The 228,690-nt window shown below is 55.6% G+C and carries 207 protein-coding genes and 3 riboswitches (1 of these 210 cut by a window edge); of the genes, 90 read left to right on the plus strand and 117 right to left on the minus strand.

The annotated features are described in order from the left end of the window. On the minus strand, positions 1-10 hold the start of the coding sequence (gene purN / locus ABLO27_RS02850; RefSeq protein WP_353030307.1) for a phosphoribosylglycinamide formyltransferase. The gene continues 638 nt to the left of window position 1, outside the view; 10 of the gene's 648 nt are visible here — the first part of the coding sequence; its start codon is at positions 8-10; its stop codon lies off the left edge, out of view. After that, positions 7-1,089, minus strand: a complete 1,083-nt coding sequence (gene purM, locus ABLO27_RS02855; protein ID WP_353030308.1) for a phosphoribosylformylglycinamidine cyclo-ligase — start codon at positions 1,087-1,089, stop codon at positions 7-9. Before purM ends, purN begins: the two co-directional genes overlap by 4 nt. A 247-nt stretch (positions 1,090-1,336) precedes the next feature. Between purM and ABLO27_RS02860 the strand changes: the two genes are divergently transcribed. From ABLO27_RS02860 to ABLO27_RS02875, 4 genes are all read left to right on the plus strand, one after another. Next, on the plus strand, positions 1,337-2,422 hold the full coding sequence (locus ABLO27_RS02860) for an AI-2E family transporter (protein WP_353030309.1): 1,086 nt from the start codon (positions 1,337-1,339) through the stop codon (positions 2,420-2,422). Positions 2,423-2,433: 11 nt separating this feature from the next. Further along, a complete protein-coding gene (locus ABLO27_RS02865; protein ID WP_353030310.1) occupies positions 2,434-3,111 on the plus strand; it encodes an AAA family ATPase in 678 nt (225 codons plus the stop codon). Between the two features lie 112 nt (positions 3,112-3,223). Beyond that, positions 3,224-5,446 (plus strand): RNA degradosome polyphosphate kinase, encoded by a 2,223-nt coding sequence (locus ABLO27_RS02870; protein WP_353030311.1) that lies wholly within the window; start codon positions 3,224-3,226, stop codon positions 5,444-5,446. Position 5,447: 1 nt separating this feature from the next. After that, positions 5,448-6,968 carry a Ppx/GppA phosphatase family protein gene (locus ABLO27_RS02875; protein ID WP_353030312.1) on the plus strand — a complete coding sequence of 507 codons (1,521 nt, stop codon included), beginning with the start codon at positions 5,448-5,450 and terminating at the stop codon, positions 6,966-6,968. A gap of 26 nt (positions 6,969-6,994) precedes the next feature. Here ABLO27_RS02875 and rnd read toward each other — a convergent pair whose 3' ends face one another. Further along, positions 6,995-8,179 (minus strand): ribonuclease D, encoded by a 1,185-nt coding sequence (rnd, locus tag ABLO27_RS02880; RefSeq protein WP_353030313.1) that lies wholly within the window; start codon positions 8,177-8,179, stop codon positions 6,995-6,997. Positions 8,180-8,324: 145 nt separating this feature from the next. On the opposite strand from rnd, the gene ABLO27_RS02885 reads away from it, so the two are divergent. After that, positions 8,325-8,951 carry a ParA family protein gene (locus ABLO27_RS02885; protein ID WP_353030315.1) on the plus strand — a complete coding sequence of 209 codons (627 nt, stop codon included), beginning with the start codon at positions 8,325-8,327 and terminating at the stop codon, positions 8,949-8,951. 85 nt (positions 8,952-9,036) lie between these two features. On the opposite strand, the gene ABLO27_RS02890 is transcribed toward ABLO27_RS02885, so the two are convergent. Both ABLO27_RS02890 and ABLO27_RS02895 read right to left on the minus strand, forming a co-directional pair. Next, complete coding sequence (locus tag ABLO27_RS02890; RefSeq protein WP_353030316.1) at positions 9,037-9,624, minus strand: disulfide bond formation protein B; 588 nt, start codon at positions 9,622-9,624, stop codon at positions 9,037-9,039. Positions 9,625-9,635: 11 nt separating this feature from the next. After that, the gene (locus ABLO27_RS02895; RefSeq protein WP_353030317.1) at positions 9,636-9,791 is read right to left on the minus strand and encodes a DUF5993 family protein; all 156 of its coding nucleotides are present in this window, start codon (positions 9,789-9,791) and stop codon (positions 9,636-9,638) included. Between the two features lie 421 nt (positions 9,792-10,212). Between ABLO27_RS02895 and aspS the strand changes: the two genes are divergently transcribed. Beyond that, positions 10,213-11,994 (plus strand): aspartate--tRNA ligase, encoded by a 1,782-nt coding sequence (gene aspS, locus ABLO27_RS02900; protein ID WP_353030319.1) that lies wholly within the window; start codon positions 10,213-10,215, stop codon positions 11,992-11,994. Positions 11,995-12,114: 120 nt separating this feature from the next. After that, positions 12,115-13,902 (plus strand): ABC transporter ATP-binding protein, encoded by a 1,788-nt coding sequence (locus tag ABLO27_RS02905; protein WP_353030320.1) that lies wholly within the window; start codon positions 12,115-12,117, stop codon positions 13,900-13,902. 51 nt (positions 13,903-13,953) lie between these two features. Here ABLO27_RS02905 and ABLO27_RS02910 read toward each other — a convergent pair whose 3' ends face one another. Both ABLO27_RS02910 and ABLO27_RS02915 read right to left on the minus strand, forming a co-directional pair. Further along, positions 13,954-15,129 (minus strand): hypothetical protein, encoded by a 1,176-nt coding sequence (locus ABLO27_RS02910; RefSeq protein WP_353030321.1) that lies wholly within the window; start codon positions 15,127-15,129, stop codon positions 13,954-13,956. Positions 15,130-15,216: 87 nt separating this feature from the next. Then, positions 15,217-16,116, minus strand: a complete 900-nt coding sequence (locus ABLO27_RS02915; protein WP_353030323.1) for a sugar kinase — start codon at positions 16,114-16,116, stop codon at positions 15,217-15,219. Between the two features lie 75 nt (positions 16,117-16,191). Here ABLO27_RS02915 and ABLO27_RS02920 point away from each other — a divergent pair, with 75 nt between their 5' ends. The 4 genes from ABLO27_RS02920 to ABLO27_RS02935 all read left to right on the plus strand — a co-directional run bounded on the left by ABLO27_RS02920 (position 16,192) and on the right by ABLO27_RS02935 (position 22,902). Beyond that, positions 16,192-17,916 carry an EAL domain-containing protein gene (locus ABLO27_RS02920; protein ID WP_353030324.1) on the plus strand — a complete coding sequence of 575 codons (1,725 nt, stop codon included), beginning with the start codon at positions 16,192-16,194 and terminating at the stop codon, positions 17,914-17,916. A gap of 176 nt (positions 17,917-18,092) precedes the next feature. Then, the gene (locus tag ABLO27_RS02925) at positions 18,093-18,647 is read left to right on the plus strand and encodes a TetR/AcrR family transcriptional regulator (RefSeq protein WP_353030325.1); all 555 of its coding nucleotides are present in this window, start codon (positions 18,093-18,095) and stop codon (positions 18,645-18,647) included. A gap of 19 nt (positions 18,648-18,666) precedes the next feature. After that, complete coding sequence (locus ABLO27_RS02930) at positions 18,667-19,761, plus strand: efflux RND transporter periplasmic adaptor subunit (protein ID WP_353030326.1); 1,095 nt, start codon at positions 18,667-18,669, stop codon at positions 19,759-19,761. A 30-nt stretch (positions 19,762-19,791) separates the two neighbouring features. Continuing rightward, positions 19,792-22,902, plus strand: a complete 3,111-nt coding sequence (locus tag ABLO27_RS02935; RefSeq protein ID WP_353030327.1) for an efflux RND transporter permease subunit — start codon at positions 19,792-19,794, stop codon at positions 22,900-22,902. 238 nt (positions 22,903-23,140) lie between these two features. On the opposite strand, the gene ABLO27_RS02940 is transcribed toward ABLO27_RS02935, so the two are convergent. Both ABLO27_RS02940 and ABLO27_RS02945 read right to left on the minus strand, forming a co-directional pair. Next, complete coding sequence (locus ABLO27_RS02940) at positions 23,141-23,968, minus strand: bifunctional allantoicase/(S)-ureidoglycine aminohydrolase (protein ID WP_353030328.1); 828 nt, start codon at positions 23,966-23,968, stop codon at positions 23,141-23,143. A 446-nt stretch (positions 23,969-24,414) separates the two neighbouring features. After that, the gene (locus tag ABLO27_RS02945; protein ID WP_353030329.1) at positions 24,415-24,600 is read right to left on the minus strand and encodes a YdcH family protein; all 186 of its coding nucleotides are present in this window, start codon (positions 24,598-24,600) and stop codon (positions 24,415-24,417) included. A gap of 124 nt (positions 24,601-24,724) precedes the next feature. Between ABLO27_RS02945 and ABLO27_RS02950 the strand changes: the two genes are divergently transcribed. From ABLO27_RS02950 to ABLO27_RS02960, 3 genes are all read left to right on the plus strand, one after another. Then, the gene (locus tag ABLO27_RS02950; RefSeq protein ID WP_353030330.1) at positions 24,725-25,654 is read left to right on the plus strand and encodes a LysR substrate-binding domain-containing protein; all 930 of its coding nucleotides are present in this window, start codon (positions 24,725-24,727) and stop codon (positions 25,652-25,654) included. Positions 25,655-25,828: 174 nt separating this feature from the next. Continuing rightward, positions 25,829-26,089, plus strand: coding sequence for a hypothetical protein (locus tag ABLO27_RS02955; RefSeq protein WP_353030331.1), 261 nt, complete (start codon positions 25,829-25,831; stop codon positions 26,087-26,089). Between the two features lie 291 nt (positions 26,090-26,380). Continuing rightward, positions 26,381-26,785, plus strand: coding sequence for a nuclear transport factor 2 family protein (locus ABLO27_RS02960; RefSeq protein ID WP_353030333.1), 405 nt, complete (start codon positions 26,381-26,383; stop codon positions 26,783-26,785). A 34-nt stretch (positions 26,786-26,819) separates the two neighbouring features. On the opposite strand, the gene ABLO27_RS02965 is transcribed toward ABLO27_RS02960, so the two are convergent. After that, complete coding sequence (locus ABLO27_RS02965) at positions 26,820-27,656, minus strand: alpha/beta fold hydrolase (RefSeq protein ID WP_353030334.1); 837 nt, start codon at positions 27,654-27,656, stop codon at positions 26,820-26,822. Between the two features lie 48 nt (positions 27,657-27,704). On the opposite strand from ABLO27_RS02965, the gene ABLO27_RS02970 reads away from it, so the two are divergent. Further along, positions 27,705-28,016: an ArsR/SmtB family transcription factor gene (locus ABLO27_RS02970; RefSeq protein ID WP_353030335.1), complete on the plus strand. Its 312-nt coding sequence runs from the start codon at positions 27,705-27,707 to the stop codon at positions 28,014-28,016. A gap of 100 nt (positions 28,017-28,116) precedes the next feature. On the opposite strand, the gene ABLO27_RS02975 is transcribed toward ABLO27_RS02970, so the two are convergent. Beyond that, positions 28,117-28,836, minus strand: coding sequence for an SDR family oxidoreductase (locus ABLO27_RS02975; protein WP_353030337.1), 720 nt, complete (start codon positions 28,834-28,836; stop codon positions 28,117-28,119). Positions 28,837-29,093: 257 nt separating this feature from the next. Here ABLO27_RS02975 and ABLO27_RS02980 point away from each other — a divergent pair, with 257 nt between their 5' ends. Continuing rightward, on the plus strand, positions 29,094-29,492 hold the full coding sequence (locus ABLO27_RS02980; RefSeq protein ID WP_353030338.1) for a hypothetical protein: 399 nt from the start codon (positions 29,094-29,096) through the stop codon (positions 29,490-29,492). Then, a complete protein-coding gene (locus ABLO27_RS02985; RefSeq protein ID WP_353030339.1) occupies positions 29,489-29,692 on the plus strand; it encodes a helix-turn-helix transcriptional regulator in 204 nt (67 codons plus the stop codon). Before ABLO27_RS02980 ends, ABLO27_RS02985 begins: the two co-directional genes overlap by 4 nt. A gap of 11 nt (positions 29,693-29,703) precedes the next feature. On the opposite strand, the gene ABLO27_RS02990 is transcribed toward ABLO27_RS02985, so the two are convergent. Continuing rightward, a complete protein-coding gene (locus ABLO27_RS02990) occupies positions 29,704-29,970 on the minus strand; it encodes a hypothetical protein (RefSeq protein ID WP_353030340.1) in 267 nt (88 codons plus the stop codon). Further along, positions 29,934-30,039, plus strand: a riboswitch (SAM-I-IV-variant riboswitch). Its footprint overlaps the gene before it by 37 nt. A gap of 37 nt (positions 30,040-30,076) precedes the next feature. Here ABLO27_RS02990 and ABLO27_RS02995 point away from each other — a divergent pair. After that, entirely contained in the window at positions 30,077-31,024 is a 948-nt protein-coding gene (locus tag ABLO27_RS02995; protein WP_353030341.1) for a homoserine O-succinyltransferase, read from the plus strand. A gap of 75 nt (positions 31,025-31,099) precedes the next feature. Here ABLO27_RS02995 and dld read toward each other — a convergent pair whose 3' ends face one another. From dld to ABLO27_RS03010, 3 genes are all read right to left on the minus strand, one after another. Beyond that, positions 31,100-32,818, minus strand: a complete 1,719-nt coding sequence (gene dld / locus ABLO27_RS03000; protein WP_353030342.1) for a D-lactate dehydrogenase — start codon at positions 32,816-32,818, stop codon at positions 31,100-31,102. A gap of 56 nt (positions 32,819-32,874) precedes the next feature. Next, positions 32,875-34,941: a TRAP transporter large permease subunit gene (locus ABLO27_RS03005; RefSeq protein ID WP_353030343.1), complete on the minus strand. Its 2,067-nt coding sequence runs from the start codon at positions 34,939-34,941 to the stop codon at positions 32,875-32,877. 125 nt (positions 34,942-35,066) lie between these two features. Next, positions 35,067-36,116: a TRAP transporter substrate-binding protein gene (locus tag ABLO27_RS03010; RefSeq protein WP_353030344.1), complete on the minus strand. Its 1,050-nt coding sequence runs from the start codon at positions 36,114-36,116 to the stop codon at positions 35,067-35,069. A gap of 248 nt (positions 36,117-36,364) precedes the next feature. On the opposite strand from ABLO27_RS03010, the gene ABLO27_RS03015 reads away from it, so the two are divergent. Together ABLO27_RS03015 and ABLO27_RS03020 are read left to right on the plus strand one after the other, a co-directional pair. After that, positions 36,365-37,144 (plus strand): FadR/GntR family transcriptional regulator, encoded by a 780-nt coding sequence (locus ABLO27_RS03015; RefSeq protein ID WP_353030345.1) that lies wholly within the window; start codon positions 36,365-36,367, stop codon positions 37,142-37,144. Positions 37,145-37,409: 265 nt separating this feature from the next. Beyond that, positions 37,410-37,793, plus strand: coding sequence for a hypothetical protein (locus ABLO27_RS03020; RefSeq protein ID WP_353030346.1), 384 nt, complete (start codon positions 37,410-37,412; stop codon positions 37,791-37,793). A 77-nt stretch (positions 37,794-37,870) separates the two neighbouring features. On the opposite strand, the gene ABLO27_RS03025 is transcribed toward ABLO27_RS03020, so the two are convergent. Further along, positions 37,871-38,290, minus strand: a complete 420-nt coding sequence (locus ABLO27_RS03025; protein WP_353030347.1) for a GFA family protein — start codon at positions 38,288-38,290, stop codon at positions 37,871-37,873. Between the two features lie 36 nt (positions 38,291-38,326). Beyond that, the gene (locus ABLO27_RS03030) at positions 38,327-38,875 is read right to left on the minus strand and encodes an amino acid synthesis family protein (protein ID WP_353030348.1); all 549 of its coding nucleotides are present in this window, start codon (positions 38,873-38,875) and stop codon (positions 38,327-38,329) included. Between the two features lie 126 nt (positions 38,876-39,001). On the opposite strand from ABLO27_RS03030, the gene ABLO27_RS03035 reads away from it, so the two are divergent. Then, a complete protein-coding gene (locus tag ABLO27_RS03035; RefSeq protein ID WP_353030350.1) occupies positions 39,002-40,195 on the plus strand; it encodes a CynX/NimT family MFS transporter in 1,194 nt (397 codons plus the stop codon). Between the two features lie 79 nt (positions 40,196-40,274). Here ABLO27_RS03035 and ABLO27_RS03040 read toward each other — a convergent pair whose 3' ends face one another. Both ABLO27_RS03040 and ABLO27_RS03045 read right to left on the minus strand, forming a co-directional pair. Continuing rightward, positions 40,275-40,640: a YybH family protein gene (locus tag ABLO27_RS03040; RefSeq protein ID WP_353030351.1), complete on the minus strand. Its 366-nt coding sequence runs from the start codon at positions 40,638-40,640 to the stop codon at positions 40,275-40,277. Positions 40,641-40,891: 251 nt separating this feature from the next. Then, on the minus strand, positions 40,892-41,770 hold the full coding sequence (locus tag ABLO27_RS03045) for a LysR family transcriptional regulator (RefSeq protein WP_353030352.1): 879 nt from the start codon (positions 41,768-41,770) through the stop codon (positions 40,892-40,894). A 97-nt stretch (positions 41,771-41,867) separates the two neighbouring features. Here ABLO27_RS03045 and ABLO27_RS03050 point away from each other — a divergent pair, with 97 nt between their 5' ends. Then, positions 41,868-42,338: a c-type cytochrome gene (locus tag ABLO27_RS03050; RefSeq protein ID WP_353030353.1), complete on the plus strand. Its 471-nt coding sequence runs from the start codon at positions 41,868-41,870 to the stop codon at positions 42,336-42,338. Between the two features lie 20 nt (positions 42,339-42,358). Continuing rightward, positions 42,359-42,919, plus strand: coding sequence for a luciferase family protein (locus ABLO27_RS03055; RefSeq protein WP_353030354.1), 561 nt, complete (start codon positions 42,359-42,361; stop codon positions 42,917-42,919). Between the two features lie 61 nt (positions 42,920-42,980). Here the strand turns inward: ABLO27_RS03055 and ABLO27_RS03060 are convergent, their stop codons facing one another. Then, positions 42,981-43,790 carry an alpha/beta hydrolase family esterase gene (locus ABLO27_RS03060; RefSeq protein WP_353030355.1) on the minus strand — a complete coding sequence of 270 codons (810 nt, stop codon included), beginning with the start codon at positions 43,788-43,790 and terminating at the stop codon, positions 42,981-42,983. A gap of 199 nt (positions 43,791-43,989) precedes the next feature. Here ABLO27_RS03060 and ABLO27_RS03065 point away from each other — a divergent pair, with 199 nt between their 5' ends. Continuing rightward, positions 43,990-44,628, plus strand: coding sequence for a VOC family protein (locus ABLO27_RS03065; protein ID WP_353030356.1), 639 nt, complete (start codon positions 43,990-43,992; stop codon positions 44,626-44,628). A 130-nt stretch (positions 44,629-44,758) separates the two neighbouring features. Here the strand turns inward: ABLO27_RS03065 and ABLO27_RS03070 are convergent, their stop codons facing one another. The 11 genes from ABLO27_RS03070 to ABLO27_RS03120 all read right to left on the minus strand — a co-directional run bounded on the left by ABLO27_RS03070 (position 44,759) and on the right by ABLO27_RS03120 (position 60,251). Next, positions 44,759-45,736, minus strand: a complete 978-nt coding sequence (locus ABLO27_RS03070) for a DUF808 domain-containing protein (RefSeq protein ID WP_353030358.1) — start codon at positions 45,734-45,736, stop codon at positions 44,759-44,761. A 301-nt stretch (positions 45,737-46,037) separates the two neighbouring features. Beyond that, positions 46,038-47,813: a tetratricopeptide repeat protein gene (locus ABLO27_RS03075; protein ID WP_353030360.1), complete on the minus strand. Its 1,776-nt coding sequence runs from the start codon at positions 47,811-47,813 to the stop codon at positions 46,038-46,040. A 12-nt stretch (positions 47,814-47,825) separates the two neighbouring features. Then, positions 47,826-48,431, minus strand: a complete 606-nt coding sequence (locus tag ABLO27_RS03080) for a GNAT family N-acetyltransferase (protein ID WP_353030361.1) — start codon at positions 48,429-48,431, stop codon at positions 47,826-47,828. Between the two features lie 465 nt (positions 48,432-48,896). Further along, on the minus strand, positions 48,897-49,874 hold the full coding sequence (locus ABLO27_RS03085) for a TAXI family TRAP transporter solute-binding subunit (RefSeq protein ID WP_353030362.1): 978 nt from the start codon (positions 49,872-49,874) through the stop codon (positions 48,897-48,899). Positions 49,875-49,891: 17 nt separating this feature from the next. Next, positions 49,892-52,030 carry a TRAP transporter permease gene (locus ABLO27_RS03090; RefSeq protein ID WP_353030363.1) on the minus strand — a complete coding sequence of 713 codons (2,139 nt, stop codon included), beginning with the start codon at positions 52,028-52,030 and terminating at the stop codon, positions 49,892-49,894. Next, positions 52,017-53,717 (minus strand): sulfatase-like hydrolase/transferase, encoded by a 1,701-nt coding sequence (locus ABLO27_RS03095; protein WP_353030364.1) that lies wholly within the window; start codon positions 53,715-53,717, stop codon positions 52,017-52,019. The genes ABLO27_RS03090 and ABLO27_RS03095 overlap by 14 nt, the downstream gene beginning before the upstream one ends. Before the next feature lie 54 nt (positions 53,718-53,771). Beyond that, complete coding sequence (locus tag ABLO27_RS03100) at positions 53,772-54,665, minus strand: LysR family transcriptional regulator (protein WP_353030365.1); 894 nt, start codon at positions 54,663-54,665, stop codon at positions 53,772-53,774. A 108-nt stretch (positions 54,666-54,773) separates the two neighbouring features. Further along, positions 54,774-55,226: a hypothetical protein gene (locus tag ABLO27_RS03105; RefSeq protein WP_353030366.1), complete on the minus strand. Its 453-nt coding sequence runs from the start codon at positions 55,224-55,226 to the stop codon at positions 54,774-54,776. A 15-nt stretch (positions 55,227-55,241) separates the two neighbouring features. Then, positions 55,242-57,428, minus strand: a complete 2,187-nt coding sequence (locus ABLO27_RS03110) for a glycosyltransferase (RefSeq protein ID WP_353030367.1) — start codon at positions 57,426-57,428, stop codon at positions 55,242-55,244. A gap of 50 nt (positions 57,429-57,478) precedes the next feature. Beyond that, positions 57,479-59,461 (minus strand): caspase family protein, encoded by a 1,983-nt coding sequence (locus tag ABLO27_RS03115; RefSeq protein WP_353030368.1) that lies wholly within the window; start codon positions 59,459-59,461, stop codon positions 57,479-57,481. A 13-nt stretch (positions 59,462-59,474) separates the two neighbouring features. Continuing rightward, a complete protein-coding gene (locus tag ABLO27_RS03120; protein WP_353030369.1) occupies positions 59,475-60,251 on the minus strand; it encodes a hypothetical protein in 777 nt (258 codons plus the stop codon). A 362-nt stretch (positions 60,252-60,613) separates the two neighbouring features. On the opposite strand from ABLO27_RS03120, the gene ABLO27_RS03125 reads away from it, so the two are divergent. From ABLO27_RS03125 to ABLO27_RS03135, 3 genes are all read left to right on the plus strand, one after another. Then, positions 60,614-60,937 carry an antibiotic biosynthesis monooxygenase family protein gene (locus tag ABLO27_RS03125; RefSeq protein WP_353030371.1) on the plus strand — a complete coding sequence of 108 codons (324 nt, stop codon included), beginning with the start codon at positions 60,614-60,616 and terminating at the stop codon, positions 60,935-60,937. Between the two features lie 218 nt (positions 60,938-61,155). Further along, a complete protein-coding gene (locus ABLO27_RS03130; RefSeq protein ID WP_353030372.1) occupies positions 61,156-61,953 on the plus strand; it encodes a GNAT family N-acetyltransferase in 798 nt (265 codons plus the stop codon). A 182-nt stretch (positions 61,954-62,135) separates the two neighbouring features. Next, a complete protein-coding gene (locus ABLO27_RS03135; RefSeq protein ID WP_353030374.1) occupies positions 62,136-63,446 on the plus strand; it encodes a serine hydrolase domain-containing protein in 1,311 nt (436 codons plus the stop codon). Positions 63,447-63,509: 63 nt separating this feature from the next. Here the strand turns inward: ABLO27_RS03135 and ABLO27_RS03140 are convergent, their stop codons facing one another. The 3 genes from ABLO27_RS03140 to ABLO27_RS03150 all read right to left on the minus strand — a co-directional run bounded on the left by ABLO27_RS03140 (position 63,510) and on the right by ABLO27_RS03150 (position 66,231). After that, positions 63,510-64,823: a GNAT family N-acetyltransferase gene (locus ABLO27_RS03140; RefSeq protein WP_353031687.1), complete on the minus strand. Its 1,314-nt coding sequence runs from the start codon at positions 64,821-64,823 to the stop codon at positions 63,510-63,512. A 111-nt stretch (positions 64,824-64,934) separates the two neighbouring features. Continuing rightward, entirely contained in the window at positions 64,935-65,696 is a 762-nt protein-coding gene (locus ABLO27_RS03145) for a glycerophosphodiester phosphodiesterase family protein (RefSeq protein ID WP_353030375.1), read from the minus strand. A 67-nt stretch (positions 65,697-65,763) separates the two neighbouring features. After that, complete coding sequence (locus tag ABLO27_RS03150) at positions 65,764-66,231, minus strand: RidA family protein (protein WP_353030376.1); 468 nt, start codon at positions 66,229-66,231, stop codon at positions 65,764-65,766. Between the two features lie 305 nt (positions 66,232-66,536). On the opposite strand from ABLO27_RS03150, the gene ABLO27_RS03155 reads away from it, so the two are divergent. Next, positions 66,537-67,415, plus strand: a complete 879-nt coding sequence (locus tag ABLO27_RS03155) for a cell envelope integrity EipB family protein (protein WP_353030377.1) — start codon at positions 66,537-66,539, stop codon at positions 67,413-67,415. Between the two features lie 24 nt (positions 67,416-67,439). Here ABLO27_RS03155 and ABLO27_RS03160 read toward each other — a convergent pair whose 3' ends face one another. The 3 genes from ABLO27_RS03160 to ABLO27_RS03170 are packed head-to-tail and all read right to left on the minus strand — an operon-like array spanning position 67,440 to position 69,751. After that, positions 67,440-68,744, minus strand: coding sequence for a DNA polymerase IV (locus tag ABLO27_RS03160; protein WP_353030378.1), 1,305 nt, complete (start codon positions 68,742-68,744; stop codon positions 67,440-67,442). 52 nt (positions 68,745-68,796) lie between these two features. Beyond that, on the minus strand, positions 68,797-69,459 hold the full coding sequence (locus ABLO27_RS03165; protein ID WP_353030379.1) for a hypothetical protein: 663 nt from the start codon (positions 69,457-69,459) through the stop codon (positions 68,797-68,799). Then, positions 69,452-69,751: a DUF3572 domain-containing protein gene (locus ABLO27_RS03170; RefSeq protein ID WP_353030380.1), complete on the minus strand. Its 300-nt coding sequence runs from the start codon at positions 69,749-69,751 to the stop codon at positions 69,452-69,454. Before ABLO27_RS03170 ends, ABLO27_RS03165 begins: the two co-directional genes overlap by 8 nt. Positions 69,752-69,890: 139 nt before the next feature. Between ABLO27_RS03170 and ABLO27_RS03175 the strand changes: the two genes are divergently transcribed. After that, the gene (locus ABLO27_RS03175; protein ID WP_352940488.1) at positions 69,891-70,262 is read left to right on the plus strand and encodes a response regulator; all 372 of its coding nucleotides are present in this window, start codon (positions 69,891-69,893) and stop codon (positions 70,260-70,262) included. A 512-nt stretch (positions 70,263-70,774) separates the two neighbouring features. Here ABLO27_RS03175 and rpmG read toward each other — a convergent pair. The 14 genes from rpmG to budA all read right to left on the minus strand — a co-directional run bounded on the left by rpmG (position 70,775) and on the right by budA (position 85,751). Next, complete coding sequence (rpmG, locus tag ABLO27_RS03180; protein WP_008192710.1) at positions 70,775-70,942, minus strand: 50S ribosomal protein L33; 168 nt, start codon at positions 70,940-70,942, stop codon at positions 70,775-70,777. A 216-nt stretch (positions 70,943-71,158) separates the two neighbouring features. After that, positions 71,159-71,560: a RidA family protein gene (locus tag ABLO27_RS03185; protein WP_353030381.1), complete on the minus strand. Its 402-nt coding sequence runs from the start codon at positions 71,558-71,560 to the stop codon at positions 71,159-71,161. Positions 71,561-71,745: 185 nt separating this feature from the next. Then, complete coding sequence (locus ABLO27_RS03190; protein WP_353030382.1) at positions 71,746-72,492, minus strand: NUDIX hydrolase; 747 nt, start codon at positions 72,490-72,492, stop codon at positions 71,746-71,748. After that, complete coding sequence (locus ABLO27_RS03195; RefSeq protein WP_353030383.1) at positions 72,489-72,959, minus strand: DUF983 domain-containing protein; 471 nt, start codon at positions 72,957-72,959, stop codon at positions 72,489-72,491. Before ABLO27_RS03195 ends, ABLO27_RS03190 begins: the two co-directional genes overlap by 4 nt. Then, complete coding sequence (gene rnr, locus ABLO27_RS03200; RefSeq protein ID WP_353031689.1) at positions 72,956-75,208, minus strand: ribonuclease R; 2,253 nt, start codon at positions 75,206-75,208, stop codon at positions 72,956-72,958. The genes ABLO27_RS03195 and rnr overlap by 4 nt, the downstream gene beginning before the upstream one ends. Before the next feature lie 62 nt (positions 75,209-75,270). Continuing rightward, the gene (gene topA / locus ABLO27_RS03205; RefSeq protein WP_353030384.1) at positions 75,271-77,949 is read right to left on the minus strand and encodes a type I DNA topoisomerase; all 2,679 of its coding nucleotides are present in this window, start codon (positions 77,947-77,949) and stop codon (positions 75,271-75,273) included. A gap of 173 nt (positions 77,950-78,122) precedes the next feature. Beyond that, entirely contained in the window at positions 78,123-79,259 is a 1,137-nt protein-coding gene (gene dprA, locus ABLO27_RS03210; protein WP_353030385.1) for a DNA-processing protein DprA, read from the minus strand. Continuing rightward, entirely contained in the window at positions 79,256-79,921 is a 666-nt protein-coding gene (gene plsY, locus ABLO27_RS03215) for a glycerol-3-phosphate 1-O-acyltransferase PlsY (RefSeq protein WP_353030386.1), read from the minus strand. Before plsY ends, dprA begins: the two co-directional genes overlap by 4 nt. Before the next feature lie 129 nt (positions 79,922-80,050). Continuing rightward, positions 80,051-80,830, minus strand: a complete 780-nt coding sequence (locus ABLO27_RS03220; protein ID WP_353030387.1) for a DUF3108 domain-containing protein — start codon at positions 80,828-80,830, stop codon at positions 80,051-80,053. 111 nt (positions 80,831-80,941) lie between these two features. Next, complete coding sequence (locus ABLO27_RS03225; protein ID WP_353030388.1) at positions 80,942-82,243, minus strand: dihydroorotase; 1,302 nt, start codon at positions 82,241-82,243, stop codon at positions 80,942-80,944. Between the two features lie 19 nt (positions 82,244-82,262). After that, the gene (locus ABLO27_RS03230; protein WP_417714734.1) at positions 82,263-83,219 is read right to left on the minus strand and encodes an aspartate carbamoyltransferase catalytic subunit; all 957 of its coding nucleotides are present in this window, start codon (positions 83,217-83,219) and stop codon (positions 82,263-82,265) included. A gap of 126 nt (positions 83,220-83,345) precedes the next feature. Further along, complete coding sequence (locus ABLO27_RS03235) at positions 83,346-84,272, minus strand: AEC family transporter (RefSeq protein ID WP_353030390.1); 927 nt, start codon at positions 84,270-84,272, stop codon at positions 83,346-83,348. An 89-nt stretch (positions 84,273-84,361) separates the two neighbouring features. Continuing rightward, a complete protein-coding gene (gene ruvX / locus ABLO27_RS03240) occupies positions 84,362-84,847 on the minus strand; it encodes a Holliday junction resolvase RuvX (RefSeq protein ID WP_353030391.1) in 486 nt (161 codons plus the stop codon). Positions 84,848-84,902: 55 nt separating this feature from the next. Next, positions 84,903-85,751, minus strand: coding sequence for an acetolactate decarboxylase (gene budA, locus ABLO27_RS03245; RefSeq protein ID WP_353030392.1), 849 nt, complete (start codon positions 85,749-85,751; stop codon positions 84,903-84,905). A 113-nt stretch (positions 85,752-85,864) separates the two neighbouring features. Here budA and ABLO27_RS03250 point away from each other — a divergent pair, with 113 nt between their 5' ends. Beyond that, on the plus strand, positions 85,865-86,569 hold the full coding sequence (locus ABLO27_RS03250) for a metal-dependent hydrolase (protein WP_353030393.1): 705 nt from the start codon (positions 85,865-85,867) through the stop codon (positions 86,567-86,569). 120 nt (positions 86,570-86,689) lie between these two features. Then, positions 86,690-87,172 carry a cupin domain-containing protein gene (locus ABLO27_RS03255; RefSeq protein WP_353030394.1) on the plus strand — a complete coding sequence of 161 codons (483 nt, stop codon included), beginning with the start codon at positions 86,690-86,692 and terminating at the stop codon, positions 87,170-87,172. Positions 87,173-87,182: 10 nt separating this feature from the next. Here ABLO27_RS03255 and ABLO27_RS03260 read toward each other — a convergent pair whose 3' ends face one another. Then, on the minus strand, positions 87,183-87,662 hold the full coding sequence (locus ABLO27_RS03260; protein ID WP_353030395.1) for a GNAT family N-acetyltransferase: 480 nt from the start codon (positions 87,660-87,662) through the stop codon (positions 87,183-87,185). A gap of 212 nt (positions 87,663-87,874) precedes the next feature. Between ABLO27_RS03260 and ABLO27_RS03265 the strand changes: the two genes are divergently transcribed. Then, the gene (locus ABLO27_RS03265; RefSeq protein ID WP_353030397.1) at positions 87,875-88,798 is read left to right on the plus strand and encodes a hypothetical protein; all 924 of its coding nucleotides are present in this window, start codon (positions 87,875-87,877) and stop codon (positions 88,796-88,798) included. Positions 88,799-88,830: 32 nt separating this feature from the next. Here ABLO27_RS03265 and ABLO27_RS03270 read toward each other — a convergent pair whose 3' ends face one another. From ABLO27_RS03270 to ABLO27_RS03285, 4 genes are all read right to left on the minus strand, one after another. Beyond that, positions 88,831-89,538, minus strand: a complete 708-nt coding sequence (locus ABLO27_RS03270) for a CPBP family intramembrane glutamic endopeptidase (RefSeq protein ID WP_353030399.1) — start codon at positions 89,536-89,538, stop codon at positions 88,831-88,833. Between the two features lie 26 nt (positions 89,539-89,564). Then, positions 89,565-90,716, minus strand: a complete 1,152-nt coding sequence (locus tag ABLO27_RS03275) for a lytic murein transglycosylase (RefSeq protein WP_417714749.1) — start codon at positions 90,714-90,716, stop codon at positions 89,565-89,567. 188 nt (positions 90,717-90,904) lie between these two features. Beyond that, positions 90,905-91,399: a hypothetical protein gene (locus ABLO27_RS03280; RefSeq protein WP_353030402.1), complete on the minus strand. Its 495-nt coding sequence runs from the start codon at positions 91,397-91,399 to the stop codon at positions 90,905-90,907. A gap of 140 nt (positions 91,400-91,539) precedes the next feature. Then, positions 91,540-92,763 carry an SH3 domain-containing protein gene (locus tag ABLO27_RS03285; protein ID WP_353030403.1) on the minus strand — a complete coding sequence of 408 codons (1,224 nt, stop codon included), beginning with the start codon at positions 92,761-92,763 and terminating at the stop codon, positions 91,540-91,542. Positions 92,764-93,042: 279 nt separating this feature from the next. Between ABLO27_RS03285 and ABLO27_RS03290 the strand changes: the two genes are divergently transcribed. The 4 genes from ABLO27_RS03290 to ABLO27_RS03305 all read left to right on the plus strand — a co-directional run bounded on the left by ABLO27_RS03290 (position 93,043) and on the right by ABLO27_RS03305 (position 96,601). After that, positions 93,043-94,230: an ABC transporter substrate-binding protein gene (locus ABLO27_RS03290; RefSeq protein WP_353030404.1), complete on the plus strand. Its 1,188-nt coding sequence runs from the start codon at positions 93,043-93,045 to the stop codon at positions 94,228-94,230. Between the two features lie 103 nt (positions 94,231-94,333). Next, positions 94,334-94,933, plus strand: a complete 600-nt coding sequence (locus ABLO27_RS03295; protein WP_353030405.1) for a TetR/AcrR family transcriptional regulator — start codon at positions 94,334-94,336, stop codon at positions 94,931-94,933. A 109-nt stretch (positions 94,934-95,042) separates the two neighbouring features. Further along, positions 95,043-96,149: an alkene reductase gene (locus ABLO27_RS03300; RefSeq protein WP_353030406.1), complete on the plus strand. Its 1,107-nt coding sequence runs from the start codon at positions 95,043-95,045 to the stop codon at positions 96,147-96,149. 251 nt (positions 96,150-96,400) lie between these two features. Further along, a complete protein-coding gene (locus tag ABLO27_RS03305) occupies positions 96,401-96,601 on the plus strand; it encodes a helix-turn-helix domain-containing protein (protein WP_353031691.1) in 201 nt (66 codons plus the stop codon). Here ABLO27_RS03305 and ABLO27_RS03310 read toward each other — a convergent pair. Then, positions 96,598-97,947 (minus strand): sugar porter family MFS transporter, encoded by a 1,350-nt coding sequence (locus ABLO27_RS03310; protein WP_353030408.1) that lies wholly within the window; start codon positions 97,945-97,947, stop codon positions 96,598-96,600. The two genes, ABLO27_RS03305 and ABLO27_RS03310, sit on opposite strands and share 4 nt — an antisense overlap. Positions 97,948-98,320: 373 nt before the next feature. On the opposite strand from ABLO27_RS03310, the gene ilvD reads away from it, so the two are divergent. Further along, on the plus strand, positions 98,321-100,165 hold the full coding sequence (ilvD, locus tag ABLO27_RS03315; RefSeq protein ID WP_353030409.1) for a dihydroxy-acid dehydratase: 1,845 nt from the start codon (positions 98,321-98,323) through the stop codon (positions 100,163-100,165). A gap of 138 nt (positions 100,166-100,303) precedes the next feature. Beyond that, complete coding sequence (locus tag ABLO27_RS03320; RefSeq protein ID WP_353030410.1) at positions 100,304-101,395, plus strand: metal-dependent hydrolase; 1,092 nt, start codon at positions 100,304-100,306, stop codon at positions 101,393-101,395. 38 nt (positions 101,396-101,433) lie between these two features. Here the strand turns inward: ABLO27_RS03320 and ABLO27_RS03325 are convergent, their stop codons facing one another. From ABLO27_RS03325 to ABLO27_RS03340, 4 genes are all read right to left on the minus strand, one after another. Further along, a complete protein-coding gene (locus ABLO27_RS03325) occupies positions 101,434-102,372 on the minus strand; it encodes a hypothetical protein (protein ID WP_353030411.1) in 939 nt (312 codons plus the stop codon). 219 nt (positions 102,373-102,591) lie between these two features. Continuing rightward, positions 102,592-103,116 (minus strand): TerB family tellurite resistance protein, encoded by a 525-nt coding sequence (locus tag ABLO27_RS03330; RefSeq protein WP_353030412.1) that lies wholly within the window; start codon positions 103,114-103,116, stop codon positions 102,592-102,594. Positions 103,117-103,182: 66 nt separating this feature from the next. Then, positions 103,183-105,369 carry an anthranilate synthase component I gene (locus ABLO27_RS03335; protein WP_353030413.1) on the minus strand — a complete coding sequence of 729 codons (2,187 nt, stop codon included), beginning with the start codon at positions 105,367-105,369 and terminating at the stop codon, positions 103,183-103,185. A 109-nt stretch (positions 105,370-105,478) separates the two neighbouring features. Next, positions 105,479-105,838: a hypothetical protein gene (locus tag ABLO27_RS03340; protein WP_353030414.1), complete on the minus strand. Its 360-nt coding sequence runs from the start codon at positions 105,836-105,838 to the stop codon at positions 105,479-105,481. Here ABLO27_RS03340 and sthA point away from each other — a divergent pair. Beyond that, positions 105,830-107,230 carry a Si-specific NAD(P)(+) transhydrogenase gene (sthA, locus tag ABLO27_RS03345; RefSeq protein ID WP_353030416.1) on the plus strand — a complete coding sequence of 467 codons (1,401 nt, stop codon included), beginning with the start codon at positions 105,830-105,832 and terminating at the stop codon, positions 107,228-107,230. The genes ABLO27_RS03340 and sthA overlap by 9 nt on opposite strands. Positions 107,231-107,354: 124 nt before the next feature. Continuing rightward, a complete protein-coding gene (locus ABLO27_RS03350) occupies positions 107,355-108,776 on the plus strand; it encodes an 8-oxoguanine deaminase (protein ID WP_353030417.1) in 1,422 nt (473 codons plus the stop codon). A 19-nt stretch (positions 108,777-108,795) separates the two neighbouring features. Here ABLO27_RS03350 and ABLO27_RS03355 read toward each other — a convergent pair whose 3' ends face one another. Then, positions 108,796-109,560 carry an FKBP-type peptidyl-prolyl cis-trans isomerase gene (locus ABLO27_RS03355; RefSeq protein WP_353030419.1) on the minus strand — a complete coding sequence of 255 codons (765 nt, stop codon included), beginning with the start codon at positions 109,558-109,560 and terminating at the stop codon, positions 108,796-108,798. A gap of 112 nt (positions 109,561-109,672) precedes the next feature. Here ABLO27_RS03355 and ABLO27_RS03360 point away from each other — a divergent pair, with 112 nt between their 5' ends. Next, a complete protein-coding gene (locus ABLO27_RS03360) occupies positions 109,673-110,710 on the plus strand; it encodes a M23 family metallopeptidase (protein ID WP_353030421.1) in 1,038 nt (345 codons plus the stop codon). Between the two features lie 57 nt (positions 110,711-110,767). Here the strand turns inward: ABLO27_RS03360 and tmpB are convergent, their stop codons facing one another. Together tmpB and tmpA are read right to left on the minus strand one after the other, a co-directional pair. Beyond that, positions 110,768-111,358: a (R)-1-hydroxy-2-trimethylaminoethylphosphonate oxygenase gene (gene tmpB, locus ABLO27_RS03365; protein ID WP_353030422.1), complete on the minus strand. Its 591-nt coding sequence runs from the start codon at positions 111,356-111,358 to the stop codon at positions 110,768-110,770. After that, positions 111,355-112,497, minus strand: a complete 1,143-nt coding sequence (gene tmpA, locus ABLO27_RS03370) for a 2-trimethylaminoethylphosphonate dioxygenase (RefSeq protein WP_353030424.1) — start codon at positions 112,495-112,497, stop codon at positions 111,355-111,357. The genes tmpB and tmpA overlap by 4 nt, the downstream gene beginning before the upstream one ends. Before the next feature lie 95 nt (positions 112,498-112,592). Here tmpA and ABLO27_RS03375 point away from each other — a divergent pair, with 95 nt between their 5' ends. Further along, positions 112,593-113,459 (plus strand): LysR family transcriptional regulator, encoded by an 867-nt coding sequence (locus ABLO27_RS03375; RefSeq protein WP_353030425.1) that lies wholly within the window; start codon positions 112,593-112,595, stop codon positions 113,457-113,459. Positions 113,460-113,498: 39 nt separating this feature from the next. On the opposite strand, the gene ABLO27_RS03380 is transcribed toward ABLO27_RS03375, so the two are convergent. Continuing rightward, positions 113,499-114,077, minus strand: a complete 579-nt coding sequence (locus ABLO27_RS03380; protein WP_353030426.1) for a MarR family winged helix-turn-helix transcriptional regulator — start codon at positions 114,075-114,077, stop codon at positions 113,499-113,501. A gap of 241 nt (positions 114,078-114,318) precedes the next feature. On the opposite strand from ABLO27_RS03380, the gene ABLO27_RS03385 reads away from it, so the two are divergent. Continuing rightward, positions 114,319-115,323 (plus strand): DMT family transporter, encoded by a 1,005-nt coding sequence (locus ABLO27_RS03385; RefSeq protein WP_353030427.1) that lies wholly within the window; start codon positions 114,319-114,321, stop codon positions 115,321-115,323. A 3-nt stretch (positions 115,324-115,326) separates the two neighbouring features. On the opposite strand, the gene ABLO27_RS03390 is transcribed toward ABLO27_RS03385, so the two are convergent. After that, a complete protein-coding gene (locus ABLO27_RS03390) occupies positions 115,327-116,220 on the minus strand; it encodes an ROK family protein (protein ID WP_353030429.1) in 894 nt (297 codons plus the stop codon). 1 nt (position 116,221) lies between these two features. Continuing rightward, positions 116,222-116,929, minus strand: a complete 708-nt coding sequence (locus ABLO27_RS03395; RefSeq protein WP_353030430.1) for a class II aldolase/adducin family protein — start codon at positions 116,927-116,929, stop codon at positions 116,222-116,224. Between the two features lie 160 nt (positions 116,930-117,089). Between ABLO27_RS03395 and ABLO27_RS03400 the strand changes: the two genes are divergently transcribed. Then, on the plus strand, positions 117,090-118,067 hold the full coding sequence (locus tag ABLO27_RS03400) for a DUF6030 family protein (RefSeq protein WP_353030431.1): 978 nt from the start codon (positions 117,090-117,092) through the stop codon (positions 118,065-118,067). Here ABLO27_RS03400 and ABLO27_RS03405 read toward each other — a convergent pair. Continuing rightward, on the minus strand, positions 118,036-118,971 hold the full coding sequence (locus ABLO27_RS03405) for a pirin family protein (RefSeq protein ID WP_353030432.1): 936 nt from the start codon (positions 118,969-118,971) through the stop codon (positions 118,036-118,038). The genes ABLO27_RS03400 and ABLO27_RS03405 overlap by 32 nt on opposite strands. 144 nt (positions 118,972-119,115) lie before the next feature. Here ABLO27_RS03405 and ABLO27_RS03410 point away from each other — a divergent pair, with 144 nt between their 5' ends. From ABLO27_RS03410 to ABLO27_RS03430, 5 genes are all read left to right on the plus strand, one after another. Further along, positions 119,116-119,640: a DNA topology modulation protein FlaR gene (locus ABLO27_RS03410; protein ID WP_353030433.1), complete on the plus strand. Its 525-nt coding sequence runs from the start codon at positions 119,116-119,118 to the stop codon at positions 119,638-119,640. A 61-nt stretch (positions 119,641-119,701) separates the two neighbouring features. Then, positions 119,702-119,827: riboswitch (TPP riboswitch) on the plus strand. A 132-nt stretch (positions 119,828-119,959) separates the two neighbouring features. Next, on the plus strand, positions 119,960-120,937 hold the full coding sequence (gene thiO / locus ABLO27_RS03415; protein WP_353030435.1) for a glycine oxidase ThiO: 978 nt from the start codon (positions 119,960-119,962) through the stop codon (positions 120,935-120,937). After that, complete coding sequence (gene thiS, locus ABLO27_RS03420; protein WP_353030436.1) at positions 120,921-121,118, plus strand: sulfur carrier protein ThiS; 198 nt, start codon at positions 120,921-120,923, stop codon at positions 121,116-121,118. Before thiO ends, thiS begins: the two co-directional genes overlap by 17 nt. Positions 121,119-121,123: 5 nt before the next feature. After that, a complete protein-coding gene (locus ABLO27_RS03425) occupies positions 121,124-121,897 on the plus strand; it encodes a thiazole synthase (protein ID WP_353030437.1) in 774 nt (257 codons plus the stop codon). After that, entirely contained in the window at positions 121,894-122,499 is a 606-nt protein-coding gene (locus tag ABLO27_RS03430) for a thiamine phosphate synthase (protein ID WP_353030438.1), read from the plus strand. The genes ABLO27_RS03425 and ABLO27_RS03430 overlap by 4 nt, the downstream gene beginning before the upstream one ends. Positions 122,500-122,589: 90 nt before the next feature. Here ABLO27_RS03430 and ABLO27_RS03435 read toward each other — a convergent pair whose 3' ends face one another. Next, the gene (locus ABLO27_RS03435; RefSeq protein ID WP_353030439.1) at positions 122,590-123,471 is read right to left on the minus strand and encodes a LysR family transcriptional regulator; all 882 of its coding nucleotides are present in this window, start codon (positions 123,469-123,471) and stop codon (positions 122,590-122,592) included. A gap of 302 nt (positions 123,472-123,773) precedes the next feature. On the opposite strand from ABLO27_RS03435, the gene ABLO27_RS03440 reads away from it, so the two are divergent. Both ABLO27_RS03440 and ABLO27_RS03445 read left to right on the plus strand, forming a co-directional pair. Further along, positions 123,774-125,273: a CoA-acylating methylmalonate-semialdehyde dehydrogenase gene (locus ABLO27_RS03440; protein WP_353030441.1), complete on the plus strand. Its 1,500-nt coding sequence runs from the start codon at positions 123,774-123,776 to the stop codon at positions 125,271-125,273. A 233-nt stretch (positions 125,274-125,506) separates the two neighbouring features. Next, the gene (locus ABLO27_RS03445; protein WP_353030442.1) at positions 125,507-125,911 is read left to right on the plus strand and encodes a nuclear transport factor 2 family protein; all 405 of its coding nucleotides are present in this window, start codon (positions 125,507-125,509) and stop codon (positions 125,909-125,911) included. Positions 125,912-125,978: 67 nt separating this feature from the next. On the opposite strand, the gene ABLO27_RS03450 is transcribed toward ABLO27_RS03445, so the two are convergent. Beyond that, positions 125,979-126,296: a hypothetical protein gene (locus ABLO27_RS03450; protein ID WP_353030443.1), complete on the minus strand. Its 318-nt coding sequence runs from the start codon at positions 126,294-126,296 to the stop codon at positions 125,979-125,981. A 220-nt stretch (positions 126,297-126,516) separates the two neighbouring features. On the opposite strand from ABLO27_RS03450, the gene cydD reads away from it, so the two are divergent. The 5 genes from cydD to cydX all read left to right on the plus strand — a co-directional run bounded on the left by cydD (position 126,517) and on the right by cydX (position 133,191). Continuing rightward, positions 126,517-128,343: a thiol reductant ABC exporter subunit CydD gene (gene cydD / locus ABLO27_RS03455; protein ID WP_353030444.1), complete on the plus strand. Its 1,827-nt coding sequence runs from the start codon at positions 126,517-126,519 to the stop codon at positions 128,341-128,343. Next, positions 128,340-130,025, plus strand: coding sequence for a thiol reductant ABC exporter subunit CydC (gene cydC / locus ABLO27_RS03460; RefSeq protein ID WP_353030445.1), 1,686 nt, complete (start codon positions 128,340-128,342; stop codon positions 130,023-130,025). Before cydD ends, cydC begins: the two co-directional genes overlap by 4 nt. Before the next feature lie 269 nt (positions 130,026-130,294). Further along, positions 130,295-131,899 carry a cytochrome ubiquinol oxidase subunit I gene (locus ABLO27_RS03465; RefSeq protein WP_353030446.1) on the plus strand — a complete coding sequence of 535 codons (1,605 nt, stop codon included), beginning with the start codon at positions 130,295-130,297 and terminating at the stop codon, positions 131,897-131,899. Positions 131,900-131,905: 6 nt separating this feature from the next. Then, on the plus strand, positions 131,906-133,063 hold the full coding sequence (gene cydB, locus ABLO27_RS03470) for a cytochrome d ubiquinol oxidase subunit II (RefSeq protein WP_353030447.1): 1,158 nt from the start codon (positions 131,906-131,908) through the stop codon (positions 133,061-133,063). Between the two features lie 11 nt (positions 133,064-133,074). Beyond that, complete coding sequence (gene cydX, locus ABLO27_RS03475; protein ID WP_353030448.1) at positions 133,075-133,191, plus strand: cytochrome bd-I oxidase subunit CydX; 117 nt, start codon at positions 133,075-133,077, stop codon at positions 133,189-133,191. Between the two features lie 124 nt (positions 133,192-133,315). On the opposite strand, the gene ABLO27_RS03480 is transcribed toward cydX, so the two are convergent. The 3 genes from ABLO27_RS03480 to ABLO27_RS03490 all read right to left on the minus strand — a co-directional run bounded on the left by ABLO27_RS03480 (position 133,316) and on the right by ABLO27_RS03490 (position 136,437). After that, positions 133,316-134,260 (minus strand): antibiotic biosynthesis monooxygenase, encoded by a 945-nt coding sequence (locus ABLO27_RS03480; protein WP_353030449.1) that lies wholly within the window; start codon positions 134,258-134,260, stop codon positions 133,316-133,318. 12 nt (positions 134,261-134,272) lie between these two features. Next, positions 134,273-135,631 (minus strand): guanine deaminase, encoded by a 1,359-nt coding sequence (gene guaD / locus ABLO27_RS03485; RefSeq protein WP_353030450.1) that lies wholly within the window; start codon positions 135,629-135,631, stop codon positions 134,273-134,275. Positions 135,632-135,894: 263 nt separating this feature from the next. Further along, the gene (locus ABLO27_RS03490) at positions 135,895-136,437 is read right to left on the minus strand and encodes a peroxiredoxin (protein ID WP_353030452.1); all 543 of its coding nucleotides are present in this window, start codon (positions 136,435-136,437) and stop codon (positions 135,895-135,897) included. Between the two features lie 566 nt (positions 136,438-137,003). On the opposite strand from ABLO27_RS03490, the gene ABLO27_RS03495 reads away from it, so the two are divergent. Genes ABLO27_RS03495 through ABLO27_RS03505 form a run of 3 tightly spaced genes read left to right on the plus strand, consistent with a single transcriptional unit; the run spans position 137,004 to position 140,119 of the window. Next, positions 137,004-137,477 (plus strand): TRAP transporter small permease subunit, encoded by a 474-nt coding sequence (locus ABLO27_RS03495; RefSeq protein ID WP_353030453.1) that lies wholly within the window; start codon positions 137,004-137,006, stop codon positions 137,475-137,477. Next, positions 137,474-139,030 (plus strand): TRAP transporter large permease, encoded by a 1,557-nt coding sequence (locus ABLO27_RS03500; RefSeq protein ID WP_353030454.1) that lies wholly within the window; start codon positions 137,474-137,476, stop codon positions 139,028-139,030. The genes ABLO27_RS03495 and ABLO27_RS03500 overlap by 4 nt, the downstream gene beginning before the upstream one ends. 24 nt (positions 139,031-139,054) lie before the next feature. After that, positions 139,055-140,119, plus strand: a complete 1,065-nt coding sequence (locus tag ABLO27_RS03505) for a TRAP transporter substrate-binding protein (protein ID WP_353030455.1) — start codon at positions 139,055-139,057, stop codon at positions 140,117-140,119. A gap of 42 nt (positions 140,120-140,161) precedes the next feature. On the opposite strand, the gene ABLO27_RS03510 is transcribed toward ABLO27_RS03505, so the two are convergent. Then, positions 140,162-141,043, minus strand: a complete 882-nt coding sequence (locus tag ABLO27_RS03510; protein ID WP_353030456.1) for a DMT family transporter — start codon at positions 141,041-141,043, stop codon at positions 140,162-140,164. 160 nt (positions 141,044-141,203) lie between these two features. On the opposite strand from ABLO27_RS03510, the gene dusA reads away from it, so the two are divergent. Next, complete coding sequence (gene dusA / locus ABLO27_RS03515; RefSeq protein ID WP_353030457.1) at positions 141,204-142,223, plus strand: tRNA dihydrouridine(20/20a) synthase DusA; 1,020 nt, start codon at positions 141,204-141,206, stop codon at positions 142,221-142,223. 38 nt (positions 142,224-142,261) lie between these two features. On the opposite strand, the gene ABLO27_RS03520 is transcribed toward dusA, so the two are convergent. The 4 genes from ABLO27_RS03520 to ABLO27_RS03535 form a co-directional block, all read right to left on the minus strand. Further along, positions 142,262-142,975, minus strand: coding sequence for a retropepsin-like aspartic protease family protein (locus ABLO27_RS03520; RefSeq protein WP_353030458.1), 714 nt, complete (start codon positions 142,973-142,975; stop codon positions 142,262-142,264). Beyond that, positions 142,975-143,163 (minus strand): DUF1289 domain-containing protein, encoded by a 189-nt coding sequence (locus ABLO27_RS03525; protein ID WP_417714735.1) that lies wholly within the window; start codon positions 143,161-143,163, stop codon positions 142,975-142,977. Before ABLO27_RS03525 ends, ABLO27_RS03520 begins: the two co-directional genes overlap by 1 nt. 63 nt (positions 143,164-143,226) lie before the next feature. Beyond that, positions 143,227-144,417 carry an alpha/beta hydrolase gene (locus ABLO27_RS03530; RefSeq protein WP_353030459.1) on the minus strand — a complete coding sequence of 397 codons (1,191 nt, stop codon included), beginning with the start codon at positions 144,415-144,417 and terminating at the stop codon, positions 143,227-143,229. Positions 144,418-144,444: 27 nt separating this feature from the next. Beyond that, positions 144,445-145,425 carry an adenosylcobinamide-GDP ribazoletransferase gene (locus ABLO27_RS03535; RefSeq protein ID WP_353030460.1) on the minus strand — a complete coding sequence of 327 codons (981 nt, stop codon included), beginning with the start codon at positions 145,423-145,425 and terminating at the stop codon, positions 144,445-144,447. On the opposite strand from ABLO27_RS03535, the gene cobT reads away from it, so the two are divergent. Then, positions 145,424-146,449, plus strand: a complete 1,026-nt coding sequence (gene cobT, locus ABLO27_RS03540) for a nicotinate-nucleotide--dimethylbenzimidazole phosphoribosyltransferase (protein ID WP_353030462.1) — start codon at positions 145,424-145,426, stop codon at positions 146,447-146,449. The genes ABLO27_RS03535 and cobT overlap by 2 nt on opposite strands. A 37-nt stretch (positions 146,450-146,486) precedes the next feature. On the opposite strand, the gene ABLO27_RS03545 is transcribed toward cobT, so the two are convergent. Continuing rightward, complete coding sequence (locus ABLO27_RS03545; protein ID WP_353030464.1) at positions 146,487-148,040, minus strand: sensor histidine kinase; 1,554 nt, start codon at positions 148,038-148,040, stop codon at positions 146,487-146,489. 132 nt (positions 148,041-148,172) lie between these two features. On the opposite strand from ABLO27_RS03545, the gene ABLO27_RS03550 reads away from it, so the two are divergent. Together ABLO27_RS03550 and ABLO27_RS03555 are read left to right on the plus strand one after the other, a co-directional pair. Next, positions 148,173-148,811 carry a uracil-DNA glycosylase family protein gene (locus ABLO27_RS03550; RefSeq protein ID WP_417714736.1) on the plus strand — a complete coding sequence of 213 codons (639 nt, stop codon included), beginning with the start codon at positions 148,173-148,175 and terminating at the stop codon, positions 148,809-148,811. A gap of 170 nt (positions 148,812-148,981) precedes the next feature. Next, positions 148,982-149,467, plus strand: coding sequence for an Lrp/AsnC family transcriptional regulator (locus ABLO27_RS03555; RefSeq protein ID WP_353031694.1), 486 nt, complete (start codon positions 148,982-148,984; stop codon positions 149,465-149,467). A gap of 25 nt (positions 149,468-149,492) precedes the next feature. On the opposite strand, the gene ABLO27_RS03560 is transcribed toward ABLO27_RS03555, so the two are convergent. Further along, a complete protein-coding gene (locus ABLO27_RS03560) occupies positions 149,493-150,128 on the minus strand; it encodes a TetR/AcrR family transcriptional regulator (RefSeq protein ID WP_353030466.1) in 636 nt (211 codons plus the stop codon). Positions 150,129-150,300: 172 nt separating this feature from the next. Here ABLO27_RS03560 and ABLO27_RS03565 point away from each other — a divergent pair, with 172 nt between their 5' ends. The 4 genes from ABLO27_RS03565 to ABLO27_RS03580 all read left to right on the plus strand — a co-directional run bounded on the left by ABLO27_RS03565 (position 150,301) and on the right by ABLO27_RS03580 (position 155,401). Continuing rightward, entirely contained in the window at positions 150,301-152,337 is a 2,037-nt protein-coding gene (locus ABLO27_RS03565; protein WP_353030467.1) for an NADH:flavin oxidoreductase, read from the plus strand. 146 nt (positions 152,338-152,483) lie between these two features. Beyond that, the gene (locus ABLO27_RS03570; RefSeq protein WP_353030468.1) at positions 152,484-153,719 is read left to right on the plus strand and encodes an aromatic ring-hydroxylating oxygenase subunit alpha; all 1,236 of its coding nucleotides are present in this window, start codon (positions 152,484-152,486) and stop codon (positions 153,717-153,719) included. A 4-nt stretch (positions 153,720-153,723) separates the two neighbouring features. Beyond that, positions 153,724-154,797, plus strand: a complete 1,074-nt coding sequence (locus ABLO27_RS03575; protein ID WP_353030470.1) for a 2Fe-2S iron-sulfur cluster-binding protein — start codon at positions 153,724-153,726, stop codon at positions 154,795-154,797. 100 nt (positions 154,798-154,897) lie between these two features. After that, positions 154,898-155,401, plus strand: coding sequence for a DUF302 domain-containing protein (locus ABLO27_RS03580; RefSeq protein ID WP_353030471.1), 504 nt, complete (start codon positions 154,898-154,900; stop codon positions 155,399-155,401). 43 nt (positions 155,402-155,444) lie between these two features. Here ABLO27_RS03580 and ABLO27_RS03585 read toward each other — a convergent pair whose 3' ends face one another. Further along, the gene (locus ABLO27_RS03585; RefSeq protein WP_353030472.1) at positions 155,445-156,140 is read right to left on the minus strand and encodes a DNA alkylation repair protein; all 696 of its coding nucleotides are present in this window, start codon (positions 156,138-156,140) and stop codon (positions 155,445-155,447) included. A gap of 15 nt (positions 156,141-156,155) precedes the next feature. Next, positions 156,156-157,037, minus strand: a complete 882-nt coding sequence (locus tag ABLO27_RS03590; RefSeq protein ID WP_353030473.1) for an NAD(P)-dependent oxidoreductase — start codon at positions 157,035-157,037, stop codon at positions 156,156-156,158. Positions 157,038-157,391: 354 nt separating this feature from the next. Between ABLO27_RS03590 and ABLO27_RS03595 the strand changes: the two genes are divergently transcribed. Continuing rightward, the gene (locus tag ABLO27_RS03595) at positions 157,392-158,282 is read left to right on the plus strand and encodes a LysR family transcriptional regulator (RefSeq protein ID WP_353030474.1); all 891 of its coding nucleotides are present in this window, start codon (positions 157,392-157,394) and stop codon (positions 158,280-158,282) included. Positions 158,283-158,285: 3 nt separating this feature from the next. On the opposite strand, the gene ABLO27_RS03600 is transcribed toward ABLO27_RS03595, so the two are convergent. The 5 genes from ABLO27_RS03600 to ABLO27_RS03620 all read right to left on the minus strand — a co-directional run bounded on the left by ABLO27_RS03600 (position 158,286) and on the right by ABLO27_RS03620 (position 162,745). Further along, positions 158,286-159,452, minus strand: coding sequence for a trans-sulfuration enzyme family protein (locus ABLO27_RS03600; RefSeq protein WP_353030475.1), 1,167 nt, complete (start codon positions 159,450-159,452; stop codon positions 158,286-158,288). A 192-nt stretch (positions 159,453-159,644) separates the two neighbouring features. Then, a complete protein-coding gene (locus ABLO27_RS03605; protein WP_353030476.1) occupies positions 159,645-160,472 on the minus strand; it encodes an ABC transporter permease in 828 nt (275 codons plus the stop codon). Further along, positions 160,469-161,182: an ABC transporter permease gene (locus tag ABLO27_RS03610; protein WP_353030477.1), complete on the minus strand. Its 714-nt coding sequence runs from the start codon at positions 161,180-161,182 to the stop codon at positions 160,469-160,471. The genes ABLO27_RS03605 and ABLO27_RS03610 overlap by 4 nt, the downstream gene beginning before the upstream one ends. 132 nt (positions 161,183-161,314) lie before the next feature. Continuing rightward, positions 161,315-162,091 (minus strand): ABC transporter substrate-binding protein, encoded by a 777-nt coding sequence (locus tag ABLO27_RS03615; RefSeq protein ID WP_353030478.1) that lies wholly within the window; start codon positions 162,089-162,091, stop codon positions 161,315-161,317. Positions 162,092-162,352: 261 nt separating this feature from the next. Next, positions 162,353-162,745 carry a hypothetical protein gene (locus ABLO27_RS03620; protein ID WP_353030479.1) on the minus strand — a complete coding sequence of 131 codons (393 nt, stop codon included), beginning with the start codon at positions 162,743-162,745 and terminating at the stop codon, positions 162,353-162,355. A 208-nt stretch (positions 162,746-162,953) separates the two neighbouring features. On the opposite strand from ABLO27_RS03620, the gene ABLO27_RS03625 reads away from it, so the two are divergent. Continuing rightward, positions 162,954-163,601: a glutathione S-transferase family protein gene (locus tag ABLO27_RS03625; protein ID WP_353030480.1), complete on the plus strand. Its 648-nt coding sequence runs from the start codon at positions 162,954-162,956 to the stop codon at positions 163,599-163,601. Between the two features lie 11 nt (positions 163,602-163,612). On the opposite strand, the gene ABLO27_RS03630 is transcribed toward ABLO27_RS03625, so the two are convergent. After that, positions 163,613-164,539, minus strand: a complete 927-nt coding sequence (locus ABLO27_RS03630) for a LysR family transcriptional regulator (protein WP_353030481.1) — start codon at positions 164,537-164,539, stop codon at positions 163,613-163,615. 185 nt (positions 164,540-164,724) lie between these two features. Here ABLO27_RS03630 and ABLO27_RS03635 point away from each other — a divergent pair, with 185 nt between their 5' ends. After that, entirely contained in the window at positions 164,725-165,717 is a 993-nt protein-coding gene (locus ABLO27_RS03635) for an MBL fold metallo-hydrolase (RefSeq protein WP_353030482.1), read from the plus strand. A 35-nt stretch (positions 165,718-165,752) separates the two neighbouring features. Here the strand turns inward: ABLO27_RS03635 and glp are convergent, their stop codons facing one another. From glp to ABLO27_RS03680, 9 genes are all read right to left on the minus strand, one after another. After that, a complete protein-coding gene (glp, locus tag ABLO27_RS03640) occupies positions 165,753-167,030 on the minus strand; it encodes a gephyrin-like molybdotransferase Glp (protein ID WP_353030483.1) in 1,278 nt (425 codons plus the stop codon). After that, positions 167,027-167,548 carry a molybdopterin-guanine dinucleotide biosynthesis protein B gene (mobB, locus tag ABLO27_RS03645; protein ID WP_353030484.1) on the minus strand — a complete coding sequence of 174 codons (522 nt, stop codon included), beginning with the start codon at positions 167,546-167,548 and terminating at the stop codon, positions 167,027-167,029. Before mobB ends, glp begins: the two co-directional genes overlap by 4 nt. Beyond that, positions 167,545-168,198, minus strand: a complete 654-nt coding sequence (gene mobA, locus ABLO27_RS03650; protein ID WP_353030486.1) for a molybdenum cofactor guanylyltransferase MobA — start codon at positions 168,196-168,198, stop codon at positions 167,545-167,547. Before mobA ends, mobB begins: the two co-directional genes overlap by 4 nt. Further along, positions 168,195-169,058 (minus strand): formate dehydrogenase accessory sulfurtransferase FdhD, encoded by an 864-nt coding sequence (fdhD, locus tag ABLO27_RS03655; RefSeq protein ID WP_353030488.1) that lies wholly within the window; start codon positions 169,056-169,058, stop codon positions 168,195-168,197. Before fdhD ends, mobA begins: the two co-directional genes overlap by 4 nt. Before the next feature lie 81 nt (positions 169,059-169,139). After that, positions 169,140-170,309, minus strand: coding sequence for a benzoate/H(+) symporter BenE family transporter (locus ABLO27_RS03660; RefSeq protein WP_353030490.1), 1,170 nt, complete (start codon positions 170,307-170,309; stop codon positions 169,140-169,142). Between the two features lie 137 nt (positions 170,310-170,446). Further along, a complete protein-coding gene (locus ABLO27_RS03665; RefSeq protein WP_353030491.1) occupies positions 170,447-170,905 on the minus strand; it encodes a BLUF domain-containing protein in 459 nt (152 codons plus the stop codon). Between the two features lie 205 nt (positions 170,906-171,110). Next, positions 171,111-171,701, minus strand: a complete 591-nt coding sequence (locus ABLO27_RS03670; protein ID WP_353030493.1) for a GNAT family N-acetyltransferase — start codon at positions 171,699-171,701, stop codon at positions 171,111-171,113. 29 nt (positions 171,702-171,730) lie between these two features. Next, positions 171,731-172,411, minus strand: a complete 681-nt coding sequence (locus tag ABLO27_RS03675) for an SDR family oxidoreductase (protein ID WP_353030495.1) — start codon at positions 172,409-172,411, stop codon at positions 171,731-171,733. A gap of 140 nt (positions 172,412-172,551) precedes the next feature. Further along, positions 172,552-173,286 (minus strand): substrate-binding periplasmic protein, encoded by a 735-nt coding sequence (locus ABLO27_RS03680; RefSeq protein WP_353030497.1) that lies wholly within the window; start codon positions 173,284-173,286, stop codon positions 172,552-172,554. Positions 173,287-173,592: 306 nt separating this feature from the next. Here ABLO27_RS03680 and ABLO27_RS03685 point away from each other — a divergent pair, with 306 nt between their 5' ends. Further along, on the plus strand, positions 173,593-174,735 hold the full coding sequence (locus ABLO27_RS03685; protein WP_353030499.1) for an Mrp/NBP35 family ATP-binding protein: 1,143 nt from the start codon (positions 173,593-173,595) through the stop codon (positions 174,733-174,735). A 390-nt stretch (positions 174,736-175,125) separates the two neighbouring features. Next, on the plus strand, positions 175,126-176,367 hold the full coding sequence (locus ABLO27_RS03690; RefSeq protein ID WP_353030501.1) for a multidrug effflux MFS transporter: 1,242 nt from the start codon (positions 175,126-175,128) through the stop codon (positions 176,365-176,367). Between the two features lie 56 nt (positions 176,368-176,423). On the opposite strand, the gene moaA is transcribed toward ABLO27_RS03690, so the two are convergent. From moaA to ABLO27_RS03705, 3 genes are all read right to left on the minus strand, one after another. After that, a complete protein-coding gene (gene moaA, locus ABLO27_RS03695) occupies positions 176,424-177,413 on the minus strand; it encodes a GTP 3',8-cyclase MoaA (RefSeq protein ID WP_353031696.1) in 990 nt (329 codons plus the stop codon). A 228-nt stretch (positions 177,414-177,641) separates the two neighbouring features. Continuing rightward, positions 177,642-178,088, minus strand: a complete 447-nt coding sequence (locus ABLO27_RS03700) for a MarR family winged helix-turn-helix transcriptional regulator (protein WP_353030503.1) — start codon at positions 178,086-178,088, stop codon at positions 177,642-177,644. Further along, entirely contained in the window at positions 178,081-179,187 is a 1,107-nt protein-coding gene (locus ABLO27_RS03705) for an Acg family FMN-binding oxidoreductase (RefSeq protein WP_353030505.1), read from the minus strand. The genes ABLO27_RS03700 and ABLO27_RS03705 overlap by 8 nt, the downstream gene beginning before the upstream one ends. Before the next feature lie 150 nt (positions 179,188-179,337). Here ABLO27_RS03705 and ABLO27_RS03710 point away from each other — a divergent pair, with 150 nt between their 5' ends. The 6 genes from ABLO27_RS03710 (at position 179,338) to ABLO27_RS03735 (ending at position 183,421) form a co-directional block, all read left to right on the plus strand. Then, positions 179,338-179,784, plus strand: a complete 447-nt coding sequence (locus ABLO27_RS03710) for a cupin domain-containing protein (protein WP_353030507.1) — start codon at positions 179,338-179,340, stop codon at positions 179,782-179,784. Next, positions 179,781-180,122 (plus strand): ArsR/SmtB family transcription factor, encoded by a 342-nt coding sequence (locus ABLO27_RS03715; protein ID WP_353030509.1) that lies wholly within the window; start codon positions 179,781-179,783, stop codon positions 180,120-180,122. The genes ABLO27_RS03710 and ABLO27_RS03715 overlap by 4 nt, the downstream gene beginning before the upstream one ends. After that, on the plus strand, positions 180,119-180,553 hold the full coding sequence (locus ABLO27_RS03720; protein WP_353030511.1) for an SRPBCC family protein: 435 nt from the start codon (positions 180,119-180,121) through the stop codon (positions 180,551-180,553). Before ABLO27_RS03715 ends, ABLO27_RS03720 begins: the two co-directional genes overlap by 4 nt. Before the next feature lie 97 nt (positions 180,554-180,650). Continuing rightward, complete coding sequence (locus ABLO27_RS03725) at positions 180,651-182,087, plus strand: cryptochrome/photolyase family protein (protein WP_353030513.1); 1,437 nt, start codon at positions 180,651-180,653, stop codon at positions 182,085-182,087. A 67-nt stretch (positions 182,088-182,154) separates the two neighbouring features. Beyond that, positions 182,155-182,523 carry a DUF971 domain-containing protein gene (locus ABLO27_RS03730; protein WP_353030515.1) on the plus strand — a complete coding sequence of 123 codons (369 nt, stop codon included), beginning with the start codon at positions 182,155-182,157 and terminating at the stop codon, positions 182,521-182,523. Between the two features lie 187 nt (positions 182,524-182,710). After that, entirely contained in the window at positions 182,711-183,421 is a 711-nt protein-coding gene (locus ABLO27_RS03735; protein WP_353030517.1) for a DNA helicase, read from the plus strand. Positions 183,422-183,525: 104 nt separating this feature from the next. Here the strand turns inward: ABLO27_RS03735 and ABLO27_RS03740 are convergent, their stop codons facing one another. Both ABLO27_RS03740 and ABLO27_RS03745 read right to left on the minus strand, forming a co-directional pair. Next, the gene (locus ABLO27_RS03740) at positions 183,526-184,149 is read right to left on the minus strand and encodes a pyridoxamine 5'-phosphate oxidase family protein (protein WP_353030519.1); all 624 of its coding nucleotides are present in this window, start codon (positions 184,147-184,149) and stop codon (positions 183,526-183,528) included. 16 nt (positions 184,150-184,165) lie between these two features. Continuing rightward, the gene (locus ABLO27_RS03745; protein ID WP_353030521.1) at positions 184,166-184,636 is read right to left on the minus strand and encodes a nuclear transport factor 2 family protein; all 471 of its coding nucleotides are present in this window, start codon (positions 184,634-184,636) and stop codon (positions 184,166-184,168) included. Positions 184,637-185,086: 450 nt separating this feature from the next. Here ABLO27_RS03745 and ABLO27_RS03750 point away from each other — a divergent pair, with 450 nt between their 5' ends. Continuing rightward, positions 185,087-185,653: a TetR/AcrR family transcriptional regulator gene (locus ABLO27_RS03750; RefSeq protein WP_353030523.1), complete on the plus strand. Its 567-nt coding sequence runs from the start codon at positions 185,087-185,089 to the stop codon at positions 185,651-185,653. Positions 185,654-185,760: 107 nt separating this feature from the next. Here ABLO27_RS03750 and ABLO27_RS03755 read toward each other — a convergent pair whose 3' ends face one another. The 6 genes from ABLO27_RS03755 to ABLO27_RS03780 form a co-directional block, all read right to left on the minus strand. Next, the gene (locus ABLO27_RS03755; protein ID WP_353030525.1) at positions 185,761-186,354 is read right to left on the minus strand and encodes a L,D-transpeptidase; all 594 of its coding nucleotides are present in this window, start codon (positions 186,352-186,354) and stop codon (positions 185,761-185,763) included. Between the two features lie 405 nt (positions 186,355-186,759). Beyond that, complete coding sequence (thiC, locus tag ABLO27_RS03760) at positions 186,760-188,556, minus strand: phosphomethylpyrimidine synthase ThiC (protein ID WP_353030527.1); 1,797 nt, start codon at positions 188,554-188,556, stop codon at positions 186,760-186,762. 92 nt (positions 188,557-188,648) lie between these two features. Then, a riboswitch (TPP riboswitch) is annotated at positions 188,649-188,769 on the minus strand. Between the two features lie 120 nt (positions 188,770-188,889). After that, positions 188,890-190,527 carry a fumarate hydratase gene (locus tag ABLO27_RS03765; RefSeq protein WP_353030529.1) on the minus strand — a complete coding sequence of 546 codons (1,638 nt, stop codon included), beginning with the start codon at positions 190,525-190,527 and terminating at the stop codon, positions 188,890-188,892. A gap of 145 nt (positions 190,528-190,672) precedes the next feature. Continuing rightward, positions 190,673-191,230: a YceI family protein gene (locus ABLO27_RS03770; RefSeq protein ID WP_353030531.1), complete on the minus strand. Its 558-nt coding sequence runs from the start codon at positions 191,228-191,230 to the stop codon at positions 190,673-190,675. A 24-nt stretch (positions 191,231-191,254) separates the two neighbouring features. Further along, on the minus strand, positions 191,255-191,839 hold the full coding sequence (locus ABLO27_RS03775) for a cytochrome b (RefSeq protein ID WP_353030533.1): 585 nt from the start codon (positions 191,837-191,839) through the stop codon (positions 191,255-191,257). Positions 191,840-191,893: 54 nt separating this feature from the next. Next, on the minus strand, positions 191,894-192,478 hold the full coding sequence (locus tag ABLO27_RS03780) for a YceI family protein (protein ID WP_353030535.1): 585 nt from the start codon (positions 192,476-192,478) through the stop codon (positions 191,894-191,896). Positions 192,479-192,916: 438 nt separating this feature from the next. Between ABLO27_RS03780 and ABLO27_RS03785 the strand changes: the two genes are divergently transcribed. From ABLO27_RS03785 to ABLO27_RS03810, 6 genes are all read left to right on the plus strand, one after another. After that, positions 192,917-193,642: a glycerophosphodiester phosphodiesterase family protein gene (locus ABLO27_RS03785; RefSeq protein ID WP_353030537.1), complete on the plus strand. Its 726-nt coding sequence runs from the start codon at positions 192,917-192,919 to the stop codon at positions 193,640-193,642. A gap of 223 nt (positions 193,643-193,865) precedes the next feature. Continuing rightward, complete coding sequence (locus ABLO27_RS03790; RefSeq protein ID WP_353030539.1) at positions 193,866-194,957, plus strand: FecR domain-containing protein; 1,092 nt, start codon at positions 193,866-193,868, stop codon at positions 194,955-194,957. A gap of 398 nt (positions 194,958-195,355) precedes the next feature. Then, positions 195,356-196,450, plus strand: a complete 1,095-nt coding sequence (locus ABLO27_RS03795) for a FecR family protein (protein WP_353030541.1) — start codon at positions 195,356-195,358, stop codon at positions 196,448-196,450. 105 nt (positions 196,451-196,555) lie between these two features. Further along, the gene (locus tag ABLO27_RS03800; RefSeq protein WP_353030543.1) at positions 196,556-199,291 is read left to right on the plus strand and encodes an EAL domain-containing protein; all 2,736 of its coding nucleotides are present in this window, start codon (positions 196,556-196,558) and stop codon (positions 199,289-199,291) included. 99 nt (positions 199,292-199,390) lie between these two features. After that, positions 199,391-200,194, plus strand: a complete 804-nt coding sequence (locus ABLO27_RS03805) for a DeoR/GlpR family DNA-binding transcription regulator (protein WP_353030545.1) — start codon at positions 199,391-199,393, stop codon at positions 200,192-200,194. Continuing rightward, a complete protein-coding gene (locus ABLO27_RS03810) occupies positions 200,191-201,357 on the plus strand; it encodes an MFS transporter (RefSeq protein ID WP_353030547.1) in 1,167 nt (388 codons plus the stop codon). The genes ABLO27_RS03805 and ABLO27_RS03810 overlap by 4 nt, the downstream gene beginning before the upstream one ends. Before the next feature lie 137 nt (positions 201,358-201,494). On the opposite strand, the gene ABLO27_RS03815 is transcribed toward ABLO27_RS03810, so the two are convergent. The 5 genes from ABLO27_RS03815 to ABLO27_RS03835 form a co-directional block, all read right to left on the minus strand. Continuing rightward, complete coding sequence (locus ABLO27_RS03815) at positions 201,495-201,848, minus strand: helix-turn-helix domain-containing protein (protein ID WP_353030549.1); 354 nt, start codon at positions 201,846-201,848, stop codon at positions 201,495-201,497. A 230-nt stretch (positions 201,849-202,078) separates the two neighbouring features. Then, positions 202,079-206,422: a translocation/assembly module TamB domain-containing protein gene (locus ABLO27_RS03820; protein WP_353030551.1), complete on the minus strand. Its 4,344-nt coding sequence runs from the start codon at positions 206,420-206,422 to the stop codon at positions 202,079-202,081. Between the two features lie 5 nt (positions 206,423-206,427). After that, positions 206,428-208,185 (minus strand): autotransporter assembly complex protein TamA, encoded by a 1,758-nt coding sequence (locus tag ABLO27_RS03825; protein WP_353030553.1) that lies wholly within the window; start codon positions 208,183-208,185, stop codon positions 206,428-206,430. 480 nt (positions 208,186-208,665) lie between these two features. After that, entirely contained in the window at positions 208,666-209,577 is a 912-nt protein-coding gene (gene folD, locus ABLO27_RS03830) for a bifunctional methylenetetrahydrofolate dehydrogenase/methenyltetrahydrofolate cyclohydrolase FolD (protein ID WP_353030555.1), read from the minus strand. A 143-nt stretch (positions 209,578-209,720) separates the two neighbouring features. Then, positions 209,721-210,905: an AGE family epimerase/isomerase gene (locus ABLO27_RS03835; protein WP_353030557.1), complete on the minus strand. Its 1,185-nt coding sequence runs from the start codon at positions 210,903-210,905 to the stop codon at positions 209,721-209,723. 237 nt (positions 210,906-211,142) lie between these two features. Here ABLO27_RS03835 and ABLO27_RS03840 point away from each other — a divergent pair, with 237 nt between their 5' ends. After that, positions 211,143-212,273, plus strand: a complete 1,131-nt coding sequence (locus ABLO27_RS03840; RefSeq protein ID WP_353030559.1) for a polysaccharide biosynthesis/export family protein — start codon at positions 211,143-211,145, stop codon at positions 212,271-212,273. Positions 212,274-212,358: 85 nt separating this feature from the next. Next, positions 212,359-213,690, plus strand: a complete 1,332-nt coding sequence (locus ABLO27_RS03845) for a capsule biosynthesis protein (protein ID WP_353031698.1) — start codon at positions 212,359-212,361, stop codon at positions 213,688-213,690. A gap of 28 nt (positions 213,691-213,718) precedes the next feature. Here ABLO27_RS03845 and ABLO27_RS03850 read toward each other — a convergent pair whose 3' ends face one another. Beyond that, positions 213,719-214,090, minus strand: coding sequence for a hypothetical protein (locus tag ABLO27_RS03850; RefSeq protein WP_353031734.1), 372 nt, complete (start codon positions 214,088-214,090; stop codon positions 213,719-213,721). Between ABLO27_RS03850 and ABLO27_RS03855 the strand changes: the two genes are divergently transcribed. Genes ABLO27_RS03855 through ABLO27_RS03865 form a run of 3 tightly spaced genes read left to right on the plus strand, consistent with a single transcriptional unit; the run spans position 213,995 to position 217,567 of the window. After that, positions 213,995-214,996, plus strand: coding sequence for a capsular biosynthesis protein (locus tag ABLO27_RS03855; RefSeq protein WP_353031700.1), 1,002 nt, complete (start codon positions 213,995-213,997; stop codon positions 214,994-214,996). The two genes, ABLO27_RS03850 and ABLO27_RS03855, sit on opposite strands and share 96 nt — an antisense overlap. Next, positions 214,993-216,738, plus strand: coding sequence for a hypothetical protein (locus tag ABLO27_RS03860; protein ID WP_353030561.1), 1,746 nt, complete (start codon positions 214,993-214,995; stop codon positions 216,736-216,738). Before ABLO27_RS03855 ends, ABLO27_RS03860 begins: the two co-directional genes overlap by 4 nt. A 19-nt stretch (positions 216,739-216,757) precedes the next feature. Continuing rightward, positions 216,758-217,567, plus strand: coding sequence for an SDR family NAD(P)-dependent oxidoreductase (locus tag ABLO27_RS03865; RefSeq protein WP_353030563.1), 810 nt, complete (start codon positions 216,758-216,760; stop codon positions 217,565-217,567). Between the two features lie 64 nt (positions 217,568-217,631). Here ABLO27_RS03865 and ABLO27_RS03870 read toward each other — a convergent pair whose 3' ends face one another. The 3 genes from ABLO27_RS03870 to ABLO27_RS03880 all read right to left on the minus strand — a co-directional run bounded on the left by ABLO27_RS03870 (position 217,632) and on the right by ABLO27_RS03880 (position 228,527). Further along, positions 217,632-218,990, minus strand: a complete 1,359-nt coding sequence (locus tag ABLO27_RS03870) for an aminotransferase class I/II-fold pyridoxal phosphate-dependent enzyme (protein ID WP_353030565.1) — start codon at positions 218,988-218,990, stop codon at positions 217,632-217,634. A 24-nt stretch (positions 218,991-219,014) separates the two neighbouring features. Next, the gene (locus tag ABLO27_RS03875) at positions 219,015-226,634 is read right to left on the minus strand and encodes a type I polyketide synthase (RefSeq protein ID WP_353030567.1); all 7,620 of its coding nucleotides are present in this window, start codon (positions 226,632-226,634) and stop codon (positions 219,015-219,017) included. Positions 226,635-226,988: 354 nt separating this feature from the next. After that, a complete protein-coding gene (locus ABLO27_RS03880) occupies positions 226,989-228,527 on the minus strand; it encodes a trimethylamine methyltransferase family protein (RefSeq protein WP_353030569.1) in 1,539 nt (512 codons plus the stop codon). Positions 228,528-228,690 lie beyond the last annotated feature (163 nt).

The following is a 228,690-nucleotide window of genomic DNA, read 5'->3' on the forward strand; positions in this document are numbered from 1 at the left end:
TGCGGCTCATGCGGAAAGGTCCAGACTGTTGTCAAACAGAACCGGAGCATCGCCTGCTGCTTCGATCCGGCCAATGCGCGAAACCGTTTCACCTGCCTCCGTCAGCACTTTGGTGACGGCCTCCGCTTCTTCTTCGGCGACGACGACAACCATGCCAACACCGCAATTGAAGGTTCGCAGCATCTCAGCTTCTGCCACGCCGCCGGTTTTGGCAAGCCAGCCGAAGACATCCGGAGCGCTGATGCTCGAAAGGTCAATTCGGGCAGAGGTGTTTTCAGGAAGAACGCGCGGAAGGTTTTCCGGCAAGCCTCCACCGGTAATATGCGCCAGCGCCTTGACACCAGATGTCTCGCGAAGCGCAGACAGCAGCGGTTTGACGTAGATCCTTGTAGGCTCCATCAAGGCTTCGCCCAGCGTCTTCGATGTGTCGAAAGGTGATGTGTCAGTCCACGTCATTCCGGCAAGTTCGATGATCTTGCGCACCATTGAATAGCCGTTGGAATGAACTCCGGAGGATGCCAGCCCAAGCAGCACATCGCCTGCGCCGACGTCTTTGCGCGGGAGAATTTCACCACGCTCAACCGCCCCGACGGAGAAGCCGGCCAGATCGTAATCGCCTGCTGCATACATGCCCGGCATCTCGGCCGTTTCACCGCCAATCAAGGCGGCACCGGCAAGCTTGCAGCCGTCCGCTATGCCCGCAACGACATCGGTTGCCGTTTCAACATCAAGTGCGCCGGTGGCAAAATAGTCGAGGAAAAACAGAGGTTCAGCGCCCTGGACGACAAGGTCGTTCACACACATGGCGACAAGGTCGATGCCGACAGTGCGGTGCTGCCCGGTCTCAATGGCAATCTTCAGCTTGGTGCCAACGCCATCATTGGCAGCGACAAGGACCGGGTCGTTGAAGCCGGCTCCCTTGAGATCGAACAAGCCGCCAAATCCGCCGATATCGCTGTCCGCGCCAGGCCGGGAAGTGGCTTTCACCAGCGGTTTGATACGGTTCACCAGTTCGTTTCCGGCATCGATATCGACACCGGCATCGGCATAGGTCAGACCATTGGAGGTGGGAGGCGTGGATTGGCTCATGACGGCTCCAAAACAGGTTTCTTTCGCGCGAAACATCAGCGCGTTCAAAGGATCCCTGCCGCGCATACAGCCTTGTGGACATTTTCACAAGAGCTGGTGGACCGTCATCACCGCGAAATCGGGCCCTTGACCCGGTGTGGCAGGAACACCTAAGTCCATTGTGAGTTTCGTTCTGGTCAAATGACTGTTTATGCGGATGGTATCCGCTCGGGATCGAATTTGAAAAATCCCGTCAGGGAGGAGTTTCATGACTTTACGCCGTCAGGTCCAATTCTGGCTGATTTCCCTGGCCGTATTTTGCGCCTTTCTTTACGTGTTTTCCGGGGTGTTGCTGCCATTCGTAGCAGGCATGGCCGTTGCTTACCTGCTGGATCCGGTGTGCGACAGGCTTGAGTCTTTGGGAATGGGAAGGATGTGGGCGACGCTGACGATCCTGTTGGCCTTCATCTTGATCCTCGTTCTCTTCTTCATTCTGCTCTTGCCGGTTCTGGGCAATCAGCTGGCGCTGTTTCTTGAGAACTTCCCGGATCTTGTCCGCAGATTGCAGTCCCTGTTGTCGGAGTATTTTCCTGCAAATCTGGCGACCATGGCCGGACTCTCGCCTGAAGATCTGCAAGCTTCCATGTCCAACCTTATCGGCCAGGGAGCGGCATTTGTCGGTAAGCTGGCGCAGTCCATCTGGAGTGGGGGGCAGGCTCTGCTCTCGATCCTGTCCCTGTTTGTCATCACGCCTGTTGTGGCCTTTTACCTTTTGCTCGACTGGGATCATATGGTGGAACGCATCGACAGCTGGTTGCCTCGCGATCACCTGGGAGAAATTCGCGGGCTTGCCAAGGAAATGGACTCGGCGGTTGCCGGCTTTGTCCGTGGCCAGGTGTCTGTCTGTGTGATCCTGGGCTGTTTTTATGCCGTCTCGTTGGCTCTGGTCGGACTGAATTTTGGTCTACTGATCGGAATGGGGGCAGGGCTCATCAGTTTCATTCCGTTTGTCGGCGCCGGTCTTGGTTTCATTGTTTCTTTCGGCGTGGCGCTGGTGCAATTCTGGCCTGAGTGGCCCTGGATACTGGTGGTCGGGGCAGTTTTTGCAGTCGGTCAGTTTCTGGAAGGAAATGTACTGCAGCCGAAGCTCGTCGGAGACAGCACTGGCCTGCATCCCGTGACATTGATGTTTGCTCTTTTTGCCTTTGGATATCTCTTTGGATTTGTGGGGATGTTGGTAGCCGTTCCGGCCGCGGCAATGATCGGCGTGCTTGCACGTTTCGGTCTTAAGCAGTACCTAGCAAGCCCAGTTTACAAGGGTACCGGCCGTTCGTCTTCGGCCATGGAAGAGTAAGTGTCAGGATTATGGCGGAAACTCCGCGCCAACTGCCGTTAGTATTGCCGCACGAAGCGGCTCTCAGCCGCGACGACTATCTGGTTGGCGGCTCCAACCGGGCTGCTTTCGAGCTGCTGGAGCGTTGGCCTGACTGGCCTGCGCCCGTCGTTGTGCTTGCCGGACCGGTCGGATCGGGCAAGAGCCACCTTGTTCAGGCTTTTTGTGACGAAACCGGCGCAGCCGTTATTGCCGGACCGGATTTGACAGAGGCCGTGGTCGCCGAACTTGTCACCGCTCCTTCGGCAATCGTTGAGGACGCGCATCTTGGTGTCGACAACACTGCCTTGTTTCATCTCCTGAATGCTTCCAGGCAAGCTGGCAAGACGGTTTTGATTACGAGCCGAACCTGGCCGGCAAGCTGGAAAATCACGCTTCCGGACCTCATGTCGCGTTTACGGGCGGCAACGCCAGTGGAAATACTTGAACCTGACGACGACCTGCTGCGCCGTGTTCTGGTGAAACTGTTTGCCGACCGTCAGATCGCAATCGACATTTCAGTGGTCGACTATCTTGTTGTGCGGATGGAGCGGTCCCTGGAAGTTGCGATGCGGGCCGTTGAGGCAATTGATCAGGAGGCCCTGGCCGGGCGTGTGAAGATCACCAAACCTCTTGCTGGCCGGGTTCTTGAAAATGTGCATAAAGGCTGACCACCGGCCACTTGACCAAAGGGGTGTCATTTGTCCGGCTACGAGTCCATGCTAGGCACATTGCCAGATTGGCGGTTGAGGCTGTCGACCGGTAGTTGAAGGGGAAGGTGCCATGAACGAAACCACTGATCTTGCTGCGGTCTCATCTTCTGCTGTCGAAAGTCCGGAGATTGAACGCTTGCAAGCAGACACGGTTCCGGCAAGCGATCTTGCCGACTCTCCCAAACGGTTCATGAACCGGGAACTTTCGTGGCTTCAGTTCAATTTGCGGGTTCTGGAAGAAGCCAGAAACCAGAACCACCCTCTGCTGGAGCGGGTCCGGTTCCTGTCGATATCGGCGAACAACCTCGACGAATTCTTCATGGTGCGTGTCGCCGGTCTGCGAGGGCAGCAGAGGGCTGATGTCACCAACCTTTCCGATGACGGTCTGACACCGTCTGAACAGCTGCAGAAGATCAGCGATGCAGTGCGCGACCTGCAGGCGCAGCAGCAGGAAATCTGGGGCGAAATCCGCAAGGAGATTGCGGAAAAGGGCATTGAGATTCTCGATCGGGAGAAAATCAGCGACGCGGACAAAGAGTGGTTGCAGGACTACTTCTTGGCCTATGTCTTCCCTGTTCTGACACCTCTGGCGATCGATCCGGCGCACCCGTTCCCGTTCATTCCCAACCTGGGTTTCTCGATCGTCTTCGAGCTGGCGCCTGTCTCCGGCGGGCGCGGCATGATCGCGTTACTCAGAATTCCCAATCAGGTCGAACGGTTTGTGAAATTGCCCGATCTTGAGGATGGTGCAGCTCGTTTCATAGCGATTGAAAAAGTCGTCAGCATGTTCATCGGTCGACTGTTCCCGGGCTACGAAATTCGAGGCAAGGGCGCCTTCCGGGTCATTCGGGACAGCGATCTGGAAATTGAGGAAGAAGCAGAAGACCTTGTCCGCCTCTTCGAGAGTGCTTTGAAACGCCGCCGCCGTGGTTCCGTGATCCGCCTGGAAATTCAGGAAACGACGCCGCCTGCGTTGCGTGAGTTCGTCGCCGAAGCGCTGGATGTCGGCAAGCGCGAAATCTTCCTGGCAAACGGTTTGCTCGCCCTCAACAATCTGTCACAGATCGTGGACCTTGAGCGGCCCGACCTGAAATTCAAGCCTTACACCGCACGCTTTCCGGAGCGTATTCGCGAACATGGCGGTGACTGCCTTGCGGCCATTCATCAGAAGGACATTGTCGTTCATCACCCGTACGAGTCCTTTGATGTGGTGGTCCAGTATCTGCGTCAGGCTGCGCGGGACCCCGACGTGGTTGCGATCAAGCAGACCCTTTACCGTACGTCAAACAACTCTCCAATCGTAAAAGCGCTTGCGGAGGCTGCCGAGGCCGGCAAGTCGGTGACCGCACTTGTTGAGTTGAAGGCGCGGTTCGATGAAGCGGCCAACATCAAGTGGGCACGAGATCTTGAGAGGGCCGGCGTACAGGTCGTCTTCGGCTTTATTGAGCTCAAGACCCACTCCAAGCTCTCCATGGTCATTCGTCGCGAACATGGACAGCTGAAAACGTATTGTCACATCGGTACAGGCAACTATCACCCGATTACTGCGCGCATTTACGAGGATCTGTCGTTCTTCACCGATGATCCGGGCATTGCGGAAGACGCGGCTCGAGTCTTCAACTTCATCACCGGCTATGCAGAGCCGGCCGAGCTCAATCACCTGATGGTTTCTCCGGTTAATCTGCGCAGTCGGATGCTGGAGATGACCGAAGCGGAAATCGAGCACGCGAAGGCGGGTCGTCCAGCGCAGATCTGGATGAAGATGAATTCCCTGGTCGATCCGGAAGTCATCGATTCACTTTACCGGGCAAGCCAGGCTGGGGTTCAGGTAGACTTGGTCATTCGCGGCATCTGCTGTCTGCGGCCCGGAATTGCGGGACTTTCCGAAAACATCCGGGTGAAATCGATCGTCGGACGTTTCCTCGAACATTCGCGGATCTTCTGTTTCGGAAACGGTTACGGGCTGCCATCGCCAGAGGCTCATGTCTACATAGGATCGGCTGATCTGATGCCACGAAATATCGACCGGCGCGTGGAAGTGCTGACGCCGTTGATGACACCAACCGTGCATGAGCAGGTTCTGGATCAGATCATGGTGGCAAACCTGAAGGACAATCAGCAAAGCTGGCGCATTCTTTCAGATGGCAGCCACGAACGGATTGAGCCCGGCGTGAACGAAGAACCGTTCAACGCCCATCAGTACTTCATGACAAACCCGTCTCTTTCAGGCCGGGGCAAGTCACTGAATAGCGATCGTCCGAAGCCGTTCCTTAAGCGGCAAAAACGAGGATAACATGACAGGGCAGTTCAAGCCGGCTCGTGGTCGGCTCAACGGTGCCGGACCGGTAGCGGTTATCGACATCGGCTCAAACTCGGTGCGTTTGGTTGTTTACGAACGCAAAGCCAGGACGCCGACGATGCTTTTCAATGAAAAGCTGCTGGCGGGTCTTGGAAGAGGCGTTGCCACTACGGGCCGTCTTGCCGAAGAGTCTGTCAACATGGCTCTGGGCGAGCTGACACGCTTCAAGGCGTTGATAGAACACACGGGCTGCAAAGACCTTTTTATTGTCGCCACAGCGGCCGCGCGTGATGCTGAAAACGGGCCGGAGTTCGTCCGTCAGGTCGAAGAATTTCTGGAAACGCCTGTCCGGATCCTGGATGGCTCCGAAGAAGCCTACTATTCCGCTCTTGGTGTGATCGCAGGTTTCTGGCAGCCCCGCGGGATTGTCGGGGACATGGGCGGCGGCAGCCTGGAGCTGGTCGAAATTGCAGACAACAAACCCGGGAAGGGCTTTACCTTTCCTCTGGGTGGTCTTCGCCTCTCGGAAGAAGCGGAAGGCAAGATCGCGAACGCGCGAAAGATCACCGAAAGCGCTCTGAAGGGGTATGACTGGCCGAACCTGGCTCCCGGCGAGCGCACGTTCTATGCGGTGGGGGGAACCTGGCGTTCGCTGGGCCGTCTCCATCTCATGCAGAACAATTATCCGCTGCATGTGATGCACAATTACGAAATCAGTGCGGAAGAAGCGATTGAGTTCTGCCGGAAAATTGCGGTTCCGAACCTCGAAGGCATTGAAATGTCGGAGGTTGTCTCCAAGCAGCGGCGACCGCTTGTGCCGATTGGAGCGGTCGTTCTTGAGCAGGTCCTGCTTTCGATGAAGGCCGAGCGGCTGGTGTTTTCCGCAACAGGCGTGCGCGAAGGATTGCTGCACGAAAAGCTGTCGCCGGAAATGCAGGCCGAGGATCCGGTCATCGAGGCAGCCAGAGAGCTGTGTACCTTGCGGTCACGGTCACCCGATCATGCATTGGAACTTATCGACTGGACAGACCGAGTCTTCAAGGAGCTGGAGATCGAGGAAACGGCAAATGAGACCCGTTTGCGCCATGCTGCCTGCCTCCTTGCCGATATCGGTTGGAGAGCGCATCCGGATTACCGGGGTGAGCAAAGTTTGAACATCATTTCAAATGCTTCTTTTGTCGGTCTGGACCATGCCAGCCGCGCCTATCTGGCGGCTGCCGTTTTCTACCGTCACCAGGGACTGCGGGAAGGGGCGTTGTCGCCTGTCATCCGGCAACTCTTCACCAATCGCTTGCGGATTCGCGCCAAGGTTTTGGGAGCAATCCTGCGGGTCGCGTCTCTGTTGAGCGCATCAATGGCGGGTCTTTTGCCGAAGGTCGGCATCGAAAAAACAGACGCGGGCCTTGTGATCATTCTGGATAGGGATATCGCAGACCTTGATGGTGAACGCTTGCGCAAGCGGGTTGCCCAGCTTGCCAAGGTCATCGAAACCGATGTGCAGATGAAAGTCGGCTAGAGAAAGAAGTGTTGACCGCCAGGCTGCTATTCAGCAGCCTGGGGATTTGCGCTTGCCTGCTGTGATTGCTGAAGTGCGACGATCTGGCGGTTCTGGAAGGCGAGGGCGACTTCTCCCCGCTTGAGTTTCAGCGCGGTTTCTCCGAACAACTCGCGGCGCCAGCCTTTGAGGGCTGCGACGTCCGCCGCGTCATCAGCGGCAATCTTTTCCAGGTCATCGACGGTCGCGATCACCTTCGCAGCAACGCCATTGGCTTCGCTGACCAGTTTGAGAAGAACCTTCAACAAGTCTACCGCTGCGGCTGATCCATCTGGCGCCTGACGCCCTTTCGGTAATTTCGGCAGCTTGTCCTTGGGCACGTTAAGGGCGCGCTTGACGGATCTCAGAATATCGTCCGCGGACCTGGAACGCTCAAAACCACGCGGGATCGTCCTGAGACGTCCAAGCGCTTCGGCATCCTGCGGTTGCTGGGCGGCCAGTTCGTAGATGGCATCATCCTTGATCACACGGCTGCGCGGTACGTTTCTTGTCTGCGCTTCCTTCTCACGCCATGCTGCCACTTCCATCATGACAGCCAGTTCGACGGGTTTGCGGACACGCAGCTTCAGTCTTTTCCAGGCCTGGTCCGGGTCAGTGCGATAGGTGGTGACCGAGGTCAGTACTTCCATTTCGTCCTGAACCCAGTGGCTGCGATTCTGCTCTGCCAGATTGGCTTTCAGGAACTGATAGGCATCCCGCAAATGAGTAACGTCCGCGAGGGCGTAATCGAGCTGCTTGTTCGTCAGGGGCCGTCTTGCCCAGTCGGTGAAGCGAGAGGACTTGTCGATCCGCGCTCCGGTCACCTTGTAGATCAGCTGATCGTATGAAATGGAATCGCCAAACCCGCACACCATGGCCGCAACTTGCGTGTCGAACAGGGGGGCGGGAATCAGTTCACCGAGATGGTAGATGATTTCTATGTCCTGGCGCGCCGCGTGAAAGACTTTTGTCACACCATCGTCGCGCATCAGGTCGAAAAAGGGTTGAAGGTCAAGACCTTCGGACAGGGCATCAACAATGAACGCCATGTCGGGCCCGGCCATCTGGATTACACAGAGCTTGGGCCAAAACGTGGTTTCACGGAGAAATTCCGTGTCCACGGTTACATAGTCATGAGCGGCTAGGCGCTGACAGGCAGCGGCGAGGTCTTTTGTTTTTGTAATCACATGCATGGTGACGGAAAGCTATACCCGAGTTCTGCCGCTTTGTCGCCACGAAATGGTAATTTTCAGTTTCAGGTCACTTGAATAGGCGCAAAAAGTGCGCCTATTCTAAGGCCCTGACAAATCGCTGATAAGTCCGGGCCGGAGAGAGTGCATGCGCAAGATATTGGTGGTGAATTCCAAGGGTGGATGCGGCAAAACCACGATCGCCACGAACCTTGCAGTTGCTCTTGCAGCCCGTGGAGAAGACGTCGGACTAGCGGATGCAGACAAACAAAAGTCCAGCCTGTCCTGGGTGAGACGGAGGCCCAAAAAACTGGTGAAAGTCGAAGGTCTCAATTGGACCAAGGACGGGGCCATTGGCGACAAGAACAAGGGCCTGGACGCCATCATCATCGATGGGCCGGGTGGGTTGCGGTCCGAACTTGCCAAGAACCTGATCGCCGAAGCTTCGGACATAATAGTGCCGGTACTTGCTTCCGCCTTTGACTGGAACGCAACGCTGAAATTCCTGGACGGGATTTCCGAAATCAAGAAGGTCCGAAAGGGGAAGGCCGATATTCACGTCGTCGCCAATAGGATCAACCGACGTTCGACCCAGGTTGCGGATCTGGAACAGACATTGTCCAAGAAGGGTTATCCGCTGCTTTGCCGGATTTCGGACAGAGTGCTTTATGCGCGCCACGCCGCCGCCGGTTCCGGTGTTTTCGATTTTTCGGATGCAGGCGCTTACGAGATTCGGGGACAATGGCACCCCTTGCTTCAGGCGGTCGATTGCTGAAGCCAGAAAACGGAAAATTCCTGGTCCCTTGACCAAAGCTCGCGTCAGAAAAAAAGCCGGTCAACTGACCGGCTTTCTGAGGTTCTTATCCGTCCGACTTCAGTTCTTCGATCACCTTGTAATCGGTTGGCGGGTCGGCGCAGATGCCCGGGCCGCACTCCAGAAATGTTGTCACGGTGTTCGCTGCAGCAAGAAAAACCATGACAAAGAATGCAAATTTCGCCAGCGACTGACCTCCGAAGCGACCGTGCTCTGGCTTGTCCACGAGAGGCTTGCGATACTGTCCTTCGAAAAGAAGCATGATTGCCGTGCCTAGAATGACCAGCAGGAAGCAGAGGCCGGCCCACGTGTAATAGTGCAGCCCCAGGACCGGTGATCCGTAACTGCCTGTTCCGGGCACGATATGCAGGAGAATCTGTCTTACCGATACGCTACCGCCGTAAACTGCGGACAGCAGCATGATGCCGTAGTGGTGTGGCTTGGCACCATAGATCAGGTTGAGGCACAGGCCATAACCGACACCGACCAGAGCAACACGCTGTAGCAGGCAAAGCGGGCAGGGCAATTCGTCAAGTGCAAACTGGAATGCATAGGCGGCAATCAGAATGAAGCAGACAACCAGAAGGCCGATTGCATTGAGAGTACGCGAGGGATGTGGAGCAAGAATAATCATGACTGGTGCTCCTACAATCTGATAGTCAGGGGTGTAGTTGCATGAAAGTCGAGCCAGTAAACGCTCATCGCCATAGTCACTGCGAACACGACAAAGGAAAGACGCCAATGATCCCGCCAGGCCAGCAGGATCGCAATCGTCATCAATGCAAATAATAGAGAAATCACGTTCAGTCCCCCAGGTTGGATTGACGATCAAAACCTTATAGCAGAGGTCGTGGTTGGGCAATTTTCAACCAAACCGGGATTTCTCTTCGCTTGTCCGGTTCGGGGGCAGTAAAAAACACAGCAGAAGCACGCCGGCTTGTTCATATGCTTCCATGATCTTGGCGGGGAGTACCAGCAGCCCAAAATTCGTGCTTCGGGAACGCATCTGAGGGCGTGCGCTGGCGTGGAGTGTGCATTTGCCTCTGTGAAAACACGTGACTATTGAGACCCGTGGTCGAACATCTCGCGGGGATCAGCAAGCATCACGCAAGCCTTTCCCTTGACTTTCGTTCCGCAACGTGGCTTGTGCAGGCCCACACGGCCTGCCTTCGGTGGGCCGTAATGATTTTCTATGGAATTCCAGAACTGTCGAGGAACGAGAATGCATCCCTACCGTAGCCATACATGCGGTGATCTCCGTCTGTCCGACGAAGGCCAGACCATCCGTCTTTCCGGCTGGGTCCACCGAGTCCGAGATCATGGCGGGGTGCTGTTCATCGATCTGCGCGACCATTATGGCGTGACGCAATGCGTAGTCGACCCGGATTCCGATGCATTCGGTCTTGCCGAAACCGTACGCTCCGAGTGGTGCATTCGCATCGACGGCAACGTGAAAAAGCGGACTGACGAAACCATCAATACGGAACTGCCGACCGGCGAAATCGAAGTTTTCATCCGTGAGATGGAAGTTCTCGGCTCTGCCCAGGAACTGCCGCTGCCGGTCTTCGGTGAGCTGGAGTATCCGGAAGAAGTTCGTCTGAAGTACCGCTTCCTGGACCTCCGCCGTGAGAAGCTGCACAACAACATGATCCTGCGCTCCAACGTTGTGCGTGATCTGCGTGACCGCATGTGGGAAATTGGTTTCAACGAATTCCAGACGCCGATCATCACGGCATCTTCTCCGGAAGGCGCGCGTGACTTCCTGGTGCCTTCTCGTTTGCATCCAGGCAGGTTCTACGCGTTGCCGCAAGCGCCTCAGCAGTTCAAGCAGCTGCTGATGGTGTCCGGCTTCGACAAATACTTCCAGATCGCACCGTGCTTCCGCGACGAAGACCCGCGTGCCGACCGTTCTCCGACGGACTTCTACCAGCTTGATATGGAGATGTCCTTCGTCACTCAGCAGGACGTTTTCGACACGATCGAACCGGTGATTGCCGGCTGCTTCGAGAAGTTCGGCAACGGACGCCCGGTCAACCGCAACTGGCCGCAGATCTCCTACAAGGACGCCGCGCTGTGGTACGGCACCGACAAGCCCGACCTCAGAAACCCGATAAAGATGCAGATTGTCTCGGAGCACTTTGCAGGATCGGGTTTTGCAATCTTTGCAAATCTTCTGGAACAGCCGGGCACTCAGATCCGCGCTATTCCGGCCCCCAAGGGTGGCAGCCGCAAGTTCTGTGACCGCATGAACAAATTCGCGCAAGGCGAAGGCCTGCCGGGTATGGGCTACATCTTCTGGCGCAAGGGCGAAGATGGTTCCATGGAAGCGGCGGGGCCGCTTGCGAAGAACATTGGTCCCGAGCGTACCGAGGCAATCCGCGTCCAGCTGGGTCTGGAAGTCGGTGATGCTGCCTTCTTCCTCGGCGGTAAGCCGAAGCAGTTTGAGCCGGTCGCGGCAAAAGCGCGCGTCATCATCGGCGAAGAACTCGGTCACGCAGACAAGGACCGTTTCGAATTTGCCTGGATCGTGGACTTCCCGATCTACGAGCGGGACGAGGAAACCGGCGAGATCGATTTTGAACACAATCCGTTTTCAATGCCCCAGGGCGGGATGGAAGCGCTGGAAGGTGATCCGCTTGAAGTCAAGGGCTGGCAGTACGACCTGGCCTGTAACGGTCATGAGCTGGTGTCGGGTGCGATCCGTAACCATAAGCCGGAAATCATGTACAAGGCCTTCGAAATTGCCGGATATCCGGCAGAAGAGGTCGACAAACGCTTCGGCGGCATGGTCAACGCTTTCCAGTATGGCGCTCCGCCGCACGGTGGCTGCGCGGCCGGTATTGACCGCATGGTGATGCTGCTTGCAGACGAGGCAAACATCCGCGAAGTCATGCTCTTCCCGATGAACCAGAAAGCGGAAGACCTGATGATGGGAGCCCCGAACGAGCCGACGTCAGCTCAGCTGCGCGATCTGCATTTGCGGCTGAACCTGCCAGAGGCATGAGAAAGCTTCACTTGCGGGAAGCTATCAAATAGGAGTACCCCTCTCCGGAAAGGGGCATGAGGCCGGCTTCGCTGGCCTCATTCGTGTCGGGTTGTGAAACCGTCAGAAAGGTGACGCTTCGTGCGAAATCCGTTCAAATCGAAGGCCATGACTGATCCGGACAGTACGGTTCAGCTGATCAAGCGTCTGTTCAGCGAGAATTTCAGGACATACTTCCCGAAGTATCTGCTGGCCTTTGTGTTCATGGGAATGATCGCCGCGACCACGGCAGCCAGCGCCTGGATCATGCGCGACGTCGTCAACGAAGTCTTTGTCAACAAAGACTCGACAATGGTTTACGTGATCGCAGCCGCGGTGCTGGTGATCTTCAGTCTGAAGGGCGCTTCAACCTTCGGGCAGATGGTCGTACTCGCCCGAGTGGGCAACTCAATTGTTGCTGACCTTCAAAGGCGGATGTTCGATCATCTGATCCGTCAAGACCAGACTTACTACGACAAGATGTCTCTCGCCGAAATCAATGTTCGGGTGGGGCAGGGTGTTGGAGCTGCTCGCACCACGCTTGACCTTATCATCGTGACATTGGGAAGAGATGTTCTGACGCTGATCGGTCTGGTCTTTGTGATGGTCTACCAGAACCCGCTCCTGAGCGTCTTTGCTCTCGTTATCATGCCGCCGGCGGTTATCGGTGTTGCGTTCCTGGTGCGCCGCGTCAAGCAATATGCAAAACGCCAGGTTGTCTCCACTGCGAAGATCGGAGCGACCATGCAGGAAACCGTGCTTGGAACGCGGATTGTCAAAGCGTTTGGCATGGAACCCGCCATGCGCAAGCGTATGGAAGTCGGCGTTCTGGAAGTTCAAAAACAGTCAAACAAGATTGCATCGCTGACCGCTCGTACGTCTCCGCTGATGGACACGCTTGGCGGTTTCGCCATTGCGCTGGTCATCTTCTATGGCGGTTATTCGGTGATCGAGCTCGGACAGGACCCGGGTGCACTGTTCTCCTTTATAACCGCACTTTTGCTGGCTTACGACCCGGCGCGCCGTCTGGCTCGATTGAACGTCAATCTGGGCAAACAGATTGTCGGACTTCGCCTCATGTACGAGCTGGTCGACCGAGAACCCGCCATGCAGGATGCGGCTGATGCAATTGATCTGAAGGTAAAGGACGGCAAGATCGAGTTCCGCGACGTTGTGTTCGGTTACGGTGAAAGTGCTGCCCTCAGTGGTACGAGTTTCACGGCGCAACCGGGGAAGATGACGGCACTTGTCGGTGCCTCGGGAGCAGGCAAGTCGACGGTCTTTTCACTGATCGAGCGCTTCTACGATCCAGAAAGCGGTGAAATCCTTATCGATGGTCATGCAGTGCCCTCGTGCACGATTGCGTCCTTGCGCGAGAACATTGCCTACGTCAGTCAGGATGCCTTCCTGTTCAACATCAGCATCCGGGACAACATCGCCGTTGGCAAACCGGATGCTACCCAGGAAGAAATTGAAGCGGCCGCAAAGGCTGCGAACGCACACGACTTCATCCTGCGTCTGCCGGAAGGCTACAAAACCAAGGCCGGAGAAGGGGGCAACAATCTCTCGGGCGGGCAACGCCAGAGAATCTCGATCGCTCGCGCAATGCTGCGCGACGCACCCATTTTGCTACTGGACGAAGCGACATCAGCGCTGGATGCGGAATCTGAGTCCAAGATCCAGTCTGCGTTGGAAACGCTGATGGACGGCCGCACCACTTTGGTGATCGCACACAGGCTGAGCACCGTACGACACGCCAACCAGATTCATGTCATGGACCAGGGCCGCGTTATCGAAAGCGGCACGCATGATGAATTGTTTGAACATGACGGCATTTATCGACGGCTGTGCGAATTGCAGTTTCAAAACCGCAATCAGGCCGCGGAGTAAATGAAAAAGCCCGGAGACATCTCCGGGCTTTTTCGATTTTGCGGCGAGCCGTTACTGATTTGCAGTAATGCCGACTGAAAGGATCTGCGGGATCATCTGGGGAGCAAACATTGCGGTTCCCATAATCTGTGCGACGGGAACCGGCGCTGCCGGGCTTGCAGCAATTTCCAATGAACCCGGAGTTGTCAGGAATTCGGTGACCGCTTCAGTCACCTTCGCTTCCAGCTCCTTGTTCTGCAGCACACCAAGCATCATCGGCAGGCCGCCTGTCAGTCCGGAAACGTAAACCGGTACTTCCACGCCTGCTTTCTGCGCTTCCTGGTCAAGGATGCGTCCCGTAAGGGATTCATCGTCCAGTCGGATCTTGGCGTTTGCGATGGTGATGTTCTGCAAAAGCGCCATTGCTTCTTCAGGGTTGTCCGAGGTCTCGTTCAGTTGGGTAACCACATCGCGTGTTACACCGCCGAGCGAAAAGGAAATCGTCAGGCTCGCTGCATCCTTGGCGTTGATATTCAGCGCGGGAACATTGATCGTCGCGGCGTCAGGGTCCCATTTGCCGGAGCCTGAAACGTCGACTGACAGCGTTTCGTAGCCCAGATCGGTAAGCGATTTGGCTTCGTCGGCTTCGATCTGCTTCACGTCAATGGTTGCACCGGTAATCGCGAATTGGCCGGAAGTTGGAAGATCGCCATCCATGGAATCGATGGAAGAGGAGATCTTCTGGATATCAGCAACTTTGCCATCCTCGTCGCGGATCTGAATGGATGTCGCCTCGAAGGACTCGTATCCAGGGCCAACGGGTGAATCATTGGTCTTTGCCTCTTCAGCAGACGGCAGAACCAGTGCCGAGACGCTGATGTTGTCCAGCGACATACCACCGTCATCGGCGGCAAGTTCGAGATTTTCCAAGGTCAGGTTCTCGAGCTTGAGACGGCCGTTGGACTGAAGTTCGCCGCCAGTCAGGACAGTTGAGACGATCGTAACCTTGGCGTCCTTGTCGTCTTCGTTGGTGATAAGCAGATCGCTGATCGTCACCGTATTTCCCGATGCATCGACCGAACCATAACTTTGGACCGTTCCTTCTTCTGAATCGAGCAGCGTCAGAAACGCATCTGCTATCTCGTTTCCGGTCGGGTCAAATGCAAGTGCCGGGCTGGTTTGTAAGGCAATCAGGCTCACGGCTGCCGTAAGGCCTGCCGCGAAACCCGAGACGCGGGAAAACATCATTGAAAATCTCCATCATGGAAAGTCGCGCCCACTCTGCTCCATGTTCAGGTGAGAGGCAAGGCGAAAGCCAGAGAGTTGGTAAAGGCTTTATGCCATCGCTTTTTCAGAGAAGGTTGCGTTCGCCTGTTCGACGTCTTCCAGGGTCGGGAGACTGGCTTCATTGCCCAGATGCTGGATGGCGTGCGTTGATGCGCCGCGAGCGAACCTGAAATGCTGATCCCAGCTGTTTTCGGGCCAGCGCAAGTAAGACGCGATGTAAGCCCCATGGAACACGTCGCCAGCTCCATTGGAATCCACCACCTTTTCAAGCGGGACATCGAGTGCCGGCAGGATCTTGTCGGGGCCACCTGCTTCGTACCAGACCATGCCCTGATCACCCAGGGTGACTGCGCCGACCGGGCAGTTCTTTGAACGCAGATACTCAAGAGTGTCACCGGTTGATTTGCCAAGCTGCTCACAGAACCGTTCGGAGACGACCGCGATGTCGATATGTTCCAGCAATTCGTCGGTGTTTTCGCGCACTGCGCCACCGTCCAGAGAGGTCAATACTCCGAGATTCTTACAGGTTTGCGCGTAATAGAGCGCGGCATCGGGCATGTGGCCGTCAAGGTGCAATGCCCTCATTCCGGTGAGTGTGAGCGGCGGGAAAGGATGCAGGAAGTCATTGTCGCGGCAGCGGACAATCGCACGCTTGCCGCCTTTCGGCATGATGAAGGAAAGCGACGACTCGTGAACCTTTCTGCCGTGAATGGAAATGCCATAGGCAGAGGCCATGTCCAGGAACATCCGAGCCAGCCAGTCATCGGCCTGTGAACACAACAGATCCGGTTTGCCACCGAGCTTGGCGCAGCAAAAGGCGGCCGTCACCGCATTGCCACCAAAGCTGATGGCATAATCATTGGCAATTGCTTTCTCATCACCGGTTGGCAGGCGGTCAGCCAGAAAAGTGACGTCGATATAAGCCTGACCGATAAACAATGCCTGCATGTAAACCTCCATCATCCGGTTCTCGCGTTCTTTCCGCAGATAAACACGCGTGCGCCGATCGGTGCTTTGATCTGGATGAAACGCTTGAATATTCAGTCCTTGTTTACCCAGATCCGCCATGTTCAGGAAGAGGTTATTCACGAACAGGTCTGCGTTTTGTCCTTCCGGTATATTGGTTTTGTGAAGACGGTGCTGATCGCCCTTGTGCTGGCGGTCACTCCTTTGTTCGCAATCAATATCATCTTGAATCAGTACGCCGAGCGCCGCGCCATCATCGAAATGGAAGCGATGGGGCAGGTGTCTATCCGGCGTGCCGAAGAAGCTATCAGCACGACCGTTTCGCTTTTGCAGCGTCTTGATCGTGACAACGTCCAAACCTGCAGTGCCGAAGATCGCGTAATTTTTGAAAAGCAGATCGTAGAACATGGCATGGTCGACGCGATCGGATTGGCCGACGCTTCCGGACAGCGCATGTGCATCATTCCCGACCGGGAACTGGCGGGGAAGGTCATTCTGCCACCCGTGCGAGAGGATGGTCCTCTGGTGGGTATCGGCATGCTTGATCGCGACTTTCTCGGCGCGCGTGCGGCTGTCATAAGCTGGGACCTGAAGGATCAGACAAGGTTGTTCGCAGAAGTGACCCCGGCGGTCATCGCACTGGATCCCGGCCCGGAATATCTGCGCTCATATCGCAGAACCGAACTTCGCCTGGGCAACAACCTGCTTTGGTACAATGTTGGCGGGTACAATTCCGAAGGGTCCGATCCGCAGGAGATGCTGACCGCGGAAGTCAGTTCCGAACTCTATCCTCTGGTTGCGAAGGTGACGGCACCCAATTCTGCCGCAAAGCACGCAGTGCAGGATTTGAAAGTTGTTGCCACGGCCGCCTGTGCAGGCATTGCGGTCCTGTTTGTCGCCATCGGCGTCTGGATGTCCTGGCGGCCGGAGAGCGAAGCCAACGACGAATTCGTTGCTGCGATCCGCAATGGCGAATTCATTCCGTTCTATCAACCGGTCATGGATATCGAGAGCCAGCGCCTGCGCGGTTGTGAGGTGTTGATGCGCTGGCGTCGTCCGAACGGCATGATCGTGTCGCCGGGTCAGTTCATGGCCTATGCTGAAAACAACGGCCACATCTTCGACATGACCCGCCATATGATGAAGGTCTCCTCGGAAGAGGTTGGCGAGCTGTACGGCGAAAACCCGGATCTGAAACTGTCGATCAACCTTTTCGCCGGTCACTTCCTTGATCGCGAAGTCATCGCCGACATCAAGTCGATTTTCGAGAAGTCCGATATCTCGTTCCAGCAGATCGTCGTGGAGGTGACAGAACGTCATCCGCTGGAAGATATGGAACTTGCCCGCAAGATTATCGCCGAGCTTCAGGCGCTTGGCGTTCGTGTGGCGCTCGACGACGTGGGTACCGGTCACGGTGGTATGGCATATCTGCAAAAGCTCGGTGTCGATATCATCAAGATCGACAAGATGTTTATCGACTCAATCAGTTCCGACGACAGTTCCACCACCATTGTCGATTCCATGGTGGAACTGGCAGACAACCTGGGCATGGGCATCATTGCCGAGGGCGTCGAGCAGGAAGAACAGATCGAGCGTTTGCTTGAACTGGGTGTGACGGCTGCACAGGGCTATTATTTCGCAAAACCGATGCCAGCAGATGAGTTCATTGAATTTGCCGAACGCACGGAAGAAGAGGCGCGGGAACGTGCACGCCTGGCAGCAGAAGCCGCTGCCGCCGAACAGGCCGCTTCAGAAGCAGCAATGGCCGACGCAGCGGCCTGATTTTGCCTGCCAAGAATAACTCTCTGATTTTGCAGTGAGAACGTCTGCCTAACCAAGCTGAGGATGACTTGGTCTTGCATTCAGCGCATGGCTGTGATGCGCATCGCCTCTTGTCTGTACCGGCTGGACGGTATATTTAACCTGCCAACTGTACTGACTGGACGGTATAAAAAGGCATGGGTCGTTCCTCAAGAAACACGCAGGATTCCAAATCCGAGATTCTGAAGTCGGCACTCGAGGTCATAAGGCGCTCGGGCGCTCCGGCGTTGACCATTGATGCGGTCGCGGAAGAGAGCGGGTTTTCAAAGGGCGGCGTGCTTTACAACTTTCCCACAAAAGACGCGCTCATCACGGGCATGGTGGAGTATCTGGCCAAGCAGTTTCATGGCGAGGTCGAGACGGCGCGGGCCGAGCACTTGGCTTCGAAATGTCCGACCCTAAGTGCCATGATTGACGTCACTGAACAATGGCTGCGGGAGCGGCAGGACGTGGCGCGTGCCATGCTGGCAACCAAGGCAGACAAACCTGACCTGAGTGAACCTTTCAAGGAGGTCACGACGTCGTTGAAAAAGGCGGTTGAGGCGGAAACGGACCAACGCGGCAAAGCGTGGGTCATCTGGTCGAGCCTGGAAGGAATGCACTTTTCAGACGCTCATTGCGCCTCGGTATTTACGGAAGAAGATCTCGCAGCGGCGTTCAGAGAACTCCGTCGCAGCGTGGAAGAATTATAAAACTAGGACGAAAAACCAAATGTTGGCACGACGCAAAGCACCGATAGGCCGCTGGGCGGGTTTCCTGTTTGCAGCCGGACTTCTGGCGGCATGTCAGGACAATGCGGTGGACCCGGTCGCCGAAGCAGAAGCAAAGCTGCATGCGGCTCCCAGACCTGCAAAGATTTTCACGGTCACTGATCAGATCGGATTTGTCGAAAGACATTTCGCGGGCAGGGTCGCTGCCGTTCAAACGGTCGATCTTTCCTTTCAGGTCGCCGGAAAACTGATCGAACTGCCTGTGCGCGAAAGCCAGCCGGTCAAGAAAGGCGACGTGATCGCGAAACTTGATACGACCGATTATGATCGTGCCGTTCGCGAAGCGACCATCAGCGTGGAACAGGCCAAGCGGGAACTGGACCGCTTGGAAACATTGCGCGACCGCTCGGTGATCTCCCAATCGGCTTACGACGAACAGAAGAACGTCTATGATCTTGCGGTTGAAAGATCGAAGGAAGCCCGCCAGAATCTCGCCTATACGACCTTGCGCGCTCCATTCGACGGCATCGTTTCGGTTCGCTTGGTCGACAACTTCACCACGGTCAGCGTGGGGACACCGGTGGTACGGGTTCACGACGTGTCCGAGGTTCAGGTCGACATCAACGTCGCGGAAGCGCTGTTCGGCCGGATCACGGAGTCGGATGTCGAATCCGTTGAAGCAACATTCTCTGCCTATGGAGACAAGCTGTTTCCGCTCGTTTACCGCGAGCATTCCAGTCAGGTGGATGATGTTGCGCAGACCTACCGCGTGACACTTGCCATGCCCAGGGAAGGCGCCGAGCAGCTCAATCCCGGCATGACCGCATCCGTCTTCGTCAAATTGCAGCCTGACGGCCTGGAACTCGGTGAACAGTTCCTGGTGCCTTCGAGCGCCGTCGCGGTTGACGGAGACGGCAATGCCTTTGTCTGGAAGTTTGCCGAAGAAACCGGAGCGGTTTCCAAGAACCCGGTGGAGATCGGCACGATTATGGGGGACTTCATCCCCGTTCGCGAGGGCCTGCAGCCCGGCGAGGAAATCGTGTCGGCTGGCGTCGCCTACTTGAGCGACGGTCAGATCGTGCGCCCGCTGCGCTGATCCCGGAAGCAGAGCAAAGGATCAGTACCCGTGGATATTGCACGCTATTCCATTCAGAAACCGGTCAATACCTGGATGATCGTCGTCATGGCGCTTCTGGGAGGGCTCTGGGGCCTGACGACTGTCGGCCGACTGGAAGACCCTGCTTTCACCATCAAGGAAGCACAGGTCATCACCTCTTACCCGGGCGCAACAGCGGCCGAAGTTGAAAACGAAGTCACCGAAAAACTGGAGACTGCCATCCAGCAGATGCCTCAGCTGGATCTGATCAAGTCGGTGTCGGAGCCCGGCCTTTCGCGCATTGGCGTTGAAATCAAGCCCACCTATGACGGCAGCGAACTGCCTCAGGTGTGGGACGAGCTCCGCCGCAAGGTGAATGATGAGGTTCGAAACTTGCCAGCAGGGGTCGGAACGCCTCTTGTCTATGACGACTTTGGCGACGTTTATGGGCTTTTCTATGCGTTCACCGCCGACGGATACTCCAACCGGGACATCCGCGACACGGTCAAGCGTATCCGCCGCGAACTGTTGACGGTAACGGGCGTTGGCAAGGTCGAAGTGGCCGGTGAGCCGGAAGATGTCATCTATCTGAATGTCGATCAGGACAAGATGGCAGGCCTCGGTATTTCGATGACGGACATCACCGGTGTTCTTGATGCGGAGAACCGTATCCAGACCAACGGCTCCGGTGTTTCCGGGCAGAAGCGCATTCGCCTGATGACGGCGTCCGCGTTTGAAGACTATAGCGGTATCCAGGACCTGGTGATCGGCCGACCCGGATCGACCGCAATGATCCGGCTGTCGGATATTGCGACGCTCGAACTCGGTGAACCGGAAAGGCCGAACCGGTTGATCAGCCATGGCGGCCATAACGCTGTGACCATTGGCGTTTCCCAGGTCGATGGCACCAACATCGTTGATGTCGGCGCCCGCGTGGTTGAAAAATTGTCGGAGATCGAAGCTCAGCTTCCGGTCGGAATGGAGATCCATCCGATCTACGAGCAGAACGTCGTTGTTGATGAATCGGTGAACGGCTTCATTTTGAACCTGGCAGCTTCGGTTGTGATCGTGATCGGTGTCCTGGCTCTCTTCATGGGCTGGCGTGCGGCCATTGTGGTCGGAACGGTCCTGTTGCTGACTGTCATGGCGACCGTCCTGTTCATGCGCATCTTTGCCATTGAAATGGAACGCATTTCGCTGGGCGCGCTGATCATCGCCATGGGCATGCTGGTGGACAACGCCATCGTGGTCGCAGAAGGTATGATGATCAACATGCAGCGTGGCATGAAGGCCATCGACGCGGCCAGCAAGGTGGTCAGGCAGACCATGTGGCCGTTGCTCGGAGCAACCGTGATCGGGATCATGGCCTTTTCCGGCATCGGCCTGTCGCCGGATGCGACCGGAGAATTCCTGTTCTCGCTTTTCGCGGTGATCGGAATTTCCCTGCTGTTGTCATGGGTCTTCGCCATCACTGTCACACCGCTTTTCGGCAAGTACTTCTTCCGTACGGCAACCGGCAATCTGGATGATCACGATCCCTACAAGGGGATTCTCTACACGATCTACCGCAAGTTCCTGGTTGGCACGCTGCATGTTCGGCTGCTGACGGTCGCGGCACTGGTTGGTATCACCGTTGCCTGTGTCATGGCCTTTGGCAATGTGAAGCAGGCCTTCTTCCCGGACAGCAATACACCGATCTTCTATGTTCATTATTGGCAGCCGCAAGGCACGGACATTCGTGCGACGGAAGCTGACCTGAAGGAGATGGAAGAAATCGTCCTCAACGACGAGCGTGTGGAGACCGTCACGAGCTTCGCCGGCGGTGGAGCAACACGCTTCATGCTGACGTACGCTCCGGAAGATGCGAATCCGGCCTATGGTCATATGATCATCCGCACCAAGAGCCGTGACGAAATTGACATGCTGGCGCTCGACTTGCGTGAGCAGTTCTCCGAACGCTTCCCGTCTGCCCAGATCATTACCAAGCGTCTTGTGTTTGGACCTGGTGGCGGAGCCAAGATCGAAGCGCGCTTTTCAGGGCCGGACGAGAATGTCTTGAAGCGACTGGGGGATGAAGCACAGGCCATTTTCTCCCTGCCTGAAAACAAGCTTGCGGACGTGAATACGGACTGGCGTCAACGCGAATTGGTCGTTCGGCCGATTTTCGATGAAAACCGGGCCCGGATCTCAGGTGTTACCCGTGAGGAGCTGTCACTTGCGCTGCAGTTTGCAACCGAAGGCGTTCGGGTCGGAGACTACCGGGACGTTGACGAGAGCATTCCGATCGTTGCCCGTAAGGCGGGACCGGACGGGATTTCGGTCAACGAGAGTGTTTCGGATTCTCTCATCTGGAGCGCCAGCCAACGACGGTATGTCCCGATCGATCAGGTCGTGCGCGAGTTCATCATGGAGCCGCAGGATACCCTGATCCATCGTCGCGACCGTGTCCGCACGCTTACTGTGAAGGCCGAGACGACCGCTGGTGAAACGGCAACGGCAGCGCTTGCAAGGGTCAGACCGCAGATCGAGGCCATGGAACTTCCTCCCGGTTACAGGCTGGAGTGGGGCGGCGAATATGAAAGCACCAACGATGCTCAGGAATCCCTAGGGGCTCAGCTACCGCTCGGCTTCCTGGTGATGCTGATCATCTCGATCCTGCTGTTCGGCTCGATCCGTCAACCGCTGATCATCTGGCTGATGGTGCCAATGTCGATCAACGGTGTCGCCATTGCACTGCTGGCAACAGACACTCCGTTCGGCTTCATGTCATTGCTCGGTTTTCTCTCGCTTTCCGGCATGCTGATCAAGAACGCGATCGTCCTTCTGGAAGAAATCGATCTTCTGATCAGGGAAGGTAAGGAGAAGTATGCGGCTGTTGTCGAAGCCAGCGTATCGCGTATGCGTCCCGTGATGCTGGCTGCGATCACCACCATTCTCGGCATGGCTCCGCTTCTGTCGGATGCCTTCTTCCGGGGCATGGCGGTCACGATCATGGGTGGTCTGGCATTTGCCACGGTTCTGACTCTGATCGCAGCTCCCGTACTTTACGCGTTGTTCTTCAGAATTCGTCCCACGAAAAAGAGCAAAGCAGAAACCGGAACGACAGCACCTGTTGAAGCGGAACCTGTTCCCGCGCAATAGCCTCCGGTAAATTTCAAACACTGAGACGGCGCACGCGCCGTCTCAAGACTTCCAAACCCTTTTGGTCATTTCTCAGAATTGAGAGGCGCACCAAGGCCCTCTGTCGAGCTTCACTGGTTCTCAGGGGCGCGCAGGACGCGTTTCGAAAAACTGTTCGCGATAGTCCGTGTTTTTCCGTTTAAATTGAGCTGGTTGCCGCAATGTCCGGACTCAATTTCTCAATTCTTTTGCGGAGTTTTCAAGGTCTGCGAAGCTTCATGTGGCGATTGACGTCCTTGTAAAGCAGATAGCGGAACCTGCCCGGGCCTCCGGCGTAGCAGGCTTGGGGACAAAAAGCGCGCAGCCACATGTAGTCACCGGCTTCCACTTCCACCCAATCCTGATTTAGCCGATAGACAGCCTTGCCTTCCAGGACATAAAGGCCGTGTTCCATCACATGAGTTTCGGCAAACGGGATGACCGTTCCGGGCTCGAACGTGACGATGTTGACATGCATGTCGTGACGGAGGTCAGCGGGATCGGCAAAACGGGTGGTCATCCATTTGCCGTCGGTTTCTGGCATGGCAATGGGAGCGACCAGGTTTTCGTTCACGACAAATGCGTCAGGCGGGGAAAGTCCATCCACCGCTTCGTAGGCCTTTCGAATCCAGTGGAAGCGGACTGGGGCGCTGCTCTCGTTTTTTAGCGTCCACGGGCATCCGGCCGGCACATAGGCGTATCCGCCTGTCTCCATAAGATGCAAATCGCCGTCGAGCACCAGCGTCATACTGCCTTCAACCACGAAAACAACACTCTCGGCCTGAGGATCGGTTTCGGGTTGCTGGCTCCCTCCGCCCGGTTGAACTTCCATGATGTACTGGGAAAAGGTCTCGGCAAAGCCGGAAAGGGGACGGGAGAGGACCCATAGCCTTGTCTTGTCCCAGAACGGCAGGTAGCTGGTAACGATGTCACGCATCGTTCCTCGGGGTATGACGGCGTAAGCCTCTGTAAAAACGGCTCGGTCGGTGAGCAGCTGTGTTTGGGGCGGATGGCCGCCATTGGGTGCAAAATAGGTCGGGGACGTCATAAGGCGTTCCTGATGGTTCCGGACCACTCTGCCTGCAAAAAGCATGTGGTCCAACGGTTCGCATCAATCTTAAGAACGGTCCCGGGGCGAGCGCAATTGGTAATTCACTCACAAAAAAGAACCCGCCCGCGGGGTCCACGCGGGCGGGTCTTGATCCAGCATGATGGTTCGCGCCGTTTCCAGTGGGAAGGAAACTCGGGCCGGCGCTTATGTTTCTAGGGCCATCTCGCGCTGGACGGTCGACTTAGCGACCTTGATGTTGTCGAGCACCTTGGGGCAGCTGGTGCTCGACGCCTGCTTCTCGGACAGGAAGGACGACATCCGTGCGTCGAGGTCTTGCAGTCTTGTTCGGCGGGAGAACTGGGACTGCATTGCAGGCAGGGGGAGGAACGGCCAAAACGGGTTCATATCCGGTATTCCTGGTTTCAAGTGGTCGTTGGTGCTGGTCAGTAGGCCAGCCTGTTGGAATTCAGACCGCCCTCTATCCGGGTGATCTCGTCCCTCAGTCGAAGCTTGAACTTCTTCAGGGAGCGGATGTGTTGCGTATCGGGATAGGGATGCAGTTCCTCTCTACGGATCAGAGAATCCAAGGTATTGTGCTGGCTACGCAAGGATTTCAAACGGTTGTACATCGCCTATCTCCTCATCATTTCGGCTGTTGCGCTGACAATCCAGATATGGGGAGAAAAGTTGCATAGAAGAAATACATTGTTTGAATTATATTGATAGAAAACATCAATAAGCCGGGTCATCCAGATGCGTTTTCGTCCGTCTCCACGCCAGTTGGACTACTTTATTGCCCTCGCTGAAACGTTGCATTTCGGTAAGGCAGCCGAGAAATGTCACGTCTCGCAGCCGACTTTGTCCTCTCAATTCAAACTCTTGGAGGAACAATTGGGCTGCACGTTGCTGGAGCGAGGGGCAGGCGATATCAGCCTCACAGCTGCCGGTGAGCGCTTGTTGCCGCTGGCACGCCAGGCGATTGAGAGTTTGGACGAAATTGTGGCGGCAGCGCAGGTTGGGCAGGCAAATCTTGGCGGATTAATCCGTCTTGGTGTGTCCCCCACATTCGGGCCGTATTTCATGCCCTATCTGCTGCCCATCCTGAAGCGCGAGTTTCCCGATCTGGAGCTTTATATTCGTGAAGATCGGCCCAATCTTCTCGAAGAAGGTCTGGCTGCCGGGGCGCTGGACTGCATCATCACGCCGGATGTTGCGCCCTCGGGACAACTGGAAGAACGTGTTTTGTGCCATGAAAGCGTTTCACTAGCCGTCCCAAGATCTCATCCGCTTTCCGGGCTGGAAGTCATCCCTGTCTCACTTCTGAGAGGCGAAAAGCTCCTTTCGCTCAGCGCCGGGTTCCGCCTGCACAACGATGTTCAGGCATTGGCGCGGGCCGCAGGTGCCGACTTTCTGCAGGACTATGAGGGAACGAGCCTCGATGCCTTGCGGCAGATGGCCTCGATCGGAATGGGGCTGGCACTTTTTCCCGCCGCCTACATCGCCTCCGAGTTCAGAAAGGAGCCCGACCTTCTGTTGAAGAAAGTGGAAGGCGTGCCGATGCAGCGAACAATGTATCTTGTCTGGCGCCACGGCAGCTCCAGGGCCGCTCATTACGAGAAGCTCTTGTCACTGGCGCATGAGGCGGTGGCAAACATGCATGTGACAGGCGTTGAGGCGGCTTGAGCATTCCTGACAAGCGACGCGTTATTGACGAAGGCATCTGGCCGCTGCAGGCTCTGCTGTGACCTAACACAGCGGTGACATAATTCGTTTTTATGCTGAAACTTCAGCAAGAAATGCTCGGGCAGGAATGAAATTCAGGGTTTGAAACGACTATGTTCAAACAAGGATTGTCCTATGCCCAAGATTGTTGCCACACACGAAGTAGACGATGTCGCACACTGGCTTGCTTCTCCAAAACGCGAAGAAGTTTTTGCCGGAATTGGTGCAAACATCAGGACATATGTGCTGCCAGGTGGTGCTAACCGGGTGGCGGTAACCATGGATGTTGAAGACCTGGCTGCGTTCGAAGCGAAAATGAAGAGCGATGCCGGTGCCGCGGCAATGAAGTACGACGGAGTGCGTCCTTCTACCGTTGTTCTTTACGTCGAAGGTTGATCTCAGCACCATTGCGCTCGCCTTGGAGCTTCCACCTTGGATCATCAGTCAATCTTGGTCAGGGAAATGATCAGGCAAAGAACAGGTCCTGGTTGTTGGTTTCAAACCTGCGGCAGAACCTTGAACCATGGACTTCTAGGGCGAATTGAGTGCCGCAGGAGTAATGATTTTCGCCTGGCTCTTCAAATTAGGTCTTTTGGAGAAGCAACTTTCTGCTGCAGTTTCTGACATTCCACCAGGAGTAGGTTAGTTTGTGCCTTTTGGACCCGTAGATTTAAGGCAGAAGCATCAATGAGTGACGCAAGCAAAGAAGCACAAGACCTGTTTGACCGGTATCTGGATTGCTGGAACCGGCGCGATCTGGAAGGGGTGGTTACCTGTTATGATGAGCCAACAACCTTCGTGCTTCCGAGTGGAGCCGTCACATTACCGAACCGGCAAGTACTTCTCGCCTTTTTCGAAGAGATGATCTCTGAACTGGAAAAGTCAGGTTTCAGCCACACGACACTGGGGCCTGTCAGTGCGGTTTCCTGCGGGAATGGACTGGCCGTTGTTGACGTTTCCAATGTTCAGAGGTTCAAAAAGGACGGATCGCTGCTTGAGAAAATCGACAGCCACTACGTGATGCGAAACTGCGAGGGCACATGGCGTCTGACCGTCGCGCTTCCTTGTGCCAATGGCTGGCGATCTGCGTAAGGCTTTCGCGGTTCCTGAAATTCGACCTCCGGGATCAGATCAATGCTTTCGCTCTTTCGCCTGCAATCTGGTTGAGAACGGCAGCCACGATGGCCTCTGGGCTGTCCTCCTGCACCAGATGACCGGAATTCTGAACCGGAATGCACGGTCGGTCGGATATCAGTGCTGCGAGTGACGCGCCTTTCTCATACGGGATCCACTCGTCGTTTTCACCCCAAAGAACAGTGACCGGACAATCCAGGACGCGATATTTTTCCTGAGCTTCGTCGGTATGCTTCTGGTCCATCTGCGCGATCTGCCGGTAGAACGCGGGCTGACCGACCGGTCCCAGCCATGGGGTGCAGTAGATTTCCATGGCTTCCGCGGACAACGGATTGTGCGCCGCGGTCTGCAAATACGCCTCCAGCATGGCCCGGTGCATGTAATCAGGCATCTTGGAAAACGCTTCCTCATGCATCCTGACGTGCTGGACAAAGGGAGAGCCCCAGGGCGCGAGTGCGACAGCGTCGAAGATCGTCAGGGACGCATACCGCAATCCGTCGAGGAAATAGGCTCTGAGCGCTGTGGCGCCGCCGAAGTCATGTGCCAGAACGTCCGGACGGTCGAGCCCCCATTCGCTGAACAGGGCTTTCAGAACCCTGTTTTGCACGGCCAGAGAAACGTTCTGGCCCTCGCGCATCTCCGATTGCCCGTATCCCACCAGATCGAAGAAGTAGACCGTCCTCCGGTTTGCCAGATGAGGCACGATCCTGCGCCACACTTGCGAAGAAAACGGCGTGCCGTGAATGGCGACGAGGGGAGGACCTTCGCCAATTGCACCCCATCTGACCGTGTTCCCTTCAATTATCGACTTGCCCGGCAGTTCCAGCATGACTGTACTCATATTGACATTTAGCTAAATGACTATATGAAGATATTTATGGATCGGTCAACCCAAGTCAGGGCAATGGCCAGCGAAGCCAGGATGTCTGTCCTGAGGCTGCTGGCCGAGCCCGAAAAACATTTTGCAAGCCAGTGGTCAGCGGACCCTGTAGAATTTGGCGTCTGCATGACGTTGATCGCGGAGGCATTGGGCGTCGCTCAGCCTACCGCCAGCAGGCATTTGGAAATCCTGAAACAGGCTGGATTTATTATCGTTCGCAAGCATCAGAAGTGGTCTTACTGCAAACGCGATGAAGCTGCTATCCGGGACTATCTGGCGTGGTTGCAGCAGGAACTGGCAGCTACATAGAGCTCGTGGGCAGGCGAGACCGAACGCTTTTTCGACATATCGCTTTCCAGCAACTTTCGCAAGCGATGTTCAACGCAGCACGAGAGTATTGTCACGCTGCTCAAAAAGAGGCTTTGCCGATGGACTCTCCACCATCGACATGAAGTGTCTGTCCGGTAATGAAGCCCGCATCTTCACTCATGAAAAAGCAGATTGCGGCGGCAAGTTCTCTTGGTTCACCGAGCCGTTTGACCGGGATAATGTTGGTGTAGGCAGCTTCTTCGGAACTGCCCGGCGGTGCAAATGAGCGGAACATCTTCGTGTCGGTGGAGCCCGGCGCCACCACATTGGCTGTAATGCCTTCGGCAGCAAGCTCAAGCGCCCAGTCCCGGGTCATGCCGATCAAGGCAGCTTTGGCCGCTGCGTAAGAGGTTCGTTCAAGGCCCCCGAGAACGACAAGGCTGGCAATGTTGACGATCCGTCCCCATTGCTCTTTACGCATACGGGGCAGGGCGGCCTGTGTAGCCTGAACCGCGGTACGTATGTTCAGGTCGAGAACCAGCCTGAGTTTGTCGAGGGATACATCCTCAAGGGGTTGTGTTTCAACAATGCCGACATTGTTCACGACCCCGCTCAACCGGTGCCGGCAGGCAATGTCAGCCAGAACGGATGCCGTGACGTCGGCGTTGGTCAGATCAACAGATACAAGTTCGCCAGGAAAAGTTGGGTCTTTGTGGCGTGCCAGACCTATGACAGTATGTCCATCGCGGTTCAAACGGTCACAAACGGCACGGCCGATGCCGCTGCTGGCACCAGTGACAAGAAACGTACGCTGCTTCATTTCAACCACTCCCTCCTGTCCAGCGCCTATCACTTTGCGAACTATTTTTATCACGGAAGGCCATGGCCATACACCTTCGGCGTGCAATGGGGCATGTCATCGCGCGCAAGGGCGCACCGCGAAGCGGGATGGAAGACTACCAACGGTCAACAGTCGAAACCCCGAGTCTGGCAAGTGTCCTTTTGGTGAAAATGTAACCTTGACGTTACACGTTCTTAATCCCATGTAACGCGAAGGTTACAGAAGCGGGGTGAGACATGAATGCGCTGACTTTGACGCGGCTTGCCGCAAATCTATTGCTCGTGTGCGGGATTGCAGGCGTCTTGTTTTCCATCGCCGTGGGAGTTCCAATTGAATCCGGATACATAATCGGTCTCGGGGCTGTCGCAATTCTGGGCGCTGTTGCCCAATTTGTCGTCTCGATCTTCAGGCCTCGCGCTATCAGACCATCCTGGGACGAGCAGACCGTCGCCTCGCATCGTGGATCTTATCAGTTTGGCTACTGGGCGGCGTTGATCGGCTTTTGGGTGTTGTTTTTTCTGAGCCAATCCCGTGGATTGGAGGCGTCTGAGGCGCTGCTTTGGATTGGTGCCGTGCTGATTTGCGCGCCGTCTGTGTGGATGGCGATCGCAACATTTCGTGGGCGTGCCGGGTGAAGCAGCTACAGACCCATCTGAAGGAGCATCGCCAAGAGGCAGGTCTGACACAGACAGAGCTTGCTCAGCTGGTCGACGTCAGCCGGAAAACGATCAACACGGTCGAAAATGGCGTCTTCGTACCGTCGACGATCCTTTCCCTGAAACTCGCCCGCGCTCTGAATGTGCGTGTAGAAGACCTGTTTCAATTGCCAGATTGATCTGAGCTGCATCACGCAGTGCGGGCGATGTTGGCAGATAGCCTTCCTGCAAACACATCAAAGGCCAGTTTAACGCCTCGGCTTGTTCGAAGTTCGCGATGCGTAACGAGCCAGACTGACACTTCAATGGCGATGTGGTCTGGCAGGATCTTCTCCATATCAAGTGCCACGCCTGCCAGATCCACTTGAACGAATTGTGATAATTCACCGTTGCCAATTCTGATCCGGCAACATAAAAAGATCGTCGCATTATGAGTTGGGGCGACGCCCAACGCCAACCTGCTGCTCCGAGCAAGGTGGTGCTCCGAAAGGGGAATGTGGCCGAACCGGCAACCAAACGGATCTCGCCATTAGCGTCGTTTCAGCAAAAAGGGATCGACGCACGTGCCAATTAAAATCTCCGACAATCTTCCTGCCCGCCGCTCACTGGAATCCGAAGGTGTGATCGTGATGCGTGAGGCTGAAGCCATGCGCCAGGATATCCGGCCGCTGCGGATTGGTCTGCTCAACCTGATGCCGAACAAGATCAAGACCGAAACGCAGATCGCGCGCCTGCTCGGGGCCACCCCATTGCAGGTCGAGCTGACGCTTGTGAGAATGACGGATCATGTTCCGCAAAACACGCCTGCGGAACACATGGAGGCTTTCTATCGGCCCTGGGCGGACATTCGAGACGAGCGCTTTGACGGTTTCATCATCACCGGTGCTCCGGTGGAAAAGCGCCCCTTTCTGGAAGTGCGTTACTGGCCGGAGCTTTCGGAAGTTTTCAACTGGACGCAAACCCACGTCCATCGCTGTTTCATGATCTGCTGGGCCGCTCAGGCCGCCGTTCATCATTTCCACGGCTTGCCCAAGCACTTGCTGCCTGAAAAGCGGTTCGGGGTCTTCAAGCATCGAAATCTCGCTCCGACGTCTCCTTATCTGCGCGGCTTCTGCGATGAATTTGAAGTGCCGGTTTCCCGCTGGACAGAGAACAGGCACGACGACATTCCGGCAGATAGTGGATTGAGAGTTCTGGCAGAGAATGACGACAGCGGCCTCTGCCTGTTGGAGGATCCTGCACGCCGCATGCTGCTGATGTTCAATCATCTCGAATATGACACCGAGACCCTTGGCGAAGAATTTGCTCGCGATGGTGGCGGCAGGCTGCCTCAAAACTATTTCCCGGAGGACAATCCGTCACTGCCACCGGAAAACAGTTGGCGCGGCCACGCGCATCTGCTGTTCGGCAATTGGATCAACGATATGTACCAGACCACGCCGTTCGACATAAACTCGATCGGAAGGACTGAGGACACCGAGTCAGCCGCGCCTCTCAGTGCTGGCGCCTAGTCGAAGGATGCTGCCGGGCCGATCAGAGCAATTTGCGGCGCGGGCAAAAACCCAGGCAATTGATGTCACCACTGCCTACTCGGCAGCATTCTCGTGGTGATGACTGCAACAGGAATGACCATAATTTCGTTCCCGCGACATCTTGCCGATGCCGGGATTGAAGCTGTTGGTCGGATCGAGGGACCTGTAGTGATCGGCGAGTGCCGGTTTTGCCTCGTAAAGATGCCCGACATTGTGCTCCGCCGGGTACTCTGCGCCGCGTTTGTCAAGAAGCTCCAGCATGCTGGCCTTCAGGGCTTTGGGGTCTGAGCCTTTCTTCACGACATAGTCTTGATGCAGGACGTGACAGAGGAAGTGGCCGTAGTAGAGCTTTGCCTCGATATGCTCTTCGAGGTCTGCTGGCAGTTTCTCAAACCAGTCGGCATCGTTGCGTCGCAGGGCTATGTCGAGCGCAAGAATGTCCGCGCATTCGTTGGCATGGACAGCGCCGTAGCGCACCGCGGCACCCGCGGCCGCAAACCGATGCAACATCGCCTTGCCGGCTTCTTTGTCATCACAGAGATACCATCCGTCGGTGCCAAGTGTGTCGGCAAGTATGCCCTCTGTCTGTGCCGCGCTCGAACCCGAAACCTTCAGAATAAGATGATGTTCGAACTTGTCGCGAAAATCTCGCATTCGGCGCGGCAATGCCTCGGGAGCCAGGTGGGAGAGGAATTGCATCATCCTGTGGGTCAGGTTTTTCGGCAGGAAGGGAATTTTGTTCAGCCGGGCATCCATGGCGCCCTTCAGGGCAAAGAACAATGGCAGTCTGTCGGTGCCGAACCAGTCGATCATCAACACCGTGTCCTTGCCATACTTGTGCGCGACGTCGAAACACTCGCGGTGCAGATATTCGCCGCTGACGGGTAATTCCGGCAGTTCCGTCAATAGTCGGCGGCGCAAGGCTGTCAGCTCGGCCGGATCATTGGTGCCGATGTAATAGACCTTTTCACCGGTTTCGACGGGAAAGGTATCGAGACGCACGGCAAAGACAGCGATTTTTCCGGCCGAGCCGGATGCCTCGTGAAGACCGCGTGGATCGGCATTGAATCGGGCAGGGGTCGCGGCGTCGACATCGCGGACACGGTCGCTGTAGCTGTCGTCGGAGCCGCGGCCTGTGTTACCTTGCACACACGTCGGATCGATTTCGTTGCGGTCGAGTTTTCCGAGAATTTCTTCCGGAGATTGTCCGAGATCAATTCCCAGGTGGTTGATGAGTTCGAGTTCGCCCGAAGCGTTGATCTGCGCAAACAGAGAAAGCTCGGTATAAACTGGACCACGCCGCACGAGCGCGCCGCCTGAATTGTTGCACACACCGCCGATGATGGACGCGCCGATGCACGATGAGCCGATGACCGAATGCGGTTGACGGCCGTAAGGCTTCAGGAGTTTCTCAAGAGTGAACAGGGTTCCGCCAGGTTGACTGAGTATCTGGCGGCCTTCGTCGAGCACGTGGAGTTTGTCGAGGCGCAGCGTTGAGATGATGACCACATCCCGATCGTAGTTGCCTTTTGGTGTGGAGCCTTCCGTCAGTCCGGTGTTTGCGGCCTGCATGATGGTGATGCAATCGGCTGCAACAACGGCTTCCAGAACCCGCCACATCTCGACAAGCGTGCCTGGTACAACCACCGCAACTGCTTCGCCCTCACCGGACCGGAAGCCTTTACGGTAGCGTTCGGTCTTGCCTTTCTCCGTCAGACAATGACGATTGCCGACAATATTTTTCAAGTTCTCGATCAGCGTGTCGCGGGTCATGGCAAGCCTCGTCCTGGAAGGAGCAGCGGGCCGCAGCGAGCGGCACGCTGGTTGGATCAGTAGGCGACCGAAGGCAGCCAGGTGGCGAGCGCAGGCCACAGGAACACGAGGGACAGGCCAAGCAGCTGCAGCAGCACGAATGGAATGATCCCTTTGTAGATGTCCGTCAGTTTGATGCCGTCCGGGCAAACCCCTTTCAGGTAGAAAAGAGAGAAGCCAACGGGAGGTGTCAGGAACGAGGTCTGCAGTGTCACTGCCACCAGGATAACGAACCACACCAGTGCAGGTTCATCCATTGCGCCGAAGCCTGGAATGTCGAGACCAAGCCCGTTGACGATCGGACGCATCAACGGCAGCACGATCAGGGTGATTTCGACCCAATCGAGCACAAAGCCCAGCAGGAAGACGATGCCGAGGATGAAGATCACGGTACCGCTCGGGCCAAGGCCGGTCGACATGACCATGTTTTCAATGAGTTCGTCGCCGCCGAGCTCGCGTAGCACAAAGGAGAACACCGTCGCGCCCAGGAAGATGGCAAAGATGTAGGCGGTGGTGTTGAAGGTGGCCTTCAGAACGTTCCATGTCTTCGTGAAAGTCAGTTTGCGATAGGCAAGCGCCAGCAGTGTTGCGCCGATAGCGCCAATGCCCGAGGCCTCGGTGGGAGTGCAGATACCCGCAAAGATCGAGCCGAGGACCGCAAAGATCAGGGCCAGCGGCGGCAACAGCGCGACAAAGATGTCCTTGATGGCTGCCCAGTCCGGCGCGCGGGCGCCTTCCGGGGCCGGAGCCGCTTTCGGATTGAGAAGTGCAAGGCCGAATATATAGAGCAGATAGATCGCCCCCAGTAGCATCCCCGGAATGGCCGCCGCCATGAACAGGTCGCCGACGGAAAGCGCCATCTGGTCCGCCATGATCACCAGCATGATCGACGGCGGTATGAGAATGCCAAGCGTGCCTGAGGCGGCAACGACACCGGTCGACAGTGTTTTGGAATAGCGGTGCTGCATCATGGCCGGCAGGGAGAGCACGCCGAGGAGCACGACGGAGGCGCCGACAATACCGGTCGAGGCGGCAAGGATGATGCCGATCAGAGTGACGGTAATGGCAAGGCCGCCACGCACGGTGCCGAACAGCCGGGTCATTGAGGTCATCAGCCGTTCAGCGACACCACTTTCGTCAAGCATCAGGCCCATGAAGATGAACATCGGCAATGCCACCAGAACAGCATTGGACATGACGGCATAAACCCGGTTCACAACGGCGCCGAGCGTCAGATAATCAAGGCCGGTGAACGTATCCTCAAGGCCGGTCCAAGCCATGTTGCCCATATCGAACTGGTAAGCGAGCCCACAGAAAATTATGCCTGTTCCGGCCAGTGTCCAGGCTACCGGGAAACCAGTAAACAGCAGGCCGACAAAGCTCATGAACATGGCGATGACGAGCATTTCCTCGGTCGTTTCGACCAGGGTCGAAAGTCCGGCCGTAACCAGCACAAAGATTCCGATGAGAACCAGGAGGCGCGCAAAGCCCCGGCCTTCGCGCTCAGAAGGGTCGGCGACGACAATGGCGTGAACGTCATGCAGAAGGCGTGCAAGGGCCGCAATGCCCAGAAGGACGAAGCTGATCGGAATGATCGCCTTGAAGGCCCAGCGATAGGGCAGGCCCGTGGCGGACGAGGAGCGCTCGTCTACGCGATAGCTTTCCTGGAAATAGTCGAAGCCCTGGTCGATCATCAGCCAGATGAAAGGAGCAAGCAGGAAAAGGATGCCGAGGATTTCAATGACCCTTTGCGCACGCCGTGACAGCTGCATGTGCAACAGGTCGACGCGAACGTGGCTGTCCGTTGTCAGCGCGTAGGAAACGCCGATCATGGTGACGAGGCCATAGATGTGCCACTGCAGTTCGTCGAGCTTCGGGAAATTGATGTTGAACGCGTAACGCAGGACGACCTGGATGACAATGGCCGCGATAAGTACGAGGTTTGCCAGCATGACAACATGGCCGGTGAACTTGACTGCGTTGTCGATGGCGACTGCGACGCCGAAGCGGTCCGGGTCCTTGTGCTCGGTGATCGCCTCATAGGTCTCGGCGAGATCGCCTTCGTAGTCCGTGTTCATGGTCATCGCGCCGGTCCTCCTCAGTACGGCCGCAGCTCACCTGTTCGCAGTCCCGTCAAGGGCTGCAGCTGATGCGCTGACAAAGTCGGGAAGCCGTGCCCGGTGGTCCGGACACGGCAGTTCTTTTGGGATCAGAAGCGCGGCAGGAACGCGTTTTCTTCCCACAGGTCGTAGTTGGAGCGGAACTGGCTCAGGTCTGCATAGACTTCGGCGAAGTAAGCATCATTGGCGCTTTCTTCCGCGGCAACTTCTTCCCAGGTATCCCGGAAGAGCTGCAGCATCTCAGGACTCCACTTGCGGATCTCAACGCCGTTTTCCTCAACATTGCGCTTCAGCGCATCGAACTGCAGGGCTTCGCCCTCCGCAAAGCTGTCAGCCATCGAGGCCTTGCAGGCTTCGGCCAGAATGTGCTGGTGCTGCTCGGAAGCTTCGTTCCAGACGTCCTTGTTGATCAGGAGTTCGAAAACCGTGGCTTGCTGATGCCAGCCGGGGAAATAGTTGTATTTCGCTACCTTGTGGAAGCCCAGGCGCTGGTCGATCGCCGGCATGGAGAACTCGGTTGCGTCGATGGCACCCTTTTCAAGCGCCGGGAAGATTTCACCGCCCGGAAGAAGGGAGGTGGCAACGCCGAGTTTTTCCATGACCTTGCCGCCAAGGCCGAAGAAACGCATTTTCAGGCCCTTGAGATCATCGGCAGAATTGATCTCCTTGGAAAACCAGCCGGAGGTTTCCGGCGCGATCACTGCACACGGCAGAACTTTCACGTTGTATCCGGCTTCATCATACATGCGCTGGTACAGCTCAAGACCGTTGCCGTAATAGATCCATGCCATGTACTCGCCAGCTTCCGGGCCGAAGGGAATGGCGGAAAACAGTGGTGCGGCCGGGATTTTGCCCGCCCAGTAGCCAGCGGTGGTGTAGCCCGCATTGATTTTGCCCGAAGACACAGCGTCAAGGATTTCGAACGCAGGAACCAGCTTGCCGGGTTCGTAAACCTTCATGCGAAGCGTGCCGCCGGACATCAGTTTGACTTCTTCAGCAACACGCGGGATCGGCGTGCCGAGGCTCGGCAGTTCGGTTGAGAACGCAACGGGCACTTTCAGCATCAGTTTGTCGGCAGCAAGAGCCGGTTGTGCGGCAAGGCCGGCGGCAAGCACGAGGCCGGTCAGAAATTTGGTCATGTCTTCTCCTCCAGGGTGGTTGCTGGCGGCCCGGAGCGGGGCGCTGAGCAACGAAAAACCAGAGGTAAATAAAATTAACCTCCTGCTTCAGTCAACAATTTTGTTTACCTCTTGTTGAAAATTGAGGGTTTTAAAGGTCACTTCTAGAAAGCTAAGAAATTGGGAAACAGAAAGAAAATCGCCGATTATGAGGGAAAATACTTGCTCATGAGGTAAAGCAAGATTACCACTGTGGGCGGAGGTGCAGCATGAGTGATCTGAACAACTTGTTCGAACCTATCGCCGCGGAGTCGGTGGTGGATCTCGTCGCCAACCAGGTGGAGAGCCTCATCGTCCAGGGGATCCTGCCTGAAGGAGCTCGCCTGCCATCCGAAAGAGAATTGTCGGAACGTTTTGACGTGTCTCGCCCCAAGGTGCGCGATGCGCTCAAGCGGCTTGAAGATCTGGGGCTGCTCCATGTCCGTCACGGGGAGGGGACATTTGTCGCCCAGCTTTCCGGTCAAGCAATGACCCCGGCGCTCATCGATCTATATGCGCGCCACGGCGTGGCCTTCTATGATTATCTGGAATATCGCAAGGAACAGGAAGCCTTGGCGGCGCGGCTGGCTGCCGAAAGGGCGACTTCATCGGATCGGGCTGCGATTGAGGAAGTCGTCGCCGAGCTGGAGCGGGCGCAGGAAGAGGGCGACCTGGAGGCATCGGAAGAGGCGGACGTCAGGTTTCACAGCGTCATCGTCAATGCAAGCCACAATGCCATGCTCATTCACATGATGCGCTCTATTTACGACCTCACACGCCGGGGGGTCTTTTACAATCGCCGTTACCTTCGCACGATTGACGGTTCCGGCGAACGCCTGCTTGAGCAACATTTGCGTATCGCGGCCGCCGTCCTTGCCGGCAGTCCCGAAGAAGCGGAAGCTGCCGCGCGGGATCATCTCGATTTCGTTGAAATGTCGTTCCGTATCGGAGAGGACCGTGAGCGGCGCGAAGCCTTTGCCAAGAAGCGCAAGCAAGCCTCAGGACTTTAGATCGCCAACGCGAAGAGATTGGAATGCTGAGCCGCTTGGAGTTGCCAAGTAGATAGCTTGCCGTGGCATGTGCTTGCGCCCCAACCAGATCTGAGACCATGCATGTTTGACTGTCGGGAGTGACAATCTCTGACTGCATATTTGCAGACTTGGTGAGCAAAACAGACAATTTGGCCCGCGTGCTGCGAACTGGCATTTCTCGCCACCTTCAGGCAGAATCGTTGTTCCGGTTCTTCAATTGCAAAGGCACAACGAGGATTCCGAAATGGCGTCAGAACTTAAAGTCCTCGCAATATCAATCGCTTCAGCGGCCCTGCTATCCTCGATCACGCATGCGGAAGACTATGGTTATGTCAGCGACAATCACAGCTGGTCACTGAGCTGCAACAAGTCCGGCTACGTCTTGCAGTCGCAATATCCGGTCACCCGTTTCCATGAAGCTGGGGCGGGTTCTTCGGTAACACGTGAAAGGGAAACGCTTTATCTTGGCCGATCCTGCGATGCATCAAATACCGTGTTGGGAGAGGGCAAATGGTGTTGGGCCAATGGCGGATTTTTCGCTGAACTTGGTCAGCACAGAATGGGATTTCCTCGCCAGGAACTCGTTTGCCCGAACGAGGCTGACGATATTCTGGATTGCCGGTGTTGACCGTCAGTCGAGACGTACATGAGCTTTGGGCAAGGGGTTCCTGTCAGGCTAAGCAAGCAATCGCCCATGACCGGTCTTTATTCTTCGACAATGCCGTCGGACTTGAAACATCGATATCTGGGTAAACTGTCCGCCGTTTCCAGCCATGAAAGGCGCTGCGAGCGCCAGATATGAAAATGTGGCGGCAACGCCTCGGCCTGATCAAGCGATGCGATTGTTATGTAAATCTCTTGGGCGAACCGCCGGTCAACCAGTGTCAGCGATGTTCCGCAGGAGCTACAGAACGAGCGTGTGACGGTCTGGGAAGATTGATGCTCCTTCAGATGGCCCGTCAACAGTTCGAATTTGTCGTGGGAAAAGGCAGCCCATGCTGCCAAAGGCGAGCCGATCGATTTTCGGCAGCTCTCACAATGGCATAACTCCACCAGCTCTGGTGCTCCGGTGACGCGATAGCGAATGGCGCCACAGTGACAACCGCCGTCCAGTGTGCTGCTCATCCTTGTTCTCCCGCTACCTGTTCCAATACTCCTTGATCAAGTTCGAACTGGTCCGCTTCCACATCTTGGCAGTGGGCGGCCCCGGTCGGCATAGGCAAGACACATCACGATTTCTCCAGGAAGAGGAGCATCCGGTACGGTCAGGGTCATGGTATCGAAATGGTCGAACGACCAAGGGTTGTCCTTGTGTCCCAATGGCAGATCTATGGAGGTTCCCGGGCCTCCTGTTTTCACATTTGATGAAATGACAGCCTCGCCGCCACCCGCCGCTGCGCGCATCGGGGCGCCAAGTTTGGGGTGAATAACGGCACCGCCATGTTCCATGTCACCGCCAATGCCGACGATAGCAGCCTTTCCATAAGAGACGGGGGCGTTCCCGAGTTGGGCAACCGCCTGTTCGGCCAGTTCTGAGCCGAGCGTTGCGCCTATTTCAAAGAGCTCGGACAGATCGGTCTCGAAGCGACCAGCGAGAGGATTGGTGAAAACGACCATCGCTGCAACGCGTGTGACAGGGTCGCAAGGCTGACCGAAGGCGTCGGTCGTGATGATTTCCTTGATGAACAGAGATTTGCGACGAACGGGCATGGTGTGCTCCAAGTCTGCGAGAATGCCCAAGTCTTGCGCATTTTTCGGCTCCTGTCGAACGAGGCACCTGCGCGAACGCTTGCGTTTTCCGGATCGGCATGCACTCATTTTCGGGAGGAGAGGGGAATGAACCTGAACCGCTGGTCGATCTTGGCCGTCCTGTTTTTCGCCAGATTCACAATGGCGTTCCAGTTTCAGGCAACTGGAGCACTGTCTCCACTCATAATCGAAGAGTATTCGGCCAGTCTTGCGGATATCGGCCTGCTGGTCGGACTGTATCTGGCGCCCGGAGTGTTCATTGCTATTCCCGGCGGAGCGATCGCTGTCCGCTTCGGTGACAAACGCATTGTTGCGCTCGGCATGGTCATGATGCTCGTCGGCGGTCTCATGGCGAACATTTATGACGAGTGGAACCTGTTGGTCGCGTCCAGGCTGATGGCGGGTGCCGGTGGTGTCATCCTCAACGTCGTCATGACCAAAATGCTTGTCGACTGGTTTTCCGGGAAGGAAATTTCCACCGCGATGGCAATCTTCGTGAATTCCTGGCCAGTGGGTATTGCTGCTGCTTTGCTGGTACTTCCTGTTACCGCGCAGGTCGGCGGACTCGCCTTGGGTTGGTGGATGGTGTCTGGCCTTATCCTTGCCGGGCTGGTCGCTTTTCTCACCCTGTACCAACCGCCAGAAGGTGTGGAGGCAACCGCAGGTCTCCGGTTCGCGAGACTGCCCCTTTACCCTCTTACGCTCGCCGGCATCATCTGGGCTCTCTACAATGCCGCTCTTGCCATGGTGTTCAGCTTCGGACCGGCGCTTCTGAATGAGCAAGGATGGTCACTGGCGGAAGCCGGTACGGCCATCAGCGCATTCATGGTGATTTTCTCGATTGCACTGCCTCTTGGTGGCATTCTTGCGGATTGGACTGGGCGCCGCGACAGTATCATCGCTGTCAGCCTGGGAAGCTTTGCCGTGTTTATGCCCCTGGTTCCCTTGCTTCCTCCCTGGGCAATTGCTCTGGTCTTTCTTGTGGTCGGTGGACTGTTTGCGCTTGCCGCCGGGCCCATCATGACTTTGCTGGCTGCGGTTCTGCCGCCAGAAAGTCGAACCTTTGGCATTGGGGGTTTTCTTCACTCTCTATTATGCGGTCATGATGATCGCACCGAGATTTGCCGGAACTCTGGCGGATCGTACTGGAGACGCCGGAACAGCCTTCATCGCTGGCAGCGTGATGTCATTGACGTGTATAGCTGCCTTGCTTCTGCTTCGACAAAGCCGGACCGCGAGTGCGCCGGCAGAGTGATGGGGTGCATGAGGGAAAGCGCCTGAAGAATGGATGCGAAACGAGTTGAGCGGTGAGACTGCATGATCCGCTGAAAACCGGCGCCAATTAGTAGGAAGGCGATCTTCAAGTCTCGTTCAAGCTGCAAAGCTTGATGAGCCAGCTTCCATCGGCTTGCCGTGCCAGAACATTGACCGATGTTCCGCTGTCGTCCGTTCCTTCACTGAAGCGGGCGACGCACCAACCGAGATCGCCATCACAATCCGCACTTAATACATTGATGTCTTTGTTCTCGCCGCCTTCTTGCACCCATTCGCCATGGGTTGCCGCAATGGCTGCTCGTCCGATCGCGGGCGGACCATATGGTGAATAGAGCTCGGCTTCCGGTTCAAACATCAAGGAGCAGCCTGCGGCGTCGGCGGAGCGATAAAAGTCCACGTAACGATTGAACAGGTTCTGGCACTCGTCCTTGAATTCTGGTGAACCATTCATTCTGACTGCCCTCGGGTTCGGGATAACGAGGCTTGCGCCAACTCCATGTCGCCAGATGGTCGTTTTTCTTCGATGTGACGTCAATGATGGTGATGCGGTGGTAAGGAGAATGAGTGGTCAGAAACCTTTGCCAGCAAGCGGAATCAAGCATTGGGAAGTAGGATCGATTGATGTAAGCGGTTGATCTATTGCTGCTATTTGATCGGTGCGAAGGGCAAAATGGGAATAGCCTGTTCGCAAGAGCAGAGGATCTAACGCACGCCAACAGGGTCGGATCTGAGAGCCTCGGTGAAGAAGTCCATGAGCACCTCGATATTGGTTTGCTCCCGGAATTCCCTATGCGTCGCTACCCAGACACCAGTTTCGGGTTCGGTCGGAAAATGATCAAAGGGAACGAGATGCTGTGTGTTCTGCCCGACAAATACCGGCAACATGGCCAGACCAAGTCCCTGGGCTGCCATGTTGGCGAGTGTCAGAAAGCTGTCCGCGGAGAATTCAAACCGGTCGCGAACGCTTGAGAATTGCCACTCGCCGACAGTGGATTTCGCGAAGCCGGGTGCAACCCCTAACCATTTGTGCTCATCGATTGCTAGATCAGAAGTCCTTTCCAGATATTCTGGAGCTCCAAAAACCGCAAAATGAATTGATCCCGCGCGCACGCCGCTAAGTTCCGGCGGCAGTTCTTTCCCGGGCCTAATCAGTATCTCCGCCCCGGACAACGACATGTCGACCGGATTGTTTGATGCGGCGACTTCTATGTTGATGTTGGGATGGGTGTCTGCAAGTGACTTCAGATATTTGGGAAGAAGAAGGCAGGCTATTGCGTCGGTTGTGGCTAGACGAAATGTTCCTTCGATCCCTTTTGACGTCAACGCCAGGCTTCTGCGAATTCTTGCAGATGCATGATCCATCAACTTCAGCGATGCCAGGAGAGCACGGCCTTCAGGTCTGAGCCGATACCCATCGGTTCCCCGGTCGAACAGCTTGACGTCGTGGGAAGTCTCAAGAAGGGCAATCCGTCTCAAGACCGTTGCATGGTTTACGCCGAGCAGGCGAGACGCCGCCGACAGCGACCCGTGTTCAGCAACAGCGTGAACATACTGAAGATCATCCCAACGTAGCTTGTGCATGAGCGCACATCCTTTTGCCGGTTTTTTCCGAATTTACACCGGTTTTTGATCGTGGGAAATTTTTGATGTTCAATTTTGCACAGCTTGGGAGTGTCCGATGAAATACGGACTGAGTTTGATCTGCGCACTGGTCTTCACCGTGGTGGCTGGTTTGAGCACGGCCATTGCGGAGGGTAAATTCGACAATGCGATCAAGGCGCGTAAAGCTGTCATGTCGCTTTATGCCTGGAACCTGGGGCAACTGGCGGCAATGGCAAAGGGCGAAGTCGATTACAATCCGGAAGCTGCCAGGATTGCGGCTGAAAACATCACGGTCCTCGCAACCATGAACAATGGTGCAGCGTGGCCACAAGGGTCTGACAGCGCGGCGCTGCCGGGCCAGACCCGCGCAAAATCGGAAGCCTGGACAACCTACCCGGAAAGCGCCGAGATCAACAAAACTCTTGCTGAAGCTGCGATTGCCATGTCCGAAGTTGCAGATACCGGTCTGGAGAATATCCAGGCAAACATTGGTGCAATCGGTGGTGCCTGTAGCGCTTGCCACAAGAAATTTCGCGAAAGCGAATAACGGAATCGGATCGGAACGGCATGAAAAACTGGTTGTTCTCCGGGAGCCTTGTCTTCGCGTTGCTGCTGATTGTCGGCGGTTCTCTGAAAACCACCCACGCCGAAGACTTTCTCCTCCCTCAGCGTGACGGCGTCGTGCCGCGCACCACAGGTAAGGTTCCACATATCCAGATCGGAGCGAAACCCGTCCCCAAGCTATCGAACCGGCTGTTGCGCAAGGTGTCGACCCTTCCGGGAGTGGACATTCGCGCAACGGTTATTTCATTGCCCGGTGCCAAGGGTTTCTGGCTTGATGAAACCTTGAACTTGGCACACCCAGAAGCAATTGTCGGCGGGCGGGAGTTCGCACATTTGCACCCGGATGGAAGTCTGCACGCTTCTTTGCCACCGAAACGCGCGCGCGAAGCGGTCAAGGCCGGTTGGGCAGTTATGCATCCCTGGGCCAACAGTCGACCGGGCTGGGAAGGATTCGTATTGATTTTTACCCCTCGCTCGATCGAAGAGACAGACATTGTGTTCCAGCTTGTTCTTGACGGGTACAACTATGTCACCGGTCAGACCTTTGTTGCGCCGGACCGATAGTCCTTCGGTCCGGCCATAGCTCCGGCTCAACACCGAACACGCTTCTGCGCCAAGTGCAGTCTTATGATCCTTCCGGCAGCTCCGCGAGCCAGTCCAGTCCGTGGCCAACCCACTCGGCAGGTATGGAATGCCCGCGTTCGTGCAGGCAAAGTTCGAGAACGCGGCCGCTTTCGCTCCTGTCCCATCTTGTGCAGGTGAGGCGCTGGTCGCCGCTATCGACCTCGCGGCTATTTCCGGATACGCCGTTTGTCTCAGAGAGAATGTCAAAACCCTCTGGGATCGGCATGGAATTGTAGATGCCGATTTCGTCAAAGGCGACGACACGATCGGCCAGTCCATGGATGTGGCGCAGGTTGACCGGGCCGGTTGGGCAGGTTTGCGGATTTGATCTCCAGAAGCCACCAGCAATTGGGGCATAGGCCCTGAACAGGTCACCAGTGTAGCAGGCGACGTTCCAAACCATCGATGCTCCGCGCGAAAAGCCAGAGGCCAATGTCTGGTGTTCATCGATTGGCCAACGCTTGCGAACATCCTCCAGGACGGCACGAACGTAAGCTGCTTCGTCGCGCCCGCGCTCGGCCCGCCCGGCGCCGATCTGACGCCAGTAGCCAGTTTGCGCAAACGGGGCGACGAAGAGTGCACCTCGTTGCGTGGCGCTGTTGACCATTGCCCGGTTGCGGAATGTGCCTTCGGGCGACGCGTTCCAACCGTGAAAGTAGACGACCAGACGAAGAGGTGTCTTTTGGTCCCAGTCCGCTGGTTCCGCAGCCAGATAGTACCCGCCTTCGACTTCGCATTTTGTCTTTGTGCCGCAGGCTGAAGCCGTGAATGGAATAAACATAAGAAACAGCAAAAGAAGGATCGCACGCATCGGTCAGCCTCTTGAATTGCAGGAGAGGATCATTTGCATCGAACTGGTGACCTGCAAGGCAAATGTCCGTGAAGGTGAGTCCTTGCGAAGACCGGTTGGTTGTACCAGCAAGCCGTATTAACTTGCGAACGACGGCTGTCCTTGATTCATACGGGTCGTCTGCTCAAATCGTCGCTTCGACATCTGGAGACCTCAGCAAGTGCTCAATCTCGACCACATCACCGTCATCGCCCCATCGCTGAACGAAGGTGTCTCGCATGTTCGGGAGTGCCTTGACCTCGACATTCCATTCGGAACCCGACACGAATACATGGGCACGCACAATCACAGGCTTCAGCTCGGGGGCAGGGTCTATCTGGAGATCGTGGCGCTTGATCCTGAAGGTGTTTTGCCCGGGCGAGCGCGCTGGTTCGGTCTCGATGACCAGGAAAGTGTTCGCTCGGACTGGGAGGAAGGCCGGCGGTTGAGAGGCTGGGTTGCCAACACCGACCGTATCAAGTCCATTCCCCGGGAACACCGAGTTCACTTCGGTGAGGAAGTGCCGCTGCCTTTCGACAAGCCATCCTTTGCCTTCTGCATTCCGAAAGACGGCTCGCTTCCGCTAGATGGCGTGCTGCCGTCACTGATCGACCATAGAGGCGATCCCACATCAATGGACGAGATTCCGGACCTTGGAGCGCAACTTCGGTCACTGGCACTTGAGCATCCCGATCCCGTTTCAATCGCAGGGCTGTACCAGGATCTCGTGGTTGATCAGCCGCTGGAAATCGCAAAGGGCCCCAAAGTTCGTTATCGGGCGGTGATTGAAACGCCCTCAGGATTGAAAGAACTGACCTGACTCAGCGCTACATGTGCGTGGGCTCGGACATGTGATTTCGTTCACGGATGAAGCGAGCGGGCGACAGGGAAACAGCGCCAGGGAGGAAGCTGTCGCCTTGCTGCGGTTTTGCGCCAAATCCAGCCGACGGTCAGTGTCCACCGACTTCTCCCGGCTTTTTCCGGAATGTGTTCCAGATCGGCAGAAGTATCTTGCTGGATATCGGGATCAGGATCAGCCCCAGTATCAGTCCGAACACGCCATCCTGTGCGGCGGTCGCGGCCCAGGTGACAAAGCCTTCGGCCTGACCGATGGAATGGGCCAGTCCGTGGGACAGGTCATGGATCCTGCTGTAGAGCCAGCCGACACCAAGTTCTTTCGTTCCATGAAGGACAATTGAACCACCGACCCACAGCATGGCAGCAGTGCCGACAATCATGAGGAGTTTCATGAAGCCAGGCATGGCCTTGACGATGCCCCGACCGAGCGCGCGAATGATCGACAGACGCCCCTTGGCGGACATCATCAATCCAAGATCGTCTGCTTTCACAATCAATGCGACGGATCCATAGACCATCACCGTGATGCCGATGGCGACAACCGCCAGCGTGGCTGCTTCCATCCAGATGCTGCCATCTGGGATTTCTGCAAGGGCGATGGTCATGATCTCTGCCGACAGGATGAAGTCCGTCTTGATGGCGCCGGACACTCTTTGCTCTTCAAGGTGAACGGCGTCAACCGGAACGCTTGCAAGTTTGTCTTCTGCCTCGTGTTTCGGTGCGAACAAATGATAGATCTTCTCCGCGCCCTCAAAACACAAATATGCTCCACCGAGCATGAGGAGCGGCGTGATCGTCCACGGGGCGAAGGCATTCAACAGCAAGCCGGCGGGCAGGAGAAAAATGAGCTTGTTCTTCATTGAGCCCTTGGCTATGCGCCAGACAATCGGGAGCTCACGCGCCGGGCTGAAACCGGTGACGTATTTGGGAGTTACGGCTGCGTCATCAATGACTGCACCTGCAGCCTTGGATCCGGCCTTTGCCGCTTGACCAATGACATCATCCACCGAGGCAGCGGCAACTTTAGCAATCGCCGTGACGTCGTCGAGAAGGGCAAGTAATCCGCTCATTGTCGATCCTGAAGTGTATTGCGCTTTGGGGAGGTGAACATACGGTGTTTCTGCGATAGCTGGAATGCACCAAATGTGATCCGGAACAGTCTCCGGCAAGTTTGCCCCCGTCAATAGTTTCAGGCATGGACGCCGCACTCAACAAGATTGCAACGCGCATCCACAGACAACGAGGGTTCTACTTTCCGGTTTGGGAAGGGTGATCGCGTGCTCTGTTGCGCCCGGGAGTTGAGATAAAATCTTGAAAGCATCCCTTGACCGGAGCTTGTTCCGGGCGAATACCAACTAAGGCGGCCAGGTCTTAAAGTCCCGCGCGCTTCAGACCTTCAATGAAATGCTTGAGATCTTCGGTGTCCTTGTCCGGTTGGACAGATGCCCAGTGAGCGACGTTGAAATTCGGATGGGCCTTGAGAACCATTTCGGCTTCGTTCTTGGCTTCTTCCACCTTGTTCAACATGCCGTAACTTGCCGCCAGAATTCTGCGGCCTTCGGTCGGGTTCTGCATGGATTTGATGCTGGAAATGGCTTCATCGTATTGTTTGAGATTGTAGTAGGCGCCGCCCAGGTGCCAAAGATACTGGTCGGGATAAAAGGGATTGAGCTTCATGGCTTTTTCCAGGAGCTCGATTGCCTCCACGGAGCGCCCGCAGTGAGCAAGCGCATCGGCCATGTCCGACATGAGGTCGGCATCGTTCGGGTTGAGCTTGATCGCACGTTCATAAGCGCTGATCGCTGCGTCATGTTCCTTGCGGTAGAGATGCGCGAAACCGAGTTCGCCAAAACCTCGGGCGTCCAGTGAATCCAGTTCGATTGCGTCGAGAGCCAGGACAAGCGCATTATCGATCGCAATTTCAGGTTCCGGAGCCCAATTGTAACGCCAGTCCAGATTCAGGGTTCGTGACTTGGCAGCCATTGCCCGCGCGTATTTCGGGTCGTTGTGCAAGGCGTTTTCGTAAAGTTCACGTGCGTGGCTGACCCCGATACGGGTGTAGCTGAAGATGTATCTCTGGCCCTGCAACACGAACCCGTAGGCGGCCATGTTCGCCGGAGGAGTCTGTTTGAGCCTGTCCAACTCCGAAGATTCAATTTTTGCGGCTGTCGCGGACACGATGACCTGGGTGATCTCGTCCTGCAGGTCGAACAGATCCTCGATTTCCCTGTTGTATTGCTCGCCCCAGATCGTTCGGTTGCGGATGACATCGATCAGTTCGATGGTGATCCTGATCCTGTTGCCGGCCTTTCGAACAGAGCCGTTGACCACATACCGCACCCCGAGTTCGCGCGCTGTCTCCAGCGGTGTCATCTGGCGGTCGCTGTAGATGTATGCCGAATTTCGCGAGATGACGAAGAATTGGTGGAACTTCGACAGACTGGTGGTGATGTCTTCTGTGAGGCCATCTGCAAACCAGCTGTCGCTTTGGTCGCTTCCCTGAAAGGCAAATGGCAGAACCACGATTGACTGGTCCACAACCGGACCAATCTCAGCTTCGCCGCTGTCCTTGCGTTCTCGCCTGAGACCAGCAGTCATCGCAGCGCTGGTCGGATTTTCATGAATCTGGAAGACGTCGATGTTGTCCTTGATATTCTTGAACTTCTGAGCGCCGAGATACTCATAGCCGATCGACATCTTGCCGCTGACACTGTCATAGACCGACCCCGAAATGCAGATACGACCCGGTTCGGAAAAGGATTCTATGCGCGAGGCAATATTGATGCTGTCACCGGAAAGGTTGTCGTCGCTTTGGAGGACGTCTCCCAGATTTATGCCAAAGCGGAATATGATTTTCTTGTCGCCGGCAACGTCCTCGTTCATTTCTCGCAGCTGCTTTTGTATGTCTACCGCGAATGTCACCGCATCGACTGCGCTGTTGAAAAGCAGAAAAACACCGTCACCCGCGGTATTTATGACTTCACCGGAATGCCTTTGAGCAAGGGAGGTGAAGTGTTCCAGGCGCGCGCGAACGGCGAGGGTCGTCCCAATTTCGTCTTCGCCCATCATCCGGCTATAATTGACGACATCTGCAAACACGATTGCAGCGAGGCGTCTTTTTAAGCCGTGCTCAGACCCGCCGTTCATATTACTACACCGTCAATTAGAAATCCTTGGCCGCTTGATAAGTTCAAAGGGCGACCTGGTAAGGCGTTCGCTGATGTGTTGTCTGTTGTCCGTCCATTCGGACCTAAGGAGACCAACGTGGATTGTATCATGATGTTGGCCGTCTGCGTACCAGCCTTCACGGGTACGGCCTTCCTCGGCGAACCCTGTGGCTGACAGAAGTTTCCGGGAAGCCGCGTTATCTGCCCGGTAGATCGTTGACACTCTATGCAGTCTCAGCTGGCCGAACGCCAGTTCCAGCAAGGCAAGCAACATCGTGGAAGCCAACCCGACGCATCTGTATTCCCTGGAGACGAACATCGGAATGACTGCATCTCCGTGGATGTAATTGATCGCCTGAACACCACAGATGCCGACCGGTTTTCCTTCCGGATCTTCCGTGATGAACCAGAGTGCTTTCGGAGGGTCATTGAACTGCAGTGCCGGCTTCCAGCTTTCAGCGATGTACTGCCGGTTCACAGGCAAAGGCAGGCCACGATCGAAAAGCGCGATATCCTCAAAACAGGCGAACCAGTGATGCAAGGAGTCCAGGTCTTCCTCGTTCAATGGTCGAAAGAAAATTTTTGTCTTGTCTGCCAAATTTGAAACTTCTCACTTAAAGGAAGGTATTAGTACAACTTTAATTCGACATGCAATCAAGAAGATTTATGCATTGACTGAGACTTGACTGACGCAGGGGAGAATGCCTTTGGGTCAAGATGATCGACCGAACTGAGAAGAAATATTCTGGAAAGTGCCTCGGTTTCGTAAGTGTTTTTCTCCTCCGAAAAGTGTGTGGATTGCGCTGAAAACCGTGAGTCCAGGATTGGCCAGGTAGTTTCGACATTGGCAGAACCTGTAGTAGCCGACAATCGTTCGCCGGAAAGATCGGCCGGTTAAATGGCCAAGTCAGGAGCTGCCGCGGTTTCCATTGCAAGAGTGAGGCACGCACACGCTAGGGAGGAGGGCGGTGGACCATCTCGCTACGCTCGTCCGGAAATGGATAACGCCGGATCTGGAAACCCGGCGTTGGATCTGATTGCAGTTCTCGTGGGACTGACAGGTTTATAGAGCCCCAATTTCCTTGTAATAGCGCTCTGCTCCAGGATGCAGTTTGATCGTGCCTTCTGCCTTTGCGCCATATTCGGGGGTGAGAACCTTCGCCCAAGGGGCGTCTGAAGTGATGCTGCCGACATTTTCCCAGAAAGCCTTGGTCATCTGGTAGACGAGTTCTTCGTCCATATCTGTGCGAACGGCAATGCTGACACCGGTGTCGTTGGACATGACCGGACCATCATTCACCTGATTTTCGTAAAGGCCCGCGGGCACTTCCGCCCGATGTCGGAATTTGCCAAGGAACTTGTCAACGGCTTCACCGCTGTGATCTTCCGGCCCGATGAAGCGGACCTTTTCGGTCTCGGTGAACTGGATGAATTGTTGGCATGGATCGATGCAACCATTGACATACATGTCGATCTTGCCATCCAGAAATGCCTGAAAACCTGTCTTCCAGTTTGCCTTGATCGCGTCGAAGTCTTCGCCTGCGACCAATCCTGTCGTTGATGCGATCCACCCCTTTGCAGCATTGTAAGCGCCGCCGCCCTGCGGCCCGAGAAACACCGTGGCGCCTTCGATATCGTCGAGATATTCAATGTCGCTGTCGGCGCGAACGGCAAAGTGATAAGCACCCCACGGAAAGGCCATCAATTGGCTGACATTCGCGGCAAGTGCCTCGTTATCCTCCACATCCTTGTACATCGCTTTCTTGTTGCTGAGCAGAAAATGGATCGTGGGAGACCCCATCGACATGTCCAGATTTCCGTTTGCGACCTCCAGCATGTGAACGGTCGCAGCTCCTCCGGCGGCAACCTCAATCGTCACGCCGTCCACGTTCTCGGTCACGATGTTGGCAAAGGTCGACATCGTGATTGCCTGTCCAAGGCTCGGGGCAATCGTGGCCATCTTGAGGGTAACGTCTTCCGCCCAGCTGGAAGGGGCAAACAGCGTGGAAGCGAGAAGGGCAGTCAGAGTGAGTTTACGCATGATGTTTCCTCCCTTTGTCATGCGAATTCATTGGATGCGCGCGACGTTGCGCGGTTCATCAGGAAATGTCTGCCGAGCAGAAGAAGACACAACGCAAAGGCAGCACCTGCAATCATCAGGTTCGGCACAAGTGTCAGGAGGCCCAGAATGACCCGGGCAATACGTTCGCCCGGTCCAAGTGCGCTCCTGTCAAAGCCGCTGAGTGCGGAAGCGGTCATCCACATGGCAAGTGCGAAAGCCATGATGACCCAGAAGAACTCCAGCCAACCGACCGTTGTGATGTCGAGCATGGCCCGGCTGTTCGGGAGATCTTCTCCGAACCAGACGAAGAGCATCTGCAGCTTGTAGAGAACGGCTGGATGATAGACGAAAACGAACGGGATCAGGAAACCGGCAATGCCAATGCGAGCCGCCTCGAACCCGGTTCGAACAGGGTCTGCCCCGGCGATCGGCGCGGCTGCAAAGGCAGCGAGTGCGACAGGTGGGGTCACCGTTGACATGACCGCAAAGAAAACCACGAAAAGATGCAGTGTCAGAGGGGGAATACCTACCGTTTCAATGCCGGAACTCAGCGCAATCACGATAATGAAATAGGTGGCGCCGGGTGGCAGTCCCATTCCCAGAACGATTGACCCCAAAGCCACGACGATCAGGACGAGAGGAAGCGGACCACTTGCCAGTTGCGTTAAGAGAAGGGCAAGGCGTCCTGAAAATCCGGACACCTGTATCAATCCGACGATCAGTCCAATCGCGGTAACGATCACGACAATGGCAGCAGACATGCGTCCTGCGGAGACGAACGCCGACCACAGGCGTGCGGGTGATCGAAAAGAAGGAAACAATACGAGCGCAGCAGCGAGTGCGGCGGCGAGGCCGTAAAATCCCGCCTTTGGCACGGATGGCTGAACGAAGAGGAAGTAGGTGAGAACCCCGAGCGGAAAGACGAAGACCAGGCATTGAACAAGCTCCTTGCGGTTCAGCTTGGGTCTTGCGTCCGCTGGAAGTGTGCCAATGCCCTGTTTTCTGGCTTCGAAGTAGATCGTCAGAAACGTGCCGAAATAGTAGAACACCGCCGGAAGGATCGCAGCCACCACAATGTAGCGGTACTCAAGCCCGATCTGTCCGGCGACGAAGAAGGCGACCACGCCCATGACGGGCGGCATTACCTGTCCGCCGGTTGAGGCGGCAGCTTCGACTGCACCGGCAAACGCGGGTCTGAAACCTGACTTCTTGATGACTGGAATGGTCATGACGCCGGTTGAGACAACGTTGGAGATCGCGGCCCCCGAAAGCGTGCCGAATAGGGCTGAGCTTGCCACTGCAGCATGAGCGGCGCCACCGACGAAGCCCCCGGTCAGGCGATTGGCAATCTTGAGGAGAAGGTCACCTGCGCCCGAAGCCATCATCACGGCGCCGAAAACGATGTAGATCAGGACATTGGTTGAGACGACTTGAAGCGGTTGACCGAACATGCCACCTGTCTGCGCCCAGAAATTCTGCACCATCGAGCGCAGGTTCTGCAGAAAGCTGGCCTCGGATCCCGCAAGAATGCCTGTCCATTGCGGCAGGTCACCGCGCACGAAGAAATAGACGACCCAGAACAGGCAAAACGCAACGATGAAGCCGCCAAACATCCTCCAGGTCAGGTAGAGCGTAATCGCTGTCGCCAACGGAAACATCAGGTAGTCAATTGGCTGTGCCGAAGGCAGTGCGCCGCCATCCGTTGCGAAGATTTTCACGATCCAGGCACTAAAGGCAATCAGCGCAAGCGCCGTCAGCAGCCAGTTCAGCCATTGCAACGTTCGAGAGCGATGAAGCGTCAGCAGCGAGATTGAAAAGGCGAACAGGATGGGAAGGCCAAGGATCAGCCCTGTTGGCAGCATGAAGTTTCTTTCAAAACTTCGATAGCCGCCTCCAAGCCAGTGTTCGCGGATGAGCATTCGCTTGTCGCGGCGCGACAGTTCATCGAAACCGGGTGTCGTGACTTCGATAAACCATCGGACAAATTCCGAAATCGGCCCAGATGCTGCGTAGATCAGGATGACGAGGGTAAAACAAAACGCAATTGCGTCCGACAACCTGAAGTTCAGTTGCCCTTTCGGAGGTAAACTGTCTTTCGCCATGTCCGGGCTCTCAAGCGCCTCACTCTGCGGCATCTTCAGCCTCTTCGACATGGATCTGCCTGACAGGACCGCGATAGGCCTGGGTCAGTTCAGTCGGTACCTCGGTGCCGTCCTTGAGGAACGGAAGAATGCCCTTGCGCTTGGATTTGCCTCGCATGACCTTGATATCATCTTCCGATTTTGTGACGCGCTGGGCGAGGCGACGGCCCCATTGGGCAAGATATCCGTAAAGGCGGTCGATTTCAGCCTGATGGCCGGTTCCTTTTGCCAGATCGTAAAATTCGTCCGGGTCCGACTCCAGATCAAACAACATCGGACGAAAACCACCTTCCGCATGCATCAGTTTGTAGCGGCCGTCGAACACCATGAACAGGCGCGCATCACGCGGTTCCAGTCCGAGTTTGACGCATTGCGGCGTCGGCGAGTAGTCGAACTCGCTGATCACGTATTCCCGCTGGTTGTCATCTCGACCTTGAAGGAAGGGCAAAAGGCTGCGACCTTCCAGAATGTGGTCGGGCACCTTGTCGCCTGCCACCTCCACAAATGTTGGCGCAAGATCAATTGCTTCGACCAGGGCGCTGCATTCCGTTCCCCGCGTTTCATCGGCTTCAGGTCGCGGATCGTAGACTATCAACGGCACCTTGACCGATTGCTCGTGAAAGAGATCTTTCTCACCCAGCCAGTGATCTCCCAGATAGTCGCCGTGATCGGAGGTCAGTACGACCATGGTGTCATCCAAGCGACCTGTATTTTCCAGGAAATCGAGCAATTTTCCGAGTTGATCATCACATTGTTTGATCAGGCCCATATAGGCAGGGATTACCTTTTCGCGAACCTCGTCCTGCTGGAACGCCGCGGCGATGGGGCCGTTCATGTAAGCCCCGTAAACGGGATGCGCTTCCTCGCGCTCGATCGCGTGCCGTATCGGCTGCGGGACGTGTTTTTTGCCATACATGTTGTGATACGGGGCAGGCACGATATACGGCCAATGAGGCTTGATGTAGCTGACATGAGCGCACCATGGCTCGTCAGCCTGTTCGATGAACGAAATTGCCTGAGACGTCAGCCAAGGGGTTTCGCTGTCTTCTTCACGGATGTTGGCAGGTTTGTCCGCGTTGTCGAACATCCAGCCGCTGGCAAGCTCATTGTCCTGAATGCCGGCATTGGCAAAATCGGCCCAGGGGTTGTCGCCGTCATAGCCCTTTGATTTCAGATACTCGTTATATGGCGAGCGTTTTTCGTCGTAAAAACCGTCCGGACCCTGGCCCCACAGTCCGTCGTCGCGCACCCAGACGTCGAAGCCGCATTCTTCCTGTCGCGCGCCGATTACGCTGTCTGGACTGAGGCCGAGACGGGCCATGCCTTCCTTGTCGGCCTTCATGTGCGTCTTGCCGATCAACCAACATCCCATGCCCGCCTTGCGAAGGTGATCTCCCATTGTCAGTTCACCGATGCGCAGAGGGAAACCGTTCCATTGTGCTCCGTGAGAGGAGGCATAGCGCCCCGTATACGTGCTCATTCGGCTCGCACCGCAGATCGGCGATTGCACATAGGCGTTTGTGAACCGAACGCCCATCGCAGCTACGCGGTCAAAATTCGGTGTGTGCAGATGCGGATGACCGGCGCAGCTCAGATAATCGAAACGCAACTGGTCGTACATAATGAACAGAATATTCAGCGGATCCCTCCCAAGTTCGCTTAGTGGGTAGGGTAAATCCAACTATCCATAGCCATCAAATGAGTATTTTTCCGTATGAAGAATTTTGGTTATGGCTTAATCCCAGTCCTTGCAGTGATCCAGAACCAGATCGGCAAAGGCAATTGCGGCGGGGGTCAGTACCCGGTCTTTCGCTGAAGTCAGTGCAATCGAGACAGTAGGGAGGGGGTCTTCGATGGGAACGACACCGATATCCCATTTCGAACGGATTTCGGGGATAGGCAGGCTGGGAAACGAACAGAGAAGGTCTGTCCCCTCCAGCATGGAAAGAAGGCTGAGAACGGAATCGGACCTGGCAAAGGGCTCAGGTGGTTCAACGCCCCTGTCTTCAAAAAACTGGTAGTAGACCGGACGTCGTTCCTTCGGACCAATCATGATCCAGCGTCCGTTCCGCAATTCGACCGGATCCGTCACGTTCAGATACTTCGACTGGCTTCCGCTCAGGATTGAGATGGGTGTCGTGAAGAGCTTTGTTGCGTGAAGTCCTGGCAGATCATTCAAGGAAGGCGAAGGTCCGAGAACAAAGTCAGCTTCCCCGCGACGAAGAGGAGAGAAGGCAGCCGGTGCGTGCCCGCCCGTAATTCCGATTTTCACGCTTGGAAACCGTTGCTGAAATCTGCGCAGTACGGTCGGAACGATCTTCAGAGCGGCAAGGGGAGACACAATGATGTCTATTGTGCCGACATAATCACCCTGGATCTGGGCGACTTCTTCGTGAAGTTTCTTGATGTCGACGAAAATCTTGCGGCAGCGATCCACAATGATCTGACCTTCCTTTGTCGGTACGACTCCATAGGACGCGCGAAAGAAGATCGGAGTGCCCAGGTCAGCTTCGGCGGCCTTCAGGGCCTTTGTGACTGCCGGTTGGGTCTTGTTCATGCGCTGGGCGGCCGCGCCGAGGCTGCCAAGGTCCGCGATTGTTACAATCAACTCAACATGTTGAGGCTTCAACCGGCCCTCCCATATGCATGCACATTCTCAACCTGAGAATAGAAGAATGAGCCTGGGAAAAGAAGTGCTGCAATTCGGTGCGTGTGGGGGAGGGCAGATTTGTTTCTTTCACCCATGAACCTGAGCCCGGTCGCCTAAGCGTTTCATATAGTCTTCCGGAGAAAGACCGATCGTGAACTCGAAATCAGGTGCCCATGTGCTCCGGATGCGCGATATGCGCCGACCGAGGTAAAGGTCCCAATCGCGAGAGAGCCCGGAACGTGCGATGTCGGCCTGGTCTGGCAGGGTTTCAAAAAAGTGCTCCATGCCACGCAACTGAGCGAAGTAACGGGGAGGACATACGACGGTCACGGTCTCAAAGGACTTCAGTTTTTTCAGCTGCTTAAGAAGGTCGCCGGAAAGTTGTTCGCCCTCCTGATCGAGCGCCCAGACCAGTGCGACATTGCCTTGCTTTCGCGTGTCTGAAAGCAAAACGGCACCGGGGTTGCGACTTGTCACGAGATTGCGAAGGCTGCGCAGAGCGAACCGAAGGCTGAGATTGTGAAATCGTTCTTTGATCATGCTCGTGTCCGACCCCTAATTCTTTTTTATCGGGGTATCCGGCAGTTGCGCCAGAATGCGTAGCTGCTGGGCAATTTGCGAGGCACCCTTCCAACAGTCGTGGTTCCGTGCGCAGGCTAAACTCATGGCCTTTCGCTCTTCCGGATTGCTAAGCCGCTGCAATTTTTCGCCAATTCCGTAAGGGTCGTCAGCAGAGCAGCTTAAGTTCCAGCCAGCGCGCGAGCCGTATCCGGCTCTTGCTTCCTGAAGGTCCATTTCCGGATGATTGTTGGGAACGAAGAGGGTTGGAAGCGCAGCTGCGATGTTTTCATGGAACGTGTTGTATCCTGCAGCACAAACTGCATAGTCGAACGCCTTCAGATACCGGCCCAGAGGGAAGATCTTGCGCGACAGCAGGCGCTCGTGAAAGTCAGTCCGGTCGTCGATGTGCAGCGGAGACCTGACTTCAACGGCGATGGTGTCCGGCTGCCTGTCTAGAAACTCCAGCAGAACCTGACGGGCGAGTGTCATGTCGAAATTCGCCTCTGAGCCCAGTTGAACAAGGCAGAGTGTTGCTTTGTCCGGCAGGTTGAGCTCCTGTCTTGCTTGCGCTTTGCCCAACTGATTGTTTGGGTGGGTCAGCAGGACAGGTTGGACTTTCGTGACACGTTCCGGGTCGTTTCCTACGTGACCGGGGTCCATGGCGTGACACAGTTCTCCAGGCTCGAAAACCGCGTCGAAATGGCCGTCAAGTGAAGACGATTGGGGTCGATCCGTGCGCCACAATCCGCGCCGGATCCAGACGCTGGGACATTTGCCATGGGCTTCGACAGCTCCCAGAAACCCCGCATATGGAACACTTCCGTCAAACAGGACCAGAGACGGCTTGTAGAAATTGAGAGCGTCGAGCAATTCCTGAAAAAAATAGGCGTTCCAGATTTCAGGATCCAGCTCCAGCCGGCGGCTGAAAGGACGGAATTCAGCCAGATGGCCCATCGAACGCGCAACTTCAATGGCTTCAGACATTGAGAAGAACACTGTGTCCACACAGGGCCCAATTGCTGTGGTGATGGCAAGTTGACGTGAAAGATGCCCAAGACCAACGCCGTTTGAGGTAACCGAGAGGACAACGGGTTTGGCGGATGTCTCCTGACCTTTGGGTATGGCCGGACGGGTGTCATTTGAGGTCTTGCAGACCAGGTCGAATTTGCGAGTGAACTGGTCCAGACCGAAAGTGTCTTTTGCGAACGCAGCTGCATTTTTCGATGCCTTTTCCATCATCGAGCAGCTGGACAGCAGACGGTCATACACCTTGGGTGCCTGTTCTGGCTCCGCATAAAAACAGGCGTCGCCAAAGATGTCCTGAAGGTAGTGGGGTACAACACACGGCAAGCCGCTGGCCAGGGCTTCCAGCACACAATAACCAAACGCTTCAACCAGGCTATCGGAATGGAAATAACTATAAACGTCAAGATCTTGCAGGAAAGCGGTGATCGGCAGTTTTGAGAACGGGAGAACCTGCCAGTTGCTTGGAATTGTCTCAAACTGGTCGAGATAGGACTGAGAGGCGCCCATCATGCGAAAAGCGAAATTCGGAGAAGCCGGATAGCATTCCTGAGCAACTGATGGGGACGGCCACTTGTCGGAGCTGGGCCGGCTGTGGCGTCCGATGACAAGTTGTGAATTTGGAAGCCTCTGGTGCCTTCCTGGAAAGTCGGATGGGTCGATCAGATTGGTCCAGTCGCTGTCATGCAGAGCATGAGAAAACCCGTTCAGCTCAAGGTCCTTTCGGACGATCTTGCTGACAGGCAGCAGTTTTAGCCGATGACCAAACCAGTCGGTCGCAAGATCGGACCAGTGCTCCGTCTGATAATTGGCTCTTCCTCTGCGATCCCGAGTTGTGTGGTGGACAACGAGATAGAAGGTTTCAGCGTCGAACCCGGTCCTGCAAGTTACCCGCTTGTCCAAGAGGGAAGGGTGGTAGAGGAGGGCTACCTTTGCCCTCGGTCTTTCAGTCCGCGGAACGATGACCGTGCCCGTTGAGTGGATTTCTTCGATCAGGGCTGCGTTCAGAACCTGATTTCTGGCAAACAAAGGAGAAGACAATGGGATGATCCCAGCCTTGAGGCCAGCCTGTTTGCAAGCGCGAATGTCATATTTGAGAGAAGTTGTCGAACCGCCGGGAAAGCGCAAATCAGCAAGATAAAGGACATCAAGATCCATGTTTCAATCCGTTTGAGGACATCAGCAATATCAAACCAGCCTGCTGATTTTCAGGAGGCCGAACCTCCATAAAGGCGCCATAACTCCAGACCGCGATTGAAAAGCGGACCTGGCAAGCCGTCCAGGTCGCCGTCATAGTAGCCCGCAGTCTTCATGTTGGACTGAACTTCAATGATTGTGTCGCGTGACCAGCTTAGCGCTTCGGCGCTGATTTTAGCCAGAGTTTCACCTCTGTCCGCCGTCAGTGCGGCAAGAAGGAGCTCCGACGCTTTGCGCGGCGATTTCTCGATATGAAATCCTTCATCGTAAATTGCGGCTGCTGCCAGCGCGGCTTCCGCATAGCCCTGCCGCGCGGCCAGCTCGAAAAACTCCACTGCATGTTCAGGCGACTTGTAGATGCCTTCCTTGGCAAAGACCCCAAGATTGAATGTCGCCCGGGCTGCTCCCTCGGAGGACGCATATTCCAAAAGGGTTATTGCACGCTGAACGTCTCGCGGGCCGCCTGTTCCGGTGTAAAGAGACACTGCGAGGTTGATCGCCCCATCGGCACTGCCGTTCTGATAGGCTTGCTCAAATTGCTCTCTCGCAGCAGAGAGGTCCTTGGGCACGCCTTGCCCCAGCTCGTACAGCAATCCCAGGCTCACCAATGCGCGTGTGTTACCAGCGGAGGCTGCCTGCTTGTAGAAGTCGATGGCACCGTCCGTGTTGCCGACCGCTGCATACGCTCTGGCGAGCAATGATTTGTAATGGGCGTCTTCCGGAAAAGTCTGAATTGCGCTCTGACAGGCGTTAATTGCGGCTGTTGCGTTATCCGCCAGACGATTGAGCGAAACCCCTTGAAAGGCGATAGTTGAATCGTTGGGGTGGGTGGCGAATTTCCTGCAAAGTTCTGCAGGTGTCATGTTGTCTGGATTGTCAGACGCCATTTGTGAAACGAGCTCTTTCGCCTGTTCGACATTTTGCCCGTTTGGAAAGCGTTCAATGTAGTACTCGAGCAGGGATTTGTTCCGGGAATCAAGAGCGTTGGTCCAGATTGCGTCCTCCAGACTGGCGACATTTGCCGGGTTCTCTGAACGGGCGGTTCCTGGCGACGCATTGCTATTGCCGATTATGGAGCGTGCTTCCTCTGCAAAGCGTCCTTCGGGATAGCGGCGCAAATACAATCCGATCAGTTCCGGATCTTCTTGCCGCGCCGACAGTTGCCAAAGCCTGCCTTCCAGATCCTGTTCGGCTTCCTGGCCCGGCTTGAAAAAGAACTCGGGTTTGACGGAAAACTGGACATAAGGAACCTGAGCGCCTCCGGTGTCCTTGCGCACGTGCTTGTTGACCTTGGCCAGTACGGACAGAACCTCCTGTCCGGGTGCGCGCAAGTGCGAGAGCAGGGCTGATGCGTACGGGCTGTTGTTGCCGGCGCCGTCATAGGCAACCTTGCCGGGTTGAGTGGCAAAACCGATCAGAAACCCGCTCACGTCCGGCGGCGGCGCAAGGCCAGCCTTGAAGTGGCCGATGCGGTCCTGGAACGGGTTGTTCTGGCAAGCGTCCAGAAACACCATTTTGAAGGCACTGCTGTTTCCGACCTGTTCAAGTAGCTGGTCGAAATGAAGGCTTTCACTGACTAGGCTGTCAACGTCCTGAATATTTGCGTCCACCGGTATGAGATAATTCTTGCCACTCAACTGGACACCGTGTCCGGCATAGTAGACGAGCACTGCACTGGCGTCGTTCTGGACAGCCCCTTCTGCAAACGTCTTGAGCTCCCGGGTAAAATCCTCCTGCGTAGCGTCCAGGACCAAAGTGACGTCAAACCCGAGCGTCTGAAGCGTTGCAGACATGCTCTCTGCATCGTTGCGAGCATTTGGCAACACATCGGAACCATAATTGGCATTGCCGACCACAAATGCCATTCGGGTTTCCGTGTCGCCTGTCTGGGCAAAAGGACCGCCGCCAAGGATGCTTGCAGACACCAGGCTCATGCTGAAGACAAGACTGAACTTCCTGAGGCTTCGCCCGATTGAAGTCATGTAGCTTGTCATGACAGAGCTCCCGTCAAATGGCGATAGCTTTAGCGAGGCTGATTTCAACCGCCTGCAGGGTTTCGGTGAGAACCGCACGCTGCTGGCGCTGACGGTTTGCAATCACGATATCCTGCGACCGGACGACACGGATCTGCTGAACTTTGCCAATCCCCCGTTGAATGGCCGCCAGGGCTTCTTCGCTGCTGTCTGCTTCGCGAACTTCCACAGCCATTTGCCTGACGATCGGCACAGCCGCTTCCGCGACCGCGCTACCTCTTTTGGCTTCGCGTTCCAATCTGTCCCCGAGTTCCTCAAGCACTTCGGAGATGCATATGTAGGGCGTTCCTTCGATCTTTGCCCTGGTTTCACACCTTTCCGCTTGCTTACGAATGCGTACTTCGATGTTCAGAAAACGCTCAAGGGTCATCCGTTCGTTGTCTGAGGTCGGTTCATAGCCGCCATTGCTCTTGGGGACAAACAAATGCAAGGGGATCGGATTGGTTCCCGATCCCTTCTTAACGCTTGGGGACTCGCTTTCGTAAGCGGCGACCATGATTTTTTGCTCTTTGGCGATGGCCTGCACATCCAGTCCTCCAACCTCGCCGGGTGTCAGGGAGGGAAGGGACGATGAGCTGGTCGAAAGTTCCAGTTTTTGCCGGGCCGATTGCCAGCTGCTTGTCCGCGAAGAGAGCGACAGATCCTGGCTATGTTCCCTGGCCGAACTGGTCGCACCGGTAAGCCAGGTAACTAAAAGAGATACGACAAAGGAAAGCAATCCAACAAGCTTGCGTTTCGTTATCTCGGTCATAGGGTGTCCAAATAATTAGGAAATATAACTATACGGAATTTTCAAATGTAATCTCAACAACGTACTTCAGATTTAGAGCACTTTTGCCGTCGAGGAAACCTCCTGAAGTAAAATTCTCATCTTGAGATCTGGAGTCGCCTGATTGCTTGACTTGAGCGAACTCAAATGGGAGGAACTTCGCTCATCTGGCTCCGGAGGTCCTCTCGTCGAACATTAAACTTATGTTGTTGTTTGGCAGAGGGGAAATCTTATACGGTGTTATCACCGTACCTAGTGTAAACGGTCGCGCCTCGTAGTTCCCCGATATTGCAGCAACTTCAAAAACATGCCAGCCTCGGAGTCCAAGGCGGAGGAGAGAAGACATGCCTGAAATTTCCAGTGATCGCGATTGCCAGACCGTTATCACCACTTTCGAAATGACACCGGGAACATGTTACGACTTGCTGGAGGAACTAAAGGACGCTTATGAGAATTTCATTCGGCACCAGCCGGGATTCATTGGCGCCGGGCTTCATGTAAACGACGCTCAGACACGCATCGCCAATTACTCCCAATGGCGTAAGAGGGAGGACTTTCTGGCCATGCTCCGCTCTCCGGAAATGCGCGAGCGCAACAGACGCATAAGCGCATTATGCAAGCATTTTGAACCAGTCATGTATGACGTTGCGGAGAGTTTCGACACGTGACCGGAATCCGGTTTTGAAAGAGCTGGTGGCGGCGGGCAAATGATCGCCGCCCAGATTTCGATGACCTGCCTTGTTCCGACGGGTTTTGCGGAGACGAGGAAGCACGTTGCCCTTCAATTTTCAGCACGGGTCAAGCGCCGGTGCAAACCTTAAAAAAGAAAATGTCCTATCAGTTTGTTGTTTGTAATGATCTCAGTCCCGAGAGGCTGACATCTGCCATGAATGAAGCCTTTTCCGATTATGTTGTTCCTCTCTCCATGACAGTTGAGGCATTCAGAGATTTTCAGAAACAGCGTGGGTTTTCTGGCCGTCACTCGTTCGTCGCACTTCAGGGGGAGGAGATTGCAGCCTTCTGGTTTTCAAGTCCTCCCAATCCGTTCTATGGCAACAGAGCCTACACGCTATCGGTTGGAACCTGCCCGAAACATCGTCGAAAAGGCCTGTCGCGTCAGTTGCTTGATGCGGTTGTTCAGATGCAAAAAGCAGATGCGGCAAGCGGACTTCAGTTGGAGGTGGTGTCGACCAACACCAAGGCCGTCAAGGCGTATGAGACTTTTGGATTTAAACGCGAGCGGATACTGCGGGTTTGCAAGCTGAAGACGAGCGCGCTGATTGTCGCAAATCCGGCCTGTGTTCGGTTCGCGCCTTTGGGCGTTGAGGAGCTTCCCCATAGTGTAGCCGAGTATTTCGACATCGCACCGACGCCTCAGAATAGTCGGTCGGCGCTGCAAGGATTGGCTGAAACCACACATATCGTTGGAGCCTGGCGCGGTGATGATCTTGTGGGCTGGGGAGCAGCATTTAAGGATGGTGCGGTTGCGCAGATTGCAGTTCGAAAGGACGAACGCAGAGCCGGCATCGGCAGGGCAATATTGTGCGAACTGGCCGAAAGAGCTGGTTCGGAGCAATTGACATTTGTGAATATTGACGAAAGCGCCACCGGGATCAACGCGTTCCTGAACCAGGCGGGCGCAGAAGACATTCTTCAGCAATTCGAGATGCATCTCATTCTGTGAGGTGTTCTGAAACGGCAATCTGGTTTGAACATTACACCGATTTCATCTTCCCTTTCTGGAAACCGGATTTTGCCATGCCCACATCGCGGTTGCGGGTTTGCCCCGTACTGAAAAGCATGACCACGCTCCCGGGAAGGATAGCAGGCAGGATATCCGTCGAGGCGATGCAGAGGGAAATACCGATGAAAACGATGGTTGTACCGCTAATGGCCGCAATAAGTCTGATGTCAGTTTCACAAGCAATGGCACAATCGGCAGCGATGGATACGGTTCCTGCCAAGCCGGATGCGCAAGTCACCTTCATGAACTGGTCCGAGCAACCTTACAGCCAGTGGGCTTTCAGGAATGTGGGCATTGCCCCCAGCCTTATGGTGCCAAGGGCAGGCGATATTGTGATGCTGGAGGAAGCCACCGATCCTTCAATTGCCGATCTCAGCTTTGACTACGCAGGCAAATCCTTCACTGTTCGCGAAGCAATGACAGGAGATGACACGGACGGGATAGTTGTCCTGAAGGACGGCAAGATCGTTTACGAAGAATATTTCAATGGCTTCGGTGAGCGGGACCACCACCTTTGGGCTTCGAGCACCAAGTCGCTTGTCGGTTTGGCCATGGGGCTCCTCGTGGCTGAGGGCAAGGTCAATGTCGATGATCTGGTTGAAGCCTATATTCCTGAATTGAAAGGAACCTACTTCGGAAACCGCACGGTACGCGACGTTCTCAATATGGTTTCGGCCCTTGGCTATACGGAGGACTATGAGAATTTCGAACCCGGTGCAGTCAGCACGGAATATTTCCGCAGGCTGGGCTTCATTCCGGCCTTTGACCTGATGGCGACCGACCCGAAGAAAGACGATACCCCACGTGGTATTCTGGAGTTTTTGCCCCGTTTCGACGGGAATCCGGATCTCGAGCCGAGAGACCGGTTTGAATATCATTCGCCCAATGTGGATGTCGCCGGCTGGATTATCGCACGTGTTTCGGGAATGCCGCTACATCAGTTCATTGCCGACAATGTCTGGAACAAGTTGGGGGTTGAACATGATGCCTTTTTCATGTCCGACGTCGCCTTCACCCCCATCGCAACAGGCGGTTTCAATACGACCTTGCGCGACTTTGCCCGTGTCGGTCAGGTCGTTGTCAACAATGGTGAATACAACGGTGTGCAGGTTTTTCCGGAGGCGTGGGTCAAGGACACGTTCAGCCTGACGGAAGACGAGCGGCAACAGATGGCGCGCAGCAACTACAAAGATCCTGCAGCGCCGCGGTTCGATGAGTGGCTGGAAGGTTACAAGAACTATCTCTGGGTTCATGACGCCGAAAAGGGTATCGGAACCTTCAGAGGCGTGTTCGGTCAGCACCTTTATGTCAATCAGGCAGAGAACGTTGTCATTGCAACATTCTCGTCAGCTGAAAGCGCGTCGAATGCAGCTCGAGAAACCAACAAGCCGCGCCTGGCGGCCTTTGATGCTATCGCTGATCACTTGAAATAGGCGAAGGCGAGTGCCGCGAGCCTTGCCGCGGCCATTGGTGAAACAGCCTTTTCTCGAAATGCTTTAGCCCTTCTTGAAAGGCGCATGTTCTACGAGCGCTTCGTTTTCCCGTTCGATTGCGAAGCGTTCCCGTTCCAGGTAATCCGCAACAGCCTGGTGCAACCCTTCATGCGCGATCCAATGCGCTGAATAGGTGGTTGCAGGCATATATCCCCTGGCCAGCTTGTGCGCCCCTTGGGCGCCAGCCTCTACGCGCTTCAATCCTCTGTCGATGGCGAAGTCGATGGCCTGGTAGTAGCAAAGCTCGAAATGCAGAAAGGGGTGGTGCTCCGTACAGCCCCAGTGCCTCCCGAACAGCGTTTCTGACCCCATGAAGTTCAGGGCGCCGGCAATGTATCGGCCGTTGCGTTTTGCCAGCACCAGGAGCGTCTGTTCGGCAAGTCGCTCGTTGATAAGCGAGAAGAAATCCCGGTTGAGATAGGGGCGCCCCCATTTTCGCGAGCCTGTGTCCATATAGAACTTGAAAAACGCGTCCCAGTGGGCCTCGGTCAGATCACTGCCGGTAATCCATTCCACTTCGATACCTTCGGCGCACAGCGCTTCACGGCGTTCCTTTCTGATTGCCTTGCGCTTGCGCGACGCGAGGTCAGTCAGGAAGTCGTCGAAACAGTCGTAGCCGTTGTTTTCCCAGTGAAACTGTTGGTCCGTACGTTGCAGGTAGCCCAGCTCTCCAAGTGTGGTCCATTCCGGCTCTGTCAGAAATGTCGAATGAACGGACGAGGCTCCCGTTCGTTTGCAGAGTTGAACCAGACCAGCCGCCAGTGCCTGCAATCCTGCTTCGCGATTGACACTGGGCCCGGTCAGGAAACGGCGCCCCGTCGCCGGGGTGAACGGAACCGAGATCTGCAGTTTGGGATAATATTCTCCGCCGGCCCGGTAGAACGCATCCGCCCAACCATGGTCGAAAACGTATTCTCCCTGCGAATGACTTTTCAGATACGCCGGAACGGCTCCCAGAACAGTGCCGGTTTCGTCTTCCAGGATCATGTGCCGTGGCAGCCAGCCAGTGTCTCCAGTTGCACAGCCGGAGCTCTCGAGTGAATCTAGAAATGCATGAGAAAGAAAGGGGTTAAATGCAGTATCTTCAGAAAGTGGATTAAAGTCGAGGTCTAGCGCGCCGACCAAGTCGCCATGTGGGTCGCTTGGTCGAGACTTCTTGAGTGTGCCCCTGCCGGTAAGGTGCCATCCGGGGTTGGCGATCTTGTCCCACGCCTCAGGTGTAACGTCACTTAATGAAGACAATACACGAAGGGAAATCGTCTGCTGGCCGCTGTTCCCGGCCGCATCGGGAGTATCCGTAGAAGAGGAAGAGGTCATGCGTTGTAGAAAACCAAAATTCCAGGTCATGAACTCTTAAATGTAGCGCGGCCGTTTTGCGGCGCAAGAGGTCGCACGCGCTGTTTCCTTTGGCCTTTGGTCAGCGGCCGACTATTTGTCCGGATCGAAACCTTCAAACACAATCTGGTCTGCAAAGCGCGCCGCTTTAGCGCGCTGGTCTTGCGTGCGGACCGTCCAGGTCATTAGCGGTAGCTTGAGCAAAGATCTCAAAAGGCTGGGCCCGGCCTTGGGCAGGTCATTGATCCCATAGGAAATGAAATGGGGGCGGGTGCGAGGGAAATGCAAGAGATGTCTCAGAATGAAGCGGTCGGTTCGACCATAACGAGCGTAATCCGGTCCAGCCTCTGCTCCGTCGGCTACAATTCCCCGCAGAACTGATGGCTGGTGGTTCTTGGCGTGAGATATCATGTCCGGGTCGAAGGACTTGATGCAGACAGGTCCATTGTAGGCAGCTACCTGATCCGTGACACGGCGTACAAAATCGCCTTGTGCGTCCCGGCGCATCAACGACTTGATCTCGATGACCAGCGGTACCTTGCCGTCAACCTGGTCGAACAGATCCTGAAGCAGCCAAAGCTTGTCCGTCCCGGTCTTCATATGGATCTGCACCAGATCACCGGAATTCTGCTCGATCACCTTGCCGGTGCCTTCGGCAAGCCGGTCAAGCGTGTAGTCGTGGAAGACCAAAGCTTCGCCGTCAGCCGTTTCCTGAACATCAACTTCGATACCGAAATTCTTGTCGATGGCCTTCTGGACAGCCGTTGGCGTGTTTTCGATGATGCCGTTGTCGGCATCGTGATACCCGCGATGGGAAACCGGACGGGCGAAAATGGTCTTGAGGGCAGGGGTCATAGATCGAACTTAGGTCAAAAAAGAAAAATGCGGCACCTTGGTTGCCAGGGTGCCGCGACTGGAAAAATTATTCGGCAATTTCAAAGATTGCTTCGATCTCGACGGCTGCTCCAAATGGCAGCGACGCTGCGCTGACAGCGGAGCGCGCATGGCGGCCCTTGTCGCCCATGGCCTCGACCAGGAAGTCCGAAGCGCCATTGATCACCTGGGGCTGATCACCAAAATCCGCAGTCGAATTCACGAAGCCGACGATCTTGACGAGGCGGGCCACTTTTTCCAGATCACCTGTCGCAGCCTTGGCCTGGGCAAGGAGGTTGATGGCGCACAGTTTCGCAGCTTCCTTACCGTCGTCAACGCCCAGTCCATCTCCCAACTTGCCGGTGGCGACGATTTTTCCGTCCTTCATCGGCAGTTGACCGGAGACAAATAGCTGGTTGCCGGTCTTTACGAATGGCACGTAGTTGGCAGCGGGAGCCGCAGCGTTCGGCAGGGCGATGCCCAATTCGTTCAAACGGGCTTCAATGGTTGTGCTCATTTGGCTTCTCCGCACTTTGGAACTTAGGTTCTGTAACTCGTGCATTCGCACTTATTGGAGGGGTGTCTTGGCGCAAATTCCGAAAACTGACAAGGTCAATTTCTGCTGCTCGTCCGCATCACGAGTGAATATTCGGACGAATCCGAGCTCCCACCATCATTCTTCCGCAGTTTTCTGTGAAATTTTCCGTGCGATCTGAGGAAATCTTGGAGGGGCTCCAATTCGCTATGGCGAAAGACAAAGATAATCGCATAATGGCGGTGAGGGCAGCGTCAACTGCTACCCGAACGAGTACGAGGTACCTGATGCTGTGCGTTTCAAAACGCTTGTCCCTGGCAAACTCCACTGCAGCCCTGGCATTCGCCGCTGGACTTGTTCCGATGAGCAGTGCTGTCGCTGCAACGGCCGCCGTCGCGGCTGCCCATGAGCTCGTTCCTCATCGGGCCGTTTACGACATGAAGCTCGGCGAAATGGACGAAAAGTCCGGGATCGCGGGATTGAACGGTCGGATGGTCTACGATTTCTCCGGTAGTGCCTGTGACGGCTACAGTGTCAATTTCCGTTTCGTGACTGAGTTCCAGAATGCTGATGGCGGGTCACAGGTCACGGACCTTCAAACCACCTCATTCGAAGAGCCGCAGGCCGAAAGTTATCAGTTCCTCTCAAAGACCTTTGTTGATCAGGAACTGGTTGAGGCAACGCGGGGAACCGCTCGCCTCGGGCAGGATAGCAGAACGATCGAACTGAAGGAGCCGGCTGAAAAGTCGCTCGATATTGGCCGCGAGGTGCTGTTCCCGACCGAGCATTTGCTATCGATCATGAATGCGGCGGAAGAAGGTGTGCCCTTTGTTGCCGCCGACATTTATGACGGTGCCGAAACAGGTGAAAAGGTCTACGCCACAACGACCGTGATCGGAGCCAAGGCTGTCAGTCCGGTCAAGGAGGGGGCGGAAGGTCCTGATGCACCGCTTGCAGGAATGAGCTACTGGCCGGTGACTGTTGCCTATTTCGACCCGACGGAAGAAGAAGCTTCGGGTGAAATTATGCCTGTCTACCAACTGTCATTCTGGCTTTACGAGAATGGCATCAGCGGCAACCTGAAGCTCGACTATGGCGACTTCACCATCCAGGGCAAGATGGCTGCACTCGAGCTTTACGACGAGGCGGACTGCGCAAACCCGTAAGGTTTCTGAAAATTCACGGCTGGGTCAGGATTTCTTGGAATCTTCGGCCACTTTGGCCGCATGTGTCAGGCCAAGCTCCACGGCGGATTTGCCGAACTTGTTTCTGAGCTTGTCCACGGCGAGTTCGGCGTTTTTTCTGCGTTCCGCCGATTCATCGACAAGGTCTTGCGGGTCGGCGCGTTCGGCAGTTTCCAGATCGCTTACGCCAATTCCAATCAGGCGGAATCGACGTCCATCGGCTTCGACTTCAAGCAGGGATTCTCCGGCCGCATAGATCCGGTCGGCAAGCTGTGTCGGGTCGGGCAGATGCCGGGCTCTGGTGATGGTCTTGAAGTCAGCGGTTTTCAGTTTCAGGGTTATGCCGCTCCCGGAAATCTCAGCCTTCTTCAATCTGCCGGACACCTTCTCGGAAAGATCGCGCAGAATTGGGCGCAGCGTCTCGAAACTGGATATGTCAGTTCTGAAGGTCGTCTCGGCAGAAACGCTCTTGGCACCGCGCTCAGGTTTGACAATTCTTGTGTCATCACCGTGTGAAAGCTGGGCCAGACGCAATCCGATGGAGCCGTAGCGCCGGGCAAGATCAGCTGCGTCCATGGTCTGCAACTGTCCGATTGTCCTGATACCGTCATTTTCCAGCTTCTTCTGGAAGACCTTGCCGACACCCCATATCCGCCCAACCGGCATCTCGGCCAGAACGGACTTTGCTTCCACTGCACCGATCACCGAAAAACCGCGAGGTTTTTCAAGGTCCGAGGCGAGTTTGGCAAGAAACTTGTTGGGTGCCAGTCCGACGGAAGCCGAGATGCCGATATCGGTTTCAACATCCCGTACGAATTTGGCCAGTGTTTCGGCGGGGGTCGCCTTGTGCAGGCGCTCAGTGCCGGTAAGATCCAGAAAGGCCTCATCGATGGAGAGTGGTTCCACCAGTGGTGTGAGGGCGCGCATGCGTGTTCGGATCTCTTTTCCGATTTTAGAGTACTTCTCCATGTTTGGTTTGATGACAACTGCATCGGGACAGGCTTCCAGAGCCTTGAACATGGGCATTGCAGAGCGCACACCATAGATCCGCGCAATGTAGCAACAGGTGGAGACGACGCCTCGCTGCCCCCCGCCAACAATGACCGGCAGATCCTGAAGGTCAGGATTGTCCCGCTTCTCGACCGAAGCGTAGAACGCATCACAATCGATGTGAGCAATCGCAAGCTGATCGAGTTCGGGATGGGACACAACCCGGGGACTGCCACAGGAGGGGCAACGCTGCAGTGTCGCCGCAAAACGGGTACTGCAATCCCGGCAAAGGCTTTTGTGCTCCAGAGGGCTCTCGGTCACGGCAGGTTCGCTCGTTCTTGCGACGGGGTCGTTCTGTTGTGCGCTTTCGTACCTAAAGGATAGCGCTGATGAAGCTCGCCGTCTCCTGCCAGTCTCCCGTCAGCAGGTCAATATGGTTCTCAGGCTCTGTCGCCTTGAGAAAGCGAGCATCGGCAATGAACTGAATCTGAACCGTTGAAGGAAGGGTGGCCTGAACCGATCTGTGGTTGGTCGGACTGTCGTCAATGAAGACGACAGGTGAGCGACGTCCGGCTGCAAGAGCGGCAACTGCTCCACCCTTGGGGCCGGAATTGGTAAGAACGGGAAACGTAATGCCCAGTCCGCCGAGCAGTTTCTCTCGTGCTGGCTTGTTATGGCCACCTGGAAGATTTGTCAGCAGAACGATGTCCCAGTCCCGGGCCAGCTCGTTGAGTGCCGTATCGGCCCCCGGAACCATATCCTGTCTGTGAGTGACATCATCGAAAAACGTCATCAGGTGTCGACGCACTTCTTCCGCTGCCAGCGTTTCCCGGCTTTCCTTGCTGCCGATATTGCCTGTCAGCCGATATTCATGCTTCAGGAACATCAGGCCGCGCTCATGAAGATAGTCTTCAAGGTGCGAGATCATGTGCAGGATCACTTCATCGACATCGCAAATGATCAGAGGGTTTTCCGACCGCGGAAGCGAGCGGATCTGGGCAAGGACCTCGGGCCTTACCGGTGTCGGCTCAGGCATTCTCTTCCTCTCCACCGGCAAGCGCGTAGCGGGCCGCAGCCATCATGGTTGGCCGGATGCCTGCATTTTCGCAGAAAGCAAGCAGGAGCGGTTCATCCATCATGTAGAATTCGAGAACACCTGCAAGAAAGCCCGGTTCGCCGGCAGCGGTTCGAATCACGTCAGGCCCGATACCCGAAAATGCTAGAAAACGGCCGATCTGTTCCGGGTCGCGGCTGAGCTGCAGTAAAGCCTCTGTGGCAATTCCTTGTGCTTCTTCAACGGATAATGACTTTCCCTGCATATTTTTCATTGTGTTTTTTTGCCTTTCTGAAACGATTCCGGGTTAGAACAAATCTAATGCGGGCCGGGGAAGGGTTCTACCGCGGACAATGAGACGCTGCGCTGAGTAAGATGGGACCGGCAGAATGCCGGGTGAAGGGCCGGACAATATGGCAAAATCCGTGTTGATCGTAGAAGACAATGAGCTGAACATGAAACTGTTTCATGATCTGCTCGAAGCTCACGGTTATAACACCTTGCAGACCCGTACCGGAATAGAGGCGTTGCAGCTTGCGCGTGAACATCACCCGGATTTGATCCTTATGGATATTCAGCTGCCCGAGGTCTCGGGCCTGGAAGTAACCAAGTGGATCAAGGAAGATGACGAGATTTCCTCAATTCCGGTAATTGCGGTTACGGCCTTCGCCATGAAAGGCGATGAGGAGCGTATCAGGCAGGGTGGTTGCGAAGCTTACATCTCCAAGCCGATCTCGGTTGCAAAGTTTCTTGAAACTGTCAGGGCTTATCTGGGAGAGGCTTGACCGATTTTTACATGAAAAACTGCGCACTTACTTAGAAATGCGTAAGATTTCGTGCAATCACAAGGTGTTGATTTCATCAACTTAGCGTCAAAGCACATTGCAACTTAATCCAGTCTCACTCATATTAAGATTACAAATTTACTAAAAACACATTGTTCCTGTGCATATTTTAGGGAAAATGTTGCATTCGGGTTACAATGGGGTAGGGTGAGCGCTGATTGGGGTCATTCCTGATCCCCTCTTTCGTGAGGTATTTATTGTCCTGACGTAGGATAGGCAGAAAAGTTTCCCCTCGGAGTGCTCAGGTCCGCCGCATCTCCTGGGTCCGTGGGGCAGGTCGGCAGGGAACCGGCCGATGAGTGGCCTCCTCGAATGCCGTGTTCCCGCCGACCACAATTCTCTTGAAAATTCAGGTCGCAAGCCGCGCAGGCTTCTGCGCGGTTTTTTGTTTCCGGACACAAAAAAACCCGCCGTAGGAGGCGGGCTTTTTCTGTTTTACCAGGTCGGCAAGATTACTTGATCTTGGCTTCCTTGAACTCAACGTGCTTCTTGGCAACCGGGTCATACTTCCGCTTGACCATTTTTTCGGTCATCGTGCGGGAGTTCTTCTTGGTGACATAGAAGAAACCGGTGTCCGCCGTGGAGAGGAGCTTGATTTTAATTGTTGTCGCCTTGGCCATGGCCTTGGATCCTGTTCTCGGTTATCGGGCAAAGGGTTCTTATGGCCAGATTGGCTGGCGGTGAATCTGCCCCAATGTCTGAAATCAGCGCGCAAAGTACTCATCAGGGCGTCAAAGTCAAGCTCTCCCTGCACTCTGGGCCGTAATTTGATGTGCAGCACGCTCGTATTTCTTTGCCCGGACTGTTTCTTCTGCGGCCTCTCGCCATTCTTGCGGTTAGTTTGCCTTGGGCATCCTGCTGGCGACTGCCTTGATCTCTATGATAGCCCCTTCACGCACAAATCCACTGACCTCGATTGCCGTCCACGAAGGATAGGGTTCTTCCACGAATTCCGCACGAATGGACTTGAAGAGCTCGAGATGGTCCCGCAATCCGACGTGATAAGAGGTCATGTCGACGAGAGCTGCATAACTCAAACCATCTTTTGCCAGAACCAGACCAACCTTGCGAAACGCCGTGCGGATCTGGGTTTCGGGATCGCCCGACAGATTTCCGTCAGTGTCGACCCCTGTCATTCCGGTCAGGAACAGAAAGTCACCGCAGGCAAGGCCCGGGGACATTTTCCAGTCACTGTGTTGGGACTGCAATTCGTCGGGAACGATAGCTCGCTTTTTCATAAGTCAGCCCTCCAGCCGCTCTGACAGGCCTTTCAGGCCTGCCTGGTAGAACTTGCTTCAGGCTTCATCATAAACCAATCGAGGCCGCGTGCTCACACTTTCCTCAGCTAGGAACCAGAACAGCAATTGCAGGCAGAAACCGGGTCTATTCCATATGTAATCGGCGGTGGTTTCAGAAGAGCTGATCAGATCATTTCCCGGACGAACGCACCCTTGCGGAAGAAATAGTAGGGAACCGCAGTCGCCGGTGACAGATCAGGGTCCGAGTTTAACCGGTCTTCCAGATCCGTCAGGATTTTGGTGGTGATCAGCGGCAGTTCCTTCTGCCGGGCTTCATCAAGTGTCAACCAGGCGCAGTCTTCCAGTTCACCCGAAGGACCTTTGCCGTCCGGAAGTTGATCGGCGATAGCATCCGCCCAAACTGCCAGAAAACGTGTGTCAAAGCGTCTGGGGCGTTGTGGCGGCGTGATCGCCCGCGCGATCATGCGCAGGCCCCCGAGGTCGGGCTGAATTCCACGTTCAGAGAAAGCTTCAAAGCCCGACCCGAGCCGCAGCGCGGCTTCGCCGGATTTCTGGCCGATGAACAGGCCTGCTTCTTCGTAGGTCTCTCGAATTGCCGCCAGGGCAAACGCCCGGACGCGAGCTGCCGACTTGCTGTTTTTCAAACCTTCCGACAACTTGGCTTCCACATCAGGGTGGTAGGGCAAAACATGCGAGATTCGCGAATCCGACGGATCAACCCGTCCGCCTGGAAAGACGAATTTGCCCGGCATGAAAGTGTGGCGCATGTGTCGCCGGCCCATCAGCAGCTTGATCGTGCCCTTGGCATCGCGGTCCAGGATAAGCAGCGTTGCCGCGTCTTTCGGTCGGATATAGGGATAGTTTCCGGCCCGCTCGTCCTTTGCCAGCTGCTTTTCAAATGAACCGCTCATGAGACCCTTTCAGATGGTTCCGGAAGCGGGGGAAGATCGTCTTCCGCCTCCGGGTCGAACCCGTGCATGTAAAGCGCCCACTGAAGACCGACCAGCGCTCCCTTGATAGGGCGCATCAGAGCCAATGACATGAAAATGGTCAATGGCAACCAAAGTGCCATATGGATCCAGATTGCAGGCCGCCAGAAAACTTCGACCAGCAACAAAGCGGGAATGATGACATGCCCGACAATGGTGATCGTGAAGTAGGGCGGTGCATCGTCTGCGCGATGATGGTGGAATTCTTCGCCACAGGCTGTGCAGGCGTGACGCGTCTTCAGGAAGCCGTCGAAAATGCTTCCCTTGCCGCAGTTCATGCACCTGTTACAGGCTCCGCGCAGCATTGCCGGAAGAACAGGGCGCCGCGGTTTCTCCTTTGCCCCATCCGGTACCTCAACATTTTCATTCACTTCGTAGTGAACCGTCACGAAGACCTCCTTCGGTTCTTTCTGCTTGAGGAGGTCTTGGTGCGTCCGCCCTTGGGCGGTCCGCGTCTGGCCTTTGGCGCAGCCTTTCGAATTTTCTTCCCGGCAATCCGTCCATTGCTGAGAAGTTCGAATGTCAGTGCTCCGGCAAAAGGTGCTGCTTCCACTAGCCTGACCTCCACTTGATCGCCAAGTTGGTAAGTCTCGCCGGTTTTGTCACCTATCAGTGCATGCGACCCTTCGTCGTAGCGGTAATAGTCCAGTCCGATTGTGGAGGCCGGGACGAAGCCGTCCGCACCGGAGTCTTCTAAACGGATGAAAAGTCCGGATTTCACCACGCCTGCGATCCTGCCCTGGAAAGTCGCGCCAACCCGGTCGCTCATCCACAAGGCAATCAGCCGGTCAATCGTATCGCGTTCAGCCAGCATCGCGCGGCGTTCGGCCGCAGAGATCTCTGCACCAATGGCCTCGAGTTTGGTCTCGATTCCTTCCGGCAGGCCATCATTTCCCAGGCCAAGTGCTGAAATCAGCCCCCGGTGGACGATCAGATCGGCATAGCGCCGAATCGGAGAGGTGAAATGTGCATACCGGCGAAGATTGAGGCCGAAATGACCGATATTCTGCGGCGTATACTCGGCTTGAGCCTGGCTTCTGAGCACCACCTCATTGACGAGATGAGCCTGCGGTGTGTCCTTTACTTTCGCCAGAATGCCGTTGAACACGGAAGGTCTCAGCCCGCCGGATGATGGCAGCTTCATGTTGATCGTCGACAGGAAATCCTTGAGGCTTTCCAGTTTTTCCGGCGTTGAAGCGTCATGAACCCGGTAGAGCAGTGGGCTTTTCTTTTTCTCCAGGGTTTCGGCAGCGGCGACGTTCGCCTGGATCATGAATTCTTCGATCAGCTTGTGGGCATCGAGACGTTCCGGGACGTAGATGCTGTCGACCGTTCCATCCTCCTTGAGCTTGATCTTGCGCTCCGGCAGATCCAACTCCAGCGGTTCGCGCGCGTCCCGGCCTTTTTTCAGAACGTCGTAAGCAGCCCAAAGAGGTTTCAGGACACCTTCCAGAAGTGTCTCTGTCTTGTCATCCAGAGCGCCGTCTATCGCTTTCTGTGCCTGAATGTAGGAAAGCTTGGCGGCAGAGCGCATCAGAACCCGATGGAACGTGTGACTGACTTTGCGGCCGGTCTTGTCGAACACCATACGCACGCCAAGGGCAGGCTTGTCTTCCTTCTCACGCAGGGAGCACAGCTGATTGGAAATGCGCTCCGGCAGCATGGGGATCACACGGTCGGGAAAATAGACCGAATTGCCACGCAAATTTGCTTCCCGGTCCATCGGAGATCCGGGTGTCACGTAGTGAGCAACATCGGCGATAGCCACAAAAACAACATGGCCGCCTTCGTTCCCGGGATCTTCGTCAGGTTCGGCATACACCGCATCGTCGTGATCTTTTGCATCCGGCGGATCGATGGTGATGAGCGGGATTTGCCGCCAGTCCTCGCGAGTGCCAAGTTTTTCCACCGGCTTGGCAGCTTCAGCCTGTGCTTCGACACCTGCTGGGAAAACGTGCCGAATTCCATGTGAGTGGAGGGCAATCTCCGAAACGGCCTTTTCCGAATTCATCGAGCCGAAACGCTCAACAATCGATGCACGCGGATGGCCATAGCGTCCTGAACGCGTCACCTGGACGCTGACAAGATCGCCATCTTCGGCTTCTTTCAGGTCGGTAGGATCAATGTCCAGCTCGCGCTGTTTGCGGTCGATCGGCTCAAGATAGGCCGGGCGATCCTTTTCACGCTTTCGGAAGATGCCAAGAACGGCGCCCTGTTTCTTTTCAAGAACCTTGATGACGCGAGCCGCGTGCTCGGCCTCCGGGCCTGCTTCTGCTTCAGTCAGGCGGATGAGCGCTCTGTCTCCGAGGCCTGGTTGCAGGCTTCTGGACTTGCCCGTCAGAACCAGGATTTTCGGCGGTTCACCAGCCTCATCGTCCCAGTCCACCGGCACACCCAAAAGATCGCCGTCCCTGTCGCGGGCAACCAGGTTGGCGACAAAAACGGGTGGCAGATCGCCAGGCCGGATCATGCGCTTGTTGCGCTTCTCGACAAGACCTTCTTCTGCGAGGTCCTTGAGCATTTTTTTCAGATGAATGCGGGCGCCGCCAATGATGCCGAAGTGGCGGGCGATCTCACGTTTGCCCGCCCTGCCGGGATTGTCTGCAACAAAGGCGAGAATGTCTTCACGGGAAGGCATCTCGCCTGGAACCTTGGCGTGTTTGCGTTTTGTGTGTTTGCGCGTGTTAATCCGTTTTGCGCTCAAGACGCGTCATCCCAGGGAACCTCTGCCAATGACGCATCGACTTTGGCCTTCGAAGTCGACTTTGCTGTCGATTTCTTGGCTGTAGTCTTTTTGGTAGCCGTCTTCTTGGCAGCAGGTTTCTTTGCAGCGGCCTTTTTCTTGGTGCCGCCCTTGGCCGCCTTGGCTGAGATCAACTCAAGAGCCTGTTCCATCGTCACCGCCTTCGGATCGGTATCCTTGGGCAGCGTGGCGTTGATCTTGCCATGCTTCACGTATGGGCCGTACCTGCCGTCGAAAACATTGACCGGTCCGCCTTCTTCCGGGTGTTCTCCCAGTTCCTTCAGCGGGGTTGCCGCTGCGCGGCCCCGCCCACCCCCTTTGGACCGTTTTTCGGCGAGTGCATCAACTGCGCGGTTGATGCCGACGGAGAAAACCTCGTCCGGCGAAGACAGATTTGCATAAGTGCCTTCGTGCAGAACAAAGGGACCGTAGCGGCCGATACCTGCGGAAATCATCTTGCCGTCCTCGGGATGCGGGCCGACTTCGCGCGGCAGGGACAGCAGCTGCAAGGCCTTCTCAAGGTCCATGTCAGCAGCCGACCAGCCACGGGGCAGGGACGAGCGTTTGGGCTTGGCTTCTTCGCCCAGCTGGACGTAAGGGCCGAAGCGGCCGTTGCGCAGTGAGACCTCAAGGCCTGTTTCCGGATCGACACCGAATACCTTCGGTCCATCGTCGGCTTCGCCGTCTTCACCATTCGGTTTGCCAAGCTGGCGCGTGTACCCGCATTCCGGATAATTGGAGCATCCGATGAAGGCGCCCCAGCGGCTGACCTTGAGAGAAAGCTGGCCGGTGTCGCAGGACGGGCATTTGCGCGGCTCCGACCCATCTTCCTTCGGCGGGAAGATATGCGGTCCAAGCAGTTCGTTCAGTGCGTCGATGACTTCGGCGACACGGAGATCCTTGATTTCGTCCACGGCACCGGAAAAACCGGTCCAGAAATCTCGCAGAACATCCAACCAGGACAGTTCACCGGCGGATATCTTGTCGAGCTGTTCTTCCAGGCTCGCGGTGAAATCGAACTCCACATAGCGCTGGAAGAAGCTTTCCAGGAACGCGATGACGATACGGCCCTTGTCCTGGGGGACGAGCTGCTTCTTGTCGAGTTCGACATAATCGCGGTCGCGCAGCGTCTGGAGCGTGGATGCATATGTGGAAGGGCGGCCGATGCCGAGTTCTTCCATCTTCTTGACCAGGCTCGCCTCTGTGTAGCGGGGCGGGGGCGTGGTGAAGTGCTGTGATGCTTCAATTGCCTCCGTCTTGCCGTCGACGGAAGCCGCAGTCAGAGCCGCTCCTTCATCGACAGCCGGAAGGCGCTTGGAATTTTCGTCTTCTTCGTCGTCCTTGCTCTCCTGATAGAGAGCCAGGAAACCATCGAAGCGAACAACAGAACCGGTTGCACGCAGGTTGGCGCGTTTGCCGGAGCCATCTGCCAAAATTTCGATCGTGGTCCGCTCCAGGACGGCAGATTCCATCTGGGAAGCCATGGTCCGCTTCCAGATCAGCTCATAAAGCCTTGCCTGGTCCGGATCGAGGAACCGGGCAACGTCCTTGGGACGGCGCGAGAGGTCAGTAGGGCGGATTGCTTCGTGCGCTTCCTGGGCATTCTTCGCCTTTGAAGAATAAACGCGCGGCTTTTCCGGAACGTATTTGTCGCCGAAATCCTGGCCGATGACAGAGCGGGCCGCGGCAATCGCTTCCCCCGCGATCTGGACACCGTCCGTACGCATATAGGTGATAAGGCCGGAAGTTTCTCCGCCGATGGAGATCCCTTCATAAAGCTTCTGCGCGACCTGCATGGTGCGCGATGCGGCAAAGCCGAGCTTGCGGGAAGCTTCCTGCTGCAGCGTCGACGTGGTGAAGGGAGCAGCCGGATTGCGCCGGGCCGGTTTCGACGCGACGCTGTCGACCTTGAAGCTGGCGCTTTCCAGCATCGTCTTGATCGTCGTCGCATCGGTCTCGTTCGAAATGTCGAGGCGACCGATCTTCTTGCCGTCGAACCCGGTGAGACCGGCCTGGAACATGTCGCCGGTCGGCGTCTTCATGTTGGCGAAGATCGACCAGTATTCCTGCGGCTTGAACGTCTCGATTTCCATTTCCCGATCGCAGATCAACCGCAGCGCGACCGATTGCACGCGCCCTGCGGAGCGGGCACCGGGCAACTTGCGCCACAAGACCGGAGAAAGTGTAAAGCCGACGAGATAGTCCAATGCGCGGCGGGCCAGATAGGCATCGACCAGCGGTGTATCAAGCTGGCGTGGATTGTCCATCGCTTCAAGAATGGCTTTCTTGGTGATCGCGTTGAACACGACCCTTTCAACCTGCTTGTCCTTCAACACCCGTTTCTTCTGGAGCACTTCCAGAACGTGCCAGGAAATGGCTTCACCTTCGCGGTCGGGGTCAGTTGCGAGAATGAGGCGGTCGGCTTCCTTCACCGCATTGGCGATTTCGGTAAGCCGCTTCTGGGACTTGCTGTCCACTTGCCAGCTCATCGCGAAATTGTCGTCCGGCTGCACTGAGCCATCCTTCGGCGGCAAGTCCCGCACGTGGCCGTAGGAGGCCAGGACCGTATAGTCGGAGCCGAGATATTTGTTGATCGTCTTGGCTTTCGCCGGCGATTCCACAATGACGACGTTCATTCTTACCCAAATAATTTTGCCGGAAACGGGGCGCCCGCCCGGTGAGAAGGTGATTTATTGCGCGCAGACGATCACGGATCGAATGCCGCCTGTCAAATGGACCTTTCGCTCTTTCCGGTCAACCCGTCCGCTTCAGTTTCGAGTTATCCACTGAGATTCAAGGGAAATCTTGTTCACATCAACAGCGAGATTTTGTTTCCCCGATGCCTTTCCAGTCGTCCGGCGAGCTCAAGTTCAAGCAATATGACATGTATTGCCCGTGTCTCGGCACCTGTAAAGCGGATGATCTCGTCCATGTCGAGAGGTGTCGGACCGAGAGCGGACAAGATCTCCGTCCGCAGGTTGTCGCCGGGTTCAACCGGAGCCGCCAGACGCTCTGCGGTGTGCTCCAGAAGGCTGGGCTGAAGATTGGGCGCTGGACCAATTCTACCGGAGAATTCATCCAGGATGTCAGCGGTCGAGGTCACCAATGTTGCGCCTTGCCGGATCAGGCCATTTGCCCCTTCGGATCGTGGATCGAGAGGTGAACCTGGAACCGCGAAAATTTCCCGGTTTTGTTCTAGCGCGTAACGTGCCGTATGAAGCGAACCGGATTTCTTTGCTGCTTCGATGACGATCACGCCTAGTGAAACACCGGAAATAAGCCGATTGCGGCGCGGGAAGTCCCGGCCGCGTGGTTTCCAGCCAAAAGGCATTTCGCTGATTGCCGTACCGCCATTTTCAAAGATGGCAGCTAAAAGGCGATTGTTTTCCGGGGGGTAAAGCACATCAATCCCTCCGGCAAAAACTGCAACCGTGCCGGTTCGGAGCGAGGCTTCATGTGCGGCGGTGTCAATGCCGCGAGCCAGGCCGGAGGCGAGAACAAATCCGTTTGCCCCCAACTCATGCGCAAACATGCCGGCCAGTTTCCGTCCGGACAAAGAAGCATTGCGGGCACCGACAATCGCAATTGTCTTGGCATGTGACAGAGCAGTGCCGCCCATCACCGAAAGCAACGGTGGCGGAGCATCAATATGCTTCAGATGTTGCGGATATTCCGCCTCGCCGAGAGCAACAAGCCGGGCTCCAAAGCGGTCATGCGCCTCCAGTTCCCGTTCAGCATCTTCAATTGAACAGAGCCGGTAACTCTTCTTGCCGCCTTGACTGGAAAGCCGGGGAAGAAGCTCGAGGGCTCTTTCCGCGGAACCTGCATGATTGAAAAGATCCCGGAACGTTGCCGGACCGACGTTTTCCGATCGTATTAAACGCAACCATGCAAGACGCTGGGCCTCTGAGAGGCGAGGCGTTTTATACTGGGACGGGCCGCTCACGTTCCTCCGCCGTCGGATTCAGACGGTGTATCGGCGGCAGGTTTGGATTTGGAGCCGATCTTGCTTTCCTCTCCGCGAAGCAACCGGCCGATGTTCTCGTGATGTTTGATCCAGAGCAGGAGTGTCAAAATGAGAAACATCTCGGCCATCTGTACCTGATTGAAAACCAGAAAAAGCAGGATGGGTGTTGCGAGGCTCGCAGTCAGTGCTGAAAGAGAGGAATAGCGAAACACGACTGCCATTCCGATCCAGATCAGAGCTGCCAGGACGAACATGGGCCAATAGAGGCCGAGCAGAATACCGAGAAAGGTCGCAACGCCCTTACCGCCCTTGAATTTCAGCCAGACCGGATAAAGATGGCCGAGAAATGCCCCAAAACCGGCAACAAGCGCCATTTCCTGTCCATAGGCTGCCCCAACGATGAGAACGGCGACCGTTCCTTTTAGCGCATCACCCAGTAGCGTTGCCGCCGCGAGCGATTTCTTGCCGGTCCGCAATACGTTGGTCGTGCCGATATTTCCGGACCCGATGCTGCGGATATCGCCCAGACCCGCCATGCGCGTGAAAATCAGCCCGAAGGGAATCGACCCAAGCAGGTAGCCGAATGCAAGAGCGGCAAGATAATAGGGCCAGGCGAATTCCCAGCTGATCGGATCGGGCACGCGGAGGCCTCCAGTAACGTGCGGACTAAATTTGCACTGGCAATGTAACCGTATGGAAGGCCGGATCAAGTCCACCGGACGCGAAAAGATGTGTTGCCGCAATCAAATGGCACGGGTGGCGCCATTTCCCTAGTTCGACAGTTTGTACTTCTCTGCCTGAACCACAAGCGAGCCGAAAGGTGCCTTGATGCTGGCGCGCAAAGGGACGAGATATGGTTCATCACCGACCGGCGCGAGCCAGACCTCGATAGATTCGTTTCGGGCGAGTTCCTGAATGGTCTTGCGCTTCGGACGATGCCCTGCAATCGGTTCATATCGGGCTCGGCAAACCAGGACTTCGTCGTTAAAGCGCCCATCGGCAGTCTTTGTTTTGCGTTTGGTCTTGTAGCTCAGATGTACGTTGTAGCGTTCCTTGCCGTCATAAAGCTGCAGTGTTTTGTTGCAGCTGTCCGGCACGAGGCCCTTGGGTGCAGGTATCAAGGCCGCGGTCAGCGGATCGAGAACGTCTTTCAGATGTTCCGCGGTCACCTTGATTCGTTCATTCATTCGATCCTGCGGAGGATTGACGGCCACCTTGGCGATCTTTCCGCCTTTCATCTGCATGGAAACGGTGCCGGTTTCATCCTCGCTTTTCAGATTGAGCGAATAGGCTTCAGGAACGAGCTTACCTTCGGTCAAGCCACCCTGAACGTCAACAGTTCCGTTGCCGTCGGAGACCAGACGGCCGAAGGCAGCGGTTTGTCCGCTGCTCTTCAGTGAATAGGTTTCCTCGTTCAGGCGTACCGAAAGCGTGCCTGCGCCGATCGGCAGACCGAGAGCATAGAGTTTGTACTTCAGGTAAAGGCTTGATGCCGAAGCTTCGCCGGAAATCAGGAACAGGGAAAGAAACGTTAGCGCAATCAGACGCATCGGGGCCATCCGTTGGAATTGGTCTTCCCGTCAAACTTGCCTTCAATTGTGGCGTGAAGCGGGACGTCGTTTCCAACGGATGGAGATATCTGCGAACTTCCGGAACAGCGATCAGCTGTAGGCGTAAACCGTCTTGCCGGACACAACTGTCCTCAGCACACGACCTGAGAAGCGTGCGTCCTCAAACGGAGAGTTCTTGGACCGGGACCGGATCGCACTCTTTTCCAGAACCCAGGGGCGATCAGGATCGAAGACTGTGATGTCGGCCGGAGCCCCCTTGGCGAGCCGTCCTGTTTCCAGACCAAGACGATCCGCCGGACGGCAGGTCATCGCGCCAAGAAGGGTAACAAGATCAACCTGTTCCGAATGGTAGAGCCTGAGCGCCGCGGCAAGCAGGGTTTCCAGTCCGATGGCACCGTCCTCAGCTTCTGCCCAGGGATGCCGTTTGGTTTCCACATCCTGCGGATCATGATTGGAACAGATAATGTCGATTGTACCGTCGGCAACAGCGGCAATCATCGCCTGCCGGTCATCTTCATCGCGCAGGGGCGGGGACATCTTGAAGAAGGTGCGGTAGGCGCCGATGTCATTCTCGTTGTGGGTGAGATGATTGACCGAAATGCCGGCCGTGATATCAAGCCCACGTTTCTTGCCCGTTCGGATGACATCTGCGCTGTCGGACGTGGAAATCAGGTTTGCGTGGTACTTGCCTTTCGACATTCCAACGAGACGCAGATCGCGCTCCAGCATGATGATTTCCGCTTCGCGCGGAACACCCGACAAACCTTTCCAGCTGGCGTTCAGGCCGGCATTCATGACGCCGCCTGCAAGATCCGGGTCTTCAGCGTGGTGAATGACCAGCGCGTCGAAATCACGTGCGTAGGTCATCATCCGGCGCATTACCTGCGCGTTCTTGACCGACTTGTGGCCATTGGTGAAGGCGACCGCGCCGGCTTCCTTGAGCAGGCCAATTTCCGCCATTTCCTTGCCTTCAAGTCCCTTGGTCAGGGCAGCGAGAGGCAGGACATTGACACTCGCCGTGTCGCGTGCGCGGCGAAGGATGAAGTCCACAAGCGCAGGGTCGTCGATCACCGGGTCAGTGTCGGGCATCGTGCAGATGGTGGTGATGCCACCAGCGGCAGCTGCCTGAGAGGCGCTGGCGAGCGTTTCCCGGTGCTCTGCACCCGGTTCTCCGACCGAGACGCATATGTCGATCAGCCCCGGGCAGGCGATCGCCCCCTTGCAGTCGACAATTTCAGCACCGTAGGGCGCTCCCTGGTTTGCAGCTTCCGGTCCGGCGGCCATGATCGTGCCGTCGGCGATGACAATGGAACCGGGAGCGTCCAGGTCACGCGCCGGGTCTATCACTCTGGCGTTCGAAAGAACCAGAGGCTTGGGTGTGTCGAGAGCCACGATATCTATCCTCTGGTTTCTAGTTGTTCGGCAGGTTCGCGGCGAGTGCTTCCAGAACGGCCATGCGCACGGCAACACCCATTTCCACCTGCTCGCGGATCAGGCTTTGTGCGCCGTCTGCGATCGAAGCGTCTATTTCAACGCCGCGGTTCATCGGGCCCGGATGCATCACAAGGGCATCTTCCTTGGCGTAACTCAGTTTTTCTGCGTCCAGACCGTAGTACCGGTAGTACTCGCGAACAGAGGGTACGAACGCACCGCTCATCCGTTCCCGCTGGAGTCTCAACATCATGACGATGTCGGCATCCTTCAGGCCTTCGCGCATATCGTTGAAGACTTCGACCCCCATCTTTGCAATGCCCGAAGGCAGCAGCGTCGTTGGCGCGACGACCCGAACACGAGCGCCCAGGGCATTCAGAAGAATGATGTTGGATCGGGCAACGCGCGAATGGGTGATGTCGCCGCAAATCGCCACGGTCAGCCGGGCAATCTTTCCCTTGTGCCGACGGATGGTGAGTGCGTCCAGCAGGGCTTGGGTCGGGTGTTCGTGCGGTCCGTCTCCAGCGTTGACGACCGAGCAGCCGACCTTTCGTGCCAGAAGATGCACGGCACCGGCAGCATGATGGCGCACCACCAGCAGGTCCGGATGCATCGCGTTCAGCGTGGCTGCCGTATCGATGAGCGTCTCGCCCTTCTTCACGGAAGATTGGGAGACGGCCATGTTCATGACATCCGCCCCGAGCCGTTTTCCGGCCAGTTCGAAAGAACTTTGGGTGCGGGTGGAGTTTTCGAAAAAGAGATTGATCTGGGTCCGGCCCTCAAGCACTTGCTTGCGTTTGTGCACCTGGCGGGAAATCTCAACGGCTTCCTCAGCCCGGTCCAAAAGGCCCAGAATTTCATGGGGGTGAAGGCCCTCTATGCCCAGCAAATGACGATGGGGGAAAGGGCTGTCTCGATGGGTGTCTGTCGCGGTCATCGAGATCATCCCTATAGGGGGAATCGATCAACAGCACAAGACGCGAATTGTGCTCATGCCCGCTGTCCACACTCCTGGTAAATATTTGAACAGAAGGACAAAAATGGGTCGATGCCTGTTCTGGGCCTATGTGAAGAGAAGCATCGCCAGCGGAATTGTTACAGTCGCAGCCAGAGTTTGCAGTGTGATGATTTCGGCCATCAGCTTGGCATCGCCCCCCATCTGGCGGGCCAGAAGATAGGAATTACTGGCACAGGGAACCGCGCAGGCAATGATGACGACCGCCATTGCCGGCCCTTGGAGACCAAAGAGAGTTGCTATCACGAAAGCGATCAACGGCATGAAGACAGGTCTCAGAAAGGTGCCCATCGTGAGGGCAGGGCCCGGGCGGCGCAAAGAGCTGAGATCGAGTCCCGCTCCCACACAGATGATCCCGATCGGTAGGGCGGCACGAGCAAAAATCTCAACGGTGTCTTCAATGACGAAGGGCAAGCTGAGGCCACTCAGGTTCAAAAGAACGCCGGCAACAATCGACAGAATGAAGGGGTTGGTAAAAAGATCCTTCAGGATCTTGGAGCCGCTTGGAGCTGTTCCACTGGCGTACCGGGACAGGACCAGAATGCTCATGACATTGAGAACCGGGATCATGAACACCATTGCCACGGCCAGCATCGCAAGACCCGTGTCGCCTGCAACATTGTCGGCAATCGCCAGGGCAATCATTGCGTTCCATCGCATGGTGCCCTGAAATATCGAGGTGAATCGAACCGCTGGGATTCCCCAGATACGCTCAATCGCGGCGCGTGCTGCCAGAAGGAGGCCTGCCGTGACAAATATTGTCAGCAGCAGCGCTGCGCCCATGTCAAAAGTCGGAAAGCTCTCAAAGTCCGCCTGGAAAATCGTGCGGAACAAAACGGCCGGAAACAGTATGAAAAAGGCCAGCTTTTCCACGCCATGCCATTGTTGACCCGTGATCAGCCCCGTGCGGGCAATCAGGTAACCGGAAGCAATAACAAGAATGACCGGGGTCAGAGCGGCAAGCGTTGTCAGCATGAAAGGGCCTGGGGCGTTTTGGGGAACCAAACGTTTCCAGCCTGGGCGGGATGCAACTCAGCTGGTTGATTGGGAAGAGCGGGTGTGGATTAGCGTTCTAACCCCATAAAGCCAAGCCGGTCCAGAAAGCCTTGCAAAATGTAGGCAGCAGCCATCTTGTCGACGACGTCGGCGCGTTTTGCGCGGCTGGAATCGGCCTCCAGAAGTGTCCGCGTGACGGCGGCTGTGGAAAGGCGTTCGTCCCAGTAGGTGATGGGAAGATCGGTCTTCTGGGAAAGATTGCGCGCAAATGCGCGAGTGGCTTGTGCCCGGGGGCCTTCGCTGCCATCCATGTTGAGCGGCAGGCCGAGAACGATTCCGCCGACTTCCTGCTGCGCACAGATGTCGAGAAGCTTTTCCGCGTCGATCGTGAATTTTTTGCGCCGGATGGTTTCCATCGGCGATGCAATGCCGCGTCCAAGGTCAGACAGGGCAAGTCCGATTGTTTTGGTTCCAAGGTCCAGGCCGATCAGGCGGCTGTTTGCCGGCAGGGCTTCTAGAAAGTCTTCGAGACTGAGTGCTGGGTCATTTGCCATGGATGCGCTTTAGCAGGGGTTTTGAAGTGAGGCCAGAAAAACAATCATGGGTCGTTCAGCTGCGTTCACCGGCATGGCCATGCTCGGCGATGGCCAGGGCCGCCGATGGGTCGTCCCTCAGGTCTGCTTCCAGAAACTGTTCTGTCTCGGGGACGGCAAGGTGAAAGTCCGTTTCCAGATGCAACTGGGCCTTCAGGCCGGTTGCCTGAATACCGATCAGGTGGCCACCTTTTGATCGGTCTTTGGAAATGAAATGGAGGTGATATCCGGAAACCGTCAGGGATCTGGCATAGGCGGGGGCCCAGAAGCCGACAAGAGTGCCTTCAATCTCTTCGAAGGAAAATTCGCTTTGATGACTGGTTGCCGAGACGAGGTCTTCGCCCGGCGCCGCCTTGCAGGCTGCCCGCAGTTCGATCCGCCGGAAGATCCCGTCGATGCGAATGCCGATGAAGGTGTTTTCTGAAGGACGGTACGTATCGAGAAGAGCCTCGAGTTGTGTCTGGTTCTCGATTTCCGGAAGAATTACCTGCCTTTCCGGCGCGAACCGCGTCACCGTGGCAAACGGCGTAAGAGCCTCATCCGGTGCTTCGTTGATCACACCATCGGCGCGCGCCTGATAGGCATGCCCTTCAAACAGGATCATTTCACCGTCGAGGTCCTCGAACGTTCCAAGGCCGAAGTCGCCGTGGGCCTTAAGGTCCGCCACACGAGTGCAGCCCTTGAACAGTCCCTTGGTCACAGCCGTACTTGTCGACACCTGAAAAATCGTATGATGATCAAGGTCATAGGCAGCTGACAGTTTTTCCTGAACAATATGGGAAAGGCTGTGGCCGGTGCGCGAAGCTTCGGCCTGCAGTTCCTGCCACAAGCTGTGGGAAATCCGGCAATGGAGACGTCGAGACATGCGTTTTTCCCGCAATCGGTCTAGTGAGGTTGTGGGCGTCGAGTGTGACACTGTAGTGTGGCTTTGCAAGGTTCCGGGATCAGGGAGCCGTCTGGAATTGGGAGGATAGTTTCGTGAAACTCACCTGGTATGGTCACTCGGCCTTTAAGATCGAAACAGACGATGCAGCGATCCTCGTGGATCCGTTCCTGACGGGAAATCCCTCGTTTCCTCAGGACCTCAGTGTCGATCAGGTGGCCGAAGGAGTTACCCATCTCATCCTGACCCATGGCCATGATGACCATATTGGCGATTCAATTGATATCCTGAAGAAAACCGGCGCCCAGCTGACATCCAATTTTGAGATCTGCATGTGGGCAAACCGTCAGGGGATCGAGAATTTCAACCCGATGAACACGGGCGGCATGGTGAATGTCGGTCCTTTCAAGGTTGCTCTGACCAAAGCTGAACATTCGTCTTCGAAACAGGGCGAGGGAGAGGCGATTTATCTTGGCAATCCTCACGGCGTGATCATCGAAGTGCCGGGTCAGAAGGTGCTTTATCACATGGGGGACACCGACATTTTTTCCGACATGGCGCTGATCAATGAAATCTACCGTCCGAAGATCGGTCTCGTGCCGATAGGCGACCGGTTCACCATGGGCGGCAAGGTCGCGGCCCTGGCATGCAACCGGTTCTTTGACTTTGACACCATTGTTCCATGCCACTTCCAATCGTTTCCGATCGTTGATGAGAACGCAGACACTTTCATCGGTGCAATGGGCAGCAATGGTCATCGTGTAAGCCCGATGACACCTGGGGTCAGTGTTGAACTTTGAGGTTTTCAGCCAGGGCACGTTTGCCCGGCCGGAGAATAGGCATATCAAGTGGTGACAAACGTGTTCAGGAAAGTATCTGTTTTAGCTTGTCTGTTTGTGATGTTGGCGATGGGGCAGGGAGTGGCCGCGGACAAGTCCATCACTCCGGACGGCAAGCCGGCTCCCTCGCAACCACACGCGAAACCCGGGTCCAAGGCGGCGCTCGAAGAAGATGTCTCTCAAGGGTCTTATGACAAAGTCAGGGAAGTCTATTCAGGGAACACCACTGTAGCCGGTGAAGCGCTGAAGTTTCCGCAGGACAATCCCTCAGTGAAGGCGATTGTCGTGACCATGGACCCAGGAGAGGTGACCGGGTGGCACAAGCACAACGCGCCTCTCTTTGCCTACATCCTTGAAGGAGAGATCACCGTCACTTATGACGGGATTGGCAAGAAACTGTTTCGGCAGGGTGATGGCCTGCTCGAGGCGATGCACGTCACTCATCGCGGGGAAAACACCGGCGAAGGTCCGTTGAAAATACTCGCGGTGTTCCTGCTGGGAGATGATGCACAACCGGTCGTCGCCGAAGACGCTCCCGGGGCAGCCCAACCGAAGGTCCAGTAGTCGGGATCTCTTAAGCTGGTGCGAATTTCTTTGAAACGGAATTCGCGCCGGAGCGGTAGTCAGAAAATCCGAGCCCCTGGTAATATCTTTGCCCACCCGTGTTCTCTTTACGGATGGTTGCGTCGATAAAGCGAACGCCGGCCTCCTTTGCTGCCTGCGAAGTTTCTGCAAACAGGGCCCGTCCGATCCCGCCTTTCTGTGTGGTTGGATCAACGTATGTGGCAATCACCGCCCAATCTTCCGGTAAACGGTCATCTCCCGGCCAGTCTGGGTCGCTCCAAAGAAGAGCTTGAAATCCCAATACTTTCGTTCCGTTCAGCGCAACGAAACAGCTGATGCCCAGTCTGGCAGGCATGAATTCTTTCTCAACGCGCTGACGATCGAACTTGTCGCGGTAGGCAGTCGTTCCGCCAATTTCGATGATTTCATTGAGGATATCGGCCATGGAGCCCATATCTTTTTCCTGAGCTCTTCGAACAGTCAGTGTCATCGCCGCCTCTCTTCACCTTGAAGTTGCCCGTTCGTGGGATGGGAGAGTGACGTTCCATCAAATGGTTGGAATAATCTAGTCTTGTTGTTTGAAACATGAACAAGATTTCACACATGACGTAGCGTTTTTCGAGTATTTATTCCGGTATGGGCGCAGAGAGGAGGAGGAGTTTCTCCGCTTGAGGCGCATTATGTCCCAATTGGAGGAATGAAATGCTGGTCGCAACGAAAAACAGTCTGGTTGAGCGTGGTATCAAAGCTGCCGAATGCAGGATTTTCGAGCAAAACAAGATCTGGGCACGCTTTGCGAGTGAGAAGCCGGATGTTGCAATCAGTCTGATGCGGGCGATCCGGCAATTGCATTCAAGAACACCATGTGACCGCAAATTGTCGGCGCTTGCGATCGGGGCGGGGGACGAGCCCCAGTTCCGTATATTGCAGGCAGCCTTTGAACGCGGGCTCTGGCTGTATGACATCGACGGTGCCGCCCTGGCCAAGATCAAGGAACGGCTGGACCGGCAATCGATCGACAAAGTTTACCTGCTGCAAGGAGACTACAGCCGGGATTTCGAGAACGAACTGGTTGCTGCTCAAACACTGGAATCCATTCTGGGCGGGCGTAAGCTCGACCTCGTGACCCTGCATCACTGCCTTTACTACTGCTGTGCATCTGAGTGGCCGGGTATCATCAAGGCGATTTACGACAGCGTGCTTGCTCCACAAGGAGCCATGCACATGGTCATGATGTCCGCACGAGAGCAGCGTCCGGGAACGACAACCTGGCTCTATAATCACTTCGCAGGGAAGTTCTTTGGCTCCTCAACGGAGCAAGACTTGCTGCAACTTCGCCAGACCTTCTCCGAGGATCCCGGAATGAGGGGATGCAGGATCGACGCGGAAACAAGGGAAGTCGAATTCTGGGTGGACGATTTTGAAGCGTTCATGTCGGTCGTCTGGATGATCCTGCTTTATCCGCACGGACACGACTATTCGCTGGAACAGCGCATCGAGATCACCGAATTCGTGATCGAGCATTATTGGCGCCCGGGACGTCCGCTGATCCAGACGCAGGACTACGTCACTCTGCACAAACCGGCCTATGCTCTCACTCGGGATCCGTTTCGCGGACTTTATTGAGCGAACGGCATATCCGTGACGATCGATCCCGATCACTCTCCAGGCATGGAGCCTGAACACACCGAGGCGAAAGCCTCGGGTGTTGGGCCCAGATAGAAGAGATTGTCCAATCCGATGGCAAATATGGCAATGCCGATTAGGCTGTGTTCCAGCCAGGCGGCCGCTAACGAGTCATATTTGCGATAGGTTCGATAAAACGAGAGCCCCGCGACAAAGCTCAGGCCGACTGAGAGCCAGGACCCGAAAAGGATGTGCACCCAGCCAAAAAGTACTGACGACAGAATGACTGCGGCTGGAAATGGAACGTTGTGAGCATCAAGTCGCCAGGCCGCATATCCGCGGAAGGCGATTTCCTGCGGCAACACGGAAACCAGTCCATAAAAGGCGACAATCAGAACCATGAGCACCGGGTCGGCGCGCGGAATGCAAAACAGGCGTTCCGGGCTGATGGCAAGCACGATTGCGGCGATAGCGAGCGACCCGACAAAACAACGCAATAGGATGCCGGAAATTGCGGCTCGGCAGCCCGACCAGTTGAAACGCAGGTAGGTTCGCGCCACATTGTTGGTCTTCAGGCGCCAGAAACAGTATCCGGCCAGCAGAAACACTGCCGAGAATCTCAGAAGTTGAACCGGAAGTCCCATCAGCAGGACCGGTCCCGCGACAAGAATTGCAAGTTCTGCCACCAGAAGCAGATGGCTCTTTGCGAGGAAACCATTCTGCTTCTGCTGCCGTCGCATTTCCGTTTACCGGAGCAACTTGTTGATTAGAGGCGGTTCAGCAGTTGAGGAGTCGGCCAGGCATCGGCTGGCATGCCAAGCTTCTGTTGAACGTCCTGCACTGCAGCGCGCGTGCCTGATCCCAGGATGCCGTCGATCTTGCCGACGTCATATCCCATGCTTCTGAGCTTGGTCTGGAGCTGCTTCATCTGGGCATCGTTCAGGCCTTGGTCGGGATTGCCGGCATTGTAGCGCGGAGCCCCAGCCAGGCGGGTGGCGAAATAGGCCGCCGATGTGGTGTAGATGAAGGATTTGTTCCATTCCAGGTAGATGTTGAAGTTCGGGTAGGCAAGAAAGGCCGGGCCCTTGCGACCCTGCGGGAGGATCAGGGATGCAGGGAGGTTCGAAGGTATTTCGCCCCAACGAGGTTGAACGCCGAGAGCTGCCCATTGAGCGCCGGTCTTGGTTTTTCCGAGACCTGTTTCAGCCCAATTGAGATTTTGCGGCACGTTTACTTCCTGCAGCCAGGGTTGACCGCGTTGCCAGCCGAGATGCTCGATGAATGCGCCTGCAGTCAGAATTGCATCCGGCGCGGACTGTTTCAGTTTGACATGTTCATCGCCGTCACCGTCGCGGCCAAACTCGATAATATCCTTTGGCAGCATCTGCACCATGCCGATTTCCCCGGCCCAGGCACCCGTGGTGCGCTGTGGATCAAGGTCGCCGTTCTGCACCATTTCGATGGCGGCGATCAGCTCCGGGCGGAAAAGTTCGGGGCGGCGGCAATCATGGGAAAGTGTCGCCAAAGCATTGACCGTATTAAAATCACCCTGAACGGCGCCGTAGTCGGTCTCGAGCGCCCAGAAAGCGGTAATTACGGGTGCGGGAACACCGTATTCCTGTTCGGTCCGTTGAAAAATGCCGGCATATTTCTTCATGTTTGCCGCGCCGTTTTTCATTCGGTAGCTGGAAATGACCCGCTGGGAAAAGTCCAGGAAAGTCATCTTGAAAACGCCTTGGGCTCGATCGCGCGACAGAACCTTGCGATCGATCTGCGCTCCTGCCAGCGTCCGGTCCGCCGCACGGGCTGAAAGGCCTTTGGCAACGGCTTCTTCTTTCACACCTGCCAGAAACTGACGGAAGTCACCCCCGCATTGCTGCGCAAAGGCTGAAGAGGAAAAAACGAAAAATCCGGCCATGAAGGTGGCAGCGAGTTTGGGAACTAGGAGCGCACGGCGGGTCATGAAAAGTCCTGTCATTTATCTTGGCGAACGCGCGGGGAAACCCCGGAAGAAATCGGGCATAGTTGACTGTGCTTCGCCCGATAGGTCAACAGCCTGCATGAGTTCGAAGTCCACTTCTTTCAGACAAAAGCCGATACATCTTGTCAGGGACAATTTCCGAAACTTGAACCGGCAATGATGCTGCCGTCGGATCCGCGTTTGAGCGGCGCATTGACTGTTGCCCGCGAGCGGCAATCACCCGATGGCGCCTGCAGGTTGCCGGAGGGATAATAGGGCGTGCCATAGTGCGGAGCAGCGTTTACACCGGAGGTCTGTTGCTGACACATCTGGTAAGCCGTGTCGTAGAGTGCCTGCCAGCCGCCGGGAAGGGACCCCATGTTGTCGAGCACACCCAGCGCGCCTCCCGCGCGCGCTCCCCGGTAGGCTCCGACCGGACCTTTCCATTCGCCGCCGACAACGGCTCCCGCCATGCCGCCGGAGACCGCATCTCCAACAACGTCACCACTGCCCATACGAGCATTTGCATAGTCTGTTGCATAGACTACGCAGTTCGTTCCCTGGGACTGAGCATGCGAGAAAGTGGTACAGGACATAACAATCAGGATTGATGCCAGACCGCCAGTTTTCCGGTGTTTCATGATCAGCCTCCTGCTGGTGGCGGCAGGTTTGCGTTAGCGAACATCCGATCCCGGTACGCAAACAGACAAACCTCTACCGCCACATTCACAGAGCACAGTAGATCGCCGGAATTAACAAGCAACTACTGTAAAAGCTCAGATCATTCCGACTGCGCAGTCCTCTCCAGATATTTCTGACCGACGAACCCGGTCTTGCCGTCATAGGAAACCGTACACCACCATTTGCCGCACTCACTGAACTGAACTTCGGCGCTTTCCGGAATGACCCCAATGATCTTCGCGTTCTTGTCGTCCGACTGACGCAGGTTCACCGAGGCGGATGTCGTCGCGACATTCGGATAGGCCGGATCGGACGCGACTGCTGCCGGGGCTTGCGGTGCCGTTGCCGTTTCCTGGGTCAACGGAACGTCTTCGCTCGTCTGCGGCACAGTGGCGCTGGAGAGTGGAGCCGGCATCAGGCTTTGCGGAATCGGCACAGTACGGGACGTGCTTGCCAAAACCGGCAGCCGACCGGTTGAGCTGTCAACGGAAGCCGGAATTTCCGGATCTCCGTTCCGTTCCAGTTTGGCTTGTGCCTGGTTTGCCAGTGCATTCACCGGCTGGTCGGTGACACCAGCCGATTGAACCGACTGTGTCGTCAGAACAGGCTGTTCGGACTTGCTGCCCTTGCCGGCTGCGAATGCATTTCTGATGCGATCCTTGGCGTTTGCAATCTGCTGTGGGGTCGCCGGGTCAACAGCTGTTGCTGCTTGTTGTTCGGTAACCACTGGAGCAGCAGAAGGAGTGGTGCTGTCGGCGGCGGCAACGTTTTCCGAAGCGATGATGCTTTCAATTGTGGGCTCGGTTGCGATGCTTTGCGTATTTACCGGGACCGGGGCAGTCTCTTCCTGTGACAACAGGCTCGGCATTGCAAAGACAATGCCTGCACCGCCGGCAGCAGCAATGAGCAGAGCGCTGCAAACAACAATCTTGAGGCTCAGACCGCTTGGCGTGAAATCAAGACGCCTGGAAGTGTTTTCAGGTGCCGGAACTGCGTCGGGCTGGAGAGTGGAATAGGTATCCGTCTCACGAGGACGGCGCAGAACCCCTGGCATTTCGAACGACGTTTCGTCCTGATTATCGACCAGTTTCGGTTCGCGGGCCGATGCTGATTTCGCGTCATCTGCGGTTGCGTGCATCTGCAGGATCTTCGCTGCGATCTCGCTGGGATCGAGCGGCTGCAATTCTCCCTGAGTGTCTGAGGCTTCAGCAGAAAAGGAGCTTACGAGCTTGAGCTCGTTTTTATTGTTTTCTTGATTTGCATTGTCCGTTCTGTGGCCTTGTTGGTTGTCGCAACCGGCGGCTGGCGCGATTACAGAATACATTTGGCCCTCCAGGTTTTGCGGATTAGGCATGCTCAGAGCGGATGCCAGTTTTGGTTACCGGCGCATTAATCTTTGTTAATGCGTCGGCAGACGGGCCGGATTGCGGCGTCACTGAGGAATTTGGGGGCAAATATGACGAGGATGTGATTTCCGTGCCTATCCCCGGTTGGACGTTTGCAAATACCTAACCAGTCTTTGTCATTATCTGTCCAACGGACATCACAGACGAGGGAAGAATACCTTCTGTTGTGGTCAGATTGAGGCAGGCGGGCACATACCATGAGACACCGGATCTCACGCATTCTTCTCAAGGCGGCAGGGACGACAGCAGCACTCGCACTAGCCTGCCAAGCCACCATTGCGCAGGAAGCCAAGGAGCTGAAAGTCGGCCTCATGGCGACCCTGTCCGGCCCCGCAGCGGTTTACGGCGAACACATGCGCGACGGCTTCATGCTTGCGGTAAACCAGTCCAACGGAGCGTTGGGGGGCGTGCCGACAAACGTTCTTGTCGTGGACGACAAGCTCGATCCCGACTACGCGGTGGAACAAGCGACCAAACTGATTGAGCAAAATGGTATCGATGTTCTTGTCGGCGTGAATTTCTCAAGGGTGATGCTCGCGGTGCATGATCCGGTCGTTCGCTCCAAAACACCCTTCATCGGAACCCATTCAGGACCAGCGCCGATCGCCGGGCGCAATTGCAACCGGTACTTCTTTTCAACTGCCTCGCAGGACGATCAGGTTCACGAGACCATGGGGCGGTATGCGAGCCTCAAGGGGTATCAGCAGGTTGTGACGATCGCGCCGGACTATGAAGCGGCCCGCGATGCGGTTGCCGCGTTCCGGCGCCATTTCAAGGGGCAAATCGCCCGTGAAATTTTCCCGAAACTGGGTGACACGGACTTTTCTGATGAATTTGAGCAAATCGCTGAGCTCGAACCTGATGCCATCTTTGCTTACATGCCCGGAGGAATGGGTGTTGAGCTTGTAAGTCAGTTCCACACTTCAGGACTGAAGGGCATTGTGCCGTTCTTGTCATCGCGCACGATAAATGCCGTGACCTTGCCTTATACGTCGGAAATGGCCGAGGGTCTGTTTTCAGCCACCCTTTGGGCTCCGAACCTCGATAATCCCGCAAACAAGCGCTTTGTGCGCGAGTTCGGTAGAACCTACGGCTACGCACCTTCCGTCTATGCAGCTCAAGGATATGACGCTGCCAAACTCATTCACTTTTCTTTGGAGCTGACAGGAGGGGTAAAGGAAAAGGAAGCTCTGCTTTCCGCCATCAGCGCTGCACCGTTCGAAAGTGTGCGAGGAGACTTCCGCTTTAATTCCAATCAGTTCCCCATTCAGGATTTCTATCTGGTGGAAGGCGTCCGGCGTACGAGCAAACTCTATGAAATGGAAGCCGTTGCACGCGTTTTTGACGACGTTGGTGATGCTTTCTCAGGGTCGTGTAGGATCTGATCGCTCACGATATATCTGTTGAGATTTTTATTTTGAAACGTCCGGTCCAGAAATAATTCCGCCGGGACTTGTATTCTGGACCAGCCAGTCCATATCATTGGGCATGACAAAGACCCAGGCTCAAATTCCTGCACAGGACAAACGGACACCCGGACCAGGGCGGCCGCGCAGCTTTGATGAAGCTGCGGCGCTCGAGGCTGCGATGAAGGTGTTCTGGCAGAAGGGATTTGAGGCGACGTCGCTGGATGACCTGACCAAGGCCATGGGACTGAGCAGGTCAAGTTTCTACAGCGCGTTTGGTTGCAAACAGTCTCTGTTTTTGCAGGCGCTGGAGCACTATTCGAAAAATGGCATTCGCAACCTGAGAAAGGTTGCGGACACGGCTGAGGACGACGCTGTCGATGCGATGATGCAAGCCCTGTCGGACCCCAAGGGCGGCCCGCAAGGGTGCATGTTGATCAATTGCATTACAGAACTCGCCCCACATGACGAAAAGGTGGCCGAGATAGGCCGCCGTCACCTGGAGAATATCGAAGAAACCTTCGCCAAAGTCATAGACCCGGAGCATCCCGAAACAGTGAGAGACAAGGCAAGCGCCTATTCCTCTCTCGCAATCGGAACCCTGGCGCTGCGTAAGGCCGGAATGCCGGCAGAGCGGATCGCCAACACCCTGAAACAAGCAAAAACGATCCTCTCGTCTTAAGAGAGATCACCGAGAAAAGGCGGATCTGGCCGGACAACGGTTAGGTGCGTTTAATTATGGACTAGATAGTCCAAAAACAGACGAAAGACAGCCAGAAGGAAAGTTGACGATGTCTGACGCAAAGCTGTTTACCCCCGCAAGAGCAGGTGCCATCGAATTGAAAAACCGAGTGGTTATGGCGCCGCTTACACGAAATCGTGCACGCGCCGAAGACGATGCGCCGTTTGAACTGCATGCTGAATATTATGGCCAGCGAGCCGATGCAGGATTGATCATCACTGAAGCTTCCCAGATTTCTCCGCAGGGCAAAGGATATGCCTGGACACCCGGCATCTACTCGGACGCTCAGATTGAAGGCTGGAAAAAGGTAACGGATGCCGTTCACGACAAAGGAGGCAGGATCGTCATTCAGCTGTGGCATGTCGGACGCATCTCACATCCGGTCCTTCAGCCTGAGGGCCAGGATCCTGTTGCACCTTCGGCGATTGCAGCGAATTCCAAATCATTTGACGGAACGCAGTTTGTCGACACGCCGACACCGCGTGCACTAAGTGTTGAAGAGATCCCGGGAATTGTAGCTGACTACCGAAAGGCCGCGGAAAACGCCAGAAAAGCAGGTTTCGATGGGATCGAAGTTCACGCCGCCAACGGGTACCTGATTGACCAGTTCCTGCGCGATGGCTCCAACAAGAGAGAGGACCATTACGGCGGTTCTGTCGAAAACCGTGCCCGCTTCTTGAAGGAAGTCATGGATGCAGTCGTTGATGTTTGGGGCGCGGGACGAGTTGGGGTACGCCTGAGCCCGTTCTCCAGCGCCAACGATATCGTCGATAGCAGTCCGCAGGAGACGTTTTCTCATGTCGTGAATTTGCTGAACGGCTACGACCTGGCCTATCTCCACCTTGTCGAAGGACAGACAGGTGGGCCTCGCGACATTCCGGAAGGTGGCGACCTGGCGGCGCTCTATGCCTTGTTCGACGGAACCACGATGGGCAACAACGGCTACGACCGGCAAACTGCAATAGATGCCGTTCACAATGAGGCGATTGATCTTGTTGCCTTTGGACGTCCCTTCATTTCCAACCCGGACCTGGTTGACCGGCTGGCGAAAGACGCCGAGTGGAACGAACTTGATCCCGATACGCTCTATGGCGGCGGAACCAAGGGATACACCGACTATCCAACCCTGGGTCAAAGCCAGGTCGCTGCTGAGTAAGTTTGACGACTTCAGTCCGCCCGACATCCACCCCCTCCAGGGCGGTCTGATAGCGAGCCGGTGCCAGGCGTGAGCCTGCACCGGCTTTCCATTTAGGCACGTATTGTTGATGTGCTGGTTGTTGTTTTGCCGAACAGCCACCCACTCCATGCGCCAAGATCGAATCCGATGGCCGTTGCAATCAGAAGCGAACTCGGCGGAATTCCGTCGAGAGACATGCTGATGAGGCGTCCGACTCCCTGGGCAAGCAACTGACCGGTGAAGGCGACATGCAATGTGTCACGCGCTTGCGCATGCAGCTTGCACGCATGGAGTTGAAAAAACGCGAGCGACCGATCGCTGAAATTGCGGTGCAGTTCAGCGACGAGTCGGAAGCCGCGTTTTCCCGGGCCTTCAAGCGGGTAACCGGCGAGACGCCCGGATCCCTCAAACGAAACGGAGATGCGTTCTAGACCACAGCCTTTTCCGATTGCTGATCTGCAATGGATTGATCGACTTCTTCCAGGGCGACTCCTTTTGTTTCCGGGGCAAATTGCCACGAATACCAAAGCCCGAAGCCGCAGCAGAACGCGAACATGGAAAACGTCGCCGCCTCGCCAAGTTCGGCCGCAAGGACGGGAAAAAGAAAGACCACCAGAAAGTTGCAGATCCAGTTGGACAGCGACGCGACCATCATGCCCTTGCCCCTCAGTGGCAGAGGAAACAGTTCTGACATGTAGAGCCAGGGCAGCGGCCCCAGGCTGATTGCGTAGAAAAAGACGAAGCTGAACAGAGCAGCCAGCGTGATCCAGGCATATTCCGGATTGTTCAGTTGGAAGAGCGCAGCGATGACCGCCATGCTCAAGAACGCCCCAGCGAATCCAAATATATAAAGCGGCCGCCGCCCGAGCCGGTCAAGCGCGACCATGGCCAGCAGGGTAACCAGCATGTTCAACAAGCCGATACCCGCTGTTGCGATCAGTTCGTTGGCAAGCCCATGTAGCCCCGCATTGTCCATGATCCGCGGCGCATAGTTCAAAATGACATTGATACCGCTGAACTGCTGCAGCAAAAAGGCGACCACACAAAAGATCAACAGTCCGCGCAGTCGCGGATTCTTGAAATTGCTCCAGCTTTCTTCCCTGTGATCCTTCGGCAGGCTTTCATCAATCTCGCGCACGGTCTTGTCTATGTCCGCAGGAAGTACATCGGGCTGAACGGTTTTGAGAACCGTTTTGGCGTCATCCTTTCGGCCTGCAAGAACCAGCCATCTGGGGCTTTCCGGGGCCTTCAGGATACCTGCAAGACAGATGGTCGCGGGGATCAGGCTGAAACCGAGCATAAAACGCCAGGAGCCGGAATAGGAAAAGGCCCAGTCGATCGTGAAGGCTGCAAGGATACCCACGGTGATCATCAGCTGAAAGGCTGAAACAACGGCTCCGCGTATTCGTGCAGGTGCAATCTCCGCCAGATACATGGGTGCAACCAGGGACGAGACACCAATTGCCACGCCGATTACCAGACGCGCCGCTGTCAGGAACCAGACGCTGAATGTCATCGCTGCAGCCAGCGAGCCGGCGGCAAACAGGAGAGAACTGAAAATCAGCACAGGTCTGCGGCCGAACCTGTCGACCGAAATCAGAGCAACAAGAGCACCGAAGATCGCGCCGAACGGCACGGCTCCGGTCATAAAGCCTTCACTCTGCGCTGTGAACGCAAATTCCTTCTTCAAAAAGGGCAGGGCGCCAGAAATTACCCCGATGTCTGTGCCAAAAAGAAAACCGAAAAGAGCGGCCAAAACGGCCAGAAGGATGAGCAAGACGTTTCTCCCCGAACGCGAAGCCGCCTTTGGGGCTTAATGGCGGATTTGCAGCTTCTGCGAATAGTTTGCTTCAAAGGTTCAGTTAAGCAGGGCATCGAATGCAAGTCCAGAATGCGAAAGGCAGTTAGCGCTACCTGGAAAGGTGAGGCCCCGTTGGTTCTGAAAAATCCGGCATTTCAAGTGCATCCAAGCGTGAAATTAATGAACCGTACCGGAGCGTACTCTTTTTCTGCAAACAGGCCTTTCGTTCTGGTCAAAAACCTGTCAAACCCCATATCAAGTTGAAATTTGGGCGCGACTTCTTGTTCTGTATTTGGCGGAAGAAATCCGGCAGAGACGAGCGCGCCCGATACTATAGGGAGAGACTTAAATGCCCCCGTATCGTTCCAGAACCTCCACCCACGGCCGCAATATGGCGGGAGCGCGCGGTCTTTGGCGCGCGACTGGTATGAAGGACGACGATTTCGGTAAACCCATCATCGCGATTGCGAACTCTTTCACGCAGTTTGTGCCGGGTCACGTACACCTGAAGGACCTGGGTCAGCTGGTGGCTCGTGAAGTCGAAAAAGCAGGTGGTGTCGCGAAGGAATTCAATACGATTGCTGTCGATGACGGCATCGCGATGGGCCACGATGGTATGCTCTATTCGCTGCCTTCGCGCGAAGTCATTTCCGATGCGGTGGAATATATGGTCAACGGCCACTGCGCCGATGCGTTGGTCTGTATTTCCAACTGTGACAAGATCACACCTGGCATGCTGAACGCGGCAATGCGGTTGAACATTCCGGTCGTATTCGTTTCTGGCGGGCCGATGGAAGCCGGCAAAGTCGTGCTTGAAAACGGTGTTGCAAAGTCCATCGACCTGATCGATGCAATGGTCGCAGCTGCGGATGACAACGTTTCCGATGCTGACGTACTGACCATGGAACAGAACGCTTGCCCGACTTGCGGCTCCTGTTCCGGCATGTTCACGGCGAACTCCATGAACTGCCTCACCGAAGCTCTGGGTCTTGCTCTGCCAGGAAATGGTTCCACGCTGGCGACGCATGCAGACCGCGAGCGCCTGTTTGTTGAAGCGGGGCATTTGATCGTCGACCTGGCGAAGCGCTACTACGAGCAGGACGACGAAAGTGTGCTGCCACGCAACATCGCCAATTTCCAGGCATTTGAAAATGCCATGAGCCTCGACATCTCCATGGGCGGATCGACAAACACGATCCTGCACCTTCTGGCAGCGTCTCATGAAGGGGAGATCGGCTTCAATCTGGACGATATCGACCGGTTGAGCCGCAAGGTTCCGGTCCTGTGCAAGGTCGCTCCGGCTGTTGAAAACATCCACATGGAAGACGTGCACCGCGCGGGTGGCATCATGGCGATATTGGGTGAGCTCAATCGCGCTGGTCACCTGCATGCTGACGTGCCGACTGTGCATTCATCGAGCATGAGAGAAGCTCTGGCGCGTTGGGACATTCGACAAACCAATTCGGAAAGCGTCCATCATTTCTTCAAGGCCGCTCCGGGCGGTGTTCCTACCCAGGTCGCCTTCAGCCAGGAACGACGCTGGGATGATCTGGATCTTGATCGGCAATCCGGTGTGATCCGTGAAGAAGCGAACGCCTACAGCAAGGACGGCGGCCTGGCAGTTCTTTTCGGAAACATCGCCGAGGACGGCTGCGTCGTTAAGACGGCCGGTGTCGACGAGGAAATTCTGAAATTCTCGGGCCCGGCCCGGATTTTCGAGAGCCAGGACAGCGCCGTATCTGCCATTTTGACCAACAAGGTCAAAGAAGGCGACGTGGTGCTTATTCGATATGAAGGCCCGCGCGGTGGTCCGGGGATGCAGGAAATGCTTTACCCGACCAGTTACCTGAAATCCAAAGGCCTTGGCAAAGCTTGCGCGCTGATCACCGATGGCCGTTTCTCAGGTGGTTCCTCCGGGCTTTCCATCGGCCACATCTCACCGGAAGCCGCTGAAGGTGGAGCTATCGGTCTGGTCGAAGAAGGCGACATGATCATCATCGATATTCCGAACCGGAAAATCGATGTCGACCTGACCTTTGCCGAGTTGCATGCCCGCCGTGAGAACATGGAAGAAAAGGGTGATGCGGCCTGGAAACCGCTGGAAAAGCGCAAGCGCAAGGTGTCTAAAGCTCTGCGCGCCTACGCCAAGATGACGACCAGTGCCTCCAAGGGCGCGTTCCGGGAAGTCGACTGACACACCGGAATTATTGGATTGATCAAGAAAGGCGGGTTGCACAACCCGCCTTTTTTGCTGGAAGGCATTGCCATCCCGTGTCGGATGTCTCACAAAACCGGCTAACATTCAGGACGTTTCGCACAACCGGTCTGCTTAATGGATTCACTTACTCAATTTGTTCTCGGCGCTGCTGTTTCGACTGCTTGCCTCGGAAAGACGCTCGGACCCCGCAAGGCAGCGCTTGTCGGAGGACTGCTGGGAACCTTGCCGGATCTGGACGTCTTCATTCCTTTTGACGATCCGATCGACAGCTTCGTTTACCACCGTGGCTGGTCGCATTCCATTTTCGTACATGCCCTGGCAACACCGGTGATCGGTGAGGGGCTCAGGTTGCTGTTCAAAAAGTTGCGCGATCACCGCTGGCTCGCTTGGGCGACCGTGTTCCTGTGTCTGTCGACCCATGCGATCATTGATGCGATGACGGTCTATGGCACACGGCTCTTCTGGCCGCTTTACCCTGACCCGGTCGGGGTCGGTTCCATTTTCATCATCGATCCGCTCTACACGTTGCCCCTGCTGATTGTCGTTGTCTGGGCGCTCTGCAAGAAAAACTGGTCATCGCGTTTGCGAAGCTGGGTGACTGGTGCGCTCGTATTTTCAACGGCTTATCTTGGAGTTGGTGTGGTCCTTCAGCGGCATGTCGAAAGTCAGGCGCGACAGATCTTCCAGGACGAAGGTGTGCCTTCTAACGAGATTTTCGCAATCGCGGCACCGTTCAATATCCTGGTATGGAAGGTCATCGGACTTGGCGAGGACAGATACGACAATCTCTACTATTCGCTTCTGGACGGGGCAGGGCCACCGGAAATCTACGTTCATCCGCGTCACCCGGAGCTGATAGCGTGCCTGCAAGATTCCAACTCGTTCCGGAAACTTGACTGGTTCAGCCGTGGCTTTTTCAGGACCGATCTTGTGGGCAACAAGGTGGTGATGTCTGACCTGCGCATGGGACTGACACCGGGCTATGCTTTTCGCTTTGCAATCGGTGAGCTGGATGGGGACGGCGTCAAGCCGATCGCGCCTCAGCGGCATGCCGGGTTGGGCCGGATCGAGGCAGGGGACTGGGATTGGTTCCTGGCAAGGCTTCAGGGAAAGCCCGGTACGCGTGAAGCCGAAGTAAACGACCAATACAACGGCCAATCCCAAACCGCTGGTCAATGCGGCAAAGCTGGAGCGGCCGCCGGCTAATCCTGGCAGTGTTGTGATGGATGGGGTGGCGCTGGCTGCTATTGGCTGATTTCGGATTCCGACAGAGGGATCAAAATCGTTCGACTCAAAAGGGCGTCCGGATCGTGAACTTCGGGTACCTGCGTGCAATCGATCGCCTTTTCAACACTTTGCCCCTGATGCTCTTTTAGCTCGGCACAGATCGGGATGGCCGCCTGTCTGGTGCCACTGGCGGCAACATTCATCACTTCCTGCAGCGAGCCCTCCGTTTCACTGAGGGCTTGTGCCAGGTGCTTGGCAAACAGAGAGATTGTCCGGTCGGCGGAGTAATTGGCTGTCTGACCAGTTCCCGACGAGGAAATGAGCGCTTCCGGTCGGTCCTTGTGATCTACAGAGTTCTTGTCAAACAAATGCATGTTGATTGCATGCGAGTTGTTGGTGTCCAGGATCAGAATCGCTTCGGCTGCTGGGATCGTGTGGATCATTGCGGCAAAGGCGGGAGCCGAGATCCAGGTTCCTTCACTGATCGCTCCGCTTGTCGTCTCCGGCTTTTTCCCCGCCCAAAGCTCCAGAACGTAACCGTTCTTTTCGTCTTCCTGACCGGCGTCAGCCTGGCCCAGAGGCAAGTTGGCATAGATCAGAAGTCGGTCTTCCGGACCGAGATTGCTTGCAAGTTCAGTTGCCTTTCGCTTAAGAGCAGCAGCGCTTGCACCTTCGTTTATCAGAAGATGAATGTTCTCCGGACCGGCATCCACTCTGGGAGCCAGAGCCGACACAACCTTTTCCAGACTGTGCTTGCACACTTCTATCGACTGGGGATTCCAGGGCGGGCAATTGCCGATGCCGAGAATATGGTTTTGGAGACCTCCAGATCCTTGCGCTTCCACGGTCAAAACTGCAGGTGCGAAACTGAGAAAACCAAGAGCGAAAAGCGCACTTGCGATTCTAGCCTGTAGCTGGCCTTTCCAGGTGCGTTTCCATAAGGCGCAGCGAGACATTATTTCTCCCAGGATGAGCTCCGGTATAGGCCGGAACATATTCCGCACAACCAGCTTACAATCCGTGAAGCTGCAAAGTCACTCGAGCGGACCCATAGAACTCCCTCGTAGCCTATAAATCAATACCATATTTGGCTGTTTCCGAATTCTAACTGAATGTAGAATTCGGAAATGGTTAAGTTGCTATACTTAAATCAGATAAAGAACTGAGCAAGAAGTTTACGATCTGAGTTGCTTCAACTTTTCGATTACATGTTCTGCATCAGTCGCGAGTTCGCCAGTGTCAACTTTGCCGACTGCGTCTACCATTCTGATCAAGTCCGGTAGTGTGTCGCGTCCTCCAAGATGAACGGTTCTCTTGATCAGGCGTCTGATCATGTCATCTGGATTGGAGCTCTGATTGGCTAGCCATTTGGCAAACAAATACAATTCTTCTGCCTCGGACTCAGGCATCTGGAAGACAGTTTGCAACTGTTCGAGGATGCAGTTTTGCTCGGCTTTTGAGATTGCTCCATCAGATTCCGCGACAAGAATGAGAAGTGCGGCTCCTGTTACCCGTGGGTCATCAACTCCCTCGGTCGGATGTTGATTGGCGCGGGATCGGAAACCGAACCTCCGCGCCGCTGCTTTGACGTCCTGTGCCGCATCCAGAACAACCCGTGTACTGTCCGCAGCTTGCCTTATGCGATAAATCCAAAAGGCAGCCGCTGCCATCAAGCCGACAGCTGCAAGCAATATATGCAATTGAAGAATCCTCGATTAAACCGTTGGTTGCGAGGGTTTCATGTAAAACGGGACTTCAGGCAAAAATCAAGAGGCTGCCGCCACCTTATTGTTTTTCGCAGAAACCAGGCGGCTGACCACGTTTTCTATGATCTTGTGTCCAGCGTCCTGGTCCAGCGACATGATGGATTCCGGATGGAACTGCACAGCGGCAATCGGTTCCTTCTGGTGCTCGATCGCCATGACCACGCCGTCTTCGGTTTCAGCGGTCACCCGCATGTCTGCCGGCAACGTGTCACGCTTTGCAAAAAGCGAATGATACCGCCCGACAACGACGGGAGCGTTCAGCCCCTCAAACAGCAGCGAGTTGCCTGAAAGGCTGATCGGTGACGGCTTGCCATGCATTGGTATGTCCAGCTGGCCCAGTTCGGCGTCGAAATACTCTGACAAAGCCTGCAGTCCCAGACAAACGCCAAAAATGGGCAATGCGCGTGCTCGCGCCCTGCCTATCGTGGCATTGCAGTCAAAATCCTTCGGGTTGCCGGGGCCGGGAGACAGCACGACGAGGTCCGGATTGACGTCATGAAAGACATGGTCGGCGACCGGTGTCCGATAAGTCACGACGTCGGCTCCCGTCTGGCGGAAATAATTCGCCAGCGTATGGACGAAGCTGTCTTCGTGATCGACGAGCAGGATCTTGAGGCCCTTGCCCGGCTTGGGTGCTTCCTGCTTTTCGGTCGTGTTGATGGCCAGGCCTGCTTCACGCACCGCGGCACGCATGGCCTCGGCCTTCAACTCCGTCTCAGCTTCCTCGTCTTCCGGAACGCTGTCGTAAAGCAATGTTGCTCCCGCCCGGATTTGCGCCATACCATCCTTGATGCGCACGGTCCGAAGCGTCAGGCCGGTGTTCATGTCGCCGTTGAAGAGAACCGCGCCGATCGCACCGCCATACCATGCGCGCGGTGACTTCTCGTGATCTTCAATGAATTGCATGGCCCAGCGTTTGGGAGCACCGGTCACGGTGACAGCCCAGGTATGGGAAAGGAATGCATCAAGTGCATCCAGGTCTTCCCGCAAGGTACCTTCAATATGGTCAACCGTGTGAATCAGACGGGAATACATCTCGATCTGGCGCCGGCCGATGACTTTTACGGAACCCGGCACGCAAACACGGCTCTTGTCATTTCGGTCGACGTCGGAACACATGGTCAGTTCCGCCTCGTCTTTTGCCGAGTTCAGCAGCTTGCGGATCTGGGCTTCGTCTTCGATCGCGTTCTTGCCGCGTCGAATGGTTCCTGAGATCGGGCAGGTTTCAACGCGGCGGCCCCCGGTCACACGCACATACATTTCCGGAGACGCACCAACCAGGTATTCCTCGTTGCCGAGGTTGAAGAAGAAGGAATACGGAGAGGGGTTTATCTGGGCGAGACGTCGTGAAACGGCTGACGGCGGGTTTGCGCATGGCTCGTAGAAAGTCTGACCCGGAACCGTTTCAAACAGGTCACCACGCCGGAAATAGTCCTTCGCCTCTTCAACCAGCTTGGCATATTCTCCCGGCTCGTGGTCGCCGCGGCCCGGGTCGCGATTGGCGGGCGTGTAGGCACGGCTTTCACCAGACCGCTGCATGCCCTTTGTTGTTTTGCCGTGCACGACGAAATCGTACTCCAGTACGTAGGCCCGCTTGCCGTGGTGGTCGACGATCAGGATTTCGTCCGGCAGAAACAGAACCACATCGCGCTGATCGTCGGGCCGTTCCAGTTTCAGGTCGATGGGCTCGAACTGAAATGCAACGTCATAACCGAATGCTCCATAAAGCCCCAGTTGATCATCGTCACAGGCAAACAGATCCTTCAACGCGCGGACAATCGAGAAGGTTGAAGGCTGGCGGGAGCGCTCTTCTTCATTGAACAGCCGGTCCGGCTTCTTGACGGTCAGGTTGATCCGGTCATCGTCTGCCTCGAAGGTTTCGATCACTTCGTGGGATTTCAGGGCATCCGTGATCGCCGGTATCAGGATCTTGCCCCGGTCGTTCAAGGCACGGATTTCCACTTTGCGGTCGGCAGCCTCCAGCACCAGTGGAGGATTGACCAGCGCCATGTCCCAGCGGGTATAGCGGCCCGGATATTCATAGGACGACGACAGAACTGCACCAAGCTCACTGTCCAGACGGTCAATCCAATCGGAAGTGCCGGTCTCATAGTCTGATGGCCGCGACGTGCGCAGGATGGTGATCCCGCTTTTCGTTTCAAAGGTATGATCTGCCGGCACTGGCATGGCTATTGTGTTCCCGTTTTGGTGGCCGTTTGGGATTTTGGCGACCTTATAAAGCACCAAGGCCGCCAGCGGTATCCCGCGGCGGCCTTTGGTGTGATGTTTGATCCGTTCAGAGCATGACTGATCGCTGGCCGCCTATATTGCGCCGCGCCACCACCAAGCTGCTTTCAAGATCATCTTCATGACAAGAGGCATAGCGGATGGGTGAAAAGTTGGCAACGGCATAATTGCGCACACGAGTATCAAGAGATGCAATTTGCCGCTTTCGTTGTTTTGCAGGCCGCAAATTCGCAAGGCCGGAGTAGGAGAAACCGTCTTTCTTTAATCGATCCAGTCCTTTTTTCCGCTTCACCTTGACCCCCGGGTCAAGATGCTGGCATTGCAGTCCCGCATCAGAACAAGACGAACGCTGGAAATCGGGCGCGGAAAGTGATGACCGGCGAAGTGTAGCGAGGGGCAAATGGAACATTACGATCTCATCGTGATCGGCAGCGGACCTGCGGGACGAAGGGCAGCGATCCAGGCGGCAAAGTTTGGCCGCAACGTCCTGGTGGTGGAACGTGGCCGCCGGGTAGGTGGGGTCTCCGTGCATACCGGCACAATTCCTTCCAAGACACTGCGCGAGACCGTGCTGAACCTGACAGGATGGCGAGAGCGCGGTTTTTATGGTCGATCCTACAGGGTCAAGGACGACCTGACCGCAGCAGATCTGATGGCACGGCTTCACATTACGCTGGACCATGAAGTCGAAGTTCTTGAACATCAGTTCGCGCGTAACAAGGTCGACACCATTCGTGGCGAGGCGCGTTTTGCCGATACCCACATGATCGAAGTGGAGGGCGAAGCAGGAGAAACCCACAGGTTCAAGGCGGACAAGTTCGTCATCACGGTCGGCACAAAACCTTTTCGACCGGACTATGTCCCCTTCGACGGGGAATATGTTCTCGACAGTGACGAGATCCTGGAACTGACGGAGATACCACGCTCCATTGCCGTGATTGGTGCCGGCGTGATTGGTGTTGAATATGCGTCAATCTTTTCCGCTCTGGATGTGCATGTGACGCTTGTTGAGCCTCGGGACACCATGCTCGACTTCCTGGACAAGGAACTGGTCGCAGATTTTACACATCAGCTTCGCGATCGAGGTATCGCGCTGCGGTTTGGCGCAAAGGTCCAGAAGATCGAGAAACTGGGACCGGCAGACTGCGAGATCACCCTGGAAGGTGGCCGGTGTGTACGCTCTAATGTGATCCTGTTCGCTGCCGGGCGCATGGGTGCAACGCCGTCGCTCAATCTGGATAAATGCGGGCTGGGTGTCGACCACCGTGGCCGCCTGAGGGTCGACCCGATGACGTTCCAGACGGAAGTGCCGCATATCTTTGCCGCCGGTGATGTGATCGGCTTTCCGAGCCTCGCATCCACGTCCATGGAACAGGGGCGAATAGCAGCTTGCCAGGCGCTGGGAGAAAAGGCCTACGATCCGCCCGAGTATTTTCCTTATGGCATCTACGCAGTTCCGGAGATTTCTACGGTCGGCATGACGGAAGAGGAAATCAAGGTACGCGGTATTCCTTATGAATGTGGCGTTGCCCGGTTCAGGGAAACTTCCCGTGGTCACATCATGGGACTCGATACCGGAATGCTGAAGATGATCTTCTCGCTGAAGACGAGACGATTGCTCGGCTGCCACATTGTGGGCGAGGGGGCGACGGAACTGGTTCACATCGGTCAGGCAGTCCTGAACCTCAAGGGGACGCTGGAATATTTCGTTGAGAATACCTTCAACTACCCGACCCTCGCAGAGGCCTACAAGATCGCGGCACTGGACGCCTGGAACAGAATGCCACCGCTTTCCGAGTAACTGGCTCCGGATTTCAATAAATTCCTGAAGGACTTCCGGCTTTCAAAGCGTGGTGTTGCTATTCAGGAGAAGGTAGCCTCGTGCCCTGCTGCCGACTCGACTGATCTTTAGCGAAGGTAATTCCATGCCCCGGACTCTGCTTCTGAAGAATGCCGATATGCTCGTCACGATGGACGGCGAGCGCCGCGAGATTCCGGGTGGCGGACTTTATGCTGAAGACGGTGTTATCCGGCAGGTTGGTCCTTCCGAGGAATTGCCGCAATCAGCCGATCAGGTGATTGATGCGTCGGGGCAGATTGTACTGCCCGGTTTCGTCAACACGCATCATCACCTCAACCAGACGCTCACCCGGAACCTGCCAGCGGCGCAGAACAACAACCTGTTTCCATGGTTGCAGGCGCATTATCGGATCTGGGCAAGGACCAATCCTGAAGCCTCCCGCGCAAGCACACTGATCGGCCTTGCTGAACTCGCTCTATCCGGATGCACGACAGTATTCGACCACACCTATCTCTTCCAAAGTGGCAACAAGGTGGATTACCAGATTGAGGCGGCGCGGGAGTTGGGAGTTCGTTTTCACGCAAGCCGCGGTTCCATGTCCCTGGGCGAGAGCAAGGGCGGACTTCCGCCGGACGAATGCGTCGAAAATGAAGAAGACATACTGAGCGACAGTGTCCGTGTAATCGACCGCTACCATGATGCATCCCACGGGGCGATGACCCGCGTTGTCGTTGCTCCATGTTCTCCATTCTCCGTTTCCGAGGACCTTCTGCGCGAAAGCGCTCGCCTTGCCCGCGACAAGGGCGTGATGCTGCATACACACCTGTGCGAAACCCTGGATGAGGAACGCTACACGCTTGAGCGCTTCGGCAAGCGTCCGGTCGAATGGATGGAAGGCCTGGACTGGACAGGTCCGGATGTCTGGTTCGCACACGCGATCCATGTCGATGACGATGAAATCAGGCTTTTTGCAAAAACAGGCTGCGGCGCCGCACACTGTCCGTGTTCGAACATGCGTCTTGCTTCGGGCATTGCACCGGTAAAGAAATACATGGCGGCCGGGGTCAAGGTCGGGCTGGGCGTCGATGGGTCTGCCAGCAACGACGGCTCGAACATGCTGATGGAAGTTCGCCAGGCCATGCTGCTCGCACGCCTGCAGCTGGGTTTGATGCCGCCCGAAGGTCCGCGCAAACACGCCTTGTTGCCGCCCTCGCACCCGCTGCGGGCTGGAGAATGGATGACTGCCCGGGAAGCCTTGGAACTGGCTACGCTTGGAGGCGCAGCCGTTCTGGGGCGTGATGACATCGGTTCACTGGAAGCCGGAAAATGCGCGGATTTCTTCACGCTTGATCTGAATACACTACAGTTTGCTGGTGGCATGCACGATCCCGTGGCAGCTGTTGTCTTCTGCGCACCTCAAGCAGCACGAACCACGGTGATCAACGGCCGTACGATCGTTGAAGACGGTCAGATTGCAACGATGGAAATGGGACCGGTCATCGAAGAGCACAACCGGCATAGTCTGGCACTGGCGGCATCTGTCTGATGCCGAGACGTTGCTTTGCTCAGCAGAGCCAGCAATTCTCGGGCATGGTTGCGTCGGTCACTTGACCGCCGTCAGCAATCCAGCTGGTGATACCGTCTTTGACATTGACGATATTCGTGAAGCCTGCCTGAGCGGACAGATACTCCGATAGGACCTGGCTGCGCCGTCCGGTGCGGCAGATGAAGACGATTTCGTCAGCTGGACCGGCAACAAGTTTCTGAAGTTGCGGGCCAAATTCGGGGTTTACGTTGCCCTTCTCATCGAAAAAAGTCACGAGATGGCTGCCGGGAATGATCCCGGTCTGGCGCCATTCATCTGGCCGGCGGATGTCGATAATCGTTGTTCCGGCCGCAAGTTTGTCCTTCAATTCATCGTTGCCGATGTCGGAAAACTTCTTGCCCTTGACTTCGAGAAGTTCGATTTCGAATTTCAAGGTTGCGTTCGGCGGGATAACGCCGCCTGCACCTTGCGCGCCATAGGCCATATCGGGCGGAATGATCAGCTCGCGCTTTCCGCCGACTTGCATGCCTTCAACGCCCTTTTCCCATCCCGGAATGACACGGCGTTCACCGAGAGTGAAGGAAAACGGAGTTCCCCGGTCGACGCTGGAATCGAATTTTGTGCCGTCCATGAGCCAGCCCGTGTAGTGAACCACGACGGTTTCTCCTACATTGGCCTCTTCTCCGGTGCCCTTTTCAATGTCCTTGATCTGAAGTTCTTCCTGTGCTGCGGCAGGAAAGGCCAACATTGCCGTAACCAGAATGCCGGACAACCATTTAATCATCACGCTTGTTCCATAGATTTCAGGAGATAACCTTGCAGAAGATCGTCGATTGACAATCGGATTGCAACTCAACGCTACTTGAACAGGACAGCGTTTGGAAAGGAAAGAAATCATGCTGTGGCGCTTTGGCTCAGTCACGACGGGTGTGGTGGTTTGGTGCTGTTTCTGCTTCATGACTTTCGCTTCGGCGACTGCGCAGGAACTGGAGCTGACCCCACCACTTGATTGCAAGCTCGGGCATGATTGCTTCGTACAGAATTTTGTCGACATCGACCCTGGTCCCGACGTTCGAACCGCGTTTTGCAATCAGGCAAGTTATGACGGCCACAAGGGGACCGATTTTCGGGTCTTGAGCACAGAAAAAATTGCGAACGTGATCACTGCGGCCCCAGGCGTCGTCAGGGCCATTCGAAGTGACTCTACGGATCATTTGGTTCTGACGCAGGAAGACAGGGCTCGTGTGCAGGGCAAGGAATGCGGCAATGGCGTATTGATTGACCATGGAGACGGGTGGCAGACCCAGTATTGCCATTTGCGGAAGTCGTCCATAGTGGTCGAAAAAGGTGATCAGGTGGAGCGGGGACAAAAACTCGGAGAAGTAGGGTTTTCCGGATTTGCAGCCTTTCCACATGTGCATCTGGAAGTGCGCAAGAACGGACTGACGATAGATCCTTTCCTGCGCACGGCGGACGCAACGACCAAGCAACTTGAACATTGTTCGACTGGCAAGGAAAATGCCGTTGAACTCGACAGAACTCTTTGGAAAGGTGACGTCATTTCGCTTGTGGAGGAGGCGGATGGCTCGATCATTCAAACCGGTTTTGCAGACAAACCTGTTTCAACTCTGGCCCTTGAAACAGAAAAGGTAACCGAGCCTGAAGCGGGTTCGCCCGCGCTTGTTTTCTTTGCTCGGCTGATCAATCTGCAAAAAGGAGACAGGGTTGCCCTGCGTCTGGTCGGGCCAACCGGCATCATCGCCGAAACGGAAGGCAAACCCATAGACCGAAACAAGGCTCAATGGGTTGCGTTTGCTGGTCGCAAGTTGAAAGCGGAGGCATGGCCAGACGGAGAATATGTCGGGACGGCAACCCTGATCAGGAACGGAGTAAAATTCCTGGAGCAATCAGAACGTATCAAGCTCGGCGGCTAGGTGATCGCCAGAATGTAACGCTGCCAGAACGGGGTTCCGGCAGCGAACAGGTCAGACTTACGCAACCTGGTACTTGTCGACAATACGCTGGACCATGGGGGCAAAGTGCCAGAAGTCCGGCGTTTCCATGTCCGCCTGTTTGCCTGCTTCATCAAGATAGCGCACCTGAATGATTTTCTTCAGGTTCGGGTTCTTCTCAAACTTAGCCACTTCTTCATCGTTCATCGGTCCACCCTGCAGGTTGAGCGAATGGACCGAGGCTTCAGACAGACGTTTGAAGTAGTCCGGTTTCGTCGCGCACAGATACCGTTTTGCGGCAACGTGATACTTCACGCAATCGACGATGACGGATGGAAAGAAAGCGCTGAGGACTTTGGCGCCGGCCTCTTCGTGGTAGCGGTCCTCAGTGTCATCCATGGTGAAGGTTCCGAACTCGGAGGTGAAGTGCCCGATATCGTGGAGCAACGCACCGACGATGATTTCTTCATCGAGTCCGTTCTGCTCCGCAATCGTTGCGCCTTGCAGCATGTGCTGAGCCATGGTCACGGGTTCGCCGAGATACTCCTCGTCACCACACCGCTCAAAGATGTCACCTAAGAACGCGACGATATTGTCGCGTGTTAGCGTGGAAAAATCCGGCTTGCTCATTCCGCTGCCTCGGAGGTCGTAGACTGAAGGGAGGCGAGTGTGGACAGAAGACCGTCCTTGTCGGAATAACACCCCTGCAGCCAGCGGGTTCCAGTACCGGAATATGCTTTTCGCGCATGCAGGACGCGCGTGTTGTCGACGACGAAGCATTCGCCAGGTTCTAGCCTGAAGGTTACTTCCATTGCCGGATCATCGATGATTTCTCCGAGACGGCGATAAGCAGCATAGTAGGCCGCCATGTCCTCGAAGGGGACGTCGGTGATGGCGGCGGCTGACCGGTTGTTGAACCGAACAGCAATCAGCTCTCCGTCCGGCGCCAGCTCGATCATTGGTCTGCGTGAGCGCAGAACGACCCCTTCCTCTCCCGCATATTCGAAACGAGCGCAATATTTGCTCAGAACTTCAAACCATTCCTGGTTTTCTTCTTTCAAACGCAACGCTGCACGGAAGCCGTCGACCACCATGTTTTCCCCGCCCGCAGCCGAGCTTTCAAGACAATAAAGAACCTGAACGGAGGGAACCGGATCCCGGTAAGGGTTGTCGGTATGTGCCTGCAATCCAAGTCCTGTGAATGCCAGGTTTGTCGGATTGACTTCGGTCCGGACCTCAAAGTGGCGGCCGTAATTTGTTTCGCGCACGAATCCGAACAGCTCGACTACTTTCATGAGAGCCTGGTCTTCAACCGGCCCGCCGGTAAGTTTGCCGAAGCCGTATCTGGCGACATCGGCAAGCCAGGCATGCTTGGCGGCCGGGTTTGTGCTCACGGCACCAAAATCCGCTGAAGGCACGGCCTTGTTGAGTTCACCATTCCAGGCTTCGATCATCGGTGATAGCCAGCCTTTTTCGGCAGGCGCAGAGTGATCGTAGGAGTTCTCCAGCAGCCAGGAAACGGAAAAATCGACTGACTTTCCTTCCGGTGCGAAGGACACTTTCAACGTGTCGCCACTGATTTCAGCCGATGCGATGCTGACATCCGGGCTGATGTCCCGCAACGCGATCAGACGTTGTCCATTGGAAGGAGATCTCGTTTCTGCATCCCAGGAGTTGTCGCGCAGCCAGATCGCGTGAAACCTATGTTGGGTCTGGTCACCCTTGAGCGTGACAAAACTGCCGTCGTCGCAAATCGCTACGTCCATCATTTACCAAAGCCTCTCCAATTTGGTTCATGACAGGATCATGTGTTCCTCCTATAAAATCAAATTAGGAATTGCGACACTAAGGGTCCGAATTTCTAATGGATAAATCAAGATTCGAAAATTTGCCGCTGGAATGGGTGAGGGCGTTCGAAGTTGCAGCGCGGCTCGGGAGTTTTACTGCGGCCGCCCACGAGACAGGATTGACTCAATCGGCAATCAGTCAGCGGATAGGCAAGCTGGAGAAACGGCTGGATACGCAACTCTTTCTGCGTCAGGCCCGGAAGATTGCATTGACAGTGGAAGGCGAAGCATGGCTTCCGCACGTTCGCTCCGCCCTTGAAAGTCTGCGTGAGAGTTCCGAAGGTCTTTTTGGCATCTCAAGGAAACGGCTTACGATCTCGGCCAGCTCCTCGATCATTGAACTGTGGCTTTTGCCGCGTTTGGAACAGCTCAGAGAAGAGATCGACGCGCAATTGTCCTTCAGAACGATGGTTCTTTCCGGTGAAATTGCGCAGGAAAGCGGGACGATACAAATTCGCTATGGAACAGGCGATTGGCCGGTGACCTACAAATTGCCGCTCTACAGCGAAGCGCTGGCCCCTGTTGCTGCTCCGGATGTTGCCAGATCCTCCGAACTCTGGACCGACCTTCCGCGCATTGCACTTGTCGGGCCACGCCCTGGATGGCACGAATGGTCTGCACGCTTCGGCATTCCTTCGACCCCTTTGCCCGATCTGCGTTTCGATACGTTCGCAGCAGCGCTGTCAGCAGCGAGAGCAGGATTTGGAGTCGCTTTGGCGTCGTTGCCGCTTTGTGCGAGCGATCTGAAATCAGGGCGGTTGGTGCGGGTCTCGCCGGACAGTCTGCCCCATCACGAGACCTATTGGCTGTTGGCTTCCAAGGATGCTGTCTCGAGGCAGCAATGGAACCTGCTGGAGCAGGGCCTGAAAGCAATCAGCGCTTAGACACATAGACGCTGGGTCTTCTTTGAGAGGTGGAGGCGATTATTTGCGCGCGAGCGGATCGTTGGCGGATCGAATGAGCTTCTCCAGCAGAGCGGACAATTGATCCTGTTCTTCACCTGACAGGCCGGACACAGCTTTCTGCTGGGTCTCCACATAGTCGGGGATCTTGCCCTTCACCAGCTCAAGACCCTTTGGTGTCAGGCAAACAGTCAGTGCCCTGCGATCTTCAGGGTGCGGGCAGCGTTCCACCAGGCCGGCCTTTTCAAGTTTGTCCAATCGGGCAGTCATGCCACCTGAGCTCATCATGGTAGTCCGGTAGAGCTCCGTTGGCGTCAGCTTATAGGGGGGACCGGATCGGACCAGTGTCGCCAGGACGTCGAACTCTCCAATCTTGAGGCCGATTTCTGCGTAGGCCGGCACCAGGTAGTCCCGGCTCATCACCTGTGCAGCTTCATTAAGCCGTCCGAGAAGCACCATCGGGGTTAGTTTATCGGCGACTTCCGGCACTTCCTTTTGCCACTGCCGCCGAGCGCGTTCGGCCCGGTCCAGAAGCAGGTCTTCCGGATCTCCAAACAGGTGAGTGGCAGGTTTGGTCAGCTCGTCAGGTGATTTTGCCATCACTCAATTCCCGAAACATTTTTGTTGCGACCAAAGCGCTGCTTCTCGTACCGGCAAACAGAAATCCGGAAAAGTCAGTTCTTTCAATCGCTTTGGAAAGGCGAGACTCGTCTGAAAGATTGAAAATGTCAACATGCATCAAGAATCTTGAAATAAAGTATCTTGATATAAAGATAAAAAATGCTATCTGTCCGTTAGCTGCTCCAAGCGAGCGAATTCCGTTTCAAGAAAGGACGGTCCCATGGCGGATATGCTGAATGGTTTGCCGGAGGTCGGAAAAAAATCAACGACTCGGGAAAGGACCAATCTGAAAGACAGCGTCATCAAGGCCTTTGAAAGACCCGTCGTTCTTCTTCTGGTCGTTGGAAGCTTTCTGGCGGTGTCAACGGTTCTGGCGAAATCAGCGCCGGATTTCGGCTGGCATCCCCTTGCATTGCTGCAGTGGTCAATATTGGGCGGTGCCGCCACTTTGTTCCTTGTGACGCGTCTTTTCGCAAAGGCGGACGGACAAAGTGAACGGAAGGCAGGTTCGTCGCCGAGGAGACGATTGATTGCTTATCTGGCTATCAGCGGGGTTCTGTTCATCTTACCCAACATGATCGCAGTCGTTGCCGCGCCCAAGGTTGGGGCTGGATTTGTTTCGCTCAGTTTTGCCTTCCCGCTGGTGTTGACCTACGCCATTGCCGTGTTCTTGAGACTTGAGCGCCTCCAGGTCCTGATGGGTGCTGGCGTTCTGTTTGGTCTTGCTGGTGGTGTTTTGCTGGCGATGTCAGGCGCAAATCTTTCCGCTGATGCATCGCTCTGGTCGGTCTTTGCTCTGTCCATCCCCGTCTTTCTAGCTTCAGGCAACATCTACCGAACGCTGAAATGGCCAGAGGGAGTCAAACCAGTGGACCTGGCTCTTGGGATGATGGCGACCGGATTTCTTGCATTGGCCGTGTTCACATCTGTCTGGGGTCTTCCGGTTTTGCCCGAATACTGGACCCTGGAAGCCAGCGCGCTGCTCCTGTCGCAAACGGCGATCTTTGCGCTTCAATACGGTCTTTACTTTCGCCTTCAGCAAACGGCCGGACCTGTCTATCTCAGTCAGATCGGGTCCGTGGCTGCGGTTGTCGGGCTGGGGCTTGGTTTCTTTGTCTTTGGCGAAGTACCCAATGCCGCGAAGACTGCTGCAGTGGTCTTCGTCGGCACCGGGATTGTGCTGGTTACGCTGGGACGCAATCGCCGCGCAGGCAGGGGCGCTTGACCTTCAGTGCCAGAGCCAGGCAGCGCCGCGAACGCCCGAGCTGTCACCGTGAACGGCTTTGCGGATTGGCGTGTCGAACGTGTCGGAAAAGATGAAGGGCATCATCGCCGGAGTAAGATCTTCATATAGCTCATCGATGTTTGACATGCCGCCACCAAGAACAAAGACGTCCGGGTCAAGTAGGTTGGCGGACATGGCAAGGCACCGGGCGAGGCGGCTGACATAGGCTTCGTAAACCTCGTTTGCGATCGTATCGCCTGACCGCTTCAACGCCATGATCTCGTGCCCTTTCAGCAAGGTGCCGGTTTTCTCCTTGTAGTGAAGTTGAAAACCGGTGCCGGAACACCAGCGGTCAATGACACCTTTATGGCCGATCCAGCTGTCCGGACCCGGAAACTCGTCCGCCTTGAGCCAGGGAACGGTAATCGCTCCCCATTCACCGCCAATACCGTTGGCTCCGAGATGGGCTGTGGCATCAATCGCGATTCCCGAGCCGCATCCGGTCCCGATGATGATCGCATGAACCACGTGTTCACCGGCACCGGCACCATCTGTTGCTTCTGAGACCGCCAGGCAGTTGGCGTCGTTCTGGATCCGCACCGGACGGCCGAGAACCGCTTCCAAATCCTTGTCGAGTGGCTTGCCGTTCATCCAGGTTGAATTTGCGTTCTTGACGACACCCGTCTTGGGAGAAAGGGAGCCGGGAATGCCAAGACCAAGCGTGCCATGCTGGCCGGTTGCCTGTTCCGCCGCATCGACCAGGTGCTTCACCGCAGCGAGGCACCCCTGATAGTCATCCCGGGGCGTATCGACCCGTTGCCGGAACAGTTCCTCACCTTCACCTGAAAGGGCGATGATCTCAATTTTCGTTCCGCCCCAATCAATTCCCAATCGCATGTCAGTCCACCCGTTTCGGCAATTCGAAGGCAGCCGCCTGGCCGTCTTCCAGTTCGTCGGTCTGTTTGCCGTAGCTTTTGAATTTATTCAGAATGTCGGCCATTTCCTCAGCGTCCAGAATGACCGGTTCCCCCAGGACCAGAGAGGACAGGTACTGATCGGCCAGATCCTCAACTCCTTCTGCAATCGATAAAGCCTTTTTCAGGTTCGGTCCACCTGCGATCTGGCCGTGATTGGCCAGGAGGCAGGCATTTCGTTCTCCGAGCGCCGCAGTCATTGCCTCTGATAGGGCGCGCGTGCCGAAGCTTGCATAGTCCGCGCATTCGACCCGGTCGCCGCCCGCCAGGGCAACCATGTAGTGAAATGCCGGAATGCCACGCCGGTGGCAGGAGAGCGCAGTGGCACGGGGACTGTGGCAATGAACGACTGCGCCACAAGCCGGTTTGGCGAGATAGAAATCCAGATGCATGCGCCACTCGGAAGAAGGAAGGATATCCCCGCGGTACCGTCCTTCGAAATCGAGCGCGACAATTCTGTCCGGTGTCAGGTCTTCATAGGGAGTGCCGGAAGGCGTCACCAAAAAACCGGATTTTGTGCGTGCACTGACATTGCCCGAGGTGCCTTTGGTGAGACCAAGCCGGGGCAGGGCACGGGCGGTTTCGATGATGTCTTGGCGCAGGTCCGCCGTGTCGTCGGGAAAGGAAGCCATGTCAGGCGTCGGGCCTTCAAATCTGGAGGAAAAGGAAGCGGTCTGGTCAGGGACGCGTGACCGGCGCTTAAATGACAGTGTTCCTGTTGCCTTTTCAAGGCATTGCGCTGATAAAACGAAAATACACGCCCCAATTGCGGGGAACGTTGACAGAGGTTGAATGTCCGGACTTGCGCACAAGCTGAAGATGCTATGGCAGAACGCTGGTGCCGGTGCACGAAGGCAAAGTCGCCATCACGGTGTTCAGCAACGTGAAGCAGTGCGTGGAACAGGGCCGCGCTGGGCTGATCAGGATGCCGGTGCAGACCTGAGGATGGCGCAGCAAAGGCCGGAACAATCCCAGGATCAGGACACTCAAAGACCTTCAGTGACTCCATTCTACGTCTGGGGAACTCTGGCATTGTTGGCAATAGGGTTCGCCGTTGGCACATTTTATTGGCACCAAAAGCAGCTGGCGCTCGAACATGTCGAAGACGATCCGGCTTATGGCGACCCGCTTGTGCAGCTCGATGAAGGCGCAAAAACGGCTCTGCTCAGCCAATCGCCGGAACTGGATGCCAAACTCAAGCGCGGTTTTCTGGGCAAGCCGGATCAGCTATGCGCTGAGCTGCATGCCCTGGGGCTGGAGAATAAGGGGTGGATCAAGGCGCCATTTCAAAGAGGGCGATGGCAATGTGCGTCTGATCTGGTGCCACTCACGACACCAAGCGTCGATTTTGGTTCAACCACACTGTTTTTCCTCCTTCGTGGACCATCTGAGGAGAAGATCGACTATCTGCGTCTCAAGCTCGCGGTCGAAGACGCGCGCCAGAAGGAAATTGGTCAGGAAGCGGTCTGGCTGGTGATTGATGCGCTCGCCGCCAGATATGGCTGGACGGTTCCCGATAGCTTTCGGCAGGCAATTGCAGACTTCAGGCAGCTTGAAACGACGTACCGAGGTGTCCAGCTGTCGGTTGCACCGGAAGACCCAAACCTGACCGGAGACCCTTTGGCAAACCAGCGCCTGAACATCATCCTGAACTTCGGCGAACCGGACCTTATCCGGCCCGCCGACCGTTTTGAGGTTGCGCCGCCATTGGAAAGTGGTTGGAGCAATATGGGCGATCCTAAGGACCGGGACGGTCAGGCAGCGGAATGAACTCCGTTTCATCACCCGGTACCGTATCGAAGCGACCCTGACGCCAATCCTCCTTGGCCTGTTTGATGCGCTCCTTCGAGGAAGATACGAAATTCCACCAGATGTAACGCCTTCCGTCCATCGGTTCACCGCCCAGGACGACGAACCGTGCCGGAGCATGCGACTGGTTTTCGATCACCAGATGGTCACCCGGCTTGAAGACAAGCAACTGCGCCGGATCGAAAGCCTGTCCGGCAATCGAGATCTGTCCGGAGATGGTGTAAAGGCCACGTTCTTCCCAGCCGGCATCAAGAGGGATCTTCGCCCCGGGTTCCAACGAAATATCGGCGTAGAACATTTCCGAAGCGGTTTTCACCGGCGCTTTGTGGCCGTAAAGATCTCCGGCAATCAGCTTCACTGAAGCGCCTTTATCCGCAAACTCTGGTTGCTGTTCGGTTCCAAAGTGCTGGAAAGTCGGATCGCCTTCTTCCAGATGCTTCGGCAAGGCAACCCAGCTTTGCAGGCCAAACAGTTGCCGTGCCTCCTGCTTGCGCTCCGGGCGTTCCCGCTCCGAGTGAACAATACCTTTGCCTGCGCTCATCCAGTTCAGCGCACCTGGCGAGATTGCGATTTCCGTTCCAAGACTGTCCCGGTGATACATTTCGCCCTCAAACAGATAAGTCACCGTTGCGAGGCCGATGTGAGGATGTGGCCGAACATCGACACCTCCACCAACAAGAAGCTCCGCTGGTCCCATCTGATCGAAGAAGATGAACGGGCCGATCATGCGCCGTCGCGGTGACGGCAGAGCGCGGCGGACATGGAAACCGCCCAGGTCCGATGTCCGGGGAACGATGATCGTATCAATCGGATCGCAACTTGCAGCATTGCCCGGGATAGGGTCAGGGGTGTTCAGCCAGCTCATCTGCCTCTCCTTGCAGTCAAAAGCGCGTCTTCCGGATAGATAGGGTCGCAGGTTCGTAAGTGTCCATTGAACAGTCTGTTTCCATCTTTTCTTTCAATCAGAAGGGCGTATAACTGCGGGCCCTCAATCGCCAAAAGGTGTTTCATGAAACGCGTGATGATCGTCGGTGGCCCCGGCTCGGGCAAAAGCACGCTTGCGCACCAGCTTGGTGAGCGGACGGGCTTGCCTGTCTACAACATGGACCACATTCACTGGCTGCCGGGTTGGGTGGAAAGACCGAGACAGGAAAAGGATTCACTTACGCATCAGGTTCACATGAAGAGCGATTGGATCTTCGAAGGTGGCCATTCGAGCACTTACGCTGAAAGGGTTGACCGGGCGGACACCTTCATCTGGTTGGATGTGCCGGTCTGGTTGCGGATTTTTCGAGTTCTCAAACGCTCAATTCAATACTACGGCCAGAACCGACCCGATCTACCAGAAGGGTGTCCGGAGCGTTTCAACGGCCAAACCGTTGAGTTCGTTCATTTTATTTGGCGCACCCGGCACAGCGCACGTGCCAAGCTGCTGCGGATCTACACAGCTCCTCCGCCGCATTTGACTGTTCTGAAGTTTTCCAGTCTCAAGGAGACACGTGCTTTTCTGGATGGCTTGACGACGGAAACCTGAACACAGGGACCGGACACACGCTGAGATACCTTGACAGAAGGCGCATCCCACCGGCACAAACAGGGCTCACCCGGGGTGTCCCGTCATGGGGCTGAGATGCTGCAGGGTGCGGTTATACGCACAGCGCAGGGACCCGAAGAACCTGATCCAGGTCATGCTGGCGAAGGGATGGTGGCCCTGATGAAGCGCGAGGACCGACTGGCCGGCGCATATCGTCAAGCGCATCCCCGACAGCCTGATGTACAAGAATGCAAGGCCCTTCGCCGGTCTTGCTGGAGTGAAACGTCGTGCAAGGTGTCTCAGACGCAGGTGCGAGGATATGAGGGTCCTGATCCGAGGGGCAGGAGTTGCCGGCCTGTCGCTGGCATTCGAACTTCGCAAACGGGGTGCCGAAGTCACCTTGTTTGAGGTCGGGGAAAACTTGTCCGGCAGCGCTTCCTGGCTCGCAGGCGGCATGCTGGCGCCGTGGTGCGAGCGTGAAAATGCCGAGGAAGACGTTCTCGTTTACGGAAAAAGCTCGGTCGACTGGTGGGCGAATGCGTTGCCTGGCACGGTTTCACATCACGGAACGCTGGTGGTTGCCCCACCTCGTGACACCGCGGAACTCAATCGCTTTGCAGGGCGAACAGGTGGCTATGAGTGGCTGGACGGGGGTGGGATAACCGCACTTGAGCCTGACCTTGAGAGGAGATTTTCCAAAGGTCTGTTCTTCCCGAAAGAAGCTCACCTTGATCCACGCAGGGCTCTGGTCGAGCTTGAAGAAACAGTTTCCAGATTGGGCGTCAGAACAATATTCGGGTCAGAAGAGCCAAGTGTGGACGCGGACTTTGTCGCCAACTGCATTGGGATGGCGTCAAAGGAAAAGAACCTCAGGGCGGTACGCGGAGAAATGCTGATCCTGCACGCGCCCGAGGTCACGTTGTCCAGGCCGGTTCGAATGCTCCATCCACGCATCCCGGTCTATGTCGTCCCCCGGGAAAATAATCACTTCATGGTCGGGGCGACAATGATCGAGAGCGCCGACGACGGCCCGGTCAGCGTTCGCTCCACCATGGAGCTGCTGAACGCTGCCTACAGCCTTCATCCTGCTTTCGCTGAAGCCAAGATCATTGAGACAGGCGTTGGCGTTCGCCCGGCGTATGCCGATAATCTGCCGCGCATCAGCTTTGACGGCCGGGTTCTGAGCCTGAATGGCTTCTACCGGCACGGTTTCCTGCTGGCGCCACACTTTGCGGCGCAGGCAGCCGAAACCCTGTTCCAATCCTCCAAGGAGATAACCCTTGAAACTCATCATTAATGGCGAAGAGCAGGAGGTGACCAGTTCGACCCTCTCGGGGCTTCTGGATGAACTGGCCTACGAACACGATTTTCTCGCAACTGCACGCAACAGCGAGCTAGTTTCGGCTGAAGAGCGTGCCGGCTGCGAGCTTCTTGAAGGGGATCGGATCGAGATCCTGTCTCCCATGCAGGGAGGGTGAGGGCCATGCTTGAATTTTACGGCGAAGAGATTTCTTCCCGCTTGCTTCTGGGAACAGCGCAATATCCGTCTCCGAAGATCCTGTCAGATGCCGCAAAGCGATCTGGTGCTGAAATACTGACTGTCTCCCTTCGCCGCGAAGCTGCGGGAACCGGTGCTGGCGGCAAGTTCTGGGATCTGATCCGCGAGCTGAATGTGCGCGTGCTTCCCAACACTGCCGGGTGTCATTCTGTAAAAGAGGCCGTGACCACAGCAAAGATGGCACGGGAGCTGTTCGGAACAGATTGGATCAAACTGGAGGTAATTGGCCACCATGACAGCTTGCAACCGGATGTATTTGGTTTGGTGGAGGCTGCAGGAATTCTAAGCGAAGACGGTTTCAAGGTTTTTCCTTACACCACGGATGACATCGTTGTCGGTGAAAGGCTGCTGGAAGCAGGATGCCAGGTGTTGATGCCCTGGTGTGCACCGATCGGGTCTGCACGCGGGCCAGTCAATCCGGATGCACTTAGAGCCTATCGAGCTCATTTCCCAGGCATTCCGCTTGTTGTTGATGCAGGCCTTGGTCGCCCGTCTCACGCTGCCCAGGTCATGGAATTCGGATTTGATGCGGCTCTCTTGAATACAGCCGTCGCAAAGGCCGGTGATCCTGTTGCCATGGCGGAAGCTTTTTCAAAGGCGGTCGAGGCGGGGTATCAGGCCTTCGAAGCACAGCCACTGGAGCCGCGTGACATGGCCGTTCCCTCAACTCCCGTAATTGGCATGGCAGTATTTGAATGAAACTCGACCCGTTTTATCTGATCGTGGATAGTTCCGAGTGGATCGGTCGGCTGATCCCACTTGGCGTCAAGTTGGTGCAATTGCGCATCAAGGACAAACCGGAAGCGTTGCTCCGTAAGGAAATCGCAGCATCAAAGACAATCTGCCAAGAGCACGGTTGCCAATTGATCATCAACGATTACTGGCAGCTCGCCATTGATGAGGGCTGCGACTTTGTCCATCTCGGCCAGGAAGATCTGGCGGAGGCTGACGTTGGCGCCATCAGAAACGCGGGGATGCGCCTGGGTGTTTCAACACATGACGGCGAAGAACTGGATACAGCGCTCTCAGTTGACCCGGACTACGTGGCGCTGGGCCCGGTTTATCCGACCATTTTGAAGAAGATGAAATGGGCGCCGCAGGGCATCGAAAAGATCGGCAGGTGGAAGCAGCAGATTGGTGGTTTGCCGCTTGTGGCGATCGGTGGACTTAATCCTGAACGTCTTGAGGGCGTGTTCGAGAACGGCGCGGACAGTGCTGCCGTCGTGACGGACATCACCTTGAATCCGGATCCCGAGGCAAGGACACAAGAGTGGATTTCAGTTACGCAGAAGTGGCGTTAGAGAAACCAATCCGCTTGTATTTCTCACGAACTGAACGGCTTGATCAGGACAATCCGTGTGCAGGAAATCTTCGAGACAAAAAATGCGTTCCTAGCCGAAAATGATTTTATCGCGCGCGACTTGATCGCGGAGAAAGTCTTGTACGGCAGCGACGTGGCGCAAGGGGCGGGAGCTTTCATGGGTGACCATCCAGTAGGCCCGCCGGAGTTTGATGTCTGGCAAAACTTCAACCAATGCACTGTCTCCGCGCGCGATAAAATCGTGCAAGATGCCGATGCCTGCACCTGCGCGAACGGCTTCGGTCTGTCCAAGCGCAGAAGCGATCTCAAACCGGGCTGACCAGTTCTTTGTAAAGTCCGCGCTGTAGTTCAGGGAAGGGGAGTAGAGCAGGTCCTCAACGTAATCGATAAGATCGTGCGCGTTTAGGTCGCTGGGTGACTGTGGGGTTCCGTGTTCCTTGAGGTAATCCTTGGAAGCATAAAGACCAAGGGCATAGTCAACGAGTTTTCCTGCAACCAGGCGGCCCGTTTCCGGGCGGTCGATGGTAACGGCAATGTCGGCCTCTCTTCTTGAGAGTGAGAACGATCTGGGCACCGGAACCAGCTGCACCTTGAGACCCGGATGTTTTTCCGAGAGCTTGCCGAGCCGGGGAGCGAGATAGGCAACACCGAACCCGTCCGGCGCACCGATACGAACAGTGCCGGAAATTTCCGGCGTGTCGCCACCAAGGTCAGCTTCGGCGGCAACCGCTTCGGCCTCCATTCTTTCCGCGCGATCGAAGAACCGCGTCCCGGCCGCGGTCAGGAGACAGCCTGATGTCGATCGGTCGAACAGCCGGACGCCCAGGCTTTCTTCAAGTGCAGTCAGGCGACGCGCAACTGTTGCATGGTTCAGTCCGAGCCTCCGCGCGGCCGCAAGGATCTGTCCCGTGCGCGCGATGCTCAGGAAGATGCGGATATCATCCCAGTTCATTTCCATTCACTTCCCATGTTACTTTCCCGGCGGTCGAAGGGATCACCCGGTCACACTTGTCATTGCTTTTTGGCGGGCGAAGCTTCGCTAACAGGCACTTTCTTGGCATGGACCGCCGGATTGCATCCGGCAGTGACTTGAAATCTTGAACTCATTCAAATGCCATAACTATAAAAAATGCACAACAGATGCGGAAAACTGGATCTTGTATATTGCAAAAATAAAAGCGACAAAGATCCGGACGATAAGACGGGTCATGCGGCAGCAGGCTGACAGGCCCTGACATCACGGGAGATACTCAGATGCAGAAGATCGGTCATTTTATTAATGGCAAGCACGTCGAAGGCACCTCTGGTCGCTATGCCGACGTTTACAATCCGGCCACTGGCGAAATCCAGGCTCAGGTCGCACTTGCCAGCCAGGCTGAAATGGATGCAGCCATCGCCAACGCGGTTGAGGTACAGCCTGCCTGGGCAGCGACCAACCCGCAGCGCCGCGCCCGCGTGATGATGAAGTTTGTTGAGCTTCTCAACCGTGACATGGACAAGCTGGCCGAAGCGCTTTCCCGCGAGCACGGCAAAACCCTGCCGGACGCGAAGGGCGACGTGATCCGTGGTCTGGAAGTCGCTGAATTCTGCATCGGTGCACCGCACATGCTGAAAGGCGAGTTCACCGAAGGCGCAGGCCCGGGTATCGACATGTACTCCATGCGTCAGCCGCTTGGTGTTGTTGCCGGCATCACACCGTTCAACTTCCCGGCCATGATCCCGATGTGGAAGTTCTGTCCGGCAATCGCCTGCGGTAACGCCTTCATCCTGAAGCCGTCCGAGCGCGACCCGTCCGTGCCGATCATGCTCGCGGAGCTGATGATCGAAGCCGGTCTTCCTGCAGGTGTCCTGAACGTCGTGAACGGCGACAAGAGCGCGGTGGATGCAATCTGCGACGATGAAGCCATCCAGGCTGTCGGGTTCGTCGGTTCCACCCCGATCGCGCAATACGTCTATTCCCGTGCAACGGCTAACGGCAAACGCGCTCAGTGTTTCGGTGGTGCCAAGAACCACATGATCATCATGCCGGACGCCGACATGGACCAGGCTGCAAACGCTCTGATTGGTGCCGGTTACGGCGCAGCCGGCGAGCGCTGCATGGCTGTATCCGTTGCGGTTCCGGTTGGCGAAAGCACGGCAAATGCCCTGATTGAAAAGCTGGCTCCGAAAGTCGAGGCCCTGAAGATCGGACCTTACACTGCCGGCGATGATGTCGACTTCGGCCCGTTGGTCACCAAGGAAGCACTTGCGCGCGTCAAAGGTCTTGTCGACCAGGGCGTCAAGGAAGGTGCGAACCTCGTTGTCGATGGCCGCGATTTCTCCATGCAGGGTTATGAAAACGGCTACTTCATGGGTGGTTGCCTGTTCGACAACGTCACCAAGGACATGGATATCTACAAGACCGAAATCTTCGGTCCGGTTCTTTCCGTTGTTCGCGCCGAAACCTACGAGGAAGCTCTCGATCTGCCGCTGAGCCATGAATACGGCAACGGCACAGCGATTTTCACCCGTGACGGTGACACCGCACGTGACTTCGCGTCCCGTATCAACATTGGCATGGTTGGCATCAACGTGCCGATCCCGGTGCCGCTCGCATACCACACTTTCGGCGGTTGGAAGAAGTCCGGCTTCGGCGATCTGAACCAGCATGGTCCCGACGGGTTCAAGTTCTACACCCGCACCAAGACCGTGACCTCCCGTTGGCCGTCCGGTCTGAAGGACGGTGCGGAATTCGTCATCCCGACGATGAAGTAAGATCTGATCACATTCCGAAAGAATTGACGGCGCCATTTGGCGCCGTCTTGCGTTTTGCAAGACACCGATATTGGCGTTTCGATCACGGAATTAGCCGACCTGTTTCAATCGGCTAGGCACCTTCGATACAGCTCGCTATGTTTCTAACGCGGATAAACCGCACCAATATTTTGATAAATCAATTGGCGGGAACCTGCTTCGTAGGGTGCAGCCCGCCTGGAAAGCGTTCTTACATGTTACAGAAAGAACAGGTCCGCGAACTTTTCAGAAATCTCGAGACCGGGCATGGCGACGTGTTTTTTGCAAATGTTCGTGACGATGTCAGCTGGACGGTCATGGGGACACACCCGCTGGCCGGGACTTACTCCAGCAAATCCGATTTTCTGCACGCAACCTTCGAACGGCTGAACAAGATTCTGAATGAAGGAGTCGTGCTGAAGGTCGTCGACGCTTACGTCGACGGTCAGGTGGCGATTGTCGAGATGCAGTCGCTTTCAACTGCTGTGAATGGCAAACCCTTCGACAACCGATATTGCTGGGTTTGCACATTTGATGACAACGGACTCATCAGCAAAGTGCGTGCCTATCTCGACTCAGCGCTTGTGGCCTCGGTAATTGAAGAAAACGAAGTCCGCTGACAGGGATCGGTTCGTTGTCGACAAAAGAGGCGGATTTGCATCGCCGCCTCTTTTGACATGTTCGGGATCAGGCAGCGATGGCTTCCGCTTCAACCATTTGATCGATCTGATAGTGCGACATGGTCACAAGACCGTCGATTTCCGCCATCACGGCAGCAAAGCCGGGATCTTTCATGACTTTCTGCGCAGCTGCCTTCGCTGTGTCCAGGTCCTTCCAGAGAACGACATCGGCAAACAGGTTGCGGTCTTCACAGGACTCATATGCCGACCAGGAAATGAACCCGTCATAGTGTTTGACGGTGTCTTGCGCTGCCCGACGTGCGATGCGGGCCTTGTCTGCATCCTTGACCTTGAATATTACCAGTTCGAGGCACGGTTCACTCATGTCTATCTCCATGTTTTTAAGGGGATATTCCCTTGAGACAAACATCGCACAGGCCTCCTGACACCATCCTGTCAGGACAATTCTCCAACTCAGAACTAAATGTCCTTGCAGTGGAAATTGCCCGACTTGCCATAGTGTGGCATTCATCGGACCAGAGGGAAATCAGCCAGGGCAATGTGGCACGTTGCACTTTCAACATCAGGACGGCACCAAGCCATTCATGGCAGAGACCGAACGAAACAAGACAAGTAGACCGGGAGAGGAAGCTATCGCATCGGTCCAAGATGCAGCTGCCATTGGACAGCCCTTTGCGGACGAAACGAAATGCCTGCGGCGGGCAGGGACTTTGTTGGCTGTCTCGGATCTGCTCTGGATCTTGCAAGCTGCTCTGATCGCGTTTGCTTTGGGAGCACTACTGAGCGCGACCACCGGCTCGAGCAGGCTTCCGTCCACAAGTGCCTCATTTTGGTGGATACCGTTTTCTTCCGGTCTCGGCGTTATGGCCGTCGCTTTGCTGCGGGTCCTGTTGCAAAATCGCGCCTCGAATATTGCGCGAAAAACCGCGCGTGAAATCCAGTCGCGGGCGCGCGAAGCGCTTTTGAACGCAGCCATCGCCAGCTCACCTGCAGCAAGCTTTCCGGCTTCAGGCGCGTTTGCAGCTCATGTGACAGATCAGATTGATCTGCTGGGACCCTATTATCGAAACTTCGCACCGCAATCGGTTCGCCTGAAGATCGTGCCAATTGCGATCGTTCTTGCGACGGCGGTTTTCAGCTGGCTGGCTGCGCTGATCCTGTTGATCTGTGGACCGCTCATTCCGGTGTTCATGGCCCTGGTCGGAACCAGGGCCAAGGCAGCAAGCGCTGCGCAGCAAGAGGAACTCACCCGGCTTGGCGGAACGCTGCTCGACCGCATAAGGGGGCTGGAAACGCTGACCTTATTCGGGGCTTTGCAAAGAACGAAGGATGACATCGCATCCGCCGGAGAACGGTTTCGGGTGGGCACAATGCGGGTCCTTAAAATCGCATTCCTGTCCTCGACCGTATTGGAACTGTTTTCAGCGCTCGGAATTGCCTTTTGTGCGGTCTACGTCGGGTTTTCCCTGCTTGGAGATATCCGGGTCGGCACCTGGAGTGGTGCGCTCAGTTTTCCGGTGGGATTGTTTGTGTTGCTGCTGGCACCGGAGTTTTTTGCCCCGCTCAGAGCTTTCGCTGCAGCTTATCACGACCGCTCAGCCGGTCTTGCGGCCCAGGAAAAGCTGGAATCGCTCCTGAATGAAATTCGAGCGGGTGAAAAGGTCGCTGGAGATTGGCAGAAAAGGCCGGCCGAAACGACGACACAGGCAAACGCGTCCGAAGTCGCAACGCCGCCATCCATCGAGTTTTCCGGTGTCTCGCTTTGCCTGGCTGGGCAACCTGTTTTCAAAGACCTGGATCTGAACATCCAGCCCGGTGACACAGTTCTCCTCATGGGCGAGAGCGGCAGCGGCAAGACCACATTGCTTGACTGCGTTCTTGGATTTCATGTTCCGGACCAGGGCGAGGTCAGGATCGCTGGTTATCCTGTCCAGGAAGTCGTTTCCCAATTGCGTCGAAACGTCATGTGGCTTGGACAGGCCCCCCGACTTTTCCATGGCAGCTTGAAAGCGAATTTGCTGATGGGCGCGGAGGAAGCATCCGGCGTCCAAGACGAGGAGATCTGGGCAGCCTTGAAACTGGCCGGTGCGGACGGATTGGTCAGGCGTTTGCCGCAAGGGTTGGATACGCCACTCGGAGAGGACGGCTTTGGTCTGTCGGTAGGTGAAATCCGGCGTGTGGCGCTGGCCCGTGCGGCCATGCGGAAAAACGCAGGCATTCTGCTTGCCGACGAGCCGACCGCAGGATTGGACGAGGAGACGGCGCAGGATGTCATAAACGGCTTGCGGCAGTTGTCGTCCGAAAGGACCACTTTGATCGTCACCCATGATCCTGCTGTTTTGAAGACGTCCGGCCGCCAGCTTGATATGTGTGCCTTGAATGCAATTTCGGCGCAGGAGGTTGCCGAATGAGTTTGGTCTGGCAATTTGTGGTGAGTCAGTACAAGCATGACCGGCTGCATTTCTGGCTCGGTATCCTGGTGGCGCTGCTGCCGGCTGCTGCGGGTGTGCTTCTTCTCGGAGTTTCGGGCTGGTTTATCACAGCTGCCGCCATTGCCGGTCTTAGCGGCGTCTTTCTGAACATCTTTGTACCAAGCGCGATCATCCGTGCTCTGGCGATCGCAAGAACCGCTGGTCGATACGGCGAACGCGTTCTGACCCACGACGCGACCTTCCGATTTCTGACGGATCTGAGAAATCGTCTGTTTGCCGTATATGCTGACCGTGGTGCCAAAGGGGGGCGATCCGCCCTCCTGCTGAATCGGTTGACGGTCGATATCACGACATTGGACTCGGTTTACTTGCGCCTTGTTGTCCCTCTGGTGCTGGCAATTCTCGTTGCGGTCGCCCTCCTGGCAATCTGGATGTCGATTTCAGTGCCGCTGTCTCTGATGGGATTCTTCTTTCTTGCCGTCTGGGCTGCTCTGTTCTGGTTTGCTTATGCGGGGGCGGATCGCAAAACTGCCAGAAGAGTGGATGCGGCATCGGATGCGATGCGTTTGCGCGCGGCCGATCTTGCCGCCGGACGAAGGGACCTGGCGATCTATGGCGGGCTGGAAGGGGCAGCGGACCGTGTTCTGGCAGCAGATCGGAAGCTTGCTCAGGCTGAAGACATTGAAGAACGGCGAGCCGACAGGTTGAACGGTATCTCGCTGTTTGTCGGGCAATCTTTCCTTGCGATGACCTTGTTCATCTGCGTGTGGAGCACATCGACCGGAGTGTTGAGCGTGCCGCTCGCCACAGGACTGGTTCTTGTGGTCATGGCCTTGCCGGAAATCCTTGGTCAGCCTCTGTTAGGGTTGGTTCGCCTGCCAAGAACCGTCCTGGCTATTCGCAGGTCACTGGCCACAGAGGCGGACAGATCACGAGAGCAGGGTGGTGCAACAAGTGTTGGAGAACACGATGCGTCTGATCCGGACAAAGCCGTTCTGCGCTTCGTTGGCGTATCGTTCCACTATCCGGGCGCCAAGCGGAAGGTTCTTGAAAATCTGTCGATGCAGATCGAACCAGGGGAAGTTGTTGCGATTGCCGGACGCAGTGGCTGCGGCAAAAGCACTGTCGCGGCGCTTGCTTCGCGGCTTCGGGTGTCTGACGAAGGACAGGTCATTCTGAAGGGCAGGGAACTGGCGCTTTGGGACGAGCAACATCTTCGCCGTTCGGTAACCGTGCTCAGCCAGCGACCTTATATCTTCAACGATACCGTCGCCGCCAACTTGCGGATCGCAAATGCCGAGGCTGGCGACTCAGAACTCTGGTCGGCATTGGAAAAGGCCGCGCTTGCCGACCGGATTTCAAAAAAACGGAACGGATTGCAGACGGTTCTGGGAGAAGGCGGACTGGGCCTTTCGGGAGGAGAATGCCGACGCCTTGCCCTTGCCCGGGCGTTTTTGACCAGACAGGATCTCTTCATACTCGATGAGATGACGGAAGGGCTCGACGCGCAAACCGCCAGTGACGTTCTGGCAAGGTTCCTTGAGTTCCGGGGAGGCGCAGCCGTTCTGATGATTGCCCATAAGAAACTGGAGCTGGATGCTGCCGACAGGGTTGTGCAATTACAGGAAATGCCTGCGCGTCAATATGCGCACCCGGGGTAGGATTGTTTCCGTTTTCCCAACGATTCCAATCCGTTTTTCTGCACTTTCCGGTTGTTCATTACGATCTGCCGCATTGACCTTGCCGGGTGGCTGGGCCACGATCACCGTGGTTGAAGACTCGTATTTTTAGACAATTGGTTGACGGAATTGGCATGGATCCGCCGTCCGACATGATCGGACGATTTGGCCCTGCCGGATTGTCTTGAAACTCTGACGTCTTTGCCTGGCTTCGTGCTCAAGTCTGTTCCGACTTGAAAAGGGGGAAGAGGATGGAATTAAACGTCGTTGACCTGTCCCGGCTGCAATTTGCCATGACAGCGCTCTACCACTTCCTGTTCGTACCCTTGACCATCGGGCTTTCCGTTCTGCTTGCGACCATGGAGACGGTCTACGTCATGACCGGCCGCGAGATCTGGAAACGCATGGTCAAGTTTTGGGGTACGCTCTTCGGGATCAACTTTGTCCTTGGGGTGGCAACGGGCCTTACCATGGAATTCCAGTTCGGAATGAACTGGGCCTATTTCAGCCAATATGTCGGTGATGTCTTCGGCGCTCCGCTGGCGATCGAAGGCCTGATGGCCTTTTTCCTGGAAGCGACCTTTGTCGGCCTCTTCTTCTTCGGTTGGGACAGATTGTCCAGGCGACAGCATCTTGCCGCAACATGGGCCGTGGCACTGGGAACAAACTTCTCCGCCCTCTGGATCCTCATCGCGAATGGCTGGATGCAAAACCCGGTCGGTTCGATGTTCAATCCGGACACGATGCGCATGGAAGTCACAAGCTTCTTCGAAGTTCTGTTCAATCCGGTCGCACAGGCGAAGTTCGTTCATACCGTCTCGGCCGGTTACGTGACCGCCGCCATGTTCATGCTTGGGGTTTCGGCCTGGTACATGCTTCACGGCCGGCACATTGCAATCGCCAAGCGTTCAATGGCAATCGCATCGGCCTTCGGTTTTGCTTCGGCCCTGTCCGTTGTCGTCCTTGGCGACGAGAGCGGTTACGAGGCCAACCTGAACCAGAAGATGAAACTGGCAACGATGGAAGCCATGTGGGAAACCGAACCGGCTCCCGCATCTTTCAATATCGTTGCCTGGCCGGACATGGAAAAGCGCGAGAATCTCTTCGCAATCGAGGTGCCTTATGTGATGGGCCTGATTGCCACTCGCTCACTGACGGATGTCATTCCGGGTATCAAGGAGCTGGTTGACCGCTCAAAGGATCGTATTCGCCAGGGGGCTATCGCCTGGGACGCCCTTCAGCAGATCCGGGCCAATCCCGAAACCGTCAGCGAAGACGTGCGCGAGACCTTCCGCCAGAACGAAAACTCGCTTGGTTACGCCTATCTTCTGTTGCCGTTCACCGACAATCCGATGGAAGCAACAACCGAGCAGGTCGAGCAGGCCGCGTGGTCAACCGTGCCTAACGTCTTCCCGATGTTCTATGCCTTCAGGATCATGGTGGCGTGCGGTTTCTTCTTCATCCTGATCACGTCGGTGTTCTTCTACTATTCCTCGTCCGGCAAGCTAGACGAACTCCGGGAAAAGCGCCGCTGGCTGCTGCATGTTGCGGTCTGGTCGATCCCGTTGCCGTGGATCGCCTGCGAGATGGGCTGGTTCGTCGCCGAGAATGGCCGTCAGCCTTGGATCATCGAGAGTATGTTGCCGACATCGGTGGCGCATTCCAGCCTTACCGTAACTGAGGTTCTGCTGACGCTCGCCGGCTTTGTGTTGCTTTACAGCACGCTGCTGGTGGTCGAGATCGCCTTGATGATCAAGTACATCAAGATTGGTCCAGACGACGGTGTACCGGCGGATAGCCAGTCACCCGAAGCCAGCCGCCCGGTTGCCGGCGCAACCCCTGTTCCAGCGGAGTAATGACACATGATTCTGCATGAACTGATCGACTACTCCACGCTGAAAATAATCTGGTGGGTTCTGCTCGGCATTCTCCTGATCGGGTTTGCGGTGACGGATGGGTTCGACATGGGCGTTGGTGCTCTACTGCCGTTTGTCGCCGAAACCGACATCGAACGCCGGGTCGTGATCAACACGATTGGTCCGACCTGGGAAGGAAATCAGGTCTGGTTCATTCTTGGAGGTGGCGCGATTTTCGCCGCCTGGCCACCGCTCTACGCCATAAGCTTCTCCGGGTTTTATCTGGCGATGTTTATCGTGCTCGCGGCCATGATCCTGCGGCCGGTTTCCTTCAAGTACCGGTCCAAGCGACCCGATCCCTCCTGGCGAACGACCTGGGACTGGGCGCTTTTCACTGGATCGTTCGTTCCGGCGCTGGTGTTCGGCGTTGCGGTTGGCAACGTGCTGCTTGGCGTGCCGTTCAAGCTGGATCTTGATCTGCGCATGACCTACGAGGGCTCGTTCTTCGGACTGTTTTCGCCATTCTCACTGCTGTGCGGGCTTTTGTCCGTCTCAATGCTGGTCATGCACGGAGCTGTCTGGCTGGTGATGCGTGCTTCGGGAGACATTGCCATGAGGGCGCGTCGGTTCGGCACTGTTGCTGCCTTGCTCGCGATCGTCCTGTTTGCGCTTGGCGGCTATCTCGTTTCAAGCGGGTACGTCGAAGGGTACCGGATTACGTCGGAGATTGACCCGAACATGCAGGCCAATCCGCTTGCCAAGCAGGCGGTGATTGAAGGAGGTGCATGGATGGCAAACTACACTGCCTATCCAATCCTCTGGATTGTGCCGGGACTTGGCTTTCTCGGGCTGTTGGGAACGTTGCTTCTGCTTCAAACCAGAATGGAAATGCTGATCTTCGTCTTTTCCAAATGGGCGGTCGTCGGCATTATCGCGACGGTCGGCATAACCATGTTCCCGTTCATCCTGCCATCCTCGGTGCAGCCGGGGGCAAGTCTCACGGTTTGGGACGCTTCTTCAACGCATCGGACTTTGTTCAACATGCTGGTGGCGACGGCGATCTTCCTGCCGATGATCCTCGTCTATACGGCATGGGTCTACAAGGTCTTGTGGGGCAAGGTGGATGAAGAAACCATCGAGCGCGACAACCACACGGCATATTGAGGAGAAATCTTATGTGGTACTTTGCATGGGCCCTTGGAATGCCACTCGCTTGCTGCCTTGCGATCCTGAATGCGATGTGGCTTGAGCTGCGCTCGGACGATGAGCGGCGCCGGCGCGAAAACGGCTAGCCCAAACACACGAAACATCTCTGGACACAGGCGGCCTCGCTGGCGGCCTGTTTGCTTTCTACCCAACGATGGAGGCAGGTGGTCGGCGATTTGCAGAGAAAGACATGCTGAGTCTGTCTGCCCGCTATCCCGTCAACCATATGAAGAGACTGATGCTGATCAGGTAGAGCCCGACGATCAGAGTACCGCCCAGAATTGTGACGAATGTTCCGCTGCCCGTTTCCTGGTCGAGCCAGAAACTCAAAGCGCGCGTTGCCAAAGGCATGACGGCCCAGGTCAATATGACAACGCTCAGAACGTTGGAGACAAACATTGAAAGAGGTAGGCCCCAGGAGGCCATAAGGGGCGAGACGAAAAGCGTAAGCAGCATGACGGTCGGGTAAAGCGCCAACAACACGACCATCGCCATTCTGACCTGTGAAGGCCCGCTTTCGCCTTCACCGGCTGCATTGGCAAACCAGTCCTCGAAGCCTCTGCCCACCCGCCGGACATGTACCTTTTCAAAGAATGGTTCGGCTTGCTTCAGGAGGTCCTTGTGAATATCGGAGGCGAACCAGTCGTCGAGGTGCCTGGCCGAGTCAAATCGAAAGATCACAACCCATTCGTTCTGCACACCGGGCAGGGGCTTGATCATCTCGGTGCCCAGAAACCCCGGAAACTTCTTTGCCGCAAGATCCATGTCGAGCTGCCACTCCTGATAGGCTTCCTCGCAACCAGGTTTCACAAGCTGAGAAATCACGACCGTGACGGGGAGAGCAGACGGTTTGCTATTGGCGACGACCTGCTGAATGACGGGCGTGCCGAACCTTTCTTCAGAGCTTTCAACGGCCGACCTGTAATCGGCGTCATCGAGCAGGGCTTTCAGGTTATCTATCGTGTCATAGGTGAGGACCTGAACCCATTGGTCCTGAACGCCTTCGAGTGGTTTTTGAAGATCGACATCGATGAGCCCGTCATGCTGTTTGGCAAGTGTGACGAGTTCATTATGCCACTGCTTGTAGCTTAGGTCGTCAAAGTCACCGGGGTCACGCGACAGCACCACAACGCCGGTTTTGATCGTCTCCTGCATGGCCAGCCTGCTTCAATGGATGTTGTCGCCGAGTTTCTGATACAGCAGATTGCCGCTGACATAGGTTGCTTCGACAGCGCGTTCATCGCCGAGCATCATCATGCCGAAGGCCTCGTGCTCCATCCGCTCACGCTTCTGCTCCTCATCAGATCTGCTTTCATCAATGATTGCGTTTTCAGCCCGGAAAGCAAGAGCTGGGGTAGGGCGCGTGTTCAAGACAACGATATCAGCGAATTTTCCTGGATCAAAACTGCCGATTTCGTCTTCAAGCAGCAGGGATTTGGCACCACCAAGTGTCGCCAGATACAGCCCCTTGAGCACCGACAGCTTCTGCGACTGGAGGGCCGCGACCTTGTAGGCATCGTTCAGGACACGCAGGATAGAGAAGCAATCACCAGCCCCCATGTCGGTTCCAACGCCAACGAGCACCGGTGTTTCGACCGACTTCGCCTTGTGGATCATGAACAGGCCGCTGCCGAGATAGAGATTGGATGCCGGACAGAATGAGATCGATGATTTCGACGACGACATTCGGCGAAATGCGTCATCGCTCAAATGAATTGCGTGACCGGCTGTGAATTTCGGACCGACAATGCCAGCGCGCTCATAAACGTTCAGATAGTCCTTTGCTTCGGGAAAAGCCTCTGCGACCTGTGCAATCTCCTTGTGGTTTTCGGACATGTGGGTGTTGACCCACGTATCGGGATACTCGCCCTTGAGCTGACCACAACGGTTGAGTTGCTCCCGGGTCGAACCAAGGGCGAAGCGCGGTGTAATCGCGTATTTGTTGCGCCCCTTCATATGCCAGCGTTCGATCAGGTCCTTGCTGTTGGCATAGAATGTGTCTGCGGTGTCCAGATACTCGGGAGGGGCAAGTCCGGGTCGATCAATACCGGTCAGTCCCGCAATCATGCAGATATTGCGCTCGCTGCAGGCCTCGAAAAAGGCGTCCACGGATTGAGGAAATGTCGTCGTGAAGACCTGAGCCGTTGTCGTGCCATTGGCAAGCAGCATGTTCAGGAACCGGTCGGCGACCTGGCGCGCGTAAGCTTTGTCGCGGAATTTGAGTTCCGTCGGAAAGGTGTATTTCTCCAACCATTCAAGAAGCTGCTCTCCGAAAGCTGCAATCATCTCGGTCTGGGGGTAGTGCACATGTGTGTCGATGAAACCCGGCATGATCAGCCGGTTGGCATATGTGGTCGTCTCCACGTCCGAGTATTTGTCTCCAAGCTCCTCGTAAGAGCCAAAGTCCGCAATCTTTTCGCCATCAATCACAAGAATGCCGTCCGGCAGGTAGCGCACGGCTTCCTGTTCATCCTTGTAGAAAGGGTCATACAGAAAATCGAGAAAGGCTCCTCTTATCGCTTTCATTTTCACCTCCGAATTCCAAACGTTTCGGTATGTGCAGCAACGCTTGAGTAACAGTCAGAAAAAAACTCCATTGGAAAGATGGTTTTACAAATATAACGTTACGTCAACTGCTCTGGCTTCAATTTATGGTTTCCGTAGAAGTTGAATGTGATTGCGGGTTTATTTGACCAGGCTGGAAAAAATCGTCGGAGAACCGAAATCAGGCAACAAAAAAGCCCGGCCAATTGGCCGGGCTTTCAATCGTACTGGAAAAACCAGGAAGCTTAGGCAGCTTCGACTTTTGCTTCGCGGATCTTTTCCAGGATGTTCTGCGGAGAAGAAACGCCGTAAGGGTCGCTTTCGCAGTTGTCGGAGAAGCCTTCTTCTTCGAACCACTGCTCAACAACACCGTCATTGACGACAGCGCCATAGCGCCAGGAACGCATGCCGAAGCCGAGATTGTCCTTGGCTACCAGCATGCCCATCTTGCGGGTGAATTCGCCGGAGCCGTCCGGGATAACCTTCACGTTGTCAACGCCCTGAGCCTTGGCCCATGCGTTCATGACAAAAGCGTCGTTGACGGAGATGCAATAGATTTCATCCACGCCTTCAGCCTTGAACTCTTCATGGAGCTTTTCGAAATCCGGCAGCTGGAATGTGGAGCATGTCGGAGTGAATGCGCCAGGAAGGGAGAACAGAACGACCTTCTTGCCCTTGAAGTAGTCGTCGCTCGTCTTGTCTTCCCAGCGGAACGGATTCGGGCCTTCGATGGACTCGTCACGAACGCGGGTGCGGAAGGTAACGAAAGGAACTTTTTTGCCGAGCATAACTTAACTCCTGGTTTCTTGAATTTCGGAAGACGCCGGGGCTTCGCTTTTGAATAAAGAGAGGGACGGTTCGCCCGAGAGTGCGACCCGAATTCTGGAAGCAACACGCGCAGCGTCCTGCAGCTTTCGCGTAGCTCAATTGCTGCGTTGCGACAAGAGGTTTTTGCACATTAGAATAATTTAAATCTGTTGATACGCGGGTCTCTCTGATCGACCTAAACGGTTGTGGTCAAATGACTCTAGGGAAGGACACATATTTGGCGCGGGTTGAAAATCCTTACCCGGGGTTAAATGGGTGGGGCGTCTTGCCGCACCGTCCAGTTGATTCTCTTAGACGTTTTACCCGGTCGGTCCAACCACTTGGGATCAGAGGAAAAGCAGCTGATATGAATGCGTGTTTTTGGGAGGAAAGGCATTCGCGAAAAATCGACTGTGGCCAACAGAAGCCAACAGGAACATGCCTGTATACATGGTAAAAATTGCTGATTAAGCTGCCCCGGCTTGGGTGTGAGCGCGCGACTTCCACCTTTGGGGCTAATGAAAGTTTCGCAAAGCATAGGCTTTGAATGCGACATGTGTTTCTTGCGGTGAGATGGGGCTGTATTGGTCTGACCGCAATTGTGTTCCTCGGCCAGCTCGTCATGGTTCTGATGCGGTATTTGCTCGGCATCGGGTTCCTGGAAATTCAGGATGCGGTCAACTATGCCTTCGCGTCTCTGGTGGCTTTGTCCGTTGCAGTCGCCTTTGACGCTGACCGGCATGTGCGCGTTGATGTTTTTCGCCAGAAAATGACCTCTGCCACCAACAGCTGGATCGACTGGTTTGGGGATCTGCTGCTGGCGTTGCCGGTTTTCTGCCTGATGCTGTGGACCGCCTTTCCGCTTGTCCGCAGTTCCTGGGCAATTCTGGAAGGGTCGCCCGAGACAGGTGGCCTTCCGGGATTGTTCATCGTCAAGACCTGCCTTCTCATTCTTCCTGCGCTGGTCATTCTGCTGACCCTGACCCGCCTTATCGGCAAGTTTCGGCGGGGGCGCTCATGAGCGCAGATATCGTTTGGCTGGTCCTGATGACCGTTGCCGTCTTCGCCTGCATACTTTCCGGGGTTCCCGTTCTTCTGGCGATTGCCGGTGCGCCGACCATTGTCGCGCTTCTGGCTGCGGCCTTTGGCGATTTCGATCTGGTGTTCTTTCAGGCAGTGCCGCAGCGGGTATATGGCATCATGACCAACCCGCTGCTGCTTGCGGTGCCGCTCTTCGTTCTGATGGGGCTGCTGCTGGAGAATTCGCGCCAGGCGGAAAAGATGCTCAAGAGCCTGACCGCTGTTCTCGGCGGTCACCAGTCTGCGCTTGCCCTTTCAGTGGTTCTGGTCAGCGCGCTCATTGCCGCGTCTACCGGGATCATCGGTGCAACCATCGTGATGCTCGGAACCATCACCTTGCCGGCGCTCCTGAATGCCGGCGTGAACAGACACATGAGCAGTGGCTTGATTTGCGCCAGCGGAACGCTTGGCCAGATCATTCCTCCTTCCATCGTGCTCATCCTTCTGGGCGACCAGGTTTCGAACGCCTATTTCGAAGCCCAGCAGGAAGCAGGCAACTTCGCACCTGACCCGGTTACGGTCGGGGACCTGTTTGCAGGCGCTCTCATTCCCGGCCTGTTGTTGGTAGCGCTTTATGCCGCCTATGTTCTCGTCCGGTTGCGCGGTTCAGCCGCCAAGGCTGAAGGAGACCAGGAAAGGACCAAAGTTACCGCAGCGCAGCTTGTCAGGGATATCGCGCCAACGCTTGGATTGATCGTTGCGGTTCTCGGCAGCATTCTGATCGGAATTGCAACGCCAACCGAAGCTGCCGGGGTTGGCGTCGCCGGAGCCATTCTGATCGCCGCAGCCGGGCAGGGTGGTTCTGCCCCACGCGTTGCCGTTCTTTGTGCTGTTTTCGCGATCGGTATGCTCATTCTGCGCCAGGCCGGTGTACTCGGACTGACGTTTTCCGGAGGCAAGATCGACTGGTCCTTGCAGTCGATTGCATCTGTGCTGGCGACTGTTGTCGCGTTTGCCCTTCTGCTCAGTGCCGCCTTTTCCTTGATCTCCAGGGACGTCTTGCTTCCGGCTGTTCGCGAAACGGTCACGATTACGGGCATGATCTTCGGCATCGTCATTGCAGCAAGTGTGCTCTCTTTGGTGTTCCGGGGATTTGACGGCGATGAACATGTCGCCGAGTTGCTTCAATCGCTGCCAGGCGGGGCTTACGGCATGCTGCTTTTGACGATGCTGGTGATTTTCCTGCTTGGCTTCATTCTGGAGTTTGTCGAGATCATCTTCATTGTCGTTCCGATTGTCGGACCGATCATCCTGCAATCGGATATCAGTCCGGTCTGGTTTGCCGTTCTGATCGCGCTTAACCTGCAAACGTCCTTCTTGACGCCGCCGTTTGGATTTGCGCTCTTCTATTTCAGATCGGTTGCACCTTCGGATATTCGCACTTCGGAAATCTACGCCTCGGTCATTCCGTTTGTGGCCATTCAGTTGTTGGCGCTGGCGCTGGTCGCGAGCTTTCCGGTTTTGGCAACCTGGCTACCGGCAGTTTTGTTCTGATAATTCGCATAAGGGAGACTTCACATGAAAAGACGGGATTTCTTGAAAGCGGGAGCGGTCGCCGCACCTGCAACCATGCTGGCCGCACCCGCGATTGCCCAGGGCAAGATTGAGTGGAAATTGCCGACGTCCTTTCCAGCCAAGGCGCCGGGTGTCGGCACAAATGTGACCACTTTCGCCAAACGCGTTGAGGAAATGTCCGATGGACAGCTGACGTTCAAGGTTTTTTCCGGCGGCGAACTGGTGCCTCCGTTTGGCGTTGAAGATGCTGTCGAGCAGGGAACTGCTGAAATTGGCCACTCGACACCTTATTACGCGGCTTCCAAGAATTCGGCGCTTCACTTCTTCTCCGCTGTGCCCTTTGGCATGTCAGCGGTCGAAACGACTGCCTGGCTGCGATTTGGTGGCGGACAAGAGCTTTGGGACGAGATCTATGCAGAGCGTGGATTGAAGCCGTTTTACTCAGGGAACTCCGGCGTCCAGGCGGCCGGCTGGTTCAAGAAGCCGGTAGAGGGCCTCAACGATCTGGCGGGCCTGAACATGCGCATTGCCGGTCTCGGCGGCGAAGCCATGCGCAAGCTCGGTGTCAACGCCGTACTGTTGCCACCTCCGGAAATCTTCCCGGCCTTCCAGTCCGGCGCCATCGATGCCGCCGAATGGGTAGGCCCCATGCTGGACATGGCCTTCGGTCTGCAGAAGGTTGCCAAATACTGCTACGTTCCTGCGTTCCACGAGCCATCGGCCGCTCTGGAAATCGTGGTCAACAAGGAAGCTTATGATGGGCTGCCGAAGCACCTGCAGGCGATCATCGCAAACGCTGCTGAAGCGTCGTCGGTGGAGATCACAGCCCAGTTTGACTACTACAACGCCGTCGCCATGAAGAAACTGAAGGAGGACGGTGTCACATTCGCAGCGTTCCCGGACGACGTCATGTTGGCGTTGAAAACAGCCGTTGGCGAAGTCATGACGGAAAATGCCGAGGCAAACCCGAAGTTCGCCGAAGTTCAGAAGAGCTACAACACGTTCCTGGATCTCGCGAAGGACTATGCCGCCGAGGTGAAGGCGTCGACATTCATTCAGCGGGTCTGATTGTCGCGGTCTGCCGGGACTTGACGAAGGTTCCGGCAGATCTCATTTGGCCGCCAGACGCTCCCGGTAGACGATGTAAGTGCCGCTGGCGATGATGATTGCCGCCCCGGCATATGTGGCGGCGTCAGGTATTTCTTCCCACAGCAACCAACCGAACAGCGTGGCCCACAACAGTGCGGAATAATCAAACGGCGCAACCACGCTTGCAGGGGCAAGCCGAAAGGCCTGGGTCATCAGGGTGATGCCCGATGTTCCGAAAAGCGCGATGCCCAGGAACAACCAGGCATCTTCAAGTCGCGGAGAAACCCAGAAAAACGGCATGGCAAAGGCGCTGAGCAAGGCCCCGGCACCCACCAGGTAAAGCATGAGTGTCCAGACACTTTCTCGAGGATCGACCCATCGGGCGCTGATCATCAGCATCGCATAGAAAAACGCGGTTCCGAGCGGCAGAAACGACGCCGCCTGGAAAGCGCCAAATCCGGGCCGGACGACAACAATTACCCCCAGAAGCCCGATAAGTACTGCCGACCAACGCCGCCAGCCGACGGGCTGTTTCAGGACCAGCGCGGACAATGCAGTCACAAAAACCGGCATCGCAAAGACCAGAGCCGTAGCTTCGGCAAGTCCGAGATAGATGAAGCTGGTAAAAAACAGGGATGCCGCCGCAAGCCACAAAAGGCCGCGTACCAGGTGCGCCGCGGGCCGATGCGTGTAAAGGGCTGCCCGTCCGCCCAGCTTCAGTGCAATCAGCATGGCAAAGGGCAGTGCGATGAGATTGCGCAGAAACAGGATCTGTATCGGGGGATAGTCCGCTGTCAGTGCTTTTGCGATCGCATCGCTCACACATAGGCAGGCAACACCAACACTCATCATGATGATGCCGCTTGTCACCTGGTTTTGCATCCCTGCTGATGCCGACTGCATGAGCTGATCTCCTTCACCGGCGAGATAAGCAGCAAGATACCTGTGCAACAAGGCTGGTTTTTCTCAAATCAGTCTCCTCAGACAACGTTGCTTGAGGAGAGGCGACGAGAAGCCGCGAGCACCTTTGCGTCTTTGAACGGCAAATGATATCTAGGCCGCCATGACGACATCCAACCGCCTCTATACCGGCCATCAGCCCCGTTTTTCGGTGGCACCCATGATGGAGTGGACCGACAGACACTGCCGTGCGTTTCACCGGCAGCTGTCCAGCCATGCCTTGCTCTATACGGAAATGGTCACGACCGGCGCCGTGATACATGGGGACAGGGAGCATCTGATCGGATTTTCCGATCTGGAGCACCCGATAGCCTGTCAGTTGGGTGGTTCGGATCCGAAGGAAATGGCAGAAGCGGCGAAAATCGTTGCCGGATTTGGCTATGACGAAGTCAACATCAATGTCGGCTGTCCATCCGACCGGGTTCAGTCCGGCCGCTTTGGCGCTTGCCTGATGCAGGAACCGGAACTTGTGGCTGCTTGCGTTTCCGCGATGAAGGACGCCGTAGACATTCCTGTCACCGTCAAATGCCGGATCGGTGTCGACGACCAGGATCCAGAAGTGGCACTGGACAACATGGCGGACGCGGTCTTCAAGGCAGGTTCCGATGCGCTTTGGGTTCATGCACGCAAGGCCTGGCTGCAGGGGCTCAGCCCAAAGGAAAACCGTGATATCCCGCCGCTGGATTACGATCGTGTGCTGCGTTTGAAAGAGCACTATGCCGACAAGTTCATCGGTCTGAATGGCGGCCTGCAGACATTGGATCAGGCCGAACCTTTCCTTAACAGCCTTGACGGTCTGATGTTCGGTCGCGCGGCCTATCACACCCCTCAGATCATGGGTGAGGTGGACCGCAGGCTTTATGGCGCGGATACAGCAGATGTTTCTCCCTGGGATGCAGTCCGCGCCCATATGGCTTATCTGGAAGATCAGCTGGGCAAGGGCGTGAAACTGGCGCGCATGACCCGCCATATGCTCGGTCTCTTCCACGGTCGCCCCGGAGCACGTTCCTGGCGGCGCATCCTGACTGTCGAGGCAATCAAGCCCGGAGTGGGGCTGGAGGTGGTGGAGAAGGCTCTGGCAGCTGTCAGCCCCACGGATTTCAGTCAGGAAGCCGCTGAATAGTCCGCTGGCAGCCCAACCATTAGCTCACGTAGAGTGGGTCAAGGCGTCATGATCAGCCTGTCGCCTTCGATCCTCCAGCTGCGCAACCGGTCCAGAGCGGTCATTCCAAGAAGGTTGCCCTCAAGGGCACCTTCACGGGCCACGAACCCCCGGATATTTCGCAAGGTGTGATCACCGATCGTCAGGGTATCGATCCGCACTGGTGCGACCAGTGTTCGTCCGTTTGCGGTTGAAACCGGAACGGTGAAGGACAGATCATCGGGGTGAAAACCCGCCTGTCGTGCAGTGTCGTAGGTCAGCACGACCGCGCTAGCGCCGGTGTCCAGAAGAAAACGTGTTCGGGTGCCGTTCGTGCGGCCTTCAACGACGAAGTGCCCGCCCGCGTCACGTACGATGAGGATAGACCCGTCCGGCTGTGTGACGGCAAGTCCCGGCGCAAGCGCGCCCAGCACCCGGTATCCGGCCTGAACCAGATCGGCCCGGTAGGTGTAGCCGACAACCAGAAAGACACACAGGCCACCCCAAAAAACGGTTGCCCGCAGGATCTCGCGGACTTTGGGTTGCCCGAAGACAACACTTGCAAGGAAGACGAACGCCAGAGCCGAAAGCGCGACGATGCGAGGGCCCGTGTCATCGAAATTGATGTTCTCCGGATCCGTCGGATCACCGAAAAAGGCATAAAAGGCGACGGCGGCGATGATGGTCACCAACAGGACAACGATCAGGCCACGGAATTTCCTGGGGCCTTCCATCACCGTTCACCCTTGGGACTTCCGTTCTCACGGCGCCTGTCGAGATCGGACAGAACTTCAGCACGTTCATCGTCGCTGTAGCTCGCCCAACCGGCAATTTCGTCAAGCGAACGCAGGCAGCCGGTGCAAAGACCGCTTTCCTGGTCGATTTGACAGATGTTTATGCAAGGTGACTTCATAAGGCGCATATGGCGGCAGATTGTGGCCGTGCCAAGTCTGATTGTGGCAAAAAGTGGAGGTTCAACAACTGATCAGCCACCTGCAGCCAGGGTAACGGGTGCGGCGATGATGCGAATTGGAAGCGTGACCGTGTTGCCGATGAAATCGCCCAGACCTTCGCTGGTCTTGGCGCGCCCGCCCATGTCGGAAACGGATGTCAGGCCCGATTTTCCGAGCGTTTCCCGAAACTGCGGACTGAACTCGGCCAACTGGGCGAATTTCGAGTGATGCGAGCTGTCCAGTGACTCAAGGTCGGTCACGTCGACGACAATGGCGCCGAGCTCTGCCAGTTCCTGATCGTTGGAGTAAGCGCCGACCCGTTCCTTGCCACCGGCAATCGCCCGTGAAAGGCGCAACGCCCGGTCGTCACGAGAAACGATGACCATGTAGGGTCTTGGACGCGGCCCCAGCTTCTTCAGTTGTGCCTTGAAGAGATCGATGTCGATATCGGGAGCGGCAAGAACCACATCCTGGAGCTTGCCGGCCAGCAACTTCCGTTTTTCCGGGGGAGTCTGGATCGCCGCTTCCATCAACAGCCAGTTTCCCATGGAATGCGCCAGAATGTTGATCCGTTCGGCGTTGGTCTTTGAAAGCTGCAACATGGTTTTTTGCAGCGCCTGACGGGCAATAGCGGCGCTGTTCAGATCGTAGATGTAGTCCTGAACCTTGCCGCGAGAGGCCCAGGTGAAGAGCACGGGAACAGCGTTGAGGTCCGCGTCATTGACGATTTGGGTAAACCGGAACAAGGCTTCGGGAAAGCGGGTGTTGTAGCCGTGGATGAACAGGAAGATCTCGCGCTCACCCTTGGGGAGCTTTGCCAATCGCTGATTTATGTCCCGGGTAAATGCGGCTTCGTCGCTGATGTAGCTGGCGCTCCGTGTGACGAAATCAGTCTCGGGATTTCCGGGAAGACTTGAAGGCCACTCGATTGCGCCGGGCTCATGCGTTGGCGGAACAGAAATGACCGCCTCGGCAAAACTGACTTCCGAGCCGCGCTCGCCACTGAAATAGGTGTCGGGCTCGCTATCCTTTTCGCGTGTCGTGACGATCAGGATATCGTGGTTTTTTGTTCCCTCTGCGGGGGCGATCGAAACCTCGAGCGCACCGACGGATGGCCGGCCACCACAAGCCGATAGAAAAAACAGGGCAAGAAGAAACAGCACCACCACCGGTGCCGAAACCCTGAAACGCGGGCGGACCATTGCAATCGACTGGTCGGTCATGTCTGCTGGCTGTCCTTCATCACTGCTTCATGGCACCATAAGCATCCCGAACAAAAAACCAAGTCCGGCGAGTTGTTGAATCGCGCCAAGCACATCACCCGTAGTGCCACCGATCTTGTCGAGCGCAATGCGTCCGGTGAGGTAGGCTGCCCCGATAGCAATCAGGATGCCCAGCAGGAATGCTTCGATCGAAAGGATCAGCGCTGCCGGCAACAGGAGAGGGATGGTCACAAGCAGGGCCTGTTGAACGGTTTGATGTTCGGGTTTGCCAAAACGGGCCGCCAGTCCTTCCGGGCGCGCAAGAGGGTGCTTTTCCCACTGCCAGACAAGCAGTGCGCGGCTGAGGGCCTCGCTGCCAAGAAGCAACAGGGCGGCATCTGCGGGACTGAAACGCTGCCAAAGCGCGGCAAGCAGCGCGACGCGCAGAAGAACCGAAATCAAGAGAGCGAGGGCCCCGAACGCACCGATCCGGCTGTCCTTCATGATCTGCAGTCGTTTCTCGCGTGTTGCTGCGCCGAAGAACCCGTCTGCGACATCGCTCAACCCGTCCTCATGCAGCGCGCCGGTGACCATGGCCAGCGTGCCCGCAACAAGTGCTGCAACGGCAAGCGGCGGCAGATGTGTGAAGCCGAGAAACATGCCGAAGCCAGCAGCGGGCAACGCGACCGCGATGCCGGCAAGTGGGGCGGCCCTTGCAATTCGAGTAAAATCGGGGGCGGCGGATGGATCATCCTGTGCGTTGACTTTCGAGAGTGGCAACCGGGAAAAGAACCGAACGCACGCTGCTGTGTCAGCAGCAAGACCTTCAATTTCCAGACCATACTTTTTTCCACGATTCCGGGTGTTTGGGGCACTCGTTGAGAGCCCGGAATCGGAGGTCTGGTCGGTTTCAGGGCTCATAAGGCCGGTCCTGCGCTTGAGTTTTGTCAAGGTGCGGTTATAGATCAGCCGCTTAACAGGACCAAGTGGCTGACGACCATCCACAAGAAGACCGGGAACCAAAAACATGTCCCTTTCCGACACCGCGCTTCCATTCGACGATATCCGCAATCTGGTGAAGTCGATGCCAGGACCGGACGACGAAGCCCTCATGAAAGTTCGTGAGCGTGACAGTCAATTGACGAAACCGGCCGGATCTCTTGGGCGTTTGGAAGAAATTGCGGAGTGGCTCGCTGCGTGGTCAGGCAAGGCTCCGCCAAAGGTTTCCCGGCCGCTGGTTGCGATCTTCGCCACCGCACATGGCGTCGCCGATGAAGGTGTCTCCGCGTTCCCGAGCGCTGTCAACAAACAGATGGTCGAGAATTTTGCCGCGGGAGGTGCCGCCATCAACCAGATCTGCCGCAGCAATGACGTCGGCCTGAAAGTGTTCGACCTTGCGGTTGATCTGCCGACACCCAGCATCACCAGTGAAGATGCGATGGACGAAGCCAATTGTGCGGCGACCATGGCCTACGGCATGGAAGCGCTGGCCGGCGGTATCGATCTCATCTGTCTTGGAGAAATGGGCATTGGCAACACCACGGTGGCAGCGGCCGTTTTGAACGGGTTGTTCGGTGGCAGTGCAGAAGACTGGATCGGTCGCGGCACCGGTGTCGATGACGAGGGACTGGCACGCAAGCGGGATGCGGTGGAAAAGGCGGTTGCCCGACTGAATGGTGTCAAGGATCCGCTCGAAATCCTGCGACGGGTTGGCGGACGTGAAATCGCGGCAATGGCCGGTTTGATCATCGCGGCACGCCTGCAGAGAGTGCCTGTTGTCGTCGATGGATTTGTGACGACCGCCGCAGCGGCTGTTGTGTATGCAATGGACCCTACCGGACTGGACCACTGCCTGTTTGCTCACGTTTCTGCAGAGCAGGCGCATTCAAGAGCGCTTGACCACATGGGCAAGGATGCCCTTTTTGACTTCGGCATGCGACTGGGCGAAGGATCAGGTGCAGCGCTTGCGACCGGTATCATCAAGGCAGCAGCGGAGATGCACTCCGGCATGGCGACCTTTGCAGATGCCGGGGTTTCGGAAAAGTCTGAATAACGATCGAGATTCCCGAGATTGGCTTGGGGAGTTTTCCCTAAGCCGATTTGACATCACGTTGCTGCCTGACGCGATCCGTATCAAAACTGGCGGCAACGTCATCGGAAAAATGCATGTTTCGGGAAGAGGGCAGGGAAACCGTAACTTCCGTGCCTTCACCCAGGTTTGACTTCAATGCGAACCTGCCATCATGCATGCCGATGAGCGCCTGTACGATGGAAAGCCCCAGGCCGGTCCCAGGTTCCGCACTCCTGATTGCGTGAGAGCCCTGTCCAAACGCTTCCAGAACAGTTGGAATTTCTTCCTCCGGAATGCCGGGGCCGGTGTCCTTGATGGAGACGTACTGGCCTCCATCTACCGTCCTGCCGACCGTAATCCCTACTTCGCCGCCAACGGGAGTAAATTTTACCGCGTTGGACATCAGGTTGAGGATGACCTGACGCAAGGCGCGTTCATCGGCCCAGACACGCGGCAGCCCGCCATCGTGAGCATGATGAAGAACGATGGACTTCGCCTTGGCGCGAACGTTCATCATGGTCCTGCATTCTTCGGCGATGTCGCCCAGGAGCAAGGCCTCTTCGTGAAGTTCGTGCCGGCCGGCCTCGATCCGCGAGAGGTCCAGAATCTCATTGATCAGGTTGAGAAGATGCTGACCGGAGCCGTGTATGTCACCTGCATAGGACTTGTAGTTTTTGTTGTGCATCGGCCCCAGCACTTCATCCTTCATGATTTCTGAAAATCCGAGGATGGCGTTGAGCGGGGTGCGCAACTCATGGCTCATGGTTGCCAGGAAACGGGACTTGGCGATGTTTGCGGCTTCCGCTCTGCGGCGAGCCTCATCCGACATGGCATTCGCTGTTTCCAGCTCAGCAATCAGATGATCCTTGTCAGCCCTGTATTCCAGCATTGTATTGGTGTTCTTCAAGAGCTGATTACCCAGGATCAGGAAGAACCCTTGTGCGCCGATAGCCATGGCGGCAAGCGTGTAATGGATCGGATTTCCCTGGAGCAGGAAGCACACGGTCACCACGAGCGTTGTGGGCAAAGTGCTCGCGAGGAGGCATCTGGGCAAGGTCGCCGATTGCATGGTGTTGGTGGCAACAACGATCAGCAGTGTCGCGAACTGGAAGATGACCAGCTCTTCACCCGCATCGACAGGTTTCGGCAGCAGGGGAAATGTCGCCCAGCCACAGCCGTAGATCAGGTCGCCGGCGGTAAAGCGCCATGGCCAGATTTTCCGTGCCTGCTGTTCCGATGGGGCTTTTTCATACGCATGGCTGATACCGACCATCACGAAATGCAGGCACAAAGTGCTCAGGAACCAGGCGAGCGACAGAACCGGATTGACCCAGAGAAGCGAAATGACCGCGACAATCAGGGCGAGAAGAGGAACGGCGTAGGCTGCGTTGATCCGTGTGTCGGCAAAAAGGTGCTGGCGCTCAAGGTCGAATGTCGAATAACGGTTTTCAGGTGTACCCAGACGGCTGCGCGCATTTCTCGCAAACCGCGCCATTTCCCGGCGACGGATTGCCCGCTGCCTGTTGATGGCGAAATTGTCGTCTTCGCTATGTTCTGACGAGAGGGATCCCATGAGCAGACCGGGCGGTGTTGGTTTCGTTAAAGTGATACTGCGTGTTTATGCAATCTGATCCAACATTCCTTAAGATCATCCTCAAGATCGTGGTAAGGGAAGGGTTAACCAGCTGTGCCAAGGTGCAACTCATTGTCGGAAAAAGTGAAATCTACGAGCATTGAAGCGCTGGCTGACAGTGTACGCGCCTGCAGAGTCTGTGTGGACAAGCCGGAGAAAAAGCCGCTTCCGCATGAGCCCAGACCGGTGTTGCAGGTCTCTTCGACCGCGAGGATATGTATTTGCGGACAGGCGCCTGGAACGCGGGTCCACCGCAGCGGGCGACCGTTTACCGATCCTTCCGGCGACCGGTTAAGGGACTGGATGGGGATTGGAGAGGAGGTCTTTTACGATCCCTCACGCCTTGCCATCGTGCCGATGGGATTTTGCTTCCCCGGCCTCGATGCGAAAGGAGGTGATCTGCCGCCCAGGGTTGAATGCAAACGAATCTGGCATGATCGTATCTTTGCAGCCATGCCTCAGATCGAACTGATACTGGTCATTGGTCAATACGCGCAAGCCTATCACCTGGGTCCAAAGCGCAAGAAATCTCTGACTGAGACCGTGGTCAATTGGAAGCAGTATTTCGAGGATGAGCCAACCGCCGGACAAGCGGTTGTTTTGCCATTGCCGCATCCTTCCTGGCGCAACAATGCCTGGCTGAAAAAGAATCCCTGGTTCGAAACGGATCTGCTTCCGGTCCTCAGAAGCGAGGTCGCACGTCTCGTATGATGTGTCTTCCTGGAGAGGTGTTTTCGAATAAAATTCTCATTTCTCTGAGAATTGACAATCCCTTTGCAATTCCGTTACCTGTTTTGTCCAAGGTGTGAAATCATTTCCCAAGATCTGGTCAAGGATCGGCGGAAATAATCTGCTGCCAACTGCTGGATCTCCTGCTCATGATTGACCGTATCGACCGACGCATCCTGTCCATTTTGCAAGAAGACTGCACCGTACCGGTTGCGGAGATCGGTCGCCGGGTCGGACTGTCGACCACACCGTGCTGGCGTCGCATCCAGAAGATGGAAGAAGACGGGGTCATCACAGGGCGGGTCGCGCTTCTCAATCCAACCAAGGTCAATGCCAAGGTCACGGCATTCGTTGCCATCACCACAAGCCAGCACTCCGAAGACTGGTTGAAGAAGTTCGCGGATGTGATCCAGGAGTTTCCTGAAGTTGTCGAGTTCTACAGGATGGCGGGGCAGGTTGACTATCTGCTGCGAGTGGCGGTGCCTGATATCGAGGCCTATGACGCGTTCTACAAGAAGCTGATCTCCAGGATCGACATCTCCGATGTTTCGACAACCTTTGCCATGGAGCAGATCAAGAACACGACCGCTTTGCCATTGGCATATGTCGCTCCTGAAAAACCGCGTTCCGACGCATGACCGTCAGGCTGGTGAAGACGTGGCGTCAGACGGGATGTCTGGCAAAAAAGCGGGCAGCTTCAGCTTCCGTCACCTTCTGACCGGAAAAGATCTCTGCATAGTAGGGCATACGCTTCAAGCGCGGTTCCAAAGGTTCCGCAGGACCATCCTTGATCATCGAAATATAGCCGATCTGGGTCTGGTAGACGGTGTTTGCCCGGATGTTGGCATAGTGCGGGTCGTATTCGAAGCGCTCGAACATGGTTTGAAAGGCTTCTACCCGCACCCGGTCTGCCTCTTCCAGCATACGGGCGAGGTCATTGTCCGCGTGAGCCCAATTGCGAAACGCAAATTCCAGTTGTGAATCAAACAGATCCGGATCCAACCACAGGTCGAAGATGTTCAGGATGGCCTCGGTGATCGTTTCCGCATAAGCCTCGGTGCGCTTTATCAGGTTGCCTGTGTTTTTTGCCTGCCAGAGCCTGATCAGGGCGTCCAGCAAGTCGTTTCTGTCAGAGAAGTGACCGTAGAAACTCGTGCGGGAAAGACCCAATCGCTCGGCAAGCGGCATGACCTTCACCGCATCGATGCCGCTGTCCAGGAGCGCCTGATAAGCCGCCTGTATCCATATTTCCCGCGTTCCGCGCCAACCGGATGTCTTTTCAATCAAAGGCTCGTTCATACCCGCTGGATATCAGCCGGAAAACAGGCTGACAATCAAAATTGACACCTGTGTTCTTAAAAGCGACATGAATGTCGTTTTTGGAACTTTCAAGCGGCTGACCGAGGCTCTACCTTGTCATCAACGTTGGTTCCCGGGACGTGGGGAGCAGGCGCTTTCATGAGGGAGAGGCATGTCGAAAGATCCACTGTTGCAGCCTTATCAGCTCAAACATCTGACGCTGAAGAACCGGATAATGATCACTTCGCATGAGCCGGCCTATCCGGAGGACGGCATGCCCAAAGACCGGTACAGGGCCTATCACGAGATCCGGGCGAAAGCCGGTGTGGCGATGACCATGACCGCCGGGTCCGCAGCCGTTTCCCGCAACTCGCCACCGGTCTTCAACAACATCCTTGCCTACAAGGATGAGGTGGTGCCCTGGGTAAAGCGTTTGACGGATGCCTGCCATGACCATGGCTGCGCCGTGATGATCCAGTTGACGCACCTGGGGCGCAGAACTCACTGGAACAAAGGGGACTGGCTGCCGGCTGTCGCTCCTTCCCATGAGCGTGAAGCCGCTCACCGTGCGTTCCCCAAGCAAGTTGAAGACTGGGACATCGACCGGATCATCCAGGATTATGCCGATGCGGCCGAACGCATGAAAGAAGGCGGTATGGATGGCATTGAGCTGCAGGCTTACGGTCACTTGATGGATCAGTTCTGGTCGCCTGCGACCAACACTCTGGATGGTCCCTATGGAGGATCGCTTGAGAACCGTATGCGGTTTTCGCTTGAAGTCATTGACGCGGTTCGCAAGCGTGTCGGCGATGAATTCATACTCGGCATTCGCTTTACCGCAGACGAGGATCTTGAAGGTGGCATCACTCCTGAAGAGGGGATGCAGATCGCGCGCAGACTGAAGGAAACCGGGCAAGTCGATTTTCTCAACGTCATCCGCGGGCATATCGACACCGATCCGGGGCTTACCGACGTCATTCCCGTCCAGGGCATGCGCAACGCTCCACATCTGGATTTCGCCGGATCCATCAAGAAAGAAATCGGACTTCCGACGTTCCACGCCGCAAAAATACCCGATGTCGCAACGGCCCGTCATGCGATTACCGAAGGGCTTCTCGACATGGTCGGCATGACGCGTGCGCATATGGCCGATCCGCTGCTCGTGAAAAAGATCGCTGAAAAACGGGAAGAGGACATTCGTCCCTGCGTAGGTGCAACATACTGCCTGGACAGGATCTACCAGGCAGGGGATGCCCTTTGCATCCACAACCCCGCAACGGGTCGCGAACTGACGATGCCACACGAAATCCCGGCAGCGGATCTGAAGAAAAAGGTCGTCGTCGTGGGTGCGGGACCCGCTGGAATGGAAGCGGCGCGCGTTGCCGCAGAGCGGGGCCACGCCGTAACCGTTTTCGAAGCAGCGCCGGATGCCGGCGGACAGGTTCGGCTGACGGCTCAATCGGAGCGCCGGCGGGAGATGATATCGATCATCGACTGGCGCATGGATCAGTGCCTGGCCCGAGATGTGCGCTTTCGCTTCAACACTCTTGCCGAAGTTGAAGACGTCGAGGCGGAAAAGCCGGATGTGGTGATCGTCGCGACAGGTGGTCTGCCACACACCGAAGTATTGACTGAAGGAAACGATCTGGTCGTCTCGGCGTGGGACATCATTGCCGGTGATGTGAAACCGGGGAAAAGGGTCCTTGTATATGACGATGCCGGAGATCACCCGGCTCTTCAGGCGGCGGAGATCATCGCAAATTCCGGAGCTCATGTTGAAATCATGACACCGGACAGGTCGTTCGCGCCCGATGTCATGGCCATGAACCTGGTGCCTTACATGCGCGCGCTGCAAGACAAGGATGTGCGCTTCACCGTTACTTATCGGCTGAAAGCCGCGCATAGGTCAGGAAACATGATCAAGGCCGTGGTGGGCACGGATTATTCCAGGTTCACCGAGGAGCGGGAGTTCGATCAGATTGTCGTCAATCACGGCACCGTTCCGATGGATGAACTCTATTTCGAGTTGAAACCGAATTCGAAGAACCTGGGCTCGGTGAGCCAGGAGGCTCTGATTTTCGGCAGACCGCAGCCGCTGGATGCGAACCCGGAAGGGGACTACGCGCTCTACCGAATTGGAGATGCCGTTTCAGCGCGCAACACCCATGCCGCAATCTACGATGCTCTTCGTCTGATGAAGGATATCTGAGGTCATTTTCGCTGCTGCACTTTTTTGCAGCAGCGTCTCACTTGAATAAGCGTATGCCGCTTTTGCGCAATGCCAACGGGCCTGCGTGCGCCTAACTTCTTGCCTAGTGAGGGGCCGGCGCAGCCGGTAGGACAGGATCAATCATCATGTACAGCGACGCAGATATTCTTTCTCTGTTGTTGGGCCGTCGCGCGGGACATTCCCTGCCGCAAGCCTTTTATTCAGACGGCGATGTCTTTCAGGCGGATATGAAAAACATCTGGCACAAGGACTGGGTTTTTGCCGTTCCTTCTGCCGAAGTGCCGAAATCCGGCAACTACGTCACCCTGCAGATCGGAGCCTACTCGATCATCATTGTCCGGGGAGCAGATGGTGTCCTTCGGGCGTTTCACAATTCGTGCCGTCATCGCGGCAGCCGTATCTGCTCGGCTGCAAAGGGCTCCGCACCGAAACTCGTATGCCCGTACCACCAGTGGACCTATGAACTTGACGGAAAACTGTTGTGGGCGCGGGAAATGGGTCCGGAGTTCAAGCCCGAAGACCATGGCTTGAAAACGGTTCACTGTGTGGATGTTTCAGGCATGGTGTTCATCTGCCTGGCGAAGGTAGCACCGGACACCCGTGACCTGGAACAACAGGCTGCACGCTATCTTGGGCCGCACGACCTCTCCAACCTGAAAGTCGCCCATCAATCGACAATCGTCGAAAAAGCCAACTGGAAACTGGTGTTGGAAAACAATCGCGAGTGCTATCACTGCTCGGGTTCGCACCCTTCGTTGTGCCGCACATTCCCGGATGATCCTAACCTGGTGGGCGCGGACGATGCCTCCAGTTCCAATGTCGGCAAGGCGCATGTTGAGCGCTGTGAAAATGCCGGACTGCCGTCGAAATACATGATCTCCGAAAACGAGCAGTGGCGCTTCGTCCGCATCCCGTTCCTTGGAGATGCGGTCAGCTACACCATGGATGGGAAAGCTGCCGTTTCCAAACGAATTGGCTCCATTCCGTTCGACGATGCCGGAACTTGCCTCTTTTTCCATTATCCCAACACCTGGAACCACTTCCTGTCCGATCAGGTGCTGACTTTCCGCGTTTTGCCGATCGGTCCGATGGAAACCGAAGTTACAACAACCTGGCTGGTTCACAAGGATGCACAGGAAGGTGTCGACTACGACCTCAACAGGCTTTCTGAGGTGTGGATTCACACCAACGACGAAGACCGACGGATTGTTGAGGAAAATCAGATCGGTATCAACTCCCCGGCCTACGAACCAGGGCCCTATTCGCCTGTTCAGGAAAGTGGAGTAATCCAGTTTATCGACTGGTATGCGCAATCGCTGGAAAATGCCTTGATTGGCCGTTTCCGTGTAGCTGCGGAGTAAGACAATGATTCCGATGCCAGGGCCCGGCACTCCTGTCTGGAGTGACAGCGAATATCTGGAATGCGTGATGGTGGTCCCGGAAGCCCCCAACGTGAAGACGTTCTCTTTCCGCCCGCCTTCCGGAGCGACCTTTGTCTACAGGGCAGGGCAGTTCATAACGCTGGACCTCCCGGTTCCGGGCGGCAACGTTCAGCGCACATATACTCTGTCTTCGTCGCCGGTTTCCAACGCCTACATCTCCGTCACGGTCAAGGCTCAGGCAGACAGTGTCGGCACAAGGTGGATGTTGGATCATCTGAAGCCCGGCATGCGCCTCAAGGCGTTCGGGCCTGCCGGCCTCTTTCATCTGCCACCCAATCCAGACGGAAAGTTCCTCTTCATTTCTGCCGGGTCTGGCGTGACGCCGATGATGTCCATGGCTCAAACCTTGTTTGAACGCGGTGAAGATCCCGATATCTGCTTCATTCAGTGCGCCCACAGGCCGGTCGATCTGATCTTCCGGCAGAAGCTGGAGTATATGGCAAGCCGGGTAACCGGGCTTCAACTGCACTTCGTGGTCAACAAGAGTGATCCTTATGAAGTCTGGACGGGCTATCGCGGGCATCTCAACCAGTTGATGCTTGGCCTTATGTGCAACGACTATCTGGAACGGGATGTCTATTGCTGCGGTCCGGAAGGTTTCATGGATGCCGTTCGTGAGATCCTGAATGCTCTCGGCTACGACATGGACCGCTATCATCAGGAGAGCTTCCAGGCTCCGGCTGAAAGCAAGGCCGAACTCACAGAGTTCGACGATGTCGTTCCGCAGGAAGACACCCAGGCGCAGATTGTATTCGCGCAATCCGGCGTTTCGGCCTGGTGCACGGAAACCGACACGGTGCTTGCAGTGGCAAAGGATGCCGGACTGAATATCCCCTCCGGCTGCACCTTCGGCGTGTGCGGAACCTGCAAGGTGAAGAAGGTCTCCGGCGATGTCCATATGGTTCACTCCGGAGGTATCAGCGAGGAAGATGTCGATGCCGGCTACATTCTTGCCTGCTGTTCAAACCCGATCGGCACCGTCGAAGTAGAGGTTTGAGGGACAACTCAAAAGGAAACATTCAAAAATTGCGATGTATCAATTGCGAAGCTGTGATAAGGGCTTAAAGTGTCCGCATTCGCAATTGGGAGGACATTGCATGTTGCATGATTTCAAGAAGACCACCGCCTTGCTGGTTGCCCTCGGCGGAATGATCGTCGGCGGAGGTGTGGGTGCTGCCGATGCCGGTTCGGTACCCGAAGGCGTGACCGCCTACGAGGTTTCGGCAGCCTTTGAGGACGTCCGGTTTGATCTGGAAAACGCCATCGTCAATCGTGGTCTGGTCATCGACTACGTTTCGCATATAGGAACAATGCTCGACCGGACGGCTGCTGATGTCGGCAGCGACAAGAAGATCTTCGAGAATGCAGAAGCGATGCTCTTCTGTTCCGCCGATTTGTCTCGAAAGGCAATGGAAGCCGACCCCGCGAATATCGCCTATTGCCCATACACGGTGTTCGTTTACGAGACACCCGGAAAGCCTGGACAGGTAACCGTTGGTTTTCGCAATCTGAGCGAAACGGGTTCCGAAGCGTCCAAGACGGCGATTGCCGAGGTGAACAAGCTTCTCGACGGGATCGCCAAAGAGGCCGCCGGCGAGTAGAAGACCTGGTGCCTGTTGCCTGCCTAAGGCAAGCCAGCCGTTTTCAAGTCACGCGGAGGCGTGTTCGTATCTTCTCCGAAGACAATTCCCTGACAGCTTCCCGGCCAACGCGCCGGGCAGTTCTGTCTTCGGCGGATTGAAGATCTTCAGCGACCGCAAGTGCGGCCCCGTGAAGATCTTTTGACCGTTTGCCGATTTGCCTCAACGCCCAATGAACAGCCTTCCAGACGAAGTTTCGTTGGTCTGTTGCAGCGTTCCTTATGAGTTCCAGATAGTTGAGAAACTCGGTATCCGGTGCTGATTTCGCATGCACGGCCCGCCAGGCGATCAATGCGAAGGCGGCGCGTTTGACAAATTCACGTTCGTCATCCGCATAAACGGGAACCAGCTGATCAGAGTCCTTTCGACGAGCCAGAACGTTGGTCAATTGATCGCACAAGTCCCAGGACTGAACATCTTCCAGCCAGCTTGAAGCACGGTCGGCCGTCATCGCCTTCGGAGGAGTGAGCAGGATCGCGAGCAGGCGCGCCTCGTGATACTCACTCTCCCAGAGTTCCTCCGCCAGGTCAGGGGACTTGCCGATCCGTCGGGCAAATGGTCTCAGGACCGACATGGGAACGCCAAAGGCTCTGGAAGCATCAATCCCGAACCGCGCCAAACCGGCGCGGTTTTCCTCGGTTCCCATTGAACGCAGCTCGGCTACGACCGCATTGCTTGTCCAATTGTCCACCTGTGTCATGGCAGCGACCGGACTCTATTTCCTGTCTGCGTTTTCCAACCGGGCAATCAGGCTTGAAGTGTCCCAGCGATTGCCGCCCATGGCCTGAACTTCCGCATAGAACTGATCGACCAGCGCGGTAACGGGCAAACGGGCTCCTGTCTCATTGGCAGTCTGCAGGCAAATGCCAAGATCCTTGCGCATCCAGTCAACGGCAAAGCCATAGTCGAATTTGCCTTGCTCCATGGTCTCCCAACGGTTTTCCATCTGCCAGGACTGGGCAGCACCGCCGCGCACCGCAGAGATGACTTTCTCGACGTCCAGATCAGCTTTTTTCGCAAAGTGAATCGCTTCGGAAAGGCCCTGGACGACGCCGGCAATGCAAATCTGGTTGACCATCTTGGTGAGCTGTCCTGCGCCGCTGCTCCCCATCAGACCGACAAATTTCGCGAAGCAATCTATGACCGGTTTCGCCTTGTCAAAGTCACCTTCGTCGCCGCCGCACATGACGGTCAGAACGCCGTTTTCAGCTCCAGCCTGACCGCCGGACACCGGCGCGTCGATAAAGCCGCAGCCCTTTTCCTTGGCAGCGGCATAAAGCTCACGGGCAACATCGGCGGAAGCTGTCGTGTTGTCGATGAAGATGGATCCTGCTTTCAGGCCGTGAAAGGCGCCATCCGGCCCCGTTGTCACCGAGCGAAGGTCGTCGTCATTGCCGACGCAGGCAAACACAAAGTCACAGTCTTCAGCTGCTCCGCGCGGCGTCTCGGCAAACTTGCCGCCATATTCGTTTGCCCACTTTTCAGCCTTCGCGGTGGTCCGGTTATAAACGGTAACCTCATGACCGCCCTTGGTTTTCAGGTAGCCAGCCATCGGATAACCCATGACGCCCAAACCGATGAATGCAACCTTTGCCATGATGACGTTCCTTATGCAGAAGAAGGCCCGGCTTTTTGCCGGGCCTCTTTGAGAGATAGTTCATCATGGTTTTAAGGCATTTGCGATGAACTGTCAGTCCTTCGCGAGCACCGATTAGCGCGATTTGCGGGCAAATCTGGGAAGCCACCTGAGCGAAGTTTGGCGCTCGAGTTTGCTTTGTGTTGCCGGATCGGGCCTTGTTTGCGGCGTGAAACGGCTGGCTTCCAGAAAAGATTGCGCGTAGATATTCAACATGATCTAACATCCTTCTGTGAGTTTGTATGGTTACTATGTACGCACATACGGACAAAATGCGACTCAAGAAGATTTTTGAAATGTAAGGTGAAGTAACATATGGATTGGCGCACCCTTCCTTCACTCAACAGTTTGAGAGCCTTTGCTGCGGTTGCCGAAGAAAAAAGCCTTTCGGCGGCGGGCCGTGAGTTGAATGTTACCCATGCGGCTGTCAGCCAGCAGGTGAAAAGCCTTGAGACGTTTCTCGGCCTCCAGCTCGTCGTACGTGAGGGGCGGGGAATTGCGCTGACACCGGAAGGCGAGCAACTGTTCAGAGGGATCAGCAGCGGTTTCGAAACCATTCAGGATACGGTTGACGAGTTGTTGCATCAGGATGTTGGCCGGCCGCTCAACATTACGATGACGCCGTCCTTTGCCATCAGCTGGCTGATGCCGCGGATCAACGACTTCCGGCTCAAGCATCAGGATATCGAGCTGATGCTCAATCCGACGGCCGAAAATATCGAGCTCAAGCCGGGCGGTGTCGATCTTGCGATCCGATTCGGGCGAGGTGACTGGCCGGGGCTGGAATCGGAACTGCTCTTCAAGACCAATTTCGTTGTCGTGGGTGCTACCCGTCTGGTGGGAGATTGCGGTATCAAGAAGCCGGAGGACATTCTTGAATATCCCTGGCTACAGGAATACGGAACTAACGAACTGGTCATCTGGCTGGAGAAGCAGGGCATTGTTCCGAAGGGCAAGCTGAACATCACTCACTTGCCGGGATACATGGTTCTGGAAGGCATCAGGCGCGGTGAGGGGATCTCGGCCACAGCAGAAGTGTTCGTCGAGGCCGACATAGCTGCGGGAAACCTCAAGGTTCTTTTCCGGGATGCCGTCTACACCGGCTCCGGCTACCACCTGCTCACAAGGCCAGGGGTGAACCGCCCACCGCTCAAGGCGTTCATGAGCTGGATACGCCAGATGCGCGACGAGCAGGCCAGTCTTTGAGGACTAGATTGCGGCGAGGGCCTGATCGAAATCTGCAATCAGGTCGCCGGGATGTTCGATGCCGATCGACAGACGCAGGAGGTTCACAGGGATGCCTGATCCTTCTCCTTCGATTGTGAAGCGATGCTCGACAAGGCTCTCCGTTCCTCCGAGTGATGTTGCCCGCTGAAAGACATCCAGTGCGCCCGCGACTTTGAGGGCATCTGCCTTTCCTCCCTTCACGAGCATCGACATCAGGGAACCGAAACCGCCGGTCATCTGGGATTTGGCGAGGTCATGCTGCGCATGGCTTGCAAGCCCGGGATAAAGAGCCGCTTCGATTTTCGAATGGGCTTCCAGGTATTCAGCAAGAGCCATCGCATTCTGATTCATGCGTTCAACGCGTAGTGACAGCGTTCTAAGGCCGCGCAGAAGCAGCCAAGTTTCGAAAGACCCCAGAACCGCTCCAGCGGTTTGCCGTTCCTCGCAAATGAAGGTCCAGGTGTCGGAAGAGGCGTCAGCGGTCGTCACAACGCCTCCAAGTAGGTCCGAGTGACCGTTCAGGGCTTTGGTGGCCGAGTGCATGACAAGATCGGCGCCCAGCGAGAGTGGTTTCAAAATCAGGGGCGTCGCAGCCGTTGCATCCACGGCGAGTTGAGTTCCGGTCTGTCGGCATTGATCAGATATCTTCTGAATATCGGCGATTTTCAAAAATGGATTGCTGGGAACTTCCAGCCAGACGAGGTCCGGCCGCGTGACCGACATCTCGTCATGAAATGCGTCCAGGTCACTGGCATCGGCTTCTACCAGCGCAATGTTGTTGCGAGCACTGTGTTTGCGCAGAAAAAGGGTCGTTCCCCAATAGATCCCGGACTGCGCAAGGAGAGTTCCGCCGGGTTTGACGGAGCGGACAACAGCAGCCACCGCAGCCATGCCGGAAGAGAACAGGCGACTGTCTTCGCCTTCTTCCAGAGCTGCAATCAGCCGCTCGGTCTTCTGATAAAGCGCATTGCTGTCACGGCTGTAGATGTACCCGGGGTTGACCGGTTCATAATCCTCGTCCCGAACAAATGTCGTTGCTGTCTGGATTGGCGGAACGACGGCGCCGGTCGCCGGATCAAAACCGCCACCTGCATGGGCCAGCAAACTGTCCTGGTGAAGGCCGGTCGTGTTGGAGGTCGATTTGGACATGTGAAACTCCGGATGTAACCGCTGCTTGAAATGCAGGTTCGCAGGGAATGAGGATGGTGGTCATCAGGTGCTTGTGGTGATGCCACGAGTTTTTCGTGACATCACTTCGTTTCGTCCCGGGATCGTAACCGTCGTTTGCCCATTAGCCGGACGGATAAACGGACTTTCTCTTCTATCGACGATGAACTTCGATCACCGTTTCAAGTGGCGTGTCAGCCGGGCTTCGATCTTGTCCCAGACACGCCGCAGGGTTTCCACGATAAGCAGATAGGCAACCGCGGCCCAGATATAGGCCTGGAAATCATAGGAACGGGAATACGCGCGCCGTGTTTCTCCCATCAGATCGTAGATGGTGACAATGGAGGCGATTGCCGAGCCTTTGATCATCAGGATGATTTCGTTGCCGTATGGGCGCAGGGCCACCATCAACGCCTGAGGCAGGATGACCTTGAAGAATGTCACCGGCTTCGAAATGCCAAGCGCCGCCGCGCCTTCCCATTGGCCTTTGGGCACGTTCATGATCGCACCGCGAAGGATCTCTGCCTGGTAGGCCGAGGTGTTCAGGGAGAATGCGAAAATGATGCAATACCAGGCATCGCGGAAAAAGCCCCACAATCCAACTGCATCCAGTTCGGTGCGGAAAGTACCTGCGCCATAGTAGATCAGGAATGTCTGGGCGAGCAGGGGCGTCCCTCGGAAGAAATAGACGTAGCCATAGGCAGGCCAAGAGAAAATCTTCCATTTCGACGAACGGGCGACCGCAATCAGGATACTGAGAAGGGCACCGATCAAGAGTGAGAGACTGACGATTTGCAGCGTGACAATAAAGCCGTCGACATACTTCATCCAATATTTCTGGACGAAGGGACTCGCGATATTGGTCCCGAGATAATAGACCAGAGATACTCCGGATATAATCCAGAGAGCCATCAAAACGTGGCCAAGAATCCTTGCGTTGGTCCATGCTCGTGCGGGAGCTGGAGGACGCGGCAGGCTGGTTTCCGGATTTGCAGCAGTCATCGCGACACGTCTCCCCGTTTGGACCAGCGTTCAATCCGCGCAAGGCCGGTCGAGGAGATGATGGCGAGTGCCAGATAGATCAGGCAGGCAACTCCAAAGAACAGGAAGGGCTCTTTGGTGACCCTGGCGGCGATCCCGGCTTCCCTGACGAGATCTGCGAGACCGATCACCGATACCAGCGACGTTTCCTTGAGCAGGATGAGCCAAAGATTGCCGAGTGCGGGCAGTGCCAGACGAATGAGCTGCGGCAGGATAACCAGTGTCATCGTCTGATATCGTGAAAGCCCGAGCGCATGGCCTCCTTCGTACTGTCCCTGCGGGATGCCTCTGAAGGCTGACAGAAAGGCTTCTGAAGCATAGGACGAAAATACGAAGGACAGGGCAACCATGCCCGCGACAAAGGAATTGATCTCAATATAGGCGTCATAGCCAAGAAGCTTTAGGCCTTGTTGAATTCCAATCTGCACTCCGAAGTAAACCAGGAACAGCGTCAGCAGTTCCGGCAAGCCTCTGAAAATTGTCGTGTAGATGTTGGCTGCGAGTTTAAGGCTCGGTTCGGAAGAATTCTTGGCCAACGCAACCAGGAAACCGATTATCAATCCGAATGGAAGAGTTGCAATAGCGAGTGAGATCGTCACCAGCACGCCGCGGGCGATCTGGTCACCCCAGCCCTGGTCCCCAAAGGATAGCAGCGTCAAAGCTTCATTCATGAGCCGGCGCTTCTTTCTTTCTTGTTGTTTCTTTTCCGGCCGCCCCATCGGCCGGTTCTATAGGCGGTACCCTATAGCAAAGCGCGGCGCAATGATTGCGCCGCGCTTGAGTTTGTTCAGTGCGATTTCAAATCAACCGCCATACACGTCGAAGGAGAAGTACTTGTCGTTGATTTCCTTGTACTTTCCGTTCGCCAGAATAGCTTCGATGGCTGTGTTGAACTTTTCTTTCAGCTCACCGTCTTCCTTGCGGATTGCAATGCCGGCGCCTTCACCGTTGATGATCAGGTCCGGAGTAAGGGTGCCGAGGATCTTGCAGCAGGAACCATCGTCGGTTTCCAGCCACTCGGACAGCACAACAACGTCATCGATGACGGCATCGATACGGCCGCTGGCGATATCGAGCTTGTACTCGTCCGGGGTCGGGTAAAGCTTGAGATCGGCTGACGGCAGTTTTTCTTCAGCGTAGTTGGAGTGTGTCGTGGAGGATTGAGCACCCACGAGAACACCTTTCAGGTCCGCATCGGTGGTGCCGGCAACTTTGGAATCTTTCGGCACGGCGATGGCCGGAGGAGTGTTGTAATACTTGTTTGTGAAGTCGACTTTCTGCTTGCGCTCTTCAGTGATCGACATGGAAGCGATCACGGCGTCGAACTTGCCGGCCTGTAGAGCCGGGATCATGCCGTCCCAGTCCTGAACGACGAACTCACATTCGACTTTCATTTCTTCGCAAAGTGCTTTTGCGATATCGACGTCAAAACCGACCAGTTGGCCGTCAGCAGTAAGATTGTTGAATGGAGGATAGGCGCCTTCGGTGCCGATACGCACCTTGGACCAGTCTTTCGCCTCAGCGCCGCCAACAGCGGCCAAAACTGCAACAGCGGCCGCAGCCATACGCAGAACACGCATATTATCTTCCCCTATTATTTTTTCGCAGCGCAGACGGGTTCGTCCCGACTTTTTGCTCGAGGGCCCTATTCCATACACTTCGTTCCAAATTTCAAGCAGGAGTACGAAAAAAACACTGTGTGACCTTGCCTAAATTTCAATTTCTGACCCTGCCCTTAGGGAAGGGTGCCCGGCCGAAAGAGGTTTATTTGCAGGAAGTTGACCCAGGTGAAATGCAGCATTGGGTAACGCGAGCACTGCGGTTGGTCAGCGAGCGGGAGTTTAGGGTTTGTGATCTGCATCGTTGGTGCCGTCGCTGATTTCCAGAACGGATTGAAGCGAAATGACCGGACGAGATAACGCGTCTCCGGCAGACATGCCTTTGCCTGGTGAATTGGCAAAGACCGGTTGCTTGGTCAACTCGGCGATCTTTTCCTCATGTGCAGCGCGATCACCGGGGGAAAGATTGTCCAGATTGGCCTCTGTCAGCCCACGGTCCTGCAAGTATCGGTGTCGAATTCTCTCTTCTTCCGGCAATTCGGTCCAGGCCAGATACTGTTCAGCAAGCGCGGACCGAAAACCCAGAAACTCCTGTTCAACGGATTTGCCATGCGTGGATACCTGTCTGGCAGGGTTGGAAACAGCAGGTGGCAGTTCGCTGGAAATGGTCTTCATCTGATCTCGCAAAAGTCTCGGCAATTACAACGGATTTCGTGCACGCAAGGGTCGTGCCACAGGTGTCGATGAAAATTCCTTATGAATTCCATGAACTTCTTGAATTTGATGCTGCGCAAAAGACACCGTAGGTAATTTCTTGCCGGTACGGGGCCGGCCCTTGTTACCCGCAAGCAAGAATTGCCGGGTGAGGCGTTAGGAGACACAGATGACCGATTTCCAGTTGTTCATTGGCAACAAAAATTATTCTTCATGGTCGTTCCGGCCCTGGATAGCCTTGAAGCACAAGGGCATTTCCTTTCAGGAAACACTGGTGCCGTTCGACATGGAAAACGGTAATCCGAATTTCAGGGCATTCTCACCCAGCATGAAGGTGCCGGTGTTGAAGGATGGAGACCTGACCGTCTGGGACAGCCTGGCGATATTGGAATACGTCGCCGACTGCTACCCTCTCAAAGGGCTGTTGCCGGAAGACAGGGCCGCCCGAGCCAGGGCAAGGGCTGTGTCCGCCGAGATGCATTCCGGTTTCCCGGCGCTTCGGGGTGCTTGCCCAATGAACATGCGCAGGCCTATTGAAGTTCTGGCTGTAAACGAAGCCGTCAAGGCCGATGTAGCCCGAATTGTCGAAATCTGGACGGAGTGCCTGGAGCTTTCCGGAGGTCCTTTTCTCTTCGGGGAATTCACCATTGCCGATGCAATGTACGCGCCCGTTGTCAGTCGTTTTGCGACCTATACCCTGTCAGAAAGTCCGGTTGTTCAGCAGTATCACGGCACAATGAGCAGAACAGATGCCTGGAAGGCCTGGGAAGAAGAGGCCTTGAAGGAAACCTGGATCGTTCCTGAAGACGAGATCTGAACGGGGCACGGTTATTCCGCGGCGGCTGCCATGCTGCCGCGGAGCGCTCCCTTTTCATCGAAATAGTCCTGCAGCCGTTCCACGAATCTTCGAACCTTCAGTGGGATGAAGCGATTGGACGGATAGACCGCATGAATGGGATGGGGTGGATATTCCCAATCCGGAAGCACCAGCTCAAGCTCGCCGGAGCGAAGATAGGGATCTATCAGCCAGCGGTTGGACAAAGTCACCCCCAGCCCGGCGAGTGCCGCCTGGCGCAAGGTAGCTGAATTGTTCACAATCAGCGTCGGATTGATCTTCACCGAAAGTTTCTCACCGAGCGTACTGATGAACGGTACCCGGTCACCGGTCGAAATGTTCTTGTAGAGCAGATAGTCGTGCTCCGGCAGATCTGCCGGGTGACGGGGACGCCCTCGTTTTTCCAGATATTCGGGTGAAGCGATCAGGCAACGTTGTGCCAATCCGAGTTTACGGACGATCAGGCGGTCATCCTTGATTTCACCCATGCGGATCGCAACGTCGAGACGTTCCTGGATGACATCTACAAAGACGTCGGACAAAGACACATCCAGCAGGATGCAGGGATGCTCCTTCTTGAAGCGGATCAGAAACTCCGACAACACGGTTTCGGCAAAGCCCAACGGCAGGCCGATGGAAAGTGGCCCAGACATCTGAGCGTCTTCACTTTGCACGGACCGGTCGGCTTCCGTCAGACGGTCCAGGATGTCGCTGGCATATTCATAATAGCGTTCTCCGGTCTCGGTCAGGCTCAGCTGCCGGGTGGTCCTGTTCAGCAGTCGCGTTCCCAGATCTTCTTCGAGCCCGCGTATCTGTTGACTGACGGCGGGTTGCGAAACGCCCAGATGCTTGGCTGCGGCGGAAAAACTGCCGAGCTTTACCGATTGAACAAAGCTGGAAAGGGCACCGAATTTATCCATCAGTCTGATCCTGGCAGGTGTGACACCATTGAGTGGAATTTACATAAGCAGTGCTTATGAGTTTTATAAGATTTTGGGGGCTTTAAAAATTTTCCGTATGAAACACTTTAACAGGCGACCCGGCCAGCTTTCTTGGCGCGGGGTCTTCAAGTACTTCTTTTTTGGGTCGAGCCGGGAGGCCATTCATGACCATTTCTGACATTTCACTTTCCAGACGATCTCTGTTTGCAGCCGCCGGGGCAGGAGCCCTGGTTGCAGCTGGTGGAGTTTCATTCGTTCCGTCACCGGCAAAGGCCGCAGCCCCAAAGGCGGGGGAACCCTTGGCAGGTGCATTGCGATACAAGGTCGGGGACTTCGAAGTCACGGCTTTGCTGGACGGGTACCTCGATGTGACGCCGGAAGTGGTCGTCGGGTATGAGGAGGCCGAAGGCCAGCGGATGCGCGATGCCGCTTTGATCGAGGGCAACGCGCTGCGCATTCCGGTAAATGCATATCTGATCAACACTGGCGAGCGGCTGGTTTTGGTCGATGCCGGTACCTCGGACGCGCTCGGTCCGACTATGGGGCGCTTGCCATCAGCACTTGCCGCTGCAGGCGTCTCGGCTGACCAGATTGATGCCCTTCTGATCACGCATATGCATCCCGATCACCTGTTCGGTGCAGTGGATGGCGACGGCAAGCCTGTGTTCAAGAATGCAGAACTCATCCTGCCGGAAATCGACAATGCTTTCTGGTACGACGATGCGGCAATGAACGGAGCGCCCGAGCAATTCAAGCCGTTCTTCCTTGGCGCGCGGCGTGCTGCTGAAGCCTACAAAGGCAGACAAACGCTGTTTTCTGGCGACAAGGAGATCCTGCCGGGTGTGAGCGCAATGGCGCTTCCAGGGCATACACCGGGTCACAGTGGATACGTCTTTGACAGCAATGGTGAAACACTGGTGATTGCCGGCGACATCATTCACATGACCGTCTATCAGTTCGAACGGCCGGACTGGGGAATTGGCTTCGATATTGATGCGCCGACAGCCGCAGCAACGCGCAAGAAGTTTTTCGATCAGGCAGCGAGTGACAAGCTGTTCTTTGCCGGTGCCCATATTCCGTTCCCGGGTATGGGGCGGGTGATCAAGAACGGCGATAGCTATCGTTTTGTTGCTGCCGGCTGGCCTTACGCTTACTAGGCTCCACTTTGGTAATCTGGCGGATTTCCGCCGGATTACCGGATCCCGAAGCCTGAAAATGGCAGAAACGTCACCGGATCGCCTTTCTGAATGGCGGTGACATCTTCCGGGATTTCGATCAATCCGTCTGCTTCGCGCAGCCCGGTGATCAGTCCCGATCCATCTCGTGCGAACTTGTGGGCTGTTGTTTGGCCCGAGTCGCTGGTTCCAAGAAAACCTCTGTAAAACTCGCGCCGGTCCGGCTTCTTTTTCGGAACGTCAAATGCCGCCGGAATCTGGAAGCGCTGCGGCTCCAGGAACGAACCGCCCGCAAGCACGCTCAACACAGGACGGGCATAGAGAAGGAAGCAGACCATTGCTGCTACAGGATTGCCCGGAAGCCCGAGAAAGACACACGAGCCGATGTTCCCGAACATCATCGGGCGGCCGGGTTTGATCGCCAATTGCCACATGTGACACCTGCCCAGCGTGTCGAGCGCCTGTAGAACATGGTCTTCCTCTCCGCGGCTCGCCCCTCCTGTGGTCAAGATGACGTCGAACCGATCTGCTGCTTTGCGCAAAGTTTCTTCAACCAGGTTTGCGTCGTCTTTCAGGATGCCGAGATCCTCAAATTCGACCGGTGCGGTCGCGCACAAGCCTCTCAACAGGAAATGATTGGAATCATAAACGTCGCCGACGGTAATCAGATCGCCGGGACGTCGTAACTCATCTCCGGTGGAGATCAGTGCGACCCGCAGTTTCCTGAAAACGTTGACTTGAGCCTGGCCGGTTGAAGCGATGGCGGCAAGGTCCTGCGGGCGCAGCAGCTGACCGGACGACAAAATGGTTGTGCCTTCGGCAACATCCTCACCCGCCTTTCGGCAATTGGCACCCGTCTTGAGACCTTGCGGGACAATGACGAAATCCTGACCGTCCTGCTGATGCGTCTCGCAGTCCTCCTGCATTGCAACCGTGTCTGCACCCGGTGGCATGACCGCGCCGGTGAAGATCCGCGCTGCGGCCCAAGGCCCCAGATCGGCATCGCTGGCGTGACCTGCGGCAATGCGTTGCTGCAGGCGGAAGAAACCTCCTGCCTCATCAAAGTCCGAATGACGGAATGCGTAACCGTCCACCGCCGAATTATCCGCAAGTGGAATGTTGCGAGGAGCGGCAATGTCCTCGGCCAGGATGCGTTCCAACCCATCCTCGATCCGGACCGTTTCCGTGTCCGCGACGGCTGACATGCGACTTTTCAGAATTTCAAGCGCTTCCTGGTGGCGCAATCTGTCCTTGTCGTGCAGAAAACAGTCGTCCAGTAGCGCTTTCCGGCTCATGAAGCTTTCCTAACAAGACCGAGGTATTCCTGAATGAAGTCTGCCATGGAAGGCACATCGTTCAAGTCAAAGACCGGCAGGGTTTCATTCGGCAGAACATGATCCGCGGCGACCGCCAGAATATTGGGATCTGTGGGAGCCAGCGGTCCCTTGTCGTGCGATTCTGTCCGTCTTGCCTCGATCTTCGGATGGTTTTCACGCTTGTAGCCTTCGATCAGGATCAGATCACAAGGAGCCAGGCGATCGAGGATCTCATCCAGAGACGGTTCGTCTTCGCCTCTGAGCTCATGCATCAATGCCCAACGACGGCCCGAAACAAGAGCGACTTCGCTGGCTCCCGCTTCCCTGTGACGGTAACTGTCCGCGCCGGGCCGGTCGATATCGAAATTATGATGGGCATGCTTGACGGTCGAAACCCTGAACCCCCTGGCAGTGAATTCACTCACCAAACGTGTCACGAGTTGCGTCTTGCCGGAGTTCTTCCAACCGGTAATGCCGAATACGGGAGTTGTTGTCATGAAAGGCGTGAACTCAAAGCGTTGCGGACGGTCGCCAGATCGTCGGGTTTGTTTGCGTTGAAGAACGGATCGAGACCCGTTACCGGGTCACTGTCGAAGGACACCTCTACGCTGTCGTGCCGGTCAACGAAAGCGAGCACTTTGCCGCTCTGGCCGGTTGTCAGCCAGTCGTGAAGATCTGAGTGCAAGGCAACCGGCCACAAGCCGAAGACCGGGTGCAGCTTGTCCGATGACGAGGCAAGCGCGATAACCGGCTTGTCAGCGGGAACAGAAGAGCAGAGACGCTTCACCAGACTGACCGGGAAGAAGGGAGTGTCACCGGCAACCGAGACCACATGCGTGACATCCGGCAGTCTTTCCCGGGCATAACTCAGTCCTGCAAGAACGCCCGCGAGTGGTCCGGCATAATCTCCAACCGGGTCGGAAATGACCGGTAGTCCGAAGCGTGAAAATCGTTCCGGGTCGCCATTGGCGTTGAGAATGACGCTCGGCACCTGAGGGGCGAAGCGGGAGAGGATCATCTCCAGCATCGTTTTTCCACCGAGATCCAGAAGACTCTTGTCGCCGCCTCCCATGCGTCTCGACTGTCCACCTGCAAGAACACAGCCGAGCACCTTGTCCACGGTCAATACCTCGCGCTCCGACTTCATTCCGCTGCCAAGCTCCCTTTTCGTTTCGATTTCTCCGGCTCGTCTTCGACGTGACCGGGATCCATGTCAAATTCAATTCGATCGACGCCGGAAAGGGCGATGAACCGCTTGCCCTTTGCGCGGCCGATCAGGGTCAGCCCGGCCTTGCGGGCAAGATCCACGCCCCAGGCGGTGAAGCCGGATCGGGATACCAGAATTGGAATTCCCATCATCACGGTCTTGATCACCATTTCCGACGTGAGCCGGCCCGTTGTGTAGAAGATCTTGTCGTGCGCGGGTATATCGTTCAGGACCATCCAGCCCGCAATTTTGTCGACGGCATTGTGCCGGCCGACATCTTCCATATAAACCAAAGGCTTGTCTTCATGGCAAAGGACACAGCCATGGATGGCGCCGGCTTCCAGGTACAGGGAAGGGGTGGTGTTGATGGCCTTCGTCAGGGCGTAGAGCCACGACGTCTTGAGACTGGCTTTTTCTGGAAGAGCAACGCTTTCAAAACCGTCCATGACATCGCCGAAAACGGTGCCCTGGGCGCAGCCGGAGGTGCGAACCTTTTTCTTGAGTTTCTCTTCGAAATTGGTTTCCCGCTCAGTGCGCACAATAACGACTTCAAGATCATCGTCATAGTCGATGCCGGTGATGACGTCGTCATCGGCCAGCATATTCTGATTCTTCAGATATCCGACCGCAAGCAAGTCCGGGTGATCGCCGATGGTCATCATTGTGACCACTTCCTGCGAATTCAGGAACAGCGTCAGCGGCTTTTCGGTCACGACCTTTGTTTCGACCGGCTTGCCGTTCTGGTCGATGCCACTCACCGACGTTGAGAGTTTTGGATCCAGGGGATCGGGTTTAAGCACGTATGGGCCCGTCAAAGCCGCGCGACTCCAGAGTTATTGTTTTAGAAACACTATGGGACGCTTTTGCCCAAGAGCAAGGCATTAGTTCCGAGAACGCAGTTTTGTTAGCAACATAAAGGCGCCGCCGGCAAGCAGTCCCCAGAAAGCTCCCGATACTCCGAAGAAGCTGATGCCGGATGCCGTCACCACAAATGTGATGATTGCACTGTCCCTCGTATCAGCGGACCGGGTCGCCTCGCCGATGGAAAAGGCGAAGGCCGTGAGAAGGGCGAGGCCGGCGACGGCTTCAATGAGAATGGAGGGAGTCGCGGTAACCAGTGCCATGACGAGACCAGCAAAAAGCCCAAAGAGAATGTAAGCCACGCCGCTGGCCGCTGCTGCCCAGTATCTTTGGCCGGGATCCTTGTGCGCATCCTCTCCGGCACACATGGCAGCGGTGATGGCGGCGAGGTTGACCGCATGGCCGCCAAAGGGAGCAGAAAGAAGGCTGAAAAGGCCTGATAAAGCGAAGAGGGAGCCGCTGTGCGGCTTGTAGCCATATGCTCTTAACACGGCGACGCCTGGAATGTTCTGCGATGCCATGGTCACGATGAACAGCGGCAGCGCGATACTCACCAAAGCTTCGAGCGAAAATTCGGGAGTGACCAGAATTGGTTGGCTGATCAAGCTCGCGTCGGCAAAGTTCACTGGTCCGCTGTCGTAAAACGCAATGGCGAAAGTCACGATCATTGCGAGCGGTACGGCGTAAAGCCTGAAGAAACGGAAGGCGACTGCCCACACAAGGATGATTGTAAGAGCGCTGACGGGATATTCGGAGACCGCGCGGACAGGAGCCAGGCACAGCCCGAACAGGACGCCTGCAAGCATTGCATTCGCCAACGGGCTGGGGATCGCCGCGACAATCCTGCCGAAAGGGCGAATGAGTCCGGCGAGTATTATGAGAATCGCGCAAATGATGAAGGCGCCAACTGCAGCGGCGAAACCACCGTCAACAGGGCCGGCAGAAGCAAGGAGGGCGGCGCCAGGTGTTGACCAGGCAATGCTGACAGGAATTCTGGTGTAGAGCGATGCAACTACTGCGCATACTCCCATGGAAACAGAAAGTGCCATGAGGCCGCTGGTCGCCTCGCTGGCGGTTGCGCCTGCTGCAGACAGGCCCTGAATGACAATAGCGAAGGAACTTGCAAAGCCGACAATGGCGGCAAGCAATCCTGCAGAAATAGATTGGATGGAGGGGTGTCCGCTGGACATGTGTGCTCCCTGATGAACGAGGGGAGCACACTACAGGTGTCATCGGCAAAATGGCTATGACTTCAAAGTCACAGCAGCACGCTAAGCATCACCCGGACACGCGAAAAAAGGTGTGCAGGCGCTGATCAGAAAATGGATCAGATCATCAGCATGTCGTTCGTCAGGCGGCCTGCCTGGAGTTCTTTGGCAAAATGACCAAAAGCCTTGTAGGCCTCTTCGCGGGTCACTTCGCCCGGGTGGTCCAGCAGCGGCCGCAGGACTTCATGTCTCGAAGCGGCGATGCCGTCCGTCAGGTCCCGGAAAAACATCAGGGAATTCGGAAACAGGCGAAAATCCACCGGTTCGTGAATGATTCCCTCAATGTCGTGGAGACGCGGGTCGTTCATCACGCAGTAAACGGTGTCCAGTACCTGGCCAGTGTGACCTTCGAGGATCTGGATAATGTGCTGGTCCACAAGCAGAAGTGCACCCGTGACACCCGCCTTGCGGTTGATACGGCGAATACGCAGAAGGGTTTTGTCGATTTCGTCAGGCAGGGACAGACGCATCTTGTCCCATCTGATTTTGCTTCGATAGCAGGCGCGATAAAGTTCCATAGCGAGTTTCATCCTTTTGCCGATGAAACCAGCGTGCGCTTCAATTCCTCACATTTGCTTAAAATTTGAAACGAAGTGGAAGAATAGAATTCAAAGTTACCAGATAGTTTCCAAGTTCTCCGAAAACGTGTGCTTTTCGATCATCGAAGTAGGATAAGAAAACTGTGCAAAACAACGTCAGTTTATCTTTGTGTGGATAAGCAGGTTATCGTTCTTCTGCAAGCTTGAATTCCAGACCTGACTTAACAGCGGGCCATTCGTGCGGAAGAATCGAGTAAACGGCCGTATCGCGCAAAGCGCCATCTGCGGTGCGCTGATGAGAGCGCAGAACTCCGTCCAGTTTCGCTCCAAGGCGCTCAATTGCCGAACGGCTTTGCCTGTTCATGAAGTGCGTGCGAAATTCGACGGCAATGCAATCGAGTTCTTCAAAGGCGTGAGTGAGCAAGAGGCGCTTGCATTCGGTGTTCAGGCGCGTTCTCTGTACGGCCTTCCGGTACCAGGTTGAACCGATCTCGACGCGTTTGTGCACCGGATCGATATTCATGTACGTGGTCATTCCGACCGCCTTGCCATCCGGTCTCAAGACGGCAAAGGGAAGCATGGAGCCGCTTTCCTGCAGTTTGAGGCGGCGATCAATTTCCTTGGATACAGCGTCCGGATGCGGAACGGAAGTGTACCAGACCTTCCAAAGATCACCTTCGGCAGCTGCCTCAGAGAGGTCGCCTGCGTGAGTTTGCGAAAGTGGAACAAGCGAGGCATGGGTGCCGGTGAGGGAAACGGGAAGTGGCCAGGACATAAGTAAGCTCCGGGAAAACTGCGATGCGATTAGAAGGGGCGCTCTTCGCCGCTCCACTTGAAGAATTTGCCGGTGTCGGAAATCGCCAGATCGCGCCCGATCTTCAAAACACCTTTGGCAACGTCCGTTGGGCAGTTGTCAGCGTCGCCGCCACCCATATCCGTTCTAACCCAGCCCGGATCGATCAGAGCAACAGGAATGCCATGTTCTTCCAACTCGGTTGCAAGTCCCTGCATCACCTTGTTGACCGCTGCTTTTGAAGCGCGATAGGCAAGCCGGTCGGATTTTCGATACCCCATCCAGGACATCTGACTGGAGATGGTCAGGATTTTTCCCGTGCCGGACCTTTTCAGATGAGGCAGAAAGGCTTGAGAAACTGCGAGTGGCGCCAGCGTGTTGGTCGCCAATGTTTCGTGGAAACCATCAAAGTCCATCTTGAGGGGCGATTGATTGTCCGGACCAATGATGCCGGCATTGTTGATCAGCAGATCGACGCCTGAAGTCATGGTTTCGGCCACAGCCTGAACCGCATCGTGATTTGTGACATCAAAGATCAGAGGGGTGAAATCGGTGCCGAGCTTGCTCACGGTTTCTGATGCAGATTGCTCGGAACGGACCGAGCCATAGACTGTCCACCCCTGTGATATTGCTTCTCGCGCAAGTTCGTATCCAATCCCGCGGTTGGAGGCGGTGATAAGGCAGGTGGGCATTTTTTCATCCTGAAACACTGTAATCCGGCAAGGCGGAAAAGACGGAACGGTCTTCCAAGTTATTCAGCGGGCCAATCAGTGCAATAGAAACATTGTCACCATCACGGGTGGGGACAATTCGATTGAGCGGCACCCTGACCCTACTTGTACTTCGCATGAATAAGAGCATAGGTGCCATCCGCCTTGACGGCCGCAAGCCCCTTGTTGAAATCGTCGAGAAGCTGTTCTGCGCCCGGATATGCTTTGGACAGGCAGAGATAGAGCGGTTTCTCGGACAGCGAAATAAACTTGAAAAGACCAGTTTGGCCGGACTGGGAAATCAAGAAATCCGTGGCCTGTTTGCCGTTGTAGAAATAGTCGAACCGCCCAAGGCGGAGCATCTTCAGTCCGGTTTCGTCATCTGGAACGCTGTGTGGCTCCATACCCAGATCGCGAAGTTTCAAGAATGACGAATATCCGTTCACGGCGGCGACGCGTTGGTCCTTCAACTCGTCAACGGACTTGACCTGTTTTGCTTCGTGATCCCTGCGGTAATAGATGCCGTCAGTCGAGGTGCTCAATTGATCTGAGAAGAAAGCAAATTCTTCCCTCTGTGCCCGGTGGGCGCAGGAAAGGACGGCTGCTGCCTCTCCGGATTTGATTTCCATGATTGCCCTGTTCCACGGCAAAAAGACAATCCGGACCGGCTGACCAACCCGACGGAATGCCTCGGTGACGACTTCGTGGTCGAAACCGGTCAATCCATCAATGGGGTCGGCAATCTCAAATGGAGGGTAATTCGCCGCGGTTATCGTAATCTCGCTGCGATCTTGTGTGTTCCCCGGAAAGATGAGTGAAATCAAAAGGCAGGCGAAAACTGCGGTCGCTAGAAGCATTCGGAAATATGAGAGTTTCGATATGTGCATGCGCCAAGCGAAATTGAGGTCCATGTTCTGGATTTACATTGAGTGTATTTTGAGAGTTCTAAGTTTATCTAAATATGCAGGCGAACGGGAAATGTGTTGAATCTTGCAGTCGGGCTTGTGTCCGATTTTCTTCAAATCTATGACTGTTGAGAGAGAGGGGACGGAAGCTGGACGTGCTGCAATTTGGCAGATTGTAATCGTGCCACCGCACACTAGTTTCCGGATATAAGTAGCCGGCGCCCAGGTTGGAGCTGGCGAAGCTAACAGGACGTATTTATGAGCGACAGCATCAAAAGCATCGTTTTGGAACGCCTCGGACAGATCAAAGGTCCTGATCTGGAGGGAGATATTGTCTCGTTGGGCCTTGTGTCCGATGTCTTCGTTTCAGACGGACGGGTTGCGTTTTCGATCACCGTGCCTGCTGAAAGAGCGCAGGAGCTTGAGCCGCTGCGTCAGGCAGCCGAGAAGGTGGTCAAGGAAATAGAAGGCGTGGAAAACGCGATGGTTGCGCTGACCGCCGAACGGGCTCCAGGTAGTGCGCGCAACACCGCGCCCAAACCAGCTCCCCGTCAGCCACAACGTGCCCCGGAAGAACAGGCTCCTGCCAAACCAGGCGTTCCCGGCATCAAGCACATAATTGCGGTGGCCTCGGGAAAAGGTGGCGTTGGCAAATCCACGACCACGGCAAACCTGGCATTGGGCATGGCTGCAAACGGCTTGAGGGTTGGTGTCCTGGATGCCGACATCTATGGACCGTCGGTTCCGCGGCTCTTCAACGTGTCCGGACGGCCGGAAACCGTCTCAGGCAGAGTGCTGAAACCGCTGGAAGGCTATGGCATCAAGGTCATGTCCATGGGCTTCATGGTGGAAGAAGAAACACCGATGATCTGGCGTGGCCCGATGGTGATTTCCGCGTTGACCCAGATGCTGCGAGAGGTCGCGTGGGGCGATCTGGATGTTCTCGTTGTCGACATGCCTCCCGGAACAGGCGACGCGCAGCTGACCATGGCGCAGCAGGTGCCGCTTGCCGGTGCCGTGATTGTGTCCACTCCGCAGGATCTGGCGCTGATCGACGCGCGCAAGGGGCTCAACATGTTCAAACGTGTCGACGTTCCGGTGCTCGGCATTATTGAAAACATGAGCTACTTCCTGTGCCCGGACTGTGGTGGACGTCATGACATTTTCGGCCACGGAGGCGCGAGAGCTGAAGCGGAGCGGCTGGGAGTTCCTTTCCTGGGCGAAATTCCGCTGACCATGAAGATCCGCGAGACGTCGGATGCAGGAACACCGGTCGTTGTTTCAGATCCGGAAGGTGCTGTTGCCGGGATTTACAAGGATATCGCAACAAAAGTCGTCGCCGGTATCCAGCAGTCCGCAGCGTCGCAGGATCGTGCGGCGCCCAAGATTGTCTTCGACTGACATTTGAGACGTCGACCGGCCTTGCACCGGTCGACTTTCATCTCGACTTGCGCCTTGAATGTGCTGGTCGATATTCAGCCTGCCCGGAATATGGCGATGGGTGGCTGTTAGATAACTTCCGGCTTTATTCAGCTCAAAGCGCACGTGTCAGTGCTCGCTGCGGTCGTGACACCGGCAGTTCATCTCTCGTTGCCTTCTATGGAAATTTTCGACGTTTTTGATTGCGGTCGGTGCAAGCTGAACTGGCTTGTATCGAGGTCGTCACCATCCGTATTTTTAACGAGAAACAACCATGAAATCCGTTTTCACGCCCGGATCACGCAAGGGGGGTATCTTCTCTGGATCGAGTCGCTACAAAATACCTAGAGAAGTAAGGATTCCTCACCGGGCATGTCTTCACACCGTCCACAAACTCAAGGTGCAGAAGCAGCAAGACCTTCGCTGGGTGTCCTGATCGCTATTTCCAGTATTAGTCCGCTGGCCATGCAGATTTATCTGCCTTCGCTTGCTGGAATGATGATTGTCTTTTCCGCGACCGCGGGCGAAATTCAACTCTCCATGTCGGCGTTTTTTATCGCTGTTGCGATTTCACAATTGGTGTGGGGGCCGCTGTCGGATCAGTTTGGAAGGCGGCCAATCGTGATTGCGGGCATGGCGCTGTTTGTTATCGGCAGTGTGCTCTGTCTTGTCGCGCCAACAATCGAAGCCTTGATCGCGGCGCGTGTTGTGCAGGCCGCGGGCGGTTGTACCGGTATGGTTCTCGGGCGAGCGATCGTGCGGGATCTTTACGGGCCGCGGCAGGCTGCCAGCATGATTGGCTATGTCACGATGGGCATGGCCGTCATGCCTACGATCGCGCCTGCGATCGGCGGGATCCTGGACGAAGTGTACGGCTGGCAGGGCGGTTTCTTTCTGATGCTTGTATTCGGGGTGGGAGTCCTGTTTGCAAGCATTTACGCGTTGCCTGAAACCAATCACGGGAAGGTAGCCGTAGGAGCAGGGCAGGTTTTTCGGTCCTATACGTCCCTGTTCAAGGAGCCTCTTTATTGGAGTTATGCGCTAACGGCGGCGTTTTCGGCACTTACCTATTTTGCCTATCTTGGCGGGGCACCGTTCATTGCCGCGGAAATCCTTCAACTGAGCGCTGCCCAGATGGGTTTCTATTTCATGTTCGTCGCGCTTGGGTACATTGTTGGAAACTACATTTCCGGCAAATTCGCCGAGCGTGTCGGGTTGTTTCCCATGATCCTTGCAGGGTCAATAATCGGAGGGCTTTCGGTCCTTCTCATTGCCGGATTCACCTATTGTGGCGTCGTCACGGCGGCGAGCCTGTTCCTGCCTATGTTCATACTGGGATTGGGGAACGGTGTTTGCCTGCCAAGTGCAATTTCCGGTGCGGTGAGCGTTCGCCCGGATCTGGCAGGTGCGGCTTCCGGCCTGACCGCCTCTTTCCAGGTCGGCATGGGCGCGGTTGCCGGCACCCTGGTTGCCTGGCTGTTTGCTGAAAGTTCCCTGGCGGGATCGCCCTGGAGCATGATCCTTGTGATGGGTTTCGGGATTGTCAGCAGCCTGATTGCGGCTCTTTCCATAAAGCGGCTGTCGACGCGTGCCGGTTTGCAGCCCGCAGAGTGACAGCAGCACACCTGCGCAGTTTACCAATACTTCTGAGCTAAGGTGTGAAAGGGTGCTCAGCCGCCGGTCACGCTCATGTGGCGCGAGACTGCCGGCTGCTTGGTGTCCCGGTCAATCACGAAATCATGCCCCTTCGGCTTGCGACCGATGGCTTCATCTATCGCATTGCTGAGGAGGTCATTGCCTTCCGAGGCGCGAAGCGGTGCACGAAGATCCGCCATGTCGTCCTGACCGAGGCACATGTAGAGTTGGCCGGTACAGGTCACACGAACCCGGTTGCAACTTTCGCAGAAATTATGGGTCATCGGTGTGATGAAGCCGAGACGTCCCCCGGTATCCTCAACGGTCACGTAGCGCGCAGGTCCACCTGTCTTGTAAGGAATATCGGTCAGCGTGAACTGTTCGGCGAGGCGGCTTCGGACTGTTGAAAGCGGCAGATACTGGTCGGTGCGGTCACCATCGATTTCGCCAAGAGGCATGGTTTCAATCAGTGTCAGATCGTGACCCTGGCTGTGACACCATTCCATCATGTTTACGATCTCGTGCTCGTTCACATCCTTGAGTGCCACCATGTTGACCTTGATTTGCAAGCCGGCCTCGGTCGCTGCGCGGATGCCGTCCATAACTTTTCCGAGGTCGCCCCATCGGGTGACAACCTTGAACTTCTGGGCATCAAGCGTATCGATGGAAACATTGATCCGGCGGACACCGCAGTCATAAAGTTCGTTCGAGAATCGTGCGAGCTGGGATCCATTTGTCGTGATGGTCAACTCTTCGAGAGCACCGCTGTCCAGGTGGCGTCCAAGGCTACGGATCAGGCTCATGATGTTCTTGCGCACAAGCGGTTCGCCGCCGGTCAGGCGTAACTTGCGCACGCCTTTTTCGATGAATGCCGTGCACAGCCGGTCGAGTTCCTCAAGGCTGAGCACTTCGCGCTTGGGCAAGAAAGTCATGTCTTCTGCCATGCAATAGACGCAGCGGAAGTCGCAACGGTCAGTGACGGAAACCCGTAGATATGTAACGGCGCGTCCAAACGGGTCGATCATCGGCGAAGGGGAAGTGGATGTGCCTGCCCCCGAAGCCGGGACCACAATCTTACCGTCTGTCACGTTCTGCTCTCCCTGGATGCCCTTGATCTTGAACTGATCATATGGCGCGGCATCAGACAATATCAATCGAAACCGGACTAATTCTGTCCAGTTTGCGATATCAGGTAAACTTCTCAGTGTAATTTTGTCAATGCCGAGCGCAGGATCGACTTGTTCCGGTTGCCGTCAGTCCCGAGCCTTATCAAGATAGGTTCGAATTTCAGTCAGGGCCGGTACCAGTGCTTCGATCTTTTCTTTTGGTACGGTTTGGCTAAGCGCGTCGATATCGGGATCGATCGACTTAATCGCGTCCTCACGAAACTGTCGGCCGGTTTCAGTTAGCCATACGGTCTTGCTGCGGCCATCGTCGGGATTGGGCCGCATCTCGACAAAACCATGCTCCAACAGGCCGCTCAGTGTGTGGGTCATAGTTGTCTTGGGGACCTGAAAGGCCCTCGCAAGCGCAAGCGGAGTTTGCCCGTCCTTGACCCGGATCAGGTGATTGACCACGCTGAAATGAGGCAGGGTCAATCCCTTTGGCAAACGTGTTTCCAGAGCGGTTCGGCTCAGTTGCGCTATGATGCCGATTTCATTGAAAAACCTGAAAAAGGCGTTGCGAGTTTCGCTATCCATTCATGATCCGTGTTTCAAGCGGCCAGCGCGGCGTGCGCGAAGGGTGAGGGCCAAACCCCAGTCTCCCAAGCATCTGAACTGTTTCTCCCGGCTTGGCAAGTATCCGGTGTGCTTCGGCATAGTGCGGAGCCATTTCCTCATATTCCTGAAGAGCCTGGCTTACCGGATGGAGCGCCAGTCCCAGCCTTGTTGTTTCCAGGTTCAACCGGAGCCAACGCCTGCCGGCAGCAACTTGATCGTGTCTCGAATTTCCGTTGGTGGTGAGCGCGATATAAGCGGGGGTTGCTGACAGCATTTCCCGATAGATCTTTACACCTTCCTGGAAACCGGTCGATTCCGGGTCGAGTTGGCTATCGCGGGTCAAGACACCTGCCAGCATCAAGGTTTCAAGAAACGGCCCGCCGAGGTCAATGCCATCCGGATTCGCATTGATTTCCGACTTTCCGAAGCGCATTAGGTCAACGCTCTCCTTCAAGGCACGATGTGTGTGCATTTCGGTCAGCCACGCATCCAAGGTCAGTTTCCGTAGCCTCTTCACCGCAGCGTCCGCGGTAATCACTGCTCCATAGGCACTCAGAGCCTCTGAATTTTCCGACGGAACCGGTCGGTCTTCAAATGGTTCCTTGCATGACCTGCGATCAAGAATGAATGGAGCCAGAGTGTCGGGCCTGGCTCCTTCCGTGATCGTCACATCAGCAATCGGGCCATCGAAGCCTTCGGGAAAAAGGTTGATTGCTGTTGTTTTCTGTCGAAGCGTTGCGGCGACTTTCAACAACTCTAGAAAACACCCCAGGCCAACGAAGATCTGACGATGATGGGGATCGGTGTGCGGCAGGTCACGAGTTTGGTCACGATGCAGTCGAAAACTGTCTTTGCCTGAAAGCTCGACCAGCCAAGGCTGCCTGTTGTGAGGGTTGGGTGCCAGAAGTGCATAGGAAAGGGCGAACAGCCGGTCATCGTCATATCCGCCCGCATCAGCCCAGGGTGCATGGGCTGCCTGCGGTGTTCGCGTTGCAAGGAACGTTCCTGCGGATGCGCTCGCGGCAAAAACAACACCGCCCCCGATCACTGCCAAGGTCTTCCGTCGTGTCATCGTCATGGGTATTCTCCAATTAGTACGATATCGAATTAAATAGTACGATGTCGCACTAAATCAATCGAGTTGAAAAAGTTTTTTGAACGAGGGCTTGAAATGAAACCAAAAGGTGTCATTTAAATAACACCAAAGGGTGTCATGAGGAGATGTCGCATGAAGATGAAAAGGATGATGATGCTCGCTTCGATTGGAGTGAGCTCCTTCAGCCCGGCGTTCGCGGCGGAAGCTGTCGACATGAAGTTGCTGGGCCTAGAGGAATTGGAGTGGGAAGCGACCCCGGAAGGTGTCGGGTTTGCTCCATTGAAAGGGGACAGGTTTGAAGAGGGCTACATTGCGATGGTGCGCTTGCCGGCCGGTCTTTCAAGTCCGCTCCATGTCAAGAGCGCAGCCATGTCCGGAGTGGTTCTGACTGGTGAGATCGTGCACCTCGCTGAAAACATTGAAGGCGGTTCAGCCAAAGGGCTTGAAGCCGGTGCCTTCTACGAGATACCTGCCGGCATACCTCACATCAGCAAATGTGTTTCGGCGGACGATTGCCTCACGTTCCTTGTTCAGGACGGCCCGTTTGATTTCCTCCCGGTGAAGGAGGGAGGGCGATGAACGCGGGGCCACAGAACGTATTCCGCGCGCTTGCAGACCCGACGCGGCGACAAATTCTGATCTATCTGTCGAATGAAAGTCTTGCGGTCGCAGACATTGCCGACCGGTTTGACATCACCAGAACCGCCATCAACAAGCATCTGACCATTCTGGAGGAAGGAAATCTCATCAAGCGAGAAGTAAGTGGCCGGGAAAGACGCAGCTCGCTTAATCCAGAACCGCTCAAATCCGCCTTTGAGTGGCTCGGCTACTTCGAAAGTTTCTGGGACGTCAGACTGTCCGATCTGCAGCGTGAAATTTCAAAGGAAATGGAAAAGGCCAAGGAGGGCGACCAATGAATGCGACGACGATTACCAAAACGATTTTTCTGGATGCGCCACGTGAAGTTGTATGGGACTTTCTGACGAAAAAGGACAAGTTGGCCAGATGGTTTCACCCTGCCGAACAGGATCTCAAAGAGGGAGCTGACTACACGCTTCTTGATCAGCGGGGAAACATGAGCCGAATCTGCTGGGGAACAGTCCTGGAAATGCGTCCGTTCGAAAGCCTCGTCTACACCTTCACGGTGAAGCCGCTCAATGGGGCAATGACAACAGTACGGTGGCGGTTGCAGGATGCAGCCGGAGGCACGCAACTCACCTTGTCGCACGAAGGCATTGAGCAGGCGGCAGGAGAAGCGGCATTTGCGATGCTGAGCGCGCTGGACAGCGGATGGGACGAACATTTTGGTCGCTTGCGAAAGGAAGCGACGGCACGCGTGGACGCCTGACCGGGGGAATGAGCTCTACCGAGGTCACTGAGAACAATCTGATTGATCCGTTTGCTGTCCCTGACGTACTGCTTTCAAAGATACAGACAGGGACAGCATGACCACATTGGTATGGTTCCGGCAGGACCTAAGAATTGCCGACAATCCAGCGCTACACGAAGCGGCAAGGCGGGGAGCTGTTCTTCCCGTTTTTGTTCTGGAGACGCCAGATCAGTCTGGTGACACGCATCCGTTGGGTGGCGCCAGCAGATGGTGGCTGCATCACAGTCTTGCAGAACTGAAAAGATCTCTTCCTGAACTGGTTTTGCTGCGGGGCAGTTCGCGTCATCTGATCCCGGAAATTACCCGAGAAACAGGTGTCCAAGCCGTCTTCTGGAATCGCTGCTACGATCCACATGCAATTGAGCGTGACAGCGAGATCAAGAACACGCTGAAACAGGACGGCTTTGACGCACAAAGCTTCAAGGCCGGATTACTTTTTGAACCATGGGAGCTGAAAACCGGAGCGGGCGGACCTTACAAGGTTTATTCGCCATTCTGGAAAGCCGCGCAGCAACTGGAAGTCGGGTTGCCACTTGCAGCTCCGGCAGAACTTGCTGCCCAGACCTATCGGCACGGTGAAGACCTGGAGACCCTGGGTCTTTTGCCGGAAAAGCCGGACTGGGCAGCGGGGTGGGGCGAACTCTGGCAACCTGGTGAAACCGGAGCCCAGTCGCAGCTCAGATGGTTTCTGGAGAACGGGCTTCCGGGGTATAGGGAACTGCGTGATCGGCCGGATCTTCCAAATGTTTCCCGATTGTCAGCGCACCTTCATTTCGGTGACATCTCTCCGCGCCAGGTCTGGCATGAAACCAGGAAAAGACTGGCAGGCAATGATGATCCGAAATCAGATGGAATGAAATTCCTGTCGGAGATCGCCTGGCGCGAGTTCTCCCATCATCTCCTCTACCATTTTCCGCAGCTTCCTTCGCAAAACTGGCGGTCCGTATTTGACAACTATCCCTGGCGCGAAAGTCCGGGTGACCTGAAACGATGGCAACAGGGACAGACGGGGTATCCGATCGTGGATGCCGGCATGAGAGAGCTTTGGCAGACCGGCTACATGCACAACCGGGTGCGGATGATCGTGGCAAGTTTCCTCATCAAACACCTCCGGCTCCACTGGCGGCACGGCGAGGCCTGGTTCCGCGACACGCTTGTTGATGCGGATCTGGCAAACAATTCTGCAAGCTGGCAATGGGTTGCCGGCTCCGGCGCGGATGCTGCACCGTATTTTCGAATTTTCAACCCGATCAGTCAGGGGAATAAACTCGACCCCGAGGGAGCTTATGTGCGAAAATGGGTGCCGGAATTGCGAAATCTGCGTACCGCAGATCTCTTTGCTCCCTTCGATGCATCGAAAGAAGACCTGGAACGGGCTGGCATTTGTTTGGGAAAAGACTATCCGTTTCCGATTGTGGATCACGCTTCGGCGCGCAAGGCGGCCCTTGAAGGATACGAGGTCGTAAAACAGGCGGGACAAAACGCGGCTTGACGGCGAAGCGCGCAGCGCTATCGTCCGCGCAGATCAGCTTAAAGTATCGTTCAGACAGGACACTTCCATGACAGACGACAGCGCACCCTGGCCAACCGAGCTGCGTGTTTCACAAGACAAGAAAACGCTCACGATCGCGTTCAACAATGGCGAGCGTCATGACTTGTCTGCTGAGTATCTGCGTGTGTGTTCGCCGTCTGCGGAAGTCAAGGGACATAATCCTTCACAGAAACAGACCGTTCCCGGAAAACGAAACGTCGAAATAATGAAGATCGAACCGGTCGGCAATTACGCGGTGCGTATTCATTTCGACGATATGCACAATTCAGGCATCTTTTCCTGGACCTACTTCTTCGAGCTGGCCAATGAACCGGAAAAGCACTGGGGAGTGTATCTGCAGGAGTTGGAGCAGAAAGGCCTCAGTAGAGATCTCTGAGTTTTCCCGGTGCACAGGGTGGATAGGCGGAAGCAGAATCGGCTATTCTTGCTTTGGGCTCAACCCAAGCCTTCCCCCTCCAAAGGAGCAGCAGCCGACCTGCAGGGTTTACTCATTCAGAACCACCTGATCGTGTTTTCGCATAAGGAGGGATTGCGGCAATCGCACGAAAACAGGGAGGTCACGAATGAAACTATCGGCTCCACTTTTTCGTCTGAAACAACAGGCTCGCCAGCTGGCGCGAGAAGCAAAGCTGCCACTGCATGTCGCGCTGGATCGGGTTGCTGTTCGTGAAGGCTTTCTTAGTTGGGGGCATTTGTCCTCCATTCAGCCGAAAGCAAAACCCGAAGCGTATGTTCTCAATGCGTTGGAGGATGGAGAAATGCTTCTCCTGGCAGCGCGTCCAGGGCAGGGCAAAACTGTTTTTGGCCTCAGGCTGATTGCAGAAGCGGCAAAAAACAGAACTCAGGCAGTGTTCTTTTCGGTCGAATGTTCCTTGAAAGACATCAAACGGCGATTGCCAGATCAGGCGGACAAAGACTTGCTCCGGCCAGATGGTATTCAGATCGATCTTTCGGAGGATCTTTGTGCAGATCTTATCGTGGATCGGTTGTCGAACGCATCCCGGGGCACAGTTGCCGTGGTCGATTACCTGCAGGTGCTGGATCAACGCCGTACGGCGCCGGAACTTGAACAACAGATCAAGACACTGAAGCACTTCGCAGCCGAACGGGGGATCAGGCTGGTCTTTCTTTCCCAGATCCATCGTTCCTTTGATCCGGAGAGGAAAAGACTACCGGACTTCTCGGATCTGAGATTGCCGAACCCCCTGGATCTGTCGCTGTTCAGCAAAGGGTGCTTTCTGCACGAAGGGCAAATGGCTCTTGTTGCGAACTGAACCGGAATGATCACGCACGAAAGAGTGGGTGACCGGTAAATGTAACCCGTCAACTGGAGTACCAAGGTCAGATGGGGCGGGGCAAGGCCGTCCCATCAAATCTCTCAGGATTTCAAAAACGCCTTGAGTTCCGCATTTTCCTCTTCAAGCTCGCGAATGCGATTTCGCAATGCTGTCAGGTCAGGCGCAAGCTCCGAAAGCGTAAAGCGTTGCGGAATGTGCTGCGGACAATTCCAGTCGAATGCCTCGACTGACAGAACGACAACACGTTCAGGAAGTGCACGGTACCCCTGCAATGCGACTGCCGCGGCGAGATCCGGGTCGTCCTTGATCGGAACCTGTTGGGCTCTCGCCCAGATCTTCAACCGGGTTCGGTTCGGGTAATCCATAAGAATGATCGACACACGGTCATTGTCCGAAAGATTGCCTGAACTGATATATTGCCGGTTTCCGCGAAAATCCCCGTAAGCCAATGTCGTTGCATCAAGGACCTTCAGAAAGCCCACAGGGCCGCCGCGAAATTGTACGTAGGGCCAGCCTGTTTCGGAAACCGTTGCCTGGTAGAAGCCGTCACGAGCCTGAATAAACCTGGCCTCTATCTCCGTCAGATGGTCGCCCGGGTCGACACCCGGGCTATCCAGAGATGCGTAATCGCCACGTGAACCAAGTTCCTCTTGTCGATTGCGAACACTTTGAGTGAAGGCAATTTCCGAAAAGGCGCGGGCCATTTCATTCTCCTTCCGCCTAAAGGCCGAGATCGCTCAAGCCCGGGTGATCTGCCGGACGAGGGCCCTGGGGCCACAGCATTTTTCGGTCTGCTGCGTCAATCGCCAGGTCGTTGATGCTGGCAAAGCGACGCTGCATCAGTCCGTTTGAAGCGAATTCCCAGTTTTCATTGCCGTAGGAACGGTGCCACTGGCCTTCGCTGTCATGCCATTCATACGCGAAGCGGACCGCGATGCGGTTGTCGGCAAATGTCCAGAGTTCCTTGATCAGCCGGTATTCGAACTCCCTCTGCCATTTGCGGGTGAGAAACGCGATCACCTGGTCGCGCCCTACCGGAAATTCGGATCGGTTCCGCCAGACGGTATCGGGCGTATAGGCGAGGGATACCTTTTCCGGGTTGCGGCTGTTCCAGCCGTCTTCTGCGGCGCGTACTTTCTGGCGGGCGGTTTCTTCCGTGAACGGCGGGAGAGGCGGGCGTTGTTCAGTCATTGATTGAGATCCAGTGCGAGGACTTGCGGGGGCGGTGGAAGGGTCATGCTCTCCGCCAAGCTCACCTCGACCGAACTGTTTTGAAACGTGCTCATCACAAGCAGCAAGGCAGTTAGCGCGGCGCCAAACACATAAAAGCTGCGCGGAAAGGCTGGTCTGACGGAAAACATCGTGAACCTCCTGATTGGAACAGAGTAACTGTACTGTTCTGTTCAGCTATGAATCGTATATGTACCGATCAGTTCATATTTTCAAGAGGCAATTTTGTCCTCGGCAAGTTTGTCATGCCAGTGAAGTTAGATAGACGGGTTTGTTTGAAATATGAGGAATAACAGAGTGTTGACTTGGAAAATGCAAAACTGGAGAGAATGCAAACATTCGCTATGTTCAAAAAGACTTGAAAGAGAAGAAGAGAACTATTAGTTACAGATCAGTACAGAAAGAGGTTTCATGCGCCCAAGCAAACGAGACGAACTGGTCCGGAAGGCACTGGTGATTTTTTATCGCGATGGCTTTCACGCCACGGGCATGGATGCACTCGTGGCCGAAACCGGCATCTCGAAGACCACCATGTTCAAACACTTCAGGACCAAGGATGATCTGATCCTGGCTGTATTGCGTTACCGTGATGAAACCTTTCGGAACTGGTTCTTCCGCAAGCTGGATGATGCTGCGCTGCCACCGCGTCAACGCCTTCTGGCGGTTTTTGATATTTTGAAAGAGTGGTTTGCAGAGCCTTCCTTTAAAGGCTGCATGTTTATCAAGGCATCAGCGGAGTTTCAGGATCCGCAACATCCTGTCTATGTTCAGTCGGCCGAGCATAAGAGACTGCTTAAATCGGCTTTTCAGGAAATGGCTGAGGAGGCCGGGGCCACCGATCCGGATTTGCTTGCGCGTCAGCTGCTTCTTTTGAAAGAGGGGGCGATCGTCGCAGCCCACATGGGGTTTGATCCGGACCCGGCGGGAGCCGCAAGGCTGGCAGCTGAGGTTTTGATCGCTGCGCAGCTTGGAAGCTGACACGACGACAGCGCAATTCAGACTACGCCGCACTCCTGTCGGACATTGCAGAACGCATAAAAAAAGCCGGGCCAAATTGCCCGGCTTTTGTATTATGAGATTTCAAATCAACGCGTGACGATGATCTTCGAGCCGACGGAAACATTCTCATAAAGATGAATGATGTCTTCGTTGGCAAGGCGAATGCAGCCGGAAGAAACTTCCGAACCGATCGTCCAGGGTTCGATCGTGCCGTGAATGCGGTACAGGGTAGAACCAATATAGAGCGCGCGGGCTCCCATCGGGTTACGCGGACCACCCGGCATGTAGGCAGGAAGAATACGGCCCTTCCTGCGCTCACGGGCACGCATCTGTGCAGGAGGTGTCCAGCTTGGCCATTCCGCCTTGCGGGTAATGCGATGCGTTCCGGCCCATTGGAAACCGTCCTTGCCGACACCGACGCCGTATTTCATCGCTTTTCCGCCCGGCAGAACGTGGTAGAGGCGACGCTCGGATGTGTTGACCACGATCGTACCCGGCTTGTAGGGGCCGCTGTAGCGAACCTTTTTCCGCTTGATCGGTGACTTGCCACCCGGATGATACTTGGGCGTTACCCAGGTGTTCGTGCTGTGGTCGAAGAAACCGGCCCGCGCGGAAGCATTAGCAGGAAGCAACAGCGCTCCGGCCATAACAGCAATCATTGCATATAAAAAAGTCTTCATCTTTTCCCCCATCAGCGCCCAGCCCACAAATGGCGCGCTTCAAATCGAAGGTTACGTTAGGAGAATGTCCTTGCCGCACTGTTAACAATCATGACCCAAAATGGGCGTGAAAGGAATCTCACGTTGATGTGAGTTCGCTTGAGGTCGATCAAATCTGCTGAAATTGCAACGAAATTATGCTCGATCGGTCTGTTGTCCTGACAAATCTCGTCAAAGATGCTGATATTTATGCCAATGTTCTGGCTGACTGTTGATTTTTGAACCTGTCAGCGGATTTTTTGAAATTCTCTTCAGAAAAATAGGCACGGTAACGTGCATGGGGCCTTTCGAACATACGCGGCCGGAGTGATTCTCGGAATGTGACTGCCGGAGACTGAAGACGCCAGCCCCCGGCAATTGCCTCATTCAGGTGTCCTGTTCGGTGACCGGCATGTAGAGATCACCACCCTCGCGATACTTCATTGCCATTTCAGCCATTCCCGTTTTCTGGGCTTCCGCGCGAATGTCGTGGCTGATCCGCATCGAGCAGAACTTCGGCCCGCACATGGAGCAGAAATGCGCCACCTTGTGAGCTTCTTTCGGCAATGTCTGATCGTGAAAGTCCCGGGCTGTGTCCGGGTCCAGTGACAGGTTGAACTGATCTTCCCAACGGAATTCGAACCGAGCGCGTGAAAGCGCATCATCGCGTGCCTGAGCGCCGGGAAGACCTTTGGCAAGATCAGCCGCGTGTGCCGCGATCTTGTATGTGATCACTCCTGTTTTGACATCATCGCGGTCAGGCAGACCCAGATGTTCCTTGGGAGTGACGTAACAAAGCATGGCGCAACCGAACCAACCGATCATTGCCGCGCCGATGCCGGAGGTAATGTGATCGTAGCCCGGTGCGATGTCCGTGGTGAGCGGTCCAAGCGTATAGAACGGTGCCTCGTGGCAGCACTCCAGCTGCTTGTCCATGTTCTCCTTGATCTTGTGCATGGCGACATGTCCAGGTCCTTCAATCATGACCTGACAGTCTTTGTCCCAGGCGATCCTGGTGAGTTCACCCAGGGTTTCGAGTTCGGCAAACTGCGCTTCGTCATTTGCGTCGGCGATGGAACCTGGGCGAAGGCCGTCGCCGAGACTGAAAGAGACGTCGTAGGCGCGGCAGATGTCGCAGATCTCGGCGAAATGCTCGTAGAGAAAGCTTTCCCTGTGGTGATGCAGGCACCACTTGGCCATGATCGAGCCGCCACGGCTGACAATTCCGGTCACCCGGTTAGCCGTCATCGGCACCATGTGAAGCCGTACGCCTGCGTGGATCGTGAAATAATCGACACCTTGCTCTGCCTGTTCAATGAGCGTGTCACGGAAGATTTCCCAGGTGAGGTCCTCGGCGATACCACCGACTTTTTCAAGCGCTTGGTAGATCGGGACGGTGCCGATCGGAACCGGTGAATTGCGAATGATCCATTCGCGGGTGTTGTGAATGTTTCTTCCCGTTGAAAGGTCCATCACGGTATCCGCACCCCAGCGGATCGCCCACACCATCTTGTCGACTTCTTCCGCCATGGAGGAAGTGACGGCGGACGTGCCCATGTTGGCGTTGACCTTCACCAGAAAATTCCGGCCGATGATCATCGGCTCGCTTTCCGGGTGATTGATGTTTGCCGGAATGATCGCACGACCGGCAGCAACTTCGTCACGCACAAATTCCGGCGTGACCAGATCGGGAATGTGTGCGCCCCAATCGTTTCCGTCCCGTTCGGTCGTCGCCTTGCGTTTCTGATTTTCCCTGATGGCAATGTATTCCATTTCCGGAGTTACGATCCCGGCGCGGGCATAAGCGAGCTGGGTGACCGGGCGGCCGTCCTTTGCGCGCAAGGGACGTGGTGTATCCGGAAACTCTGGCACGAGCCTTTCAGCCGATACGAAGCCGTTATCGGCCGGTTGTATGGTGCGTCCGTCATATTCCTCGACATCACCACGCTGCAAAATCCAGTTACGCCGCGTCCTGGCAAGGCCGGCTGCAATATCGATGGTTGCCTCCGGATCGGTGTAGGGGCCAGACGTGTCGTACACTGTAACCGGTGGTTCTCCGGCCGTCGGGTGCAGGCCGATCTCACGCATTGGAACACGGATGTCCGAATGAAATTGTCCGGAAACGTAAACCTTCCGGGAGGCCGGCAGGCTGCCGGTCGTGATGTCAACTGAGGGAGTGGTCAAGGTTCTCTCCTAGCTTTGTTTGCTCAGAAAGACCCGTCGTCATGCTTTTGCAGGAAAGGGGAGCTGTTGACCATGAAAGGTCGACCGAATAGCGGCCCGCTCTGAATGCTTCCTACGCCAGTATCACCTGGGTCAGGTTCAAAGGGTCGCTTCACTCCGCTTGCGCGATGTCCACCTCTCAGCCCCCTTAGCGGGGCTCCCCTGCAAGGCCGGAGCGTATTGGCTGAAGAACGATTCTGTCAATCACCTGATGCGGCGATCCATGAGTCCAGCCGCGGCAAAAAAACAGGCAGCCGGATGGCTGCCTGCGTGTCTTGCGGAATTTGGCGGATCTCAGCTCAGGTTGAGTTCCTTGAAGAAGTCGTTGCCCTTGTCATCGACCACGATGAAGGCCGGGAAGTCCTCGACCTCGATCCGCCAGACGGCTTCCATGCCGAGTTCCTCGAATTCGACCACTTCGACTTTCTTGATGCAGTCCTGGGCAAGACGGGCGGCCGGGCCGCCGATGGAGCCGAGGTAGAAGCCGCCATGAGCCTGACAGGCTCGGCGGACCTGCGCCGAGCGATTGCCTTTGGCCAGCATGACCATGGAGCCACCGGCCGCCTGGAACTGATCGACATAAGCATCCATTCGCCCTGCCGTTGTCGGCCCGAAGGAGCCGGACGGCATGCCTTCCGGGGTCTTGGCCGGGCCCGCGTAATAAACCGGATGGTCCTTGATGTAGTCGGGCAGGGGCTCTCCGGCCTCCAGCCTGTCGCGCAGCTTGGAGTGCGCAAGGTCGCGCGCCACGATGAGTGGACCGGACAATGACAGACGCGTCTTGATCGGATGTTTGGAGAGCTCTCCAAGGATTTCCGGCATCGGCCGTGTCAGGTCGATTTTCACCACATTGTCGGAAAGGTGATCGTCGGTAACTTCCGGAAGGTACTTTTCCGGATGCATCTCAAGCTGTTCCAGGAAGATACCGTCCTTGGTGATCTTGCCGACGGCTTGGCGGTCAGCGGAACAGGAAACGGCAAGGCCGATCGGCAGCGAGGCTCCGTGGCGTGGCAAGCGAATGACACGCACATCGTGACAGAAGTACTTGCCGCCGAACTGGGCGCCGACGCCGGTTGCCTGTGTCAGTTTGTGTATCTCCTGCTCAAGCTGCGTGTCGCGGAACGCATGACCGAGTTCGGAGCCTTCGGCTGGCAGGTTGTCCAGATAACGTGCGGATGCAAGTTTGGCGGTCTTCAGGTTCAGCTCCGCCGATGTGCCGCCAACCACGATGGCCAGGTGATAAGGCGGGCAGGCCGCCGTGCCGAGGGTCAGGATCTTTTCCTTCAGGAACTCAACCAGCCGGTCATGAGTGAGCAGCGACGGCGTTCCCTGGAAAAGGAAGGTCTTGTTGGCGGAACCACCACCCTTTGCCATGAAAAGAAACTTGTAGGCGTCTTCACCTTCCGCATAGAGCTCGATCTGTGCCGGCATGTTGTTCTTGGTGTTCTTTTCCTCGAACATGGAAAGCGGCGCGAGCTGTGAATACCGAAGGTTCTTCTTGAAATACGCATCGCGGGCACCTTGGCCGAGCGCCGCATCATCCGAACCATCGGTCCAGACACGGCGGCCTTTCTTGCCCATGATGATGGCGGTGCCGGTGTCCTGACACATCGGCAGAACGCCATGCGAGGCGATATTGGCGTTCTTTAGAAGGTCGAACGCGACAAACTTGTCGTTTTCGGTTGCTTCCGGATCGTCCAGAATCTTCTTCAGCTGCTCCAGATGGCCCGGGCGCAGATAGTGATTGATGTCCTTGAAGGCTTCCTCGGCAAGCAGGCGCAATCCCTCCGGTTCCACCATCAGGACTTCTTCACCGTTGAATTCTGCAGTTTTGACATGGTCGGATGTCAGCTTGCGATACGGCGTTTCGTCTTGGCTTTGCGGGAAAAGAGCGCTGTGCTGATAGTCGGGAGGGGTGACGGGAGCGTTCATGGGACAGCTTTCCTGATCTGGCTTCTGCCGATCCGAGTGCGAACCGGCTACGCTGGAGCAATGAGTGGTGTTCTCATACGGCAAAAAGGCCACGGACGCCAAGTGCCGTGGCCTGCCCAATTGGTCGGACCCCAGGTTTGCCGGATTACCGCGTGGCGGTCAGATCCAGGGTGACGGTCACGATATCGCCCACTGTATCAGTGCCCACACCTGCGCCGAGCTGATAGTCCAGTCGGTTGAGGGTAGCCTTGCCTTCGGCCTTTGCCGTGTCGCCGTCAATCTGCAGGGTGAAATCCAGATCGACAGGATGGGCAACGCCCTTGATGGTTACGGTGCCGCTGGCACGGTAGCTGTTTCCTTCGACCAGCGAAACGCTGTCTGCCTTGAATTCCGCAGCCGGGAACCCGTCGACGTCGAACCATTCCTTGCCTGGCAACGTGCCGTCAAACTGCGGGTTGCCGGTGGCTGCGCTCGCCGGATTGATTTCGGCGGAAATTTTCGCAGCTTCCGGTGCGTTCGGGTCAAAATCGATGCTTGCGGTCCAGGAGGCAAAGGTACCTGCAAGCGTGTTGCCGGCCTGATTGACCTCAAAGCCAAGCGTGCTCTGCGCCGGGTCGACAGTCCATGTGTCTGCAAGCGCAGGGCCGGAGAGCGTCGAGATGGCCAGTATGGGGAGGGCGTATACTAGTTTTTTCAGAGCCATGTAGTATTTTCCTAAAGCTTTCTGTCAGGTGTCATTTTTTGCAGGTGCCGTGGAGACCATGCGCCTCAGCGTGTCATCCCTGGCAATGAAATGATGCTTCAGTGCTGCGGCGACATGTACCACGATCAGTGCGATCAGCAGGTAGGCACCATACGCATGCAATAGTTTGAAGAAGCTCTCTGCCTGTTCCTTGGACCCCAGAATTTCAGGAACCGGCAAGTGAGGTACTGGTTGCACATTGAACAGAATTGTCGGAATGCCCCAAGGCGAAGCGGACACCATGAACCAGCCGGTGATCGGCATGGCGAAAATAAGTGCGTAGAGACCGACATGACCAAGATGCGCCCCGATTTTTTCCAGCGGGTGCATGCCTTCGGGAAGTTTTGGTGACGGATTGAACACGCGCCAGACCAACCGCAGCACACCAAGCGTCAGAACCACAAACCCGATGGACTTGTGCAGCTGGAAAAGCTGGAAAGTCGCAGGGTCGGTTTGCGGCAGCGTGGTCAGGTAAAGACCAAAAGCAAGCATGCCGATAATCAGGAGAGCCATCGTCCAATGGAAGAAGATGGCTATTTGCCCATACCCTGTCGTTGTATTGCGCAGCATGGCCTGTTCCCTGGAAAGGGAAGCCGGTCGGAACCGGCTTCCGGAGAGTTTTCTTTAGTTGGTCTGAGCAGCGGTAAGCGCTTCTGCGTGGAAAGTCACGTTCACTTCGTCACTGACATAGGGAACATACTTGTCCATGCCGAAGTCAGACCGTTTCAGCACGGTCGTAACGGCAAAGCCGGCAGCTTCTTTTTTGGCCATGGGGTGTTCACCCATTGCGGTCACCTGAACCTGGAGGGTGACCGGCTTGGTGATGTCCCGAATAGTCATGTCGCCGGTGACTTCCAGCTGGTTTTCACCGGTTTGCTCAACCTTGGTGCTTTTGAAGGTTGCTTTGGGAAACTTTGCAGCATCAAAGAAGTCGGCGCTCTTGAGGTGAGTGTCCCGATCCGCCCAGAAGGTGTCGAGGCTGTCGATGTCGATGGTAAACTCGACGGAAGAATTGGACGGCGTGTCCTTGTCGATCTGGAGGTTTCCTTCCCAGTTGCCGAAACGGCCATCTGTGGTGGAGTATCCAAGGTGATTGTAGGTAAAGGACAAATTGGCGTGAGACTTGTCGAAATCATAGGCGACAGGTTCGGCAACGGCGGTTCCGGCCAGTAGGGACAAAGCAAGCGCTGAAGCTGCAAAACGGATCATGATCAAACCTCTTTGACTGTTTCGGGAGCGTTCGCTCATGAACGCTGCCAGCCAGATATATGTAAAAAAAACGCGAGCGCTATTTGACTGTCTGTTCGTGTTGGCTGAACAATTCCACGTCTGTCGCTCTGGCCGGCTTTCTCTCATTTCCGTCATTGAAGTCAGACATTTGCCTGTCCACCTTGTTAAGGTGCACATCCGGTGCCCGACGAGGGTAAACTGAAGGTCGGGTAACTGAAGAATCAATTCCAGTTGAGTAGCTTGGACATCTGCAGTTTGTCTTGTGGAGAGGCAAGGGGCTGAATTATTGAAGAAAATTGTTGTGTCATCATTCCATCACCAATCGCGTGCATCTGTTTGAACAGTTTCCCTCAAGTCCAAAGCGCCATCAGCCAAACGTGACTCCAGGCATTGTCTGGAGATGAAGGAGAATCAATCGTGAAACAGGCAGTCATAGTGTGTCACCGGGGGGCGTGCCTTGCTGCGCCGGAAAACACGCTGGTGGCACTCGAAAAGGCCATCGACCTTGGCGCGGATGTGGTCGAGTTCGACGTGAGGCCGTCAAAGGACGGGGTGCTTTACGTCATGCACGACGAGACGGTGGATCGAACAACCAACGGCAGCGGCCGGTTTGCCGATATGCATTCTTCCGAGATCGACCGGCTTGATGCAGGCGGTTGGTTCGGCCCGGAGTTCGCCGGAGAGCGCGTCCCGCGCTTTGACACTTTTCTGGATCGATGCAAAGGCCGGATTGGAACCTATGTCGAGATCAAGGAAGGCGATCCGGGTGAGGTGCGGGACATGTTGGCCGTGCGCGGCATGTTGAATGACGCGTGGACCTTCTCATTCGATCAGTCCATTCGGGCAGAAGCGCGGGCAAAGGTGCCTGACCTCAAGCGCATGGTGCTGTTTGCCCATGTCGGGTCGGTCGAACGCGCCGTTGCCCAGGAAGCGCACATTCTGGAGTTTCACGAAGATTGTTTCGATGAAAACCTGGTCGCCGAAGCCAGGGAGGCCGGGCTGGTGACGCAGTTGTTTTATGCCGGAGCTGATCGCGCCGTGTTCGAGAAAGCCGTCCGCTGCGGTATCGAACAGATGAACATCGACCATGTCGAGGTTTTCAGGGATGTAGAGAAAAACACGAAGATGTTGGTATTAGACTAGCGAAGAGAATGAACAAAGAGAAAGAGAATTGGAATAACGAAATAAATACCGAATAAATGAGTGTTTTGATTGAGTTTTTCTGAGTATATTGAAGGAAGATAAGATTTTAATAAATTTTGTTAATATGATTGTTCTTTGTGTTTATTATAAGTATTTAGAAGTGGTTAAATAACGATTGGTATTCTTCTGCCTTGACCTTCCTGCCAGTTCGTTGGGGTTTGCAATGAATATCAGTTCTGTAGGTGATGATTGTTTCGATCGGTGTAAGTCTGTTCATCGGACTGCATCGGGATATTTCTCGCTGGATCTGGCGCGGAAGCTCGCATTGATTGTCATTGCCTTTGCAACAATGCTTCTCCTTTCCTTTGACGCGCACTCAGCCGAAGGCGAGGGGGCTCGTAATGGTTGGCATTGGTATGTTGAGCGGGTCATCGGACGTGTGACCTTCGAGGCGGAAGACGGAAAGAAGTTGGCTGCACAAAAAGGGATGCAGATCCAACGAGGCTGGAAGGTGAAAACCGGTCGTGGACGCATAATCATTGGCCGAGGTAAGGAAAAGTTCACCGTCGCGCCCAATTCCATCGTAACTCTTGAGCCCAAAGGTTTTCTGATTAAGCGGACGGTGCTTTATCAGGATCGCGGTGTGGTAGAGGTCGACGTTCAGCGACGCTGGTATCGACACTTCAAGGTGGAAACGCCGTTTCTTGCCGCCGTTGTCAAGGGAACCCAATTCAAGGTTCGTGTAAATCAAAACAGCGCCTATGTCGACGTGGGCAGGGGCAAGGTCAATGTGCACGATTTTGCGTCTGGGGAGAGTGCGAACATTGAAGCAGGTCAGTCTGCACGCACGAATCCAACCAAACGAGTCGGTTTGAGAGTAAGTGGGAAAACCAAACCTGAGATTTTTGCAGGACCCAAAAGAGCACCAGCGTTCAAAACACGTGTTGTGAAAAACGTTCCTGCATCGCAAAAGCAGGCAAACGCCGCAAATTCAAACCGTAGCGCTAGTGTTTCGAACAATGGAAACTCCGGTGGCAATGGCAACGGGAACTCGGGAGGCAATGGCAACGGAAACTCCGGTGGCAACGGCAACGGAAACTCCGGCGGCAATGGCAACGGAAACTCCGGTGGCAACGGCAACGGAAACTCCGGCGGCAACGGCAACGGAAACTCCGGTGGCAATGGTAACGGGAACTCCGGTGGCAACGGCAACGGAAACTCCGGTGGCAACGGCAACGGAAACTCCGGTGGTAACGGCAACGGAAACTCTGGTGGTAACGGCAACGGGAATTCCGGTGGTAAAGGTAAAAAATAGCTTTCCGCCGTTCGGGCCAAGACGTCATTTCGGATTGGCTTGCGGAGTTACAGAGTAGTCTTGAATTCAGATCCTATCATCCGAGGCCGCAAACAATGCGGCCTCACTATTTGTATAGATTTTGTTTACTGTTATTCTTGAAATTTGCGTATTTACGCAAAGACAAACTATGGAAATGGGTTCAGTTTCACCTCGAGTTAATTGCTTTCTGTTAGCGTTTCTGAAGTTTAATTTGGACGGAACGCTCCAAAATGGCCCAGTTCGATACATTGCAAATCATCAGGAAGTTTTTGTTCTGCTTCTTCGGTGTTCAAAAGAGGGGAAGCAATAAATCGCTTCCCGGTTTTTTTGCTGCCTTGTTCTTAATACAAGCGCTTGTGTTGGGAGGAAGTTCCGTCGTGAACGCGGCGGAACAGGCTTGGGTGGTCAAGCGGGTCTCAGGCATCGTCTATTTCGTTGCGCCTAACGTCGAGGCGTTTCGCGTCAAGCGTGGAATGGTTTTCGAAAAAGGCTACACATTGGGCACGCGTGCCGGAGCGAGAGCATTGATCGCTCGCGGAAATGAAACGATTTCAGTTGGCCCCAATACGACATTTGCGATCTCGAAGTATCGAAGCCAGGGTGTTCAGACCACACTCTTGCAACGCAAGGGAACAATCGAGGTCGACGTCCAAAAGCGCGGCAAACCGCATTTCACGGTCGAAACGCCATTTTTTGCAGCAGTGGTAAAAGGCACTCGATTTGAGGTTTCGGTTCGGGGCAAAAAAGCCAATGTGTCGGTGCAGCGCGGCCTCGTCGAGGTTGAGGACTTTGCCTCCGGGGACAGAGCAGATTTGGGTGCAGGTCAGTCAGCATCAAGTGAGCCGGCACGAAACGTAGGTTTGAAGGTTGCAGGCCGCACAAAGCCATCCGTCAAAAAAGGAACCAAACGGGCTCCGGCTTTCGATACGCCGCCAGTAAAGAATGTTCCGAGTGCCGCAGAAGCTGCAGGCCGTGGAAACAGCCAGAACGTTCTTGGCAGTATTTTCGGAGGCAATGGCAACGGGAATTCCGGTAACGGCAACTCGGGCAATGGCAACGGGAATTCCGGTAACGGCAACTCGGGCAATGGCAACGGGAATTCCGGTAACGGCAACTCGGGCAATGGCAACGGGAATTCCGGCAACGGCAACTCGGGCAATGGCAACGGGAATTCCGGCAACGGCAACTCGGGCAATGGCAACGGGAATTCCGGCAACGGCAACTCGGGCAATGGCAACGGGAACTCCGGCAACGGCAACTCGGGCAATGGCAACGGGAATTCCGGTAACGGCAACTCGGGCAACGGCAACGGGAACTCCGGCAACGGTAATTCGGGCAATGGCAACGGGAATTCCGGCAACGGCAACTCGGGCAATGGCAACGGGAATTCCGGTAACGGCAATTCGGGCAATGGCAACGGGAATTCCGGTAACGGCAATTCGGGCAATGGCAACGGTAACGGCAAGAAGTAAGCCGAAGTCAACTTGCCCACCGAGGGTGAGCTGCATTGCAATCGAGACGATTTGAATAGTTGATTGGGGGCTCCGATCTGGCAAGCACTTAACAGAATGCGCCTCGTGAACGCATGTCTGCTCGCAATCTTCATGGTTGCGAGCGTGTTTGTTGTGCGTGCGAGCGGTATTGCCACTTCTCTTGATCGCTGGCTCTGGGAGGCAAGATTCGGTGTCGATCATCGCCCCGTGTCTGGTGAGATTGTTCTTGTCGACATTGACGCACGCAGCCTCGATAGCCTGGGAGTGTGGCCGTTACCCCGTCGCCTTTATGGTCAACTGACAGACCAGCTGGCGAGTCTTGGCGTTCAGGACATCGTATTTGACGTTGATTTTAGTGCTGCTTCCACGCCTGAAGACGATCTCATTTTCGCCGAGGCTATTGAAAGAGCGGGCATTGTGAGCCTTGCTGCATTTGTTCAAAAAGCTGGAGCAGACGGAAATTCAGGCGAAGTTGTAAACCTGCCGCAGGAGATGTTTCTTCAGAATGCATGGCCGGTGGTTGTCATGGTTCCCATGGAAGATGACAGCCGTATCTGGCGCAATCTCTTCGGGTTCGAAATTTCGGGGACTTCGGAACTCTCGGCAGCGGCCTTTCTGGGCAACTACAGCGGCACGACGTCCGGCGCATTTGGTCTTGACTACAGTATCGCGATTGACCAGCTGACACGCGTCTCCCTTATTGATGTGCTTGAAGGTTCGGCTGATCCTTCTGTATTTGCGGGCAAGAAAGTGATTGTCGGGGCGAGCGCTCTGGAACTGCGGGATCTTTTTCCCGTGCCAGTATTCGAGATATTGCCGGGTAGTGTGATCCAGGCACTGGGAGCTGAAACACTTCTGCAAAATCGTGCCATGACCGAACGCGGCGAGTTGATTGCGCTTCTGTTTGCTTCTGTGATTGTCTTGCTGCTGTTTCTGACCAAGGTCGAAGGATGGCAGGTCAAGGTTGGAATTCTGGTTCTTGCGGTCATTTCCATTGAAGTTCTTGCCTTTGGAGTTCAGCGGCTGAGCCCGGTTTTGGTCCCTGCGGCAAGCGCATATTTTCTGCTGTTTTTCGCGGCGGTCGGAGTAATTCTGCGTGAACTCGGATTTCACAAGGTCTTGTCGCACATTGCCACGGTCAGACGGCGCAATAGCGAACGGATACTCGGCCAGGTATTCGATGACAGTTTCGACGCGATTGTTGTTCTCGACAAGGATGGCAATATCACCGCGGCAAACCAAACGGCCAGAAAGCTGTTTCTGGATGAAATGCTGACGGGAAAGCCCGCACGTTCTGTATTGCCTGCCGCGTTGGTAGAAGAGGCAGAAATTGCTCTTGGCTCCGACAAAAATCGTCAACCTGCGCCGCAAATACTGACGCTTGCGGGCGAGGGAACGAAACGCAGATTCATCGAATTTGTCGTAACCCGGTCAGACAAGACCGAAGTCAGCAGAAATCGAAATGGAGATTTCGAAACCCGTGCGGTTGCCTGTCTGACCTGCCGTGATGTGACGGATGAAAGGGAATCGGCAGAGCAGTTAAGATACCTTGCCCAGTTCGATCCTGTAACCAATCTGGCCAACCGAAACGAGCTGGAGCGAGAACTGTCTCGGAAAATGAAACTGGCAAATGACAGCGGCCAGGAGCTGTGTCTGGTTCAGTTCGCTGTTTCGAATTTCGATCAAATCGTTGCAACTCTCGGGTTTTCATATGGGGATCGGGTCCGTCAGGCAATTGCGTCACGGCTGAAGAGCCACCTGTCGCAACGAACCACCTGGGCGGCGATGTCGGCTGATGTCTTCGCAGGGGTGTACTTGTGCGAAACTGACGATGACCGTGATCTGTCAGTGATTGACAAAATCCGGGAAATTATCGGTGAAGACTATACGGTTGAAGGTGCACGTATTTCTGTGCAGTTGAAATTTGGTTGTGCTTTTTCGGAAGGATCGATTGGGCCCGAAGACATCCTGAAAAGGTCAGGAAATGCACTGGCGAAAGTTCGAAGAGATGACCGTAAACAGGTCATTCGTTTCAAGCCGGAAATGGGCACGGCTCTCCAGCGGCGCAGAAAGCTGGAAACAGAATTGTTCAAGGCCATCGCCCGGGATGAATTGAGTCTCGCCTATCAGCCTCTCATAAATCTCGAGGATGGCTCGACCTTTGGTGCGGAAGCTCTCTTGAGATGGGAGAGCAGGGAATTCGGAACTGTCTCGCCGTTCGAATTCATTCCGCTGGCAGAAGAGAATGGATACATCGTTGAACTTGGCGCCTGGGCGCTGAACAGAGGCATGAAGGAAGCCCGCACATGGCAAGAAAGACTTCGGTTGTCGGTCAATATCTCGCCGGTGCAATTTTCACGCGGCGATCTTGTAGGAACGGTGCGTGAAGCTCTCGAGCGTACACATTTTCCTGCTGAACTACTCGACCTTGAGGTCACGGAATCTCTCTTTATCGATGAGAGTGAGGATCTGAAGTTCCACATGGAGGAGCTGAAATCCCTTGGCTGCAGCTTCTCTCTCGATGATTTCGGCACCGGTTACTCATCTCTTGGTTACGTTGCCAACTATCCGTTCTCGAAAATCAAACTCGACAAGTCGTTTGTTCGCCAGTCGCTCACAAGCAAGAGGGACATTGCGATCATTGAGGCGGTTCTCCATCTCGCCAATGGCTTCGATATGTCCGTGCTGGTGGAAGGAATTGAAACTCAGGAACAGGCACGCGTGTTGAAAAGTCTCGGCTGTCCGATGGGGCAGGGCTATCTGTTCGGAAAACCAATGAGTTCCACCGATTTTGCTCTTTTGGTCTCAAAGGCAGCTTAGCGCCGAACGATCCAACACTCCCTGTTCTTGTCCGGTTTTGCACGTTTATGCAAATTACGGATCTTGTTTTTTGATTTTAATGCGTGATATTGCACGTTTATGTCCAGTGTTTCTTATTTGCCAGAACAACGCAGATCCGAGATCCTAGCGATCCTTTCCAGAGGAGAGCCGGTTTCGGCTGCAGAACTTGCGGTCAGGTTCTCCGTGTCAGAAGACGCGATCCGGCGTGATTTGCGAAAGCTGGCGGCAGAAGGGCTGTGCGAAAAAGTCTACGGTGGGGCGTTGCCGGTTTCACCAAGCGCGCAACCCTATTCCAGCCGGGCTGGAGAAGATCGAAGCCGGAAAGAGGCATTGGCCACTGTCGCGCTGACATTGTTGATGCCGAGGCAGTGTGTGTTCCTGGATGTCGGCAGCACAAATGCGTTGCTGGCTGAAATGCTTCCCAGCAACCTCGATCTTACGGTCGTTACGAATTCGGTGCCGGTGATGGCGGCTTTGATGGACCGGCCAGGGATCAGCTTGTTCGCATTGGGTGGTTCCGTCGGAGGTCAGGCGGGGGGAATGACCGGTGCGCAGGCTGTAAGCGACATGGAACGCTATCGGTTCGATCTGGCATTTCTGGGAACGTGCTCCTTGTGTCCGGAAACAGGCGTAACTGCCTTTGATGGTGATGATGCCGAGGTGAAACGAGCGGCCGCCAGAAACAGTGAGAAGATTGCCGTGATGGTGACTACGGATAAGCTTGGGGCGCGCCTGCCTCACAAGGTTCTTCCGATGGAGCAGATTGATTATCTTGTGTCTGAAGGGGAAGCAGCGCAGCAGCCACTGCATCTCTATCAGACACAGAACAATCAGATTCTGACCACAGCTAATGTCGATACAAATTCGGTGAAAGAAAAATGAGTGCGGGCATAGGAACCTTGCCGACAGACCGGCCCGGAACGCGGTTTGCCACACGGCTCGTGTTTTTTGTTGCAGGCTTCATACTCGGTTGCTGGTCACCGTTGATCCCGTTTGTGAAAGAACGGCTTGCCCTGGACGAAGCTGGTCTTGGCCTGTTGTTGCTGTGTCTGGGGATTGGGTCTGTTTTGACAATGCCCCTGGCAGGTATTGCCTGCACGCGGGTTGGCACCCGCAAAGTCATCTTGTGGGGTGGGTTTGGACTGACCGCGGTTTTTCCGGCTGTGGCGTTCGTTGGGTCGACCTGGGTCATGGTTGCGGTGGTTCTTTGGATCGGGGTCTTTCTCGGGTTCCTGGAAGTCGGCATGAACTCGCACGCTTCTGAAGTGGAGCGGGGTTCGAAAAAGCCTCTCATGTCCGGATTTCACGCCTTGTTCAGCGTTGGCGGATTTGCCGGGGCGGGGGGCGCAACGCTCTTGCTTTCAATTGGCGTGACACCTGCAATCACCGCATCTCTCGGTGCGGTCATTGGTTTCGTCGCCATCGCGGCAGCATGGCCATTCTTGCTGCGAAGGGAAACGGATACGGAAGCCGATTCCTTTGCCATCCCTAAGGGAATTGTTCTGATCATCGCGATCATGACAGCAACAACGTTTCTGGTCGAGGGCGCGATTCTTGACTGGGGTGCATTGCTCGTGAGCGGCCAGGGTCTCGTTGAAATCGCCGTTGGCGGATTTGGTTACATGCTGTTTTCGATTGCTATGACAATCGGACGACTGTTTGGAGACCGATTTGTTGCCGCGGTTGGCAGCCGTCAGTCTCTTGTATGGGGAGGAGCGCTGACGATTGCAGGTCTGGTTCTGGTCACCATCGCACCACATGTCATCATCTCGGGCGTTGGGTTCGTCGCCATCGGCTTCGGGGCGTCAAACATAGTCCCGGTTCTGTTCAGCCTTGCTGGGGCTCAACGAGACATGCCGTCTGGTCAAGCCATCGCCGCAGTCGCGACAGCCGGGTACGGGGGTATCCTGTTGGGCCCAGCAGCCATTGGAGTTGTGGCGGAAGTATCCAGTCTGCCGGCGGCTTTCCTGCTGCTTGCCGTCCTGATGAGCGTCATTCCGCTCTTTGCCTTCAGGGCAACAGCACGCTCAGTCAGGCCCTGTTGATGCAAGAGCACGACTTGTCCGGTGAAAGAGATTGCCGGGCCTCGAAAGCCCGGCATCCGGTTTAAGCTGATTTTTGAATTCCGGAAGCAAGCACGAAGTTAGCTTGGTTCCGGGAAAAGACAGGTATTTGAAAGGGCTCAGGACCCGTTCAGACGCTCTTGAAGCACTGCGATTTCGTCGGCCAGAGCCTGCGCATGACGCTGAACGCGATCAAGAGCCACCCGCATATTGTCGATGTCGGCAGTCGTCTGTTCTTCAGCAACGGGCGGTGCGCCGCGGCCAACGAGCAACCAGGTCGGGCTCACGTTCAGCACACCGGCGAGCAGCACGAGTTTGTTGGAACGCGGTTCGGAGCGGTCGGATTCCCAGCTATGCAGTGTAGCTGTCTTGATGCCGAGCCTGCGGGCAAGCTGCGCTGTCGACAGGCCTGCGATGTCACGAGCCTTGCAGATACGTTCTCCAAGCGTGTAGTCGCTGCTGCTTGTGGGCATGGCTGCGCTCCCATCATTGCCGGCTGTCTCTGCCACCAAACGAAGGCCTCCCTCCGGTTGGGACGGAGAATAATTTTCATATGGATAGGTCATGGCGCGCACACTTGCATGTTCAGGCTGTGCACTGCAACAGCTGAGCGCGGATTTGTCGCATTGAGATTGCGTAGCGGCGGGTTTGTGTGAATCTACTGTCAAAAATTACGGTGCGTAATTTTAGTTCCCGCCCTGTTCTAGTATTCACGCTCGAAGAATATGCCTGCCTTTGAGGAACCGTCGGCGCCGACTTCACCACGCACTTTCAGGCCTCTGTCCAGGTCGATATCAACCTTCACGCGGCTGGATCCCGTGCCTGTTCCTTGTTCAACGCCAAGATAGATGTTGTCGTTGATGTACTTTCCGACGGAAACGGACGTGCCGCCTTCTTCATCGGTATTGATGTCGATTGCATCGAGGCCGAGTGACTTGCGGATTGTTGCCAACGGGCCATTGTCACTGCCGCCGGTAAGCGTTGCAATTGCAGCGGCAAGGCTGGCGACCTGCGTCGCGGACAGGTTGCCGACGCTCTTTCCGAACAGCAGCAGGGCAAGGACTTCGTCCTGAGGCAGTTCGGGCGAGGATGTAAAGGCGATCTGCGGATCATCCGCTTCCCCTCTCACGGTTACCGTGATCGTCGTATTGCTAACCGTCGTTGTCGCGGCGAAATCGATAAGTGGGGTTAGTGAGCCTTCAAACGTCGCACTGCCGCGGGAGAAAACAAGGCGCCTGGTCAGGATATCCAGTTGCCCGCGCTTGAGGGAGAACGCACCAATGGCTTGTGGATCGGCCGTCGTGCCGACGATCTTGAGATTGCCCTGAAGTTCTGCATCCAGACCACGGCCACGAATGAATATCCGGCCAGGTGCGGAGAGCACGATATCGAGGCGCGGAGGGAAGGTTTTTTGTTCCGTCTGATTTTGTCTTTCCCCGCCGCCAAGTTCTTCAACCTGTCTCTGGATCGCCTTTGAAGCATTTACGTGTCTGACTTCAACCGGAGGAATGGCGCCCGGCAGATATTCCGGGATGGAAACATCGGCCTTGTTGATTGTAATCGTTCCGCCAATGAGCGCCGAGCTTGACGTTGAGGCGAGGGGGCCGGAAATTTTCAGATCGGCATCCACCTCGGCCGTGACCAAACCCGGATCAACGTATCGACCCCGATTGAGCTTGATCGCAAGATCGGTCGGAAATCCGTTTTTCATGCCCACCGTGCCGGTGGCGGACAAAGTACCGCCTGTTGCGAGCTCTCCGGCAATGTTGTTCAAAGAGGCTTGGTCCTGTGTAACAGCAGCGGTTCCAGAAATGTTTTGAACCGTCAGGCCTGTCGACAAACTGGTGACCTTCAGACCGGACGGTGTTGCCGTAATTTGGTAGGCCGGGGAGGTTGCCGATCCGCTGACCTTGCCTTTCAATGAAATCGCCCCCTCTCCGCGCAATCCGGCTTCCAGCATCGGGCGTTTCAGCGCTGCGACTGGGACGGTGCCATCCAGGGTGATGGACAGTGGATTTGGTTGGGCCAGGCCGACGGTTCCGGCCGCGGAAAGATTCAGTCCGTTAGGGTCACTCACCTTCGTCGTCTGTGAGACCTGATTGTCTTTCAAGGTCCCGGATGACTGCAATCCCAACAAAGCAATGCCGTTGTTCTTCAACTCGGTTGCCGTCAGCCCCGAACCGGTGATCGACCAGGTTGCTTCAGGTGAGGCCGAAGTACCATTGGCCGATATGTTGCCGGACAAAGTGCCCCCAAGACCAAGTGAAGGCACAAATGCGTTGGCAAGATTCAAGGGAACGGATTTCAGGTCTGCGGACAGATCAAGATTGTTGCCGGCAGTGCCGGAAACGGCCAGCGATCCGCTGCCAAGTTCCAGCTCGAGGGGCTGGATCTTTGCATCACCGTTCGCATAGGAGATTGAGGTCGGCTGTTTCAGTCGGCTCGATATTCCCTGATAGCGCATGGCAAGATCGGAGAGCGCGACAACATAGCTGTTGCTTTCCGGTTGTTTGACCTGAGCCGCAAGCGTCAGACCGTCCTTCGTACCCTTGTCAATTTTGATATCCGCTGAGATGGCCGTGCCACCATTTTCCGGTTTGGCGAGAATCTTGGCCTCGTGAATGGGTGTTGCATCCGTTATGAGGTCTGAAACTTCGATATCGGCCGTCAAAGTTTCGGGGCTGAAGGGAGCGGCAACATTGGCGACCAGTTTCAGATTGCCGACGCTCACCGAGGGAACATCGATATCCGTTCCAGTGATGTCCAGATCTACAGATTTCTTGTCAGGATCTGCCTTGACTGTGCCCTGAAGATTGCCGCTGATTTCGGTTAGAAGCAGAGGCGACAAGGAAGCAAGATCAGGGGCATCGATCGTCAAATCGCCTTTCAGTGTTTCCACGGGTTGGTCCAGGTTTCCAACCGACAGGGCCCCAGAGACTGTGTTTCCGGCTAGCTTCAGGGAAAGTGGATTGATGTCGGCTCCGCCCTCCGAACTCGTCAGTTCCACATCGATTGCAATGGGTTGACCGTTCAACGAAGCGGAACTTTTCACCACCGCGGTCGGGGCTTCCAGATCAGCGGTGGCATCGGCGGAAAACTTCAGATTGTCCAGCGGGGTTCCGGCGAGCATGATCTGCTTCGAAGAAGCGTCTGCTTTCACGTTCAGGGCATCTATCTTGCCTGAGGTTTCCGCATTCAGATCAAGGCTTCCTGCGAGTTGAGGATCTGCCTTTGAAAGATCAGCCAGACTTGCGGAAAGGTTCGAAGACAGGGATGCATCCTGATAATGCGCTTTGCCCGTTGCCTCGATCGCCTCGTTCTTGAGCGCGAAACTCTTCAACGTAACGTCATTCTGGCCAGCCAAGACAACATTTGCATCAATCTGACTGCTGCCTTCGAGCAATGCATTGGCCTGGGGAACGCCGGTCTTCAGATCGTTCGTAACCAGAGCTGCTGTCACGGACCCGGCGACATTTGCTGGATCCAGATCTGTCGAGAAGGAAGCCGAAATGCTGCCTCCCAACTCTCGACCCGCCAGACCATCAAACTTTGCAAGATCTGCCAGCGATGCTCGACCCTGACCAGACACTTTGTCGGCGGAAAGATCAAAGTCCGTGAGCGCAACAATTGCAGCAGGCGTGTTGAGCGACAGATCGTTGAGACGTATCGACTGCTTGCCGCCGTCAGCCGTGCCGGTGCCTTTTAGCGAAAGGTTGCCGGACAGCGGTTCAGTCTGCGGTGTCAAGCCTTCAAGGTTCGCGATGGACAGGTCGATATCGAATGGCGAGAACAAGACGCCCGGTGTCAGATCAGCTCCATTTCCCGAAGCATTGAGCGTAACGTTGCCGGTACGCGCTTCAGTGGTCTGGAAAGAGCTCAAATCGATATTAGTCGACCAATCCGCTGCCGTTTGCTCTCCGGATGCGGAGAACTGAAGGTCAAGTGGTCCGAAGGCGACCCTGCGCTCGCCAATATCCATGCCGACGAGAGCACCGCCACCAGCATCCACGTTCAACGTTCCCTTGGCGTCGATCACACCGTCGGTAAGTGCTGCATTGGCCTGAAGCGAAACGGTCTGCGTTGTCAGTGCAACGTCAGCGGACCTTGGGGCAAACGTGTTTGAAAACGTCGCTGTTCCGGATGCGTCGGTCGTACCAAGCAGAAAGACGTGGGCTGCCGGTGGCGCCAGCGGTGCGAGGTCGCCATCAAGATCGAACGTCAGCACTCGCTCAGAGGATTTTTCTTCGATCTGGGCAGAGCCGGTCACCGTGGTGTGCCCATCAAGGGCCAGATTTAGATTAGCGGCCCAGTTGGTCAGTGGACCATCGCCTTTCAGGCTCATTTGTATGGCCGGAAGATCGGGAACATCCAGAAGACGTGCGGCCAGGCCCCCTCGGGGTTCGGACACCGCTATGTCAAATGCCAGTGTTTCGGCAGCCGGTTCAAATTCAGCAGCAGCTTTGAGTGACGCGTCAACGCCATCCACTCTTTGAATGTCCAGTTTGGCCGTGACGAGTGCCGGATCAAGGGCAAATGAACCGGATCCCGATGCAGTTAGCGAAACGGGGGCGCCAATTAAGGGCTCGCCAAGATTGACTTCGGTCAGTTTCAGGCTCTGTAGGGAAACGTTCAAGGGCAGCGAAAGACCACCGGTACTTTCGCTCTCCTCAGACGGGGGGGGCTCGACGGCAGGCTGCGAGGGCAAACGGGCGAGGTCTATCCGTTCGGCCTCGACTGAATTAAATTCAAGATCGCCGGAAAACAGTTTCAGCGGGTTCCATTTCACGGCGATGCCGTCGACATTCAGCCAAGTACCTTCCGGGTCGGCAAGAACAATCTCTTCGACCGCGGCATCGAGCGTAAAGCTGATGAATAGCCCCTTGACCTCTATGGTCTGGGTCTCATTGGACGCAAGCGAACTGACGATGCCGGAAGCAAGGTTGCGACCGGCAGGAAATTGCAGCGCTCCAATGACCAGCACCGGTACGGCAACCGCGAGCGCGAACAGGAATCCGAAGATCCTCAAAGTGAGATTCAAAAAACGCATCGGCGTTAAAAAGCCTGGCTCAAACCGACATAAAGAGCAAAATCCGGATCGTTCGGTCCCGGATCAAGCGGGACCGCAGCATCAATGCGAAGCGGCCCTATGGGAGTAAAATAACGCAAGCCGGCGCCGACGCCCACCTTCAGGCTCTCAGAAAAGTCGGGAATGCTATCTTCATAGGCGTTGCCGGCGTCGACAAAGCCAACGACTCCAATGGTTTCGGTCATTCTGATCCTGACTTCACCAGAGAGTTCGACAAGCGAACGACCGCCGACGACTTCGCCGTCCACGCGCGGGCCGACGTTCCTGTAGGCATAACCCCGGATTGAGCCACCGCCGCCCGCAATGAAGCGTCTGCTCGCCGGAACCGATTCTACAGATGGTGCCAAAATCGAACCCGCTGACACCTTGCCCGCCAGGATAAATCGTTTGGCCTCGTCCAGAGCATAGTAGCTGGATACGGTCCCTTTCATGAACCCCATGGCATTGGAGTTCAGCGTGTCGTAGGCAGGTTCAGCGAACAGGACGGCAAAAATACCTTTGGACGGATTGAGCTTGTCATCCCTGTTGTCGAAAGTCAGATCGGCAGGCAGGCCGACAAGCAGGTAGTCATCGTTGCCGAATGCATCTTCCTCATTCGCGTAAAACACCTCAGCACCTGCGCGCCCTTTTAGCTGCTCCGAAAACTGACGGTTCAGATACGCATCAAAGGTTATTGAGCGGCTCTTGTAGGCGTCAGGGTTTTCCTGCTTTGCTCCCAAGCTGGTCGAAAAGCTCGTCAACGGTCCGAACACACCAGGCTTTTCAAAGGCGATGCGAGCCGAATACTCTTGGTTTTCCAAGCTTTCCGTTCCGATCCTGCCGATGGAGCCTTCGACGGATAGCAGCTCGCCACGGCCGAAGAGGTTCCGCCGTCGCCAATAGGCTTCAACGCCGAATCCTTCAATACTGGACCAGGAAGCTCCGGCTCCGATGACATGTCGCTTGCGCTCGCTGACCTCAATCGTAATCGGCAAGGTTCCGTCTGGCCCAGCAATGTTGCCTTCTACGAAACGAATGGAAGAGAAAATCCCCAGTTCGTTCAGACGCCTGCGTGCACGGGCAATATCCTCTGGAGAATAAATGCCGCCTTGTGGAAGCATTGCCTGTTGGATGACAAAATCCGGATCCGTCACTTCGGTTCCGTTGACAGAAACCGTTCCAAAACGTGCCTGAGGTCCGGCATCGGCAATCAAAGCGACATCCAGCTTGTTTATGCTGTGATCCGCGGTGATGCGCCGTTCGGCAATTTTCGCTTTCGGATAGCCTCTGCCACGCAGGACCGACACAATCCGGTTTTCAGCGGTCAGTATCTTGCCGGAAGCTGCAATTTCTCCTGGAACCAGCCCCCAGAATGCCGGATCGGTCGACAGATCTCCGCCGTTCGAGGAAATGGCAACTGTGCCAAAGGTGAACTCCGGGCCTGGATTTACAAGAATGGAGACCTTTACCGGTCGCGCGTCAGGAAGGTCACTCTGCTCAAGCGCGGTTTCCAGCGGAATGCCCGCCAGGGAAATGTCCACCGTGCCTCCGTAGCGGCCATTGGCATAAAGCTTTGCGACAAGACGTTCCCGATCAGACAATGCCCGGGCAATCAGTCCGGCTTCTCCAGAAGGTGGTTTGTCCTGTTGCTGAATAAGAAGCGATGCGCCTTTGAGGTCCTTTGAAAGCTCTTCTCCACCATTAGAGGTAGTGAGGTCAGCTTCATAGGGTGTCGGATCCGGCACCGCTTCGCCCTGTTCCTCTTCTTCAGAAGAACCGAAGGGGGACCAGCCAAAAATTTCAAATGAATGCGCTGGCAGTGACGTGAATGAAAGGAGACCGCAGACAAGACTGATTGCAAGAGGGCTTTTTGCAACACAGAACACGCCGGACCGCCAATGAGCGAGCGACGTTTGACATGCGCAAATACGCTGTTCCGGAACTGAGCCGGAAACTGAAGACGGTAGACCCTTCACTTACTGCCGCCTGACGGATTGGCCTGTACGGGAAGTTTATGAAATTCAAACACCCGACCAGGTTACTTTCAGCCCCTACGTAAACCAGCCTAGAGAGCCATGGTTAAAGTTCACTAAATTACGATAGACCATGGCACTGGTATTTACGCAAGGGCTTAAGTTGAATGCCGGTTTTGTCTCGTCGACTGAACAACACGAGTGCTTTCAACTCCGTCTCAGATAGAAACCAGCAGGGTCATTTCCGTCTGTTCAGAAAAGCGGCTCTTCTTCCGGCAGACCCATAAGCCGACGCGCTGCCGTCAGCGTGTTGACCATGAGCATGGCGATTGTCATTGGGCCAACGCCGCCTGGAACAGGCGTAATGGCGCCCGCATGCTCGACAGCTTCGTCAAATGCAACGTCCCCGACCAGGCGCGATTTGCCTTCGCCGCGTTCCGGGGCAGGGACGCGGTTGATGCCGACATCAATGACTGTGGCGCCTTCCTTGATCCAGTCGCCCTTGATCATTTCAGGGCGGCCAACTGCTGCAACAACAATGTCTGCAGCCCGAACAACGTCGGGCAGGTCCTTCGTGCGGCTGTGCGCGATGGTGACGGTGCAGCTTTCCTGAAGCAACAGGCTTGCCATCGGTTTGCCCACGATATTCGAGCGGCCTACCACGACAGCATTTTTGCCGGAAAGAGTGTCGCCAAGTGTCCGTTTCAGGAGGACCATACTGCCTGCAGGCGTGCATGGAACCAGGGCGCTTTCGCGTTCGCCGGTTGTCAGAAGCCCGACATTGATCGGATGAAAACCGTCGACATCCTTTTCAGGGCGAATCAGGCGCAGTACCTTGCTTTCATCAATATGGCCGGGCAGGGGAAGCTGCACCAGAATTCCGTGAACGTCCGGATCGTTGTTAAGCTGTTCTACCAGCGAAAGAACGTCCTGTTCGCTGGTTTCGGCGTCAAGAGTATGTTTAACCGAATGAAAGCCACAGGCTTCAGCTGCGCGATCCTTGTTGCGCACGTAAACCTGGCTTGCCGGATCCTCACCCACCAGAACAACAGCCAGTCCCGGGCGCTTGCCCGTGGCTTCAAGCAGTCTGGCTGCTCTTTGCGTAATCTCGTCACGGACTGATTCTGCAATGGCCTTGCCATCAATGATTTGAGCCTGGGGCATCCCGCTTCCTCATCACTAGTAGAGTCATCTCATTCGTTTTCGGCGACACGCTATAGAATCAAAAGGGCACTTGAAAACACGGTTTGCGTCTTATCTTGCTTCGGTTTCGCCATCTCAACGAAAGTTGTATCTGTTTTGGTCTTTCAAAGCACCTCGGCAAAAGCGTGCAATTCCGCGATGGCGCAGACGATGTGATAAAGAGAGCTTGCCGGCGCCGGTTCTTCAGCGAACGTGCCGTCTGGCGCCAATTTGTCGCGCCACAGGCCGGCCGGAACATCCCGGAAATAGGTCTGCAGAGCGAGGACAGCGTCTGGAATATCCGATAGGTAGGCGCTTCGTTCGACGCCAGTCGAGATCTGGGCAAGCGCGACAGCGGCTTTGATCCATTCGGTTTGCCCCCAGAGCCGGGCGATAGGATCGCGCACGGTGAAATCATCTTTGAGAGACATGAAGGCAACACCACGGCTTTCGTTTATGCCGTAGGTCCAGCCAATGTCGTAAAGACGGCGGGCGGCAATCAGTGCTCCGGCATCGCCACGGTCGTGGCCCCATCTTGCCAGGAGCCAGGCCCATTCAAATTGATGGCCAGGTTCGATCACCTTGCCTTTGTCGCCGGGCATCGGCGACCAGTCCAGTGCAAAGAACTCGCGAAGTCCGCCGGTTACCGGATCAATGAATCTGCTCAGAGCCAGTTCGGCCAGCTCGTCGGCCAAGTCAGGCCAGACGGTGTCGTCGGACGTTTCTTCCCAGGCCAGGCATGCTTCAAAAAGGTGCATGTGGGGGTTAGAGCAAAGCGGGGCCTTGTCCGGATTTGCTTCCCGAAACCCAGCCTCAGGATGCCGATAGTTATCGAAGAGGTAGTTGATCAGATTGCTGGCGGCCTCGATTGCCTGCTCACGGCGTTCAGGCAGAAATTTCGCAATCTGTGCGAAGCTGAAAAGGGCAAAGGCTTGATTGTAGAGATCAAACGAATCATCAACGATCCTGTTGTCCAGATCTGCAGCAGCAGCAATGAAGCCTTCTTTTGTCAGGTAGGTCGCCAGATACCAATCAAGAAGGGAAATTGCGATTTCGCGGCCAGGGCCGTTCCACCCGAGTTTTTCTCCTTCGAGAAAGGAGTAAATTTGTCGAGGGACTACACGTGCCCGCCTGGGGCTTGTTGTCGCACGTCCTGTGTCAAGGTCGATCGCCTCGAAGCACTCTCCCTTTGTATTATCCAGGCCATTCTTCTGCCAAGTTGGGAGTGCATTTTGCGTCAACCAGCCTGTCAATTCTGCCGATAGCGACTTAATAGATTCGTCTTGGATTTTCGGCTGTTTGGCGGGCATTGAATTCCTCATCGGTTTGGTGATTGGCGCAGTGCGCAGTGGGCAACTTACAGGCCGTTTTGCGGAAAACTTAAGACGATAAATCGGAAATTAATCAATTCACTAGGAAAAGCAGGTTTACTGTTACTGCAAAGTCACAGCATGGAGTTTTCTCCTGGGGAGAGACACTCTGTACCTTGGACATCGGATCAAGAGGGTGCTACCTGACTTGCATAGTATGGGGTGGACTAGTTTCTTATGCGGATATTGTCGGTACTGGTAGCAGCAGGGGCCTTGTTCGGTTGCGCCGCATTGCCTGGAGATGGGCCTTCGGCGATCAATATTACTTCCAAGGATGTTGAAGAGAACGCCGAGACAGGTGACTACACTGTTGTTTCGCTGGACCCCGGAAATATTGAACTGGTAAGGGCATACCGGCCACTCGCATTCGCCAATCAGTTTCGCGGAGTGGGCGGCGGCGGCTCGCCTACCTTGCTCGGCGTAGGCGATACGTTGGTCATCACAATTTGGGAAGCATCTCCGGACGGTTTGTTTTCGAGCGGTGACGATGGCTCCAGCCAGATTCCATCTGTTGTAGACGAAAACGGATATATCTTTGTCCCGTACGCCGGGCGTGTACGCGCAGCAGGATTGAGCGTAGAAGGCCTGCGCCAATCGATCCAAAAGAAACTTGTCGGCAAGGCTGTGGAGCCTCAAGTGCTGGTTTCACTTCAAGACAAGTTAAGCACGACTGCTGTCGTCGTGGGTGATGTCATGAAACCCGGCGTCTATCCACTGCCCATACGCAACACGCGCTTGCTGGATCTGGTGGCTCAGGCTGGAGGGTCGCGCGAAGCCACTTATGAGACAGTCGTTACACTGAAGCGTGGCAATCGCTCTGGGACGACACGTCTGGAGGACCTGATTGACTTCCCGGAAAACAATGTTCTGATTTCGCCAAGCGACAACATTTTGCTTTCCCACAGGCCGCGCACTTTTTCAGCGTTTGGTGCAGTCAAGACAAACCAACTCGTGCCGTTCAAAACCAAGAGCGTTACCCTGGCAGAGGCCTTGGCGACCGTTGGTGGTTTGCGGGATGAACGAGCGGATGCTAACGGAGTATTCCTATTTCGCTATGAAGATGCGGCACTCGTCCGTCAGTTGAAACCCGTTGTTGCTGATAGATATGCAGGGCAAGTCACGGTACCGTTGGTCTACAAACTGAGCCTGCGCGATCCGAAGGGATTCTTCATGTCTCAGCATTTCGAAATGCGGGATAAGGATATTATCTTCGTCTCCAACCATCCGACCGCGGAACTCGGTAAATTCCTGCAAATCATTGCGCCGTTGATCAGCAATTACTCGACGGTTTCCAACATTACCGATTAGATTTTGTATCTCTGTCGATGCCTTTGATCCCGTCAAAGGCATCGAGGCTCTCGGATTGGTCTGCTCAATGAGTGAAACAAGCTCCATGGTGGTTTTGTTCCTGCAAGGACCGCCCGGTGTGTTTGCTCGTTCTATTGCAGACAGTCTTGAAGCGAGGGGAGTGAAGACCCTTCGGATCAATCTGTCGGCGGGTGATTGGCTCGGGTGGCATGATCGACGTTGCACGTCTTATCGAGGCAGTCTGGAAAAGTGGCCGGACTGGCTGCGGGATTTCATCAAATCGAACCAAGTCACCCACATCATCTATTATGCAGATCGTGTGCCGTATCATGTTGCTGCTGCTGAAATTGGGGCAGAACTCGGAGCAACTTGCCTGACGTTCGAAAACGGCTATCTGCGTCCCGACTGGATCACTCTCGAACACGATGGAATGTCATCTCATTCCAGGTTTCCTGAAGATCCAGACCTGATACGGGAGACCGGTTTGGGGCTTCCTGATATCGACCGCAGGCCGCTTTACAAGTATCCCTTCATCAATGAAGCGGTGAACGAAGTATCGTACAATATGGCCAATGTGATTTTCGCGTTGGCATTCCCGGGATACGTCAGGGACAAACTCTATCATCCGCTCATCGACTACCTCAGTAATATCCCGCGACTTGCACTGGCTGCTCGCAGAAATCGCAGAGCGTATCATGTGATTGACGATATCATTGCAACCGGTCTTCCTTATTACGTTTTTCCCCTTCAGTTGCAGAGCGACTACCAGCTTCGATACAATTCTCAATATGACCATATCGGGGATGCTGCTGAAGAAGTCATCGTATCTTTCAAGAACAACGCACCGTCGGCTGCTCGACTTGTGTTCAAGGTTCATCCTCTGGATAACGGGATTGAACCCTGGTCTCGTATTCTTGCTCAGATTTCAAAGAAGCACGGTGTGAAAAAGAGAGTGCTGCTAGTCGATGGGGGCAATCTGGAGCAGTTGCTCAAAAATGCAGCGGGAGCGTTGACGATCAACAGCACAACAGGGCTGCATGCGCTTCGCGTCGGATGCCCCACAAAGGTGTTGGGAATTGCGTTGTACGATATAGCAGGTCTGACCTGTCAAAAGTCTTTGGATGAGTTTTGGCGTTCCGGTACTGCGCCTGATCCCGAGCTTCTTGACGCACTTGAGCGTTTACTGGCAGCCAGCATTCAGGTGAAAGGATGCTTTTACACAAAAGAAGGGCGAAAGGCGGCAGCGGACCTGATGGCCGAGCGCATCATAGCTGATCAGGTTAATTTGCCCGCGGCTTTGTGCAAAGGCCCGCCAAGGCTGGAAAAAGCGCGATCTCGAAATATTGCGACAACATTTGCCGAGCAAATGAAATCTCGAGGAAAGACCGAGCAATGGTCTCAAGTCTGGCGGGGGTGACTGCACCTTGACCAGAGGACATTCGCAATCAACCGATCGGCGAATTCTCTTTTTGCAGGGACCGCTGTCGCCGCTTTTCAAACTGACTGGAGAGCGCCTGAAAGAGCAGGGACATGAGGTTTTCCGGATTAATCTTTGCGCCGGAGACTGGCTGCATTGGCATGGCGAAAACTGCACGAATTTCAAGGGAACCGTTAGCGACTGGCCGGAATTTATCCGGGAGTACCTTGAGAAGCACCGCATTACCGACCTGGTATTGCATGGAGACCAACGGATTTATCATCGCTCGGCAATCGAGATTGCATTGCAGAACGATTTGTACATTGCGGTGACCGAACTTGGCGCCCTGCGTCCCGGATGGATGACGCTGGAACGGAACGGCCTTTCGACGGTGAGTCATTTCCCGATTGACCCGTCCTTGATCGTGAAACTGGCTGAACGGGCAGGAGAGCTGGATCTGACTCCCAAATATCCATCATCCTTTTGGCTGCAAACAGCTCCGGACGTGGTCTACAATCTGACGAATGTGTTCCTGAAGCCCCTGTTTCCGCACTATCAGCGCCACACTATTTATCCGCCTTTAAGCGAATACATTCGAGGTGCCGTAAGGCTGCTGCGGGAAACCAAAAGGAACTCTGTTGCCGAGCGGAAAATGGCAGAGCTCAGGAACACAGGCGTCAGCTACTTTGTGGTGCCCCTGCAGCTTGAAGGGGATTTTCAATTGCGCCGGCACTCGCCCTTCCAAAGCTTTGCCGAAGTGCTCGAAATTATATTCAAATCACTTTCAGAGGAAGTAGGCGCCAATTCTCATTTGGTACTGAAAAGCCATCCGCTTGATGTAGGTTTCGAGGATTGGCCGGGTGTTTCGGAAAAACTGGCTAAGAAATATGGCATCAGCGAACGGGTGCATTTTCTCGATGGTGGTGGTCTCGAAGGTCCGTTCGAAGCTGCAAGTGGTGTTGTCACACTGAACTCAACTGCTGGGTTGGAAGCGTTACAGGCAGGTCTTCCTGTCAAGACGCTGGTTCCGGCACACTACGACATTGCAGGTCTGACGCACCAAGGAGACCTATCCGGTTTCTGGTCCAAACCAGAGCGACCGGATTTGGAGCTGCTGCAGTCGTACATCGTTGCTTTAGCCGCTACGACACAGGTACGTGGATCGATACACAATCAAGAAGGCGTTCATGTCGCAGCGGAAAATATAGCGGACAAGATTTCCAGGCGGCAACTCAATCCGCTTGGGGCGTTTGTCGATCCGCCGCCAAGACTTGCCCGAGCGCGAGAACTCGGGGTGCCGTTATGATTGACTTCAAGAGTTTTGGGTTCGGCACGGTCAAGATCCACGACCCTTCGTTGCGCAACCTTCGCGAACAATTGGTCAAGGCCGTTAACAGTGGTTCGATCAACGGATTACATCGTGGACAGCGTCTGTTCGTCGTAAGAGCCAAAAACGTCTGTTGCGCGACCTCGAAAGTCAGAGACGCGCGTGCGACCAGTGTCATTGTAATTGATGGGCCGACTCCAGTCACATCCAGGCGCGTGCCTGCAAGTCTTGTATTGCTTCCTGTACCTCAGAGGGATGATCTGCAGGACAAGAATGCAGAGGAAGTCCTTGCGGGTGTGGTTCGTCAGCTGATTGCACCTGATCGAGCCAAAGATCCAGACGGTGTCGATCAGACAGTCTGGCGCTCTCGCAGGCTTTCATGTGCGTCAGCAGGAGAGAGTGAAGCAGCGAGCGCGGAAAGCAGCATGCTTGAAGCTCTTATTGGAGGGTACGTCCCGGAATCTGTTTCAGACCCGTTTTGGCAAGTCGTCTTCAAGATTTGTGCTGGAGACAAAGAGAAAATAGACCGGTTGCTAAACCGTTTGACGCGATGCCAGACCGTCTGGTTTTCTCCTTATACTGGTGAGGTAATAAGTTTCCACGAAGCGATCCAGATCTACGCAACTGTTCAGGAAAATTGGCAGGCAAACGACAGACCGTCACATTGTTATGGCGCGCAATACTGGAACCATCCTTCTATCAAGGCTACGTTCTCCGGACGTCACGGAGACGTATCCTTTCATGAAACCCGCGAAGAAAGCATTGCAGCTGCAAAAAGCAGCAACGGAAAAATTCTGTCCTGGGCAGGAAGGACGGACGCATCGTTTGAGATGGATTGCGAGAAGAATGAGATTGATCTTGTTCGGATAGAAGATGGTTTTCTGCGCTCGGTTGGGCTTGGCGCAGGATTGGCGCGAGGAGCTATGCTCGCCGTTGATGATCTAGGCATTTATTACGATCCTTCCCGGCCGAGTCGATTGGAAGTGCTTCTTCGTGAATACGACCTTTCTTCCGACGAGCGCGAGCGTGGTGTCGACCTGATTGAGCTTATCAAGACTGCCCGTGTCTCGAAGTACAATTTCGGACGATCGCGATCTTATGATTTTCCAACCGAACGCAAAATAGTGCTGGTTCCCGGGCAAGTCGCAGATGATGCCGCTATTCGAAAATCAAGGTCTTCAACAATCGACTGCGCAAATACTCCGAACGTCAATCTGGATCTTCTGAAACTTGCCCGTCAGAGAAATCCGGATGCCTTTCTGGTTTTCAAGCCACATCCAGACGTGGAAACCGGATTGCGAAAAGGCAAGGTTACTCAGGAAGAGGCGTTGCGCTACGTGGATGAGTTTGCAGTTGATGCAAACATCATCGACCTGATCGAAGCCGTTGATGAGGTTGAGACATTTTCCTCTCTATCAGGTTTTGAGGCACTTCTGCGTGACAAAAGGGTTGTCGTGCATGGTGCGCCGTTTTACGCAGGCTGGGGATTGAGCGATGATCTGACTGTGTTGGAAAGTCGGCAAAGAAACCGATCGCTGGATGAGCTGGTCTACCTGGCTCTCGTAAAATACGCTCGAACGATTGATCCGGTAACTTTGCTGCCGTGCACACCCGAATTCCTAGTGACAAGACTGATGCAACAGCGCAACGACCGCAGGCACCTCGTTACCACAGCAATTAAGAGACACGCATCCTGGCTAGGTCGCAAGATCGGCCTTTGATTGAAGAAAAGGGTAGTCGATGAAAGCGAGTGCCGCGAAAGTGATCGTTCTGACCGGTGCAAGCGGTGGTATTGGCCAAGCGCTGGCAAAGGAATTTGCCAATCCGGGTGTATTCCTCGCTCTCATTGCACGAGACGAAAATCGACTTCAGGCACTATTGGACGATGTTCGAGCACAGGGGGCAGAAGGAGAAGTCGCAGCAATCGATATTCGGGACCGAAAATGTTTGCATGACTATCTTCAGGATCTTGATCAACGTCACCCCATAGACATCATAGTTGCGAACGCCGGGGTTACCGCGGGCCTGGGGCCGGGCCGATCGCGGGAAAGCGACGAAGACAGTGATCGACAGATCGAGGTCAATTATCGCGGTGTCGTAAATTCGGTGACTGGCGTCGCTGATGGAATGCAAGCCAGACGGCGAGGGCAAGTGGTGCTCATTTCATCGCTGGCCGGTATGCGACCCTTGCCTGATATGCCATCGTATAGCGCAACAAAGGCTGCAGTGATTGCCTATGGGCATTCTCTGAGAGGGTGGCTTAAACCTTTCGGCATCTCCGTCACGATTATCTGTCCAGGATTTGTGACCACTCCCATGTCGGCGCGGCACCAGGGAGCAAAACCCTTTGAAATGCCTGCGGAAAAAGCTGCGAAGCTCATGCGCAGCGCAATCGAAAAGAGAAAGGCCTTCTACGCTTTCCCGTTCCTGTTGGCATTGGGGATACGGCTTCAGAACTTGCTGCCGCCAATCCTCGGAGATCTTTTCATGGGTGGGTTCGAAGCCGAAATCGAACAGGATCCGCGTTACAAGCAGCGGGCCGATTCGTAATCGCCTGCAAATTTCGAACAAGGAATGAGCCGGGCACGCGCCCGGCTTCAAAAAACAAACAGATTTATCGTGCTGCCTTTATCAGCCTGTCGACGGCAGTTCCGTCCGCTCGCATGGCTTCAAGTTCAGCGGCGGTTGTTTCTACAGCACGTTTGATTTGTTCTTCGGTATGCTCGCTTGTGATGAAGAAACGAATGCGCGCCGACTTTTCCGGAACGGCGGGGAAAATGATGGGCAGTGCATTGATCCCCCTGGCGAGCAGGCGATTTGAGAGTGTCGCAGCACCGGCGGAGTCACCGACGATAATCGGCACAACCGCATATCCCGCGCTGGGTCCGGTATTGAGACCGGCTTCTTTTGCCAGTTTCAAAAACAGTGCGCCGTTTTTCTGGAGCTTCCCGACGCGCTCTGGTTCTTTTTCAAGCAGTTCGGCAGACGCGATAGCTGCTCCCGCCAACGCCGCGGACAATCCGACCGAGAAAACAAATCCAGGTGCGGAAACCTTCAGATAGTCGCACAGAACCTTGGAACCGGCGATGTAACCTCCGCAGGATGAGAAAGTTTTGCTGAGCGTTCCCATCCACATTTCGACTTCAGTCGGGTCAATGTTGAAATGTTCAGCTATGCCTTTGCCCGTTTCGCCTAGTACTCCGATGGAATGGGCTTCATCCACCATCAGCCAGGCGTCATAGGCCTGTTTCAGTTTGATGATTTTTTTGAGATCCGGAAAATCACCATCCATCGAATAGAGACCCTCGACAACGATCAGGACCTTTTCGAACTTATGCCGATGGTCGGCGAGCATTTTTTCGAGAGCATCGAGATCATCGTGCGGAAAATTCATCCGCGTGGCTCCGGAAAGCCGTACCCCTTCGGCAATCGAATTGTGGACGTATGAGTCAGTCAGGACAAGATCGCCCTTTTGCATCAAGTGTCCGATTGTAGTGACGTTGGTCGCATGTCCCGAAACCATGACGATCGCGGACTCGACCCCGTGTATTCGAGCGAGGGCGGACTCCAGCTCGGCGTGGATCGGGCGCTCGCCAGCAACAATACGGCTTGCTGAAACACTAGTTCCGTACTGTTCCAGCGCTGATTTCGCTGCCGAGTTTACGGCCGGATGCCCATTCAGGCCAAGATAGTTGTAAGAAGCAAAATTGTCGTAGTCGCTGCCACCGATGAGACTTGTGCCGGCCGCCAGCCCATCGTGCGGGCGAAAAAATGGGTTCTCGATGCCCATCATGTCCGCGGCCGCACGGTGCATTTGCAGCTGCTTGACTTGAGGCAGTTCCTTGAAGTCGTAGACTTTGCGTTTCGGGGCAGGGGCCTGCTGACGGGCGTTTGCATTGGAGTTTCGTCCACGCGCCGATCGGCGCGTGGCTTTGAGGCTGTCCATCAGCTTGGCGCGATCATCAGCGCCCATTACAATATTCCTTCATTCTGCCGGTTACAGGAAAGAACCCAGTTCGCGGCTTTTGTTCTCAACTTCAGCAGCAACATCGGAAAGATCTTCAGTCTCCGACCGCTCATCGTCCACATGCAAACTGGCAAGTTGCTGTGTTTCATCCGAGACACCAGAAGCAGATTCTTCCCCAAGCACACGATTGGCGACCCGACTCGACAGATCGATCAGAGTTGCTCCGTTGGCCAGTGACATCAGAGGAATGTCGATACCCAGCTGTCTCTCTGCACTCATGCGCAGTTCCAGCGCCATGAGCGAGTCCATTCCGATATCCGACAGAGGTTTGTGCGGATCAATCTCTTCCGGTGAAATTCTCAGGATCTTGCCGATTTCTGCGGCCAGAAGTTTTGCAACAGTTTGTGCTGCAGTGACCTGATCCATACCCTCAAGCATGGCTGCGAGGTCGATCATGCCATCGGCGCTTGCCTCATCGTCGTCTCCAAGTCCCAAAAGGTTCACAAACGGAGTTCCGACAAGTGCCAGATCTTTCCTGGCGGCTTGCCAGTCTATGCGTGCGTAACCCAGAGCAGCCTGATCTTGAGGGGCATAATGAGATTGTGCCATCAGAGACATAAGACCATCGAGTGCTTCTTCGGCCGTCAGTGCATGCCTTCCCAGTTTGCGGGACAGCAGTTCGTTGACATCTTCATTTCGTGCCAGGTAGCCGGCATCGGATATTGCGCCCCATGCAACCGCCAAGCCTGGACGTCCCTCAGAGCGACGTTTGCGCGCAAGTCCTTCAAGGTAACCATTCGCAGCCACGTAATTGGCCTGACCAGGGTTGCCGACAAGAGTCGTCGCAGAAGAATAGAGAACGAAATGCTCAAGCGGGTCTTCGGATGTGTGACGGTCAAGCAGTTCCGCACCACGGACCTTGGGCGCAAGAACTCTTGTCAGCCCCTCGTGATCCATATTGGCAAGCAATACATCGTTCAGGACCATTGCTGTGTGGAACACACCCTTGATTGGCTTGCCATCGGAACGAACGGCCAGCAGGGCCTGCTTGACAGCTGTTTCATCGGTGATGTCACACGCGTGGCCTTTGATCGCAACCCCCCGTCCGGACAGCTGCTGCACGACGGCTTGAGCTTCCTCGCTGGAGTCGCCGCGGCGGCTGAAGACAGCGATGTTACGAGCCCCGTGATCGGCCAGTCGGTTCAAGAGTGCTGCTCCGAAACCGCCAAATCCGCCGGCAACGACATAGGCAGCTTCCGGATCGAACGAAATCGTTTGCTCGGCCGGCATTTCCTCCGGCACTTCCGGAGAACGGATCACGATCTTACCGATGTGTCCGGCCTGCTGCATCAGGCGGAACGCATCCACGACATCGCCCGCTTCGAAGACGCGATGCGGCAGTGGGCGAAGAGTTCCTTCCTCGAAGAGCTCGACCAGCTTCACGAATAGATCGACAGCCAGTTTGGGCTGGCGAGTCAGCAGCTGATCGGCGTCGATGCCGAAGTAGGTCAGGTTCTGGCGGAAGGGGCGCAACCCGATGCGTGTGTTGCCATAGTAGTCGCGCTTGCCAAGTTCGAGGAAGCGTCCAAACGGCTTCAATACCTCGATGCTACGCTCCATCGCTTCGCCGAAGAGCGAATTGAGCACAACGTCGACGCCTTCACCACGTGTCTCTTCCATAACAGCGTCAACGAACTCCAGACTGCGGGAATCCAGAACCAGATCGGCACCCAGAAGCTTTAGCGTGTTTCTCTTGTCCTGCGAGCCGGCTGTCGCAATTATCCGCGCGCCGCGCCATTTGGCGATCTGCAAAGCGGCCAGCCCAACGCCTCCGGCTCCGCCGTGGATCAGGACCGTTTCACCTTCGGAAAGTCCCGCCAGGTGTACAAGCGCGTAGTAGGCTGTCAGGAAGGTTACCGGGATTGTCGCTGCTTCTTCGGCAGAAACAGTGCTCGGCATTGGAGCGCAGCCGTTCTCATTAACAGTCACATGAGATGCAAAGCAGGCGGGAGCGAAAGTGATGACCTTGTCACCCGGAGCAAAGCGCGTGACATCCGGTCCGCATGCAACCACACGGCCACAACACTCCATGCCAAGTGTCGGACCAGCAAAGCCGTCTTCCAACGCTTCTTCTGGCAACAGGCCCAGAGCCCACATGACATCCCGGAAATTGAGGCCGCTCGCCTCGACAGAAATTTCCACGTCCTTGCCTTCAAGAGGTTTGCGAGCCACTGCCTGCCAGGACAACTGATCCAGAGATCCCTGACGCAGAATGTCCAGTTTCAGTGCGGGACTGCTCCCTTCAGGCAAGGCAGAACCTGAAAGCACACCGCCCTTGACAAGGCGGAGCCCCGATCGGGTCTCACTGTTCAGGACAACTTCGCGCTCACCATTCAAAACGAGGATCTCATCGGACAGGCGAGCTGCGGCAATGCCGGGTTCCAGATCAGGTGATACGTCGATCAGTTTCAGGTTCGCGTCTGGATATTCGTTCATGACGACGCGTCCGAAGGCCCAGATACCTGCTTGATCAGGAGAGGGAGGTTTGCCTCCGGCGATGTCCTGAGCTCCGCCAGGCGCCACAACCGTAATTTCACCCGTCTCAAGCCCAAGGGCTCTTAGCAGAGCCATCAGGCTGTACGCCCGTGCATCTACTGAAGACAGTGAATCTTCACTTGACGAATACGCACCTTGTAAATGAACAATTCGGCCGTTGTGGTCTGCGACCAGCTTGCTCAATACTGCATCGGGAACGTCATCTTGCTTGTCGGCATCGAGATTGGCGCTCCATGTTTCGTCGCCAAGTTGTTCCGTGACGTCTCCGGGAACCAGGAGCGTAGCCTTATGGCCACTGCGCTCCAGACAGGATTTCAAACCTTCAGCCAGACGTTGCCCCGGTCCTTCGTGATCAGAAAGCAACAAGTAGGATTTCACTTCCTGTTCAGCCTGCTCAGGCGATGTTTCATCATCCGGCATGGAAGCGGTTTGATCTTCTGCAGATCGCGCACTAATCAAGTCCGCTTCTACCAGCGTGCTCTTCATCGGTACGGTAGCAACATCGCGGAACCCTGCTGTCTCCAGGGTTTTAGTCCAGTCAGTTTGTTGCCGGGTAACGGGGAACTCAGCTGTTGCACTTTCATCCCACCAATTGGCCCCCACCCCGAGGATCAAATCCGTAAGCGGGTTCGGCAATGCTTCCGCCGCCAGGATTACACCACCAGGAACTACCGATCCGGCGAAGCGTTTCAGTGTATCAGCGTCAATTTCCGAAAGAGTAGTGTCGAAAAGGACCAGATCAAAGTTCTGACCTTCAACAAAACCTGCCTCGGTCGGCTCGACAAAGTTTGTTGCAGAACTTCCTTGCCAAAGGCGTTCAGCACGTCCGACTGCGGAAGAAGTCGCGTCAGATACTGTCAACGCCATGTAAGTCGGATTCAAGTAGGTATCGATACTGGCAGCCAGGCCGCCAGAAGCCCCCACGAGAAGGACGCGCAGCGCCTGGTCTTTCGGCCAACTGCTGATCAGTTCGAGAGCGCATTTCTTAAGTGCAGAAGACAGTGAGAGTGTGGTCGGTGAAGAGGACTTATAGGCCTCAAACAAGCTTCCGGCATAAATTTTCCCAGGTGTCTCTTCCAAACCTGATTTGAGTACTTCAGGTAGACCAGTCCAAAGTCGCGCCAGCAGCGCAGCTTCGGCAATGTGTTCTCCACCGCCATCTGTCAGGGCCTGCAGAAGCTCGTGTGCAGATGGATTTTCGGACGGATCCGTCAGCTGATAACCGTCTTCACTCTCCTCGCAAAGGCCACTTTCGCACAACCAATGGAATATACTCCCGGCAAGTGGAGCTGCTGTTTCGTCTATTTTGCCGCTTGCCACAAGTGTCTGCAGATCGCTTTGTGTCGTACCGCAAATATCGAAAATGGCTGCATGCGCGATCGTCCGGCCAAGCGCTTCAATGAGCACCCGATTATCGTCCAGCTCCTGTTCCTCGGACCCGGCAAGATCCAGCTCGTTTGCCAGTGTTTCAATGCCTTTGAATTGATCGGTCAGGGGAGAGATCCGATCCTTTTCGGGAAGAACAGTTGCAATCTGACGGTAGACAAGATCATCCGGTTTGGTGTCCTGTCCCAGCGTTACCGCCTTGAAACGGGCTTTGTTCAACCGGGCAATTGTGAGACCTTCAGCATCCAGGAACTCAAAACTGGCTTCGATCGATCTGGGAGATGCTTTCGTGACTTCAATCCTGACCGACTGAGGTTTCGTTTCTGGAGCAAGCAGGCGCAAAGTGCCGAGCCGGATCGGAAGGAAGGAGGTGTTCTTGGGAACTCCATCTACGCCGTCGAGCAGAGCAAAAAGACCATGGAAACCGGAATCAACCAGAGTCGGACAAAGCGCAAAGGGGTAGTCATTCAGGCTGTCGTCCTGCGACAGCAAGGATACTGTTGCGGACGTCTTACTATGCCTGCTTACTTCGTCAGCACGTCGAAACGAAGGGCCATAGTTTAGGCCGAACGTTCTTGTGATCTGATAGAGGTCTTCGTGACCGAGAACAGTCTCTGTTTCCGCTTCAGATTTGAGCCAGGGAGTTCTGGAGCTGGTCGAAGGCGTGATGAAGGTACCACGGGCATTGAGTGACCAGTCGTTGTCGGACAAGCGCGGACGTGTAAGGACTTCGATCACATTATCATCGGAGGAAATACGAACCTGTGTTTCCCAAACCTCGTCGCCCTCGATAACCAATGGCCGAAGGATGTCGAAATCCCGAAGCTCTATCTGGTCTCCCTTGGTCCATCTAAGCGCCGCCCGCAGGCACATTTCAATGTACCCGGCAGCTGGAAAGACAACGCTTTCCTCAACCTTGTGATCCACCAGGAACGGCAGTGATCCGCTGTCGATGTGGTTGAACCATTCAGCGGTGTCCTGGCGCAGTCGATACCCCAGCAGCGGCCATGTCTGACCGAACATGAAGTCGACGCGCTCTGAACTGCTTTCCGGACGGAATTCTGAATTCTGCCAAGCGTAAAGCGGCAGAGCTGCCAAACTTACTGGCTTTGGTCCTACATACTTGTCGAGATCGGTCGTTCCACCGTGAGCCAAAATGGAGGCTGCGATCCGGTCCAGCGGGTTGCCTGACTTTTTCTCGGCCACTGCTGCCTTCTTGGAAGGTTCTTTCAGTGTCTCAAGAACCTTGGCTTGCTTGCCTTTCGCGCGAAGGACATCGTTGACATACGTGCCCAGGACAGACTTTGGACCGATTTCGACCAGAACGCTGAAATCATCAGCCGCCATGTTTTCAATCGCGGCGGCAAAAAGGACCGGTTGCCGGACGTTCTTCCACCAGTACTCTGCAGACACATCGACCCTTGGATCTTCGGGCAAGACCGTCGAGTAAAAGGGCAATTCGGCTTCTGTTGGCTTCAAACCGTCCAGCGCCGCAAGCAGAGGTTCCTTGATCGGATCTACGAGCGCGCTGTGGAATGGGTAAGCCAGATTGAGTTTGCGCATTGCCCACTTTTTCTTGCGAGCAAATTTGGCAAACGCATCAAGACTCTCACTGTCACCTGAAATTGTAACGCTTCGCGGGCTGTTGTCGGCTGCAAGTTCAAGCCGAGGCAAGCCACTTTCACTGATGCCGGCAATAGCTTGCTCGGCTGGCTGGAGGAGCGCTGCCATGGACCCCAGATCGCGTACCACTTCCTGTTCGCTGGATCTTGCCCGGATAACTCTGACTGCCTGCTCCAGGTCAAGTGCACCTGCGCACCAGGCCGCTGCTACTTCGCCCACCGAATGGCCTGCGGTTCCCTTCGGTGAGATACCACGTTGACGCAACGACTCAACCAGGCCGACCTGGATCGCGAAGAGCAATGGTTGTGCGATCTCCGACCGTTCGAGATCGGCCTCGAGGTCTTCGGCAAACATGGTCGTTACCAGTGACCAGCCGCTCAAACCCATGAAGATCTTGTCGACCTTGTCGAATGCGTCGCGAAACGCTTTGTCTGCCTGATAGGCTTCCTGGCCCATCCCCGCCCATTGTGAACCGTTGCCGGAAAAGACGAAGCCGATTTTGGCGTCAGGCTTGATGACGCTGCCTGCTACAAGGTCTTCTTTTTCTTCCGTCTCTTCAACAAATGCCTTCAATGCCGCCAGCTTTTCGTCTTTCGACTTGCCCAGAACGACAATTCTTTCCGAGAGCAAGTCTCTTGCGTGGGCAGCCGAAGCAATGACATTGCCGAATTCGGCGTCGCTTTCCTTTTCCAACCTGTTGAGATAGCAGCTTGCAATCTCCCTCAGTGCGTCCTTCGAGCGCGCACTGAGAACAAGAGGCGCATCCACCGAAGCTTCTGCGTCGCAAGTTGTCGTCGGATCAGGGTCTCCAATAACAGCATGTGCGTTTGTGCCGCCAAAGCCGAAGGAGTTGATGCCGGCAAGTCTTTGACCGTTTGAATTGTCAAGTTCAATCGATTCGCCTGCTACCTTCAAGTTCAAATCTTCGAAGGGAATATCGGGATTTGGGGTATTGTAGTGAAGCGAGGCCGGAAGCGTGTTCTCTTTCAACGCCATTACGGATTTCAACAAGCCGATCAGACCTGATACGGGCTCCAAATGACCTACATTGGTTTTGACCGAACCGATCGGGAGCACTTCATCGCGCTTTTGACCAATGACTTTGCCGAGAGCATCGGCTTCAGCTGGATCTCCAACGCGCGTACCTGTCCCATGAGCCTCAACGAATGAAAGGCCTGCAGGATCGATTTCGAGACCTTCATAGATCTCGCGCAACAGGTCAGCCTGAGCGTAAGGCGAGGGAAGAGAAAGGCCGACAGTGCGTCCATCGGCGTTTATGCCTGTCGCAAGCAGCTTGCCATGACTTTTCGTGCCTTCTGGCAAACCGGCCCGCTTGGCACGCAGGATAAGAACCGCGCCTCCTTCGGAGCGGACGTAACCGTCACCATTGGCATCAAATGCCTGACACAGCCCAGTCGGAGACAACATCGTTGCTCGGGAAAACCCGACAAAGGCAAATGGACTTAGCAGAAGACTGACACCGCAGACGATTGCTGTGTCAATCTGACCGCTTTCAATGGCCGATACAGCTTCATGCAGGGCGACGATCGAGGATGAACACGCTGTATCAACGGTAAAGCTGGGTCCGCGCAGGTCATAAATGTAGGAAATGCGATTTGAAACGATCGACAGGGTGTTGCCGGTCATGAATTGCATATCCGCCATCGCCGGGTCCACCAGGAAGCGGTGATGATAATCCAGTGAAGATGCGCCGACATAGACACCGGTGTTGGATCCCGCCAGATCGCTGGGGCGAATGTTTGCGTGCTCCAGGGCTTCCCACACCAGTTGCAACAAGAGGCGTTGCTGCGGGTCCATCTGGATCGCTTCGCGAGGCGAGATTCCGAAAAAGGCTGGATCGAACCCCCAAACATCATCCAATTGTCCAGCAGCCCAAGTGTAGGTCTTGCCGGAAGTAGATTGTTGCGGATGACCAAATCGCGCCAAAGGCCAGCGTTCGGGAGAAACCGAAGTGACGGCGCATTGGCTATTACGGAGCAAAGACCAAAATTCGTCTGAGTTGTTGGCCCCGGGAAGCCGGGTAGAATATCCAAGAATATCGATGTTTGATGTAAGCGACGCCACAGAACAACCTGAATCTTATGAGTAGCAGTTAGGTTAATTTATTGATTTTTATCATTAAAAACTGATTAGAGACTGTTCATATTCAAAATTCCCCCAGCCTTGAAGCCTGCTGCGTCAGACCGCTCTCTCAATTTCGGCGTCCAAGCTTATCTCATGCACTTTGCCGTTTCCACCTATGAGAAACGCGTTTCTCTAGGCAACCATTAATTCATGCAGACAATTTGTGGAAGATATCAGGCAAAATTTTGCCGACTCTTTTCATTATTTCTACAACTAACAATATAAAGCTTTGGTGAAACACACGAAACGAAAAACGCCCGGCGAAAGCCGGGCGTTTTAGTTTCAGTCGTTAAATCAAACGTTGCTATCCGGGAACGAAGCCTTTCGTTCCGTGATAAATGCTTGCAATGCCTCGTCAATTGCCGGATCGAGTTGAGGACCGGAATAGGCTCTGAGTTGTTCTTTCCAGCGTGCGTTGGCGCGTTTGGCTGCGTCAAGTTCACCGTCGGCGACCCATTGCTCATAGGAATTGTTGTCTGCAATCGTTGAGCGATAGAAGGCGCTTTCGAAATTTCGCTGGGTGTGTGCCGCACCGAGGAAGTGGCCACCGGGACCAACTTCCTGCAAGGCATCCATCGCGAGCGTTTCGTCGTTGACATCGATTCCCTTGGCCAGGACATGCATCATGCCCAGCTGGTCGGCGTCCATGATGAACTTCTCGTAGGAGGAGCACAGGCCGCCTTCGAGCCAACCGGCTGAATGGAGCGCAAAATTGACGCCCGATTGAACGGTTGCGAGAATCGTTTGCGCAGATTCCTGTGCTGACTGGGCGTCCGGAACTTTCGAGGCCGTGAAGGAGCCGCCCGAACGGAAGGGGAGTTTCAAACGGCGGGCGAGCTTTGCCGCACCGTTCAAGAGTAGTGAGCCTTCTGGGCTTCCGAAGGTCGGCGCACCCGATTGCATGGAAATCGAGCTAACAAATGCTCCAAACACGACCGGAGCACCCGGTCTGATCAATTGCGTCAGTGCGCAGCCCGCCATTGCTTCAGCAAGCACTTGCGAAAGTGTTCCGGCAACCGTGACCGGGCTCATGGCACCGGCGAGAATGAACGGCGACACGATGCAGGCCTGATTATGGCGTGCGTAGACTTTCAATGCCCCAAGCATTGTGGCGTCAAAAACCAGTGGAGAGTTGGCGTTGATCAACTGGATCATGACACAGTTCTGATCGACAAACTCTTCACCGAAGGCGATTTGTGCCATTTTCACGGAGTCTTCCGCTCTCTCCGGAGCGGTAACCGATCCCATGAACGGCTTGTCGGAATATTTGATATGGGAATAGACCATATCAAAGTGCCGCTTGTTGACCGGCAGATCGACTGGCTCACACACTGTGCCGCCGGAGTGGTGCAGCCAGGGTGACATGTAGGCCAGTTTCACGAAATTGCGGAAATCCTCGATCGTGCCGTAGCGGCGGCCCTGGTCGAGATCAGTCACAAAGGGAGGGCCGTAGACTGGCGCAAAGACAAGATTTTTGCCGCCGATCTCAACGTTACGAGCGGGATTGCGCGCATGTTGAGTAAATTGTGACGGCGCGGTCTTGAGAATTTCCCGCAACATCCCTTTCGGGAACCGCACTCGTTCTCCGTCAACTTCCGCGCCGGCGGCTTTCCAGATCTCGAGAACTTCCGGATCTTCTCTGAACTCAAGGCCAATTTCGGCCAGGATCCGGTCCGCATTTGCTTCGACTTTCTCGACGCCTTCCTCGCTCAGAACATCATAGAGCGGGATATTGCGAGAGATGTAGGGAACGGCCTGGCCTCCCGGGCCTGCCTGTCGCCGTTCGCGACGGGCGGATCTTCCTCGGCGGCCAGAAGTGGCTGCGTCTGACATAATTCAGCTCCCAAGATGGAATGTTTATCGTCGCAAGTCTTAGACGGCTTGAGCAACGGCCTTGGTACAGATGCGTCTTAACCTACTCTATTTCCGGCATGAAGGAACCGGAGTGTTTCGTCAACATCACACGCCGTGCTTCTTGACCCGGATTTCGGAGCGC

Origin of the sequence: Roseibium sp. SCP15 (genome assembly GCF_040329435.1) — a bacterium.
Taxonomy (GTDB): domain Bacteria; phylum Pseudomonadota; class Alphaproteobacteria; order Rhizobiales; family Stappiaceae; genus Roseibium.

Excerpts from the sequence above, each read along its gene's own strand:
- purM (WP_353030308.1), bottom strand. The coding sequence starts at position 1,089 with ATGAGCCAATCCACGCCTCCCACCTCCAATGGTCTGACCTATGCCGAT.
- ABLO27_RS02860 (WP_353030309.1), top strand. The coding sequence starts at position 1,337 with ATGACTTTACGCCGTCAGGTCCAATTCTGGCTGATTTCCCTGGCCGTA.
- ABLO27_RS02865 (WP_353030310.1), top strand. The coding sequence starts at position 2,434 with ATGGCGGAAACTCCGCGCCAACTGCCGTTAGTATTGCCGCACGAAGCG.
- ABLO27_RS02870 (WP_353030311.1), top strand. The coding sequence starts at position 3,224 with ATGAACGAAACCACTGATCTTGCTGCGGTCTCATCTTCTGCTGTCGAA.
- ABLO27_RS02875 (WP_353030312.1), top strand. The coding sequence starts at position 5,448 with ATGACAGGGCAGTTCAAGCCGGCTCGTGGTCGGCTCAACGGTGCCGGA.
- rnd (WP_353030313.1), bottom strand. The coding sequence starts at position 8,179 with ATGCATGTGATTACAAAAACAAAAGACCTCGCCGCTGCCTGTCAGCGC.
- ABLO27_RS02885 (WP_353030315.1), top strand. The coding sequence starts at position 8,325 with ATGCGCAAGATATTGGTGGTGAATTCCAAGGGTGGATGCGGCAAAACC.
- ABLO27_RS02890 (WP_353030316.1), bottom strand. The coding sequence starts at position 9,624 with ATGATTATTCTTGCTCCACATCCCTCGCGTACTCTCAATGCAATCGGC.
- aspS (WP_353030319.1), top strand. The coding sequence starts at position 10,213 with ATGCATCCCTACCGTAGCCATACATGCGGTGATCTCCGTCTGTCCGAC.
- ABLO27_RS02910 (WP_353030321.1), bottom strand. The coding sequence starts at position 15,129 with ATGATGTTTTCCCGCGTCTCGGGTTTCGCGGCAGGCCTTACGGCAGCC.
- ABLO27_RS02915 (WP_353030323.1), bottom strand. The coding sequence starts at position 16,116 with ATGCAGGCATTGTTTATCGGTCAGGCTTATATCGACGTCACTTTTCTG.
- ABLO27_RS02920 (WP_353030324.1), top strand. The coding sequence starts at position 16,192 with ATGAAACGCTTGAATATTCAGTCCTTGTTTACCCAGATCCGCCATGTT.
- ABLO27_RS02925 (WP_353030325.1), top strand. The coding sequence starts at position 18,093 with ATGGGTCGTTCCTCAAGAAACACGCAGGATTCCAAATCCGAGATTCTG.
- ABLO27_RS02930 (WP_353030326.1), top strand. The coding sequence starts at position 18,667 with ATGTTGGCACGACGCAAAGCACCGATAGGCCGCTGGGCGGGTTTCCTG.
- ABLO27_RS02940 (WP_353030328.1), bottom strand. The coding sequence starts at position 23,968 with ATGACGTCCCCGACCTATTTTGCACCCAATGGCGGCCATCCGCCCCAA.
- ABLO27_RS02945 (WP_353030329.1), bottom strand. The coding sequence starts at position 24,600 with ATGTACAACCGTTTGAAATCCTTGCGTAGCCAGCACAATACCTTGGAT.
- ABLO27_RS02950 (WP_353030330.1), top strand. The coding sequence starts at position 24,725 with ATGCGTTTTCGTCCGTCTCCACGCCAGTTGGACTACTTTATTGCCCTC.
- ABLO27_RS02955 (WP_353030331.1), top strand. The coding sequence starts at position 25,829 with ATGCCCAAGATTGTTGCCACACACGAAGTAGACGATGTCGCACACTGG.
- ABLO27_RS02960 (WP_353030333.1), top strand. The coding sequence starts at position 26,381 with ATGAGTGACGCAAGCAAAGAAGCACAAGACCTGTTTGACCGGTATCTG.
- ABLO27_RS02965 (WP_353030334.1), bottom strand. The coding sequence starts at position 27,656 with ATGCTGGAACTGCCGGGCAAGTCGATAATTGAAGGGAACACGGTCAGA.
- ABLO27_RS02970 (WP_353030335.1), top strand. The coding sequence starts at position 27,705 with ATGGATCGGTCAACCCAAGTCAGGGCAATGGCCAGCGAAGCCAGGATG.
- ABLO27_RS02975 (WP_353030337.1), bottom strand. The coding sequence starts at position 28,836 with ATGAAGCAGCGTACGTTTCTTGTCACTGGTGCCAGCAGCGGCATCGGC.
- ABLO27_RS02980 (WP_353030338.1), top strand. The coding sequence starts at position 29,094 with ATGAATGCGCTGACTTTGACGCGGCTTGCCGCAAATCTATTGCTCGTG.
- dld (WP_353030342.1), bottom strand. The coding sequence starts at position 32,818 with ATGACCCGCGACACGCTGATCGAGAACTTGAAAAATATTGTCGGCAAT.
- ABLO27_RS03005 (WP_353030343.1), bottom strand. The coding sequence starts at position 34,941 with ATGACCATGAACACGGACTACGAAGGCGATCTCGCCGAGACCTATGAG.
- ABLO27_RS03010 (WP_353030344.1), bottom strand. The coding sequence starts at position 36,116 with ATGACCAAATTTCTGACCGGCCTCGTGCTTGCCGCCGGCCTTGCCGCA.
- ABLO27_RS03015 (WP_353030345.1), top strand. The coding sequence starts at position 36,365 with ATGAGTGATCTGAACAACTTGTTCGAACCTATCGCCGCGGAGTCGGTG.
- ABLO27_RS03020 (WP_353030346.1), top strand. The coding sequence starts at position 37,410 with ATGGCGTCAGAACTTAAAGTCCTCGCAATATCAATCGCTTCAGCGGCC.
- ABLO27_RS03025 (WP_353030347.1), bottom strand. The coding sequence starts at position 38,290 with ATGAGCAGCACACTGGACGGCGGTTGTCACTGTGGCGCCATTCGCTAT.
- ABLO27_RS03030 (WP_353030348.1), bottom strand. The coding sequence starts at position 38,875 with ATGCCCGTTCGTCGCAAATCTCTGTTCATCAAGGAAATCATCACGACC.
- ABLO27_RS03035 (WP_353030350.1), top strand. The coding sequence starts at position 39,002 with ATGAACCTGAACCGCTGGTCGATCTTGGCCGTCCTGTTTTTCGCCAGA.
- ABLO27_RS03040 (WP_353030351.1), bottom strand. The coding sequence starts at position 40,640 with ATGAATGGTTCACCAGAATTCAAGGACGAGTGCCAGAACCTGTTCAAT.
- ABLO27_RS03045 (WP_353030352.1), bottom strand. The coding sequence starts at position 41,770 with ATGCACAAGCTACGTTGGGATGATCTTCAGTATGTTCACGCTGTTGCT.
- ABLO27_RS03050 (WP_353030353.1), top strand. The coding sequence starts at position 41,868 with ATGAAATACGGACTGAGTTTGATCTGCGCACTGGTCTTCACCGTGGTG.
- ABLO27_RS03055 (WP_353030354.1), top strand. The coding sequence starts at position 42,359 with ATGAAAAACTGGTTGTTCTCCGGGAGCCTTGTCTTCGCGTTGCTGCTG.
- ABLO27_RS03060 (WP_353030355.1), bottom strand. The coding sequence starts at position 43,790 with ATGCGTGCGATCCTTCTTTTGCTGTTTCTTATGTTTATTCCATTCACG.
- ABLO27_RS03070 (WP_353030358.1), bottom strand. The coding sequence starts at position 45,736 with ATGAGCGGATTACTTGCCCTTCTCGACGACGTCACGGCGATTGCTAAA.
- ABLO27_RS03075 (WP_353030360.1), bottom strand. The coding sequence starts at position 47,813 with ATGAACGGCGGGTCTGAGCACGGCTTAAAAAGACGCCTCGCTGCAATC.
- ABLO27_RS03085 (WP_353030362.1), bottom strand. The coding sequence starts at position 49,874 with ATGCGTAAACTCACTCTGACTGCCCTTCTCGCTTCCACGCTGTTTGCC.
- ABLO27_RS03090 (WP_353030363.1), bottom strand. The coding sequence starts at position 52,030 with ATGCCGCAGAGTGAGGCGCTTGAGAGCCCGGACATGGCGAAAGACAGT.
- ABLO27_RS03105 (WP_353030366.1), bottom strand. The coding sequence starts at position 55,226 with ATGATCAAAGAACGATTTCACAATCTCAGCCTTCGGTTCGCTCTGCGC.
- ABLO27_RS03110 (WP_353030367.1), bottom strand. The coding sequence starts at position 57,428 with ATGGATCTTGATGTCCTTTATCTTGCTGATTTGCGCTTTCCCGGCGGT.
- ABLO27_RS03115 (WP_353030368.1), bottom strand. The coding sequence starts at position 59,461 with ATGACAAGCTACATGACTTCAATCGGGCGAAGCCTCAGGAAGTTCAGT.
- ABLO27_RS03120 (WP_353030369.1), bottom strand. The coding sequence starts at position 60,251 with ATGACCGAGATAACGAAACGCAAGCTTGTTGGATTGCTTTCCTTTGTC.
- ABLO27_RS03125 (WP_353030371.1), top strand. The coding sequence starts at position 60,614 with ATGCCTGAAATTTCCAGTGATCGCGATTGCCAGACCGTTATCACCACT.
- ABLO27_RS03130 (WP_353030372.1), top strand. The coding sequence starts at position 61,156 with ATGAATGAAGCCTTTTCCGATTATGTTGTTCCTCTCTCCATGACAGTT.
- ABLO27_RS03135 (WP_353030374.1), top strand. The coding sequence starts at position 62,136 with ATGAAAACGATGGTTGTACCGCTAATGGCCGCAATAAGTCTGATGTCA.
- ABLO27_RS03140 (WP_353031687.1), bottom strand. The coding sequence starts at position 64,823 with ATGACCTCTTCCTCTTCTACGGATACTCCCGATGCGGCCGGGAACAGC.
- ABLO27_RS03145 (WP_353030375.1), bottom strand. The coding sequence starts at position 65,696 with ATGACCCCTGCCCTCAAGACCATTTTCGCCCGTCCGGTTTCCCATCGC.
- ABLO27_RS03150 (WP_353030376.1), bottom strand. The coding sequence starts at position 66,231 with ATGAGCACAACCATTGAAGCCCGTTTGAACGAATTGGGCATCGCCCTG.
- ABLO27_RS03155 (WP_353030377.1), top strand. The coding sequence starts at position 66,537 with ATGCTGTGCGTTTCAAAACGCTTGTCCCTGGCAAACTCCACTGCAGCC.
- ABLO27_RS03165 (WP_353030379.1), bottom strand. The coding sequence starts at position 69,459 with ATGCCTGAGCCGACACCGGTAAGGCCCGAGGTCCTTGCCCAGATCCGC.
- ABLO27_RS03170 (WP_353030380.1), bottom strand. The coding sequence starts at position 69,751 with ATGAAAAATATGCAGGGAAAGTCATTATCCGTTGAAGAAGCACAAGGA.
- ABLO27_RS03175 (WP_352940488.1), top strand. The coding sequence starts at position 69,891 with ATGGCAAAATCCGTGTTGATCGTAGAAGACAATGAGCTGAACATGAAA.
- rpmG (WP_008192710.1), bottom strand. The coding sequence starts at position 70,942 with ATGGCCAAGGCGACAACAATTAAAATCAAGCTCCTCTCCACGGCGGAC.
- ABLO27_RS03185 (WP_353030381.1), bottom strand. The coding sequence starts at position 71,560 with ATGAAAAAGCGAGCTATCGTTCCCGACGAATTGCAGTCCCAACACAGT.
- ABLO27_RS03190 (WP_353030382.1), bottom strand. The coding sequence starts at position 72,492 with ATGAGCGGTTCATTTGAAAAGCAGCTGGCAAAGGACGAGCGGGCCGGA.
- rnr (WP_353031689.1), bottom strand. The coding sequence starts at position 75,208 with ATGCCTTCCCGTGAAGACATTCTCGCCTTTGTTGCAGACAATCCCGGC.
- topA (WP_353030384.1), bottom strand. The coding sequence starts at position 77,949 with ATGAACGTCGTCATTGTGGAATCGCCGGCGAAAGCCAAGACGATCAAC.
- ABLO27_RS03220 (WP_353030387.1), bottom strand. The coding sequence starts at position 80,830 with ATGCGTCTGATTGCGCTAACGTTTCTTTCCCTGTTCCTGATTTCCGGC.
- ABLO27_RS03230 (WP_417714734.1), bottom strand. The coding sequence starts at position 83,219 with ATGACCGCGACAGACACCCATCGAGACAGCCCTTTCCCCCATCGTCAT.
- ABLO27_RS03235 (WP_353030390.1), bottom strand. The coding sequence starts at position 84,272 with ATGCTGACAACGCTTGCCGCTCTGACCCCGGTCATTCTTGTTATTGCT.
- ruvX (WP_353030391.1), bottom strand. The coding sequence starts at position 84,847 with ATGGCAAATGACCCAGCACTCAGTCTCGAAGACTTTCTAGAAGCCCTG.
- budA (WP_353030392.1), bottom strand. The coding sequence starts at position 85,751 with ATGTCTCGACGTCTCCATTGCCGGATTTCCCACAGCTTGTGGCAGGAA.
- ABLO27_RS03260 (WP_353030395.1), bottom strand. The coding sequence starts at position 87,662 with ATGACACTGACTGTTCGAAGAGCTCAGGAAAAAGATATGGGCTCCATG.
- ABLO27_RS03265 (WP_353030397.1), top strand. The coding sequence starts at position 87,875 with ATGCTGGTCGCAACGAAAAACAGTCTGGTTGAGCGTGGTATCAAAGCT.
- ABLO27_RS03270 (WP_353030399.1), bottom strand. The coding sequence starts at position 89,538 with ATGCGACGGCAGCAGAAGCAGAATGGTTTCCTCGCAAAGAGCCATCTG.
- ABLO27_RS03275 (WP_417714749.1), bottom strand. The coding sequence starts at position 90,716 with ATGGCCGGATTTTTCGTTTTTTCCTCTTCAGCCTTTGCGCAGCAATGC.
- ABLO27_RS03280 (WP_353030402.1), bottom strand. The coding sequence starts at position 91,399 with ATGAAACACCGGAAAACTGGCGGTCTGGCATCAATCCTGATTGTTATG.
- ABLO27_RS03285 (WP_353030403.1), bottom strand. The coding sequence starts at position 92,763 with ATGTATTCTGTAATCGCGCCAGCCGCCGGTTGCGACAACCAACAAGGC.
- ABLO27_RS03290 (WP_353030404.1), top strand. The coding sequence starts at position 93,043 with ATGAGACACCGGATCTCACGCATTCTTCTCAAGGCGGCAGGGACGACA.
- ABLO27_RS03295 (WP_353030405.1), top strand. The coding sequence starts at position 94,334 with ATGACAAAGACCCAGGCTCAAATTCCTGCACAGGACAAACGGACACCC.
- ABLO27_RS03300 (WP_353030406.1), top strand. The coding sequence starts at position 95,043 with ATGTCTGACGCAAAGCTGTTTACCCCCGCAAGAGCAGGTGCCATCGAA.
- ilvD (WP_353030409.1), top strand. The coding sequence starts at position 98,321 with ATGCCCCCGTATCGTTCCAGAACCTCCACCCACGGCCGCAATATGGCG.
- ABLO27_RS03320 (WP_353030410.1), top strand. The coding sequence starts at position 100,304 with ATGGATTCACTTACTCAATTTGTTCTCGGCGCTGCTGTTTCGACTGCT.
- ABLO27_RS03325 (WP_353030411.1), bottom strand. The coding sequence starts at position 102,372 with ATGTCTCGCTGCGCCTTATGGAAACGCACCTGGAAAGGCCAGCTACAG.
- ABLO27_RS03335 (WP_353030413.1), bottom strand. The coding sequence starts at position 105,369 with ATGCCAGTGCCGGCAGATCATACCTTTGAAACGAAAAGCGGGATCACC.
- sthA (WP_353030416.1), top strand. The coding sequence starts at position 105,830 with ATGGAACATTACGATCTCATCGTGATCGGCAGCGGACCTGCGGGACGA.
- ABLO27_RS03340 (WP_353030414.1), bottom strand. The coding sequence starts at position 105,838 with ATGTTCCATTTGCCCCTCGCTACACTTCGCCGGTCATCACTTTCCGCG.
- ABLO27_RS03350 (WP_353030417.1), top strand. The coding sequence starts at position 107,355 with ATGCCCCGGACTCTGCTTCTGAAGAATGCCGATATGCTCGTCACGATG.
- ABLO27_RS03355 (WP_353030419.1), bottom strand. The coding sequence starts at position 109,560 with ATGATTAAATGGTTGTCCGGCATTCTGGTTACGGCAATGTTGGCCTTT.
- ABLO27_RS03360 (WP_353030421.1), top strand. The coding sequence starts at position 109,673 with ATGCTGTGGCGCTTTGGCTCAGTCACGACGGGTGTGGTGGTTTGGTGC.
- tmpB (WP_353030422.1), bottom strand. The coding sequence starts at position 111,358 with ATGAGCAAGCCGGATTTTTCCACGCTAACACGCGACAATATCGTCGCG.
- tmpA (WP_353030424.1), bottom strand. The coding sequence starts at position 112,497 with ATGATGGACGTAGCGATTTGCGACGACGGCAGTTTTGTCACGCTCAAG.
- ABLO27_RS03375 (WP_353030425.1), top strand. The coding sequence starts at position 112,593 with ATGGATAAATCAAGATTCGAAAATTTGCCGCTGGAATGGGTGAGGGCG.
- ABLO27_RS03380 (WP_353030426.1), bottom strand. The coding sequence starts at position 114,077 with ATGGCAAAATCACCTGACGAGCTGACCAAACCTGCCACTCACCTGTTT.
- ABLO27_RS03385 (WP_353030427.1), top strand. The coding sequence starts at position 114,319 with ATGGCGGATATGCTGAATGGTTTGCCGGAGGTCGGAAAAAAATCAACG.
- ABLO27_RS03390 (WP_353030429.1), bottom strand. The coding sequence starts at position 116,220 with ATGCGATTGGGAATTGATTGGGGCGGAACGAAAATTGAGATCATCGCC.
- ABLO27_RS03395 (WP_353030430.1), bottom strand. The coding sequence starts at position 116,929 with ATGGCTTCCTTTCCCGACGACACGGCGGACCTGCGCCAAGACATCATC.
- ABLO27_RS03400 (WP_353030431.1), top strand. The coding sequence starts at position 117,090 with ATGTCCGGACTTGCGCACAAGCTGAAGATGCTATGGCAGAACGCTGGT.
- ABLO27_RS03405 (WP_353030432.1), bottom strand. The coding sequence starts at position 118,971 with ATGAGCTGGCTGAACACCCCTGACCCTATCCCGGGCAATGCTGCAAGT.
- ABLO27_RS03410 (WP_353030433.1), top strand. The coding sequence starts at position 119,116 with ATGAAACGCGTGATGATCGTCGGTGGCCCCGGCTCGGGCAAAAGCACG.
- thiO (WP_353030435.1), top strand. The coding sequence starts at position 119,960 with ATGAGGGTCCTGATCCGAGGGGCAGGAGTTGCCGGCCTGTCGCTGGCA.
- ABLO27_RS03425 (WP_353030437.1), top strand. The coding sequence starts at position 121,124 with ATGCTTGAATTTTACGGCGAAGAGATTTCTTCCCGCTTGCTTCTGGGA.
- ABLO27_RS03430 (WP_353030438.1), top strand. The coding sequence starts at position 121,894 with ATGAAACTCGACCCGTTTTATCTGATCGTGGATAGTTCCGAGTGGATC.
- ABLO27_RS03435 (WP_353030439.1), bottom strand. The coding sequence starts at position 123,471 with ATGAACTGGGATGATATCCGCATCTTCCTGAGCATCGCGCGCACGGGA.
- ABLO27_RS03440 (WP_353030441.1), top strand. The coding sequence starts at position 123,774 with ATGCAGAAGATCGGTCATTTTATTAATGGCAAGCACGTCGAAGGCACC.
- ABLO27_RS03445 (WP_353030442.1), top strand. The coding sequence starts at position 125,507 with ATGTTACAGAAAGAACAGGTCCGCGAACTTTTCAGAAATCTCGAGACC.
- ABLO27_RS03450 (WP_353030443.1), bottom strand. The coding sequence starts at position 126,296 with ATGAGTGAACCGTGCCTCGAACTGGTAATATTCAAGGTCAAGGATGCA.
- cydD (WP_353030444.1), top strand. The coding sequence starts at position 126,517 with ATGGCAGAGACCGAACGAAACAAGACAAGTAGACCGGGAGAGGAAGCT.
- cydC (WP_353030445.1), top strand. The coding sequence starts at position 128,340 with ATGAGTTTGGTCTGGCAATTTGTGGTGAGTCAGTACAAGCATGACCGG.
- ABLO27_RS03465 (WP_353030446.1), top strand. The coding sequence starts at position 130,295 with ATGGAATTAAACGTCGTTGACCTGTCCCGGCTGCAATTTGCCATGACA.
- cydB (WP_353030447.1), top strand. The coding sequence starts at position 131,906 with ATGATTCTGCATGAACTGATCGACTACTCCACGCTGAAAATAATCTGG.
- cydX (WP_353030448.1), top strand. The coding sequence starts at position 133,075 with ATGTGGTACTTTGCATGGGCCCTTGGAATGCCACTCGCTTGCTGCCTT.
- ABLO27_RS03480 (WP_353030449.1), bottom strand. The coding sequence starts at position 134,260 with ATGCAGGAGACGATCAAAACCGGCGTTGTGGTGCTGTCGCGTGACCCC.
- guaD (WP_353030450.1), bottom strand. The coding sequence starts at position 135,631 with ATGAAAGCGATAAGAGGAGCCTTTCTCGATTTTCTGTATGACCCTTTC.
- ABLO27_RS03490 (WP_353030452.1), bottom strand. The coding sequence starts at position 136,437 with ATGCTCGGCAAAAAAGTTCCTTTCGTTACCTTCCGCACCCGCGTTCGT.
- ABLO27_RS03495 (WP_353030453.1), top strand. The coding sequence starts at position 137,004 with ATGCGACATGTGTTTCTTGCGGTGAGATGGGGCTGTATTGGTCTGACC.
- ABLO27_RS03500 (WP_353030454.1), top strand. The coding sequence starts at position 137,474 with ATGAGCGCAGATATCGTTTGGCTGGTCCTGATGACCGTTGCCGTCTTC.
- ABLO27_RS03505 (WP_353030455.1), top strand. The coding sequence starts at position 139,055 with ATGAAAAGACGGGATTTCTTGAAAGCGGGAGCGGTCGCCGCACCTGCA.
- ABLO27_RS03510 (WP_353030456.1), bottom strand. The coding sequence starts at position 141,043 with ATGCAGTCGGCATCAGCAGGGATGCAAAACCAGGTGACAAGCGGCATC.
- dusA (WP_353030457.1), top strand. The coding sequence starts at position 141,204 with ATGACGACATCCAACCGCCTCTATACCGGCCATCAGCCCCGTTTTTCG.
- ABLO27_RS03520 (WP_353030458.1), bottom strand. The coding sequence starts at position 142,975 with ATGGAAGGCCCCAGGAAATTCCGTGGCCTGATCGTTGTCCTGTTGGTG.
- ABLO27_RS03525 (WP_417714735.1), bottom strand. The coding sequence starts at position 143,163 with ATGCGCCTTATGAAGTCACCTTGCATAAACATCTGTCAAATCGACCAG.
- ABLO27_RS03530 (WP_353030459.1), bottom strand. The coding sequence starts at position 144,417 with ATGACCGACCAGTCGATTGCAATGGTCCGCCCGCGTTTCAGGGTTTCG.
- cobT (WP_353030462.1), top strand. The coding sequence starts at position 145,424 with ATGTCCCTTTCCGACACCGCGCTTCCATTCGACGATATCCGCAATCTG.
- ABLO27_RS03535 (WP_353030460.1), bottom strand. The coding sequence starts at position 145,425 with ATGTTTTTGGTTCCCGGTCTTCTTGTGGATGGTCGTCAGCCACTTGGT.
- ABLO27_RS03545 (WP_353030464.1), bottom strand. The coding sequence starts at position 148,040 with ATGGGATCCCTCTCGTCAGAACATAGCGAAGACGACAATTTCGCCATC.
- ABLO27_RS03560 (WP_353030466.1), bottom strand. The coding sequence starts at position 150,128 with ATGAACGAGCCTTTGATTGAAAAGACATCCGGTTGGCGCGGAACGCGG.
- ABLO27_RS03565 (WP_353030467.1), top strand. The coding sequence starts at position 150,301 with ATGTCGAAAGATCCACTGTTGCAGCCTTATCAGCTCAAACATCTGACG.
- ABLO27_RS03570 (WP_353030468.1), top strand. The coding sequence starts at position 152,484 with ATGTACAGCGACGCAGATATTCTTTCTCTGTTGTTGGGCCGTCGCGCG.
- ABLO27_RS03575 (WP_353030470.1), top strand. The coding sequence starts at position 153,724 with ATGATTCCGATGCCAGGGCCCGGCACTCCTGTCTGGAGTGACAGCGAA.
- ABLO27_RS03580 (WP_353030471.1), top strand. The coding sequence starts at position 154,898 with ATGTTGCATGATTTCAAGAAGACCACCGCCTTGCTGGTTGCCCTCGGC.
- ABLO27_RS03585 (WP_353030472.1), bottom strand. The coding sequence starts at position 156,140 with ATGACACAGGTGGACAATTGGACAAGCAATGCGGTCGTAGCCGAGCTG.
- ABLO27_RS03590 (WP_353030473.1), bottom strand. The coding sequence starts at position 157,037 with ATGGCAAAGGTTGCATTCATCGGTTTGGGCGTCATGGGTTATCCGATG.
- ABLO27_RS03595 (WP_353030474.1), top strand. The coding sequence starts at position 157,392 with ATGGATTGGCGCACCCTTCCTTCACTCAACAGTTTGAGAGCCTTTGCT.
- ABLO27_RS03600 (WP_353030475.1), bottom strand. The coding sequence starts at position 159,452 with ATGTCCAAATCGACCTCCAACACGACCGGCCTTCACCAGGACAGTTTG.
- ABLO27_RS03605 (WP_353030476.1), bottom strand. The coding sequence starts at position 160,472 with ATGACTGCTGCAAATCCGGAAACCAGCCTGCCGCGTCCTCCAGCTCCC.
- ABLO27_RS03610 (WP_353030477.1), bottom strand. The coding sequence starts at position 161,182 with ATGAATGAAGCTTTGACGCTGCTATCCTTTGGGGACCAGGGCTGGGGT.
- ABLO27_RS03615 (WP_353030478.1), bottom strand. The coding sequence starts at position 162,091 with ATGCGTGTTCTGCGTATGGCTGCGGCCGCTGTTGCAGTTTTGGCCGCT.
- ABLO27_RS03620 (WP_353030479.1), bottom strand. The coding sequence starts at position 162,745 with ATGAAGACCATTTCCAGCGAACTGCCACCTGCTGTTTCCAACCCTGCC.
- ABLO27_RS03625 (WP_353030480.1), top strand. The coding sequence starts at position 162,954 with ATGACCGATTTCCAGTTGTTCATTGGCAACAAAAATTATTCTTCATGG.
- ABLO27_RS03630 (WP_353030481.1), bottom strand. The coding sequence starts at position 164,539 with ATGGATAAATTCGGTGCCCTTTCCAGCTTTGTTCAATCGGTAAAGCTC.
- ABLO27_RS03635 (WP_353030482.1), top strand. The coding sequence starts at position 164,725 with ATGACCATTTCTGACATTTCACTTTCCAGACGATCTCTGTTTGCAGCC.
- glp (WP_353030483.1), bottom strand. The coding sequence starts at position 167,030 with ATGAGCCGGAAAGCGCTACTGGACGACTGTTTTCTGCACGACAAGGAC.
- mobB (WP_353030484.1), bottom strand. The coding sequence starts at position 167,548 with ATGACAACAACTCCCGTATTCGGCATTACCGGTTGGAAGAACTCCGGC.
- mobA (WP_353030486.1), bottom strand. The coding sequence starts at position 168,198 with ATGAAGTCGGAGCGCGAGGTATTGACCGTGGACAAGGTGCTCGGCTGT.
- ABLO27_RS03660 (WP_353030490.1), bottom strand. The coding sequence starts at position 170,309 with ATGTCCAGCGGACACCCCTCCATCCAATCTATTTCTGCAGGATTGCTT.
- ABLO27_RS03665 (WP_353030491.1), bottom strand. The coding sequence starts at position 170,905 with ATGGAACTTTATCGCGCCTGCTATCGAAGCAAAATCAGATGGGACAAG.
- ABLO27_RS03670 (WP_353030493.1), bottom strand. The coding sequence starts at position 171,701 with ATGTCCTGGCCACTTCCCGTTTCCCTCACCGGCACCCATGCCTCGCTT.
- ABLO27_RS03675 (WP_353030495.1), bottom strand. The coding sequence starts at position 172,411 with ATGCCCACCTGCCTTATCACCGCCTCCAACCGCGGGATTGGATACGAA.
- ABLO27_RS03680 (WP_353030497.1), bottom strand. The coding sequence starts at position 173,286 with ATGCTTCTAGCGACCGCAGTTTTCGCCTGCCTTTTGATTTCACTCATC.
- ABLO27_RS03685 (WP_353030499.1), top strand. The coding sequence starts at position 173,593 with ATGAGCGACAGCATCAAAAGCATCGTTTTGGAACGCCTCGGACAGATC.
- ABLO27_RS03690 (WP_353030501.1), top strand. The coding sequence starts at position 175,126 with ATGTCTTCACACCGTCCACAAACTCAAGGTGCAGAAGCAGCAAGACCT.
- moaA (WP_353031696.1), bottom strand. The coding sequence starts at position 177,413 with ATGATCGACCCGTTTGGACGCGCCGTTACATATCTACGGGTTTCCGTC.
- ABLO27_RS03700 (WP_353030503.1), bottom strand. The coding sequence starts at position 178,088 with ATGGATAGCGAAACTCGCAACGCCTTTTTCAGGTTTTTCAATGAAATC.
- ABLO27_RS03705 (WP_353030505.1), bottom strand. The coding sequence starts at position 179,187 with ATGACGATGACACGACGGAAGACCTTGGCAGTGATCGGGGGCGGTGTT.
- ABLO27_RS03710 (WP_353030507.1), top strand. The coding sequence starts at position 179,338 with ATGAAGATGAAAAGGATGATGATGCTCGCTTCGATTGGAGTGAGCTCC.
- ABLO27_RS03715 (WP_353030509.1), top strand. The coding sequence starts at position 179,781 with ATGAACGCGGGGCCACAGAACGTATTCCGCGCGCTTGCAGACCCGACG.
- ABLO27_RS03720 (WP_353030511.1), top strand. The coding sequence starts at position 180,119 with ATGAATGCGACGACGATTACCAAAACGATTTTTCTGGATGCGCCACGT.
- ABLO27_RS03725 (WP_353030513.1), top strand. The coding sequence starts at position 180,651 with ATGACCACATTGGTATGGTTCCGGCAGGACCTAAGAATTGCCGACAAT.
- ABLO27_RS03730 (WP_353030515.1), top strand. The coding sequence starts at position 182,155 with ATGACAGACGACAGCGCACCCTGGCCAACCGAGCTGCGTGTTTCACAA.
- ABLO27_RS03735 (WP_353030517.1), top strand. The coding sequence starts at position 182,711 with ATGAAACTATCGGCTCCACTTTTTCGTCTGAAACAACAGGCTCGCCAG.
- ABLO27_RS03740 (WP_353030519.1), bottom strand. The coding sequence starts at position 184,149 with ATGGCCCGCGCCTTTTCGGAAATTGCCTTCACTCAAAGTGTTCGCAAT.
- ABLO27_RS03745 (WP_353030521.1), bottom strand. The coding sequence starts at position 184,636 with ATGACTGAACAACGCCCGCCTCTCCCGCCGTTCACGGAAGAAACCGCC.
- ABLO27_RS03750 (WP_353030523.1), top strand. The coding sequence starts at position 185,087 with ATGCGCCCAAGCAAACGAGACGAACTGGTCCGGAAGGCACTGGTGATT.
- ABLO27_RS03755 (WP_353030525.1), bottom strand. The coding sequence starts at position 186,354 with ATGAAGACTTTTTTATATGCAATGATTGCTGTTATGGCCGGAGCGCTG.
- ABLO27_RS03765 (WP_353030529.1), bottom strand. The coding sequence starts at position 190,527 with ATGAACGCTCCCGTCACCCCTCCCGACTATCAGCACAGCGCTCTTTTC.
- ABLO27_RS03770 (WP_353030531.1), bottom strand. The coding sequence starts at position 191,230 with ATGGCTCTGAAAAAACTAGTATACGCCCTCCCCATACTGGCCATCTCG.
- ABLO27_RS03775 (WP_353030533.1), bottom strand. The coding sequence starts at position 191,839 with ATGCTGCGCAATACAACGACAGGGTATGGGCAAATAGCCATCTTCTTC.
- ABLO27_RS03780 (WP_353030535.1), bottom strand. The coding sequence starts at position 192,478 with ATGATCCGTTTTGCAGCTTCAGCGCTTGCTTTGTCCCTACTGGCCGGA.
- ABLO27_RS03790 (WP_353030539.1), top strand. The coding sequence starts at position 193,866 with ATGAATATCAGTTCTGTAGGTGATGATTGTTTCGATCGGTGTAAGTCT.
- ABLO27_RS03805 (WP_353030545.1), top strand. The coding sequence starts at position 199,391 with ATGTCCAGTGTTTCTTATTTGCCAGAACAACGCAGATCCGAGATCCTA.
- ABLO27_RS03810 (WP_353030547.1), top strand. The coding sequence starts at position 200,191 with ATGAGTGCGGGCATAGGAACCTTGCCGACAGACCGGCCCGGAACGCGG.
- ABLO27_RS03815 (WP_353030549.1), bottom strand. The coding sequence starts at position 201,848 with ATGCCCACAAGCAGCAGCGACTACACGCTTGGAGAACGTATCTGCAAG.
- ABLO27_RS03820 (WP_353030551.1), bottom strand. The coding sequence starts at position 206,422 with ATGCGTTTTTTGAATCTCACTTTGAGGATCTTCGGATTCCTGTTCGCG.
- folD (WP_353030555.1), bottom strand. The coding sequence starts at position 209,577 with ATGCCCCAGGCTCAAATCATTGATGGCAAGGCCATTGCAGAATCAGTC.
- ABLO27_RS03835 (WP_353030557.1), bottom strand. The coding sequence starts at position 210,905 with ATGCCCGCCAAACAGCCGAAAATCCAAGACGAATCTATTAAGTCGCTA.
- ABLO27_RS03840 (WP_353030559.1), top strand. The coding sequence starts at position 211,143 with ATGCGGATATTGTCGGTACTGGTAGCAGCAGGGGCCTTGTTCGGTTGC.
- ABLO27_RS03845 (WP_353031698.1), top strand. The coding sequence starts at position 212,359 with ATGGTGGTTTTGTTCCTGCAAGGACCGCCCGGTGTGTTTGCTCGTTCT.
- ABLO27_RS03850 (WP_353031734.1), bottom strand. The coding sequence starts at position 214,090 with ATGACTCACCGTCGAAAGGCCGTTCCGTTCCAGCGTCATCCATCCGGG.
- ABLO27_RS03860 (WP_353030561.1), top strand. The coding sequence starts at position 214,993 with ATGATTGACTTCAAGAGTTTTGGGTTCGGCACGGTCAAGATCCACGAC.
- ABLO27_RS03865 (WP_353030563.1), top strand. The coding sequence starts at position 216,758 with ATGAAAGCGAGTGCCGCGAAAGTGATCGTTCTGACCGGTGCAAGCGGT.
- ABLO27_RS03870 (WP_353030565.1), bottom strand. The coding sequence starts at position 218,990 with ATGGGCGCTGATGATCGCGCCAAGCTGATGGACAGCCTCAAAGCCACG.
- ABLO27_RS03880 (WP_353030569.1), bottom strand. The coding sequence starts at position 228,527 with ATGTCAGACGCAGCCACTTCTGGCCGCCGAGGAAGATCCGCCCGTCGC.